This is a genomic window from Paenarthrobacter histidinolovorans, assembly GCF_014647595.1.
GTDB lineage: Bacteria > Actinomycetota > Actinomycetes > Actinomycetales > Micrococcaceae > Arthrobacter > Arthrobacter histidinolovorans.
Genome location: NZ_BMPM01000010.1, coordinates 1 through 167,627 on the forward strand (window position 1 = coordinate 1; position 167,627 = coordinate 167,627).

The window sequence follows — 167,627 nt, forward strand, 5'->3', positions numbered from 1 at the left end:
ACAACGGCCCACCCCTACCCATCAACGGAACCCTCAACCTCACCACCCCGCCCAAAACAATCCACGTCTGGAAAACCGAACGAGCACTCGTCGCCGACACCTGCCAACAAAACCCCAACTCCTGGGGGTGCCCCGGCACGGCACCCCAATAGCCAGCCGCACCACCCGTACCGCCACCACCCACTTTGACCGCGGATAACCCGGCGACACACCATGCAGACGGCGCGTCACGCCCCTCCAGAAATCAAAGTGGGTGGTGAGGGCCCACGCGGGGATCACCCCTTAAAACAGGAAAGCACCGGTTCCGAAGAACCGATGCTTTCCGGCGGCCAAATCTAGGAAAACCAAGTACCTGGAGGGCCCATGAACAGCAGGAAACTAAAGACTGCACCCACGGCCACAAGAGTGACCACGATTGCGAGAACCGGGTTGCGCAGGACCCAAGCCTGGGCCTTTTCAAAACCTCCACGCGGCTTCTCACCCCCGGCGGCCAAACGCCATCCGCCTGCCAGGAGACCCCGACGATCCAGCGACTTCTCCGTCGGGATGGTGGCGTAGGGAATCACCGCGGAGCCGATGGCGAGCAGGCCGGTCCGCAGGGTCCACTTCTGGTTGATCCAGGTGAACGCGGCAGTGGCAGCGTAGCAAAGGAACACAAACCCGTGGATGCCTCCGGCGATGCTCACGCCCAGGTCGGTGGTCTGCGTGACGTACTTAAGGAACAGTCCGATCAGCAACAGCGTCCAGGTCACGGCCTCGGCAAAAGCGACGGTACGGAACAAAGCGCGGGGTTGCATGGGAGTCCTCAGGTGGGAAGCGGGAGACACATCCAACTTACCGTGGTTGAAGAACCCATCGGCATCACTACCCGGGAAGTGCCGCCCGGTTCCGGATTTGCGAGTCGCCGAATTCGATGGCCACCGGCGCGATCTCCACGGGCGGCTCGTGTCGCGATCTCGCCCTTCCCACGGCAATGTGAGGCAACCAGCGCGGCGACCTGTACCCCAGAGCGGGTGAGCCCAGGATGAAGTCGTCAATGTTGTCGAGGCCAAGATCATCAAACAGCACGTGCAAGCCCTGCACCAGAAGCGCTTGGTAGTCGTGAACTTCCTGAGGAACGTCCACCTCGAGTCCCATCAGCCGGCCGCCACCCAACGGGACAACTTTGTCCGACTTACCCAGAAACCCCTGCAAGACGGGCAGTTCCTTCAGCCAGCTGCTGATTTCGGGCAGCACCCTCTCCGGTGCGGCCCTTCCCTTGGTCCACGCGGCGATGTCATCCGCGAGTTCGTCGAGGATCCCCAGGTGCAGCAGTGTCATATGCAGCCCTTGCGGCTTGCGCAGCGAATCAACGAATCGCTTGAGGCCCTCGTAATCCGTCTGCCCTTCCCCGATCCGAAGGACAGGGACCTCTACCGTGATGCGCGGTTTGCCCGCTTTGCTTCCAGTGGGGCTGCCAGCCGTCATGGACGCCATTATCCGCCGATCGCCCGCCCAAGGGGAGGCCGACGGCGGAACCGCCTCCCGCCGTCGGGCGCTGTGCCCTATCTCTTGGGACGCGCCTGCACCAAATTGGCGAACGGGAGGCGGCCATGAGTGGCCACAAAACCTGCGTGGTATGCCCCTTCGGCGGCATTCACTTCGGAAGGGGGGAGCTCTTTCCAGGCAATGGTCAGGTCCAGGGCGTCGCGCAGCTGCCAAATAAGCCGGGCATCCCACACCACTGTCGGCCGTCCCCGGCCGTAATCCATGAATTCCTGAATCTGCTTACGGAGCCCCCGGTTGCCCTGACTGCCCGCGCTGGCTTTGCCGATGTAGAGAACGGAGGCTTCTCCAAGCCATTCGGCTTCAAGTGCTTCGCGCTTCAGTGACGGGTCCTTCTTCTTGAAGGTCCCGGCGGTGCTCTTATTCAGGAAGACGGGTTCAAAACCGGCCGGCCGAAGAATCACGAATATCCCCGGTCCTTGGGGGATCCGCATGGGATCGAGTTCGTCGAGTGGTCGGAATCCGGTGAAGCCGTCCTCGGTGAGGGACTTTTTGGTGAAGAGCATGATCCATTGTGGGGAGCGCATTACCAGTCCCCAAACCGTGAAGCAAGCCTTTCAGCGTTGACAGCCTCTTGTGACCCGTGCCATATTCGAAGCGTGAACCTGTCAGACAGCCGGACAGCCGGACAGCAAGAGCCCGTGAGTGGCCAATCAGCGCATATGCCTATTTCGCGCATTTCCGCCGCTGAGGCCGTCTTTGCTGCGCTCCGGCGGGCCATCGAGGGTGGCCAGTTCGATATCGGCACCAAGCTGAGCTCCGAAGCGACGCTCGCTGCCCAGTACGGCGTCAGCCGCTCAGTCATCCGGGAAGCACTGCGGTCGTGCAACACCTTGGGGCTCACGGTCACCAAAACCGGCAAAGGCACGTTCATTGTGGCCAACAAGGTTGCTAACGACCTTACCTTGGGTCAGTACAGTGCACGCGATCTCAACGAGGCACGTCCGCACATCGAGATCCCGGCAGCAGGCCTCGCTGCGCAGAGAAGGACCGAGGAAGAGCTGGAGCACCTCAAGGACATCGTCCAGGAAATGCTCAACGAGACCGACCCCGAATCATGGGTGAACCTGGACGCCACGTTCCATTCAGCCGTGGCCCGGGCCAGCGGCAACCGCGTGTTCGCCAGCGTTGTCTCTGACATCCGCGAGGCCTTGGCCCACCAGTCGGAAACCCTCAACCTCGTTGCTGACAGGCAATACCGCTCGGACGAGGAACACGTTGCAGTGCTGAACGCGATTGAAGCCGGCGATTCCGAAGCCGCAAGCAAGGCGATGGCCGACCACCTCCAGGCCGTCAGCGTTGCGCTGGACACGATCCTCAGCAAATGACACATCCAAAGGACACCGACACCATGCCCGTCCCCACAGCACCGGCCCACCAGGCCGCGGCGCACAACATCAAGGCGCCAAACCACGTCCCGCTTGTCGAAGTGACCCGCGACGGACTGGTGGAGAGCATCCACTACGGCTCGCTGATCGCACTCTCCGCGGATGACAGCAGCCTCGTCGAAGCCGGCCAGCCGGACGCCCCCATGTACCCGCGTTCGAGCCTGAAGCCCCTGCAGGCCGTCGCGCTGCTCAAGGCCGGCCTGGACATCCCCGAAAACCTCCTGGCCCTCACCGCGGCCAGCCACTCCGGCGCAAAGATGCACCGCGACGGTGCCACTGAAATCCTGAAGCTGCACGGCCTCAGCGACGAAGCCCTGGCCAACAGCACGGACCTCCCCTACGGCGTCGCTGAACGTGAAGAGTGGCTTCGCGCCGGCAACGGCCCCACCCAAATCGCGCAGAACTGCTCCGGCAAGCACGCCTCCATGACCGCCGTCTGTGTCATCAACAGCTGGCCCGTTGAGGGGTACCTGCACCCTGAGCACCCGCTGCAGGTCCTGGTCCGCGACACCATCACCGAACTGACCGGCGAGGAAGCGGCCGCGGTCAGCACTGACGGTTGCGGGACTCCCCTTTTCGCCCACTCGCTGCATGGCATGGCCCGCGCCTATGGCCGCCTCGCCGCCGCAGACCCGGACACTCTCGAAGGCAAGGTAGCCCACGCCATGCGCCGCTTCCCGGAGATGGTGGCCGGCGAAGGCCGCGATGTCACAGCCCTCATGCGTGCGGTCCCCGGTTTGCTTGCCAAGGACGGCTTCGAAGGCCTCCAGTTGGTGGGCCTTCCGGACGGCACCGGCTTGGCCGTCAAGATTTCCGACGGCGGCGATCGCGCCCGCATGCCCGTCACCGTTGAGGTCCTCAGGCGTCTGGGCGTCGACGGCGCCAGCTTGGACACGCTTCAGAGCCCACCTGTGCTGGGCGGCGGCCTTCCGGTCGGCGAACTCCGTGCAGCCCGAATTTTCAGCAACTAACCAAGGACAGCTATGACCACCGTCGATCAGGCGATCCCCCTCCGTTCCGAACACGACCTCTTGGGCGATCGCGATGTACCCGCGGACGCCTACTGGGGCGTCCACACCCTCCGCGCCATCGAGAACTTCCCCATCACGGGGCAGCCGCTCTCCACCAACAAGCACCTGGTCCGCGGGCTGGCTGCGGTGAAGCAGGCCGCCGCACGCACCAACCACGAGCTTGGCCTCCTGAATGCTGAGCGTGCGAATGCCATCGAGCAGGCCTGCCAGGACATCATGGACGGCATGCTGCAGGAGCAGTTCATGGTGGACGTGATCCAGGGCGGCGCGGGAACCAGTTCCAACATGAACGCCAACGAGGTCATCGCCAACCGTGCCCTGGAGATCCTGGGACACCCCAAGGGCGACTACGCAAAGCTTCACCCGAATGACCACGTGAACTTGAGCCAGTCCACCAACGACGTCTACCCGACGGCGGTGAACCTCGCCACGATCTTCTCCGTGAAGGAGCTCCTGGAAGCCCTCGAGGAACTCGAAGTAGCTTTCGCCGAGAAGGGCCGTGAGTTCCGGACCGTCGTGAAGATGGGCCGCACCCAGCTGCAGGACGCTGTCCCCATGACGCTGGGCCAGGAGTTCGGCGGTTACGCCGTGACCATCGGCGAAGACCGGGCCCGCCTGGACGAGTCCCACATGCTCATCCATGAGATCAACCTCGGTGCCACGGCCATCGGCACGGGCCTGAACGCCCCGGTCGGTTACGCGGAAGCTGCCTGCCGCCACTTGGCCGAAATCACCGGCCTTCCCCTGCTGACCGCCGCGGACCTCATTGAAGCCACCCAGGACGTGGGAGCGTTTGTTCACCTGTCCGGCGTGCTGAAGCGCGTGGCTGTGAAGCTTTCCAAGATTTGCAACGACCTCCGCCTGCTGTCCTCCGGGCCGCGTGCGGGTTTGGGCGAGATCAACCTTCCGGCAGTGCAGTCCGGTTCGTCGATCATGCCCGGCAAGATCAATCCGGTGATCCCGGAAGTGGTCAGCCAGGTGGCGTACGAAGTCATCGGCAACGATGTCACCGTCACCATGGCCGCGGAGGCAGGCCAGCTCCAGCTGAATGCCTTCGAACCGATCATTGTGCACAGCCTGCACAAGAGCATCTCCCACCTGGAAGCAGCGTGCCGCACCCTTACGGCACGCTGCGTCCGGGGCATCACCGCAAACACCGAACGGCTACGGCTTACCGTGGAGCAGTCGATCGGTCTCGTCACGGCATTGAACCCCCACATCGGTTACGCCTCAGCCACCGCTATCGCCCAGGAGGCGCTGGCTACAGGCAAGGGTGTGGCAGAACTCGTCCTGGAACACGGTCTTCTGACCGCTGCCCAGCTCGAGGAATTGCTCAGTCCAGAACGTCTGGCCAACCTCAGCAAATAGGCCAAATCCGGCCAGAAAAGCCCAGCGGCTGCATTCAGCCGTCCCGCCCGATGAGGCATACCCCCAACGAGGCGCTGTCTTGCGTGCCCGGATCCCCGACCGGCCGCACCCAGGACAACCCCAACAGGACACTCCTAAGGATTCCAATGACCAATCCCATCACTGACCACACGGTTCCGGCCCAAGCGCACGCCAGTGAGAAGGCCCTGCACAAAGAGGACTCCGGTTACCACAAGGACCTCAAGCCCCGACAGATCCAGATGATCGCGATCGGTGGCGCAATCGGCACCGGCCTGTTCCTGGGCGCAGGTGGCCGCCTTAACGCCGCCGGCCCGTCCCTGGTGATCGCGTACGCCGTCTGCGGCTTTTTTGCCTTCCTGATCCTCCGCGCACTGGGTGAACTGGTGCTGCACCGCCCGTCCTCGGGTTCGTTCGTTTCCTACGCCCGTGAGTTCTACGGCGAGAAGGCGGCATTCGTCTCCGGTTGGTTCTACTGGATCAACTGGGCCACCACCACCATCGTGGACATCACGGCGGCTGCCCTGTACATGAACTTCTTCGGCAAATACATCCCCTGGATGGGCGCCGTTCCGCAGTGGGCGTGGGCCCTCATCGCCCTGGTGGTGGTGCTGAGCCTGAACCTCGTCTCCGTGAAGGTCTTCGGCGAGATGGAATTCTGGTTCGCCTTGATCAAGGTGGCTGCACTGGTGGCCTTCCTCCTCGTGGGCACTTACTTCGTCATCTTCGGCACCCCGGTGGATGGCCAGGAAGTCGGTTTCAGCCTGATCTCGGACAACGGCGGCGTGTTCCCGAACGGCATCCTGCCCATGATCATCCTCATGCAGGGTGTGCTGTTCGCCTACGCCTCGATCGAACTCGTGGGCACGGCGGCCGGCGAAACTCCCAACCCCGAGAAGATCATGCCCAAGGCGATCAACTCCGTGGTCTTCCGCATCGCAGTCTTCTACGTTGGCTCAGTCATCCTGCTGGCCCTGCTGCTCCCCTACACCTCCTACGAAAAGGGTGTCAGCCCCTTCGTGACGTTCTTCGGGTCCATTGGTGTCCAGGGCGTTGACGTGATCATGAACCTCGTTGTCCTCACCGCGGCTTTGTCCTCGTTGAACGCCGGGCTTTACTCCACGGGCCGCATTCTCCGTTCCATGTCCGTGGCGGGTTCGGCCCCGAAGTTCGCACAGCGCATGAACAAGGCCGGTGTCCCCTACGGTGGCATCGCAATCACCGCCGGCGTTTCCCTGCTCGGCGTTCCGCTTAACTACTTGGTCCCGTCCGACGCGTTTGAGATCGTTTTGAACGTGGCTTCCGTGGGCATCATCGTCACTTGGGCGACCATCGTCCTGTGCCAGATGCAGCTCAAGCGCTGGTCCGACAAGGGCTGGGTGAAGCGTCCGTCCTTCCGGCTGTTCGGCGCACCCTACACAGGCTGGCTGTCTCTGGTCTTCCTGGCCGGTGTCCTGGTGATGGTTTTCATCGAATCCCCGCTCACCATGCTGGTCACTGCGATCGCCTGCGGGCTCATGGTCTGGGGCTGGTTCCTGTGCCGCAAGCAGATCCACGAGCTTGCCGCCACCCGCGACGGTTACACGGGCAGCGCCCCGGTAATCGCCAACCGCCCCCTGCCGGGCGGGGATAAGTAACAACAGCACCACAGAGCGCCCGACGGCGGCACCCGGGTTCCGTATCAGCGGAACCCGGGTGCCGCCGTCGCTGGTTAACGCCCCTAAACAGGTCGCAGATCAGGTCGTTCCCAGCCCTGAAAACGGCCTGATGTGCTACTTGGTTGGGTGAGCGGCAGACATCCGATCATTCGTCGCTACTATTGGTCCATGGCTGTCACAGACGAGGCGATCAGCAAGATCAAAGACATGCTGATCCGCGGGGAACTTAAGGCCGGCGATCGACTTCCGCCGGAAAAGGAACTGAGCGAACGGCTGGGTCTGTCACGGAGTTCGCTGCGTGAGGCCGTGAAAGCCCTGGAACTGATCCGCGTGCTGGACGTCCGCCGCGGCGACGGAACGTACGTGACCAGCCTCGATGCCAAATTGCTCAACGAGGCCGTAGCATTTGTGGTGGACCTGCACCAGGACCGCTCCATCCTTGAACTCTTCGAGGTCCGACGAATCCTGGAACCCGCCACAGCCCAGCTGGCAGCGGGCAAAATGACCCCGGACGAGCTGCAGGCCCTGCGGGCCACCATGGACGGGATCGACGAAAACACCGACGTTGAGGAACTCGTGGCCCATGACCTCGAATTCCACAGCATCATCACCTCAGCCGCAGGAAATGATTACCTGGGCAGCCTCCTGGAGGCCCTGTCCAGCAGCACAGTGCGGGCCCGGATCTGGCGTGGACTGACCCAGGAGAAGGCCGTGTCCCACACCTTGGCGGAGCATCGTGCCATCGCGGATGCGCTGGAGCGCGGTGATGCGGAGTTGGTGAGGGCACTGGTGACCGTGCACATCAGCGGCGTGGAGAACTGGTTGCGCCAGGCGCTCTAAGCGTCCACAAGGGGGTTGGCTGCCAGGCCATAAGTGCGGATGGCGGTGCCCTCCAAGATCAAGTCCTGCTCTGAAGGACTCAGTGCGGACACCAGTTCCAGCAGGACGTCGAGCGTCCGGCCGTATGGCGCCCCGAGGGTACTGACCGGCCAGTCGCCCCCGATCATCAGGCGCTCTGCTCCGAAAGCGTCCAACGCGGTGTCAAACAATCGCCGCAGCGCCTCACTGGTGTACGGCAGCCCTGAAGCGTGGAGCCCGGACAGTTTCGCCACCGTGTTCGGCTGGCGTCCCAGTGCAAGGAAATCAGTGCGCCACGAGTCCATGAGCGAAGCATCGGACCGCGGGGGCTTACCCAGATGATCAAGAACCACAGTCAGCTCCGGGAGTTCGCGGGCCAGCCGGACGGTCGAGCCCAGGTGCCGGGGGAAAGCATCCGGAACGTCGAATGCCAGGCCACGTTGCGCCACTAGTGCCAAGGACTCCCGCACAGCGGGGAGGTCCAGGAAGTCCGCCCGGGGATCGTCGTGCACCAAGTGCCGTACGCCCTTGAAGACAGGCTGCGCCGTGAAACTGTCCAGCTGGGAAGCGCATTCGTCCGGTGAGTCCAACCGCACCCAGCCCACTACGCCCAGCACCCACGGATTCCGCTTCGCGACGGCCAGCATGCTGTCCGTATCCGCCACGGTGTCGTCAGCCTGGACCAGCACCGCGCCCCGAACCCCCGCAGCCTTCAAGGTCTCCAGCGCCTCGTCCTCGCCGAAGCTGCGGTAGAGCGCACCGTGCTGCGGGCCGAGCCACGGGTAGGGTCGCTCCCCGCCGGTGACGAAAGTGTCCAGTGTCCACAGGTGCAGGTGCGAATCAATCACTGCCCGGCGCCTTTCCGCTGGTCCTCCAACGCCTCCCACAGCTCTTCGGGGAGGGGCTCCTCCATCCGTGCGGCGTTGGTGGTGACCTGTTCAGGAGAAGTCGCCCCTGCTGTCACGTTCACCACGGCCGGATGCCGCAGCGGGAACTGTAGTGCCGCCGTCGGAAGTTCCACGCCGAAGCCGCGGCATTCGGACGCAAGAGCCCGGGCCCGCTCCAGCACCTCCGGAGGTGCCTGGTCGTAGTTGTAGTGGGCGTCGTCGGGGACCTCGGGTCGGGCCAGCAGGCCCGAATTGAAGGCGCCAACACTTACGACGCCGGTGCGGCGCTCCACACAGCGGTCAAGCAGCGGTACGCCGGGCTGCTCCAGGAGGGTGTAGCGTCCGGCGAGCATCAGGAGGTCGAGGTCGGCGGCTTCGACGCATTCCAACGCGGCTTCGGCCGAGTTGGTGCCAACGCCAATCGCATTCACAACGCCCTCGGACCGGAGTTTTTCAAGGGCCGGCAAGCCTTGCGCAATTCCGGCCTGGAGGTCGTGGACGTCGGGATCGTGCAGGTAGACGATGTCCACATGGCTGAGGCCGAGCCGTTCCAAGGAGTCCTCGATGCTGCGGCGGATCCCTGCCTCGGAGAAGTCCCAGACACGACGACTGGTGGCGGGAACGTCGAAGCCTTCCGAATCGCGGCCCCCGGCAGCGTTGGGTTCCAGCAGCCGCCCTACCTTGGTGGAGATGACGAATTCGTCCCGCGGTTTGTCCCTCAGGACAGCACCGAGCCTTTGTTCGGACAGGCCCAGTCCGTAATGCGGCGCGGTATCGAAGTAACGGATTCCGGCATCCCATGCCGCAAGTACCGTGGCCAGGGCCTCACCGTCCGGAATGGCCTTGTACAGATTCCCAATGCCCGCGCCGCCGAAACCGAGTTTTCCCAGGTGGAGCGGATCAAGTGGATTCATGGCAGTTCCCATACTTTACCGATACCCGCATCAGTCCCGGAGTAATCGTCCTGGACCTCCAAAAGTTCAGCCATGCGGGCTTGCCACGGGACGTTGGCCGGATGTTCGGCGAGCGCATGCCGCATTGCCTGGTAGTCGTCCACGTCCACCACATGGAAGAGGTCGAGTCCGCTGCGCCAGATCCGCCAGTTCCTAACCCCGGCTTCCTTCAGGGCCGCCACGAGTTCCGGGGGGATGTTCGCGTGGGCGTCGGCGTATTCCTGCTCTGTTCCGGGCTTGAGCCGGGTGTGCAGGGCGATGCTCTCAGTCATTGCGCCCACCGGCCTGCCCGGAGCCTGGTTTGAGGAACAGTTCCAGTACTGGGACCGCGACGTCGGGCCGCTGCACTGGGAGCTTGATGGTCAACGTCCCGGGAGGCTGACCGCCTGGTGTCATGTTCATGGGTTGCTGCCCTGGCTCGACTTCCTTCAAAAAGACCTCCGAAGCATCGTTGAGCAGCTGGGCGTACCCCACTTTGCCTGCCAGGTCCGGCAGGTGCACGTATTCGAAGGGCCAGCTGAACAGGTGAACGTAGAGCCTGTCCCCGCGTTGCGTGTAGCGGACATCGGAGGGTGCGGTGAACTGTGAAGCGCCTGCCCCGTAGATGGAGCGGGCGTGCAGTTGCATCCACGTCCCGATTCCTTCCAGCGACTCCAGTGCCCGCGGATCAAGGGAGCCCCTGCCGGTGGGACCCACGTTGAGCAGCAGGTTGCCGCCTTTGGAGACGCCGTCCACCAGCATCCGGATGAGCAGGTCCACGGATTTGTAGTTCTGGTTGTCCCGGTCGTAGCCCCAACTGCCGTTCAGTGTCTGGCACGCCTCCCAGGTGACGGGTTCGCCGTCGAGCATCATGGGGCCGGCGGGCTGGTACTGCTCGGGCGTGACAAAGTCTCCCGGGATGTCCAAGCGGTCGTTGACCACTATTCCGGGCTGCAGCTCACGGACCATGGTGAGCAGCGCCTCCGAGTCCCAGTCGTCGCGCCCTTTGCCGCCCCAGAACTCTGCGTGGCCGAGGCCGGCATAGGAGAAGTCGAAGAACAGGTAGTCGATGGTGCCGTAGTTGCTCAGGAGTTCGTGCACCTGGCCATGGAGGTAGTCACGGTAGCGGGCCATGTCGCGCCCGGCGTTAAGACTTTCGACGTCGGCCGCGTTGCGTTGGGGATGTACCCCATCAATGGTGAAGTCGGGGTGGTGCCAGTCGACGAGCGAATGGTAGAAGCCCACTTTCAGCCCCTCGGCGCGGAGTGCTTCCACGTAGGGCGTGATCAGGTCCCTGCCAGCAGGTGTGTTGGTGGCTTTGTAGTCGGTCAGGGCCGAGTCCCAGAGGCAGAAGCCGTCGTGGTGTTTGGTCGTGAGGACCACGTACTTCATCCCCGCCCTTCGGGCAGCCCTGGCCCATTCGCGGGGATCGTACAGGTCCGGGTCGAAGCGGCGGAAGTACTTTGAGTACTCCTCCACCGTGATCTCTTCCCTGTTCATCACCCATTCGTGTCGCGCGGGCAGGGCGTAGATTCCCCAATGCACGAACATGCCGAAACGTGCTTCTTCGAACCAGGGGGCGTGCTGGATCAATGGGTTTCCTTCCATACCGGGCCGTCCGGAAAGCTGTATGCGGCCAGTGTTTCACGGAGCATTTCGTTGCCGGCACCAGGGGACGACGGCGGCCAGTACGCGCCGCTGTGGACGTCCACGGGTGTGACGAAGTGTTCATGGAGGTGGTCCACGAATTCAATGGTCCGGTTCTCCTTGGTCCCGGACACTGCGATGTAGTCAAACATGGACAGATGCTGCACGGCTTCGCACAATCCAACGCCGCCGGCATGCGGGCACACCCTCACGCCGAACTTGGCGGCAAGAAGGAGGATGGCGATGTTCTCGTTTACGCCTGCTACCCGGGCCGCATCGATCTGCAGGACCTGGAGCGAGCCCGCTTGCAGCATTTGCTTGAACACCACCCGGTTCTGGACGTGCTCACCGGTTGCCACCGGAATGGGTGCCACGGCACGGGCGATGGCGGAATGGCCCAGGATGTCGTCAGGGCTGGTGGGTTCTTCGATCCAGGCGATGTCGTACGGGGCAAGGTGCGCCATCCAGTCGATGGCTTCCTGGACGTCCCAGCGCTGGTTGGCGTCCACTGCGATCTTGATATCAGGACCGACAGCGGCCCGCGCTGCCCGGACGCGTCGGATGTCGTCCTCCAACGAGGCACCGACCTTCAGTTTGATCTGCGTGAATCCGTCTGCCACGGCTTCCTTGGCCAGCCGCGACAGTTTCTCATCGCTGTATCCCAACCATCCCGGCGTCGTGGTGTACGCGGGGTAGCCCTCGGCGCGAAGGGCGGCCTTCCGCTGTTCCCTTCCGGGTTCGGCGGCGCGGAGGATGGCCAGGGCTTCGTCCGGGGTGAGCGCGTCCGTGAGGTACCGGAAGTCGACCAGTGCCACGATTTCTTCGGGGGCCATGCCGGCAAGCAGTTCCCAAAGCGGAAGCCCCGCACGTTTGGCTTTCAGGTCCCAGAGGGCGTTGACTACCGCGCCGATGGCCATGTGCATGACGCCTTTTTCGGGTCCAAGCCATCTGAGTTGGGAGTCGTGGGCCAGGAGCTTCCACGTCGCACCCATGTCCTCCAGCAAGGCTTCGACACCGGCACCGAGGAGGTGTCCGCGCAAGGCGTTGATGGCTGCCGTTTCCACCTCGTTGCCGCGCCCGATTGTGAAGACGAAGCCGTGGCCTTCATGTCCGTCGGCGGCATCGGTTCGGATGACCAGGTACGCGGCCGAGTAGTCCGGGTCCGGGTTCATGGCATCGGAGCCGTCCAGGTCCCGGGAGGTTGGGAAGCGGACATCGAATGTTTCGATTTCGGTGATGATGCTCATGGGGCTCCTGGGTGAGTCGGATTCTTCGATGAAAGCTAAACATCGGATGTATGCCTTGTCAATGGGTCACATTTCCGTATTATGGTGGAAAACATCACACTAGAGTTCGGATGTTAGTCCCGAACGCACGGAGGAAGCCATGACCTTGAAATTCGCCAGGCTGGGCACAGCCGGAAACGAACAACCGGCCGTCATCGCCCAGGACGCCAACGGAGCTGAGAAATACTTCAGCCTTACCACCCTGACCAATGACATCGACGGCGGTTTCCTCGCCTCTGACGGCATTGAACGCACCCGTGCAGCCCTGGAGAACGGTGAACTCGCGGAAATTTCGGCCGAAGGGCTGCGCATCGGCGCACCCGTCGCCCGCCCCGGTGCAGTAGTTGCCATCGGCCTGAACTACACCGCGCACGCCGCCGAGTCCGGTGCCACACCGCCCGAGGTTCCCGTGGTTTTCCTGAAGCCGAGCAACACCATCGCCGGCCCTTTCGACGCCGCCCCCATCCCGCCGTCGTCGGAAAAATACGACTGGGAAGTGGAACTGGCAATCGTGATCGGCCGGGAAGCGTCATACCTTTCCTCCGTTGAAGAGGCGGAACAGTGCATCGCCGGCTACGCGGTGGCCAACGATCTCTCGGAACGCGAATACCAGATTCCCGGCGCCGCCGGACAGTGGACCAAGGGCAAGACCCTCCCCGGTTCCACTCCTCTTGGCCCCTGGCTGGTACCAGCTGCGGACATCGACGCCGCCAATCTCCGGCTCCGCACCCTGGTCAACGGTGAAGCCCGCCAGGACTCCAGCACCGCCGACATGATCTTCGACCCCGCCACGATCGTCCACCATCTCAGCCAGTACATGGTCCTCGAACCCGGCGATGTGATCGTCACCGGAACTCCCGAGGGCGTGGCCCTGTCCGGCCGCTTCCCGTTCATCCAGCCCGGTGACGTGGTGGAACTGGAAATCGAAGGCCTCGGTCGCCAGCGCCAGGAGTTCTACCGGGCACAGGCCGGCTCGACCAGCGGCGCCGGCAACTCCTTCGCCAGCATCAACGCCTAAGGCCATGGCAACCACTGTGGGTAACGACTTCGAAGGACTCGCTGCGCTGGTGACGGGTGGAGCTTCCGGGATCGGCGCGGCCATCGCGGACCGCCTCGCAGCAGGCGGGGCGCGGGTCGCAGTCCTGGACCTCGCCCCTGAGGGCAGTCCCCATTTCGGCGTCCAGTGCAATGTTGCCGACGACGCGTCGGTTCGTGCCGCCGTCGAAACCGTGGCCGGCGAGTTCGGCCGGCTGGACATCGTGATCAACAACGCCGGGATCGGCGCCCAGGGCGACATCTCCGCGAATGACGACGAAGAATGGCTCCGTGTCCTCAACGTCAACGTCGTGGGGATCGCCCGTGTCAGCCGGGCGGCCCTGCCCTACCTGCGCGAGTCCCCAGCAGCGGCGATCGTGAACACTTGTTCCATCGCGGCGACAGCCGGACTTCCACAGCGCGCCCTGTACTCGGCGTCCAAGGGCGCGGTCCTGTCGCTGACCCTGGCCATGGCTGCGGACCACGTCCGCGAAGGAGTCCGCGTGAACTGCGTCAATCCGGGCACCGTGGATACCCCGTGGGTGGGCCGGCTGCTGGACTCGGCCGCTGATCCAGCCGGCGAGCGCGCAGCGCTCAACGCCCGCCAGCCGCACGGCCGGATGGTGGACCCCGCTGAAGTAGCCGGCGCCGTCGCGTATCTTGCGAGTCCGCTGTCAGGTTCGACGTCGGGCACCTCGCTGGCGGTCGACGGCGGCATGCAGGGCCTGCGGTTGCGCCCGGTTCAGTAGGGGTTACGTAACGCAACGGTCCCGCAACCTTCGGCAGCCGTGACTCGCCTATGCTCAACTCCAAGGAATCAACGGCGACTCACTTACTGCCCCAGGAGAAGAACTCATGACCAATTGGCGCATCCGGGACTTCCACTCGTCCGACCTGGACGGCATCCTGCACCTCTGGGAGTCACTCAAGGCCGACGGTGTTGAGCCAGTGTACGCATTGTCCGAAGTCCTGGCTTCCTGCGAAAAGGACCACGCGGTAGTGGCGGTACAGGGCGAACAGGTGGTGGGTGCCGCCGTCGGACGTGCGGCGCACGACCAAGGCTGGATCGTTTTCCTGGCCACGCTCACCGAGTTCCGGGGCCGGGGCATCGGCACTTCGCTGCTGTCCGCCGTCGAGAACCGCATGGCCCCGCACGGCCTCAACAAACTGTCTGCCCTGATGCCTGAGACCGAGACACGTGTTGAGGCGTTCCTGGGCCGCGGTTTCGTGGTGAAGAAGAACCTGCGCTATTTCGAGCGGACCATTCCCGTACAGCGGCAGGAGCTTGGTGCCTTGGGCCTGCTCGGCGGGCGGATCCTGGCGCGGGACCTCTGGGAGAACGTGGCCGGTATGCGCCGGGAGAAGGAGTTGCTGGAGCGCCGTCTGGTGCTGCCGTTGGCCGAAGCCGACCTCGCCGACGAATACGGCGTGGTGCCTCCCCGGGCCGTGGTGCTGTTCGGTCCGCCGGGCACGGGCAAGACCACGTTCGCCAAGGCCATTGCGTCGCGCTTGGAATGGCCGTTTGTTGAGGTTTTCCCGTCCCGTCTTGCCTCGGATCCCAAAGGCTTGGCCGGTGCGCTGCGCGAGACGTTCCTGGAAATCGCCGAGCTGGAGCACGCCGTGGTGTTCATCGACGAGGTGGAGGAGATCGCATCGCAGCGGGCCGGTGATCCGCCGTCACCATTGCAGGGCGTCACCAACGAGCTCCTCAAGATCATCCCGGCCTTCCGCGAACAGCCCGGCCGTCTGCTGGTGTGCGCCACCAACTTCATCCGCGCCCTGGACACCGCGTTCCTGCGCCATGGCCGCTTCGACTACGTCATTCCCATCGGACTGCCGGACGTCCACGCCCGCGAGGCGATGTGGCAGAGATTCATTCCCGCCACCGTGGTGGACTCCGTGGACATCGCCCAGTTGGTGGAGCGGACAGAGGGCTTCTCCCCTGCGGATATCGAGTTCGCAGCGCGCAGCGCCTCCCAGCGGGCCCTGGAAAAAGCCGTGTACGACGACGGCGCTGCCGCCCCGAACGGACGGAAGGGCCCGGTCACCCAGGACTACCTCGACGCGATCGCCGATACCCGGACGACAGTAAGCGCCGAAGTGCACCAGGACTTCCTGGAAGACATCGACGTGCTGGGCCGTGTGTAGGGGCCGTGTGTAGGGGTTCCGGCCGCGAGATCGCCGGAAAGCTGCGGGATCGCCGTACCTATCCAGCGATCCCGGCGCAATCCGGCGATCTGGACGCAATCCGGCCATCCCGCCGGTAATCTTTGAGCCATGTCTGTGAATCCCCTTCGCCATGCCCTCTCCCGGATGGGCGGCCGCGATCCCCACGAGAAGAACCGCACAGCCACCCCACTTGAGCTGTTCTTCGACCTGACCTTCGTGATCGCCTTCGGCGTTGCGGGCGGCCAGTTCGCACATGCAGTGGCCGAAGCGCATTTCTGGCCGGGACTTCTGGCCTTCGCATTCGCCATGTTCGCGGTGATCTGGGCCTGGATCAACTTCACCTGGTTCGCCAGCGCTTACGACACCGATGACTGGGTTTTCCGCGTGGTGACCATGGTCCAGATGGTCGGCGTCCTCATCCTGGCCATGGGCATCGAGCCGGTGTTCCACTCGATCATCGAGGGCAGGCACGTGGACAACGTCACCATGGTTCTCGGCTACATCGTCATGAGGGTGGCCCTGATTTTCCAGTGGCTCCGTGCTGCGCGCCAAGACCCGGAACGCCGTGAAACCTGTCTGCGCTACGCAAAATACGTGGCAGCGGTCCAAGTCGGCTGGGTTGTGGTCCTCCTGGTAGATGCGAATATCCTCACCACTTTCCTCATGGCAACTCCGCTGTTCATCCTGGAGATGGCCGCCCCATACTTCGCGGAACGCAACATCCGCACCCCATGGCATGCCCACCACATCGCCGAACGCTACGGCCTCCTGGCCATCATTGCCCTGGGCGAATGTTTGATCGGGGCAATTGAAACCCTGCGTGCCATCGTGGCCCTGCACGGCTGGACCTTGGATGCCGCCCTGGTGGGCTTCAGCGGAACCGGCCTTGCTTTCGCGATGTGGTGGATCTACTTCATCCTGCCCTCAGGAGCCGCTCTACACTTCCAGCGGCACCGCTCATGGGTCTTCGGCTACGGACATATCTTCGTCTTCGCCGCCATCGCCTCGACGGGGGCCGGGCTCCACGTTGCCGCCTACTTCATCGACCACGAGGCCCACATCAGTGCGGCCGCAGCCGTGGCCTCGATCGCCATCCCCATCATTTTGTTCAAGGTTTCCCTGACCACGCTCTACGGCATCATGCTCAATCCGGACCGGGAGCTGCTGTGGAGCACAACCCTGGTGGTGCTTGGCCTGGCGGGAAGTATCGCCATGGCCGCAGCAGGCGCATCCGTACCTCTGTGCATGCTTGAAATGATGCTGGTGCTGGGCCTGTCCATCGCATACGACGAACGGCGTGGGCACAAGGGCCGCGCCGCCGCACTTCGCCGGCTGGAAGCTGCGGCGGGCTAGGCCCTACCTTCGCGTTGCGGGGCCCGCTCTACGCCCCAAATCCCACGACAAGCACGCAAAACAGGCCCCACAACTCAGCCCACTCGCGTTGCGGGGCCTACTCTACGTCCCAAATCCCACGTCAAGCACGCAAAACAGGCCCCACAACTCAGCCCACTCGCGTTGCGGGGCCTACTCAGGAACGATCTCGTCCAGCTCCGCAAGCAGGTACGGGTTGATCCGCTCAAGAATCTGCTGGATCTCCTCGCGTGGCACTGCCGAATAGAGCACCGGGCGGGCGTCGGCATAGCGGGTTACCGGTGGCTTGTCCGGCCACTTTTCGGCGAGCGCCTGGACCCGTTCGGGCAAGGAGTTATGGGCGTTGTCCGCGATTTTTACCAACGTGGCGTCGTGGTCCTCCGCGACGTAACGGATGCCGGCGTCGTAATCATCGGGATCGTCGTGGAAGCGGCGGGTGACGCGCTCGATAATGGCGAGTGCCCGCTCTGACACGCCCATATCCAGCAGCGCTTGGCGGGTAATGGGCGTGTCTTCGGCGATGTCGTGCAGGTACCCCGCAATCTGGATGTCCTCGTCGAAGTCAGCAAGGGCATCGCCTACGGCCAGGACGTGTTCCCGGTAGGGTCGCTTCAGTTTGTCCTTCTGGCGGTTGTGGGCCACTTCGGCCAGGACCTTGGCTGTCTCTACGGTGAAGCGTGGTTCGGTCATGCTGGCCTCCGGCTTGGGTGAGGTTCCGAACGGGTGGATCGGTCCTACGTTCAGGCTATCCTGATCCGTCCGGGCGGGTCCCCGCACCGGGATTGCGGGGTTACCAATCCTGTACGGCGCGGGCGGCGATGGCAACGGTCACGGCCCGTGGCAAGCGCTGCGCGATTCCAGCTGCGACGCGGTTGGTCCACCCCGACACAACGCTGCCTGGAGTTCCCTTGCGGTCCAGTGCTTTGAGGGCCGTATCGACTACTTGCGCCGAGGTCTGCATGCGTCCCACTGCGGCCGAATCGCTCCCGAGAACATCGAAGAACTCGGTGCGCGTAGCACCAGGGCAAAGTGCCAGGACGTTGAGCCCTGAGTTCTTGGTCTCATGCGCCACGGCTTCAGTGAAGCTAAGGACAAATGCCTTGGTTGCCCCGTACACGGCCATGCCGGGGATGGGCTGAAACGCTGCCGTGCTGGCAACGTTCACCAGGGCCCCCTTGCCGGAGGACACCATGCCTGGCATGAAGGCGCGGGTAATGTCCACCAGTGCGGACACGTTGAGGGCGATCTCGGCGGCAATGACGTCCGGGTCTTCCTCAACCAGGGGCGACTGGGTGCCAAAGCCTGCGTTGTTGATCAGCGTGTCCACGGTGATACCACGGGTGGTCAGCTCGTTAAGGAGCTCGCGTCCCACGCCCGCATGCCCCAGGTCCATGGGGAGCACTGTCACGGTGATGCCGTGCTCACTTCGCAGTTGCTGCGCCAAATCTTCCAGGCGGTCAACGCGCCGGGCAACCAGGACGAGGTTGGAACCACGTGCGGCGAAGCGCTGCGCGAATTCGGCGCCGAGCCCCGAACTGGCTCCCGTGATGAGTGCGGTGGTGCCTGAGTAGCTCATGGTCATGATGGGTCCAATCGTCGGGGCGGTAACGGATGTAGTCGCTGTCTACATGGTAGGCAGTGACTACATTGTTGTCAATGCCTACATTGGCCTAGACTTGACCCATGATCGAGCAGCCATACCACCACGGCAAACTTCGGGAGGCCCTCCTGGAACGCGCCATGGAAACCATTGAAGAGGCCGGCGTCGAGGGACTCTCCCTCCGCCAGCTCGCCCGTGACGTGAACGTCAGCCACGGGGCTCCGGCCAAGCACTTCCGCGACAAGCAGGCGTTGATCGACGCGCTGGCGATGGCTGGCTTCGAGTCGATGAACCACCGCATCCGCACCGCCGCAGAGTCAAGCGGCACCCTCCAGGAGCGCTTTGTCAGCGTCGCAAAAGCATATGTCGGGTTCGCGGTTTCCCAGCCCGCGCTGTTGACCGTCATGTACTCCACCAAGCATCACCCGGACTCCAGCGCAGAGCTCCGAAACACCGGCGGCCAGGGAATCGAAATAGCCCAGGCCATGATCATCGAGGCCCAGGAAGCCGGCGTGTTGGCCCCGGGCAACGCTGAAACATTGGCTTTGGTGTGCTTCGCCAGCCTCCATGGGGCGGCACTTCTCGCCGCAGGAAAGCACTTGGACGGAGCTACGGTGGACGACATGGTCACTGCCACCACCGACACCCTCTGGGCAGGCATGGCCGCTGGGGTCCCGGCGGCGCAGAACAGCTAAGCTAGCAACTCGCCTAGGCCGCGAGGCCCGCGATTGCCTCCCGCACCGCGGAGCTCAGCTGGAAATTGCGGCAGCCCACTCCCCCTGGCTCAGCCTGCTGGGGCACGTAGCCAAAGCCGAGTTCATACACAGGATCCGCAAACCCCAAAGAGGCGCTGGCGCCGTCGTGTCCGAACGCCCGGTAGCTGCCAAACGGCATCCGGCTGTGCGACTTCATGAAAACAGTGGCGAAGCATCCGGTCTCGCCGAAAACCCGGTCAATGCCGAAGACCTGTTCGGCGGTCACGGCACGGATGGTCTCTTCCGTCAGCAGGGGCGCGACGCCGGCCTGCCCGGGTTCGCCGGCCAACCCAGTTGAAGAGGCCGCATAAATCCTGGCCATGCCGTCGGCGCTGGACACTCCTGCCGCCGAGCTCAGCCCCGCGGCCCGGACTTCGCGGATATTGGGCAGGTCCAGGATGTCCCCAACAGCGGCATTGGCAGCAAGACCGAAATGACCGGCCGGGTCCACCCATGGCCAGGAAGGATCAGCCGCCCAACGGAAGGGCGCGAAGCGGGACTCCTCGGATTCGGGGAGCCCAAGGTAAAAGTGCGCTCCGGTTACGGCACGGATGCGGCGCTCGAAAACCGCCTGGAGCGTCGACCCGGTGATCCGGCGGCACAATTCCTCCATGAAGATACCGACGCTGAGCGCGTGGTAGCCGAACGCAGCACCTGGCTTCCACAGCGGGGGCAACGCGGCGAGCCTGGCCGCGGCCAGCGCGGAGTTGTTGACCTCGTCCAAGGTCAGGCCTCCCTCGGGACCCAACAAGCCGGCCTGATGCGACAGGAGCTGCGCGACAGTGATCGAGGCTTTGCCCTCGACGCCAAATTCAGGCCAATACTTGACTACCTCGGCGTAAAGGTCCAGCTGGCCGTCCTGCACCAGCAGAGCCATGACCAGGCCCGCCATGCCCTTGGAACAGGAGAACACGCCCGTGACGGAGTCGGCGCGGATATGCGGCCCCCCACTCAGGTCCAGCACCTTGACGCCGCGATGATACGCGGCCACCTGGGCCGAATACTCCGGATCCTGCTCCAGGAAACGGCGGAAGAGTTCGGCGACGGATTCGAAACCGGGGGCGACCATCTGTGAATGCATCCAGCCAGCCTACGGGTTGCTCCATTCAGGCCTGCGGAGTTATCCACACCCAGGGCTCTTCGGGAAGCCTTGCCGGATCGAATTCCGCCAGGGCGTCCTGCAGCGATCCACCGGGCAGGCCGAGCGATTCCAGCATCAGGTCGCGCACCCGGGCGGCAGGAATCCCGACGGCGGCGAGGTCGTCCAGCGTTACGGCACCGTCGCGCTTTGCCAGCCTGACGCCGTCGTGGTTTACCACCAGCGGAACATGCGCGTATTCGGGAACCGACAAGCCCAACAGCGTCGCCAGGTACGCCTGCCGGGGGGTAGACGGGAGGAGGTCGTCACCGCGAACCACCTGGTCGATCCCTTGGGCGGCGTCGTCCACCACCACGGCCAGGTTGTAGGCAGTAACGCCGTCGTTGCGACGCAGCACAAAGTCATCCACCATGCCCACGAACGTGCCGTGCAACTGGTCCTCAACAGCCCACTCCGTGACCTCGGACATTAAGCGGATCGACGCCGGACGGGACGCCCGCCTTATCTCACGTTCAGCAGCGGAGAGCCGCCGGCACGTCCCCGGATAGGCACCCTGGGGAGCGTGCGGGGCAGATGGCGCCTCCTGGATTTCCTTGCGGGTACAAAAGCATTCGTAGGTCCGGCCGTCGGAGACGAGTTTTTGGATCGCGGCGTCGTAAAGCGGCGCCCGCTCCGTCTGACGGACCACATCCGCATCCCAGCTGACGCCGACGGCCTGGAGATCGCGAAGCTGCTCCGCTTCGGCACCGGATCTGGCACGGTCAAGGTCCTCCACGCGGAGGAGAAAGCTCCGGCCGCTGGACTTGGCGAACAGCCATGCCAGGATGGCCGTGCGGAGATTGCCAATGTGCAGCTCGCCGGACGGGCTTGGGGCAAATCGGCCTGCGGAAGTCATGCACCAAGCCTATGTGCCACCGCCTGGCGGCCGGGCAACACAAGAGCCCCTCAGCTACCGCAACGATCCGGTGGCTCAGGGGCTCTTGCTGTGCTGCCCGCATCAGCGGGCGGGTGCAGAATGACAATGCTGTGAACAAGAGTCAATCAGCGGCTGCTTCCTTGCGGGAAACCTGTACAGGGCTCCGGGTGGTGTTCCGGATGCCTGGCGCCGGCGGGCTTCGGCGGTAGCCTCGTCCTGCTTCGTTGTCACCATTTCAGCAGGACGCATACAGTAGGTGCAACAGGAAGTCATTTGCTTGATCGATCTGACTAGTCTGTAATCAAAATATCGACAGGAAGTGGTCATTTTGCAGGAACTCGACGCGACGGACCGCCGGATCCTCGCCGCTCTCGACGAAGATCCCAGGGTCCCCATCATGGTCCTGGCCCAGAAGTTGCACCTTGCTCGCGGGACCGTCCAATCCCGTCTGGAACGCATGACAACCTCCGGCGCCCTGCGCGCCAACAGCAGCCGGGTCCTCCCGTCCGCCCTGGGACGCGGCGTGGCTGCCGCGGTCAGTGCGGAGCTCGACCAAAGCCACTTGAACGAGGCCATCGCGGCCCTCCGCGAAATCCCCGAAGTCCTGGAATGCCACGCACCAGCCGGCGATACCGACCTCATCATCAGGGTGGTGGCCAAAAGCCCCGACGACCTCTACCGGGTGTCGGAGGAAATCCGGCTGTGCCCCGGCATCGTGAGAACCTCCACCAGCATGTTCCTCCGGGAAGTGATCCCCTACCGCACAACGGGCCTGCTCAGCGAGTAGTCAGGCGACCCATAGTTGTGCACATAGGGAAGTTGTCCCCATGTGCCCTGCTTCGCAGGCAGCCTAGGATGGGGCCAGACCAACAGCACACAACAATGGGGGCGACGTGGCGGGTAACTTCTATGGCTCGGACGTGGCACAGCTGCGTCAGCTGGCCAAGGAACTGGCACGCAATGCGGACAGCCTCACCACCTTGGGGCAACAGTTGTCGGGGTCCATCACCAACAGTCCCTGGCGGGGGAACGACGGCGACCGCTTCCGTCACGAATGGAACAGCTCGCACTTGCGGGCCCTCCAAAGCGCGGCTTCGGGCATCAAGGCCGCTTCCCGGAGCCTGTTGAAGAACGCCGACGAACAGGACGCAGCGAGCAATGGCGGCGGGGCCGGCGGTTCCGGTTCCGGCGGGGCCGGCGGTTCCGGCGGAAACGGCCAGGAGCTCACGGATTTGCTGAACGGGATGACGCCCGAAGAACGTGCGGAATACCTTCGCAGCGATGAATTCAAAAAATGGGCGCTCGAACATCCCCAGGAAGCCAAGGCGGCCATGGATGCTGCAGCCGACTCGGGCCTCATTGAGAAGAAATCACCCGAGTATTCACAGTTCCTCAGCGATTACTGGAACCAACAGGCGATGCGCGAGATGGGAATCGACCCTTCCACGTGGGACACCAGCAAGGGCACCGAGTACAACTGGGAAACCATCAAGAAGGTCTACGACTTCTACGGGCAGGCTTTCCTGTCCAACCCGGATCTTCAATGGGCCGGCATGGCGAACATGATCGGTCCTTCCTTCGCCGGCGGGTTCAAGGACATGGCCATGCTTCGCGACCTGGCACAGCAGATCGCCGACAATCCGGCCTCGGACATCCCCATCCCGGTGCTGGACCAGATCGAGCAGCTTGCCGGCATGACCGACGCCGAGATCAAGTTCTACGAGACGTCCATGCTGGACATGAACAAAGAGATCTTCCTGGACCAGGCCCGGCAGCACGAGGCCTACATGAACGGTGGTATCGACGAAATCAACCGGCTCAGGGACTCTGGTGCAATCGACCCGGCAACAGCGAAAGCGTGGGCCCAGATTGATTCCGGCGATCCCGCACAGGTCAAGGAGGGCAACACGGCCCTGCTGTACCGGGAGCAGAACGAAATCATCGCCGACGATTACACTGACATGCGCAACCATCCGGGAGGAGAAGCCGTGACGTACATGGTCACCCTCGCCGGCGAACCTTCAATTCCCGGAGCAAAGAGCTACCCGGAAGTCTTCCCCTACAAGTTCAGCGTGGAAAGCCCCGGCCCGGAGAACGTGCCCTTCACCAACTGGGACAACCCGACGCAGTTCCGGACGGACTTCACCACCGGCTTCCCGGACGGCAACATCGCCGACGCAGAGCAACGCTGGGCCCTCATCAAGCAAGATACCCTTCCCGCGTACCAGGACCTGTTGGCCAACAATCCCCAGCAAGCACGGGACATCATCGGTTCGGATTTCAACGACCGCGTTGAACAGTACAGGCCTACCAACAACATTCCGGGAATCATGGACCGCTTCCTGGATGGCTTCGATGCCGAGGTCCACCAATGACCTGGACCAAGCGGATTCCGGAGCTGGCAATCGCTGCCGCGGCGACCCTGGGAATCCTTACCACCACCGCTTGCCAGTTATCCGTCCCCGCTTCACCATCAACTTCGCAAGGGAGCACAGTGATTACCTCCGAATTCTCCACGCTTGATGCCGCAGGTGTTGACCGGATCAGGACCGACAAGCAAGCCCGCCTGGACATGAGCAGCGGTACGCTGCAGAAATCGGCTGTGCGCGTATCCGAGGACAGCTACGGCCCGGAAATCAACACCAAGGACTCCGGGAAGATCAACCTGACCATTGTCGGTCCCAGCGGCGAGATCACTGCCCAAACGGACCGGATCCGGTTCAACACCACCGACGCCCGGCCCGATTTCACCGAGATAACCTATTTCCTCACTGCAGCTTCCGCAGAGGAATTCAATGCCCTGATCCGCGAGGGAGTGGACAAGTACGGCATCGACGCCGACGACGCCGAGCGCTGGATTTCCTCCAACAGCCAGGACAAGTCCGCCAAGAGTGATTACTCACTGACGTCTGGGACCAGCACTGGGCTGGACGTCAACTACGATCTCCGCTTCGATGGTTCCAAAGACACCCAGGTCATCATCGTTCACGTGAGCCCGGCCAACTGACCACCCTGAGGGCAGGCTAGACCGGCGGCCCGATGTTCGTCTTCAGGTTCTTCATGACCAACGTCGATGTCAGCCGTTCCACCGCTGGAAGGGCCGCGAGTTCGTCGTCGTAAAAGCGTTGGTACGCCGGAAGGTCCGCGGCGATGACCTTCAACAGGTAGTCGGGGGAACCGAACAATCGCTGGGCCTCCACAATATTGGGGCTGGCCGTGACCCTGGCCTCGAAGGCGGCCATCGTTCCCCGATCCACTTGGCGCAAGGTCACGAACACGATCGCCTCAAAGCCGAGTCCCACCGCGGCGGGGTCGATGTCTGCGCGGTATCCGCGGATGACCCCCGTTGCTTCCAGATCGCGGAGCCGTCGATGGCAGGGTGCCACGGTTAGTCCCACCTTGGAAGCCAGCGCCGTGGCAGTCATCCGGCCGTCCTCTTTGAGGTGGCGCAAAATACTTCTATCAATACCGTCGATCACGCAATTATCTTACCGATAGACCGCTCATCAGAGCTAAAAATGGGAACACTTATGGGCGCTTTTTACCTAGAGTTTTCCTACCAACTAACTCTGGAGAGATCGTGAACCCGCAGTTGTTCCTCGCCTTCATCCTCGTGGCAGTCACCTTGGCCTGCACACCAGGCGTCGACTGGGCGTACTCGATTTCGGCGGGCCTGCGTCAGCGCAGCTTCGTGCCCGCCGTCGCCGGCCTTTGCAGCGGATACGTTATCCACACCCTCCTGATGGCTGCTGGACTCGCCGCCCTTCTGGCCGGGGTTCCAGGGCTTCTTGGTTGGCTGACCATCGCCGGCGCGGCTTACCTGCTCTGGCTTGGCATCGGCACCATCCGCTCATGGCGGGGTGCCAGCTTCAGTGCGGAAGACGGCGTCGTGCATTCCGGAAACCAGATCCGCACATTCTTCCAAGGCATGGGCACCAGCGGCATCAACCCGAAGGGGCTTCTGTTCTTCGTGGCCCTGGTGCCACAGTTCGTCAGCCCGGACGCGGCGCTGCCCGTCCCGGTGCAGTCGGGCTTGCTCGGGTTGACCTTCGTGATCCTTGCAGGGATGGTTTACACAGCTGTTGCCCTGACATCCCGGAAGCTGCTGGCCTCCCGGCCCGGCGCCGCGCGGGCTGTCACGCTGACAAGCGGGATCGTCATGATCGGACTGGGGACAGTGCTGTTGTCGGAACAGATACTTCCGCTGCTGCACATCTAGGTCGCGAGCAGTTCGTCCAGGCGCTCGTATCCTTCCACCACTCCATAGTTCATTCCGGTAGCCAGGGCCATGTCGCGTGCTTCCACCGTTGGGTAGACCTCGTGCGCCACGATCCGGGTGCGGCCATCGACTTCCTCGAACGTGGTGCTGCTGATACCGACCTGGTTGGGGGCGCCGTCGAATTCGAACGTCATGATGATCAGTGCATCAGTCTCCACCGTATGGAACACGCCGTGGAAGCCAAACATGGCGTCCTCATGTCCGCTCTCGTAGTGCCAGGTGCCGCCGGTAGTCGCGTCGTATTTGGTGACGTTGAGCCTGGCTTCACGCGGCCCCAGCCATTTTGCCAGGAGGTCCGGGTCAGTGTGGGCTTTGAAGACTGCGCTGATGGGAGCGTCGAAGTCCCGGACCGTGTCAACGAACGGTACGCCGTCGGCTGCGGTGATGGTGGTTGCATTGCTCATTTCAGTTCCTCTTTCTTTGCTTGTTCCTGTGGGGAGGTGTCGTTGGCGAGCAACTGGTCGAGTCGCCGGAAGCGGGACTCGGCGATCAGTCGGTACTGGTCGATCCACGCAGTCAGGCGCTCCAGTGCAGCCGCGTCCAGATGGACGGGCCTGCGCTGGGCGTCCCGGGAGCGGGTCACCAAGCCTGCTTGTTCCAGGACCTGGATGTGTTTGGAAACAGCCTGCTTGGTAATGGCGAACGGTTCCGCGAGCTCGTTGACAGTGGCATCTCCCCGGGAAAGCCGGGCAACGATGGCCCGCCGGACCGGATCCGCCAGAGCCATGAAGGCCCTGTCCAGGGTGTCGGGACTCCTGTCCAGGCCGGAACCTGAAGCATCGCGTGTCATGTACCAGTAAGCCTTTCATAATCAACCAATCGCTTGATCAATCAAATGGTTGATTAAGAGATTACGCCTGCAACTGACCATGCGCAACGGTTTTTATTCGCCGCCCAGTTGCCTGAAATCGTTCTCCCACAAGCGCCGCATCTCGGCGTCTTTGCGGATGACCTCCATGGATTCAAGCTCCGCCGGTGGGGCAGTCCGCTTGGATCGGGGCGTCAACGTCCGGCGCCCCTGGTCCAAAGCCAGGAGGGCCCTGTCGGTGAGGGCATCATTCTTCAAGGCCAAATTGGTTTTCCTGCGCCGAAGGACTTCCTTCAACGCAGCCTGGGCAGAGTCAAAGTCGCCCCGGGCCCGCTGTGAACGCGCCCGGATCAGCAACAACGCGGCCGAGAGGTCGTCAGTGTTCAACAGGCCCTCAGTCCAGCCCACAACATCGCGGTGGCGCTCCAAGGAGAACGCAGCCGTGCACCGCGCCAAGGCAGAAGGCAACGACGGCGGCAAAGCTGCCACGGCTTCGAGGGCGGCTTCGGTCATCCCCATTTCCCGGAGACAGTGGGCCAATGCCAGGAACACGGACTCCTCGCTGAACAGCACCGGCACCTCGATGCGTTCGGCAACCTCAACCCTGGTGACCACCTGCCCAAGGTACATGGCCGAGAACTGGCTGGCGTCGTCGTCGATCCTTGTCGTCAGCCCCCGCTGCAGCAGTTCCGACGCCCGCAGGAACCCGCCGTGCTTGTAAACAAGCAGCCCGGCCATAATGTGGCACAAGCCCGCCCAGCCCGGGTTCGTCCTGGCGAAGGCAAGGAGACGGTCCGGTTCGGTGGAGGAGAACACAGCCTCATGCATGGCCTTTGCGGGCTTGGAGGACAGCATCTTCAGCCTGGGGACACCGCCCACGAGGGACAACCGCGCGTGGTCCCGGCCGCTGAGGACACCGGAGAGGACATCGTTGACTCCGTCGGCGAGTCCGCGCACCGGCGTCCGGACGTACCCTTCCCGGAAGGGAGTCAGATCCCGGACATCATGAAAAATTGTGTGCACGCGACCATTCGGCACTTGGCTCATGAATCCATGCTAGCCGCCCCCTGAACTGGGCTCATCCCCCTGCTATCCAGAGCATTTCAGGAGTATTATGGCGGCGTCGGCAAGGTTTTGCCACACCCCTTGCCGCAGGTCGGCTCTCCATGAGAAGAGCCGGGTAACCGCGTGAAAGGGAGGACTGATGACCACCGCTTCGCACCCCGCCGAACACCACCACATGATGGGGTTGACACTTCGCAACACCGCCATGGGCGTTGGCATTGTATTTCTGCTGGTAGGCGTCCTGGGCTTCATCCCGGGAATCACCACCAATTACGGCGCCATGACCTTTGCGGGACATGAATCCGGCGCCATGCTGCTTGGAGTCTTCCAAGTGTCCATACTCCACAACATCGTTCACCTGCTGTTCGGCGTGGCCGGATTGGCCATGGCAAGGAACGACCGCATGGCCCGCCTGTTCCTTCTGGGCGGCGGCGCTGTGTACATCGTTCTTTGGATCTACGGCCTGGTCATCAACCAGGAAACGGGCGCCAACTTCGTCCCGTTCAACACGGCCGATAACTGGCTCCACCTGATCCTTGGCGTTGCCATGATCGGCCTTGGCGCCTGGCTGGGCAGGGATGCCATGGACGAAACCACCGCGACGCGAAGGAAGATGTAACCCTTCGGCAGCGGTTGACAGAAGAACGACGGCGACCGTCCCCTTTCGTGGGACGGCCGCCGTTTTCATGGCCCGGGATGTAGTGGCAGGCGCTACCGCGGATGGGGCATGGGGCTCACGTTCGTGAACGTGTTTCCCGTGGAGTACTGGTCCAGGCGCCAGGGGTTGGCGTTGTTCCGCACACTCTGGAACGTCACACCGTCAAAGGTGGAATCCTGCAGCCCCCTGATGTTGGCGGGATTGACGTTGCGGAACACCACATCCTGGAAAGTGAAGGCACTGAGAGTAGCTGTTCCTTCACCAAGGGACGGGCCCGCCTGGATATCGATGACCGGTTTGCTGTCGGATACTGCCATGCCGCACGTTGGCGAGTTGTTGCCATCCACGGAGACATTCCGGACCACCACGTCTTTGAAAGTGGCAGACTCCGCAGCAACATACCCGGACGGCGATTGGTTGTAGCTCAGCGACATGATGAATGCACTGCTGCCCATGCAGGCCATGGCGGTGTCGCGGAAGAGGAAGTCCCGGCCGCCACCGGCCATGTCCGAGGTACTTTTCATCCGCAGGCCGCCGGTTTCAACTTTGTACATGACGTTGTCCTCAGCGAGCACCCGCTGCACCCAGGCTGCGGTGTTGGAACCGACAGCGACTCCGCCGTGGCCCATGCGCATGTAGTTGTTGAAGATCCAGACGTTCTCGCTCGGCCGGCCCTGCGCCCCGTACTTGCCCTGGCCGGCCGCGAAGTTGACCTGGTCGTCTCCGGTATCGAAGAAGTTGTTCACAACGATGCCGTTGTTTGCGCCGCCAAACTCCAGGCCGTCACCGTTGTTGGCGTTGAACGTGGTGTGCCGCATACCGTTCACCGTGCTGTTCTCCGTGTCCAGGATCATCACGCCGTGGAACGCGGGGTTGTCCGCCGTGATTCCCTCGATGTAAAGGTTTTCTACTCCCATGAAGGTCATCAGGCTGGACCTGTATTGGCCGTACAGTACGGAGTCGTCCAGGGTTTCCGGTCGGTTGATAATCCCAATGAGGGAATCCGGGTTCTCCTTGGCCTTGCGGAACTGGTCCGCCGCCAACAAGCCATCGTCCAGCACTTTGGCGGCGGAGCTTGCCGCATATTGGGGAAGTTCGTTGCCCGCTTCATCCACTATCGACCCCTCAACGGTGCGCTTCCAGCCATTTCCGTCCACCACGCCCTTGCCGACAATGCGGACATTGCTGGCCGCAGCGCCAGGTTCGCGTCCCGCCGTCGAGCGGCCGTTGTCTTCCGGAAGGACATTAAGGAGCGACGGCGGCCGGCGGTAGTTCCGGTATTCGGACTCGACAGGGAGGGGCTCAGGTACGGGGTAGAGGTAATAGCCCTTCTCCAACGGATAGTCCTCCGCTTGGTCGGAGCCGAGCAGCCGCGCACCGTCCTGGAGCTCCAGGGTCATGTCCGAGTGAAGGAAGAGTGCCCCCGTTTTGAAAGTTCCTGCAGGAACAACAACGGTACAGCCCGGCGTTCGACAGGTATCAATGGCTTTCTGGATGGCAGCGGTATTCAACGTTTTCGCGTCACCTACGGCCTTGTACGCGGGACTGGTGATCGTGACTTGGTGCCGCACCGGCGTGGTGGTGACCGTGATGGGCACGCTTGGCCGGGATTCACTGCCGTCGGCCCTGACAGCAGTAACAGTGAACTGGTAGCTGGTGCGCGGAGACAGGCCAGTCACTGTGAAGTTGTGGGCCACAGTCCGGGCGTGGAAGTGATCCTTGTCGGCGGCCCGGAATGCGTCCACGTATTCCTGGGCCGGCGAAAAGATCCGCGCATTTTCCTCGGCAGTCCCCAGCGTCCTGCCGTTCATGGAGACACGGTAGTCCACGACGTCGTCGTAGAGGTCCGGTTTGTTCCACACAAGCAGCGTCTTGTCACTGCCGGTAGCCTGCGAAGGGACACACAGGTTTTGCGGTGCCCTGCCGTTGCCGGACTCAAGATGGACGCTGGTACTGGAGCATGCCGGGCTGTCGGTTTTGGCTGCAGGAGCCGCACTTGCCGGCAATCCCACGGCTGCGACGCAGGTCAAGCCCATCACTGCTGCGAGCGTTATGCCTCCCAGGCTGTGGCGTAACTCCGGTTTTCTACGGGTCGATCGCATGGATGATCCTTCCCGGGGCACAACGGCGTGCCCCAGCACTTGGAGGCTCAGGGCTCTCCGGAATGTTTGGGAAACAGCAAGAAAACGTTTTCTCAAACACCCTAGGAAGGAATTGGCGAGGGGTCAAGCACTTTGATGAGCGTCCAGATCGCCGGATTGTGCCGGGATCGCTGGATAGGTACGGCGATCCCGCAGCTTTCCGGCGATCTCGCGGCCGGAAGCCCTACACGCGGCCCCTACACACGGCCCAGCACGTCGATGTCTTCCAGGAGATGGGCGCCTACCGCGGAGAGCGGCCACCCAGGCGGGAGGTGACCTTGGCGGCGGCTTCGGCGCAGGCTTCCCCCAGGCTGGCGAGGGTGTCTTGGGATACCCGGAACTTGGGGGCAGGAATCAAGACGGAGGCCACGATGTCGCCCCTGTGGTCATAAACCGGCGAAGCAACGCCGACCTCTTCGATGGAGGTTTCGCCGAAGTTGGCGGCCCAACCCCGTTTCGCGGCCTCCTCAAGCCGGGCCAGGTAGCTTTCCACCGAAGCTTCGTCCAAACCCGGCAGCATGATGGATCCACTGCGCAACAGTTTCCGCACCCGATCCTTGTGCTCGGCGGCCAGGAAGACCTGCACCGAAGAACTCAATGCCTCGTTGTATCGCGCACCGAGTGGAGCCAGGTGTTTTACCTGGTGACGGCTGGGGATCTGCTCCACGCACATCGACTCGACGCCGTTCCACACCATGAGTGCGCTTGTCTCGCCTGTACGTTCGGTCAACTCCCGCAGGACGGGGTAGGCCACGCGCCTCTCTTCGAGTTCCGCCAGGAGGGGGCCAGCCATGGCGATCATTCCCAGCCCCAAGCGGAACCTGCGCGAATCGACGTCGCGCTCTACCAGGTTCTCTTGTTCCAGCGTCGCGAGGATGCGGGAAACAGTGCTCTTGTGCAGTCCGATCCGGCCTGCAATTTCGGTGACTCCCAGCAGCGGTTCGTCTGCCGTAAAGCTCCGAAGCACCGCGATTGCGTTGACGATGACGGAGGTGCTCTTGCTGTCGCCGTTACCGTTGTTGCTGTCGGGAGTCTCGCTGGATTCCGTGGGAGTCATGGGATCACTATATTTCGCCTCGGCCGCCCGGAAGTTCCGGACGGCGGCCGGCGGACGCCGTGCACTGCGCCCGCCGGCCATTCCACGCTAGGCTCCGATGATGTTGTACTCGGGACCGAACGGGAACTTGGTGATGTTCTCCGCGCCGTCCTCGCCGACCACCAGGATGTCGTGCTCGCGGTAACCGCCGGCGCCCGGCTGTCCGTCCAGCACCGTGATCATCGGCTCCATGGAAACCACCATGCCCGGTTCCAGCACGGTATCGATGTCCTCGCGCAGTTCAAGGCCGGCTTCACGTCCGTAGTAATGGCTCAGCACACCGAACGAGTGGCCGTAGCCGAACGTACGGTTGGCCAGCAGACCGTGGCTGATGTAGATCTCGTTGAGCTCCGCAGCGATGTCCTTGCAGACAGCACCGGGCTTGATGAGTTCCAGTCCGCGCTTGTGGACCTCAACATTGATGTTCCACAGTTCCAGGGAGCGGGCATCCGGTTCGCCGTAGAACAGGGTGCGCTCAAGGGCGGTGTAGTAGCCGCTGGTCATCGGGAAGCAGTTCAGGGACAGGATGTCGTGTTCCTGGATCTTGCGGGTGGTGGCCCAGTTGTGGGCGCCGTCGGTGTTGATGCCCGACTGGAACCACACCCAGGTATCGCGGATTTCGGAGTCCGGGAACGTGCGGGCGATTTCGTGAACCATGGCCTCGGTGCCGATCAAGGCCACCTCATACTCCGTGATGCCCGCAGTGATCGCATTGCGGATGGCTTCGCCGCCCAGGTCACCGATGCGCGCTCCGTGCTTGATGACGGCAATCTCTTCATCGGACTTGATCATGCGCTGGCGCATGGCTGCCTGCGCTACGTCCACCAGGGCTGCTCCGGAGAATGCGGCCTGGATCTTGTTCCGGTTGTCCAACGGCAGCGAGTCATCTTCGACGCCGATGCGGCGGGGGTTGATACCGCGGGTCCTCAGGACTTCCTGGATGGCATGGATGTAGTTGTCGCGGCGCCAGTCCGTGTACACGAGGTTGTCGCCGTAACTGCGGCGCCAAGGCATACCGGCGTCGATGTTTGCCGTAATGGTGACAGTGTCATCCTTGGTGACCACCATGCCGTAAGAACGGCCGAAGTAGGTGAAGAGGAAATCGGAGTAGTACTTGATGGAGTGGTAGCTGGTGAGGACGACGGCGTCGAGGTCCTTTTCGGCCATGATCCTGCGGAGTCCGGCGAGGCGGCGTTCGAACTCAGCATCGGAAAAGGTCAGCGACACTTTCCCGCCGTTGTTGAGGACCTTGGTGCGCTCGAGGTTTGCGATGTCGTTGACGGACTCGTTTTCGGTGATGGTCATGGTGGTTCCTTTCAATGGGTTGGTTGTTCTAGTCCTGCTGCAGCGGCTTCTTTGACGTTTCTGCTGCGAAAAGGACTGCGATGAGGGAAACGAGGGCGGCGGCCACGAGGTACCAGCCGGGGGCCAGTTTGCTGTGGGTCATGCCGATCAGGAGTGTTGCCATGAAGGGTGCGGTGCCACCGAACAAGGCATTGGAGAGGTTGAAGCTCACGGCAAAGCCGGTGTAGCGGACCTTCGTGGGGAAGAGTTCGGCGAGGAAACTGGGCAGGGTGCCGTCGTTGAGGGTGAGCATCCCGCCCAGCAGGATCTGCACCAACACGATCACCAGGAAGTTGCGGGTATCCAGAAGCATGAAGGCGGGCACCGTCAGCAGGATGAACAGGGCCGACGCCGTGAGGAGCATGCGCTTGCGGCCGAACTTGTCAGAGGCGATGCCGGTCAGGAAGATGAAGCCGATGTAACTGGCCAGGGCAATGGTGGTGGCCAGGAATGATTCCGTGGCTCCGAAGCCCAACTCTTCCGACAAGTACGTCGGCATGTAGCTCAGGATGACGTAGAAGCCCACGGCATTGAGCAGCACCGCGCCCGTGGCGATGATGAGTTGCTTCCGGTACGTCCTGAACATGGCGAAGGCAGGCGCTTTGACGGCCGTGTCCTTCTCGGCCAGTTCGCGGAACGCCGGCGTGTCCTCCAGCTTGGTGCGGATGTAGCGGCCGATCAGGCCCATGGGTGCCGCGAGGAGGAAGGGCAGGCGCCAGCCCCATTCGTTCAGCTGCTCTGCGGTGAGGACTGAACTCAACAGGGCGGCAAGCAAGGACCCCAGCAGCAGTCCCGCTGCGGTACTGGCGGGCACGACGGCGGCATACAGTCCGCGGCGATTGGCCGGTGCGTACTCCACCAGGAAGGCGGACGCGCCCGCATATTCGCCGGCCGCGGAGAAGCCTTGGACCACGCGGACCAGCAGGAGCAGAATCGGCGCCATCACGCCGATGGTCGCGTAACCCGGGATAAGCGCGATGCAGAACGTGGCCACGGACATCAGGACGATCGAAAGACTGAGTGCTTGCTTACGGCCGAGCCTGTCTCCGATGTGCCCCCAGATGAAACCGCCGAGCGGCCTCACGAAGAAGCTGATGGCAAAGACACCGAATGTCGCCAGCAGGGCCGTTTGACGGTCGGATTCCGGGAAGAACACCGACGAGATGATGCCGGCCAAGTAGCCATAGACGGCGTAATCGAACCATTCGACGAAGTTGCCAATGAAGCTGGCAGTGACAACCCGCCGTCGAGTGTCCTTGCTGACCGTGTTCTTGCTGACCGTGTTCTTGGGGCTGGGTGTGTGGTTGGGGCCGGAGGCTTGTGAGGTGCCTCGCTCGGCTGCCACAGAGGATTCATTGCTCATGTGTCCACCAAAATGATTTGGGTTGCATTCAACGCAACGCTGTTGCACCAGAGTATGTGTGTGTTGGATCACGGTCAAGAGGTGATTCGAATAATTATGGATAGCCCTTCTGGCGCGTTTTCTGGAAGGGGGCGCAGTGGCTTGACTCAAGAGCGTGTTGCATTCAGCGATTCCATGTTGCGTTCACCGCTAAAACTGCCCAGCAACACGGTTGCTCAGTCGCTTAAAGAGAAAGCCCGACGTCGGCACCCAACCTGGGTGCCGACGTCGGGCTGGACGTAAGGAAGGGTCAGAGGACCTTGCGGATGGTCTCTTCGAAGCTGACCACGTGGTTCAGGGCCAGCTCGGCGGCCAGTCCTTCGTTCCCGTCGGCGATGGCGGTGAGGAGATCGGCATGTTCGGAGATATGGCCGGAGACGGAGGGCATCTTCTCGAGCATGTGACACCAGATGCGGGTTGCGAGGTTGTCGTACCGGATGAGCACGTCCTCCAGGTGCGCGTTGGCAGAGGCTTTGTAGATGAGGCGGTGGACCTGAATGTCGTAGCGCATGAGTTCGGCAGAGGACGCGTCCTGCCCTTCGAGATCCCGGATTGCGGCCGCTACGGCGCGGAGTTCGTCGCGCATTGCGGGGCTGGCCATGCGCGCGGCCTTGCGGGATGCCAAGGGCTCCAGGAGCTCGCGGATTTCGGAGACTTCAGCGAGCTGGGTGATGTCCACGCCGGTGGCGAAGGTCCCGCGGCGGGGGTAGGAAACCACCAGGTGGTCACTCTCCAGGCGCTTGATGGCCTCGCGGACAGGCGTGCGCCCAATGCCAAGCTCGGCCGCGATCTGGCCGTCATTGATGGGGTCGCCGGGTTTGATGTCCAGCATGATGAGCCTGTCGCGCAGGAGCAAATAGGCATTATCCGCAAGGGACGTGCCCTGCGGAACTGATTCCAATGCTTCCAAAGCTGTGCTCATGACCCTCTCCCGTTGTCGCAATCCCAGTCTGCTGGACGAGTTGCCGCAGACCTGTTGACGACCATGTGATCTTCAACATACTATGGCAACAGTTCTAATATATCAGTTGCCCAACAGTCGGCCACTAGACAAGCCCTTGAAGGAGAACACCATGGTTGAACCGCTGATCCGCCCGCTCGCACAGGCGGACCCGGAGGTTGATCAGGCGATCGCCCAGGAACTTATCCGCCAGCAGTCAACGCTGGAAATGATCGCCTCTGAGAACTTCGCCCCCACGGCCGTCATGGAAGCCCAGGGCTCGGTGCTGACCAACAAGTACGCCGAGGGCTACCCGGGCAAGCGCTACTACGGCGGCTGCGAACACGTTGATGTGATCGAGCAACTTGCCATCGACCGTCTGAAGTCCCTTTTCGGCGCCGGATTCGCCAACGTCCAGCCGCACTCCGGCGCACAGGCCAACGCCTCCGCAATGCACGCCCTGATCAATGCGGGCGACACCATCATGGGCCTGAACCTCGCCCACGGCGGCCACCTGACCCACGGCATGCGGATCAACTTCTCCGGCAAGCTCTACAACGTGGTCCCCTATGGCGTCCGCGAGGACACCCACACCATCGACATGGCCGAGGTTGAGCGTCTCGCCCTTGAAAACAAGCCCCAGCTCATCGTCGCCGGCTGGTCCGCATACTCCCGCCACGTGGACTTCGCTGAATTCCGCCGCATCGCGGACCTGGTGGGCGCCTACCTCATGGTGGACATGGCCCACTTCGCCGGCCTCGTCGCTGCAGGGCTCCACCCCAGCCCGGTGCCGCACGCCCACATTGTCACCAGCACCACGCACAAGACCCTGGGCGGTCCCCGCGGCGGCGTCATCCTGACCAACGACGCCGACATCGCCAAGAAGGTCAACTCGGCTGTCTTCCCGGGGCAGCAGGGCGGACCGTTGGAACACGTCATCGCCGCCAAGGCCGTGGCCTTCAAGATGGCTGCCGAGCCTGAATTCCAGGAGCGCCAGTCCCGCGTGCTGGAAGGCTCCAAGATCCTGGCCCAGCGCCTCCTTCAGGACGACGTCGCCGCAGCCGGCATCTCGGTGGTCAGCGGTGGAACGGACGTGCACCTCGTCCTCGCCGACCTCCGCAACTCCGAACTCAACGGCCAGCAGGCCGAGGACACCCTCCACCGCATCGGCATCACGGTCAACCGCAACGCCGTCCCGTTCGACCCCCGGCCGCCGATGGTCTCCTCCGGACTCCGAATCGGTACCCCCGCACTGGCCGCCCGCGGTTTCGGTGCCGAAGAGTTCACGGAAGTCTCGGACATTATTGCGACGGCGTTGATCGCTGCAGCGGCAACAGGCACCTTGGACGACGCGACCGCCGTCGAACTGCGCAGCCGCGTCACCGCACTGGCAGACAAGCTGCCCCTCTACCCCCACCTCTCCACGGCCGGAAACGGCGCCGGAACCGAAGCAGAACTGATTGGAGCAGCCCAGTGAGTGCAGACCACCTCCCCGAACACCCGGACTTCCTCTGGCGCAACCCGGATCCCAAGAAAAGCTATGACGCCGTGATCGTGGGCGGCGGCGGGCACGGCCTGGCCACCGCGTACTTCCTGGCGAAGAACCACGGCATGACCAACATCGCCATCCTGGAAAAGGGCTGGCTGGCCGGTGGAAACATGGCCCGCAACACCACCATCATCCGTTCCAATTACCTGTGGGACGAAAGCGCCGCCATCTACGAACACGCGCTGAAGCTTTGGGAAATCCTCCCTGAAGAGCTGGAATACGACTTCCTGTTCAGCCAGCGCGGCGTCATGAACCTCGCCCACACTCTGGGGGATGTCCGCGAGAGCATGCGCCGGGTGGGTGCCAACCGGCTCAACGGCGTGGACGCCGAGTGGCTTGAACCGGACCAGGTCAAGGAACTCTGCCCCATCCTGAACACCAGCGACAACATCCGCTACCCGGTCATGGGTGCCACCTACCAGCCGCGTGCAGGCATCGCCAAGCACGACCACGTGGCCTGGGCCTTCGCCCGCAAGTGCGACGAACTGGGCGTGGACATCATCCAGAACTGTGAAGTCACCGGCTTCATCAAGGACGGCAACAAGGTCACCGGTGTCCAGACCACACGCGGCACCATCAACACCGAAAAGGTGGGCCTCTGCGCTGCCGGGCACAGCTCCGTGCTGGCCGAAATGGCCGGTTTCCGTCTGCCGATCCAGTCGCACCCGCTCCAGGCCCTGGTGTCCGAACTGCACGAGCCCGTCCACCCCACAGTGGTCATGTCCAACCACGTCCACGTCTACGTTTCCCAGGCCCACAAGGGCGAACTGGTGATGGGCGCCGGCGTCGACTCCTACAACGGCTACGGCCAGCGCGGCTCGTTCCACGTGATCGAGGAGCAGATGGCAGCAGCTGTTGAGCTCTTCCCGATCTTCGCCCGGGCCCACGTGCTCCGGACCTGGGGCGGCATTGTGGACACCACGCTGGATGCTTCACCGATCGTCGGCCTCTCCCCCGTAGAGAACATGTTCGTCAACTGCGGCTGGGGAACCGGTGGTTTCAAGGGCACACCCGCTGCCGGCCTGACCTTCGCGCACACCATCGCCACGGGCGCTCCGCACAAGCTGAACAAGCCCTTCGCGCTGGAACGCTTCGAGACCGGTGCACTCATCGACGAACACGGCGCAGCAGCCGTGGCCCACTAGCCAGGACAGGACAGACATGCTCCTCATTTCATGCCCCAACTGCGGGCCACGCGATGAAACCGAATTCCACTACGGCGGCCAGGCGCACATCGCGTACCCGGAAAACCCGAACGACCTCAGCGACCGCGAATGGGCCGAGTACCTGTTCTACCGCGAGAACACCAAGGGCACTTTCGCTGAGCGCTGGGTGCACAGCACGGGCTGCCGGCAGTGGTTCAACATGCTCCGCGACACCGTGAGCTATGAGATCCACTCCATCTACGCGATGGGCCAATCCCGACCCGACATCACCGCATCAAGCCCCAAGGCCGAACCGGAGAAGCCAGGCGAGTTCACCCAGAGCGGCGACTACGGCCAGGCCGGCGACCCAGGTCTCGCCCCCGGCACAGCCACCGCACCCACCTCCTCGGAAGGAGTCTAGAAGTGACCAGCAAGAACGCACGCCTCGCCACCGGCGGACGCATCGATCGCAGCATCGCTTGGCGCTTCACCGTGGACGGCCAGGAATTCACCGGCCACCCGGGTGACACCATCGCTTCGGCGCTTCTGGCCAACGGCCACATCAACGCAGGCAACTCCCTCTACGAAGACCGCCCCCGCGGCATCATGGCCGCCGGCGTGGAAGAGTCCAACGCCCTGGTCAAGATCGCTCCGCGCTTCCCCGGCCACGTTGCCGAATCGATGCTCCCGGCCACCGCAGTTTCGTTGGTGGACGGCATGAACATCGAGCTCCTTTCCGGTCTGGGCAAGTTGGACCCCAACGAAGACAAGGCAGAGTACGACAAGAAGTACGTCCACACGGATGTCCTGGTGGTCGGTGGCGGCGTCGCTGGCCTCGCAGCAGCCCGCGAAGCCGTCCGCACCGGTGCCCGCGTCATCCTGATCGACGACCAGCCCGAACTTGGCGGCTCACTGCTCTCCGGCTCCACTGCTCCGGAACTTGCCCAGCAGATTGAAGGCAAGCCGGCGCTCGAGTGGGTTGCAGACGTGGAAGCAGAACTCGTTTCCGCGGCTGAATGCACGGTCCTGAACCGCACCACCGCCTTCGGTTCGTACGACTCGAACTACTTCATCGCAGCCCAGAACCGCACAGACCACCTTGGCGTCCCGGCCGCCCCCGGCGTCTCCCGCCAGCGTATTTGGCACATCCGTGCCAAGCAGGTTGTCCTGGCCCCCGGCGCCCACGAGCGTCCCCTGGTCTTCGAGAACAACGACCGCCCGGGCATCATGCTCGCCTCGGCCGCCCGCACCTACCTGAACCGCTACGCCGTGGCCGCCGGTTCGCGAGTCGTCATCAGCACCACCAACGACTCCGCTTACGCACTTGCCGCTGACCTGAAGGCAGCAGGCGTGGCGGTTGCCGCCGTCGTCGATGCCCGTCCGCAGATCAGCGCGAAGGCCGCTGCCGCCGTCGAGTCCGGTATCCGGGTCCTGATCGGCAGCGCCGTGGCGGACACGTCCGCAGATGAGAACGGCCGCCTGAACGGCGTCACCGTCCGGAGCATCAACGACGACGGCGAACTCACCTCGGGCGTCGAACAGTTGGCTGCCGATCTGCTCGCCGTTTCCGGAGGCTGGAGCCCGGTGGTCCACCTCCACAGCCAGCGCCAAGGGAAGCTGCGCTGGGACGACGAACTTGCCGCCTTCATCCCCGCCGCTCCGGTCCGCGACCAGCAGATTGTTGGCGCAGGACGCGGCAGCTACGAACTGCAGGACTGCCTGGCTGAGGGCATCTCGGCCGGAGCAGCAGCATCCATCGCCGCCGGCTTCGAGTCCGCAACCACCCCGGTGGAACTGCAGGCGCCGGTGGCGAGCGCCCCGAGCCGCCAACTCTGGTTGGTTCCCGGCCAAACCGGTGAGCCCGGTGAGTGGCACCACCACTTCGTCGACTTCCAGCGCGACCAGTCCGTGGCGGACGTCCTCCGTTCCACGGGCGCGGGCATGCGTTCGGTTGAGCACGTCAAGCGGTACACGTCCATCAGCACGGCCAACGATCAAGGCAAGACCTCCGGCGTCAACGCAATCGGTGTCATCGCCGCAGCGCTGAAGTTCGGTGGCGCGGAGAGCATTCCCGGCGTTGGCGAGATCGGCACCACGGCCTACCGTGCGCCGTTCACCCCGGTGGCTTTCGCAGCCTTGGCCGGCCGCCAGCGTGGCGAGCTGTTCGACCCCGCCCGAGTCACCTCCATCCACCCGTGGCACGTTGCCCAGGGCGCACTGTTCGAAGACGTTGGACAGTGGAAGCGCCCTTGGTACTACCCGCAGGCCGGTGAAGACATGGACACGGCAGTCCTGCGTGAATGCGCGGCCGTCCGCGATTCCGTGGGCTTCATGGATGCCACCACCCTGGGCAAGATCGAGATCCGTGGCAAGGACGCCGGCGAATTCCTGAACCGTGTGTACACCAACGCGTTCAAGAAGCTCGCCCCCGGCTCCGCCCGCTACGGCGTGATGTGCACCCTTGACGGCATGATTTTCGACGACGGCGTGACCCTCCGCCTTGATGATGACCGCTACTTCATGACCACCACCACCGGTGGGGCAGCGAAGGTGCTGGACTGGCTGGAAGAGTGGCACCAGACGGAGTGGCCGGAACTCGATGTTGTGTGCACATCCGTGACGGAACAGTGGAGCACCATTGCAGTGGTGGGGCCGAAGTCCCGCGCCGTGATCGCGAAGGTTGCACCGCAGCTGGCCGAAAACGGCGGCTTGGATGCCGAGGCCTTCCCGTTCATGACCTTCCGCGAGACCACGCTGGCCTCCGGTGTGCAGGCACGCGTTTGCCGCATCTCCTTCTCCGGCGAACTGGCCTACGAAATCAACGTGCCGTCCTGGTACGGACTCAACACCTGGGAAGCAGTTGCTGCCGCAGGTGCCGAGTTCAACATCACCCCGTACGGCACCGAAACCATGCACGTGCTCCGCGCCGAGAAGGGCTACCCGATCGTCGGGCAGGACACCGACGGCACGGTCACCCCGCAGGACGCAGGCATGGACTGGATCGTTTCCAAAGCCAAGGACTTCATCGGCAAGCGTTCCTACCTCCGGGAAGACGCCAGCCGTGAGGACCGCAAGCACCTGGTGAGCGTCCTGCCTGTGGACCACTCGCTGCGGTTGCCGGAAGGCACACAGCTGGTGGAGAAGGGCATCCCGGTCAACCCGGCCTCCGGCCCTGTTCCCATGGAAGGCTTCGTCACTTCCAGCTACCACAGCGCCGCCCTGGGCCGTTCCTTCGCCCTGGCGCTCATCCAAAACGGCCGCAACCGCATCGGCGAGACCCTGGTGGCTTCGCTGGGAGACCAATTGGTTGACGTGGTTGTTGGCGAAACCGTACTTTTCGATGCTGAAGGGACCCGCAAAGATGGCTGAAACAGCAACACCATCAGAAACCGTCAACCGCGTACGGGGTGCCCGCCGCAGCCCCGCCGAGCACCTGGCTGAAGCCTTCACCTCCGGCTCCGTGCCGGGCACGGTGACGCTCACCGAAATCCCCTACCAGGCCATGGTGGGCGTCCGGGTTGACCGGACGTCCGACGCCGGTGCCCGCGTAGCGGCCGTGACCGGCGGCTTGCCTGCCGCTTGCGGTGAGGTAACGGGGAGCGGTTCCGTGAACACCTTGTGGCTTGGCCCAACGGAGTTCATGGTGGTGGCACCGGAAGAAGCCCACGATTCCCTGGGCGGCTCCCTGGTCGGCGATCTGACCACGGCGCTGGGTAACGACGCAGGCCAGGTGGTGGATCTGTCCGCCAACCGCACCACGTTTGAGCTCTCCGGCAGCCACGCCCGCGCAGTGCTTGAGAAGACGTGCTCGCTGGACCTGCACCCCCGGGTGTTCAAGGCAGGCACGGCGGTCTCCACCGAGCTTGCCCACATTCCGGTAATGCTCTGGAAGACCTCGGAGGACAGCTACAGGATCTTTCCCCGGGCATCCTTTGCCGATTTCCTGGGACGTTGGCTCCTGGATGCCATGCGTGAGTACGCGTCGCCTGAGGTCCCGTAATGGCACTGAGTGTGCTTGATCTGTTTTCTGTGGGCATCGGGCCGTCATCGTCACACACGGTGGGCCCGATGCGTGCGGCGAAGCAGTTCACGGATGGACTTGAATCATCCGGCCAACTCCCGGCCACAGTGCGCGTCCAGGCCGAGCTTTTCGGCTCCCTGGGCGCCACCGGCCGGGGCCACGGCTCCGACAAGGCTGTGGTGCTGGGGCTGCAGGGCCACTCTCCGGAGACCGTGGACACCCGCACTGCCGACGACCAGGTTGCGGCCGCTGCGCTCGACGCCGAACTGCGCCTGGGTGGCGATCACAGAGTGGACTTCAACTGGGACGAGGACGTGGTCCTGCATCGTCGCAAGTCGCTCCCGGCACACCCCAACGGGATGACCTTCCGGGCACTCGACCACACCGGAGCAGTGTTGCGCGAACGCAGCTATTACTCCATTGGCGGCGGCTTCGTGGTGGACGGGGACGTCTCCGGAGCGGACAAAGTGGTGGCGGACGACACCGTGCTTCCCTACCCGTTCACCACCGCCGACGAACTGCTGGCCATCTGTGTCCGCGAAGGAAAGTCCATCTCGGACATCATGTTGGCCAACGAACTCGTGTGGCGCTCCGAGGAGGAACTGCGTGAGAAGTTGCTGGCCATCTGGGCCGTCATGCAGGAGTGCGTGGACAACGGCTGCTCAGCCGAGGGAATCCTACCTGGAGGCTTGAAGGTCAGGCGACGGGCGCCGTCGTTGTTCAAGAAGCTTTCCGAGACTGATGCGGACCTGAACGGGGCCCACTCAGCCGACCCCCTCCTCGCCATGGAATGGGTCAACCTGTTCGCGCTGGCAGTGAACGAAGAGAACGCCGCGGGCGGCAGGATCGTCACCGCGCCAACCAATGGTGCTGCCGGAATTGTCCCGGCGGTGCTGCACTACTACACCAAGTTTGTTCCGGGAGCCAACGACGACGGTGTCGTACGCTTCCTGCTCGCGGCGGCCGCCGTCGGGATCCTGTTCAAAATCAACGCATCCATTTCCGGGGCCGAAGTGGGCTGCCAGGGCGAGGTGGGTTCCGCCTGTTCCATGGCTGCTGCCGGGCTCTGCGAAGTCCTCGGCGGAACGCCGGAGCAAGTGGAGAACGCCGCCGAAGTGGGCATCGAACACAACCTGGGCCTCACCTGCGACCCCGTGGGCGGGCTGGTGCAGATCCCCTGCATCGAACGCAACGCGATTGCCAGCGTCAAGGCGATCAACGCCGCCCGCCTTGCCCTGCATGGCGACGGCAGCCACAAGGTGTCGCTGGACAAGGCCATCAAGACCATGCGCGAGACAGGCGCGGACATGAAATCCAAGTACAAAGAGACCTCCCGTGGAGGCCTCGCCGTCAACGTAGTGGAGTGCTGACCATGACTGCCATCCAAACTGAAACCACCGCTGTCCCTTCCGAGACCACCGTTGAACACGTCCTCACCTTGGACTGCCCCGAAGGACCCGGGATCGTCCATGCGGTGTCCAGCTTCCTGCTGGAAAATGGTTGCGACATCATCGACAACAAGCAGTTCGGTGATCGGGCCGAGGGCCACTTCTTCATGCGGGTGCACTTCGCATCCTCCGGAGACGACTCCACGCTGGACACCCTGCGTACCGCTTTCTGCCCGGTGGGAGAGAAATACTCCATGAACTGGCAGCTTGAGCGCCAGGGTTCCAAGCGCCGGGTTTTGATCATGGTCTCCAAATTCGGTCACTGCCTGAACGACCTCTTGTTCCGGGCACGGATCGGGGAATTGCCCATTGATGTGGTGGGCGTTGTTTCCAACCACACCGACCACCAAGGCTTGGCGGAGTGGCACGGGATTCCGTTCTTCCATGTTCCTGTCACTGCTGCCACCAAGCCCGCTGCCGAGGGACGGCTGCTGGAAATCATTGACGAACTGGACGTGGAACTCATAGTGCTGGCCCGCTATATGCAGGTCCTCAGCGATGACCTCGCCCGGAAGCTCGATGGCCGTGCGATCAACATCCACCACTCGTTCCTGCCGAGCTTCAAGGGTGCCAAGCCCTACCACCAGGCGTACGCGCGTGGTGTGAAAACCGTGGGCGCCACCGCCCACTATGTGAACGGCGAGCTGGATGAAGGACCCATCATCGCCCAGCAGGTAGTGGAGGTGGACCACACGTTCGGACCGGACGATCTCGTAGCCGCCGGTCGGGACACCGAATGCAAGGCCCTCAGCAACGCTGTTCGTTGGCACTGCGAAGGGCGGATCATCCTCAATGGGAACAGGACGATCGTGTTGAAGTAAGCCTTGCAGGACCCCATTTCGATGGTCCGCTGCGCAAACGCTGTCGCGAACGGCGGTGTGTGCAGCGGGCCATCGAATTGGCGTTTAAGGGCTTACAACCGGGCCAGCCGCGTCGCCAGATGCAACGCAGCCAGCCGCCCCGATCCCCGGGGATCTCCGCCGCACAGCTCAAAGATCCGCTGCAGCCTGTGGTGCATGGACTGCCGCTCCAGGTGCAGTTCCCGCGCAGCTTGGGCGGTGTTGCAGCCGGTGTCCAGCCAAACTGCCAGGGTCCGCATCAATTCGGACTTCTTCACACGGTCATGCTCGACGACGGCACCCAGCTGCCGCTGCACGAAACCTTCGCGCGTGGCCGGGTCCAGTGACTCTGCAGCGAGGAGTTCCACGGCGACGGTGTCCGCATCCACCACTCCTCTGCCCTTGGGATCGAGTTCAAGTGCTCTCCGGGCTTCAGCCAAGGACCACGGCGCGTCAGCGATGCCCCTGCCTGTCGGGCCGACGGCCACCACGGACCCTGTCGGCACGTCGAGAGCCCGCAGCGCCTCCATCAACACGGACCTTGTGGCAGCTCCCGCGCCCAGGGAGGCGAGCGCGATCAGCTCCGCGTTGTTGGCGTAGCTCGCACTGTGCGGGACACACTCACGGAGCAGTGCATCCACCGCCGGACGCATGTGCCCGGCGCCGGCAGACCGGATCACCACAGCCGCCACGTCACCGCCGACGAGGAATCCCGATGCCGGCCCCAGTTGCTGCAACTGCCATGGCTGGCTCCCCGAATTGATCGCCCGCATGAGTTCAATGCCTGCCAGTTCCTTCAATCCCGGCGGCATACGCTGCAGGAGCGCCAAGCCAAGAATGTCCACGGATCGTTCGCCGGCCACGCGCGCGAGGCCGGTGTCGCCGTCGTCGGGCACCTGCAACTCAAGGCGGGCGGCGAGCACACCGCGAACCGGCACATCCACTGTGGTGAGGTGGCCGTCGTCGCCGAAGGTTCCGGCGGCGCCCAGCGTCACGCCCGACGGCGAGACCAGCCTTGCGCTGGCATTGGTCTTTTCTGCCAGGACAGTGAGGAGTTGGTCGAGGCCGCTGCCATGGGCGAGTTCGGCGGCCATGGCATGGCTGGCCTGGTCTCCACGTTGGAGGTGCTCCACCGATTCGCTGACCAGCAGGGAATTGATCTCCTGCATCACGCCGACGAAGGGAACAACCCGGCGTAACTCAATCACCGGGAGCCCAGCCGCCTCGGCAACTTCCAGCATTGCTGAAGGCACTTCGGGCAGCGCGGGACCTGTTTCGAGTGCCAGCGCCGCTATCCCCCGGGCGGCGAGCTCGCGAACGTACCCTGCCTGCCGTTCCGCGGTCACTCCGGCGAGCGCCTGGCCCCCACTGAGGAGCAGTTCGCCACCGCTCAGCAGCGGAGCAATGTCAAGGACTTCGCTGGAGTGAACCCATCGGACAGGCCTATCGAGGGCGTCCGGAACCTGGTTGAGCAGGCGTGGCTCGGCGGATTTCAGGCTTTGATACTCCAAAGCGGCGCCCAGAAGAATAGGCATGACACTCCGTATGGTTTTCGGTTATTCGTTTAGACACATAGTATCTTGTTGCTGTGATTTGGGGCACATACGCTGAGAGTGTCCCTTTCACATACGGAGGCTCTCCCCATGCAAGACAACCTCTCCACAGCGCCATCAGGCCCAGCGCAGTCAGGTCCGGCAATGGCGCCGGGCCATGACAGCGAAGCCTGGCTTCAGCCCATCCCCGAATCAGACCGCACCCGCAAAGTTTCCGGACAGTTCTGGATCTGGGCCGGCGCCAACCTTGCCCCCATCAACTGGGTACTGGGTGCTCTCGGCATCCATCTCGGTCTGGGCTTCGCCGATACCGTGTTCGTGCTGGTCCTGGGAAACCTGATCGGCATGCTCCTGTTCGGCTGCTTCGTCCTCCTCGGACAGAAAACCGGTGCCACCGGCATGGTCCTGGCCCGCGCCGCTTTCGGCCGCCGCGGCAACTACCTTCCCGCCGCCATCCAGGCCCTCCTGGTGATTGGCTGGTGTGCAGTGAACACCTGGATCATCCTGGACCTGGTCATGGCACTCTTCGGCACACTCGGCTGGGTGGATCCCGAAGCCAAGAACTACGCCTGGAAGATCGGCGTTGCCACGGTCATCATGGCAGCCCAGGTGGCCATTGCCTGGTTTGGCTACAAAGCCATCGCCGCATTCGAAAAGTGGACGGTTCCGCCCACCATCGTCATCCTGGCCGTCATGTCGGCCGTGGCATGGTTCGGGATGAAGATCGACTGGGGCTACGCGGGACCAGCAGGCAACATCCTGGAAGGCTCCGAGCGCATCGCCGCCATGAGCGCAGTCATGACCGCCATTGGCATCGGCTGGGGCATCACGTGGTTCACCTACGCCGCGGACTACTCGCGCTTCGTCAGCACCTCCGTGCCCAAGCGCAAGGTTTATCTCGCGTCGGTCCTTGGCCAGTTCATTCCTGTTGTGTGGCTCGGCGTCCTCGGGGCCAGCCTCGCGACGAACAGCGGCGAGATCGATCCCGGCAAGCTGATTGTCCAGAACTTCGGCGTCATGGCCCTGCCAGTGCTGCTCATGGTGCTGCACGGCCCCATAGCCACGAACATCCTCAACATCTATACGTTCTCGGTGGCGACCCAGGCCCTGGACATCAAGATCAGCCGCCGCAAGCTCAACCTGTTCGTGGGCGCTTTCTCGCTCGTCGCCGTCGTGTTCTTCATCTTCCAGGAGGACTTCGCTGCGGTACTCGACGCTTGGCTCATTGGCCTGGTCGCCTGGGTAGCCGCCTGGGGCGGGGTCATGCTGGTGCACTACTTCTGGCTGGACAAGCGCTGGCCGGCCAAGGTGGACCGCCTGTTCGATGACGTAGGCACGCCCCGCCTCCCCGTCGTCAACTGGGCCGGCATCGTCTCCCTGCTTGCAGGCATCTTCTCCACCTGGCTGTTTATGTACGGGCTGGTCCCCGCCATGCAAGGACCTATCGCTGTTGCCTTGGGTGGCTGGGATCTCTCCTGGCTGGCCGGCGGACTTACCAGCGCAGCGGCCTACGCCATCCTTGGCCCCAGGGCGCACAGGAAGTATCTCCTGGCCGGCTCGAACCACGTATCAGTGGCACATCCCGCACCCACGCCGGCTGTTGAAAGGACCACAGCATGAACCAGACCGCTTTCGCTGATTCGCTCCACCCGGCCACCTGGCCCGGGGACTACCGGGCTGCGGCATCCTTCACTTTCGACGTCGACGCCGAGTCCTGCACCATCGCCCATGACCCCTCCAGCACGCGGCGCATGTCCCTCATGAGCCACCAATCGTACGGGCCCAGGATCGCCGTTCCCCGCCTGCTGCAGATCCTGCAGCGACAGGACATCAAGGCAACGTTCTTCATCCCCGGGTTCACGGCGGAGAGCTACCCCGACGTTGTGCGCCGGATCGCCGACGACGGGCACGAAATCGCCCACCACGGTTACCTCCACGAGCCCATGCAAGGTATCGACGCCGCCACTGAAGCCAGCTACCTGGACCGAGGCCTTGAAGCGCTTGAAAGTGTTGCGGGCGTCCGTCCCGTGGGCTACCGGGCACCCTGGTGGGAACTGAATTGGCAATCGCCGGCCCTGCTCGCCGATCGCGGCTTCCTTTACGATTCAAGCCTGCTCGACGGCGATGCCCCCTACCGCATGGCCGTGGCCGAGGGCGACCCCCGGGACATCGTGGAGATCCCCGTGGATTGGGCTCTGGACGACTGGGAACAATACGGGTTCTACCCCGGAGTCACCGGCAGCGGGGTGATCGAAAGCCCGGCCAAGGCGCTGGAAATGTGGACACTGGAAGCACAGGCACACCATTCCCAGGGCAGCTGTTTCGTCCTGACCAACCACCCGTTCATTTCCGGCCGGCCATCCCGGGCAGTGGCCCTGGAGCAGTTGATTGAGAGGGTCAAAGGGCTGGACGGCATGTGGATCACCACGTTGGCAGAGATCGCGCAGCACACCAAGGACACCGTGCAGGACATCCACACCCACGCCAGGATCGATGTGCCCTTGTTCCCCGGCGCCGGGGCCAGCTTTCGCCCCGCGCGGGTCCTCAGTGGGCTTAGCCGTTAACGGCGTCGATCCACACCCCGATGATCCACGTGCTCGCGGCTGCGCACGCGAGGCCGAACTCCACCAGGATGCCTATCCCGGTTGCTTTGAGCGCCGACCCGCTTGATTTCAACGCAGCCGGAAAGTTGCGGGTCCTCTGGACTTCACTGAGGAGTAGCCCCACTGCGAAACCCACAAAGAGTCCCACCACGGGGATGACGAACATTCCCACAACACCCAGGACCACGCCGATCAGCACAGACCTGTTGGGAATGCCGTGTTGCTTCAGCTTTCTTCCCGTGAGGACCGCACTGGCCGCCATCCCCGCAACCACAAAGAGCATGCCGATGGCGAAGATCACCCAACTCACCGGTCCTGCACCGCCCCAGATGGCCCAAACCAACAGGCTTGCGCCGATGAGGATGCTGCCCGGAAGCACGGGAATGATTGTGCCGGCTACGCCGACTGCAATGGCAAGGCCGCACAGGATGGTCACGATGACTTCGGCGTTCATGGCCCAAGTCTATGCACAGCAACGCGGGGTCACTTATGGCCCCTTCGAGGCGCCACAAGGGTGCTTAAGTGACCCCGCGTTGCCTTTAACGGGAACGACGGCGACGCTCCCCAGCTCGGGAGGCGTCGCCGTCGTCGGTCTTGCTCAGGTAGCCGCTACTCGGTGACGGCTGCCGCGACAGCCGCGGTGACCGCGGGTGCCACGCGGGCGTCCAGCGGGCTCGGCACGATGTAATCCGCGGAAAGGTCTTCGGCGGCCAGCTCAGCGATGGCGTTGGCTGCGGCGATCTTCATAGCGGGGGTGATCCGGCGGGCCTTGGCGTCGAGTGCCCCGCGGAAGATACCTGGGAAGGCCAGGACGTTGTTGATCTGGTTCGGGAAGTCGCTGCGGCCGGTGGCAACAACGGCGGCGTACTTCTGAGCGACCTCGGGCAGGACTTCCGGATCCGGGTTGGACAGGGCGAACACGATCGACTGCTCGTTCATCAGCTTCAGGTGCTCTTCGTCCAGCTTGGAGGAGGAAACTCCCACGAAGACGTCGGCACCCGTCAGTCCCTCGCCGGGACCGCCGGTGATGCCGCGGGGGTTGGTGCGCTGGGCCATGCGCGCCTTGACGCTGCCGGGATCGGCCACGAGGTCGGCGCGGTCGGCGTTGACCACGCCCTTGGAGTCAAGGAGGATCACGTCCTCGATGCCGACTGCGAGGAGGATCTCGGCGATGGCGATGCCCGCAGCACCGGCACCGGAGACAACCACCTTGAGGCCCTGGAGCTCGCGCTGGGTCACCTTGGCTGCGTTGGTCAGGGCCGCGAGAACCACGACGGCGGTGCCGTGCTGGTCATCGTGCATGACGGGGCAGTCGAGGGCTTCGATGAGGCGCTCTTCGAGTTCGAAGCAGCGCGGAGCCGAGATGTCCTCGAGGTTCACCGCGCCGAAGCTGGGACGAAGACGGACCAGGGTCTCAATGATCTCGTCAACATCGGTGGTGTTGAGTACCAGGGGGATGGAGTCAAGATCGCCGAAGGACTTGAAGAGAGCGGACTTGCCCTCCATCACCGGCAGGGAGGCGCTGGGGCCGATGTTGCCAAGGCCCAGCACCGCGGTGCCGTCGCTGACCACGACGACCAGGCGCTCGGCCCAGGTGTGGGTACGGGCAAGCTTGGGGTCGGCGTGGATTGCGCGGCTCACCTGGGCCACGCCGGGGGTGTAAGCGATGGAGAGGTCACGCTTGTTGTTCAGCGGAACGGTGCTGGAAACCGTCAGCTTGCCGCCTTCGTGGGCTGCGAAGATCTCTTCTTCGGTCAGTACCAGGGCGTCGTTGTCAGTTGCAATTGTCTCGATGGACACGTCTTTGTCTCCTCAGGCTAGCCGTGGACCCACGGCATGATTCGGGCAGGAACAGAACTGCTGTGGCGGACCAAGGGTGGCTGGTCCGGCGTTGCTTCTGCAGATAGGGGGCTGCTAGCCGCTTCGGTAGTTCAAGCCTAGGGAAGGATTGAGGGTACAAGATTCAATACCAAGAGAGACGATTCGAGAGTAAAACGTTCAACCAGCGCCAAATGTGACCCACAACATACGAAAAAGCGCATTCTGGGCGGACGGCGGTCTAGACCACCGAGACTTCCGCCGCTATTCGCCCGTCATGAGGGAGCAAGCGCGTTTCAAGTCCTTCTCGGCCTCAAACAGTGACAGCCTGCGGCAACGGACAGCCTGGACCAAGCCGCTGACCAAGTGCAGGAGAATCCTCGCCTTCACCGTGTCCTTGCCCGCATCCTTGCTGAGCGAACCCACCACTTCTTCCGAGAGGGCATCGATCTCCCGCAACAGCTGTGCCGTGTCGTCATCCTTGCCGGCCGGGCGGATCAGGCAGTGCTCCACACCGGGCTGCATCACCCGTAAGTGGAAGATTTCCATCATCAAACCCGCGAGCGCGTGGCCCTTGGCGCCGCGCTGGTGGACGCCCTCCCTCAGCTCCCTGAGCTGCTGCCTGTAGACGGCCAGCATCAGGTGGGAGGTGGAGGGGAAGTATCGGTAAAGGGTCCCCAGCGGGACATCGGCGCGGGCAGCAACGTCGGAGAGGCTCAAGGTATCGAACTGACGCTGGGCGAACCCTGCGGCCGTTTTCAGGATGCGGGCATAGCGCAATTGCTGCCGCGGGGTGGTGGGCGCGGCAGCCATACGGGGAAGCCCCGTGGTCAGGTCAAGGGAGTACGGTTCCAGTGAATTGGTTACGGGCATTTCCGGCGATCTCTTGGCAGGCTGACAAGGACGCGGCCGGCCGGGGTGAAGACCACCGGCTGGCCGATCGCATCAATGATACGGGAGCTTCTTGACCGTTCCCTGAGAGTCCCAACCACCGCCGCTCCCGGAAATCGCAGCCCACCCGCATACACTTTCATGCAGGCTTGAAACCCGCAGGAGGAAACGCATGGGGACATTACGACGCCGGATGGCAGCTGCGCTGCTGGCCGCCACAGCGGCGACCATGGCACTTGGCCCCCTGCCGGCGTCGGGGGCGCCCAGCAACGGGCCCGACCCCCTGCTCAACGGTCAAGCGTTCGTAGGCAAACAGCTGACGGCGGACATCGGCCCCTACACCTTCTATGGCTGCGGAGGCGGCAAGGGCCCCGACTACTCCATCTACTGGACCCGGGACGGGTTCCTGGTAGCCGGCGAAACCACGTCAAGCTACAACCTGGAAGCGGACGACACCGGCTCCAGGATGGCCGTGCACGTCACCGCCAGCAAGACCGCGTGCGGCGGCGAATCACTGCACAGTGCCGAGACCAGGCCCGTCGGGGCGGTGAACCGTGCGGCAGGATTTACCGGCAGGAGCTTCGAGCTGCTGGCCCGGGCCTCTGACGGTGCACTGCTCCTGTATGGCCGCAACGGCACAGGGTGGGATGCTGCGCGGACGGTGGGCTACGGCTTCAACATCTTCAACATGGCCTTCTCCCCCGGGGACTTCGACGGCGACGGCAAAAGCGACATGATTGTCCGTGATTCCGTAGGCGGCCTCTACCTCTTCAGCGGTGACGGTGCCGGCGGCTGGAAACCGGCACGCGCCATCGGCAACGGCTGGAACATCTTCGACTCCATCATCGGCCCCGGCGATTTCAACGGCGACGGCAACAACGACGTCCTCGCCAGGGAACCTGGTGGCGCCCTCTATCTGTACCCCGGCAATGGCGCGGGAGGCTGGTTGCCGCGCACCGCCGTCGGGACCGGGTGGAACGTCATGAACGCTTTGGTGACGCCCGGCGACTTCAATGGCGACGGAAATGTGGACCTGCTGGCACGCGACAGCAACGGATACCTGTTCGTCTATACGGGCAACGGCGCCGGCGGCTGGTCACGGTCGTGGATGATCGGCGTCGGCTGGAACGCGCTCAAATATGTGGGCGCTGCCGGCGACTTCAACGGCGACGGGTTCCCTGACGTCTACGGCGTGGATCAGCAGGGCCGCCTGCTGACGTACTACAGCGACGGCCGCGCTGGCTGGAAGGGCTCCGAAGCCGTGGGCGCAGGCTTTGGCTGGTTCACAGCACTCTTCTAGAAAATCCCAGGCGCTGTACCATTAACTCCATAAAGTCTGGGGAGGACACAATGTACGCTCCATCACGCCTGGGGTCTGGCGTGCGTCGAGCGGTTGCTGCAACTCTGGCTGCGATCGTCGCTGCCATGATTGTGGAGCCCGCGCCCGCCATGGCCACCATGGATCCGGAACCGCCGGTCATCACCGGTGCCCCGTTTGTCGGATCAACGCTAACTGTCACGTGGGATCCCTACGCCTACAAAGGGTGCGGTGCCGGAGCCGGCCCCGACACCCGGATCTACTGGACCAGGGACGGCGAGCTCGCCACAGACCATCCCACCTGGCCCAACTACGTCCTGGGCGAAGAAGACCGCGGCAAAACCATCGCTGCACACCTCGTGGCCGCCTACCCGTGCGAAGACCTCGAAGTAGCCAGCGAGGAAACCGCGCCCATCTCCGCCTCCAACCGACCCAACGGTTTCACTGGCCGCGGCGCCTTCGAGCTGCTCGCCCGTCGCTCCGATGGCGCCCTCCTCATGTATCCGCGGACCAACAACGCGTGGGAACCCGCGCAAACCGTGGGCGTGGGCTGGAACATTTTCCCCACTGTCCTGTCACCGGGCGACTTTGATGGCGACGGCAACAACGACGTCATCGGCAGGGATTCGGCAGGCGGGCTCTACCTCTACAGCGGTAACGGTTCCGGCGGCTGGAACGGTCCCCGCAAAGTGGGGACCGGGTGGAACATCTTCACCTCACTGGTGGCCCCGGGCGATTTCAACAGTGATGGCACCAATGACCTCATTGCCCGAGACGCCAACGGACTGCTCTACCTCTACCCAGGAGACGGCCACGGTGGCTGGCTTCCGCGGACCGTGATTGGCCAAGGCTGGAACGCCTTGAATGCGATTATCACCCCCGGAGACTTCGACGGCGACACGAACGTGGACCTCCTGGGCCGTGACGCCGCCGGGAACCTCAAGCTCTACAGCGGTAACGGCGCCGGAGGCTGGAACGGCACTGCCGTGGTTGGCCAAGGCTGGGGCGGCATGAGCAAGATCGGCAGCGCAGGCGATATCAACGCCGACGGAAAGCTGGACGTCTTCGCCGTCGACAGCTCCGGACAATTGCGCGCCTACTATGGCAACGGCGCCGCCGGCTGGACCGGAGCCGCTGTGGTCGGCTGGGGCTGGGGCGGGTTCACGGACCTGTTCTAGTTGCACTTCGTTGAGGACCCCGTCCGGAGATATCCGAACGGGGTCCTTCGCCATAAACGCGCATCCTCTATGCCGGGGTTCCTGCAGGCGGTAGTGTCATCCCAATTGATCTCTTCCGGCCATCTCTGTGCCGCCTTATTTCCTGGGGGAATCCTTGGGCTTCAACCCTGCCCTGCGCGTGCCCGCGCGCCGCAGTCCTCGACGGCTGCTCGCACTTCTCACCGTTCCACTGGTTGCCACTGGGCTTCTTGCCTCGGCGTTGCCTGCACCCGCAGCAACAGCGACCGCCGACACCGCCGCCGTTCAAACAACCCTTGGCCTCGAAACAACCAATGCCATGCCTATCGAAGCGGCACCCCGCTCCAAGGGTTTCGACGGCGACGGCACCTTCGATCTGTTCGCCCGCGACGCCGCTGGCCGACTCCTGCTCTACCCCACCGACGGCCGAGGCAATTGGCAGGCCCCGCGTGTCATCGGCAACGGCTGGCACATCTACAACCTGCTCGTGTCACCGGGTGACTTCGACGGCGACGGAACTGTGGACGTCATGGGCCGCGACGGCTACGGTCGCCTCTTCCTCTACCAGGGAAATGGGGCCGGAGCCTGGAAGCAGGCCTTCCAGATCGGCCAGGGCTGGCAGGGTTTCGTCAACCTCATTGCACCCGGCGACTTCAACGGCGACGGCACCAATGACATCCTTGCCCAGGACGCCGCGGGCAACGTGTTCCTCTACCCAGGAAACGGCCGCGGCGGCTGGCTCGCACCAAGCAAAGTCACTACGGGCTGGCAGGGACTTGATGCCGCCGGAGCGGGCCACTTCTACGGCACGCCCGAAGCCGTGGTCCTTGGCCGCAACAGGTTTGGTGACCTGCAGGCACGCTCTTCCACGCGCAACGGATTCTTCTACGATTACGGTAGCCCCGACTCCTTCGACGGAACCATCGGAAGGGGCTGGGAAGCGCTCACCCGTTTCGGGATTGCAGGTGACTTCAACGGCGACGGCTACAACGACGTTTACGGCATCAGCCCGAACGGTCTCCTGACCATGTACCTCGCCGATCCTTCGGGCTTCAGCAGCTGGGGCATCTACGGGTTCAAGTGGAAAGGGCAGCCGGTCGTCGGCAGCGGCTGGAACGTCATGAACTACGTCTTCTAGAAGCTAGTCGACGCTCTTGATCTTGACCACGAACACGGCACCCAGGAGCCCGATGACTGCGGCGGCTACGTACAGCGAGACGTAGCCGCCCAGGTAATCGACGAACACAAAAGCGATCCCCGGTGCCAACACCTGCGGCAGCGAGTTGGCGATGTTGATGACGCCAAGATCCCGGCCGCGGTCCAGTGCCTTCGGCAGGACTTGGGTGATGAGGGCGAAGTCCACGGCCAAGTATGCGCCGAACCCAATGCCCAGCACCATCGCGCCGGCAATGGCACCGACCCAAGTGGGTGCAAATGCCAGGATGAGCGATGCCACAGCGATGATGGCCGACGAAGCGATCACCAAGGGCTTCCGTTTGCCCATCCGGTCACTCAGCCGCCCTCCCAGGACGCTGGTAAAAATGACCATCACGGCATACAGGCCGGTCACGACCAGGACCCCGTATTCCGGGTCAATACCTTCGGCTTCCTTCAAGCGGACGGCGTCCGCGAGGAAGTAGAGCAGATAGATGGTGACCATGTGGTTGCCCGTGCTGACCAGGAACCTCGTCAGCCAGGCCCAGGCAAAATCAGGGTAGCGCTTGGGCGAAACCCAAAAATCCTTGAGAAAGGTAGCCAACCTGAATGGGAGTCGCTCGCTGGGCGGCAAGGGCTGGTCGTCGCTTTTGAAAAGATAAAGCACGACGCCGGCCAGCAGTGCAGCCGCGCAGAACCAGTAACCTGCAGCAAAGTCTCCAGCGACGAGCGAAGCAATTAGCGCGCCGGCAAGTATGCCGACGGTCTGCCCCATCGCAGCCAGTCCGCCCACAGTTCCACGCTGCGGCACGGGAACTCTGTCCGGGATAGCGGCAAAGATCGCAGCATACATGGCGTTGGCTCCGGCCTGCACGAGGCACCACAGCAGCGTCATCATCGCAACATTGGGGGCTCCGGCCAAGGCAACAAGGGCCACCGCGCCCAGGATCGCGCCCATCAGAACCCATGGAACGCGTCGCCCGAACCGTGAGGTTGTGCGGTCACTCAACGCGCCGAACACGGGATTTGCTACTAAGGAAACGGCCGCGCCGCAGCCCGTTACCAAAGCCAGAATCGCCTTCTTGTGATCTTCGTCGAAGTAGGCGGCCTGCTGCGCGAGAAGAACCTGGAGGGGACCGAAGAACGCTGCGTTGATGCCCAGGTTGACCAGTACCACACCCGTGACCCAAACAGGGCGGACTGGTTTTACCGGATCAGCCAGCGCCGTGGTGCCGCCACGGATGACAGCGGGGTCCGGTACCGGCCCCGGAAGGTCGGACAAGCTCATGGCAGGTTCCCCCTCATTTGGTGTGTGGATTCAGCCTAACGCGGCGGAGTGACACTGAACCGCCGTCGGGTCCTTTATCCACATAGATCAAAATAAGCACTGTGGGGAGCCCACGGGACGCGTTAGTGTGGCCTCAAACCCACGGAGGAGACGCACCATGAGCCAGCACTTAAATACGGCAGATCTCTACGACGAACGCGGCGAGGAACTGGAGTCCCTTGCCGTCCAGTTCCAGAATCTCGGGCGCCACACACATTTCAGCGGCCCAGCCCGTACCATCCGGTGCTTTGAGGACAACGCCCTGGTGAAGTCCGTCCTGGCCACGGAGGGTGACGGTGCAGTCCTGGTTGTCGACGGTCAAGGTTCGTTGAGGACTGCCCTCATGGGAGACATGATTGCGGAAAGTGCCGTGGAAAACGGTTGGGCCGGAGTGATCATCTACGGAGCAATCCGCGACCGCGAGGCCATCGCCAAGCTCCCACTGGGCGTCAAAGCGCTCGGAAGCAACCCCCGGAAGAGCGCCAAGACGGGGTCCGGCGAAGCTGACGTCGAGCTCGTTATTGACGATGTCCGCATCCGGCCAGGCGTGATGATTTACAGCGATCCGGACGGCATCCTGCTGGAACGCTGAGTGCAGCGGAACAGACTTGGAGAGGATCCGCGAAGAAATATTCGCCCACTGGGAATGAACGGGGCGTTAGGATAGTTACTGAAAGCAACTATCCTGCTTAATCCCACTTTTCTGCCATCTCTGGAGAAGATATGTCCAATTCCACGCCCGTTCGGGCTGCTGGTGAGGTCCTGACCCATCGTCAGACGCTCACCGTCATGGTGGGACTCATGCTCGGCATGTTCCTGTCCTCGCTGGACCAGACCATCGTGTCCACGTCCATCTACACCATCGCCAACGACCTCGACGGTTTGTCCCTGCAGGCGTGGGCCACCACCGCCTACCTCATTACCTCCACGGTGAGCACGCCTCTGTATGGCAAGCTCAGCGACATCTTTGGCCGCCGCCCGTTGTACCTCGCAGCCATCCTGATCTTCCTCGCAGGCTCGCTGTACGCAGGTTCCGTTCACTCCATGACCGAGCTTGCCATAGCCCGCGGAATCCAGGGCCTGGGCGCCGGTGGTCTCCTCGCGCTGGCCCTGACCATCATCGGTGACATTGTTGCCTTGAAGGACCGGGCCAAGTACCAGGGCTACTTCATGTCGGTCTTCGGAATCTCATCCGTCCTTGGTCCCGTGATTGGCGGCGCGTTCGCAGGTTCAGCCAATATCCTGGGCTTCGACGGCTGGCGCTGGGTCTTCTTCATCAACCTCCCCATCGGCCTCGCGGCACTCGTGGTCGTTTTCATGTACCTTCATCTGCCGGTAAGGCACGTGAAGCAGAAGATCGACTACTGGGGCGCCGCTGCCATCACGTTGGCAATTGTTCCGCTGCTTCTGGTGGCCGAGCAGGGCCGCACCTGGGGCTGGTCCTCCGCGGGATCGTGGCTTTGCTACGGCCTGGGCGTCATCGGTATCGTGGCGTTCCTCCTCGCCGAAAAGCGTGCCGGCGACTACGCGCTGATTCCGTTGCGTTTGTTCAAGAACACCACGTTTGGCTTGTCCTCGCTGCTGAACTTCATCATCGGTATCGGCATGTTCGGTGCCATCGCCATGCTGCCCATGTATTTGCAGCTGGTGAAGGGCCTTACTCCCACCGAGGCAGGCCTGATGATGATCACCTTCACCGTCGGCATCCTCTTCGGTTCCATCTCCGCAGGCCGTACGATCTCCAGCTCCGGCGTTTACCGGATTTTCCCGATCATGGGAACGGCAGTACTTGCAGGCGCGGCAACGGTCATGGGTCTTGTCCTGGGAGTCGACACCGGTCTGTGGGTTCCCGGGTTGATCGCCGTGTTCTTCGGCGTCGGGCTCGGTTTCTGCATGCAACCGCTGACCCTTGCCATGCAGGTATCCGTTCCGCCCAAGGACATGGGCGTTGGCACCTCCACGGCAGCGTTCTTCCGTTCCATGGGCGGCGCCGTAGGCACCGCAGTGTTCATCTCCATGCTGTTCAGCACGGCAGCGGACAAGATCGCCGACGGAATGAAAACAGCAGCGTCCAGCCCCGATTACCAAGCTGTGATGCGGGACCCTGCCGTGGCCTCGGATCCTGCGAACGCCAAGCTGTTCGACTTCTTCAAGAACGGCGCCAACAACGATTCGTTGAACGACACCAGCTGGTTGCACTCGGCCAACAGCACGCTCACCCGGCCGATCACCGAAGGCTTTGCCCAAGCCATTGACGTGGTGATGTTGACTGCCGCGGGCCTGATGATCATCGCGTTCCTGATCAGCTTCGCGTTGCCGAACAAGAAGCTCACGGATCCCAAGGCTGCCGCCAAGGATTCAGTTCCGGCCCACTAGGCCCGCAAAACAAGGCCTCCGTAAAACCAGGCAATGGCAGGCAGTCTCCGGACTGCCTGCCATTGCTTTTGGGCGGTCTTCTAATGCTCCAGCAAGACCATCCGTGTCGCTTGCTCCACGTCTCCACGCAGATCCCTGTCCGCGGCATCGGCCGGCAATCCATAGCCCGCGGTCATCATGCTGCGCAGCCTGTGGCTGGCAAACTCCTCGGGTCGCCGCCCTTGCAGGCGCAACGCCCTTGCCGCACAGACAAGTTCGACGGCGGTGACTGTCGCCAGGGCTTGGACCGTCGACTGCAGTTGAGCGGCCGCTACGCTGGCAAAGCTGGCGTCTTCTTCTGCCCCCAAGGACAACACCACTGTTTGCAGGCTGGCCGGTTGGGTATTCGCGCGAATCCGTCCCACGGCGGCGGCAGCCACGTACTCCAGCATCATGACGCCTGACTGACCGGCACCGTCCCTGGCAAGGAACGGGTGCAGGCCCGTGTAGTTCGGATCGCACAGGAGATCAATCCTGCGCAGGTGCGTCGCGCAAGCAGCACCGATGGCCAAGTGCAAAGAATCCACCCGGCGCGCGAGGTTGGTCATCTGGAAAAGCCCGTGATGGGCCACATCGTTCGAGCCTTCGGACAAGGACCCGTGGACCAGGGGATTCTCGTTGCCCGCTGTCACGAGACGGCGGAGCAGCGTACCCAGGGCATTCAGCTCCTCGATCTGGGAACCAAAAATCTGGGGCAGGGTTCGCAGGCAGTAGGGATCCTGGATGCGGGCGGGTTGCCCACTGCCCTCTACCAGCCCATGGAAGTCGTTCGCGGCTGCTGCCACTGCAGGAGTGTCCGCCGCTGCAGCCACCGCCGGACTAAATGCCTCCACATTGCCGGACATCGCAATGAAGGAGAGGCCTGCTACAGAAGCGGCGGTGTCCAGCAGCTTCGACAGTTCCTCATGAGCCAGAACAGCCTGGGCGATCGTCAGTGCGCTGGAGCTGATGAATGGGAGTGCATCAGCAGTAGCCCAGCCCTCCACGAAAGTCCGTGCCCGTCCCCCGCCCAAGGGCTCACGCTCGCCAAGCATCGTCAGCGCAGTTCCGGACAGGGCTTGGAGATCCGCCGTACCAATGCCGCCGAATTCCCGGACCTCCGGCACGACGTCCGAGTTGATCAACTCCACAAGGGCCACGGCAATGGCAGGGTTGATGCCGGAGGCACCAGCGGCCAACTGCGACAGCCTCACAGCCAGCATCGCCCGGACGGTCCTGCGCTCCAGGGGCCTGCCGGCATCCACCGCGTGGCTTCGCAGCAACTGGAGGCCGTGGGTGTCAGTCCCATCGCCTTTGGACAGCTCCACCGTCCGGTTCGCCCCTACCCCCGTCGAGCGACCATAGACCGGCCGTTTCATGGAGGTAGCAACAGCGGACTCCTGCGAGGCTGCCATGCGGGCCAAAGCACCGGCCGCCAAGCTGACAGACGCGCCGTCGGCAACCGCCACAATGTCCGGCAACGCCAGGTTCCTGCCGTCAATTTCGATCATGGGCCGATCCTTTCATTCATCGTCGACGTGATGCGCCTTAACGGCAGTAGTGGTTGCCAGCCGGAGCATGGCAACCACTACTGCCGTTAGTCGGTTTCCGGCGCGAACCGGACCGGGTTCCAGGCTTCCGGAGAAGGCGGGACAGGAAGTTGTATGTTCCTTCGGACCACGGCCCGGGAGTCACTTTGATGTGCCTCCGGGGCCGAACATTCGCGTTCGGATCGGGAAGCTGCCGTCACAGTCATGCGTGTGCTTCCTGGGTGGCCTTCGAACTGTTCATGGGGATGCGGACGCCGCGTTCGTTGGCGACCTCGACAGCACGGTCGTAGCCGGCGTCGACGTGGCGGATGACGCCCATGCCGGGGTCATTGGTCAACAGCCGTTCGAGCTTCTCCGCAGCCAGGTCAGTACCGTCAGCGACCGAAACCTGCCCGGCGTGCAGGGACCGGCCAATACCAACACCGCCACCGTGATGGATCGACACCCACGTAGCACCCGAAGAGGTGTTGATCAGGGCGTTCAGCAACGGCCAGTCAGCAATAGCATCGGAACCGTCCGCCATGGACTCGGTCTCCCGGTACGGGGACGCCACCGAACCGGAGTCCAGGTGGTCACGACCAATCACGATCGGGGCCTTGACCTTGCCCTCCTTGACCAACTGGTTGAACAACAACCCGGCCTTGGCGCGCTCGCCGTACCCAAGCCAGCAAATACGCGCCGGCAGGCCCTCGAACTCCACCCGCTCCTGCGCCGCGTCAATCCACTTATGCAGGTGCTTGTTCTCCGGGAACAACTCCTTGATCGCCTCATCCGTGACCCGGATATCCTCCGGGTCACCCGAGAGCGCAACCCAACGGAACGGGCCCAGACCCTCACAGAACAACGGACGAATATACGCCGGAACGAAACCAGGGAACTCAAACGCCCGCTCGTACCCGCCCTTGCGTGCCTCATCACGGATCGAGTTGCCGTAATCAAAGACCTCAGCACCGGCGTCCTGGAACTCCACCATGGCCTGCACGTGCCGGGCCATGGACGCCTGGGCCTTCTTCGTGAACCCTTCCGGATCCGCCTCGGCCTCCGTGTGCCACTCAGCCACCGTGATGCCCTCCGGCAGGTAGGACAACGGATCATGCGCACTGGTCTGGTCCGTGACCACATCAAAAGTGATCTCCCCGGCCTTGTGACGGCGCAGCAGCTCCGGGAACACCTCAGCGGCGTTACCCACATACCCCACCGACCAGCCGCGACGCTCGTCCTTAGCCTTCTGGACCTTCGCCAGGGCGGCATCGAGATCCGTTTCGACCTCGTCCAAGTACCGCTTACCCGCACGACGACGCAGACGGGTCTCATCCACATCCACGATCAAGCACGCGCCGTCGTTCAACGTCACGGCCAACGGCTGCGCGCCGCCCATACCACCACACCCACCAGTCAACGTCAGCGTCCCGGCCAGCGGTCCCTCCGTAGAACCCTCCACAGCCGGGGCCGGGTGCCGGCCCTCCGCTTTGAGCTTGTTCCCCACCGCGGCGAAGGTTTCATACGTGCCCTGCAGGATGCCCTGCGTGCCGATGTAAATCCACGACCCGGCCGTCATCTGGCCGTACATCATCAAACCCTCAGCCTCGAGCCGGCGGAACTCAGGCCACGTCGCCCAATCCCCCACCAGGTTCGAGTTCGCCAACAACACCCGCGGAGCCCACTCATGAGTGCGGAACACACCCACCGGCTTACCCGACTGAACCAACAGAGTCTCGTCCTTCTCCATGGTCTCCAACGTCCGGGTAATCGCATCAAACGCAGCCCACGACCGGAAAGCACGGCCCGTGCCCCCATAAACAACCAAGTCATCCGGCCGCTCAGCAACCTCCGGATCCAGATTGTTCATCAACATGCGCAACGGCGCCTCGGTCTGCCACGACTTGGCAGTAAGCTCAGTACCCCGCGCGGCCTTAACCGGACGGGCACCAGAAGTGAAATCGGCAGTCATTGTCTTACTCCTAAAAATTCCGGCAGAACAGCGGGGACTAGCCCAGGTTCTTGGTCTTGAGCCATTCCTTGGCGATTTCGCCGATGTCCTCGAACTTGGCTACGCGGCCGTTCATCTTGATCAGGTCTTCAGTGGTCAGGGCGGCAGATACCTTGTCCAGCGTTTCCTTGACCGTGGCCGAGGACTTCTTCTGGTTGATGACCGGAACGATGTTCTCGGAGAGGAAGAGGTTCTTGTTGTCCTCGAGTGCCACCAGGTTGTTCTCCGCCAGTGCGGGGTCCGTGCTGAAGAGGTCCGCTACCTGGATCTGACCGGAAAGGAGGGCATTCAGCGTGAGCGGCCCACCGGCGTCGAGCGCTGAAAATTCCTTGAACTCGAGGTTGTAGACGGACTTCAGGCCGGCCACGCCGTTGAGGCGGGTCTTCCACTCCGGCGGGCCGCCCAGGACAAGGTCCTTGGCAACAGGCTGGAGGTCCTCAATGGTCTTGAGCTTGTACTGATCGGCGATGTCCTTCTTGACGGTGAGGACATCCTTGTCCTGGGCGTCGGAGGCTTCCAAAACGCTCAAGCCGGAGGGAATCTTGGTGGTCAATTCCTTGGCCACGTCCTCGGAAGAAACAGCCTTGGTGGCGGAATCGAGGTACTGCAGGAGCGCTCCGCCGTACTCGGGCATGAGGTCGATGGACCCGTCCTTGAGGGCGGGAATGGTGACCTCGCGGCTGCCGATGCTGGGCTTCTCGGTGACCTCGACGCCCTTGGCTTTGAGGGCTTCGGCGTAGATCTTGGCGATCAGTTGGCTTTCCGGGAAGTCAGCGGAACCGACAATAATGCTGTCGCTCGACGCCGCGGCCGCAGTATTGGAGGAACTCAGTGGATCCCCGCCGCCGCAGCCACTGAGGGTGATGGCGGCAACTGCCGCAAGGGTGAAACCGGTGAGGTACTTCTTCATGTCAATTCTCCTGGGACAGGCGCCGCAGGGCATGCGGCAGCCAGGTGGGGGTGGGGGACGTGCAAATAGCTTGTAGCTAGACCGTGACGGGGGTTTTCACGGGTTCGGCTGCAGGAACCGGTTTGATGGTGCGCCGGGTCAGTCCGGGTGAGACAACGCGGCGGGTGATGAAGGCGAGGAGCTGGTCGAAGAACAGGGCCAGCAAAGCGACCAGGATTGCGCCCGCAACCATCTGGCTGTAGTCGTTCTGGGCCTTGCCGTCGATCAGCAGGCGACCGAGGCCACCGAGCGAAATGTATGCGGCGATGGTCGCCGTCGAAATGATTTGCAGCAGGGCGCTGCGGATGCCGGACAAAACCAGCGGAAGCGAGCAAGGCAGTTGGACATCCGTAAGAATCTTCATGGTGCGGAAGCCCATGCCTTTGGCAGCGTCGACGGCGGCAGCATCCACTGCGCGAACACCGGCATAGGTGTTGGTCAGGATCGGCGGAACTGCGAGCAGGACCAACACGATGAGGCTTGGGAGGACGTAGCCCATACGGGACGGGAAAGCGGGCGAGATGAGCAGTACCAGGAGGATCAGCAGACCGACGCTCGGAAGAGCGCGGAGCGCATTGGCGAGGCCGGCGATCATGAACACGCCCTTGCCGGTCACCCCGATGTAAATGCCAAGCGGCACCGCGATGATGGCAGCTACGGCCAGCGCGATAAGCGAGTAGAGGAGATGCTCGCCGATCAGTGTGGGGATACCGTCTGCACCACTCCAGTGCGCGGGGTCGAACAAGTAGTTCACGATGCCACCACCTTGGGGGTCCACGGTGTCAGCCACCGGTTGAGAAGAATGATCAGCCCGTCCAGGATCATGGCCAGGACCACGCAAAGCACGATGCCGGCGATGATCGGCGTGTAGAAACGGAGCTGGAAGCCCTGCGTGAAGAGCGAACCGAGCTGCGGGATGCCCAACAGTGCAGCCACTGAGACCAGGCTGACGTTGGAAACTGCTGCGACGCGCAGGCCGGCACAGATAACAGGGACGCCCACAGGGAGTTCAACCTTCACAAGGCTCTGGTAGCCGCGGTAACCCATGGCCTTGGCCGCTTGGACCGTGTCCTCGGGGACGGAATCCAGGGCGTCTGCCACCACGCGCACCAGCAATGCCACGGTGTAGACCGTCAGTGCGGCGACGATATTGAGCGGGTCCAGGATCTTGGTGCCCAGAACAAGCGGCAACAGGACGAAAAGCGCCAGGGAAGGAACGGTGTAAAGAAGGCCTGCGACGCCCACCAACAGGGGGTAGATGCGGCGGCTCCGATGGGCCCACCAGCCAAGGGGCAAGGCGATGAGCAGTCCCAGGATCAGCGGGGTGACGGCCAGCAGGACATGCCAGCCGAGCAGGAAGACAATGTTGTCGAACTGGCGGCCCAGCCATTCGAAGTTCATCGCGCCGTCTCCAAGTGAGGTTCGGCCTCGATGGCCTTGACCACGTCCGTCGCAGTGACCGTGCCGATCAGCTCACCGTGCTCGTTGACCACAACACCCCGGCGGCTGGGCGACGACAGGGCCGCGTCCAACAGCTGGCGCATCGTCCCGGAAGCCGCGGCAGGAATGCCGCTGAGGTTAAGGTTCTCCCGCTTCACCTCACCATTGAGAAGTTCCGGCTGGGCCCAACCGAGCGGCTTCCGGCCGCCGTCGACCACCAACACCCAAGCACCCGACGCCTTGGCGCGGGCCTCGTCCGCCGAGGCGCCGAGCTGGACTACAGCTTCTTCGCCAATCGCTACGGTGCCGGCCGTCTTGGTGAACCCAAGGGAGCGGTACCCACGGTCGCGGCCCACGAAGTCGGCCACGAACTCGTCGGCGGGCGAGGTGAGCAGCTCGGACGGTGAAGCCATCTGGGCGAGTTTGCCGCCCACACGCATCACGGCCACCTGATCGCCGAGCTTGAGTGCTTCGTCGATGTCATGCGTGACCATGATGATGGTCTTTCCTATTTCGCGCTGGAGACGCAGGAACTCCTCCTGCAACTGGCCGCGTACCACGGGGTCGACTGCGCTGAAGGGTTCGTCCATCAGCATGAATGCCGGGTCCGAGGCCAGCGCGCGTGCCACACCAACGCGCTGCTGCTGGCCACCGGAGAGCTGCCAGGGGTAGCGCTTGGCGAAGCTGGCGGGAAGCCCCACGCGCTCCATCAGCTCAAGGGCCTTGGTCCGCGCCTTTTGCCGGCTTTCGCCCAAAAGGACGGGCATGGTGGAGACGTTGTCCACGATTGTCTTGTGCGGGAACAGGCCTGCGTGCTGGATGACGTAGCCAATCCTGCGGCGGAGCAACGCTGCGTCCATTCCGGACGTAGGTTGGTCATCCAGGTAGATGGTGCCACTGGTGGGTTCAATGAGGCGGTTGATCATCCTCAGGGAGGTGGTTTTGCCGCAGCCGGACGGACCAACCAGAATGGTCAGCTTGCCGGTGGGCGCCTCCAGGTTGAGGCCGTCGACGGCGACGGTGCCATCGGGGTAGGCCTTGGTGACATTTTCAAACTTGATCATTTTGCTTCCATGCTTTCCTGGGGTAGCTCATGGTTTTCGGTGGCCCAGGTGAGGACGTTGTCAGCTTCCTCCACCAATTGCTGGCCGATTTTGAGGGCCTTCAGCTCATCCACGCGATAGCTGGGCGCGACGACGCTGAGTGAAGCCACCGTCCGTCCTCCCAGCACCACGGGCGCCGCAATGGCCGTAACGTCGTCCTCCACACCGCTGCGCACCACGGCAAAGCCACGCTCAGGCTGTTCGCCTTTGAGTACCTGGCCGGAAGCTGTTCCTTCGAGCGGGATACTCCGCCCGACCCAGCTGGAATGCCTGATCGAGTGCGTACCCTCGACGATCGCGATGTAGATTCCCGTGTCCCCAACCCCGGGAATGCTCAAATAGCAGGATTCGCGCGTTGTCGCCACGAGCCGCTTCATGGCCGGCGTGCACAACGAGACGAGTGATTCCTTGCCGAGAGCCAGAGCACCCAACTGGATGATGCTGGCCCCCGGACGGAAGTTGCCGCCGTCGTCCCTTGAAACAAAGCCGCTGCCTTCAAGGGTCCGGAGCAGGCGAAGCGCCGTGCTGGGCGAGAGGTCCGCGACCCGTGCGGCATCACTCAGCGCTATGGCTCCCTCGGAGCACACGGCCCCCAAGAGGGCGAGCGCTCGCTCCACCGTCCGGGTCGAAGAATCTGCTGCCATTGCGTGGCCTGCTTTCAAGTGGTCTGGATCACCATGTCTTGCCACTTAGTAAAAAGCAATTTTCACGGCATGGCAATAGTCCTGAGTAAATTTCCCGTGATTCCGGGAAATATGTCGAGCTGGATCACTATCGGGTTACCCCGATGTTTCCGTCCTGTTAAAAACGAACCATTCAGCTCCAGACCCTTGCCATGTAATGGCAACTGCTTTTTACTTGGTGGCAGTCGTCTACATCGGAGGAACACGTGGAAACCGTCAATCAGCTCCTTGACTCGATCAAGGACGTAGGCCGGGATGGTGTGCGGGGAGGCTACTCAAGGTCCGTCTATTCAACGCCGGAACTCGACCTCCGTGAGTGGTTCAAGGAGCAGGCAGCCCAACGCGGCCTGGACATCGAGACAGACCGCAACGGCATCATGTGGGCCTGGTGGGGTGAACCGCAGGACGGCGCCCTGGTCACAGGCAGCCACCTCGATTCAGTCCCCGGCGGAGGCGCTTTTGACGGGCCTCTGGGCGTCGCTTCCGCGCTGGCCGCCGTCGATATTCTCAAAAACCGCGGGCTTCAGCCGCGGCGCTCCCTGGCGGTGACCGTCTTCCCCGAAGAAGAAGGGTCCCGTTTCGGGGTTGCATGCCTCGGGTCCAGGCTCCTGACTGGCGCCATCGACGTCGACAAGGCCCTGAATTTGCGCGACGCCGACGGCGGAACGTTCGCCGACGTCGCACGGTCCAACGGCCTGGATCCCCGGCACGTCGGCGCCGACCCCGAGGCCCTGGCCCGAATCGGCGACTTTGTTGAACTGCACGTGGAGCAAGGCAAGGGTCTGGGCCAGGACGGCCCGGCCATCGCGGTCGGAAGTTCGATCCTGGGTCACGGGCGATGGAAGCTCAGCGTCAGCGGCCAGGGAAACCATGCCGGCACCACGCTCATGGCAGACCGGGCGGATCCGATGGTGGCCGCGGCCCACATCGTCCTGGCCGTCCGCGACACCGCGGCCAAACAACCGGATGCCCGGGCAACCGTGGGCCGCTTAACTCCCGTACCGGGCGGGACCAATGTGATCGCCTCCCGCGTCGATCTGTGGCTTGATGCCCGACACCCGGACGACGCCGTGACCGCCCGCCTCATCGAAGCGATCTACGTCGCAGCCCAGGAAGCCGCCGCGTCCGAAGGCTGCACCGCCACCCTCACTGAAGAGTCCTACAGCGGGACGGTCCACTTTGACAGTGGGTTGAGCCGCCGGATCGGCGGCCTCCTTCCCGGGGCGCCCGTGCTGGCAACAGGGGCCGGGCATGATGCGGGGGTACTGGCCGGCTACGTACCCTCGGCCATGCTCTTTGTCCGCAACCCCAGCGGAATCTCGCATTCACCCGAAGAATACGTGGCCGACGAAGACGCCTCATCCGGAGCCGTCGCCCTTGCCGACGTTCTGGAGGGCCTCCTGTGAGCACGTTCTGGTGCGAAACCGCGATCATCGCGTCCCCTGGCGGTTCAGGATCGCCCGAGGCCGTGCGTGGGGTACGCGTGGAAGCCCATGACGGCCGGATCACGGCCATCAGCCCCGATACCCGGCCGGAAGCCGGCGACACAAGGCTGGAGGGCATCGTGTTCCCCGCCGCCGCAAACGCCCACTCGCATGCATTCCACCGGATCCTGCGTGGCCGGACCCATGAAGGACGCGGAGATTTCTGGGTTTGGCGGGAGCAGATGTACACGAGCGCATCCGAGCTGACACCCGAAAAATACGAGAAACTCGCAACGGCCGTTTTCGCGGAGATGGTTGTTAGCGGGTTCAGCAGCGTCGCGGAGTTCCACTACGTCCACCACCAGCTCGACGGCGCTCCTTATTCCGAACCGCATGCCATGGAGTTGGCGCTGGCACGGGCGGCAATGTCCGCCGGTATTCGCCTGACTCTCTTGGATACCCTGTACCTCGCCGGCGGAATCGGATCGCCGCTAAGCCCTGAACAGGCGCGGTTCGGTGATGCGGACGTGCACGCCTGGCTCCACCGCCTTGCCTCGCTCCGTGCCGCGGTTGACGCAAGTTTTCCGGCGGACCGCGTGAGCGTCGGAGCCGCGCTGCACTCGGTCCGGGCAGTACCTGAAGAGGATCTGAAGGTGGTGGCTGCCCAATTGCCCGGCGGCATACCCCTCCACATCCATCTGAGCGAACAACCCGCAGAAAACCAAGCCTGCCTCGAGGCTTACGGGACCACCCCCACAGGCCTTTTGGCACGCCACGGGTTGCTGACCAACAGACTCTCAGCGGTACATTCCACCCACCTGACGCCCGACGACGTCACCTTGCTCGGACATGCCGGCACCACAGTGGTCATGTGCCCAAGCACGGAGGCCGACCTCGCGGACGGGATCGGCCCGGCGAGGGAACTTTCCGATGCAGGAGCCACCATAGCCCTCGGGACTGACCAGCACGCCGTCATCGATCCGTGGGTCGAAATGCGCACCCTCGAACACGGGGAGCGGTTGGGCAGCGGCCAGCGCGGGAGGTTCACGCCCCAGGAGCTGCTGCAGGCTGCGACGTCCGGGGCCACCCGGTCCATGGCTACCCCGGTTGCCCAGGCGGCGCTTGAGGTTGGCAATGTCTGCGATCTCATGGCGGTGGATCCCGCCTCTACCCGCACGGCGGGGTCCCGGCCGCTGCAGCTGGCGTTCAGCGCGACCGCCAGCGACGTCACCGCCGTCGTTATCGGCGGCGAGCTGCTCTCCTCCCACGGCGTCCACACACGGCTCGGTAAACCCGGAACCTTACTGACGGACGCATTGACCTCATTCTCCTAGCGCTGCTTCCGCGGCCTGAAGCCACCGACGGCGGCCCTGGTGTTTGGCTCCCGACTCAAGGGTCGTCGTCGTGCCTTGTGTTCAATAAGTGGATTCAAGAGAGGGGGCTTTGAGTACGTGGGGAGGCCCCAGAGGCTCCCAGCGAACGTACAGCGCGTGATCAGAGCCTAATGGGTTAAGAAAGTGAATACATGTCACGTCCATCACTTGACTGGAACTTGGCGGATATGACGTGCCACACTGTGTAGCGCGAGTGCACCGGCGTCCCCGTCGGAACAGCCGACGACGTCACGCACCGCATTCCCACACACCTTTCCCAAGGGAGACCCATGTCCAGTCCCAGCACCGAAGCAGGCGCGCCCCACGTTTCCCGGAAGGTGATCGGCCTGGCTATCGCCGGCGCGGTTGGCGGCTTCCTGTTCGGCTTCGATTCGTCCGTGGTCAACGGTGCCGTGGACGCCATGGCGGGCGAGTTTGCCATGAGCGAGGCACTCACCGGCTTCGCCGTCGCCGTCGCCCTGCTCGGCTGTGCCGTGGGAGCCTACCTGGCGGGCAAAGTTGCCGACCGGTACGGCCGCATCCCCGCCATGAAGATCGGCGCGCTGCTCTTCCTGGTCAGCGCCATTGGAACCGGCCTCGCATTCAGTGTGTGGGACCTCATCTTCTGGCGGCTGGTCGGCGGCCTCGGCATCGGGCTGGCGTCCGTGATTGCCCCCGCCTACATCTCGGAAATCTCCCCCCGGCACGTCCGCGGCCGCCTGGCCTCGCTCCAGCAGCTGGCCATCACCACGGGCATCTTCGCAGCCCTGCTCTCCGACGCGGTCCTGGCCAACTCTGCCGGCGGTGCTGACGGCACGCTGTGGCTGGGAATCGAAGCGTGGCGCTGGATGTTCATCGCCTGCGCTGTGCCTGCCGGCATTTACGGCTGGATCGCCTTCCGCCTGCCTGAATCGCCGCATTTCCTGGTCCTCAACGGCAAGGAAGACCAAGCCCGCACCATCTTCAACAGGCTCATTCCGGGCGACGACATCGACCGGCACATCCGCGAGATCCGCGAATCCATCCAGCAGGAAAAGCTCTCCACCAAGAAGGGCTCCTTGCGCGGCAACCGCTTTGGCCTGCTGCCCGTGGTGTGGATCGGCATCATCCTTTCCGTGCTGCAGCAGTTCGTGGGCATCAACGTGATCTTCTACTACTCCACCACTCTGTGGAAGGCTGTGGGGTTCCAGGAAAAGGACTCCCTGACCATTTCCGTGGCCACCTCCATCACCAACATCCTGGTGACACTCGTGGCCATCGCACTGGTGGACCGGATTGGCCGCCGGCCCATCCTGCTGACCGGCTCCATCGGCATGGCAGCATCGCTTGGGGTCATGGCACTGGCCTTCTCCTCCGCGGTTGGCACGGGCTCCGAGATCACCCTTCCAGGCGCCTGGGGACCCATTGCCCTGGTTGCGGCCAACGTGTTCGTTATCAGCTTTGGAGCCTCGTGGGGACCCCTCGTGTGGGTGCTCTTGGGCGAGATCTTCCCGTCCCGCATCCGTGCACGCGCTTTGGGCCTCGCGGCCGCCGCGCAGTGGATCGCCAACTTCGCCATCACACTCAGCTTCCCCATCATGGCCGCAGGTTCGCTGCCGCTGACGTACGCCATGTACGCAGCGTTCGCGGCGGCGTCGTTCTTCTTTGTGATGTTCAAGGTGCCCGAGACGAATGGCATGTCCCTGGAACAGGCTGAAACCCTGTTCGTCCCGAAGGGAGCACCGGTAGCGCCGCTTCCGGTCACCTCGGACGAAAGCAAATAGCTGACAAAGAAGCCCGGCGGTTAATGATCCGCCGGGCTTCTTTTGTTTGGGTGGCTGCTTAGACCAGGTGCGGTTCGTGGGACGACAGGAACTTCCGCCCCCCGAATGCGATGAGGATGGCGATCACCATTGCCACTGCACCGGCGAAGAACGGCACCTGCGGTCCGAAGTGCTCGCCGAGCTGGGCTGCGGCGAAGGGAGCCAGCGCACCGCCCATCCAGCGGACAAAGTTGTAACCCGCGGAGGCAACAGGACGAGGTGAATCAGAGACGCCCATGGCCAGTTCCGTGTAGACGGTGTTGTTGATGCCCAGCAGGGCGCCTGCCACGATGACAAGCACGACGACGGCAGTCACCGAGTGCCCCGCGGCCAGACCCAGCCCGATCAGGTCGAGCATGAGGACAGCCAGCGTGCCGGTCAGTACCTTGACGGCACCAAAGCGCTTCTGGAGGACGGGAGCGACGAACACTGAGAACACTGCGACCGCAACGCCCCAACCGAAGAACACTCCCCCGATTCCGTAGGCGTCCATTCCCAGGATGAAGGGAGTGAAAGCAAGGATGGTGAAGAAGCCGTAGTTGTAGAAGAGTGCGCTGGCTGCGGTGGTGCGGAGCCCCTTGTGGCCGAGGGCAAGAAGCGGGTCCCGGAGGCGGGACTTCATCGCCGGGGCAGGTGTCTTGGGGAGCAACGCCAACAGTGCGATGAACGCTGCGGCCATCAGGACTGCCGTACCGAAGAACGGGGCGCGCCACTGCCACCCGCCAAGGAGGGCACCCAACAGCGGGCCGAGCGAGATGCCGAGTCCGAGGGCGGCTTCATAAAGAATGATCGCGGTGCCGGTTCCACCGCTGGCCACGCCAACAATCACGGCCAAGGCGGTGGCAACGAACAGCGCATTGCCGAGGCCCCAGCCGGCACGGAAGCCAACCAGCTGTTCAACACTGCCGGAAAGGCCGGACAACGACGCAAACACGACGATGATCGCCAGGCCGATGAGAAGCGTCTTCTTCCCACCAATCCGGGAGGACACAAATCCACTGATCAACATCGCTACCGCAGTCACCAGGAAGTAGCTGGTGAACAGCAACGACACTTCGCTGGTGGAGGCCTGCAGGTTCTTGGCGATTGCCGGGAGGATAGGGTCCACGAGCCCGATGCCCATGAAGGCGAAAACGGCCGCCAGGGCCGTAGCCCACACCGCTTTTGGCTGTTTGAGCAGGGAAGCCTTCTCGGCTTCGAGGGTGGTTTCGATGGTTGTTTCGGCGCTTGCTGAAGCGTCAGCCAACTGGCGTGACATTCAATTGCTCCTTGTCGGTGCGTTAATTCCTGTTAGTTCTGGAATGAGCTGTTGATTTTGCTGATGACGGGAAGCGCCGCGGCCAACTGCTCGATTTCCTGGGCGCTGAGGTCCTCAAGCAGTTCGGCCACCATGGCATTCCGCCGCTGGTTGGCCGATTCGACGGCGTCAGTCCCGGCACTGGTGATGGCAACCTGGACGGCGCGGGAATCGTCGGGATCAGGGCGACGGGTGACCAGGCCGGCGCGCTCAAGCTTGATGATTTGCTCTGTGGCGCTCGGGACTTTGATCCCCAGGTTCTTTGCGATGTCACCCACCCTGAGACCGCCGTCGGAGACCATGGAAAGCAGGCTGAGCTGGGCAGCGGTCAAGTCACCCTCGGGGTCCAGGCGACGAAACATGTAGACGCCCAGGCGCAGGGCCTCACGAAATTCCTTCGCGAGCCCGGTGAGGCGGGGATCAGGAGAACCGTTCATATTTAGGTAGCCTAATAGTTAGGGTACCTAACAGTCAAGCTTTCGGCGGCATTCCCCCGGCTGAATGTAGGCGCGGCCAACAAAGATGCGGCCAGGTGGGAGTGCGGCTGGGTGTGCTCAGGGCGCCTAACGGGCGAAGACGCACCGCCTGCACCCGCTTCCCCACGTGAATTTGCTCCATACCCCAACTCTTCCAGCAGACCCAGGGCACCATCAGACCCCAACCGTCCTATGTGGAAAAGCCAGCCCAACGAAGATAGAGAGACAACTGCCCAGGCCTTGGCTTTGTTGGCAAAGTGCCGAGATCCAGCCCCTCACCAGCCCAGCCCGAGCCACTCAAGGCGTGCCACCCCAAGGCGCGACGCCCCATCCAACGCGCACCGATCATCCAATGCGCGACGCCCTTCACCAAGGCAGGACACCCAAAAGAATCCGCGCGCATGAAGCCCCGCCAGTGAAGCTCTGGCGAAGGGCCAGCCCCTAGAGCTTCAGCTTCATGCCTTCGTGGCTCGCAACAAACCCCAGCCGCTCATAGAAGCGATGCGCCGCAACACGGGATTTGTCCGTGGTGAGCTGGACCAAGGAGCAGCCGCGCTCCCGGGCCTGGTCTACCGCCCACTGGATCATGAGCGCGCCAACACCCTGCCCGCGCAACTCCCCGGAGACGCGGACCGCCTCGATCTGCGAGCGCCAGGAACCCTTGCGGGACAGGCCCGGGATGTAGCTGAGCTGGAATGTGGCCACTACTTCGCCGTCGAGTTCGCCCACCACCAGAAGGTGGGCCGGGTCGGCGTCGATCGCGTCAAAGGCCAGCTCATACGGCGCCAGGTCGTCCACGCTTTCGCGGACGGCACCCAACTGGTCGTCCGCGAGCAACGCGAGGATCCGTGGCAGATCGCCTTTGCGGGCGCGCCGCAGGGAAAACGTTCCACCCTCGACGGCGGCAGTCATGAGGGCGGGCGCGGCAGCAGGTTCCGTAGTCACCACCCCAGCATGCCATTTTGTTCGGAACTTAGTGTTGCTAAGTACCGGTACTTAGTTCTACTATGTAGTGGTAGCTAGTAATACTGAGTAGCGAGGGAGGTGTCCGATGGGCAAGCAAATGACGGAGATGCTCAAAGGCACATTGGAGGGCATAGTTCTGGCCCTCCTGACCGGGAAGGCGGCGTACGGATATGAAATCACCACGCAGCTCCGGGAGCAGGGCTTCACCGAGATCGCTGAAGGCACCGTGTACGCACTGCTGGTAAGGATCGAACAAAAGGGGCTGGTGGACGTTGAGAAGCGACCGTCCGAAAAAGGGCCGCCCCGCAAGGTTTACACGCTCAACGCGCAGGGCGAAAACGAACTGAATGAATTCTGGAACACCTGGAGCTTCTTGTCCGAACGGATTGAAGAACTCCGCAAGGAAGGAAAATAACATGGCAGCAAAATGGATCGAACTGGTCACCGGATCACTCGAACAGAAGAAGCAGTACAAGCAAGCCAAAGCCCGCATGGATGCCCTGCCTGAGCCTTACCTCAGCGTCGCAACCGCCTTCAACCGATACCTGATGTACTACGGCGGAGTCACTGAAGGCGACACCATGGTGCAGATGTTCACAGACCTGGCAGACCTGTGGGAACGCGCGGCGCTGGACGGAACCCCCGTGAGCGAAATGGTGGGCGAAGATCCGATCGAGTTCGCGGAGACCTTCGCGCAGGCATACGGCGGAAAGCGCTGGATCGACAAGGAACGTGACCGCCTCAACAAGGCAATCGACAAGGCGAAAGAGGCGGAGTCATGACCACAACGGCAATCCGCGTACAGGGTATAGAGAAGTCCTACAAGGATCTCCAGGTACTCCGCGGAGTGGATTTCGAGGTAGCGTCCGGCAGCATCTTCGCCCTTCTCGGCTCCAACGGTGCCGGCAAGACCACCATGGTGAAGATTCTGGCCACGCTGCTCAAAGCGGATGGTGGGCAGGCCGCCGTCGAGGGTTTTGATGTCGCAACGGAGTCACTGCAGGTAAGGCAGTCCATCAGCCTCACCGGGCAGTTCGCCGCAGTGGACGAGGTATTGACCGGCAAGGAAAACCTGGTTCTCGTGGCGAAACTGCGGCACTTGAAGAATCCGGGCCAGATCGCGGATGAGTTGCTGGCACAGTTCAGCCTGACAGATGCCGGTTCCCGCAAAGTGGCAACGTACTCCGGCGGCATGCGTCGCCGGCTGGACATCGCCATGAGCCTGATCGGCGATCCGAAGGTGATCTTCCTGGACGAGCCCACCACCGGGCTCGATCCCGAAGCCCGCCTGGAGGTGTGGCAGATCGTCAAGAACCTTGCCAACAGGGGCACCACAGTCCTGCTCACCACCCAGTACCTCGACGAAGCCGAACAGCTGGCAGACCGCATAGCCGTCCTTCATGAGGGACGCATCATCGCCAATGGCACGCTCCAGGAGCTGAAGCGGCTGCTGCCGCCGGCCAAGGTGGAATACGTGGAAAAGCAGCCAAGCCTGGAGGACATCTTCCTGGCACTCGTGGGAAACACCGGAACCAGCGAGCCAGTAAAGGACAGGTCATGAACACCCATTTCTTCGCAGATACCTCTGTCCTGCTGGGCCGTTCCATGCGGCACATCTTCCGCAGCGTGGACACCATCATCACCACCGCGATCACACCGATTGCCCTGATGCTGCTGTTCGTCTACGTATTCGGCGGTGCCATCAGGACCGACACTGAAAACTACGTCAACTACCTGCTCCCGGGCATCATGCTGATAGCCATCGCTTCGGGCATCGCATACACGGCGGTCCGTCTTTTCACGGATATGCAGGGCGGCATCTTCGAGCGGTTCCAGTCCATGCCGATCGCACGCTCCTCGGTCCTGTGGGCACACGTCCTGACATCGTTGGTGGCCAACGGGCTGTCGCTGGTGATCATCGTCGGAGTTGCGCTGCTCATGGGGTTCAGGACTTCGGCGAATGTACTGGATTGGCTGGCAGTTGCGGGAATCCTGGCGCTGTTCACACTCGCGTTGACATGGATCGCCATCATTGCGGGCCTCTCCGCGAAGTCAGTGGACGGTGCCGGCGGGTTCTCTTACCCGCTGATCTTCCTGCCGTTCATCAGCTCGGCGTTTGTACCGACGGAAACCATGCCGGGCCCTGTCCGCTGGTTCGCCGAGAACCAGCCGGTGACGTCGATTGTGAACACCGTCCAGGATCTGTTCGCCCAACGTCCTGTTGGTGGCGACATCTGGGTAGCCCTGGCCTGGTGCCTGGGGATCCTCGTCGTCGCTTATGCCTTCGCGACGGCGGCGTATAAGCGGCAGATCGCCTAGCGGCCCGTGTTCTGAAACCCAGGACAAACCATCGGCCAAAGCTCCCTTTTCCACAAGGGAGCTTTCGCCATGCAGACCGATTATCCCCTGCTTGAGGCTTCTTTCGTGGTTCGCTTCACCTTGGTAACAGCCAGTCCGATGACGCTGGCAGCCGCAGCCAGGAAGAAGAACAGCACCAGCAGTGGACCTGACATGCCGGGGAGAAGCGGGTTCCCGCCAGTAAGGAAGATCGAAGCCAATAGGCCCACCATCGACACACAGAATGCCAGCCCAAGTACTCTTTTCATGCGGCCCTGGCGGGTTATCGGCGATCTATTTGAAGTAGCCATCCAGGCATCCTATCTAGCTGATGGAACTCAAATTGACAGGCTTCCCGTCACCGCCCGCCGCAGAGACCGCGTGGGTGGTCAGTTGGCCACGTAAACGGTGTGAGTCAACGGATCCACCGTCACACCTTGAGGGTCCTGCCCCACGGTAATCGTGGCGGAAACCGTACCCCCGCTTAGTAAGCGTGCCGGAACTGTAATCGGTGACATACGCCGTTCCAGTGGGGAGCTTTCGCCATGCAGACCGATTGGCCATTGCTCAGACATTAGCTATAGCTTTATCGAACAGATTTGTAACGGCCGTCACTATTCTGACGGTTCATCCGAAGGGTTCTTGAACTAATGTCCGACCAGACAACACAGGGGCAGCTCCGCGCCTCCAGCAGGGACAGCGAGCCCCACCTCTCACGCTCGCTCAGCAACCGCCACATCCAGCTCCTGGCCATCGGCGGCGCCATCGGAACAGGCCTCTTCATGGGCTCCGGCAAGACCATCTCGGTTGCCGGCCCCTCCGTGATCTTCGTGTACATGATCATCGGCTTCATGCTCTTCTTCGTTATGCGCGCCATGGGCCAACTCCTGCTCTCCAACCTGAACTACAAGTCGTTCAGCGACTTCGCGGGCGACCTCCTGGGCCCGTGGGCCGGCTTCTTCACCGGCTGGACATACTGGTTCTGCTGGGTTGTCACCGGCGTTGCTGACGTCATCGCCATCGCAGGTTACGCCAATGAGCTCTGGCCGGGAATCCAGCTGTGGATCCCGGGCCTGGCCACCATCATCATCCTGCTCCTCCTGAACCTGCCCACAGTCAAAGCCTTCGGCGAGACCGAGTTCTGGTTCGCGCTCATCAAGATCGTCGCCATCGTGGCGCTGATCGTCGTGGGCCTGGTCATGATCTTCACGGGTTTCCAGTCCAACGCAGGCACCGCCAGCTTCACCAACCTGTGGAGCCACGGCGGCTTCTTCCCCAAGGAATTCATGGGCTTTGTAGCCGGTTTCCAGATCGCCGTGTTCGCGTTCGTGGGCATTGAACTCGTGGGTACTGCCGCTGCAGAAACCAAGAACCCGGAGCACAACCTCCCCCGGGCCATCAACGCCATTCCCCTGCGCGTAATGCTCTTCTACGTAGGCGCCCTCATTATCCTCATGTCAGTCACACCGTGGACTGAATTCAAGGCAGGCCAGAGCCCGTTCATCGCCATGTTCTCCTTGGCCGGCCTGGGCATGGCAGCCACCGTGGTGAACCTGGTGGTGCTCACCTCTGCCATGTCCTCGGCCAATTCGGGCATCTACTCCACCTCCCGCATGGTGTACGGCCTTGCCAACGACGGCGACGCACCCAAGCTCTTCGGTAGGCTCTCCAGCCGCAAAGTACCCCAGAACGCCCTGTTCCTTTCCTGCGTCCTGCTGCTGGCCGGCGTCGCGCTCCTCTACGCGGGCAAGGACGTTGGCGTCGCGTTCGACATGGTGACCACGGTGTCCGCGGTCTGCTTCATGTTCGTGTGGTCCATCATCCTGGCCAGCTACCTCGTGTACAGGAAGCGCCGCCCCGAGCAGCACGCGGCCTCACCCTTCAAAATGCCCGGCGGTATCCCGATGGTGTGGGTGGTGTTCGCGTTCTTCGCGTTCCTCGTCTGGGCGCTGACCACCCAGCCGGATACCCTCACGGCCCTTCTGGTGACACCCATCTGGTTCGCCATCCTCGGCGTGGCCTACGCCGTGGTTCGCAAGTCCCCGCTCCACCAGGCCCGCGTGGCCGAATGGAAGGCGATGTCGGAAGCGGAAACCGCGGCAGCGCGCTGACCCTTAAGTAAGAAAGCCCGACGCCGGGCACCCACCTCGGGTGCCCGGCGTCGGGCCTTTAAGGGGGTCCCGACGTGAGTCAGCGTCAGCTGGCGAGTTTGTCGTGCCGCTGCAGCAGAAGGTGAACAGCCTCACGGATTAGGGCACTTTGGCCCTTCCCAGTCTCTACCATCAGGTCGCTGAATGCTTTGAACTCTTTCTCGGAAATTCGTCCACGCACAGTTGGAGACGGACCGGCAGACTCTTTCTGGCCCACCTTGGGTCGCCCAGGACGGAGGGCCGCCTCCAAAACCTCTTCGCTGCCGAACTCACGCAACAGGAAAGACCTGCCCGCTTCAGCAGCCTTGTCTCCATGCAGGGCCGCGCCCCTCCCGCGAACTTCAGTGTCCGGGTCGCTCAGACGCTGCGCCAACGCCTCGTAATTCATTTCATTTCCAGCCATCTGGGTGCTCCTCACGGAATCGACTGAAGCCCGGCCGGATTGAAACCTCTGGAGCTGGTGCCCCAGGTCGCGCGAAGGCTCCCCCGAGCTGACGATGAGTGACCTCGCCCTCAACTCGAGAGAGCCTGCTTGCTCTTGCTTACTGCTCCGCCTGGCGGTCCTCCACCAATTTCAGGACTGCCGGGAACAGCGGGTGCGTCGGTGCCAGTTCCGTGACGCGTTCGACGACGGCGGCCGCGTCCAGTTCGGAGAGCATATTTGCCAGCTCCACGGCTTCGTCATCGGCTCCATCGTCAAAACGGAGGGCCGCCGACATTGCCTCGAGCAGGGCCACCGGGGTGACTCCTCGCTCGGCCAGTTCAGCGGCCGGGCCCACGAAACGCTCGTGCCTGCCCAGCTTGCGCAGCGGTGCACGGCCCACCCGCACAACGGTGTCCGGCAGGTGCGGGTTGGTGAAGCGGGACAGAATCTTCTGGACGTACGCTTCCTGCTCGGCCTCCACGAACCCGTGCTTGGCCACCAGGAGTTCCTTGGTTTCCTCCAGCACGGCCCGGACCTTCGCGGCTACGCCGGGATCGGCCATGGCATCGGAGATCTTCTCAAGCCCTGCACCGTAGCCGAAGTACGCCGCCGAAGCGTGGCCGGTATTCACCGTGAACAGTTTCCGCTCGATGTACGGTCCCAGCTCGTCCACGAACGTCGCCCCCGGGATGGCCGGGGCGTTGCCCTGGAACGGCGTACGGTCAATGACCCACTCGTAGAACGTCTCCACCGTGACATCCAGGCCCTGGCCCGGCGCCTGGTTGGGCACGATGCGGTCCACTGCGGTGTTGGCAAAAACCGCGACGGCGTCCAGGTCACCGGCGGAATCGTCCCACGCTGCCCGGATCTCCGTGTGCAGGAGATCCGTGGCGTTGATCGCGTTCTCGCAGGCCATGATTTGCAGCGGCGGGAGGTCCGTGGGCCGGGCGGCCAGTCCGCGGGCGATCACCGGCGCCACGAACTTCAGGATGTGCGGCCCCACTGCTGTGGTGACCACATCCGCCGTCGAGATTTCCTCCACTACAGCGTCTTCCTGCGTTGCCGAGTTCAAGGCGCGGAAGCCCCTAACGGTCTTGACCGCCGGGTTTTCGCCTACCTCATGGACGTCGTAGGAGTCCGCGGATGCGAGCTGGCTGATGAGTGCATCAGCGACGTCGGCGAATACCACCCCATACCCGGCTTCGTGCAGCAGCAGCCCCACGAAGCCCCGCCCGATGTTGCCTGCCCCAAAATGGACTGCCTTCACTATGCGTTGACCTTTCCGAACAGCTCCAGGACTTCATCCACCGTGGTTGCCTGCTCCAACTGGGCAACCTGGGCCTTGTTGGTGAAGATTTTGGCGATGGAAGACAGGATGTGGAGGTGTTCGTTGTTGATGCCGGCGACGCCGACCACGAACTTCACTTGCTTGCCGCCCCAGTCGATGCCCTCCGGGTACCGGATGATGGACACGGCCGAGTGGTTGATGTGCTCCTTGGCATCGTTGGTGCCGTGCGGAATGGCCAGGAAGCTGCCCATGTAGGTGGACACGGATTCCTCACGCTCGTGCATGGCGTGGACGTAGCTCACGTCCACGGCACCGCGGTCCAGCAGCAGCTTTCCGGCTTCATCAATCGCACTGTCGCGGTCGGCTGCCGTTCCGTTCAGGATCACGCTGTCGCGGAGCAGGACGCCTTTACCTTCGACGGCGGCAGCCGGTTCGGCGGCATGCGCACCATGGGCCGGGGCTGCTGCAGCGGGCTCTGCGCCTGCCGGAGCAGCAGCCGCCGCTGTGCCTTCGCTGTTGCTTGCCTTGACCAGTTCGACGATTTCGTCGTAGCGCGGGCTGTTCATGAAGTTGTCCACCGAGTAGTGCACTGCGCTGGACGTGCGTGGTTGTGCGCGTTCAGTGAGGTCCTGGTGGGTGACCACGACGTCGAAGGTATCGCTCAGGTTGGCGATGGCCGAGTTGGTGACCTTGACGTCCGGGAAACCGGCCGCTTTGATCTTGTTGCGCAGGACCGAGGCACCCATGGCGCTTGAGCCCATGCCGGCGTCGCAGGCGAAGACGATGTTCCGGACCGGACGGGTCAGGACGGTACCTTCGCCCTGCGCTGCTGCCCTGTCGCCCACCAGAGCGGAGGAGACCGAGCTCTTCTTGCCCTTCATGGCTTCCATGCGGGAGGTGGCTTCGGTGAGGTCGTCGTCGCCCTTGTTCTTGGAGGTGCGCAGGATCAGGGAGGCGATCAGGAAGGACACCGTGGTGGCAAGCACCACAGCGAGGATCACGCCCACATAGCTGTCACGCGAGGTTTGGGCTATGACGGCAAATGATGGAGCCCGGAGCGGCAGGCGCCACGAGTCCGGAGTTGGTGATCGCCAGCGTTGCGATGCCCGTCATGCCGCCGCCGATGGCAGCAAGGATGAGGATGGGCTTCATCAGCACGTACGGGAAGTAGATCTCGTGGATGCCGCCCAGGAAGTGGATGATGGCAGCACCGGGAGCGGATGCGCGTGCAGCGCCACGGCCGAAGAACATGTAGGCCAACAGGATGCCCAGGCCAGGGCCGGGGTTGGCTTCCAGCAGGAACAGGATGGACTTGCCCTGGTCCAGCGACTGCTGGATGCCCAGAGGGGTAAGCACACCGTGATTGATGGCGTTGTTGAGGAAGAGCACCTTGGCTGGCTCGATGAAGATGCTGGTGAGGGGCAGCAGGCCGTTGTCCACCAGGAACTGGACCACGGAGCCCGCACCGGCCGTGAAGGCCTTGACCACGGGGGTCAGGCCGTAGAACCCGAGCAGGGTCAGAATTCCGCCCCAGATACCGGCGGAGAAGTTGTTGACCAGCATTTCGAAGCCGGGCCGGATCTTGCCGTCCCAGATGCTGTCGATCTTCTTCATGGTCCAGCCACCCAGCGGACCCATGATCATGGCCCCGATGAACATGGGAATTCCTGTGCCGACAATCACGCCCATTGTGGCGATGGCACCCACCACGCCACCGCGGACGTCATAGACCATCCGGCCACCGGTGTAGGCAATGAGAAGCGGAAGCAGGTAGTTGACCATGGGGCCTACAAGGCCCACGTTGGCAACGCCATCGGCGTTGGTGCCGTAGCCCCCGAGTTCCGGGACCGGAATCCAGCCCTTCTCAATGAACAGGGCGGTGATGAGGCCCCAGGCGATGAAGGCGCCAATGTTGGGCATGATCATGCCGGACAGGAATGTTCCGAACTTCTGGACGCCAACGCGGGCGCTGGTGCGGGGCTTCGCAACTGTCTCTGTTGCCATGTGAATTCCTAACGTGTTTCCCGCGGCGGCGCGGGGTCAGTCGATATAGAGATCGAGAGAGAGCAGCTAGGAGCTGCTGGAAATGCGGTGAAGCCATTCCAGGAAAAGCTTCAGTTCAGAGCTGGAAAGTTGGTCCGAATGCGAGGCCTGCAGTGCCGCATTCAGGGCGATTGCCGCAACAACTACCGACGACTTACCCGAGTCGTCCGCTGCGGCGCCACGGGCGGTTTCCGTGGAGACGGCAAAAATCATGGAATCCCGGGTCATCGTTGAGAGCTCGAGGTTCCGTTCTTCCACCGGTTCGGCGATCAACATGAGCGTGACGCCCACGTTGGCCGCCAGGATGCTGCGTGCCGCTTCGCGGGGCGGCACGTTGATCTGACCGGCGATGGCGGCCTTGTTCAGCATTTCTTCCAGAAGCGCTTCGGCATCGGCCACGATTGCCGGGCGGCTTTCCGGCCTGATGTTGCCGAACATGACCAGGTACAGATGGGGTTGGGTCAGCCCGAACTGGACGTGGTTGTCCCACATCCGTCGGACGTCTTCCAAGGGCTCCCCGGATGGCGCAAAGTCCCGCTCCCCTGCCACGTACTCTTCGAAGCCTGCTGATACGACGGCGTCGAACAGTCCTTCTTTGTCACCAAAGTGGTGGTAGAGCGTGGGCGCCGTGACCCCGGCAAGCTTGGTGATCTGGCGCGTTGAGACCGCTGACCCCTCCGAATTCGCCAGCAATTCGGCCGCTGCGCGAAGCAACCGAATTTTAGGCGGAAGCTGGTCATCGAAACTCATAACCGCTACCCTAGCACCTATAGCGTTGCTATATGAAGTGGCTCACAAAGGAATTTTGTAGGCTGGCTACAGAGGCTCCCGGTGCCGTCGCCGACGGGTCTGAAACAACAAGCAGGAACAGAGGATTCAGTGCAGAATTTCCAAGGAGTTGGGGTAAGCCCTGGCCGCATCACCGGTTCTGTCCGCCAGATGCCCAAGCCGGTGAGCGAACCGCCGTCGGGCGAAAAGTTGGCCGAGGGAATCAGCCCGGAAGACGCCGTCGTCCGCCTGAAGGCAGCCGCGCAAGCGGTCCATGACGAACTCAAGGCGCGCGCGGACACCGCCTCCGGCGACGGCAAAGCCGTCCTTGAGGCCACCGCCCTGATGGCCAAAGACACCATGCTGCTGAAATCGGCGGGCAAACTCATCAACGCCGGAACCTCCGCCGAACGGGCCATCTGGGAAGCCGGCGCATCGGTCTCCGAAATGCTGCACAACCTGGGCGGCTACATGGCCGAGCGCGCAACCGACGTCCTGGACGTGCGTGCACGCATCGTTGCCGAACTCCGCGGTGTCCCTGCTCCCGGCATTCCTTCCTCTGAAACCCCCTTCATCCTGGTAGCCGAGGACCTCGCTCCCGCCGACACTGCGACCCTGAATCCCGCAGTTGTCCTGGCACTGGTGACCTCCGGCGGCGGACCCCAGTCCCACACGGCGATCATCGCGCGCTCCCTTGGCCTGCCCGCCGTGGTTGCGGCCCACGGAGTGGACGGGATCGCCGACGGCTCGGAGGTGTACGTGGATGGCGCTGCCGGTTTCGTGGCCGTCGAGCCGACTGACGAACAGCGCGCGCTTGCCACCGCATGGGCGGAAACGTCCGCCACCCTGGCGGCTTTCGACGGAAACGGTACGACGGCGGACGGCCACCTGGTCCCGCTTCTGGCCAATGTGGGCGGAGCCAAGGATGCCGTGGCAGCTGCCGGGTTGGGCGCCCAGGGCGTTGGCCTGTTCCGCACCGAATTCTGCTTCCTGGAGCGCGACACCGAGCCCTCAGTGGACGAGCAGGCTGCCGCCTACAAGGCCGTTTTCGACGCTTTCCCGGGCAAGAAGGTAGTCCTCCGCACCTTGGACGCCGGCGCCGACAAGCCCCTCCCGTTCCTCACTGACGCCACCGAGCCCAACCCCGCACTGGGCGTCCGCGGCTACCGCACCGACTTCACCACGCCGGGCGTCCTGGAACGCCAGCTCGAGGCGATCGCCCGGGCGGCTTCGGAGTCCGAGGCCGACGTGTGGGTCATGGCCCCCATGATCTCCACCGCTGCCGAGGCGGGACGCTTTGCCTCGCTCTGCGCGGCCGCAGGAATCCAGACACCGGGTGTCATGGTGGAGGTACCCTCCGCTGCACTGACGGCCGCAACTGTACTGCGTGAAGTCGGATTCGCGTCCCTGGGCACCAACGACCTCACCCAGTACGCCATGGCCGCAGACCGCCAGCTGGGCCCCCTCGCGGACCTGAACACCCCCTGGCAGCCCGCAGTGCTTCGGCTGGTGCAGCTCACCGTCGAAGGTGCGGCGCAGGAAGGCTCCGGCCGGGAGGGCACCGCCAAGCCCGTGGGTGTCTGTGGCGAGGCAGCCGCGGACCCGGCCCTCGCCGTCGTCCTTACCGGTCTGGGCGTCACCACACTGTCCATGACCGCGCGCTCGTTGGCCGCCGTCGGGACCGTACTGAAGACCGTCACGCTGGAGCAGGCACAGGAACTCGCCCGCCTGGCCCTTTCCGCACCCAGCGCCACGGAGGCGCGCGACTGGGTCCGCGCCAAACTCCCCGTTCTCGAAGAACTCGGCCTCTAAACCTTCCCGCACCAACGCAAGGAGAAACCATGCCAGAACGCACAGCAACCGTAGCCAGCCGATCCGGACTGCACGCCCGCCCCGCCGCCTTGTTCGCCGAGGCAGCGGGCGAGCAGCCGGTGGACGTCACCATCGCCATGCAGGGCCAGCCCGAGGACGAAGCGATGGACGCGGCCAGCATCCTCTCGCTCATGACCCTCGGCGCCGCCAAGGGTGACGTGGTGGTGCTGCGGGCCGAGGGGGACGGCGCAGAAGCCGCGTTGGACGCACTGGTGAAGCTGCTGGAAACGGATCTGGACGCGGAGTAAGTTCTTCCTTCACGCCTCAGGCTAGGCTTCTGCCATGGCATTGATAGCTCCCCGCGTCACAGCGGGTCTCCCCGCCGATGACGCCCGGAATCTGGCGCGCTCCCTCAACGACAGTGACGACATCACTGTCTTCGTGGATGGCACGGTCCACCGTCTGCCCGATCAGGCGCGGGACGCCGTCGTCGATCTCCTTGCGAGGCTGGGCAGGGGCGAAACGGTGACCGTCAGCAGCGTGGAGGAAATGCTCACGACTTCGCAGGCAGCGGAGCTTGCCGGGATCTCGCACACCTATTTGCGGAACATGACCGACCGCGGCGAGATTCCGGTGGAGTACCGGGGAACGCATCGCCGGATCCGCCAGGCTGCGATCATGGATTGGCTGGAAACCCAGAAGAAAAAGCAGGCCGAAACCGCCGCTGCGGACGCCGGGGAAAGCGACTGAAAGCGTCCGAGTGATAAGGATCAAGCAACGATCCCAGCCAACAGGCGGGGACGTGTAAAGCCCGGGGTTACGCTTGATCGGTGGGCAATTTCAAAGGGTGGCATATCGTGGCCGGTTTGGCTGCGCTGGCCCTTGCCATACCCTTGGGCTCAGCCATGGGATTGAACTTTGTGGCCACCTTCATGTTCGCGTGCACGGTGTTCGTGGCGGTGACCATGTGGACCGAATCGAAAATCGCACGACGCCGGGAGGCGGCTGACGCTGCCAGGGCAGCTGATGCGCGGCCGGCCGACTCCAGCGAATCGGACGACGCCGCGCGGGACTAGCCTGCACTGGCGAGCCCTCCGAAACCAACAGCATGCTGTTCAATAGCTGTATGGCTTCAAGCTTCCTTTCCTTGGCGTGTCCCGCATGAGCGCACTGTTGTCCGCCGACGTCGAAGTCCGTGGCCTTACCGGACGGATCCTCTGGGCAGAGGGGTCCCCTGAACCTGGCACTGATCCCGACGATCAGCCCGCCTACATCCTGATCCACGGCATTGGCGTTTCGCATCGCTACCTGGCACGCCTGCACGCCGTCCTGGCGGCAGCAGCGCCCACGTATTCTTTCGACCTGCCGGGCTTCGCCGGCACTCCACGTCCCGGCACTCAACTCCAGGTGGAGGACTACGGTGCCTTCATTGCCGAGGCCCTGGCATCCCGCGGGGTCGACTCCTACGTTCTGGTAGGCCACTCCATGGGGGTGCAGTTCGCCATCGAGGCTGCACTGCACCGGCCCGAATGCGTGCGGCAACTTGTGCTTATGGGGCCGGTTGTGGATTCCCGGCATAAAAACGTCATGCGGCAATCGATCGCCCTGACGCTGGATGGCATCCTCCGCGAGAGTCCCTCGTCCAACTGGATCGTCATCGGAGACTACTTCCGCTGCGGACCACGCTGGTACGTCACCGAACTGCCCGTGATGATGAAGTACCCCACACTGGACCGATTGTCCCGGATAGCTGTCCCGGTGATGGTCCTCCGGGGAAGCCGGGACCAGGTTGCCGGGCCGGACTGGTCCCTGAGGCTTTCGCGGGCGGTAGCGCAGGGGCGCCTGGTGGAGATTCCCGGCGTCGGACACGTTGCCCAGCACATGCGCCCAAAGGCCGTGGCGGACGCTATCCGCAGCTTCGTCAACGCCACCACCCGGCACCGCTGATCACCCATGAGGCCCTCCTGCCGGACACCACGCCGGCGCGGGCAGCTTTGCGGGCGGCCTTGTTGGCGTGGCCGGTCCCGGCTAGGCTGGCGAAGCAAGTGAATTAGTAAGCTTACTTACGAAGGGGCTGACCATGACCAGCTATGACCCGGAAGACGATCCCCGGACGTTCGGCGTGAGCGGCGCTGACGGACCCATCGACACCACCGCCGAAGCGGACAGCATCCACGAAGATCCGGACATGCGCCAGGACGAGGACGATGACCCCGCTTCCTCGGCCAACCCCGACCCCCTGGATGGAAACGTCACAGGCCTCGAGCCAGGCGGCGGCGTACCGCCGGGAGAAACCCCTCCGGCCGAGGGCAGCATGAGCAGCGACCAGGGGCACGAGGAGTAGCTCGCGTCCCAACCGGCTAGGGGAGACTCAGAATCTCCCCGAGGTCGTACTCCGCAGGCTCCTCAAGCTGCGAGTACGTGCAACTCTCCGGGGTGCGGTCAGGCCGCCAGCGACGAAACTGCGTCGTGTGGCGGAACCGGTCGCCTTCCATATAGTCGTAGGCCACCTCTATCACCAGTTCGGGGCGCAGGGGCACAAAGGAGAAGTCCTTCCCTGCGCTCCAGCGGCTCTGGGCTCCGGGCATCCTGGAACCACCGGCGGCTTCGTCCTGGCTTGCCCACTCACCCCACGGGTGTTCGCCGAGATCCACCGTGTAGGGTTCGAGTTCGGCCACGAGGCTCTCCCTACGTGCCATGGGGAATGAGGCCACAACCCCCACGTGCTGGAGGCGGCCGGCGTCGTTATAAAGACCCAACAGCATTGACCCCACAACTTTCGCCGTCTTGTGCCAGCGGAATCCGGCCACAACGCAATCGGCCGTGCGTTCATGCTTGGTCTTGAACATCGCCCGCTTGTTGGGCTGGTAGGCGCCGTCCAGGGGCTTGGAGAGGATCCCGTCCAGGCCTGCGCCTTCGAGCTGGACGAACCATTCCTGCGCCCGCTGCAGCTCCGTCACCGCCGGAGTCACGTAGATGGGCGGCTCAGCCTTGGCCAGAGCACGTTCCAAGGCGGCACGACGCTCGGAAAACGGCCTGTCCATCAGGTTTTCATCACCCAGCGCGAGGATATCGAACGCCACCAACGAGGCCGGCGTCTTCTCCGCGAGCATCCGTACCCGGCTGTCCGCAGGGTGGATCCGCTGCTGCAGCACCTCAAACTCAAGCCTGTTGCCCTCGATCAGGACGATCTCGCCGTCGATCACGCATTTGTCCGGGAGGTTCTGTTTCAGGGCCTCCACAAGCTCCGGAAAATAGCGCGTCATGGGCTTCTCGTTGCGGCTGCCGAGGATGATCTCGTCGCCATCCTTGAAGACGATGGTCCGAAAGCCATCCCACTTGGGTTCGTAATGCCCAACCTCGGGAATCGACGGGACGGACTTGGCGAGCATGGGCGAAACAGGCGGCATCACAGGGAGGTCCATAGGTCTATGTTCTACCTGCCGCTTTCCTCCGAAGCTAGTCTTAGGCGATGGATATCTTGGCCGTGTTGGCAGCCGTCCTCGGAGTTCCGGCGCTCCTGGCGGGACTTTGGTACTGGATCGCGCGGGGAAACAAGCGCGGCGTCCGGCGTGCCGCAGCCGGAGGCATACTGGGCATAGCGGACGAAGTTTTCCGCCCTGCCACACATCAAGCCCACCAGGTCCAGAGAATCGAGCACGAACTTCCCGCTCCCGCACCGGCCCCGAAGCCTAAGCGGTAGGAGCCTCCCGCAGGAGCAGACCTACCGCCCGTTACATTAATGTGACTTTACTTTCCGGCTCCTGTACGGTCGTAGGGCGACCCGATCTCCGCTGGGCCGCTTCTGGATTGACGCCGGGCTCTGCCGCATTCCAGGATCCGCCAGACCCGCGGCAGAGACGGGGGACCCACAGTTTCCCGGGCTTGTTTTCTCCGCAAGCCCTTGGGGTGAAGCCGCCACGCGCGGCCGGACGGCCTCGTCCGAACCCGACAGCTAACCTCGCAGGCGTTGAGAGGCAAAACCATGTCCCCAACCATGGATAACCCACGCCGCGCGCAACTCGAGCGCGAGCGCACCAAGCCAACCGGACGCCGTCGGGCCCAAGCCAGCGGATTCCCGGAACCAGCCACAGCGAATCCCACCCAAGCGGAACCCGCCACCGCTGCGATCCCCACCGTAGCCGCCCCAACCCAGGCGGCCCCAACCACGCGCGCTGCGGCCCGGGCAGCTGAGCGGGAACGGGCGGCAAGGGCCGTCATCGAGCCGGCCGAACCGAAGACAGCGCCCGCCCTTCCGGAGCCGGCAACAGCAGCGATTCCGGTTGTCGAAGCTGCCCGGGCCGCCGCTCCGGCGTCGACGACGCCCGGCCCTCCGACATCAGCTATTCCCGTGGTCCGGCCGACCGAAAACGTCCAGCCCATCGAAAGGGTTCGGCCCACCGTCGCAGCGCGGCCCGAACCAGCTACCGCGGCCATTCCGGTTGCTGCAGTCCACGAGGAAGCCACCCCTGTTCCAGCGAGGCGCGTCAAGACTCCGGCGCCCGTCTCCGCAACCGGGTACAGTGCCGCGTCCTCCTTTGGCCGCGAACCCCAGGCCGTCCTGCGGAAAGCCGCGTCGGTGAAGCACATGAGCCAACGCATGGCAGTGGTTGCCGGAGCGCTGGGCCTTGTACTGACTGCCGGGGGCCTGGGGCAGGCCTTGGAACTACCGTTCTTCGGCCAGGAAACTCCGGCCCACGAAGCCAGCGGCGGCCAAGGCGAGGACCGCCAAACAGGGTCGGCAAACCCGGCGCCCCGGGCTTCCTACACAACAGCTTCCTCCCCGTCCTCATCGGGTTCAGCGTCGTCCCAGCCCGGCCAGCCGGCCACGGTACCGGAGGCACCTGCCGCGGTGACGCCGTCGTCGGTTCCTTCGCCGCACGTTTCGCTCGCGGCGCCGGTCTGGGTCCCCTCGGCGGCAGCCCCGGCAGCCGCAGCGCCGTCCCCCGCGGCGACCACCCCGACTCCCGCCCAGCCTGCGCCCGCACCGGCTCCGTCCGACGTTCCCTCGGACACGATCACCACTCCGCCGGCAACAGCAACGCCGACGCCCACCACCACACCGACCACCAGTCCCACGCCCACCCCGACGCCCACTCCGACGGAGACCCCGACGTCCAAGCCCAAGCCAACCGGCGGCCCCAACACAGGCACCGCCCCGAAGCCGCAGGCGTCCACGTTGGAATCGCTCCTTGACGCCGCCCAGAAGGCATTGCAGTGAGCACCCGGTTGCCCCGCACCACCGTGCACACCGTATGGCACGGCCGGTATTGCAGCAGCAGCCGGACGGCCACATTCCGACGCCGGATGGGCCGCTGGAGTTGCCAGCGGCTGAAGCGCTCATGAGGCGCTGCTGAAGCGAAAACGACAAGCAGGGCAGGCACCCACGTGGATGCCTGCCCTGCTTGTTGCCTGTTTCTTCCGGTAAGTACTCAGATCCGCGGTCTTCCGGCCCAGCGCCGCGCCTTGAGGGCAGCATGCAACTCGAGCCGAATGGCGCCGTTCAACGGATCAGCCCCGATGAGTTGGCGGATGCGCCCGAGCCTGTTGTAGATGCTGCTCCGGTGAAGGTGGAGTTTGGCAGCGACGTCCTGCACGGAACTGTCGTTGTCGTAGAGGAGCTCCAACACCGGCAACAGCTCGCCGTTCTTGTCCTGGTCCTCGAGAATCCGAAAAAACACCGAACCGGTATCATCCCAACCGCCTGGAGCCAGCAGGCGGTCAAAGAGCTGGTAGACCCCCACGGATCGGCTGTCCACCAGCTCACCCAGCCGGGCATCCACGGCGGCTGCCTGTGCGGCAACTTTCGACTGCCGGTACGCCCCTGCGAGCTGCCGGATGACTTGGAAGGGCTCACTGATCCCCAGAATGACGCGGTCCACAGTCCTGCCGGCACGTTTGGCGAGCTCAAGTTGGTAGTGGACCAGAACCTGCGCATGGTCAGCCCGTCCCCCGGATTCCCGGAACAAGACCACCGAGTGGGTTTCCGTTCCGGCGCTGAACAACGCGGCATTCACGCCGATGGTGGACTGCAGCGCGGCTGAACGGTGCGTGAGGGTTGCCGCGATGGGGTCGACGTCGGACCGGGCACCTTCGGCGTCCAGGATGGTCACCAGTTGCCATGGACCCCGGCCCTGGATTTCCTTCCAACCCGCAACAGCCGCCACCGCATTCGATTCACCACTGCAGGCAGTGAGGAACTCCTGCTCACGCCTGCGCCGGAATTCCGACTCGGCCGTGTTCGAGTCCAGGAGCAAGCCCGCCAGCAGGTCCAGTTCGTCCCGGACGCCGGGCAGCTGGGCGAGGATCGCCGTCGCGCTTTGCTCCTCAAGGTCCTGCTGCACCCATAAGTAGCCCACGCGGAAACCGCGGACCAGAAGCGGCACGCAGACGCGGCCCAGCATCCCGAGTTCGTCGTTGGCGGGAACCACCACGGGACGCACCGCGGTGGAGATGCCGTGCGAGAGCTGCCAGGCGCTGACGTCGCTGGGGACACGTTTGCTCAGGAGGAAGTTCACGCGGACGCGGTCGGCGTGGGATTGGTTGGAACTGTAGGCGAGGAGGACGCCGTCGAGGTCCTCCAGGGACAGCCCGCGGCCGAGCTTCAGGGCCACCCGTTCAACGATCTGTTCCACGTCCTGCTGCATCCTTCAAAGCGTACCAACAGCAGGCGACACCTGACGCCTTGGTGCTCGACAAATGTAGAGCTTGAGGACTTGAGTCCCTTGATTTTCCGGGGTTTTGCTCTCAAGGCTTCCGGGAATCCATGTCGCCTGCCTCACAGCCGGATTTATTCTGGAATCACAGCCCGCAGCAAAAATTCGGCCGAACAGGCCGCTAACGATGGAGCCAGCAAATGATCATCGGCGTCCCCAAAGAAATCAAGAACAACGAGTTCCGCGTAGCCATCACGGCTGCCGGCGTCCACGAGTTCCGCACCCACGGACACACCGTTCTGGTTGAGCGCGGCGCAGGCCTCGGCTCGGGCATCACCGACGAGGAATACTCGATCGCCGGCGCCGAAATCGTCAACGAAGCCGATGACGTGTGGGGCCGCGCTGACATGGTCATGAAGGTCAAGGAACCCATCGCCGCGGAGTACCACCGCTTCCGCAAGGGCCTGATCCTCTTCACCTACCTGCACCTCGCCGCAGAACCCGAACTCACCGCCGAGCTCATCAACTCCGGCGTCACCGCCATCGCTTACGAAACCGTGCAGGAAGGCCGCACCCTTCCGCTGCTCGCCCCCATGTCCGAGGTCGCAGGCCGCCTGTCCGTCGTGGTGGGCGCATCCTCGCTGATGGCTCCGGCCGGCGGCAAGGGCGTCCTCCTGGGCGGCGTTCCGGGCGTCCGCCCGGCCAAGGTTGTTGTCCTCGGTGCCGGTGTTGCGGGAACCAACGCCGCCGCCATGGCACTGGGCCTCGGTGCTGATGTCACCATCATGGACATCAACATCAACCGGCTGCGTGAACTCGATGCCCTCTACCAGGGCCGCCTGAAGACCGTCGCCTCCAACGCCTACGAGATCGAGAAGTCAGTCATCGACGCAGATCTCGTGATCGGTTCCGTCCTGATCCCGGGCGCCAAGGCTCCCAAGCTGGTTACCAACGAACTCGTCTCCCGCATGAAGCCGGGCTCGGTTCTGGTGGACATCGCCGTGGACCAGGGCGGCTGCTTCGAGGACACGCACCCCACCACCCACCAGGAACCGACGTACAAGGTCCACAACTCGATCTTCTACTGCGTTGCCAACATGCCTGGCGCCGTTCCGAACACCTCCACGTACGCACTGACCAACGTCACCCTGCGCTACGCCGTGGCACTGGCCAACCTGGGCGTCAAGGCCGCTTTCGACCGCGACCCCGCCCTGGCCGCAGGCCTCAACATCGCCGCGGGCCACGTGGCACACCATTCCGTTTCCGAGGCGCACAACCTGCCCTTGGTCAACGACTGGCACAGCCTGGTTTCCGCCTAGCAAGCCAAGCACGACGGCGGGGTGCGGCTTCCATAGGAGCCGCACCCCGCCGTCGTGGTTTAAGCCGCGCCGGGGTGGGTCACTTCGCGGGGGCCTTGGGGTCTGCGGGGAGCGTCGGGATCAGCTGCGTGGGCACCGGAACGGGAAGATCCGATGGTTCGAGCTTTGAGGGATCAAGCTTGGAGGGGTCGATCTCCGGAGGCGTAACCGGCAACGACGGAGCCGTGGGGAGGACACCCTTGCCAGGCTCGCTGTGCGACGGGCCCTTGGGTCCCTGGGACTGGTTCCCGGGCGTTGCCGGGTGGGGGTCGGTGTGGACTGTGCCGGCAGGGCCCGAGGGGGCCGCCGGGCTGGGGCTTGCCTGACCCGGAACCACGGCCGGCTCGCTTTCCTGCCGGACAGGTCCCTGTTCCGGTGTGGTCCCTGTGGGCACCGTGGGCTGTGGAGCGTTGCCGGAACCGGGCGTAAGTTGTGAAACCACCGAACCGATGGCCGCGCCAAGATGCTCGAACGCCCCGGGAATGCCACCCTCGGAGGCTGCAGCCGCCGTCGCGCCACCTGCCAGGGATACCGCGACGGCGAGCCCGGCGATCGCTGCGCGTCGCTTCTTCCGTCGCCGTGCGGCAAGTTCATCGGCGGGAGCCATCTCATCGGCGGGAGCCGCCACGGTGAGCACAGCAGTCGGCGCGGCAGACGCGGACAAACCCTCCGCCGTCGGGATCTGCCGCGTTTCCGCAGCGCCTCCGCCCGCCATCAGTGCACGCACGGCGTCAGACGGTACGGGCGCGGTGTCGGCCAGGGAACGCAGCTCGAGAAGTTCTGTGCGCAGGCCGGAATTATCCTCCAGCCCGGCGTCCGCCAGCAGGGAATCGATGACCTGCTGGTCGTTGCCGCGACGAGGTGCGGTGTTTTCACTCATGATGTGCCGTTCCTTAGTAGCGCACGTTTTTTCAGTGCGCCCAATGCCCTGCGCTGCAGTTGTTTCACGGCACCCTGGGATTTGCCCATGATGTCCGCTGTTTCTTCCACCGACAGGTCGGCAACGACCCTTAGTGCCAGGACCTCCCGGTAATCCTCGGCGAGGTCCTCCAAAAGTGCCGTGACCCCCAGGCCCGAGGCTCCCCCGAAAGCCTGTTCCTCCGCCGACGGTGAACGGCGGGCGTCGAAATCCGGTTCGTAAGGCGTGGAGTCGGGGGTCCGTTCGCGCTTCCGGTAGTGGTCCACCAGCCGGGCATGCGCGATTGTGAACAGTAAGGTCTTGGCACCCTGCAAGCCGCCGTGGAGCGTGTCCAGCTTGGGGAACAGGGCAAGGAAGACGTCCTGCGTTACGGCCTCGGGATCGTCGACGCCGCGCGCTTTGAGGTAGCCGAGGACCGGTCCCGAGAAGGCGTTGTAGGCAGCCGTGAAGAGCAGGGCAGGATCATCGTGATCCGCCTGCACATATTCCTCCGCCAAGGGTTCAAGCACCCGGTGACGCCTCCATCCCGCGTTATGTAGCAGGGCTCCTTGTCATCAAGCCAAGGAGCCCTGCCGTTAAACCGTAGCCGCTGCGGGCTTAGCGGACAGAATCGACGGGTGCGTCGTGAACTACCGGCACGTCAGTGGGAACCTGGGTAGGCAGGGCCGGGACGGCCGGCACTGCGGGGACGGCCGGCGTGGCCGGTACGGAAGGCACGGCCGGCACTGCCGGAACAGCCGGCGTGGCGGGAAGTTCGGACGTCACGGAGGCATCGGCGTCGGCATCTGCCTTGGTGCTGCCGTCAGCCTTCAGGCCGGCAGCCTTGCCTGCCTCCACCACGGCGGTGCAGTGTGCCTGGACGTTGGCTTCGCCGCCGGCAGCAACGGTCAGGGACTTGAAGCCCGGGACCTTGGCGTCTGCCTTCAGGCCTCCGTTGAGGAAGGCGGTGCAGAGACCGAATGCTTCAGGTGACGTGGCATCTTCCACAGCGGCCTTGGCGGCGTTGGCGGCGTTGGCGGCGTCGGTTGCCTTGGCCTGGCCGGCGTCCGCGGCATCCTTGGCCGTTGCCTTGGCAGTCTCGACGGCGTCAGTTGCCTTCGACTTGGCGGTTTCGGCGGCGTCGGCTGCTTCAGCGGCCTTCCCGGCAACCTTCTCGGTGGCAGCAGAGGCAGCGGGGGCAGGTGCGCCGACGACGTCGTGCGCGGTCTGCTGGAATTCAGTGGGAAGGGCGCCATTGAAGGCAGCGACGCCGGTTCCGCCGGCAGCTACAGCTCCGGCAGCCAAGACGCCTGCGGCGACTTTGCTGGTGGCAAGGACAGTGAACAAGGACATGAGACCCTCCGACAAACGATTTTGGGATTGCCCCGGCAGCTGTTGGGTGGCTGCCGGATGATCAGCGTGCGGGCGTGGCCCGTACTCCCTTTACATCGCTGGGGGCCTCGGTGAGGTTACGCCCTGCCCGAAATTTCTTTTGATGCCAGGACCCGGGCCTGCTCAATGAGTTTCAGGATCGTCACCGAGTCCGCCGGATCCACCGGTACCGGGCGCCGGGAGGTGGCGCCGCCGTCGTCGAGCTTTTCCGCGAGGAGACGGTAGAACTCCGGGTAGGCCCCGCGCTCAGTTGCGATGCGGCTCCGCTGACCGTCCACGTCCAGCGTGCCTGCGTTTTCAGGCGGTTCGACGCCGTACTCCGGGTCCGTCGGCAGCCCGCCTCCCAGCACGAACGGCTCTTGCGGATCGGTGCCGAACTTCACGAACGCACCCTGGGTGCCCAGGATTCTGAACCGGGGGCCGTGGAGGTGGCTGTTGAGGTTGATGGTGACGTGGGTTGCCACTCCCGATTCGTGCCGGAGCGCCAGGAAGACGTCGTCGTCTGCTTTTTCCTGCGGACGGCGCGCAGCGATTTCGGCGTAGGTGACGGTTGCCGGCCCGAAGAACCGGAGGGCCAGGTCCAGGACGTGGGTGCCGAGGTCGAACAGGACGCCGCCGCCATCTTCCGCCGTGGCACTGGCTTTCCAGGCTTTGGCGATCTCAGGTGCCCACCGCTCCATGCCCACCTCAAACCGGGTGACGGTACCCAGCGTCCCGGCGTCGAGCAGTTTCCGAACGGTGAGCGCATCGCCGTCCCAGCGCCGGTTCTGGTAGACAGTGAGCACGCGGCCAAGCCTGTCCGCCAGCTCGATCAATTCCTCGCCTTGGGCGCTGTGGATCACGAACGGCTTATCCACCACGACGTCGAGCCCGGCTTCCAGCGCGGCTTTAGCCAGCGGGTAGTGGGTGGCGGGCGGTGTGCCGAGGACAATGAGGTCCAGTTGATCGGCGAGAGCCAGGATGTCTTCCGGGGTGTTGACGATGCGCGCTTCCGGGTAGCGCTCTTTTGCTTGCGATTGGCGTGCCGCATCTGATGTGGCGATGACCGCAAGCTCGTAGGCCGGGTTGGCCTCGATGAAGGGCGCGTGGAAGACGCTGCCCGAAAGTCCAAAGCCTGCGACGGCGGTACGGATCGGCGTGGAAGTCATGACCCTAGGCTACCGACCCTCGCTCACGTAATGGCCCCTTTCCGGTAACCCTCCATCACCGGGTGAGCGGGCGATGGGGACGCCGAAGGCCGGAAACCTCCGCGAACCGATGTGTTGGTTCGGGAAGCTCCCGGCCTTCAGGAAATTACAGCAGGAGGGCTACTTCTTGGCGCCCTTTTCCCAGCCGAGAGTGGTCCAGTCCGGAACGTTGGAGAGGCTCTTGAACAGGGACGGGCCGTAGTTGGCCAGGCCCTTGTGCACGAACTGGATCTCCGGTCCGTTCATAACGGTGCCCATGGAGAAGTACTTCTCCATGTGCTTCTTCTCGACTTCCATTGCTGCCTTGTTGCGCTCGGTGTCGTCGGCGATGGTAGCAAGGCGCTTGATTTCGGCGTCGAGCTCAGCATCGCCCAGGCCGTTCTCGTTGGTGGTGGAGTCGTAGTACTGCTTGACGGCATCTGTTGCGTCCGGACCCACGGTGTAACCGGAGATGGTCACATCGAACTCGCGGGATCCAACAACCTTGCCGAAGTCTGCGTCGCCGCGCTGGTCAATGCCAACATCCATGCCTGCGGCCTGGAGCTGCTTCTGCAGGGTCTGCGAGGTTGCAGCCGCGGTGGGATCGTCACCGAAGTTGGTGATCTTGAAGGAGACGGGGACGCCGTCCTTCGCCATGATGCCCTTGTCATTGGCCGTGTAGCCAGCGTCGGTCAGGACCTTCTTGGCAGCCTCGGCGCCAGTTTCCTTCACAGGGTAGTTGTCCTGGTAGTACTCGGAGAACGGCATCAGCATCATGGAGCCCGAGCTTTCTTCGGACCAGTTCAGGCCGTTGAAGCGGACATCGCGGATGGCCTTGCGGTCCACTGCGGTGAAGATCGCCTTGCGGACAGCGACGTCGGTCAGCGCCGGGCGCTTGGCGTTCAGGTTCAGGCCACCGGCGAACAGTCGCTGGCCGCGGCGAACGTCAGCGTCCTTGGTGCCCTCGAGCTGCTTGTAGCGGCCAAGGGTACGGCCACTGGTGGCATCGATTTCGCCGTTCTTGAAGGCTGCGATGGTTGCGCTCGGCTCCATCTGACGCCAGATGACCTTCTCGAGAACCGGCTTCTGACCCCACCACTTGTCGTTGGGGACCATGGTGACCGTCTTGGCAGTGGTGTCGTAGTTCTCCACCTTGAACGGTCCAGCCATCCATTCGGGGTGCATGTTGCCGGCGAAGCCCGTGTTGAAGATCTCCGGGGTGTTCACCGCCGGGTGGATCAAGCCAAAGAAGAGACCTTCCAGCGGGAAGACCGGCTGGGTGGTGGTCACAATGACTTCTTTGTCGTTGGCGCCGGCCTTGACCGAGTCCACGAAGGCGTAGGCGCCGGCGGTGACGATGTCGATTGACTTGTCTTCGCCGCGGAGCATCTTCCACGTGTTCTCGAAGGTCTTCACATCAATGGGAGTGCCATCGTTCCAGGTCGCCTTGTCATTGACCTTGATGGTGATGGTCTGCTTGCCATCCTTGACTTCGCTGGTCACCGATTCGCAGAAGTCCTTGTTCGGCTCGGCCTTGCCGTTGAAGTCCAGCTTCCAGCAACCGCCGATGCCGCCGCTGCTGATGGCGGCTGTGTTCACCGGCGTCAAGACCGCCGAGGTATCGGCGCTGTTGCCAACATTGGAGAAGCCGTTAAAGTCCGGCCCGATACTGCCCACTGCCAGGGTGACGGTGCCGCCCTGGTCCATGTCCTTGGTTTCCTTGGCGTTGACGCTGATCAGCTTGCTGATGTCACCGCCTGCCTCTTCGGCCTTCTGGGAGGCCGGACCCGACGGCGTTCCCCCGCCGCAAGCGGTCAGCATGAGCGTTGCTGCGAGTGCTACGCCGCCGATCGTCGTGTACTTCTTCATGGTTTGCCCTTCATGTTTACGACTGAAATAACTTTGCGAGTTGAGACCAGGGATTCATTCGATGCGTCATATGTTGTCAGGCATGCACCACCAGCATCTCGGCATCCAGCTCTCCGTCCGGGAAGAAGCAGGCAAAGTCCTGCCCGCCTTCCGCTTCGGAAGTCAGTGGCGGCTCCAGAGTAAGGCACTTCTCCTGCTTTGCGGCAGGTAGCGCGGCAAACACCGGGCAACGTGTAGCGAAGTTACAACCCTTGGGCGCATCAAGCGGGCTGGGCAGGTCACCCTGCAGGATGATGCGTTCGCGGGTGCGTTCCAGGTTCGGGTCCGGTACGGGGATCGCGGACAGCAGGGCCCGGGTGTAGGGGTGCCTCGGGTTGTCGAAGACGTCGTCCACGTTACCGGTTTCCACGATCTTGCCCAGATACATCACGGCTACCCGGTCCGAGATATGGCGGACCACCGACAGGTCGTGGGCCACCATGAGGTAGCTGAGGCCAAGTTCGGCGCGGAGCTTGTCCAGCAGGTTGATGACCCCGGCCTGGACCGACACATCCAGCGCGGACACGGGCTCATCCAGGACCACCAGCTTGGGGTTGACCGCGAGCGCCCGGGCAATGCCGATGCGCTGGCGCTGACCACCTGAGAACTGGTTGGGGAAGCGGTTGACGTGGTCCGGCTGCAGGCCCACCAGCTGCATGAGTTCCATGATGCGCTTCTTGATGGCGGCCTTGGGCATCCCCAGGTTTTCCAGCGGTTCGGCCAGGACTTCATACACAGTGAAGCGCGGATCCAGGGCACCGGTGGGGTCCTGGAACACCATCTGCATTTCCTTGCGCATGGCCATTTTGGTCTTGTGGTCCGTGGCCACTTTGTTGCTGACGCCGCCGATCACCACTTCGCCCACCTGATCCGGGTGGAACTCCATGATTTCCAGGAGCGTGGTGGTCTTGCCGCAGCCGGACTCCCCCACGATTGAGACGCATTCGCCCTCGCGGATGTCGAAGCTCAGACCGTCCACGGCCTTGACCGTGCCGATCCGCCGCTTGATCAAGGCACCTTTGAGCAGGGGGAAGTGCTTCTTGACGTCCTTGAGTTCCAGGACCTTGTCGCGTTCGGTGCGGGCAACGCCGTCGAACTTTGAAACCGGCTTGGGCGGAGCGTGGAAAATCCGGTGCGCGTCCGCATTGCCGGAAAGCTCGCCGGACTTGATGCAGGCTGCCTTGTGGTCCAACGTCCCGGTCTCGGATCCGGGTACGGAAATGAGCTCGGGCTCGCCGTGCAGGCAGGCGTCGCTGACCATGGGGCAACGGGCCGCGAAGGAGCACCCTGTCACCGGCAAGGCCAGATTGGGAGGCGTTCCCTCGATGGGTACCAGCGACTGCTTGGTGGCTGTATCCACCCGCGGGACGGCACCCAGCAAGCCGAGCGTGTAAGGCATCCGCGGGTTGTAGTAGATGTCCTCCACCGTGCCGGTTTCCACAGGCTTGCCCGCGTACATGACCATGATGTCGTCAGCCATGCCGGCGACGACGCCGAGGTCGTGCGTGATCATGACGACGGCTGCGCCGGTCTCCTCCTGAGCTGTGTGCAGGACTTCCAACACCTGCGCCTGGATGGTGACATCGAGCGCCGTCGTGGGTTCATCGGCGATGAGCACCCGCGGATCGTTGGCGATCGCGATGGCGATCATTACGCGCTGGCGCATGCCGCCCGAGAACTCGTGCGGGAAGGCCTTCAGCCTGTCCTTGGGGCTTGGGATACCCACCATGCGCAAGAGGTCGACGGCGCGGGCTTCTTTCGCCTGCTTGCTCATGGTCGGGTTGTGGACAGTCAGGGCCTCGATGATCTGGTTGCCCACGGTGTAGACGGGCGTCAGCGAGGACAGCGGGTCCTGGAACACCATGGCGATGTCGCTGCCGCGGTGCTTGCACATGGCTTTGTCACTCAGGCCAAGGAGTTCCTTGCCCTTGAAACGCACCGAACCCGAGATGTCCGCTGTTTCGGGGAGGAGCCCCATGATCGCCATGGAGGTGACGGACTTGCCGGAGCCGGACTCACCCACGATTCCCAGGGTCTTTCCCGGCATGAGGTCGAAGTCGACGCCGCGGACAGCGTGGACCACGCCGTTTTCGGAGTTGAAGCGGACGTTCAGGTCACGGACACTGAGGACGGCGTCGCCGGGAGCGTACAGTCCGGCATCGCGGAGGCGCTCGGCGGGAGTGGTGTTGGTGCTCATTTGGTGGTCACCTTTGCGGTCTTGTTCTTCGCCCGGCCAATCGAGCTGGAGCTGGGGTCGAAGGCGTCGCGGAGGCCGTCGTTCATCATGGCCAGCGAACCGGTCAGGAAGAACATCACGATCAGAGGTACCCAGAACATCCACGGGAACGACGACACCTGGCCCGTCGCCTGGCCGATGAGGACGCCGAGGCTGACATCCGGGAGCTTGATGCCGATGCCGATAAAGGAGAAAGCAACCTCGGCAAGAATTGCACCGGTGATCCCCCGGGTGAAGTCGAGGACCAGCAGGGAGCCAATGTTCGGAACCAGGTGGCGCCACACGATCCTGCGGGAAGGCACGCCCATGTACTTGGCCGCTTTGACGTAATCACGCTGCATGAGGGACATGGACAGGGAGCGCACCAGGCGGGCCGTGCCCATCCAGCTGAAGAACAGCAGCACAACCACCAGCAGCAGCCAGCTGGGCAGGTTCTTGAGGCCGCCACTGCCGCTTGTTGCCACGGCAACCACCAGGATGGCGGGCATCATGATGAGCGCTTCGAGGATGAACAGCATGGTGGCATCCACCTTGCCGCCAAAGAACGCCATGGTGCAGCCATAGACGGCGGAGATCAGCACGGATATGCCGCCCACAATCAGGCCAATGAGGATCGACGTCCTGGTGCCATCGACAATGAGCGCCATGAGGTCGATGCCGGCCTGGGTGGTGCCCAGGAGGTGGTCGGGCGACGGTGGCATCCCGATGTTCAGGGGATCGATGGTCTCCTTGTCCCACGGCGTCAGGAAACCGCCGAAGACGGAGAAGAGGAACAGTGCCACGAAAATGAACAGACCGGCGACGGCGGTCCGGTTCCGCAGGAAGCGGCGGAAAATGATCCGGGACTTGCCGATGACCACGTCCTGGTCAGCTACGCGGGACTCGTCGATTTCGGCGATCGGGTCGATGATGTTTGTCATTACTGGACCCTCACTCGTGGATCGACCAGCGTGGTGGCAAAGTCGGCCAGGATGGCGCCGATTGCGAAGATGACCGAACCGTAGGCCAACGTGGCGGTGGCAACGTTGACGTCCTGCAAGCCGATGGACTGGATGCTCCACAGTCCGATGCCAGGCCAGGCGAAGATGGCCTCGGCGAAGAAGCCCCCCGTGAAGATCGCCGGGATGGTGAACGCGATGCTTTGGGCCACCGGAATGAAGGAGACCCGCAGTGCATGCTTCCGGATGGCCTGGTTACGGGTGAGGCCCTTGGCCCGGGCAGTCCGGACGAAGTCTGCATTCACGTTGTCCAGAAGGTATTGCCGTTGTGCGATCTGGTAACCCGCCCAACCGAAGATGGTCATCGCGAAGGTGGGCACGGCGTAGTGGGCCACAAGGTCAACGAAAGCCGGCCAGCCCGGGTCTATTCCCGGCGTCGAAATTCCTGTCACGAAGAACAGTCGCTCGCCGACGGCTTCGTTGATGCTGATGGCACCCAACTGCACCAGGAAGTAGGCGATGGGGGCGGGGAGGATGTGGACCAGGTAGCTGTAGGACGTAATGACACGGTCCTGGAACTTGTATTGGCGTGCGGCAGAGTAGACACCCAGTGCCACCCCGATGATCAACGTCAGGATGATCGAGGCAATGAACAGCCGGGTGGACACCAACACACGGTCCGCGAACTCGGCGTTGACGTAGGCACCGTTCGGGCTGCGGCCCCAGTCCCAGCGGGTCACGATGCCGCCGAGCCATTCGACGTAACGCTCCCAGGCGTTCTTCTCCGGGTCCAGGCCGAGTCCCCGGAAGGACGCTGCTACCTGTTCGGGGGTTGGCCGCGGAATCTTCTCTTGTTCCAGGACGGCCGGTTTGAGCGATGAGACAGCCAGGAAATACCCGGCGCTGGTGGTCAGGAAGATCATGATCAGGTAGATGCCTGAACGCTTCAGCAGATATTTCAGCATGTCGGGTGGCTGCCCCGAATCGTGGCAAAACTCAAAGCTCGTCCTTCCGCGGTTCCCGGCTGTGGCCGGCGTCAGCTACGAATAGATGCAGCGGGTTCTTGGGTCCCCCACACCCCTTCAGTGATCACCAGCCCTGTATGGCATGCGTCACATTCAAGAGGAAACTACCACAATAACTGCTTCACGTTTTGCTTCCGGGCGGCCAGTTTCGCGCCTGCAGCCAGATTGTTATGTGCAGACTGCGTCAGGAATTCGACAGAAGGGCCACACAGCAGGGCCATCGCGTAGGGCCATCCAGCACGGACACCTAAGAACCCGCAAGTGGGATCCCTCCGGGAACTTCGAGCTAGGTGGCCTTCAGGAGGCGGGTGATGAGCTCACGCCAGGAGTCCGTGAGCCGGCTCGGCGAAATGCCCCGAACCCGGACGTCGTCGACGATCCGCTCGGGGTCCAGGGCGTAGGTCAGGGACATCGCCATCACCCAGGGATCCGCGATGCCCGCCTCCCGCAGCAGAACCTCCATATGCCGGTGCGAGAGCTTTGTCGCGGGGACATCAAACCTGTTCCGGGTAGCAGCGCCGGCAGCTTTCAGAAGCTCGCCGTTTTCCAGGACGAAATAGATCCGCCCTTCACCAAAAGCCACGAGGCGGTCTTCAGGTGACGCACCCGGACCAAGCGGGGGCGGCCCGAACATGAAGCCACGCTGGAACTCGGACTCGGCATCGCTGAGCAGGGTCATCATGAGCCCGGCACGGCTGCCAAACCTCCGGAAGACCGTGCCCTTGCCCACCTTGGCTTTGCACGCGAGGGCGTCCATGGTCAGCGCGTCGGCGCCGAACTCATCCACCAGCTCCCGGGCAGCGCAGAGCAAGCGCTCGCGGTTCCGCGCGGCGTCGCTGCGCTCATGCGGCAGTCCCGGCGTCCCCATGGGCGCGTCGGGCTGGAGGGGGATGAAGCTCACAAGAAACATTCTAGACCCGGGAATAGAAAACGGACCGTAGTCCGTTTAGTATCGGTGAAGGCTCCAAAGCCCCAGAAACCGCAGGCCGGGGAACCCACACCCGGCCCGACACAAGGAGACACCATGTCCAAGAGCACCGTTCTGACCCTCGTCGGCAGCCTGCGCGCCGATTCCCACAACAAGAAGCTGGCCGAAGCCATCCAGCTGAACGCTCCGGAAAACGTTGACGTGCAGATCCACGATTCCCTGGGCAACATCCCGTTCTACAACGAGGACATCGACATCGAAGGCCAGGTCCCCGCCGAAGCCGCGGCCCTCCGCGCCGCGGCAAACGACGCCGACACCATCCTCCTGGTCACCCCCGAGCACAACGGCACCGTCCCCGCTTCGCTGAAGAACGCCATCGACTGGCTGTCCCGCCCCTTCGGCGCCGGCGCCCTCTCCGGCAAGCCGACCGCCGTCGTCGGAACCGCTTTCGGCCAGTACGGCGGCGTCTGGGCACAGGACGAAGCCCGCAAGGCCGTCGGCATTGCCGGCGCCAAGGTCCTCGAAGACGTGAAGCTGGCCGTCCCCGGGTCCATGATCCGCTTCGCTGAACTGCACCCGAAGGACGACGCCGAGGTCGTAGAGCAGATCAAGGGCATCTTTGAGCCGCTGACCGCTGCCCAGGACGACGAAGAAGCCGCAGCCTAGTTCTCCGGTTGCCATGCCCCCGTTCCGCATCCTGCGGCGCGGGGGCATTTGTCTGCCCGGCAGTTGGCCCCGGTGCGTGATCAACTCTTGTCCGAACCGTCACCATAGCGGCATTACGCCCCCCGGGATCCCGTCCTAACGTTGGAAGTACAGGTGGACGGACAGGAGCGCGGGGCTGTCATGCATGCCGGACGGGGAACCAGGAGTACGACGGCGATCACGGCCGCCTGCCTCGGTTTCGTGCTGTGGGCGGCCGGCTGCACCGCGGCCCCGGACGCTGCCACGTCACCTACCAGCAATCCGCTCCCCACGGTTTCCGTGCCGACGCCCCCGCCCGCCGCTCCCAGCACCCCGCCGGTGGCTTCTGCCCCGGCAACTGCAGTAACCCCGATGCCGGGCGTTCCCTCCGTCGCGGTTCCCGCCGCGCCACCCCCGGCCGCGAGTGCAGATCCTGCCCCCAGCGCCACTCCGGCCCCTTCATCCGCTGCACCCGGCAGCCCCGCGCCGAGCACAATCAAGCCGGTTCCCGTCGCCGAGCCTTCGCCTCAACCCGGCACCAGCGCCCCCGAACCGTCAGCGACGGCCACTGTGGTCCCGGTGGCTTCCGAAGATTCCGGCCCGGCGGTCTACTACGTCGCCATCGACGACGGCGGGGCGCGCGGCGTGCGGTTCGGCTGCAACGACAGCCTGGTTCCCGTGCGCGGGGCAGAAGTTCCTGGCGATCCGCTGTCCGTGGCCTTGGGGCGCTTGCTGGAAGGAGGCATGCCGGTGGACAGTGATGCGGCGCTCTACGATTCCCTGGCGGATTCGTCACTGACATTCCTGTCCGGCTACATGAGTGGATCCACAGTGGTGGTGAACCTTAGTGGATCACTGCGACCAGGCGGCGTCTGCGACATCCCGCGGATACAAGCCCAGCTGACCCACACTGTTGTGGCGGCCACGGGGGCGTCGCGGGCCGAGATCTACGTCAACGGCAGGACCCTCACGGAGGCGCTGAGCGTGCGATGAGGGAATGGCGGGAGCGGCTAGGCCGTCGCGATCGCCAGCACGCGCCTGAGGGCCCAGGCCACGCGCAACAACGCCAATACTGAGGCGAACGTCAGCAGAAGCGCCACAGCCTCCGGAATCCACAGGCCCGTGGGCGCGTCTCCTTCAAGGACAACCGTCATCAACGCGGCAACCACCAGAAGGCCGAGGCCGGGAATGGCGAACAGGAACACCTCGCCGATCTGACGGCGGTGGGTGGCTGACAGCCTTTCCAGCGGGAGTTCGCGCTGGCCCGGTGCAGCCTTCTTCCCCAGCACATTGATCAGCATGGAGACACTCGTGAGGGTGAGCCCGGCCGTGGCGCCTGCCAGGGTGGCGAGGGTTTGGAACAAGGCCCGCCGCGCACCGGGATCGACGCCCTCCAGCAGCAGAGGCCGACCGGTCACAGCGGCTATGCCCACCCAGAGGAGGACGACCAACCCAGCCCACAGGTAATCGGCCATAGGATGCAGCAGGAACCAACGCCACAACGGCCTGCGGCGGCCGGCGCGGTCAACATCAACCTCGTACAAGCTCATGACCCGACCCATCCCGGGATTCCCCGGCTTCTTCGCCAACCCTGGCTGCGGCGAGAGCTGCACGCACGGTGGCCATTCCTCCTGCGACCAGGTCCGGTACGAGGCTGGAATCAGCGGCCCCCTTGACGTCCGGCAACGTCCTGGCGAAGAACGGCTCGTTGTCCCTGGCCTGCTTGTTGAGGATCGCAATGGCCTCGGCAGTGGACTTCTGCGGGTCATTGAAGACGTCCGGGTCCACCTCGATGTGCGAAATGAACCGTTCCTTCAGCAGGTCCACTACCTCGCGGTCACCGGTCAGGGAGTCTTTGCCCTCGGCAACCACGTAATCGAAATGCTCCACGGAACCGGCCTGGCGGAAAAGATCGATCAGCCGCTGAATACGCGCCCTGATCCGCCGCTTGTCGTCGGCACTTCCTGCCCTGCCGACGCTCAGGGAAATCCGGAAAGTTCCTTGGTTCATCAGGCGCGAGGCACTGTCCAGAACATCAGCCCACTCGCCTTCCATGAGCTTTCCCGACAAGCGCTCAGCGGGCAGGGCAAACTCGAAACGGCTCACCTCCAGCCGGGCCAGGATTTCCTCAATGTCCTCCCGCACCACGGGCACCAGGACGGGCTCCAAGCCCAGCATCCCATCCAGGTACTCCCCCATCCTGGACGCCCTGGGGCCATTTCCGCTGGTGAGCACAGCCATCACGTTGCGTTTGAGGAAGGCGAAGTAGGTGGTTTCAAGCAGATGATCGCCAGGCGCCAGGGGCAACGGCTTGCGCCTGCCCAGCGCATCACCAACACTGGGGAGGTTGGTATCCCGGACCCGGTCGAGAAGCAGCACCGGGTAGGGCAAGGTTGCCACCGCCTGTGCAAGCAAAACTGTTCCGTCCGCACTGGTGAAATGCCTGTCCGTTCCGGCCTCCTGGGCCTTCTTCAGCACTTCAGCCACGCGACGGGCAGGAAACGGACGGCCGGGATCTGCTTCGTTCAATTGCTCGATCCGCCAGAACTGCACACTGCGCCGTGCCATGTGCCCTCCCTTCGCCGTATGCCTTCTTCCTGTTCCCAAAGTTATCGGTGAGGTCCGACATTAAAGCCGGGTGCCGTCGTCGTGCGTTTGGCCCCGCGTCACAGGCTGTATTTGGGGCCCTGTTCGAACAACGAATCCATTTCGTCGTGGCTGCGGGTGCCGGCCAGGCCGGCCCAATTTCCGTCGCCCAGGATCTCCTTGGCCACGCGCGCCACCTTGGCGTACGCCGCTTTGGCTGTGTTGCCGCCGATGCTGACGCGGCGGACACCGACGTCGTGCAGTTCCAGGGGCGACGGCGCCCCAACGCCCGCCAGCGCATTGAGCGGCGCAGGGATCCGGCTGGAAAGCTGGTGCAGGACGTGGAGATCAACGACGCCGGGCACGAAGATCCCGCTGGCCCCCGCAGTGAGGTAGGACTCGGCTCGACGGAGGGTTTCCTCGTAGGCCGTGTCCGGGAATTGGCCGGAAAGGTAGGTGTCGGTGCGGGCATTGATGAACAACGGAATGTCGCGTTCGTCCGCGACCAGGCGGATCAGTGCGATCCGACGGGATTGCTCGTCGATATCGGTGAGCGGCTCAGCACCCGAGTCTTCGATGTTGATCCCCACGGCCCCGGCGTCCAGGACGGCGTGGACCGTGGCCCTGAGCTCATCATCGGTTCGCCCGTAGCCCGTCTCGATGTCTGCCGTGACCGGCAAAGTGGTGGCACCCACTACCCGGCCCAACGCAGCCATGGCCAAGCCCCACGGCACGTGGTCCCCGTCCCGAAAGCCCAGGCTCCAGGAGACGGCGGAGCTTGAGGTGGCGATCGCCGTCGCTCCGGCTTCCTGGACGACGCGGGCGGAGGCTGCGTCCCACACGTTCACCAACACGAGGGGATCGGGCCCGGCCTCGTGAAGTTTGTGGAATTGCTGGGCTTTGGTCACGGATCCTCGGTGCGCTGTCATAGCTACATTCCAACCGCTCACACCCGTGGCGTAAAGCTTGGCCTGCAAACACGTGGCGGTTGTGAAAACAAGTGTTGCCTCATTAGCAACATCGGGGAGTATCCTGTGACTGTGACCCACGAAACATTGGATGCCGGCGCAACACTGCCCGCTGAAGCCATCGACGCCATTGAGCGGGCCGCCACGGCCGCTCACCCGCACGAGGAACTGTTCTCCGCGCGGGCCGCCAACATCAAGCAATCCGCCGTGCGCGATGTCTTCGACATCTCCATGCAGCCAGGGCTTGTCTCCCTCGCCGGCGGCAACCCGTACCTCCAGTCGCTGCCGCTGGAAAAGCTCGGCCAGACCGCAGCCCGGATCATCGCCGAAGAAGGCATGACCGCCCTGCAATACGGCGGCGGCCAGGGAACAGAAGAACTGCGCGCCCAGATCTGCGACATCATGGCCGCTGAAGGAATCACCAACGCCAGCCCCGAAAACATCGTCATCACGGCTGGATCCCAGTCGGCGCAGGACGTGGCCACCAAGGTCTTCTGCAACCCAGGGGATGTTGTCCTGGTGGAGAACCCCACTTATGTGGGCGCCCTGAACACGTTCGAGGCGTACCAAGTGCAGGTGGAACCTGTTAAAATGGACGACGACGGACTGGTGCCCGAGCTTCTTGAGGCCAGGATCGCGGCGCTCCAGTCAGAGGGCAAGAACATCAAGTTCCTCTACACGATCCCCAACTTCAACAACCCCTCCGGCATCACGCTGGCGCAGGAGCGCAGGCAGCGCATCGTCGACATATGCCGCGAGGCGAATATTATCGTTCTCGAGGACAACCCCTACGGGCTCTTGCGGTTCGACGGTCACCCCATTGCGCCAATGCGGGCGGCAAACCCGGACGACGTCATCTACCTTGGGTCCTTCTCCAAGATCTTTGCCCCGGGGCTCCGCATCGGCTGGGCACTGGTTCCCGCCCATCTGCAACGGCGCTTCTACCTGGCCTCGGAAGCCGTGACGCTATGCCCGCCACCCCTGAACCAGATGCTCGTCTCGGCGTATCTGCGCGATTACGACTGGCAGGGCCAGATCGACACGTACCGGACGCTCTACTCCGAGCGTTGCGAGGCCCTTCTGTCCGCCCTGGATGAGTACATGCCCGCAGGGCTCTCATGGACCCGTCCGGCCGGCGGCTTCTTCGTGTGGGTCACCCTGCCCGAGGGCGTGGATACCTACCCGCTGCTCGGAAAGGCGATCGACGCCGGCGTCGTCTTCATTCCCGGGGCAGCTTTCTCCCCCGCCGACGGCCCCTCCAACAAACTGCGCCTCGCCTTCAGCGCGGTGCCGCCGGATACCATTGCCGAAGGCGTACGTCGCCTGGCGCCTGTCCTGGCAGAAGCCATCAAAGCCACCAATGAAGGAGCAGCACAATGACCGGAGTTGTGATTGTCGGAGTCGACGGCAGCGAGACGGCGATGAGGGCGGCGCAGGCAGCACAACAGCTGGCGCTCGGCCTTGGAGCCAGCCTGCGCGTTGTCAGCGCCTTCGACAGCAACCGGACCGAGGTGGTTGAAATCGGCACGGACAAGTGGATCGTGTCCGACGCCGCCGAGGCCGAAACTGTGGCCCGAACCGTTGCCGAGCGACTCGCTCATGACGGACTCGAAGTGACCTACTCCGCAGCCCGCGGCAAGCCGGGCGAAGCCCTGGTCAAGGAAGCCGAAATGCATGATGCCCGCCTGATCGTCGTGGGCAACCGACGCATGCAGGGATTGGGCCGCGTCCTGGGCAGCGTGGCCAACACGGTAGCCCACACCGCCCCCTGCGATGTTTACATCGCCAAAACGGACCAGCCCTAAAGCGAGCTGAATCACTGCGCCGGGTGGGGAGACTCACCCGGCGTTTGGCGCATTTCGGGCCGGACCGTAACCTGAACCGTTATAAAATCGAGATGCCCCCAATGGCGTGAGCCGCCATCCACTTCTCGATTTCAGGGGAAACTTCTTGCTTACCTTGCAGCCGCGCCAGCGCGTGGGCCACGACATCCTGCTTGCCCGCCACGGCAACACCATCAGCACCATGCGCTACGACCGCGCCAACAACCAGGTCATCGCGATGCTCGATGACGGCTCCTGGGACAGCGCCCCCAACATGATCACTCCCGGCCTTGAGATGCCCGAGACCATCGGCAGCGTTTTCCGCAAGGACTGGCGCTTCCTCTCCCTGGCCTGCGTAGCGATGGTCACCGTAGCGGCCGTCGCCATGGGCATCAGCATTGAGCTGGCAAACAACATGTCGACGACGGAACTCCAGGCACTGCTGGTGAACTACCCGGCGTTCTAGCCGAACTCAAGTGACTCCTGGACTCCGGGCCGCCTGCGGCGGACCAGGAGGATCGCCAGTCCCACGGCAAGCCAGGCCGCGCCGAGCAGGTAGGTAAACCACGCCAGGGATGTCCAGAGCCAGGCGATGGAGGCGAAACCCAGCACAGGCAGAACCAGGTTCCGCAGGGTCCCCCACGTGCCCCGCTTCCCCAGCTCGAAAAACAGGACCTTGATGGTTGCGAGGTTCACCACCGCGAAGGCAATCAAAGCCCCAAAGTTAATCATGTAGACCGCCTGTTCCAGGGTGATGAACAAGGCCACCAAAGACACCGCGGATACCAGCAGTGCAGCGACATGCGGTGTGCGGAAGCGCGGCTGAAGTCTCGCCAGCACTCCCGGCAGGATCCGGTCCCTGCCCATGGCATAGATGACCCGGCTGACGCTCATTTGGGCCGCAGTTCCACAGAGCACTAGTCCGCCGAGGTTCACCAGGACGAACACCACCATCAAGACGTCTCCCCCGGCGCGCTGCATGAGTTCGGTTCCGGCGGCATCGAGATTCGCGATCGACCGCCAGTCAGGCGCGATCAAGCTTCCTGCCACGGAAAACAGCGTGTAGCCCAGGCCCGCGAAGAGCGTGGACAAAATGATGCCCCGCGGAACATCCCTCTTCGGATGGCGCGTTTCCTCTGAAAGAGTGGACACGCCGTCAAAGCCCAGAAAAGCGAACGCGACGATGGCGGCAGCAGCCATCACCGGCATCATTCCGCCCGCACCGGGGGTCAAGGGCCGGACGACGCTCTCCACCGTGAGGTCCGGAGCGTTCAGGACTGCCAGGACAACAAAGACCAGGATGACGAGCACCGAGGCGGCGACCACCGCAAGGTTCATTTTCTTGATCCACCCCACACCGATCACGCTGAACAGTCCGACCACCAGAAGACAGGCCAGCACTGCGAGCTGAGGCGGTATGCCCGGCACCAGGCTGTTGAGATACAGGCCGAAGAGCAGGAAGTTCACCATCGGGAGGAACAGGTAGTCAAGCATCATGGCCCAGCCCACCATGAAGCCAAACGGCTTGCCGAAAGCGCGGGAGGCGTAGGCATAGGCACCGCCCGTCACCGGAACGTGGCGTGCCATCTGACCGTAGCTGTGTGCCGTGAACATCATCGCCACCAGGGCCGCTACGTAGGCGGCCGGCAAATGCCCGTCGCTGATTTCGGTTCCGGCCCCGTACACCGCCACGACGGACAAGATGCCCATTGACGTCAGGCCGAAGGCAACCAACGAAGGCAGGCCAAGAACGCGCCTAAGCGTGGGTTGCGACGGCGGAGCTTCCAGTGCATTGGTAGACGGGGTGTGCATGGTGCCTCCTTGATGCGATCCGCATCACATAAATGAATGGTGTTCATTAGATTAGGGGCAACGTTGGGTGTTGTACAGAGTTTGGTATTCCAAAATCTATTTGGACCCCGGCTGACAGTCCGGTTTTGCTTGATCTGGGCGGCTTTTGTGTCCATCGGCACCGCGAAGTGGGATGGCGGTCTATCATTTGGTATACCGATTGCCAATAAGGAGGACGATGATGGCTGCACACCTGGCGCTGGAGGACCACTACGGAAACTCTTCCGACACTCAGCCCCTCTTAGTGACCCCCGGTTTCGTGGATGCGCACATCCACCCGGACAAGACCACGTGGGGCTCGCCCTGGCTTTCCCGCCGCGCGGCGGCCACCCTTGAGGACCTCATCAGCAACGATTTGCGGGCGCAGCTCGCGTACCAGGACAGCGTGGAGGAATGCGCCTTCGCCCTTATGAGACAAGCCGTCCTCAGCGGAACCATGGCAATGCGCGCACACGTGGACGTGGCCACACAGATCGGGTTGCGCAATATCCATGGCGTCAGGGCAGCAGCTGAGAGGCTGGCTCCCTACCTGGACGTCCAGATCGTCGCGTTCCCGCAGTTCGGCCTTCTCAGCAATCAGGGCACGTTGGACCTTGTGGAAGCCTCCCTGTCCGAAGGGGCAGACCTTGTGGGCGGGATAGACCCCGCCTCACTGGATGGCGATCTCCACGGTCACCTGGACGCGGTCTTTGCACTGGCGAACAAGTATGGACGGGACGTGGACATACACCTCCACGATTCCGGCCCGGAGGGGCTCGCCCAGGTGCAGCTGATCGCAGAGCGGACGGTGGCGGAAGGAATGCAGGGCCGGGTCACCGTCGGCCACGGTTTTGCGCTCTGCGACCCTTCCCAACCAGGACTTGGAGCCGCCCTCGATGCCATGGCAACTGCCGGGATGTGGCTGGCTACCTGTGCACTCGGGGCAGACCCCGTCCCTGTCCTTGACCTCGTGGAGAAGCATGGGGTCCGGGTTGCCCTGGGCTCAGATGGCGTCCGTGATGCGTGGTCACCCTTCGGGTCCGGAAGCATGGTGGACCGCACCCATCTCCTGGGATACCGGACGGGAGCTTTGACCGATGCCGAGCTGGAGAGGTGCTTCCGGATCGCTACAGCCGATGGTGCAGAGCTGCTCGGGTCGGCAGCAGTTGCCGCGTTCTTCGGTCCCGGGTCAGCTGACCGGGTGGAATTCGCAGCCCACTCAATTCCAGAGTTGGTGGTGGACCGGCCTTCGCCGATGCGGGTGGTCCGGGCTGGAAAGACAGTGAGTCTGTAGGCCCGCACACTCGCTAGAGCATGAGCTCCCGGAGCAGCCACCACAGGCCCGCAATCACGACGCCACCAAACAGCGATCCTGCTATGACCTGCCCAAGGGTGTGGGCGCGAAGAACCAACCGCGACCAGCCCACGGCAGGTACCAGGACCAGCAGCGGAAGCCACAGGGGGCCGAACATGAGAATGGTGATGACCACGGCTGCTGCCAGTGCGGAAGCGTGTCCGCTCATCTTCCAAAACGCACTGACTACGGCCAGAACCGCGATGCCCCCGATCAGGGCAATGATCATCACGGATACGCTCACCGGCCCACCCAGCAGCTGCAGCACCAGCAAACCGGCCACCACAGAGAGCAGGGCAACCAGAAGCGCCGCCGGCCTTTGGCGCCGGTCGCTGACATGGTGGTCGGTGATCCGGCCCAGCTTGACCATCAGCAGTACGTAGGCCAGTGGCAGAACGCAAACAAAGAACGCTCCCAGCAGGCCAAACCATATGGTCCCCGGAAATCCGGGTTCGATCGCAGGACTGATCAGCAGCAGGACCAGCACAACGGCCGGCGGCTGGAAAACCTCAGTCAGAACACGGGCAAAAGTCCGCCACGGACCACTCACCAGCTGGGCCGGGGTGTGACCCGCTTCTGTCTTCTGTTCAGTCAAGCAGCAGCGCCGGCTCTTCAAGAATGGCTGCAACATCGGCCATGAAACGCGCCGACAAGTCGCCGTCGACCACTCTGTGGTCGAAGGAGCCGCCGAGGGTGGTAATCCACCGCGGAATCACTTCTCCATCCAGAACCCACGGCTTCTGTTTGATGGTGCCAAAAGCAATGATGGCCACCTCACCGGGGTTGATGATTGGAGTGCCGGTATCGATGCCCAGCGCACCGATGTTGGTGATGGTCAGGGTTCCGCCCTGCATTTCGGCAGGCTGGGTCTTTCCCGCGCGGGCCTTGGTGGCCAGCTCATTGAGCGCCAGGGCAAGTTCCTTGAGGGAAAGGTCCTGGGCATCCTTGATGTTCGGAACCATGAGGCCGCGCGGGGTGGCCGCGGCGATTCCCAGATTCATGAAGTGCTTGATCTGGATCTCTGCACCCCCCTTCCCGTCAGCGTCCTCCACCCAGGTGGCGTTGACGCTGGGGTTGCGGGCCGCCGCCCAAATGACGGCCTTGGCCAGGATGAGCAGCGGAGAGACCTTGATGCCTTCGAAATCACGCGAAACCTTGAGCCGCTTGACGAACTCCATGGTCCGGCTGGCGTCGACATCCACAAAGATACTGACGTGGGGTGCCGAGAAAGCGGAGTCCACCATGGCCTTGGCTGTGGCTTTGCGTACGCCCTTGACCGGTACACGCTCGACCCGCTGGTCCTGCGGCTTCCTTGAGGCACCCCAGAACGTGTCCGCTTGATCGAGCTCGGCATCGCGCTGGGCCTGGTAACTCACCAGGTCCTCGCGGGTCACCTCACCGCGTTGACCTGTTGCGACAACATCGGCGAGGTCGATGCCAAGGTCACGGGCAAACTTGCGTACCGGCGGCTTGGCCAAAACCTTGTTGACCAAACCGCTGATGGTGCCGCTGAAAGCCGCACCGCGGGTGGCAGCCGGCTGCTGCACTCCAGGTGGCAGCGCAGGAGCAGTCGCGGACGGCTGTACGGGTTCGACGACGGCGCGTGCCGGCGTCGTGCGCTGTGAAACCGGCGCTTCGGCTGCTTTCGCTGCCAAAACCGCTTGGTTGTCCTGCACGGTTCCTTCGGCGTTTTCGGCGACTCCGGCAGCCTCAACCACAGCGCCGGCAGGCCGTTTGCGGGCACGGCGCTTGACGGCGTCGGCCTTGGGACCTGAACCGACCAGCGGGCCACCGGCTGGCTGTTCGCCTGCCTCGGCGGTGAGCTTGCCGTACACAGGAGTGAAGGTTTCCTCGGCGGCCGCTGCAGGGGCCGGGGCCTCGGGGGCGGCTTGGGCGTCGCCGTCCTGCCCCTCCGACACAGCGATGATCGCCGTTCCCACCTCGACGGTGATGCCTTCTTCCACCAACAACTCCGTGACCGTACCGGCGAAGGGCGACGGCAGTTCAACGAGGGACTTGGCGGTCTCGATCTCGCAGAGAACGTCGTTGATCGCTACGGTGTCGCCAGGCTTGACCTTCCAGGCAACTACCTCAGCCTCGGTCAGGCCTTCGCCGACGTCCGGCAGGTTGAATTTCTTTACAGTCACAGTGGTCCTCGATTTTCCGGTTACCAGGCCGCGAAGCCGGGCGGATCAGACGGGTTAGTAGGCCAGGGAGCGGTCTAGGGCTTCGAGGATCTTGTCGATGTCCGGCAGGTAATCCTCTTCCACCTTGGCGACCGGGTAGGGCATATGGAAACCGCCCACACGAATTACCGGGGCTTCGAGATGCAGGAATGCCCGTTCGCTGATGCGGGCCGCAATCTCACCGCCGATGCCGCCAAACGTCGGGGCCTCGTGCGCGACGATCAACCTGCCGGTCTTCTTGACGGAAGCTTCCACAGTGTCAAAATCCACGGGGGAGATGGAGCGGAGATCAATGACCTCGACGCTTCGTCCGTCCTCGACGGCAGCGTTTGCCGCGGCCAAGGCCACCGGTACCAACGGGCCGTACGCCACAATGGTGGCGTCGGAGCCTTCCCGGACAACGTGCGCCTTGAACGGGTCTTCCGAAAGGCCCGGGTTCTGGACATCGACCTCGCCCTTGAGCCAGTAACGGCGCTTGGGCTCGAAGAAGATCACGGGGTCCTGGCACTCGACGGCCTTCTGGATCATCCAGTAGGCGTCGTGAGCGTTGGAGGGGGTGATGATGCGCAGGCCTGCGGTGTGCGCGAACAGGGCCTCGGGCGACTCCGAGTGGTGCTCAATGGAACCAATACCGCCGCCGTAGGGAATGCGGATGACGACAGGAACCGTGAGCTTGCCAAGGCTACGGGCATGGATCTTTGCCAGCTGGGTGGTGATCTGGTTGAAGGCCGGGTAGACGAAGCCGTCGAACTGGATCTCGCACACGGGCGAATATCCACGGAGGGCCAGGCCGATCGCCGTGCCCACGATGCCGGACTCCGCCAGTGGCGTATCCAGGACGCGGTCGTCACCGAATTCCTTGATGAGGCCGTCGGTGACCCGGTAAACACCGCCAAGGTGTCCGATGTCTTCACCCATCAGGAGCGATTTGGGGTTGTCCGTCAGCGTTGCACGGAGACCTTCGTTGATGGCCTTGGCAATGGTCATTGTTGCCATCAGTTGGCTGCCTCCTGGTCGCTTTCAAAGCCGGCCGAGTATTCCTCGAACCAGGCCAATTCCTCTGCAATCAGCGGATGTTGCTCGGCGTAGACGCTGGCGAACGCGTCGCGGATGTCGGGGACTTCCAGGCCATGGGTTGTGCTGCGTACATACTTGGCAAGTTCGTCGCCGTCGGCCTTGACCTGTTCGAAGAACGCCTCGTCTGCGAGTCCTTCGGCGCGAAGGTACTTTTCCAGGCGGTCCAGCGGATCCTTTTCCCGCCAGGCAGCTTCTTCGGCCGACTCCCTGTACTTGGTGGGATCATCAGCCGTGGTGTGGGCACCAACCCGGTAGGTGTAAGCCTCGATCAGGACGGGGCCGCGGCCCTCGCGGGCATGCTCCAAGGCCCACTCCGTGACGGCGTGGACCGCAATGACGTCGTTGCCGTCCACCCGGATACCCGGGAACCCGTAACCCTTGGCGCGGTTGGCCAGCGGAACCTTGGTCTGCACTTCGGTTGGCACGGAGATTGCCCAGTGGTTGTTCTGGCAGAAGAACACCACGGGCGCGTTGTAGGACGCCGCGAAAACCATGGACTCGTGAACGTCGCCCTCTGAGCTGGCGCCGTCTCCGAAGTAGGCGATGACAGCGGCTTTGGGATCAGAGGATTCCGTGGCAGCGGCAGACTTCTGGTCCCGCTGGATGCCCATGGCGTAGCCGACAGCGTGAAGCGTTTGGGCAGCGAGTACCAGCGTGTACAGGTGGAAGTTGTTCTCGCGCGGATCCCATCCACCGTTCGACACTCCGCGGAACTGCTTCAGCAGCTCTGCCAGGTCCACGTTCCGGACGAGCGCCACTCCGTGCTCCCGGTACGTGGGGAAGATGTAGTCCTGCGGCTGGCTTGCGTGCCCGGAGCCGATCTGGGCGGCCTCCTGGCCCGTCAAGGGAACCCACAAGGCAAGTTCGCCCTGGCGCTGGAGCGCGGTGGCTTCCTGGTCAAAGCGACGGATCCTGGCCATATCGGTGTAGAACACCCGGAGTTTCTCGGGGTCGATCCGCTTGGCGTAGTCCGAGAAGATCGGGTCCGAACCCAGTGCACCGTCGGGTCCGAGCAACTGCACCATTTCCGTTGGTTCGCCTGGTGCGGCTGCCAACGCGGTTGTCGCCGCGAGAGATTCTTCCGTCCCGGGGGGCAGTTGTGTCGAGCCCATTCCGTCTCCTTGCTTTGCCATGGCTGGTTGCCGGGCAATTCTGTCGCTGGGATATATGCCCGTTCCGGAATGCATTCCGGAACGGGCATATTTTTGGCTTTCGTCCCTTACTTTATCGGCAGTAAGTTCGGTTGGCGCATTTGTTAACCGCTAGGAACCTTGTGGCGCCTTTGTATAACCTGCACAGAGATTCAGGAAACGCGTGTTGGCCTCCACCTCTCCGATGCTGACACGGACACCCTCATTGGCGAAGGCCCGAACTGACAGTGCCTGCTCTGCCGCAAGGGCCGCAAATTCGGCACTGTTCTCGCCCAGATTCAACCATATGAAGTTTCCTTGGGCCTCAGGAACGAACCAGCCCAACTCCCTGAGTCCGGCCGTCACCCGGTCCCGTTCCTCAACGAGGCTTTGTACCCTTTCCACAACCTGGTCGAAATTCTCAATCGAGGTTACGGCTGCCCTTTCGGCAATCTGTGAAACGGCAAACGGCGTTGCGGTGACCCGGAGGTGTTGGGTGAGTGCCGGGCCGGACACGCTGTATCCCACGCGCAGGCCAGCCAACCCGTGTGCCTTTGAGAAGGTTCGCAGAACCACCACGTTGGGATACTTGCGGTAGAGCTTGATGCCGTCAACGGCTTGGGGGTCGCGGACAAATTCCTGATACGCCTCGTCAATAACCACCACTACATGCGGCGGTACCGACTGAATGAAGCGCTCAGTTTCCTCAGCGGTCAGAATCGGCCCTGTGGGGTTGTTCGGCGTGCACAAAAGAATCACCTTGGTGCGAACGGTAACTGCCGCAGCCATAGTGTCGAGATCGTGCCGGCCGTCCGCCAGAAGGGGAATCTGGACACTGGAAGCTCCCGCCAGGCCCACGCAGATGGGATACGCCTCGAAGGAACGCCAGGCGTAGATCACCTCGTCGGCCTTGCCGTCGTCGTTCTGTCCGGCAAACGTCGCAAGGATTTGGTTCAGCGCGCCGAGGCTGCCGGCACCGGTGACGACATCGTCAGCCGGGACGTCCAGAAAGCCTGCAAGAGCGGTCCGAAGCTTCGTTGCCAGCGGATCAGGGTAGCGGTTGATGTCAGCTTGGTCCGCGATCGCCTGCAACACTGCAGGAATCGGAGGCAGCGGATTCTCATTGGACGACAATTTATAGCTGGTAAGGCCTTCAATTGCTGCTGGTGGTTTACCGGCAGCATATTTTGGAAGCCTGTCCACGACCGGTCGAGGGAGTACGCCCTCCGGTGCGTTGTCAGTAGTAGTCATGGCTTCAAGCCTACTTGCACCCCTCTATACGGGCGGAGTGTTGGAGCTATCGCCCAGCCACGGCACAGGTGAGTGTGAAAGCATGGGGCCATGGGTTCATTCATCATTCGCGTCCTCATCAACGGGCTCGCCCTGTGGGTTGCAACCTGGCTGTTGCAAGGCATGGACATCACTACCAGTGCCACGGAGTCAGCCGCCGCCAATGCGGGACTGACGCAGGGCGCTGACACCGTGGGCATAGTGCTGGCGTATTTGTTCATTGGGCTCATTTTTGGAGTGGTCAACGCATTCGTGCGCCCCTTGGTGAGGCTTCTTTCGCTGCCTGTGACCATCCTGACCCTCGGCCTGTTCACTATCGTGATCAACGCGGCGATGTTGTACCTCACTGCGTGGCTCAGCACATTCACCCCCGTACACCTGACTTTGGACTCGTTCTTTTGGACGGCCATCCTGGCGTCGATCATCATCAGCATCATCTCCATGGTGGCCGGACTCATCCCAGGCACCCGTAAGCGCTAGGAATCATCGCGCTCCCGCGGTGGACCGCGATTCGGGAAGGGCAGGCGCCGCAAGTTCACTCCGACGATCGGGACGCGGATCCCGCGTGAGCTTGAACCGGGTGATCTTTGACGCACCGCCGACTCCGACGACTCCGGCGAACGCCGCCGTGGATGCGAGCAACGAAGGATCTTTGCTGGCGCTGACCAGCTCGGCACCTTTCGCATAATTCTCTTGGTCGTGCCCAGGGCCCAAGCCGGGATCTTCTCCCGCGGGGGTCTCAACATGGTCCGTCAGCGTTACCGTCACCCGGTCCTTCGTGTCAGGGTTCATGTGGCCGTCCACCCCCGGAACCCAATCCTGGACGTGTTCCAGATGAAGGGAACTGATGCCAGGCTCAGGGACTATGCCTCCAACGGGAGCGCCGGCAGTGAGCACGAATTTGAGGTCGAACTCGCTAAGGAACGCTTTGTCCCGAGCAAGGTTCATGGCATGGACACCGCCCTGGCTGTGCCCAACTGCCACCACCTGGTCTCCGGTCGCGGCCCCTGCCTCGTGCAGGGCCTGTGCGACTGCGGGGATGACTTCCTCGGAACCATAACCAACTGCTTCGCCGATTCCCTGAATGTCGAGAGGGTTGGTTGAGGGCGTATGAGGCTGTGTGCCCGGAATCAGGACCATCCATGAGGACGAACCGTTGTTGTCGAATTCGATCACCTCAATCTCTCCGTCGTTCCTGGCGTAGACCTTTTCAAGACGCCGGAGACTTTCGGCCATGGAAGGCTGCACGTTTTCCGTTGTTTCGCTGACCTTCGCCACACTGACCGGACGAGGTTGGATCGCTGCCAGGAACGGTGCACCTACCATGAGGCCCACCAGCTGCTCTGCTTCGAGGCCGGGGCTGATTATCAGGTTGAAGATGTCCTCAGTGAGGTCACGTCCCGGGCTGAGGAGGTGGCCCGGATCCGGGAACATCATCGCTCCCGGCACGAGAAGATGGAGTCGGGTATTCAGCGCCTCGGTCATCGCGTAGTCCCGGTGGCTGGCCCGCACGCTTGCACTGACGTCGCCCAAAGCCTGACGCAACCGGCCCACATCCTTCCTGCTTTCGGCCACCGTATTGATGGCCAGGCAGCCCGACTCATAGGAGTCGGAGAGATACGGCGTGAGTGCGTCCTGGACGCGACGGGCCTCTTCTTCGATGCCCAGCAGCTGCACGACAATGTCATCTAGCCAATCGGCTCCTCTTGCAAGCTCTTCCAACTGAAAAGAGATTCCACCAACGCCTCCGCGGATGCCAAGGATTCCGTCGGACGGCGGAGGAGAAGGACTGGGCGCTGCACCGGCACCCACCGGAGCTGCATCGTCCATCAGTGTCCCCTCCCGCCCTGGACGGAAATGTTCTGTGAGTGCCTCAGGACCAACGCGGCGGCACCATCCAAGTTCTCCCGGGCCCGCATGAGGGCAGAGGCGTGGAAGGCGATGGTGGTCCGGTACCCACGGCCGGCCGGGGACTGCCACTCCTCCAGCTGTATCTTCCGCAGGGAAGCAAGGACCGTATCTGCCTGGTCGACGCAGGTCTTCATTCGCCATGCAAGCCGTTGGACTTCGTGGCTTCGGGAGGCGCATTCCGAAGGATCGAAAGTGGGTGGATTGGCTGCAGGCGTCACGCCGAGGCTCATATGGGTGTACTCCAGTGGTCGTTCTGCTGATCGGTAGCCAAAACGCTACGGACGGGCAGAGACAGACGGAAGCATCGACGTCGCGTATGTGGATAACCCGACGGCTCGTCCACATAGCCCCGTCATCGACGCCGGCCTCCGCGCCGGGCATGAAAGAATAGGCACCATGGCTGAATCCCCTCGCGTGTCCCTCGCTTCCGAACCCCTGGCTCTTGGCGCCCTTGACGGCCGCTACCGTGCCGCCGTCGCACCCCTCGTGGACTACCTGTCCGAGGCCGCGCTGAACCGCGATCGCGTTCACGTCGAAGTCGAGTGGCTCATCCACCTGACCAGCCAGTCCGTTCTTCCGGGCGCCGGTCCGCTCTCCGATTCCCAGATTGCCCAGCTGCGGGCCATCGTCACGGAATTCGACGCGTCGTCCGTCGCCGAACTCGCGGAGATCGAAGCCGTTACCGTCCACGACGTAAAGGCTGTCGAGTACTACATCGGCCGCCGCCTGCCCGCCATCGGCATTGAGAACCTGACCGCCATGGTTCACTTCGGCTGCACCTCAGAGGACATCAACAACCTCTCCTACGCTGTGGGAATCAAGGGTGCCGTTGAAGATGTCTGGCTCCCCAACGCGACGGCGCTGGTGAAGCAGATCGAGGCGATGGCGGAAGAGAACCGCTCCGTTCCCATGCTTTCCCGCACGCACGGCCAACCGGCCACACCCACCACGCTCGGCAAGGAACTGGCAGTCGTTGCGCACCGCCTCAACCGCCAGCTGGAACGCATCGCCAAGACCGAATTCCTCGGCAAGATCAACGGCGCCACCGGCACATACGCCGCCCACGTCGCATCTGTGCCCGGCGCCGATTGGGAAGCTGTCGCCAAGTCCTTCGTTGAAGGACTTGGCCTCACATGGAACCCGCTCACTACGCAGATCGAAAGCCACGACTGGCAGGCGGAGCTGTACGCCGACATCGCACGCTTCAACCGCATCCTGCACAACGTGTGCACGGATATCTGGAGTTACATCTCCATCGGCTACTTCCGCCAGATCCCGGTGGCCGGTGCCACCGGTTCATCCACCATGCCGCACAAGGTGAACCCGATCCGCTTCGAGAACGCCGAAGCCAACCTGGAAATCTCCAACGGCCTCCTGGACACCCTGGGCGCAACACTTGTCACTTCCCGTTGGCAGCGTGACCTCACGGATTCCTCTTCCCAGCGCAACATCGGCGTCGCGTTCGGCCACTCCCTGCTTGCGATTTCCAACGTCGCCAAGGGCCTCAAGGCTCTCGACGTCGCCGAGGAAGTCCTGGCCGGCGACCTCGATACCAACTGGGAAGTCCTGGGCGAAGCCATCCAGATGGTCATGCGTGCCGAGGCCATTGCAGGTGTCGAAGGCATGGAGAACCCCTACGAACGGCTCAAGGACCTCACTCGCGGCCAGCGGGTGGACGGTGCCCGCATGCAGGAATTTGTCCAGGGCCTCGGACTCTCCGCTGACGCTGAAGCACGCCTGCTCGCCCTGACACCGGGCAAGTACACGGGCATCGCCGACAAGCTCGTGGACCACCTGAAGTAACAGAGACAAAGCACAGCGTTCGACGACGGCGGGCGGGGCTGGGAGCCTCGGCCCGCCGTCGTGCTTTAACCGGCATCTGGTTTGGCCCGCCGTCGCGAGCAGCCCTGACTTCCGGCCTATGGGCCGTGAACACGGCGTGTCGGGCCGATTCCGCGCCGCTGCGGCTGATTGGCTGGAACCAACCAGGCTGGAACGCGGAACGCAGAACACAGAACGCGGAACGCAGAACGCAGAAAACAGAGCACTGGACGCAATGCGCGGAACACAGGGCCCGGAGGCGGGCCAGACGAAACGACGTGAGGAGCGGAGCACCATGAAGCTCCTGTTGATCAGGCACGGACAAACCCCGGGCAATGTTGCAGGCCAGCTGGATACCGCCTTCCCCGGCCCGGGTCTGACCGGACTTGGGGAGCGCCAGGCTGCAGCCCTTCCGGAAGCCTTGGCGGCCGAAAGCATCGACGCCCTCTACACCTCTACCCTGCTGCGCACCCAGCGCACTGTGCTGCCGCTGGCCAAGGCCACCGGACTGGAACCAACAATCCTGGACGGCGTCCACGAAATCGAAGCCGGCAGTCTGGAAAAGAAGACAGACCACGAGTCGCACCTGCGCTACATGAATACGGTATTCGCCTGGACCGACGGCGACTTGGACGTACGCATGCCCGGGGCGTACACGGGGCACGACTTCTTCGCCCGCTTCGACGCCTCAGTGGAAGAAGTGGCGGCCGCCGGACATGAGACGGCGGTGATCGTCAGCCACGGAGCCGCAATCCGATGCTGGGCCGGCCGCAGGGCTTCAGACATCGACGCCGTGTTCGCCAGAACGCATCAGTTGCCCAACACCGGAATCGTGGCCCTCGAAGGTGACCCGGCAAGCGGTTGGAGGGTGCTGCACTGGGACCAGCTCCCCGTTGGCGGCACGGCACTGGCGGGCCAAAATGCGGAGGACCCCACCGGCGAGGCGCTGTAACGCGGAAGACGGGCAGCATTTCTCCCGACGCTTACGCGTAGGAAACACCACGGTAACCCCGGCTACCTAGGCTTGAGACGCATAGACACCTCCCCGAAACCCGGCGAATTGAGGCATAGATGCAGACCAACCCACGGCTCAACATCCGGCAGGTCACGTGGGCCAACCCCGTAGGCGCCGACCTCCGGGCCGCACAGCAGGCAGAACTGGATTCACGCTTCGGAAGCACGGACCACGAGCCCGGACCTCCCCCATCGGAGGCCGATACCGCAGTCTTTGTGGTGGCATACGAGAAGTGCTCAGGCCAACCGCTCGGTTGCGGGGGCCTGAGGATGCTGGATGAAAAAACGGCAGAGATCAAGCGTCTCTACGTGGTTCCGTATGCCCGTGGTTCGGGAGTGGCCAGCTCAATCCTGGCTGCGCTTGAAGCCCAGGCGCATTCACATGGGTTCAGTGTGATCGCGGCCGAGGCAGGTTCAGCCCAGTCGGACGGCCGCAGTTTCTACGAAAGCGCCGGTTTTGCGGCCGTGCCCAACTTTGGTCCTTATGTGGGTGTCAACGAATCGTATTGCTACTCCAAGCGCCTGGATTCCCACAGTGCTTCGCACACTGCAATGGCGTAAGCAGGCCGGACACCGGCGCAACATCCAGCCGGGAGTTGCGCCGGTTCGATAATCTCGGATTATGGAAAAAGCAGACATCACCTTTCGGACCCGTAAATGGGTACGGCCCGAGGACCTCAACGCCAATGGCACGCTCTTCGGCGGTAGCCTGCTGAAGTGGATCGACGAAGAGGCAGCGATCTACGCCATCCTTCAATTGGGCAACGGCAGGGCCGTCACCAAGTACATCTCGGAAATCAACTTCGTGAGCTCGGCAGTCCAGGGCGACCTCATTGAGATGGGGCTGACGGCCAAGCACTTCGGCCGCACCTCCCTGACCATGCGGGCCGAGGTCCGGAACATGATCACCCGGCAGTCCATCCTGACCATCGAGGAGATCGTGTTCGTCAACCTCGGCGCTGACGGGCGTCCCCAGCCCCATGGCTACACGGAAATCACGTATGACCGCGACCGGATTCCCACCCACCACCTGACCGAGACGCTCGACGAGGACTGAACCACCCGCCGTCGGACGTCCATCAAGAGCTGTTAAACGGGTGCTGGCGGCCGCGAATACGCGGCCGCCAGCTTGTATTTCCGGCGACGGGAGTGAGTGCCGCCGGAACCTGTAGGGCGCCTTAGCGCCGGTCGAACGTCAGCCCGCCGGGCACCTGGAACGTCGGCATGAGTTCGAGCATGCCCACGTTGACGTGGCGCGGCGTTTCGATGGCGTAGTCCAGGGCGTTGACGATGTCGTCCGTGGTCAGCGACTCGTAGCCCTCGTAATAGGTCTGCCAGGCTTCTTCCATGGCCTCGGGGGTGCCGCCCAGGTTGCGGCCGAAGATCTCGGTCTCCACACGGCCAGGGCAGATTTCGGTGACGCGGATTCGCTTGCCGACGGTGTCGTTCCGGAGTTGCCGGGAAATCTGGTGCACGGCGGCTTTGGTGGCGTGATAGACCGTGTGGCCATAGAAGTTGTACAGGCCGGCGATTGAGCTGATGTTGATGACATGGCCAAGATCGCGTTCCACCATGCCCGGCAGCACCAGCCGGGTGAGTTGCAGCAGGCCGCGAAGGTTCACGTCCACGAGTTCATCGATGTCTTCCTCCGAGGAGTCCAGGATGTTGCCCGGCCGGGAAACACCCGCGCAGTTCACCAGGACGTCCACTTTGAGGTTATTGACGACGTCGGCCAGCGCGGCTGTGTCGGTCAGGTCAACGACGTGCGGGACGGCTCCCGTGCGATCAGCCAGTTCGGCGAGGCGTTCCTCGTTACGGGCTACGGCGTGGACTGTCAGGCCGCGCTTGGCGAGGCGCTCGGCGATGGCTGCACCCATGCCGGTTGATGCTCCGGTGACGAGGGCGGTGGTGTAGTCGGAAAAAGACATGGTGTCCTCCAGAAGGTGGGGAATCGGTGGGCCGCAAGTGCGCCGGACCCGCAGGCCCGGCGCACCTGCCGCAAGGTGGTGGCTAGGCGTCGCGGAGCGGTTCGTGGGCACGGTCCTTGACTGTGCTGACCGCGATGAGCGTGCCGAGGGCGGTGATGACGGCGTAGAAAGCCGGCATGTAAATGTTGCCGGTGCTGCCGATCAGCCAGGTCATGAGCAGCGGTGCGGTGCCGCCGAACAGGGCCGAGGAGATGTTGTAGCCGAGGCCATAAGCGGAGTAGCGGACGCGGGTGGGGAACAACTCGACGATCAGGATGTGGATGACTGCGGTGTGGCCGGCGAAAACGATGGCCATGATGCAGGCGCCGAGGATGGCCAGGCCCATTTGGCCGGTCGCTATCAGGGCGTAGGACGGAATGCCGAGGACAGCCATGGCGATGGCGGAGCCGGCAATGACCTTCTTGCGGCCAACACGGTCGGAAAGGGCGCCCATGAACGGGATGGCGATGCAGATGACCACCAGGCTGCAAGCGGTGACGAGCAATGCCTCACCAATGGTGAAGTTCAGTTGCTTGCCTTTGAGGAACGTTGGCATGTAGGAGAAGAGCACGTAGTAGCCGGAGCCGTTCATCAGCGGGATGAAGAGGGCCAGGAGCATGGCACGGCGGTGTTCCTTGGACTGGAAGGCTTCCTTGAGGGGGTTCTTGGAGAGACCGCCCTCTTCCTTGAGTTTCTCGAAGTTGGGGGTATCGCTGATGGCCTTGCGGATGTACCAACCGATGATGCCCATGGGGATGGCGACCAGGAACGGGATGCGCCAGGCGAACGCACCGAAGCCGCCGCCGTCGATTGCTGCCTGGGTGAGCCACGGCGACATGGAGTAAGCCACCAAGGTACCGGTGAGCAGTGCCGCGAACGAGGCAATCTGCGCATACGAGGTGATGATGCCGCGCTTGCCTTCGGGGGCGTGTTCAGCCAGGAAGGTCATGGCGCCGGCAGCCTCGCCACCAACGGAGAAGCCCTGCAGGAGCCGCAGGAGGACCAGCAGAATGGGAGCTGCAACGCCGATTGCCGCGTAAGGGGGAAGAAGGCCGATGCCGGCGGTAGCGACGCTGATCAGGAGGATGACAAAGACCAGTAGCTTCTGCCTGCCGATCCGGTCGCCAAGGTAACCGCAGACTACAGCGCCGAGGGGACGGACAAAGAAGGAGACCGCGTACCCGGCGAACACGAAGAGCAGGGCGTTGTCCGGGTTGCCGGGCGCCAGGAAGACCAGGGCGAGAGTCCCTGCCATGAAGGCGAAAATGCCGTTGTCGTACAGTTCCACGAAGATGCCAACGCACCCTGCGGTGACAACCTTGCGGGTTTGGCGGCCCGTGAGCCGCTCATGCTGCACTGGCGCAGCATTGGTGCTTGCGGTCATGACTTTTCCTTACTGGGATGAGCGTAGCAACGCCTACTGGTTGACGACAGGGTTTTAGCTGCATGCCGCAACTGGTAGGTCCTGCCACTGGGGACGGCATCCGATGCCGAGGAGTCCGAAGACGGTGTGGACGGATTCGCGGAGAGTCTCGAGTTGGGCCCGCGAGCGCCTATGGGCGGCAGTTGCTTCTGCCGCTGTGGTTTTCCGAAAACGGACTTTGTCCCCTGGCCTCGCTTGGGCCAGGACATCCAGTCCGGTGCTGGTAACCACTGCGAGGACGGGATATCCGGCGGTGACGCCGCGTCCCCGGTGCAGTACCAGCAGCTCTTCCCTTGAGGGAACCTCGACGGCGCCCACTGGCACGCCGCGGGAAAGGACCTCACCGCTTGAGGTTCTTTCCGGAAGTTCGCCGCCGAGCCGCAGGCCGATGTGGTTGCTGCGGCCGCTGACGGTGTACTCGGAGGTGAAGAGCAGTTCACCGGATTCGCCAAACTCGGCGACGTCCGGTCCATCGGTCACGTCGACCAACAGGTCTGATCCCATGCTTGGACGCTCAAGTCCCAGCCGGAAAAGGGGAAGGTCGAAGTACGGCTGCCGTACAGGGCCGACGCTCCGACGGGTGACCAGCGTGGTTCCGTCCCGAAGCTGACGCCCGAAGCCCACCACTGTGTCCGGGGCTGCGCTGCCAAGGAGTGTCTCGGCCTCGATGGAGCCATGGATGGCCAGGTAGGCCCGGAGCCCGCGGTGGATACCGCGAATGGAGACTGACTCTCCTGCCCTTACGGAGACAGGCTCCCACTGGCTGCAGGGTCGTCCCCCGACGGTCAGGGTCAGGGGTGCGCCGGTGACCGCGATCAGGACATCCGTGTTCGCGGTCATCCGGAAATCGAGTGCTGTGATCTCCACCAGGGGATCGTTGTCCTGGTTTCCGGCAAGGATGTTTGCCGCCCTCGCTGAATACTGGTCGAGGGCGCCGTTCACGGGAAGTCCGAAGCGGGGGCCGCGTGTCCTGCCAAGGTCCGTCACCACGGAGTTGCCCGGCTGCTGTATGAGGATCCGGCCGCTCATCGCGGACGCTCCAATTCCAGCGGTTCCAAGTCCATGCCCACGAACCCGTTGAAGTCTTCGGTGGCGATCTGCCGAAACCGCAGGATGTCGCCGGGCTTGTAGGGCACCAACGGTTCCTTGCGGATGTTCAGGACGGACAGCGGGGTCTGGCCAATCACGCACCAGCCACCGGGGGCTGATGCCGGAGCGATGACCGCCTGGCGTCCGGCAACTGCCACTGCACCGGCGGGCACGCTGAGCCGGGGATCCTTCAGGCGGGGCACGGGCTTGGGAAAGGCCGGACCGTCCATCATGGGCGAACCTGCGGGAGCGCCGAGGCAGCGCACGGTGTAGGTCTTTTCAGTGTGGAGCCGAATGACTTCCCCGGTAGAAATGCCTTGGTACTGCGCCACGAGTTCCAGATCCGGACCGAAGTCGCCGCCGTAGACCACGGGTACATCGAACTCCCTGGGAGTTTGCACACCCTCCCCGGCGTGGTCCAGCTCCAGCAGCCCAAGCTTGACGAACGCGCGCACTTGGCGGGCCGAGACCAGGATCGGATCGAACTCAACCAGAACAGAGTCATAGGTGGGAACCGCGCCATGAAGACCTTCCGCGCCACAGTTTTCCAGCCAGTCGGCCAAGCGATGAACCGTGAGCCAGTTGTCTTCGCTCGCCTGGGAGATGGCCACGACACGCAGTGCGGAGTCACCGGACTCGTATATCTCGGTGGGGGCCACTGTCAGAACGGACATGTCAGGCTGCCTTCTTCCTGGTATCCATGACCTCGGCCAGTGGGGCGATGCGAACGCCGGCGGAGATGAGCTCGGAACGGATGCGGCTGGCCAGTTCAACAGCGCCGGGGTTGTCCCCGTGGAGGAGGACTGTATCGACGTCGATTTCCATGTCCGCGCCGCCGGCGCAGCGGATCTTGCCTTCAACCACCATGCGAAGCGTCCGCTCCACGATTTCGGCGGGATCGTGCAGCACGGCACCGGGTTGGCTCCGGGGAACCAGTGTCCCGTCTTCCTGGTAAGCGCGGTCCACGATGCCGACGATTGCCACGTCCAGCCCTGCGGCACGGGCAGCAACGGCCAGTTCGCCTTCCTGGGCCACCACAATAAGTTCCTTGTCCACGCGGGCCGCAGCTGTGGCCACTGCCTGGGCGTAATCAGCCCGGACGGCAACGAGGTTGCCAAGCCGGCCGTGGGGCGCGAGGTGCGTGACCTTGGTGCCCTGGAAAGCGGCGAAGCCATTCAGGGCACCCACTTGGTACACGACGTCGTTCTGGACTTCACCGGCCGAAAGGCCCATGTCGCGGCGGCCGAAACCCCGCAGGTCCGGGAAACCCGGATGAGCCCCTATCCCAACTCCACGGCGCACGCATTCAGCAACAGTGGCGGCCATAATGTCCGGATCACCTGCATGGAACCCGCATGCGATATTGGCGCTTGAGACGATCTCAAGGAGTTCGGAGTCATCGCCAATGGTGTAGGCGCCAAATCCCTCTCCGAGATCCGCTACAAGATCAATTACCGGGTTCACGTGTTTCTCTTTCCGTGGTTTTGCGGTGGAATTGAATTCCAGGGAAACGGCGGGTGCTTTCAGGATTCCCCTCCGTTGCCGGATGTTCTTTCCAAAAGTCTCGCACCGGGCAAGCACGTGGCACAAAGACCTAATAGCTATCCCGTAATAGCTCTCCGTTATGACCTGCACCACCCTGTACTGTGGCTTGGGTCCCAACGGGCCCGGATAGAATTTCCCTAACGCATGCCACCCGGGGACGTGGCCCTCCAGGAAGGCAGACTCATGGATACGCGCAAGCTCTCATACTTCGTGCAGATCGTTGACTCAGGCAGCATCACCAAGGCTGCTGCGGCGCTTCACGTGGCACAGCCTGCCCTGAGCCAACAGGTATCGGCTCTGGAAAACGACCTCAAGCAGCGTCTCCTGATCCGCAGCAAGCAGGGCGTTGAGCCCACCGCAGCGGGGCACACCCTCTACCGCCACGCGCAGTCCATTCTGCGATTGGTTGAGCAGGCCCGGCAGGACGTCGCCACCTCCGGCGCAGCACCTTCGGGCCGGGTCTCCATAGCGATTGCGCCCTACAGCATGGCATCCAGCCTGACGCCGCAGATCATCAGCGAAGTCAGCCGGCGCTACCCGGATATCGTGGTGCACCTGACCGAGATTTTCGGTGGCGTGTTGAGCGAAGCCATCAAGAACGGCCGCCTGGACATGGCACTCATCTATGAGCCGGGGAAGATCCGCGGCGTGCAGTTCACCACCATGATCGTGGAAGACCTCCACCTGGTGGTCCATCCCGGCCTGGACGTGAACCACAGCGAGGATACGGTCACGCTTGCGGAAGCCAGCAAGGTGGGGCTCTTCCTTCCGGAAAAGAACCACACCCTCCGCCAGATCATCGAGAAGGGCCTCGCCGGACAGGACCTGCCCCTGAAGCTGGTGGGTGAAGTCGAATCAGTACCGTCCCTGACCCGCCTGATCCGCGCCAACCTGGGCGGCACGGTGCTGCCCAAGTCTGCCGCCGATGCCCTCTTCCCGGACCAGGACTTCAAGGTGTTGCGGATCGTTGAGCCCGGGCTGCAGAGCAAGATCGCCCTCTGCACCCCGGACCATGAACCACTCTCCGAGGCCGCCTCGGCCGTGCTCATGGTGGTCAAGGAAATGCTGCACCAGCAACTGATCAAGAAGTACGGAACGGACCCCGTGCAACTGCCGGCCCATCCATAACAAAGCCTTATCCGGACAGACAGCTTTGGTCTTATTCAAGCCCGTTTTAATTTCCTAATATCGAATCAGTAAAGGAATTCGAAAACAGCTCACGGTCACCGCGGGCACGTTCAAAGGAAAAAACGGTGAAAAAGATCAGCACGACCGGATGGGTTTCAAATCCAACCCGCGGGACGATCAGCGCACGAACCGGATTCCACTGCCCACGGAATGGTTTTTGGCGTCCCATCGGCGGCATTGGCGAGCCACTGTTCGTCTTCGAAGGCAGCTTGATGCCCGCACACTCAGGAAACAGCATCGAGTGGCACCTGGTTGATACCCGCCCCGGCCACTCCGGACTCGACTGAGCGGACCCGCGCCCTTACCGGGACGGATCACGCAACCCGGGACGGACCACGCAAGCCGGCCAGCCGCCGTCGTACTCCCACCAAAGCAGCACCCACTAAGGCGCCTTGCCCGCAGAGACCCAAGAGTCCAGGCAAGGCGCCTTTTCCGTGCCCCCATCAAGGTGCACCAAAAGAGCCGGCCACAGAGTGACCGGCCCTTCAGCAAAGTATCAGTCCTCTACCAGGAGGCCCTTTTCCTTGAGCTTCTCCGTGAGGCCGCAAAGCTCAATGGTGTTGCCGCCGTCGTGGTACAGCTTGATGAGTTCGCGCTCGTGGTCATCGCGCGCCTGGGACAGCGCGATGACTTCCTCGGCCTCTTCGCGGCGGACCACCACCACGCCGTCAGCGTCGCCGCGAAGGATGTCGCCCGGGTAGATGATTTCGTCGCCGAAAACGATCGGGTGGTTGATGGGGCCGAGTGTTTCCTTGACGGTGCCCTTGATGCTGACGCTGCCGGAGAAAACGGGCAGGCCAAGCTCGATCAGGTCCTGGGTATCGCGCACACCGGAATCGGTGACCATCGCCGCGATGCCCTTGGCCTTCATGGCGTTGCCCAGGACGTCGCCGAACGTGCCGGCTTCGGCCATTTCCTGCGCACCGACCAGAACCACATCGCCTGCCTGGGCGTAATGGATGGCCACCTGGAGCATGAGGTTGTCCTGCGGCGCGCAGGCAACCGTGACAGCCGGGCCGCAGAAGGACATGGTCCGATCGATCGGCTTGATCCTGGAGCTCAACGCGCCGCGCCGGCCCTGGGCTTCGTGGATCGTGGCGGAGGAGAACTTGGCGAGGCGGCTTACGACATCAGCGTCGGGGCGCTCGAATTTGGTCTTGACGTGGATCATTGGGGTTCCTTTAGTTGAGGGCGTTGACGGCATCGCGGATCGCGTCCACGCCGGCGTTGATGGTCTCCAGCGAGGTAGCAAAGGAGATCCGGAAGTAGGGGCCCAAGCCGTAGGCCGAGCCCTGGATGACGGCCACGCGGGCAGCGTCCAACAGGTAGAGCGTGAAGTCCTGGTCGTTCTCGATGACCGTTCCGTCGGGCGAGGTCTTGCCGATCACGCCCGAGCAGTTGACGTAGGCGTAGAACGCACCCTCCGCGGGCGCCACGGACAGGCCGTTGATGCCGTTCAGGCCCTCGACGGCGGCGTCCCGGCGTTTGCGGTAGACCTCCACCGAGTCGCGGACGAAGGACTGGTCACCGTTCAGCGCCGCCACTGCGGCGGCTTGGCTGATTGACGATGGGCACGACGACGTCTGCGACTGCAGCTTGTTCATGGCGGCAATCAGGGGCGCGGGTCCCACCCCGTAGCCGAGCCGCCAACCGGTCATGGCGTAGGCCTTGGAGACGCCGTTAACCAGCAGGATGCGGTCCTTGAGCGCCGGTGCTGCGGTGACCAGGCTGGTCACGCGGCCATCACCGAAGTGGACTTCATCGTAGATCTCGTCGGTGAGGATGAAAACGTGCGGGTGCTCTTCCAGCACCGCGGCGAGCGCTTGGAGTTCCTCGCGGGTGTAGACGGCGCCGGTCGGGTTGGACGGGGCGTTGAGGATGAGCCACTTGGTTTTGGGGGTGATGGCCTCTTCCAGCGCGGCGGGTGTGAGCTTGAAGCCCTTATCTTCACCGCACGGGACGGTCACCGGGGTGCCGTCGTTGGCGAGAACCATGTCCGGATAGGACACCCAGTACGGGGCCGGGACGATCACTTCGTCGCCCTGGTTGAGCGAGGCCATCAGCGCCACGTACAGGACCTGCTTGGCGCCCCCGCCGATGGTGAGCTGCCCGCTCCCATAGCGATGACCGGCGTCCCGCTCGATCTTGTCCAGGATGGCGGCCTGCAGCTGCGGCGTGCCGGTCACTGAGGTGTACTTTGTCTGGCCGTCCTTGATTGCCTCAATCGCGGCGGCCTTAATGTGCTCAGGGGTGTCGAAGTCCGGCTCGCCGACGGTGAGGTCGATGATTTGGACGCCTTCGGCTTTCAGTTCGCGGACGCGGGCGGCCGCGGCGACGCTGGCTGAGGCCTTGATGCGGCTGACCCTCGACGCCGGCAGGAACTCGGACATGTCTCCTCCAGGAATATGGAACCGGGACGCGCGGATTCGCGAATCCCTTTTTCGAGACTAGGGACAGCAAGGGTGCTCTGGATAAGACCTAATGTGCGTGGATCCATAAGGGACCCTTATGGCCAGGGTCCAACCCCACATCCATGCATTTTGCTTATGGGTTCACGCGGTATTGGTATTTCCACGGTCGGATGAACACTGCCTAGATTCGAGGGGTCAGCAGCGCCAGTTCCGAAACCGAAAGGGAGCTACATGCCAACCCCACCCGGCTCAGCCCCCACCGTTTCTCCCCAAGGACGTACCTCCAGCGGACGGTACACTTACCGGGCCAAGGCACCACGTTCGCAGGCCCCGAATCACGCGGAACACGCCAAGCTCGCGCATGCACTGGGAGTGCACCGCCAAGTCCTGTCCCATGCTGCCAGCGCCATCCGGTCACTCACTGCCGCCAGAAACGAACTGATCGCCCAGGCCCTTGAAGACGGGCTGACCTTGACCACAGTTTCGGCCCTCACCGGAGAGAACCTTCGCGCCGTCCGGACCATCGGCTTGGCTTATGACGACCTCCACCCGAGCGGCCTCCCCCGCAGTGCCCAGGTGGCTGCCTTGAAACAGAAAAGCGAGGAGTTGAGGGAGGCCGGGAGGCATCGCGACCGGGTAACGGAACGTCGCGAAGCCCTGATCGCGATGGCCTTGCAAAACCACGTCTGCGACGACCTCGAACTCGCCTCCCTGACCGGTCTCACCCCAGACCACATCCGCCGGTCAACCCGGGGAATTCCGCGCCCGCCCCAAGCCCACCGTTGAACCCCGCAGCCGTGCAGGGTAGAACGAAGAGATGACCAATGACGTGAACTCATGGATGGACCGCTACGAACGCGCCTGGACCTCGAACGAGCCCGACGACATCCGGGCTCTCTTCACCGAGGACGCCGCCTACTACGACAAACCCAATACGGCTAAACCATGGAATGGCCACGAAGAGATCGTCAAAGCGTGGTCCGAAGCTGGTGACAAGCCGGAGGACTGGACCTTCGAGTGGACGCTCTTGGGCCAGGACGGGGACGTGGCTTTCGTCCAAGGCGTGACCACGTACCTGAATGGTCAGCCGACGTACGACAACCTCTGGGTCATCCGTTTCGCCGAGGACGGCCGCGCCCGTGAATTCACCGAGTGGTACATGGCGCGGAAATAGCCCTACCGGGGCTTGGCGGGAGTCACCAGCACGTTGTCGTGGATCCGGGTCCACCCCTGGTATCTCTGCTGGCTGGCGTCGACGCCGTCATTGAGGAGCTTCGCCTCTGAACCGTCAAACACAGTAAGGGTGAGGATCTCCTCACCTGTGGCGACCGCCGCGCAGCCCGCCCTCCACCGCTCCGGCAGTCCAACCGGTACCGCATACAGGCAAGCAGACCCGCCTGTCTTGCTTTTGGCACCGTAGTACTTCACGTCTTCATGAGTAGCCAACAAACGCGCCGAGCCGGGCTCTACGTCAAGATCCACGCCGGACAGGCTCACCGGCTCCGGCAAAGTGTCCTCCGCCGTCGCCTCCCGCTCCAGGGCTTTCGGCCCGGCCGGGACGGAACAACCGGCAAGCCCCAGCACGGCAACGAAAACCAAAGAAACTACTACACGACACTTCATCAGCTCTGCCCCCTCAGGCTTCGATTGCATCGAGCCTAGCCCATGGCAAGGGTCAGTAGCTGTCACGCTCCGCCACTTCAGGCACGGGGATGAACGTCTTGGCGAATCCCTCCGAGGCGCGGGCCAGCACGGCCACGTCGGCGCCGACCAGCACAAAGGAGGCACCGGCGTCGAGATATGCACGGGCGGTGTCCGGGTTGAAGGCGTTCACCCCGGCCGGTTTCCCGGCCGCCTTCGCGGCCTCGAGGCAGTGCTCGACGACGGCCCGCACCAAGGGATTCTCCTGCTGGCCCAGCAGGCCCATGGACGCGGCCAGGTCCGAGGGTCCGAGGAAGATGCCGTCCACGCCGTCGACGGCCAGGATCTCCTCCACAGCCGACGCCGCGGCCTCGGATTCGATCTGGACCGTGAGGCTGATGGACTCTGATGCGGACCCGAGATAGTCCGGGACGCGGTTCCATCGTGAGGACCGGGCCAGGGCGGATCCGACGCCTCGAACACCATGCGGCGGGTAGCGAACGGCCGCAACCGCAGAGGCTGCTTCGAACGCCGAGTTCACCATGGGGACCATCAGGTTCTGCACGCCCAGGTCCAGGTACTGCTTGATGATGACGGTGTCGTTGACGGGCGGCCGGACCATGGCCTGCACGGGATAGCCGCTGACAGCGTGGAGCTGCCCGAGGATGGATTCCAGGCCGTTGGGGCTGTGTTCGGCGTCAATCAACACCCAGTCCAACCCGGACCCCGCGCAGATTTCCGCCACCAGCGGGCTGCCGGAACACACCCACATCCCTGCCAGCGGCCGGCCGGCGTCCGTGAGGGCCGAATAGAAGGTAGGGCTCAGCTGAAGAGACATGTCACAACTCCCAACGGTCCGTAGTCCGCGTGCACGGTATCACCTTTGTACACCCAGAGGGGCCGGGTAAACGAGCCTGCCAGGATGATATCTCCGGCCTTCATCGAATCTCCGTGGGCAGCGATTTTGTTGGCCAGCCAGTGCACGCCGTTGGCCGGGTGGTCGAGGACTCCGGCTGCCACTCCGGTCTCCTCGACCGTCTGGTTTTTGTACAGGATGGCGGACACCCAGCGGAGGTCGACGGCGTCCGGCCGCACCGGGCGGCCACCCACCACCATGGCGCCCATCGCGGCGTTGTCCGAGATGGTGTCCACGATGGTCCGGCCCTCCATCTCAATCCTGGAGTCCAGGATTTCGAGGGCCGGAACCACGTAATCAGTGGCGTTGAGGACGTCGAAAATGGTGCAGCCCGGGCCCTTCAGGGCGGACTTGAGCACGAACGCCAACTCCACCTCGACCCGCGGGTGGGTGTACTTGTCCCATTCCACGGAGCACCCGGTTTCGAGGACCATGTCATCGAAAATGGCGCCGTAGTCGGGCTCGGTGATACCCGTGGCTGCTTGCATGGCTTTGGACGTGAGGCCGATCTTCCGCCCCACCAACGTGCGTCCGGCTTCCTCGTTCCGCCGCATCCAGAGCTGCTGCACGGCGTAGGAATCCTCCACCGTCATGTCGGGGTAGCGGGCGGTGAGGCGCGGCACCGGCTTGCGGTTCCGGCCGGCTTCGAGGAGTTCGTCGGCAATGGCTTCGATCGTCTTCGCGTCCAGCATGGTTTTAGACCTGCGCTCCCAGTTTGAAGCCCTCGGCAGCCTCGCCGGATGCACCTTCGGGGCGGGTGTAGGAGAATCCGTCGGCACCAACGGTGACAGCCATTTCGGACTTGTCTTCGCGTTCGATGATGGGCTGCGGGTTGCCGTCCAGGTCCAGGACCAGGGAAGCCTCGGTGTACCAGGACGGGACTACGGGGTTGCCCCACCAGTCGCGGCGCTGGTTGTCGTGGACGTCCCAGGTGACGGTGGGGTTGTCGGGATCGCCGGTGTAGTAGTCCTGGGTGTAGATCTCCACGCGGTGGCCGTCCGGGTCCAGGATGTAGAGGTAGAAAGCGTTGGACACACCGTGGCGGCCGGGCCCGCGTTCGATGCGGTCGGAGATGCGCAGGGCGCCCATCTTGTCGCAGATCTGGATGATGTTGTGCTTCTCGTGGGTGGAGAAGGCGATGTGGTGCAGGCGGGGGCCGTTGCCGCCGGTCAGGGCGGTGTCGTGCACGGTCTGCTTGCGGTGCATCCACGCGGCGTACGTGACGCCGTCGGAGTCCTTGATGTCTTCGGAGACGCGGAAGCCGAGGTCTTCGAGGTACTTGCGGCCGCGGGGGACGTCCGGGGTGACCTGGTTGAAGTGGTCCAGGCGGACCAGCTCACCGGCGGAGTAGAGGTCGTAGCGCTGGGTGAGTCGTTCGACGTGCTCAACGTCGTAGAAGAATTCGTAGGGGAAGCCCAGCGGGTCCTCCACGCGGACGGAGTCGCCCACACCCTTGGTGAAGCCTTCCTTGCGGCGCTCAACACGGCAGCCCAGCTCGCGGTAGTACGCCTCGGCGGCATCGACCTCGGCCGGGGACTTCACGCGGTAGGCGAAGGCAGCGGCTGCGGCAACGGGTCCCTTGCGAAGGACCAGGTTGTGGTGGATGAACTCCTCGAAGGAGCGCAGGTAGATGGTGTTCTCGTCCTCTTCGGTGACGTGCAGGCCCAGGAGGTCCACGTAGAACGCGCGGGACTTCTCCAGATCCGTGACTACGAGTTCCAGGTACGCGCAGCGGACGATGTCCGGCGCCGGGACCGTGGGCGTGGGGATGGGGCCGGTGAAAGGGTTGCTCATGATGGTCTCTCTTCGTTGAAAGGGTGTGGACTAGGCGCCGAATTTAGGAGTATGAACAGGGCCGAGGGTGATGTGCACGGCCTGCTGGTCGGTGTAGAAGTCGATCGAGCGGTAGCCGCCCTCATGGCCCAGCCCGGATGCCTTGACGCCACCGAACGGGGTGCGGAGGTCGCGGACGTTGTGGCTGTTGAGCCACACCATGCCGGCTTCGACGTTCTGGGAGAAGTTGTGGGCCCGGGTCAGGTTTTGGGTCCAGATGTAGGCCGCCAGGCCGTACTTGGTGTTGTTCGCCAAGGCGAGGGCTTCGTCGTCGTTCTCGAAGGGCGTGATGGCCACGACGGGACCGAAGATTTCCTCCTGGAAGATCCGCGCGTCAGGCGCGACGTCGGCAAACACCGTGGGTGCGATGTAGTTACCTTCGGGCAGGTGGTCGGGCCTGCCGCCGCCGGCCAGGAGCCTGCCCTCGGACTTGCCGATCTCCACGTAAGAAGCCACCTTTTCGTAATGCTCCGGGTGGACGAGGGCGCCTACCTGGGTCTTGGGATCGTGGGGATCGCCCACCACGATGTTCTTGGCCCGGGCGGCGTACTTTTCGCAGAATTCGTCGTAGATGGCCCGCTCAACGAGGATGCGGGAGCCGGCGGTGCAGCGTTCACCGTTGAGGGAGAACACCCCGAAGAGGGCCGAATCGATCGCGGCATCCAGGTCAGCATCGGCAAACACCACGCACGGTGACTTGCCGCCGAGTTCCATGGACAGGCCCTTGAGGTTGGCGGCGGCGTTGCGGAAGATGGTCTGGCCCGTGGTGGTCTCGCCGGTGAAGGAGATCAGCGGCACGTCGGGGTGCTTCACCAGTGCGTCGCCGGCTTCTTCACCCAGGCCGTTGACCAGGTTGAACACGCCGTCGGGCAGGCCTGCGTCCTTGAAGATCTGTGCCCAGAGCGACGCGGAGAGCGGGGTGAACTCGGCGGGCTTGAGGACCACGGTGTTGCCGGTGGCCAACGCCGGAGCGAGCTTCCAGGACTCCAGCATGAACGGGGTGTTCCAGGGGGTGATCAGGCCAGCGACGCCGATCGGCTTGCGGTTCACGTAGTTGATCTGCGAGCCCGGGACCTTCATGGCGTCGTCGAACTGGGCCACGATCAGGTCCGCGAAGAAGCGGAAGTTCTCCGCCGCGCGGAGCGCCTGGCCCTTGGCCTGGGTGATCGGCAGGCCGGTATCGAAGGTTTCGAGTTCGGCGAGCCGGGCTTCCTGCGCTTCAACGGCGTCGGCGATCTTGTTGAGCACCCGGGCACGTTCGCGCGGCTTCATCTTCGGCCACGGGCCGTTCTTGAATGCTTCGCGGGCGGCGGCCACGGCGAGGTCGATGTCTTCCTTCTGGCCTGCAGCCGCAGTGGCGTAATTGCCGTTGGAGACAGGGTCCAGCACGTCGAAGGTCTTGCCGGACACGGAGTCAACGAACTCGCCGTTGATGAAGTGCTGGATGTGGGTGGGCAGGTTTTCGGGAATGTAGTGCTTGTTGGTTTCTACCGAGGTCGTCATCGTTGTCTTCCTTTTCTTCCAACGCGGGGTCACTTATGGCCCATTCGAGGGGGTTTTATGGGCCATAAGTGACCCCGCGTTGCTTTTAAGTGGTGGTGGAGAGGTATGCGTCGAGGGTGGCGGCGCGGTGCTGGCGGGCTGCTTTTTCAATCGTGTCGGCGTCTGCGGCGTTCTCGATGAGCTGCAGCAGTGCCTCGTGTTCGCGCACCGATTCCTGGGCGCGGCCGGGCACGAACCGGAACGTCGACGAGCGGAGCGAGGCCAGCCGGTTCCAGCCGCGGTGGACCAGGTCCAGGATGTGCGGATTGGGGCAGTGTTCAAACAGAACACTGTGGAAGTCCTGGTTCAGTGCCGTGAAGCGGACGGGGTCGAAGTGCTCAAGGCACTCACGCATCTCCGCGTTCACAGCCCGGGCCCGGGCAATCGCGACCGAATCGATCAGCGGAGCGGACAACGCCGTGGCAGCACCCTCCACGATGCTCAGGGTCTGCATCGTATAGAGGTACTCGGTGGGGTCGATTCCGGAGACCGTGGCTCCCACATTCCGTTCAAACTTCACCAGACCTTCGGCTTCGAGGCGACGGATCGCTTCCCGGACCGGGACCACACTGAAGCCCAGGTCCTCGGCAATCTTCGCCAGCACCAGCCGGTACCCCGGCGTGTAGGTCCCCTCGATGATCCGCGCTTTCACCGCGGCATACGCCTGCTGGGACTTGCTTTGGGCGGCGCTTTCGACGCCGGCACTTCCGACGGCGGTTTCAGTCACTGTGGGTTCCTTCCGCGGCTTGCCGGCGGGCGGACCACTCCGCGTACCGCGCCTGCCATTCCTTGTTCATGGGATAGAGCCCATCAACGCTGTTGCCTTCCTGGACCATCTGGAAAATGAACGTCTCTTCCTTCTCCTGGGCGATGCAGTCATCCACCAGTTCCCCGGCTATGGCCGGCGGGATCACCAGGATGCCATCGGAGTCGGCAACGATGATGTCGCCGGGCTGGACGGTGGCTCCACCGCAGGCGATGGTGATGTCCGTGTCCCACGGAATGTGCCTACGGCCGAGCACGGCCGGGTGCGGATTCGCGAAGTAGGTAGGCATCTCCAGATCAGCCACTGCCGAGTAGTCGCGGACGCCGCCGTCGGTGATGATGGCCGCAGCCCCACGTACCTGGGCGCGGAGCGCGAGGATGTCCCCCACTGTGCCGGTGCCCTTCTCGCCGCGGGCTTCCATCACCAGGATTTCGCCTTCATTCACGGAATCGATCGCGCGCTTCTGGGCGTTGAACCCACCGCCGTGGGTCTTGAAAAGGTCCTCGCGGTTGGGCACATAGCGAAGGGTACGGGCCAGGCCTACCACCTTGCGGTCCGGTCTGGTGGCCTGCAGGCCGTCGATACTCACGTTGTTCAGCCCGCGCTTGCGCAGCTGGGAGGACAGCGTGGCCGTGGCGACGGACTCCAGCTTCTTCTTGAGATCCGGAGTCAGTACCGAAGCATTTTCGGCAGCCTTCAGTCCGGCGGCTTCCCGCGAACCGTACGCTTCCTCCCGCTGGGTGTCATCTGTCTTGGGCCGGGCACCAAAGTCCGCGAACGGCGTCGTACCTTCCGTAACTTTGGTCGCCAAACGGCCGCTGCTGAAGCCGCCGGCGGTGACCTCAATTTCGACGACGTCACCGGGCTTGGCAACGGAGGCGCCGGCCGGGGTGCCGGTGAGGATGATGTCGCCTTCTTCGAGCGTGAGCAGCTGGGAAAGGTCGGCGACGAGCTGTGCGAACGGGAAGAGCAGGTCCTCGGTGGTGTCGTCCTGGACCACTTCACCGTTGTGCCAGGTGCGGATCCGCAGGGCCGCGGGATCGACGGCGTCAGCCGGGATCAGTGCCGGCCCAACGGGGGTGAAGCCGTCACCGCCCTTGGACCGGACGTTGGAGCCCTTGTCCGCGTAACGGAGGTCGTAGACGCCGAGATCGTTGGACGCGGTAACCCACTCGACGTGGCTCCAGGCGTCCCCAAGGCCGACCCGGCGTGCTGACTTGCCGATCACCAGGGCGATCTCGCCTTCATAACCGAGCAGTTCGCAACCGGCCGGGCGTTCAACCGTTCCGGGTGCCTCGGTGGAGCCAAGGGCCAGTGAGGAAGAAGGCTTCAGGAAGTACGACGGCTGCTCGGGTGTACGCCCGCGCTGGGCAGCACGGCTGGGGTAGTTGATGTGGACGGCAATGACTTTGCGCGTCCGGGCCAGCATGTCCTGGCTGACTTCCTGGGTTCGGAACTCCAGTGTCACGGCGCCTTCTTCCTCGAGCTGAATCAGGTACGAAATCGTATACGATAACTATGACCCGGGAAAGTGATCCACGTCAACCCTTTCCAAAGCCGTGCACGGCCTGGCGGCCGACTAGCAGCCCCTTACATCTTGTCAGTGGGCTCCCGTAGGGTACCCGCATGGACATCATCCTTGTACCCGGTTTCTGGTTGGACGCGTCGTCGTGGGAGGAGGTAACCCCACCCCTGGTGGCAGCAGGGCACAGGGTTCATCCGCTCACACTGCCAGGGTTGGAGTCGGTGGATTCAGCCCGCTCGGGGATCGGTCTTCGAACACACATCGATGCCGTGGTGGAGAAGGTGGACTCAATGGACGGAAAGGTCGTCCTGGTGGGCCACTCCGGCGGGGGCGCCATTATTCACGGCGTGGTTGACGCGCGCCCGGACCGCGTTGCCCGGGCCATCTATGTGGACAGCGGGCCGCTCGGTTCGGGTGGGGTCATCAACGATGAACTTCCGGACGACGGCGATGAGATTCCGCTGCCGCCGTGGGAGGCGTTCGAAGATGAGGATCTCATCGATCTCACCGACGAGCTGAAAGAGGCCTTCCGGGCGCGGGCGATCCCTGAACCCAAGGGTGTCGCTTTCGACCAGCAACACCTGACGAACATTGCCCGGTACCACGTCCCCGCAACGATCATTGCGTGCCAGTTTCCATCGTCACTGCTCAAAGAATGGATGGACGCCGGACATCCGTTCACTGCCGAACTCGCCCGGATCCAGGACGTCGACTACGTGGATCTACCCACGGGCCACTGGCCCCAGTTCACCAAACCGGGCGAACTGGGCCAGGCCATCCTGTCGGCCGTCAACCACAGCGGTTAGCGGCCCACATCAGCTAGTGGCGGGGCGGCGTATTGGTAGCCGGGCCTTCCGGCGCCGCGCCACCCTCATCGGTCCAGTCCGTACCGGTGGTGTCGTCGAGCGCAGGATCGGACACGACGTCCGCGGCTACGGCGGGAGCAGGAGTGGCCGCGGGAACAGTGGTGGTCTTGGACTTCCCACCGTCGGTGGAGCCCGCCCGCTCACCTGACGAGGATGTGTTGTGGCCTGGGAACATGGTTTCCGCCTTCTCCATTAGCTTTTTGCCGGCTTCATACAGATTTTCCAGAATGTCTGGAACGGTCTCCTGGACCGTCTCCGCAGCCTGATGGACGTTGTCCTGGACCTCAGGGTTCTTCAGGACTTTTTCGGTGCCTCCGCGGATGCGCCGGTACACCTCCGGCCAGGACTTTGACCCCCACACGTAGCCAACAGCCACGCCGACGGCGAACAATGCTTTACCTTTCACGGCACTCACTCCTTCAGAGGTGTTCTTATTCGACCCTAGCCCCGCTCCACGCACCCTGTCACCTGCCAATACTTCACTTTCAAGGCCCGGGTGAAAATCGGAAACCGCCCCAAGGTCAAATGTCATTTGTTGAAATAAAAGGACCCGGGTGGGTTCAACGCCAATTATCAATGGTCCGAGGACATCACCACGCCGCACCTGGGAAGCAGAACCTGCCGGGCGGCAAAGAGCAACCTCGCGCTCTTGTCGAAGCTGGAGGAGGCAAGCGCTGCGGGAACCCGGCCGAGGACGGTCCGCAGCGACTGGGGACGGCCATGCTCAGCACTTTCGCCCTCCGAACCAAGGCAAGTAGATAGTCAGGTTACTTGCTACTTCTGCCATAAGCGGCTAGCGTTGCAGATGCAGTACCAAGTCCGACCCATTGGCAGGAGTGCTTTATTGGCTGGATATAACAAATACGCCGGAGTTGAATGAACTATTCCTCTCCGCACATTCCATAGGGCCTCCGGGGCCCCATTGCGATGCCCGCACCGCAGCATCGGCCCCCGGTGAACTTACTCGCTTAATCGCGTCCGTGGAATTTCCATCGACATGAAAGTAGGAACAAAAATGGGTTTCTTTGGTTTTCTTCTGCTCGGCCTTTTGGCCGGCGCTATCGCTAAACTTATCCTCCCCGGCCGCCAGGGCGGTGGCTGGTTCATCACCCTCATTCTGGGCGTCGTCGGCGCACTCCTGGGTGGTTGGATCGGCGGCCTGATCTTCAACACGGGTCTGCAGGAATTCTTCTCCCTGACAACCTGGCTCCTGGCCATCGGCGGCTCAATCATCGTGCTGCTGATCTACGGCCTGGTCACCAACCGCAGGACCACCCATGGCTAATAACCAAAACCATGATGCCAACGGTGAAGAACTCGACGGCCAGTACACCGAGGGGGATTACGGAGACGCAGGAGCGTCGCCGGAAACCCTGAAGGAAGATGCCGGCGGCGATTACACCGAGGGTGACTACGCCGAATCGACCGTGCCTTCAGCAGACGCCGAACTCGACGCCAAGAACACGGAAGACACCCCGGCGGATCGGCCCTTCTCGTCCGAACCGGATGAAGAAGCAGGCTCAGGCCGGCCGTAGTGGCTCCCGCCTCGTGAATAACTGAATCACCGCAAGAACCCGGAGGACTGCTTGCAGCCTCCGGGTTCCTGCGTTGTCAAAGGAACTTGATATTTTCGGGCATGGATTGTCGGGGCATTGACGGACAGGTCCGCGTAGCGTCGTTCTCAGGGAATGGAGGCAACTGTGCAGGAGTGGAACCGGGCCATGGCCATCATCGAGCAGGATCTGGCCGCCACCGCGGAGGTCAGCGTGCTGGCCAAAGCCGCACTGACGTCCGAATACCACTTCAGGAGAATGTTCTCCTCACTCGCCGGGATACCCGTCTCCGAGTACATACGACGACGACGCCTCACCGCAGCGACGGCGGAAATCCTTGAGGGCGCGACCGTGCTGGACGTTGCCGTCCGCTATGGATACGGATCTGCCGAGGCGTTCACCCGCGCCTTCAAAGCAATGCACGGCCTCACCCCGTCAGAGGCACGGCGTCCCGGAGCAGTACTCCATTCCCAACCTCAGCTGAGGTTCCATCTCCGCGTTGAAGGGAATACCGACATGAAACACCGCATAGTGGATAAGGGAGCTTTCCACTTGATTGGCCTGAAGACCCGCGTACCGCTGGTCCACTCGGGGCCCAACCAGGCCATCATCGACTTCCAGCGAAGCCTGGACCCCGCAGTGACGGCCAGGCTGCTTGAGCTGGCGGACACGGAACCCCCGGGTCCGCTGTCTGTCACCGACAACATCAATGAGCAGCGCACCGAAGGAAGCGAACTGGACTACTGGCACGCCGTGGCCTCCACCAAAGCCGCTCCCGAAGGCTTCGATTCCGTGGAGATTCCCGCCGGACAATGGGTGGTCTTCGACGCCGAAGGAAAGTTCCCCGAGGTTCTGCAGAACATGTGGGCGGACGCCGCCACGGAATGGTTCCCGGCCAACCCCTACCGATGGGCGCCGGGACCGGAATTGCTCAGTGTCCAGGTGGAGCCGGGCGGCACGCACGGCCGTGGCCAACTATGGATCCCCGTGGAAAGGGCTGCCCCAGGTTCTGCTGGAGCTTAGGGCCCCTTGCCTCCCGCCACGGGCAGCACTCCACCGGAAAGTCCTAGGTCCGGAGCGACTTGGCCTTGACCATCAGGAACAGTCCGTAGGCAATCAGCCCTACCGCGACGGCGGCCAGCAGATATGGCCCATACGGCTGTTCCCGCAGCGCTTTCAGACTTCCGTCCAGGCCGGTTGACTGCTCCGGCTGGGCGCGCATGGCGGCGATGACCACCAGCAGGCCGACCAGGAACAGGGCAATGCCTTTCGCTATGTAACCCACAACGCCCACGCCCACCTGGAATTTGCGGACAGACTGCTCCGAGGACAGGGAAATGTCCCGCTTGAACGTCTGCCGGAAGCCGCGGACGGCAAACACGATGCCCGTGATGGCGATGCCCGCACCTATGGCGACCAGCAGGAACACACCAAAGGGAGCGCTCATGAGAGTGAGGGTGAAATCGCTGCTGGACTCGCGGCTGTTTTTGCCCTGGCCCATGACGAACGAGACGATTGTGGCTGCCAAACCGGCGAACACGATCGCCTGGCCGGCGGCGGAGAGTCTTTTGGTGAGCTTCTTGCTGGAGGTCCGTTCCCCGAGGATGGCGTTACCCAGTTGCCACAGCGCAAGCGCCGCGCAGGCGCCAAAGCAGGCCCACAGAAGCAACGGCCCCACGGGTTGGCTGGCCAGCGAGGCCACCGCCCCTGAGACATCCGCTTCGCCACTTCGGCCGAATGCCAACTGGAGGGCGATGACTCCGATGAGCACGTGCAACAGCCCGCTGACGGCGTACCCAGCACGCGCAACGATCTCGAAGGTCCGCGAGTTTGAGGCCTCTTCGGCCGCATCGGCGGCCTTCCTCATCTCCTCTTTGATGACAAGCCTCCTTAGTTCCGGTGGACACCATCGTCCCACCCGCGTCCCGTGATTGCCACGGCATTAACGACGACGGGCAGGCACCTGGGTGCCTGCCCGAAGAAAAACCAAAAAGATCCTAGAACCCGACCACCGACTGGGGCCAGATACTGCGCAGGCCGGCACCAAGAGGGTTGAACTGCTCGCGAACTGTCACGACTGCACGGCCTTGGACCGGGGCATCCGCCGATTGGTGAACGACCTCCGCAGCAAGGGGACGTACGCCTTTGCCGGCATTGGCCTCGCCGGCCGCGTTGGACGGGGCGGTGATTTGAGCAGTCATTTCGGTCGCCTTCCTGAAAGTTCCCATCAGCTCGAATGGCTGATGGTTCAACCTTCGGGCAGTGTCCTCAAGAACGACGCCGGGTCATCTCAAGATTTGCTCAAGGTTTGAGACCGTTCAGCTGTTGTGCCAGCAACTGCTCGATGTCCGCGAAGCTCATTCCGGAGGCGATCGCCAAGTCCGGCAGGCCCGCACCTGCGGCCACTGCGCTTCGCATGGCCTGGGCCAAGGATTCCTCGGCCTCATCCATTTCCCATTGGAGACCCTCCACCCGGGCGGCCGCTGTCCACACCAGATCCAGAAGCCCGGTTCTCTTCGACGGTGTGGAATCAGGGGTTTCCTTCAAGGCCTCAGGGATAGTCGCATCCTTCGTCCCGGTTATAACCACTGCAGTCATTTGATACCCCTCGCCCGAAGATGTGTCTCGATAAACTAGTTATATGGCAAACTAACTAAATGCGCCAGTGTTCGGGATATGCAGTGACTCACATCACATAGATTCGAGCGTGAGGAATTCCCCGGCCAGCACGTCTTATTCATGACGGCGCACAAGAAGCGCCGCAGCCAACGGACAAGGAGCCATCGCCATGACGATCCAAACGCACACCCCCGCTGACGTACCGGCCAAGAACACCAAGAACACCACTGGACTGATCGCGGATGCTACCGACAGGGACAAGGGCAAGGACGGCCGCGGCGCAACTACCGTTGCAGACGGCGTAGTGGCCAAAATCGCCGGCATCGCCATCCAGGAAATCCCCGGCGTGCACGCCTTGGGCGGCGGCGCAGCCCGCGCCATCGGCAACCTGCGGGAGAAGGTCGGCCAGAAGGACCTCACCCAGGGCGTCAACGTGGAAGTAGGCCAAACCCAGGTGGCCGTCGACGTGACGCTGGTTGTTGAATACCCCCACCCGCTCCAGGAAGTAGCCGACAACGCACGCAATGCCGTCTACACCGCGATCGAGGACCTGGTGGGCATGGAAGTGACCGAGGTCAACGTCACCATCACCGACATCCACGTTCCGTCCGAGGACGCAGACGCTGACGACGCCGAGCGTGAGCCGAGGGTCGCATGAGTCCCACCATCGCCGGCCTGGCCATAGGAGCAGTGCTTGCCCTGGCAGGCCTGGCCTTCGGATTCTGGGGCTTGCTGCTGACAGCACTGTTCATGGGGGTCGGGGCGGTGTTGGGCCGTTCCGCCGAGGGAAAGCTTGACCTTCGCGGGGTGCTTGATGCCCTGCGGGGCAAGCGCTCCTCCTCATGAGCCGGGCAGCTGCCAGTCCTGGGCCCGGCACGGACACCACGGACCGCGCGGGACATACCCGCCTCACCCACACCGCCATCCGCAAGACCGTGGAATCGGTCACCGCCAACGCATTCAGCGTGGCCATGGGCAACGTGTCAGCCAAGCTGGACGACGACGCCGGGAAGCTCGGTGTCAGCGTATCCGTCAAGCTGGCCCTCCCCCAGCTCCTGAAGCCACGAAACAGTGCCGGCAGCGTTGGGGCGGGCAGTGTTTTCGAACAAGCCCAAACCGCCCGGGACGAGATCGTGGCGCGGGGCACCGGCATCACTGGTTTGGAAATAGGACGGGTAGACATCCGCCTCACCGGCGGGAAGGCCGAACAGCCCAAGGAAAGGAGAGTGGAATGAGCAAGGACGCTGCAAGCCGACGACTGACCAGACGCGAAACACACTCCTCAAGGGCAATCCCGTCGATCGTGACCGCCTCCCTCCTGATAGCCGTCTTCCTGTGGCTGACACTGGAAGCTGTGCTGTGGTTGCTTAAGGACCAGCCCCTGCTGGCCAGCCCGGCCCAGCTGCTCGAGTGGCTGATCGGGCTTCCGGTCAACACCACGCAGGCAGGCATGGTGGCGGCCGGGGCAGGGCTGGGAATCCTGGCCCTGGTGCTTCTCGGACTGGCCTTGGGCACTGGACGCAGGCAACGCCGCGCCCTCGGAAGCGAACGCGCCGCCGTCGTGGTGGACCACGAGGTTATCGCGGCGGCAGTATCCAGGACGGCGCGACGGGCCGCAGGGCTGGCCCCTGGACAGGTGACCACCACCGTCGGCGGACGCTCCGTACGCGTCCAAGTGCGTCCGACGTCGGGCGAACCGCTGGTGGTGGAAGACATCCAGGCAGCGGTCGACGGCGAACTGGCCGCCTACGCGCTGGAGCGCCCCGTCAGGTCCACTGTCCAGATTCTGAACGAAGGAGCGGTAGGGCAATGAGAAACACGAACCGGGCACTCAACCGGCTCCTGCTCGCCATCCTGGGGGTCCTCCTGCTGGGCGCCGGCGCCGCACTCATCGCGGCCGGCACCCTTCCCGGGGCCGCAGGGTTCTGGGAAACAACGCTTTCCTCTGCCCGGGAGCACGTGCGCAACCTGGCGGGCACCGCCCCGTTGCCGGATCCTGTTCGAAGCTGGTGGCTGGTGTTGGGAATTGCCGTGCTGCTGGTGGGCGCGGTGCTGGGCGCAGTCTGGCTGGCGTCCCAGGGTGGCGGAAAGACACCCCGCCTGGCCGAACGCTCAGAAGGCAGCGCAGGCCGGACTGTGGTGGATGCCGGGCTGGTTTCCGCCGCCGTCAAGGAAGCCCTCAACGGACACCCTGACGTCCTGGCCACGTCCGTCTCCGCGTGGGAATCACGGCGCGGAACGGCCCTGCGGCTCCGTTTGGAAGCCCGCAAAGGCGCGTCCCCCAGGGAAATCAGCAACACGGTGGAACAACTGCTCCAGGAAATTGATGCCTGGCTGGGACATCCGGTGCCCGTCCTGGTGCGAATCACCAGCGGCACCCGGACACAGGTGTCCGCAGCGCGGCGTGCCCGCTGACGGTCAGCCCAAAGTACTTCACGTCCACAACTGCACGGCACTCAGAGCCGCGCACCTCAAAGAAAAGGGAACACGATGGGAATCAACGACAAGATCAACAATGCCGCCACCGAGCACCTTGGCGCAGCCAAAGAGGGCGCCGGAAAACTCACCGGCGATTCCTCCCTGGAGCGGGAAGGCCAGCACGAACAAGCCCAGGCCAAGCTCCAGCAGGCCGGCGAGAAGGTCAAGGACGCTGCGGCCGACATCACCGGGAACATCAAAGACGCTGCCCGGAAGCTCAAGGAAGGCTTCACCGAAAAGTAGGACGGGAGCAGGGACGGTTCGGCCGCATGGCGGGACCGTCCCTGTCCCTTCGAGGATCAAGTGCCGGACTCACACCCCTGGAAAGGCAGAAACGTGACTGGTTCACCTGCGGTTTCGCCCACCGCGCAGCAACCGCTGGACCTCGTGCCGGACGCGTTGCTGGCAGGCAGGGCAGCAGATGGTGATACTGCCGCATTCGAAGCGCTCGCCCGGCGCCATGGTCCGCTGATGCGGGCCACCGCACGACGACTCACGGGCACCTTGGCTGACGCGGACGACGTCGTCCAGGAAAGCCTGATGCAGGCGTGGAAGCAGCTGGACCAACTCCGCGATCCCGCGGCAGTGAAAAGCTGGTTGCTCCGCATTGTGGGCACACGCAGCATCGACCACCTGCGCAAACGGCGCAACCACCTGGCCCTGGACGATCTCGAAAACCACGTCGATGCCCCGTCCGGCCAACGGACACAGGATCCGGAAAGCACAGCCGTCAATGCTTCCCGGGTGGACGCGTTGAAGTCGGCGCTCACCCTGCTTCCCGAGGAGCAGCGGCGCTGTTGGGTACTCAAGGAATTCAACGACCTGAGCTATGAGGAGATTGCGCTGACCTTGAATATCAGCCCTGCCAGTGTCCGCGGCCGTCTGGCCCGGGCACGGATTGCCCTTGCACGCACAATGGAGGAGTGGCGATGAAAACCCCCGGCGATGCCTTGGAATGCGGACACAGTCTCGCGGAACTGAGTGCCTATTTGGACACGGGAGAGATCGCCGATCCGGCGCACTTGGACTCCTGCCCCGAGTGCCAGGCCGGACTGGCCTCCCTGCGCCGGCTCTCGGAACTCGGAAATGAATTGCTGACGGCGGACGTAGCCGAAGCAGGCTCGGGCGGTGACGACTGGATGCAGACCATCCTGGACAACCTGCGCCTGGAGCTGCGGCCGGGACGGAGCATCCCGCTCCGTGCAGAGGACCCCCAGGACACTCTTTGGGAGACGGAGGGCTCGGTGTCGGCCCTGATTCGTTCCGTGGCCGATTCCTTCCCGGGAACGGCTGCGGGTAAGTGCAGATTACTCGGCGACATCACCGAGCCGGGAGCCGGCATCACCGTTGATGTGGAAATCGCGGTGGTCTACGGACACGCCATGGAAGAGCGCGCGGCTGCACTGCGCAACGAACTTGCGAAGATGCTGCAGGTCCAGACTGAACTGGACATCCAAGCCATCAACATCACTGTCACCGATGTGCTGGAGCTTCCAGCGCCGGCCATGACCCCGAACACGGAGGACCAGCCATGACGGAGCACGTGGAAGCCAAGTCCGCCACCTTGGCCGACGAACTGCTTGGCGTCGTCCAGGCCGTGGAAGGAGTCTCCGCGGTTTACCCCGCCCAGCCGTTGTGGCAGTCGGTTGCCGGGGCAGCGGTGGCGGCGGTCACCGGAGAGCAGCTGCCGTTGATAAGCCTGACCGAGCAGGACGGAACGCTGGCCATCAAGGCCCGGATCGGCGTCGGAAGTCCCCTGCCCGCCCCGAAGGTGGCGCGGGAAGCAGCCGCGGCGATCCGCAGGCACCTGGGAAACGTGCCCGCCGTCGTCGAGGTTTTGGTGGCCAAAATAGAAGCCTGACCGCGCCTCAACGGGAGCTTGGACTGTCCGCGTTCTCGCTCCGTTCTGCTTCGGCTGCCTGCGCGTAGGAAGCGGTGACCCGGCGGTAGACCGGGGTGAGGAAGGCAAGCAGGGCAACAGCGATCATGATCAAACCGGCCACCAGGAACACCAGCGCAATACCCCGGGAAGTACCTTCCCCCAGCAATGGTTGCAGTTGCGCTGCGCCTTCGGCGGAACGGGCGTAGGGGATTATCCAGAACTGGGCAATCGGAGCAATAAGGAACGCAGTGATGGGGGCAGCAGCGGACTCGAAGGCCATGGCGAAGCCAAACACCCTGCCTTGCCGGGGCAGGGGCACCACCTTCTGGATGACCGTCTGTTCGGCTGCTTCCACCACGGGGACCAAAGCCATGTACAGCCAAATACCGGCAATATAGAGCCAGGCCCACTCCCGGACAGTGAAGACGGCGCCGACGACGCCCATCACCGCCACGGCAATGAGGAGGGTCCGCAAGGGGTTGGAGCCCAGGCCGAACTTCCCTATCAACGCACCACCCAGGATGAACCCCGTGGCACCCACCGCGAACACGGTGCCCCAGATTTCCACGGGGAACATCTCCAGGCCATAGGGGTCCATCAAAGCCATGTAGACCCCGCCGATGAAGTTGTTGAACGTAGAGAAGATGATCAGGGCGAACAACCCGGAGATCGCCATGACAGCTGCCCAGGAGCCCCGGAGATCGAACCCGCCCTGGGCATCGGAGGTTGCCGCCCGCACTTCCTCGGGGAGGCGCAGGGTCAGCAGGTGCGCGAATGCCAGTGCTGTGAGCACCAACGCCACCACCACGGTCCAGCCCATTCCCAGCAGCCCCACCGACAATCCGGAAAGGACCGAGGTGACGATGAACATCAGTCCCTGGACCATGCCCACGAGCCCGTTGGCGTTGGCCCGCTTGTCCGGTTCGATCAGGATGGTGACCGTGGTGGACAGGGCTATGTTGCGCATGTTCTCCACCACCGCGCCGACCAGGATGATCAGGGTGAAGATCCAAAACCAGGGTTGGGACAGATCCAACAGCGCCTGCTCCGGCGTCAGCAGGAACATCACACCGGAGAGCACGAACATCACCAGCGTGAAGCCGGCGGCGAAGCGCATCACGGCGAGTTTGCGGTAGCGGTCCACGAAGGTGCCGAAGCTGATGCTGGACAGTGCGATGAGGAGCATGTACGCGCCGCCGATCACGCCGGTGGCGATCACATTGCGGGTCTCCAGGTACACCCAGAACGTCAGGGCGAACCACAGATAGCTGGTGGTGATGTTGGCCATGGCGGTATTGACCAGGATCCCGGTGAAGGTCCGGGTTCTTTCCGCGGGCGTGCGTTCGGAAGGATTGACATTGCCAGTAGACCCGGCGGTGGCCGGTTCCTGCTCGGTCATGCGTCCCAGTAAACCACCGGGTCCAACCTCCCGGTAGTATCGGCAGGGAATTCACAACACTGCTGGGGGATGGTTTCAATGACGGAAATTCAGGGACGGCTGTCTTTCTCCACGGACTACGGCCGGGACATGGAGCTCCAGGAATACGGCCTCGACCCGGCAGTGGATTCCGTCCTTCTTCCCAATGCCGCCGTCATGAGCGCCCTGCACAACCTCGTGCGGCTCGCCACCGAACTGTGCGGCGCCCCGTTCGGGGTGGTCAACATCATCAGCGCCAAATACCAGCATCAGATCGGTGCCTGGGGTGTGGAACCCGGAGTCTGCTCCCGGGAGGATTCCATGTGCGCCAAGGTTTTCCTGTCCCGGGAGCGGACGGTAGTGGCAGACGCTTCCAAGGATCCCCGCTTCGCCGACAACCCCTTTGTCACAGGGGAAATCGGCAACGTCCGCTTCTACGCGTCCGTGCCACTGCAAACCGGATCAGGCTTCGTGCCGGGAACCTTGTGCGTTTTCTCGGACGAGACCAAGGAACTGAGCCAGGAACAGGTGGGGATGTTGGAGGTCCTGGCCAAGCAGGTGGTTGAACTCCTGGAACTTCAGCACCGCACCGCCCAACTTGACCGCACCTATTCCGAGCTCAGGGCCAGCAACGCCAAGCTCGCAGGATTCGCCGGACGGGTAAGCCATGACCTTCGCATCCCCCTGACCACCATCCTTGGATACGTGGAACTGGTGGAGGACGACCCCGATATTGAGCTCAACAGCCCTGCTGCGCGGTACCTGGACCGTATTGGTGCCAGTGGACGGCGGATGCTGGGGATGCTGGAAGACGTGCTCAGCTACTCGCGCGTCGGCGGTGGCATCCAGCCTGCCTGGGTCTCGTTGCTCGAGGTCACCCAGGAGGTGGTGAGGGATCTCGGAATAGAGAACGACGGAATTGTTGATGTCCAGGACATCAACGTGCACGCGGACCGCGGGCAGCTACGGACCCTCCTGCAGAATCTGCTGTCCAACGCCATGAACTATCGCAGCCCGGAGCGTGATCTCAGGGTCGCCATCAGCGGTGTTTCCAATTACCACGGCGCAACCGTCTACGTGGCGGACAATGGCAAGGGCATCAATCCAGAGGACCGCGACAAGGTGCTGGAACCTTTGGTGCGGCTGCGGCGTGAAGGCGACGGTCCCGGTTCCGGCCTGGGCCTGGCAACCTGCAGCAGCATCGCAAAAGCCCACGGCGGTGACCTCAGCCTCGCCGAGACGCCCGGCGGAGGCACCACCATCGTAGTGAGCTTCCCAGCCGGAACGTAGATCAGGTCCGGCCGGGACTACTTGGCGGCTTTGTCCTGCCTCTTCTCAGACTTCTTTTCACTCTTGCCATCACTCTTGGTCTTGGCTATGTCCGGGCCGTTCAGCTCCGCCGGGGACTGGCCTGACGGGGCTTGGGCGGGGTCCTGCACGGGAATGCCTTGCACTACCGGCGCCGGTGGTTGCTCCGGCACGGACGTCACAGGAACATTGACTACCTCTGCCGGCACGGCACCGGAGGGCGAGGGAGTTGCCGGCGCCGGGAGGACCGGGGAGGCAGGCTGCGGATCGGCCTGCGACACACCATGGTCTGAAGGCTGGGACGGGTCGACCGGATTGCCTGCCGATGAGAGCCCTTGGGTCAGCACCAGCAGGGCGAGCGGGATGGCAACGGCTGCGGCCGCCACACCGCGCGCTGTCTTGGGTCGCCGTTTGCTGAAGTCACGGATTCCCGTAATAGTGGCCGGCTTCCTGTTCCGCGGCCGGATGGCCGCCGCCCTGGTGGTGCGCCCGCCACCCTTGGGCGTCAGGGCGGTCGTCGCGTAAAGCGGAGTTCGCTGCGGGACGGGCGGTAGGATCGCAGTCCTGCGCCCGGATTGGACGCCCTCCTCCGAGAGCGCGTGCTCAACTTCCTTGGCCGTGGGGCGTTTTTCCGGATCCATATCCGTCATCGCTGCCAAGAGGGAGCGCAGCGGAGCGGGAAGCTCCAGCGGAATCTGCGGTGCCCTGTGAAGGCGCGCCGAGGCTGTCTCCACGGGCGTGCCCGGATACTCCGCGTGGCCCGTCAGGCATTCCAGGAGCACCAGGCCCAGCGAGTAGATGTCGCTTTTCGGGGTCAGGTGCAAGCCCTGCGCCTGCTCCGGGCTAAGGTACTGCGCCGTGCCCACTGTGAATCCGGTCGCGGTAAGGCGGTTGTCGTTCATCACCAACGCGACCCCAAAGTCGGCCAGCTTGACTGACTGAGCCAGCCCGTCGTCGTCGGACACCAGGATGTTGGCCGGCTTGATGTCACGGTGGATAACTGCGTGTTCGTGGACCTGGGACAAGGCTCCGGCGATCCGGATCCCGATCCGGGCGGTTTCGGGAACAGTGAGCGGCCCGTCGGACAATACGGCACGCAGGTCCCGCCCCTCGGCGAGTTCCATGACGAGGTAAGCGCGTTCTTCGTCGTTGCGCGTATCGACGCCCGCGTCGAAGGCTGCCACCAGTCCGGGGTGGTCGAAGGCAGCGAGGAGGCGCATTTCGGTTTCCTGGCGGGCGCGGAATGACTCGTCGCCAGAGCCGGGAAGGAAGATCTTGACCGCAACTTCACGGCCGAGGACCAGGTCCGTCGCCCGGTAGACAGCGGACATGGCGCCTCTGCCCAGGAGCGGTCCCAACTGGTAGCGGCCGTCAAGGGCGCTGCCCGTCGCCGCGCCGTCCACGGAGTCGGGGGCACCTGCGCCCACGGTTTTTCGGTTGTAGCCCACGGTTTGTCACGTCCTTTGGGACCACCTGGCGCGTCACAGACCAAATCACTGTCCGCCGGTACCAGGTAATGCCGTCAATCACATTTCACGTAGCCGCTTGGCCGATTGCTTCAGCCCTCGCGGCCCGAGCATCTCAGCTCAAACAGCATCATCCGGTTAACCAGATAAGTCATCAGGATACTGATTAAATCACGGAAAGGACAATGGGACGCTTCACGCAGGGCCGCATCAACGCCCCATCAGGGCACGGCCTCAGCCCTGGCGCAACTGGTCAACCGCCGCCCGAAGCTTGCCTGCGGGAATGCCCAGCGACCATTCAGCCACGTCCGTAACGAACCGCGTATACGCATCCTCATCGAAGGAGCCCACATTGTTCACGTAGGCACCCACACCATCCACCGCCACCAGGATCCGGACACAGGCAGCATGGGAGTCCCCGGCCGCGAACTCCCCGGCCGCCACCCCGTCATCTATCAAAGCCACCAACCGGGACCTGTCCAGGTACTCCTGGGCCTGGAGCGCCCGGGCCAGGGCCGGCGTGAATCTGCACAAATGCCTCGCATTGAGCCATAGCCGCGACAGCCCGGCGGCGCCATCGCCTTCCACGCGTGAGATCAGGTGGGCCATGCGCTCAAAAGGAGTCCCGCCGTCGGGAAACAACTCCTCCCGCTCTTCCGATACCGCCAGGACGAAGGCGGCGATCACCAGGTCCTCGGCGGCCGGGTAGTAGTGGCTGATCAGGCCGGGCCGCACCCCCAGGCGGTCGGCCACGGCGCGGAGGGTGATCCGCTCGAGCCCCTCTTTCAGGGCGATGGATGCGGCCTCGGCAAGGATTTCGGCACGGCGCTCGTCAGGTAACTTTCGGACGCGTTGGGAAGTGGGGCTTGACACCATGCCTCCCAGTCTATTGGATTAGTGACCAATAGCACATTGGTCAGCCGACCAATAGCGTCGACGGACCGGCTTCCCAGCGTTGCGAGCCGGCCCTTCCCCGAGAGGAACAGCGTTGTCCCAGCCCCCAATGACCGATCCGGTCACCTACCCCGAACCGCTTGCCCACCCCGAAACCAGGGGCATCGAACTCATCGAAGCCTCCGAAAGGCACGGCCGCGCCCGCGATCTCTTCCCCGTATGGGCGGCCCCGAATGTCAGCGTCCTGAACTTCACAGTGGGGGCCTCCCTGATTCTGCTGGGCCTGGAGATCTGGCAGGCCATACTCGTCATCATTGCCGGCAGCCTCCCCTGGATTTTGACCGGCATCGTCGCCACAAGCGGCCCTGCCGCAGGAACGTCAGGCTCCGTCATCACCCGCGCCATCTACGGCATCCGCGGCAACAGGGTTGTTGTCGCTTTCTTCGGGTGGTTCATCTCCGCGGTCTTCCTGGCCCTCAACTGGCTGGCGTCCTCGTTCATGGGTGCCGAGCTCCTGGCGCAGCTTGGTTTCCCTGATCCCGTGACGGGTCCGGTACTCGTTACGATCGTCGTCGCGGGGATCACCGTGCTGGTGGCCGTCTTTGGCCACAGCCTGATCCTGCGGAGCTACCCCGTTGTCGCGTCGGTGCTGCTGGTCGTTTTCCTGCTCGTCACCGCGTTCGCCCTGCCGCACGTGCAATGGGGTTATGCAGCCCCCGCTCCCCTCGAGGGCGGCGCCCTGTGGTCCGCCATGACCATCGGATTCGCCATCCTGGCTTCCACTCCCCTGTCCTACACCAACAGCCCGGACCTTGCCCGATACCTCCCGGAGACCACCAAAAGGTCATCCATCATCGCGGCCACGGCTCTTGGCGGCGCGCTGCCCTGCATGTTCTTCACGGCTGTGGGTGCCTTGCTGGCCACCGGCATCAGCGCGGCGGCCATGGACCTCGGCATCGAATCGGCAATCCTGTCCTTGTTGCCGGCATGGCTCGGACCCGTCTTCGTGGTGGGCGTCATCATCAACACCATCTCGCTCAACGGCATGACCACCTACACCGCGAGCATGGCATTCCAGTCCATCGGTGTACCTATCCGCCGCATCCCGTCCGCAGTGGTGGTCGGGGCGATCGGCACCGCACTGACCATCTACCTCGTCATGTCCACCAGCCTCCTGGACGCCGTCAACCTCATGCTGCAGTTGCTGGTCCTCATTTCCGGACCCACCATGGCGGTCTTTGCGGTGGACGTCATTCTTCGCCGCAACCGCTACGACGGCAATGACCTTTTCAACGAGAAACCCGGTAGCCCGTTCTGGTACAGCGGCGGCTGGCACATCCCCGGTTTGCTCGCTGTGGTCCTCGGCGCGGCTGTGGCATCCCTCTTCCTCACCAACACCGCGTGGACGGGCCCCATCTCAGCCGCCATGGGCTTCCTGGACCTTTCCGTCCCCGTGTCCATCATCGTCACCGCTGCGGTCTATTTCGCACTTAGCCCGGCTTTGCGCCGCGGTCCCGCCAAAACACCCGTCACCCAAGGAGCCCCCGCATGACCAGCTCAACCGGCACACACCCGGCACGTTACCCTGGCGCCGCCAGCCAACCGGGCCAGGACAACTGGCAGGTGGGACCCCACAACCGCTGGACGTTTGCGCACCTGGGGGAAATAGTCCCGACGGCGGCCATCACCCGCCGCTTTCCGGCAGCCCCGGCCGTGGCCACTGAACGGCTGGACGCCCTTGGGCTGCCGGGGCTGACGCAGCGCCTGGAGGAGACGTACACCGACGCTTTCCTGGTCCTGCACGGAAATGACGTGATTGCCGAGTACTACCGTCCCGGCTTCGCTCCTGATGACCTCCACCTGGTCATGAGCATTTCAAAGTCGTTGTGCGGCCTGGTGATCGGGGCATTGATTGATGCAGGCGGGATCGTCCCGTCCGCCCGCGTGGTTGACTACGTTCCCGAGCTCGCCGGCTCCGCATATGACGGGCCAACCATCCAGCACGTCCTCGACATGGCTATCGAGCTCAACTACAGCGAAAATTATGGGGACCCTGCCTCCGAGGTGCAGACCCACGACCGCTCCGCAGGCTGGCGCACCCGGCGGGAAGGCGACCCTGAGGACACCTATGCCTTCCTGACCACCCTCACAGGCGACGGCACAGTGGGTAATTTTCAATACTGTTCGGCCAACACAGACGTCCTGGCGTGGATCATCGAGCGCGTAACCGGCCTCCGCTACTCCGAGGCCCTTTCCAAGCACCTGTGGTCCAAGCTCGACGCCGACCGGGACGCCACCATCACGGTCGACCCCGCAGGCTTCGGGTTCGCGAACGGCGGGGTTTCCTGCACCGCCCGCGACCTCGCCCGGGTGGGCCGGTTAATGCTCGACGACGGCGAAGGTCCAGGCGGGCGGGTGGTGTCCGCGGAGTGGGTCCAAAGCATCCTCGCGGGCGGTGACAAGGAAGCAATGAAAGACGCGTCATTCACCACCATCCACCATGAGGGCTCCTACACAAGGCAGTGGTGGTGCACGGGAAACGGGCGCGGCAACATCACCGGCATCGGCATCCACGGCCAATACCTTTGGATTGATCCGCCCAGCGATACCGTGATCGTGAAGTTGTCCACCTGGCCGGAACCGGAAAGCGGACATCTGCATACGCTCCAGAACCAGCTGCTCCTCGATGTCAGCAGGACCATGGACCACAACACCCTGAGCGGCGCTTCCACCACAGAACCCGAAAGCAAGGAAACAGCAGCGTGACCACCCAGCTCTACACCAACGCCCGCATCTTCACCTCCGATACCCGCCGCTGGGCCGAATCGATGATCGTCCAGGGAGAGCGCATCCTTTATGTCGGGGATGCCGGCACAGCTGAGCGCCTCTGCCCGGACGCGGAGCGTATTGACCTGGAGAGCCGTTTGGTAGTTCCCGGTTTCGTCGATGGCCACGCCCATGTGATCGGCACGGGCGAAGCCCTGGGCCAGGTGAGCCTGTGGGGAGCCAAGTCCGTTGCGGAGATCCAGCAACGGATCAAGGCCCACGATGCCGGGAACCCGGGCCTGGAGCGGATCCTTGCTACCGGCTGGTTGCACGGAGCGATTCCTGGCGGCGTCCCGGACGCGGGCATGCTGGATGCGGTAGTCCCGGACAAACCCGTCTACGCCTTCGCCTACGACTTCCACTCAGTATGGGTGAACACCGCGGCGCTGGCTGAACTCGGGATCGATGACCACACCGAAAATCCGCACGGCGGAACCATCAAACGCACTGCGGACGGTCACGCCACTGGGTACATCGACGAGAACGCCTTCTACGACATGGTGCTTCCCTTCCTGGACTCCCGGGCAAGCGATGACCAGCACTCGGCCAGCATCGCCGCGGTCCAACAGGCTTACCGCGAGACAGGCGTGACCACCGCCTGTGACATGGGCTTCAACGAGACCGACCTTGAGGCGTTCAAGCGCGCGGACAAGGATGGCACGCTGACCAGCCGCCTCATGGCCTATTGGCGGGTGAACAACACCGGCGACGCGGCGGCAAACATCGCGCAGGTCCAGAGGGCGGCAGCGCTCGCCGTCGAGCATGAATCCCCGTTCCTGCGCGTGGTGGGCATCAAGGTGATCATCGACGGGACCATCGACGGCTGCACCGCCACACTTGGGATGCCGTACGCCGACGGGTCGAATGCCGAGCCGATCTGGAGCCTCAAGGAACTGGCGCCCGTGGTGGCGGCGGCCGACGCGGCTGGACTCAAAGTGGCCATGCACGCCATCGGAGACGAGTCGGTACGGATCGCGATCGGGGCCGTGGAGCATGCCGTGGCGGAGAACGGCCCCCGCGAACGGCGCCACCGGATCGAGCACCTTGAGTTGGTGGACAGGGCCGACGTCGATCGGCTCGCCGCACTGGGGATCACCGCCAGCATGCAACCGGTCCACGCCGATCCTGCCATCAGCGAGAACTGGAGCTCCAAACTCGGCGACGACCGTGCAGAGCGGGGATTCGCCTGGCCTTGGATCATCGACGCCGGGGGCCGCCTCGCTTTCGGTACGGACTCTCCCACCTCCCCGCACGCGCCACTGCCCAACATGTATGTGGCCACTACCCGTGCCTCGGCGCTCGATGCCTCCGCGGGCACGAACGTCCCGGAGTTCGCACTGCCCCTCGCAGATTCGATCGAGCACGCCACCCGGGACTCGGCCTGGACCTGTGGGGCGGAGAACAACGTCGGCCGGTTGGCCGCTGGTTTGTACGCAGACTTCGTGGTGCTCGACACGGACGTTTTCGCCGCCGACCAGCCCGGATCGCTGCTTGAAGCAAGAGTCCTGCGAACCGTCGTGGGAGGGCGCACGGTCCACCAGGTCCAGCGACCCTGACCGCGCCGTACCGCCCGACGGCGACTTGCCGCCGTCGGGCGTTTCCGTACGTGACGCAGGGAACTGCGCCCTTTTTGCCGGCAGGGCACAATGGAAGGCATGACCCTCACAACTTTCGCCCTCGTCCGCCATGGCCAGACCGACTGGAACGCGGAGCGCCGGTTGCAGGGAGCTACTGACATCCCCCTGAACGACACCGGCCGCGGCCAGGCGCGCGACGCCGTCGCTTTCCTGTCCGGCCAGCAATGGGACACGGTGGTGTCCTCGCCGCTGAGCCGGGCGGCAGAAACGGCGGAGATCATCGCCGATGGCTTGGGGCTCTCCGTTGCCCGGCTGGTGCCGGACCTCATTGAGCGCAGCTTTGGGCCGGCGGAAGGCTTGCAGGCCGGACCGGAGCTGGAGGCCCTGCGCATCCCCGGCGGCTTCCGCGGTGGCGAGAGCGACGACGACGCTGCCGACCGCGGCATTGCTGCGCTGGAGGCCCTGGCCCGGGAGTTCGCAGGCAAGCGCGTGCTGGTGGTTGCGCACGGAACACTGATCCGGCTGACTCTGAGCCGCGCGATCGGCCGCACCCTGGACAGCGTCCAGAACGCGGCGCTGAACCTTGCCCATCACCATCCGGTTGACGGCTGGCAGCTTGAGTACTTCAACGGCGAGCGCATCGCGGCAGACGTTCAGGCCTGAACTCGCCCTCCTGGAGCGAGTCTGCGCACTTCCTCAAGCAGGTCTGCAACCCAGTCCTACATGGCCCCGCTGAGGTGGCGGCCTACGAAGGTTCCGGCACCGGGAAGGTCGAAGACGGCGATTGCCTGGTTCCCGGCCGACCCCGGCCCCGCATAAAACGTCACCTTGCCGCGATGAATCCCGGCGATGTCGAAGCAAAGCGCGGTTCTGGATTCAAGGGATGACGCCCAGGCAGCGATCGATGCAGGTGTGCAGGTATTGATGGCCGCTACTCCCTTGGACGCCGACTGACCGGACGCAGGTTAAGTAGCGGAAGGGGCAGGATCGTGACGCGGAATTGCTATCTGGCCTGAAGCCGGGACTTCAGCTGTTCCGTGTAGTCCGTGTAAGCGGCCGCGATTTCTTCAAGGTCCACGGTTTGTGGGAAGTCGATCACCGGTTGCCGTTCGGCCAGGTAGCTGGTGGTTTCTTCAACGATCAGCTGCTCATCAATGCCTTCAAGTCCCGCCTCGGCCAGGAACCCTGGATTGGTGTGGATCAGGGATTCTCCGGACTGCCCTTCCGAAGCCCAACGCACCAGGTACTCGTTCTGATTCACCAATTCGATGTCGAATGTCTGCTCCATGGCAGCAGCCTACGCCGTTGGGCGGCGGGGCCGGACCAGTTCCGCACCTGAGGCTGGAAAGCGCACGACGGCGGGAGGCCGCCGTCGTGCGCTTCTTCCGTTGGCTGCGGCTGCTAGATCTCGGGGCGCCGCTCTACGACGGTGTGGGGATCGCCGCGGCGTTCAACTACTGTGCGGCGGGTCCTGTTGGACATGGCGATCGAAATGATGAGTCCGATGACTCCCACCACTATCAGGATGTAGCCAACCAGGACCTGGTCCAGGAAGGGGATGATTCCGGGGGCGAGCGCGAAAGCCAGAATAGCTCCGATGGCAATCAGGGCAATGGAAGAACCGATTCTCATAACGTGCTCCTCATGTATGTCCGGCGCAGGTACAGGGCATGGCCGGATCCGTGTCATCAGGATACTTATGATTTACCGCGCCCGCCAGCCATCAGAGAACACCACTGCTAGTGGCCGTACCGCGCAGCCACCCGGCCGATTGCATCCTCAGGGGTAGGCGCCGGACCGAACACCTGTTCCTGGCGGGTGGTGTCCGCAACATACTTGCCTGTCTCGAACCACGCCACCATGCTCGCCATGTCCGCCACCAGGGGAAGAACCTTGGCGGTGACCTTGCCCAGGCCGTTGATGGCCCCGGCCGGAATGGACCTCACCTTGATCTCCTTCCCCGCCCGGCGACCCGCAAGTCCAGCCGCATCCTGCATGCTGAGTGGCCGCGTCCACCCGATGTCGATGCGCTCGCCGTCCACAACGTCAGCGTCAACAGCGGCTGCCAGGTAGGTGGCCAGATCGCTTGCCAGGACGAACGTCAGCCGGGCGTCCTTGGAGCCGAGCCACACAAAGCGGCCCTTCGCGAAAGGATCGCCGCCCATCCCCACCGCCTGGTCAAAGAAGGCCCCCGGCCGCAGCGCGACAAACGGGACGCCGAGTTCCTCGAACTTGTCCTCCGCCAGCTTCTTGTTCCAGAAGTGCGGGATCTGGGGCGTTTGGTCGCAGGTGAGAATGCTGATCAACACAAAGCGCGGCACGGCGGCGTACTTGGCGGCAACGGCCAGGTTGCTGTTGCCGTAACTGTCGATCACCTTGGCGTTCCTGTCATTCCTGGTATAGCCGGCCGCCGTCGAAATCGCTGCGGAGACGCCCGTCATGGCAGTGATCAGCGAGGCGGTGTCCAGCATGTCTCCGCGGACGATCCCGACTCCTTTGGCCTCCAGCTTGGCGGCTTTGGACCCGGGCCGGACCAGCGCCCGGACCTTCCTGCCACGCTTCAGAAGCTCATCAACCACTTGGCCGCCCAGGAAACCCGTAGCGCCAACAACAAGGACAGGCAGGTCTTCGGCCACAACTTCTCCTCAGGTTTTGTTCCTACGTCAGTGGTAGCACGCACTGGAAAACGAGGCCAGCCCCCAACTTCGGCGACTGCTGCCGTCGTCGAGCCCCAGCCGCTGCGGCCCGCGACGCAGACTAGGATCGGTTCCATGGCCAGGATCGAGGACTACGCAATCATCGGGGACCTGAACACTGCCGCGTTGGTGGGGCGGGACGGGTCCATTGACTGGATGTGCTTGCCAAGGTTCGACTCACCGGCCTGCTTCGCGGCGCTGCTGCACACGCCTGAGGCGGGTCGCTGGCTCCTGGCACCTGCCGGCACTCCCGACGGCGGCAACAGCACCCGCCGCACGTACCGGGAAGACACCCTGATCCTGGAGACCGTTTGGGAAGTCGACGGCGGTTCGGTGAAGGTCATCGACTTCATGCCCGTCCGCGACGACGCCGTGGACCTGGTGCGGATCGTCGAAGGCCTGTCCGGCGAAGTGGAAATGCACATGGAACTGGTCCTCCGCTTCGACTACGGCAGCGTTGTGCCCTGGGTGCGGCGCAGCAAACACGGGATCAGCGCAGTGGCCGGCCCGGACTCCGCGTACCTCACCACCCATGCCCCGCTCGTGGGCCGGGACAACCGGACCTACAGCGACTTCAGCGTCCGCAAAGGAGACCGGGTCCCCTTCGTCCTGCGTTGGGCGCCAAGCCATGAGCGCGAACCCCGGCGGATCGACCCCCTGCGGGCACTGGACGCGACGGAATCGTATTGGCTCGAGTGGATTGGCCGCAGCAAGATAGCGGGGAAGTACAAGGAACCGGTGGAGAGGTCCCTGATCACCCTCAAAGCGCTTACCTACGAGCCAACCGGTGGCATCGTGGCCGCCGCCACCACCTCCCTGCCCGAACAGATCGGCGGGCCACGGAACTGGGACTACCGGTTCTGCTGGCTGCGTGACGCCACGCTGACCCTGCAGTCCCTTCTCGCCGCCGGCTACACGGAAGAGGCCTCCGCCTGGCGGGATTGGCTGCTCCGGGCGATCGCCGGCGACCCCTCGCAACTTCAGATCGTGTACGGACTCGACGGCGCCCGGAGGCTTCCGGAGGCCGACATCCCGTGGCTTTCCGGCTACGAAGGGTCAGCGCCCGTACGAACCGGAAACGCGGCAGCCCCACAGCTTCAACTGGACGTGTGGGGTGAGGTCCTGGATGGCCTTTCGCTGACCCGGGCCGCTTTCAAGGACTCCGTTGATAATTCCTGGGATATCCAGGTGGCGCTGATGGAATACCTTGAAGGGGCCTGGAACCAGCCGGACAACGGGCTATGGGAGATGCGCGGACCCCGCCGGGACTTCACCCATTCGAAAGTCATGGCCTGGGTGGCCGCCGACCGCATGGTCAAAGCCGTTCGCACTTCCGGACTGCCCGGACCACACGACCGCTGGGCGGCTCTACGGAGCGAAATCCACCACGATGTCATGACCAAGGGCTTCGACGAGGACCTCAACAGCTTTGTGCAGTCCTACGGCAGCAAGGAGCTGGACGCGAGCCTGCTGCTGGTCCCCCGCGTCGGATTCCTGCCGCACCGGCATCCTCGCGTTGCAGGGACCGTGGACGCCATCAAGAAGAACCTCACGGAGGACGGTTTGGTTCTTCGCTACCGGACACAGTCAGGACACGACGGATTGCCTGGCGACGAAGGGGTCTTCCTGGCCTGTTCCTTCTGGCTGGTGGACTCGCTGCTGGGCATCGGGCACACCGACCAAGCCACGGAACTTTTCGAACGGCTGCTCAGCCTGCGCAACGATGTGGGGCTGCTCAGCGAAGAGTGGGATCCCCGCACCAAACGGCAACTGGGCAACACTCCGCAGGCGTTCAGCCACTTCCCGCTGATTCACAGTGCCCTGCAACTGCACCACGGTGAGGCCCGCAAGAGCGACACCCCGTTCGGCGGCGCCGGGAATTCCAGCGGCTCTACCCTTCGGAATGATCCCCGTCTTCAGTAGCTTCACCCCTGTGGCGGGCCTCTTCCAGATGCAGGTCAAGCTTGCGCTCGGCCTCGCGCCTGCGTTGCCCTACGGTCCGCAGTTGTTGGGTTATTGGAGCTCCCGCATCCTCTGATGCAAGGCCTGCCGGCTCAGCGGGCTCATGTTTTTCTTGTTCGCCCATATGACGATCGTCCCATCGTCACTGCTTTTGCGATAGCGGCAATTGTTTCGCAAGCGGCGGTTCCAGCGGCCGCAGGCGGCTGGGCGTCCGACGGCGACCTTCCGCCGTCGAGCATCTCCAATACTTGGGGGAGTGGCCGGCCACGGGTAGCGTGAGCGGCAGACGAGTTGCCCCACCGCGAGCGAACGAATCCAAGGAGTTGCCCCATGAGCAGATCCCACCGCACGTCCCACCATGAACCGGACACCGCCGTCGAACTCAATCCCCTGTTCAGCAGGCCCGGAGAGTCCACCATTTTCCCACGTTTCACCCTTCCGGACGGCGAATCCCTGCCCGCCACCGCGTACCAGGTTGTCCACGACGAGGCCATGCTGGACGGCAACTCGCGGCTGAACCTGGCGACGTTCGTGGGGACATGGATGGAGACCGAAGCGTCCACCCTTTACGCCGAAACGTTCGATAAGAACATGATCGACAAGGACGAGTACCCCCAAACCGCGCTCATTGAAACCCGGTGCTGGCGGATGCTCGCTGACCTCTGGAACTCGCCGGATCCCGGGAAAAGCATCGGCACGTCCACCATCGGGTCCTCGGAGGCCTGCATGCTGGGCGGACTGGCGTTGAAGCGACGCTGGCAGCACGCCCGTCGCGAGGCAGGAAAGCCAACAGACAATCCCAACCTCGTCCTGAGTTCAGCTGTTCAGGTTTGCTGGGAGAAGTTCTGCAATTACTGGGAAGTTGAACCTCGCTTTGTGCCGGTCTCGGCCGAACATCCAGTGCTGGACGGCCATGACCTGGACAAGTACGTGGACGAAAACACCATCGGAGTCGTCGCCATCCTGGGCGTCACCTACACGGGCCGTTACGAACCCGTTGAGCTCATCTCGGAGGCACTGGATGAGATCCAAGCACGCCGCGGCCTGGACGTCCCCATCCACGTTGACGGCGCTTCCGGAGCCATGGTGGCACCTTTCCTGCAGCCCGAAACTGTATGGGATTTCAGGCTCCCCCGGGTCGCCTCGATCAACACCTCCGGACACAAATATGGGCTGGTGTACCCGGGTCTGGGCTGGGTGGTGTGGCGGGACGCTGAGGCACTCCCCGAAGACCTGATTTTCCACGTCAGCTACCTGGGCGGCGACATGCCCACGTTCGCGCTGAACTTCTCCCGGCCCGGCGCCCAGGTCCTCCTGCAGTACTACCTGTTCCTCCGGCTCGGCTTTGCCGGGTACAGGTCCGTGCAGGCTACGTCCCGGGATGTGGCCCTGTACCTCTCCAGTGAGATCGGGGACATGGACGCTTTCACCCTCTGGAGCGACGGCTCCGACATCCCCGTTTTCGCCTGGCAGCTCACCGAAGGCTACACGGACAACTGGAACCTCAAACATCTGTCCGAGCGCCTGCGTATGAACGGCTGGCTGGTGCCCGCCTACCCCTTGCCCGACGGTTTGGGCGAGGTAACAGTGCAGAGAATCGTGGTCCGGAACGGTTTCACCCGTGATCTCGCTTCCAGTTTCCTGGCCGATCTGACCAAGGCAGTGGAATACCTGGACAGCCTTACGTCGCCGATGCCCGCAGACAAACAGCCTGAGGGCTTCCACCACTAACCACGCGAAGGAGGCTTCCCATGTGCCGTCTTTTCGGGCTGCACGCAGGTGCCCAAGCAGTGCGGGCAACGTTTTGGCTCTTGAACGCACCGGACAGTCTCTCGTCCCAAAGCCGGCGGGAACCCGACGGCGCAGGAATCGGGACCTTTGACCCGGCCGGCAATGCGCATGTCTTCAAACAGCCGATGGCGGCCTGGGAGGACCACGCCTTCGCCCGCGAAGCCCGCGACCTGAAAAGCACCACGTTCCTGGCGCATGTGCGGTATGCCAGCACCGGCGCCCTCACCCTGGTGAACACGCATCCTTTCGAACAGGACGGGCGGCTCTTTGCCCACAACGGTGTGCTCCGTGGCCTGGAAAAACTTGATCGTCGGCTTGTTGAGCTCAAGGCCATGGACCTGGTCCTGGGCCAGTCGGACAGCGAGCGTCTGTTTGCGCTCATCACCGCCGAAACCCGGGCCGCAGAGGGGGACATCCAGGCGGGCATAGTGGCCGCCGTTGCCTGGATAGCCAGGGAATTGCCGGTGTTCAGCCTCAATTTCATCCTGACGACGTCCACGGAGATGTGGGCACTCAGATACCCGGCGACGCACGATCTCTACATGCTTGAACGCCGCCCGGCCACCACACCCAGCCCACTCGACGTCCAAAGCGCGCGGATCCGCTCCCACAGCGCCGAACTCTCCCGGTCCCCGCACGTCCTGCTCGCCACCGAACCCATGGATCAAAACCCCGGATGGCGGCCCATGTCCCCCGGCGAACTGGTTCACGTGGGACCGGACTTAACAGTGACATCCACTATCACTTTCCCGGATCCCCCCGCCCACCCGCTTGGCCTCGCCGACCTCGAACCGGCCGCGGCGGCCTCGCAGGCACGGTAACCACAGCTCCGGCGGTCCGCGCCTTAGGCAAGCAGTTCACGACGGCGACCTGCCGCCGTCGTGCGCGTTGTCACCTTGCCGTCATGCATTCCGGCGACGGTTTTGGGGCGTCCAGCCTCAGCGATCCGTGAAGGCCGGAGGATCGGCCGCCAAGCGGTCTTTTTGGGATGATGTTTATCCACTTGGAGCGGGTTGTCCACATACGCGGGTCAACGGCTTATGACGTTCTTGCGGCCGTGACAGGGTTGATTCATGGAGGGAATTGGGCAGCTCATGAAACCCGGGACAGCGTCCCGGGGGCATGGTGAGGCGCGTTCCGAGCATGGAAGAACTACCTCAACAGGCTCGCTTCAGGATCGGGCGTCAACGGCCCTCACTCAGCGCCCTTCCGCCGGCTCACCAGGATCACCAGGATCAGCCCTGGACGATAACGGGGATTCCCTTCTCGTCGCAGAGACGACTTTCGGATCTTCCCGGGACCTTGATTCTTTTCTTGAGGATGCTTCGGAGGCGTTGGTCGGGCTGTGCAGTTCGGTCGCTTCGGAGGCTCAGTTGTTCGGCTTTGGGGACGCTGCGGAGTTTGCTGGGCGGGTGGAGGAGATTTCGCGGCAGTTGGAGTATGTGCAGGTGGTCGCGGCCCAGGCGGTGGAACGGACCCGGCGCGAGGCGCAGGCGCGGCAGTCAGGGGCGTCCGGGGCGTTCGTGGCGTCCGGGGCGCAGGAATGGCGGACGGGGTGGACCGAACCGGCCGGTGGCGCAGGTGGTGGGGCTGGGGCAGGGGTTGGTGCTGGTCCTGTGACGGGTACTGGTTCTGTGGCGGGTGCGGATTCGGCGGTGGCTGCTGGTGTTGGTGCTGGTGGCAGTGTTTTGGATGATGGGTACCGGAACGCAGCCGAGTTCCTGCGGGCCAGGCTGCGGATCGGCATCAGTGAAGCCCGGCGACGGCTCGCCCTCACAACCGACGTCCTGCCCGGGACAGGAATAACCGGCCACCACGTCCCGGCCCGGCGCGAACACC

The 167,627-nt window shown here is 63.5% G+C and carries 168 protein-coding genes, 2 pseudogenes and 1 riboswitch; of the genes and pseudogenes, 82 read left to right on the forward strand and 88 right to left on the reverse strand.

What is annotated here, in order from left to right:
• Positions 1–335 precede the first annotated feature (335 nt).
• The 3 genes from IEY62_RS18745 to IEY62_RS18755 form a co-directional block, all read right to left on the reverse strand.
• Positions 336–797 (reverse strand): DUF3817 domain-containing protein, encoded by a 462-nt coding sequence (locus IEY62_RS18745; RefSeq protein ID WP_229785446.1) that lies wholly within the window; start codon positions 795–797, stop codon positions 336–338.
• Between the two features lie 67 nt (positions 798–864).
• Complete coding sequence (locus IEY62_RS21970; protein WP_229785447.1) at positions 865–1,467, reverse strand: hypothetical protein; 603 nt, start codon at positions 1,465–1,467, stop codon at positions 865–867.
• Between the two features lie 77 nt (positions 1,468–1,544).
• Positions 1,545–2,051 (reverse strand): hypothetical protein, encoded by a 507-nt coding sequence (locus tag IEY62_RS18755; RefSeq protein WP_189021032.1) that lies wholly within the window; start codon positions 2,049–2,051, stop codon positions 1,545–1,547.
• A 93-nt stretch (positions 2,052–2,144) separates the two neighbouring features.
• On the opposite strand from IEY62_RS18755, the gene IEY62_RS18760 reads away from it, so the two are divergent.
• From IEY62_RS18760 to IEY62_RS18780, 5 genes are all read left to right on the forward strand, one after another.
• Positions 2,145–2,873 (forward strand): FadR/GntR family transcriptional regulator, encoded by a 729-nt coding sequence (locus tag IEY62_RS18760; RefSeq protein WP_189020736.1) that lies wholly within the window; start codon positions 2,145–2,147, stop codon positions 2,871–2,873.
• The gene (locus IEY62_RS18765) at positions 2,870–3,904 is read left to right on the forward strand and encodes an asparaginase (RefSeq protein ID WP_229785448.1); all 1,035 of its coding nucleotides are present in this window, start codon (positions 2,870–2,872) and stop codon (positions 3,902–3,904) included. The genes IEY62_RS18760 and IEY62_RS18765 overlap by 4 nt, the downstream gene beginning before the upstream one ends.
• 12 nt (positions 3,905–3,916) lie before the next feature.
• Complete coding sequence (locus IEY62_RS18770) at positions 3,917–5,332, forward strand: aspartate ammonia-lyase (RefSeq protein ID WP_189020738.1); 1,416 nt, start codon at positions 3,917–3,919, stop codon at positions 5,330–5,332.
• 146 nt (positions 5,333–5,478) lie between these two features.
• Positions 5,479–6,987: an amino acid permease gene (locus tag IEY62_RS18775; protein ID WP_018779954.1), complete on the forward strand. Its 1,509-nt coding sequence runs from the start codon at positions 5,479–5,481 to the stop codon at positions 6,985–6,987.
• Between the two features lie 189 nt (positions 6,988–7,176).
• Complete coding sequence (locus IEY62_RS18780; RefSeq protein ID WP_189020740.1) at positions 7,177–7,848, forward strand: FadR/GntR family transcriptional regulator; 672 nt, start codon at positions 7,177–7,179, stop codon at positions 7,846–7,848.
• On the opposite strand, the gene IEY62_RS18785 is transcribed toward IEY62_RS18780, so the two are convergent.
• Genes IEY62_RS18785 through IEY62_RS18805 form a run of 5 tightly spaced genes read right to left on the reverse strand, consistent with a single transcriptional unit; the run spans position 7,845 to position 12,579 of the window.
• Complete coding sequence (locus IEY62_RS18785) at positions 7,845–8,714, reverse strand: amidohydrolase family protein (RefSeq protein WP_189020742.1); 870 nt, start codon at positions 8,712–8,714, stop codon at positions 7,845–7,847. The two genes, IEY62_RS18780 and IEY62_RS18785, sit on opposite strands and share 4 nt — an antisense overlap.
• Positions 8,711–9,679 carry an aldo/keto reductase gene (locus tag IEY62_RS18790; protein WP_189020744.1) on the reverse strand — a complete coding sequence of 323 codons (969 nt, stop codon included), beginning with the start codon at positions 9,677–9,679 and terminating at the stop codon, positions 8,711–8,713. Before IEY62_RS18790 ends, IEY62_RS18785 begins: the two co-directional genes overlap by 4 nt.
• Positions 9,664–9,978: an L-rhamnose mutarotase gene (locus IEY62_RS18795; RefSeq protein WP_189020746.1), complete on the reverse strand. Its 315-nt coding sequence runs from the start codon at positions 9,976–9,978 to the stop codon at positions 9,664–9,666. The genes IEY62_RS18790 and IEY62_RS18795 overlap by 16 nt, the downstream gene beginning before the upstream one ends.
• Complete coding sequence (locus IEY62_RS18800) at positions 9,971–11,278, reverse strand: alpha-L-fucosidase (RefSeq protein WP_189020748.1); 1,308 nt, start codon at positions 11,276–11,278, stop codon at positions 9,971–9,973. Before IEY62_RS18800 ends, IEY62_RS18795 begins: the two co-directional genes overlap by 8 nt.
• Positions 11,275–12,579, reverse strand: coding sequence for an L-fuconate dehydratase (locus IEY62_RS18805; RefSeq protein WP_189020751.1), 1,305 nt, complete (start codon positions 12,577–12,579; stop codon positions 11,275–11,277). Before IEY62_RS18805 ends, IEY62_RS18800 begins: the two co-directional genes overlap by 4 nt.
• Positions 12,580–12,718: 139 nt before the next feature.
• Here IEY62_RS18805 and IEY62_RS18810 point away from each other — a divergent pair, with 139 nt between their 5' ends.
• The 4 genes from IEY62_RS18810 to IEY62_RS18825 all read left to right on the forward strand — a co-directional run bounded on the left by IEY62_RS18810 (position 12,719) and on the right by IEY62_RS18825 (position 17,175).
• On the forward strand, positions 12,719–13,636 hold the full coding sequence (locus IEY62_RS18810) for a fumarylacetoacetate hydrolase family protein (protein WP_189020753.1): 918 nt from the start codon (positions 12,719–12,721) through the stop codon (positions 13,634–13,636).
• Positions 13,637–13,640: 4 nt separating this feature from the next.
• Positions 13,641–14,402 (forward strand): SDR family NAD(P)-dependent oxidoreductase, encoded by a 762-nt coding sequence (locus IEY62_RS18815; protein ID WP_189020755.1) that lies wholly within the window; start codon positions 13,641–13,643, stop codon positions 14,400–14,402.
• Positions 14,403–14,508: 106 nt separating this feature from the next.
• The gene (locus IEY62_RS18820) at positions 14,509–15,801 is read left to right on the forward strand and encodes an ATP-binding protein (protein ID WP_189020757.1); all 1,293 of its coding nucleotides are present in this window, start codon (positions 14,509–14,511) and stop codon (positions 15,799–15,801) included.
• Positions 15,802–15,930: 129 nt separating this feature from the next.
• Positions 15,931–17,175, forward strand: a complete 1,245-nt coding sequence (locus IEY62_RS18825; RefSeq protein ID WP_189020759.1) for a low temperature requirement protein A — start codon at positions 15,931–15,933, stop codon at positions 17,173–17,175.
• A gap of 171 nt (positions 17,176–17,346) precedes the next feature.
• On the opposite strand, the gene IEY62_RS18830 is transcribed toward IEY62_RS18825, so the two are convergent.
• Together IEY62_RS18830 and IEY62_RS18835 are read right to left on the reverse strand one after the other, a co-directional pair.
• Positions 17,347–17,883, reverse strand: a complete 537-nt coding sequence (locus tag IEY62_RS18830) for a phosphohydrolase (RefSeq protein ID WP_189020761.1) — start codon at positions 17,881–17,883, stop codon at positions 17,347–17,349.
• 100 nt (positions 17,884–17,983) lie between these two features.
• The gene (locus tag IEY62_RS18835; protein WP_189020763.1) at positions 17,984–18,775 is read right to left on the reverse strand and encodes an SDR family NAD(P)-dependent oxidoreductase; all 792 of its coding nucleotides are present in this window, start codon (positions 18,773–18,775) and stop codon (positions 17,984–17,986) included.
• Positions 18,776–18,876: 101 nt separating this feature from the next.
• Between IEY62_RS18835 and IEY62_RS18840 the strand changes: the two genes are divergently transcribed.
• Positions 18,877–19,488, forward strand: coding sequence for a TetR/AcrR family transcriptional regulator (locus IEY62_RS18840; RefSeq protein ID WP_189020765.1), 612 nt, complete (start codon positions 18,877–18,879; stop codon positions 19,486–19,488).
• A 13-nt stretch (positions 19,489–19,501) separates the two neighbouring features.
• Here IEY62_RS18840 and IEY62_RS18845 read toward each other — a convergent pair whose 3' ends face one another.
• Both IEY62_RS18845 and gluQRS read right to left on the reverse strand, forming a co-directional pair.
• Positions 19,502–20,629, reverse strand: coding sequence for a serine hydrolase domain-containing protein (locus IEY62_RS18845; protein WP_189020767.1), 1,128 nt, complete (start codon positions 20,627–20,629; stop codon positions 19,502–19,504).
• A 25-nt stretch (positions 20,630–20,654) separates the two neighbouring features.
• Positions 20,655–21,542 (reverse strand): tRNA glutamyl-Q(34) synthetase GluQRS, encoded by an 888-nt coding sequence (gene gluQRS / locus IEY62_RS18850; RefSeq protein WP_189020769.1) that lies wholly within the window; start codon positions 21,540–21,542, stop codon positions 20,655–20,657.
• A gap of 349 nt (positions 21,543–21,891) precedes the next feature.
• Between gluQRS and IEY62_RS18855 the strand changes: the two genes are divergently transcribed.
• From IEY62_RS18855 to IEY62_RS18865, 3 genes are all read left to right on the forward strand, one after another.
• Entirely contained in the window at positions 21,892–22,350 is a 459-nt protein-coding gene (locus IEY62_RS18855; protein ID WP_189021036.1) for an Lrp/AsnC family transcriptional regulator, read from the forward strand.
• Positions 22,351–22,456: 106 nt separating this feature from the next.
• Positions 22,457–23,938, forward strand: coding sequence for a WXG100 family type VII secretion target (locus IEY62_RS18860; RefSeq protein WP_189020771.1), 1,482 nt, complete (start codon positions 22,457–22,459; stop codon positions 23,936–23,938).
• Complete coding sequence (locus IEY62_RS18865; RefSeq protein WP_189020773.1) at positions 23,935–24,570, forward strand: hypothetical protein; 636 nt, start codon at positions 23,935–23,937, stop codon at positions 24,568–24,570. Before IEY62_RS18860 ends, IEY62_RS18865 begins: the two co-directional genes overlap by 4 nt.
• Before the next feature lie 16 nt (positions 24,571–24,586).
• On the opposite strand, the gene IEY62_RS18870 is transcribed toward IEY62_RS18865, so the two are convergent.
• Complete coding sequence (locus IEY62_RS18870; RefSeq protein ID WP_082010247.1) at positions 24,587–25,042, reverse strand: Lrp/AsnC family transcriptional regulator; 456 nt, start codon at positions 25,040–25,042, stop codon at positions 24,587–24,589.
• 101 nt (positions 25,043–25,143) lie between these two features.
• Between IEY62_RS18870 and IEY62_RS18875 the strand changes: the two genes are divergently transcribed.
• Positions 25,144–25,782, forward strand: a complete 639-nt coding sequence (locus IEY62_RS18875; protein WP_189020775.1) for a LysE family translocator — start codon at positions 25,144–25,146, stop codon at positions 25,780–25,782.
• On the opposite strand, the gene IEY62_RS18880 is transcribed toward IEY62_RS18875, so the two are convergent.
• From IEY62_RS18880 to IEY62_RS18890, 3 genes are all read right to left on the reverse strand, one after another.
• On the reverse strand, positions 25,779–26,246 hold the full coding sequence (locus IEY62_RS18880) for an SRPBCC family protein (protein ID WP_189020777.1): 468 nt from the start codon (positions 26,244–26,246) through the stop codon (positions 25,779–25,781). The genes IEY62_RS18875 and IEY62_RS18880 overlap by 4 nt on opposite strands.
• Positions 26,243–26,632, reverse strand: coding sequence for an ArsR/SmtB family transcription factor (locus tag IEY62_RS18885; RefSeq protein WP_189020779.1), 390 nt, complete (start codon positions 26,630–26,632; stop codon positions 26,243–26,245). Before IEY62_RS18885 ends, IEY62_RS18880 begins: the two co-directional genes overlap by 4 nt.
• Positions 26,633–26,725: 93 nt before the next feature.
• Positions 26,726–27,697, reverse strand: coding sequence for a hypothetical protein (locus IEY62_RS18890; protein ID WP_189020781.1), 972 nt, complete (start codon positions 27,695–27,697; stop codon positions 26,726–26,728).
• Between the two features lie 157 nt (positions 27,698–27,854).
• Here IEY62_RS18890 and IEY62_RS18895 point away from each other — a divergent pair, with 157 nt between their 5' ends.
• Complete coding sequence (locus IEY62_RS18895; protein ID WP_189020783.1) at positions 27,855–28,334, forward strand: DUF4383 domain-containing protein; 480 nt, start codon at positions 27,855–27,857, stop codon at positions 28,332–28,334.
• A gap of 92 nt (positions 28,335–28,426) precedes the next feature.
• Here IEY62_RS18895 and IEY62_RS18900 read toward each other — a convergent pair whose 3' ends face one another.
• The 5 genes from IEY62_RS18900 to IEY62_RS18920 all read right to left on the reverse strand — a co-directional run bounded on the left by IEY62_RS18900 (position 28,427) and on the right by IEY62_RS18920 (position 35,278).
• The gene (locus IEY62_RS18900; RefSeq protein WP_189020785.1) at positions 28,427–30,475 is read right to left on the reverse strand and encodes a glycosyl hydrolase family 28 protein; all 2,049 of its coding nucleotides are present in this window, start codon (positions 30,473–30,475) and stop codon (positions 28,427–28,429) included.
• Positions 30,476–30,755: 280 nt separating this feature from the next.
• Positions 30,756–31,571: an IclR family transcriptional regulator gene (locus IEY62_RS18905; RefSeq protein WP_189020787.1), complete on the reverse strand. Its 816-nt coding sequence runs from the start codon at positions 31,569–31,571 to the stop codon at positions 30,756–30,758.
• 87 nt (positions 31,572–31,658) lie between these two features.
• Positions 31,659–32,915, reverse strand: coding sequence for an aminopeptidase P family protein (locus IEY62_RS18910; RefSeq protein ID WP_189020789.1), 1,257 nt, complete (start codon positions 32,913–32,915; stop codon positions 31,659–31,661).
• 28 nt (positions 32,916–32,943) lie between these two features.
• The gene (locus tag IEY62_RS18915; protein ID WP_189020791.1) at positions 32,944–34,317 is read right to left on the reverse strand and encodes an MFS transporter; all 1,374 of its coding nucleotides are present in this window, start codon (positions 34,315–34,317) and stop codon (positions 32,944–32,946) included.
• Positions 34,318–34,606: 289 nt separating this feature from the next.
• Positions 34,607–35,278: a GntR family transcriptional regulator gene (locus tag IEY62_RS18920; protein WP_189020793.1), complete on the reverse strand. Its 672-nt coding sequence runs from the start codon at positions 35,276–35,278 to the stop codon at positions 34,607–34,609.
• Between the two features lie 151 nt (positions 35,279–35,429).
• Here IEY62_RS18920 and glyA point away from each other — a divergent pair, with 151 nt between their 5' ends.
• The 7 genes from glyA to purU are packed head-to-tail and all read left to right on the forward strand — an operon-like array spanning position 35,430 to position 44,280.
• Positions 35,430–36,773 (forward strand): serine hydroxymethyltransferase, encoded by a 1,344-nt coding sequence (gene glyA, locus IEY62_RS18925; protein WP_229785450.1) that lies wholly within the window; start codon positions 35,430–35,432, stop codon positions 36,771–36,773.
• The gene (locus IEY62_RS18930) at positions 36,770–37,990 is read left to right on the forward strand and encodes a sarcosine oxidase subunit beta family protein (RefSeq protein ID WP_189020795.1); all 1,221 of its coding nucleotides are present in this window, start codon (positions 36,770–36,772) and stop codon (positions 37,988–37,990) included. The genes glyA and IEY62_RS18930 overlap by 4 nt, the downstream gene beginning before the upstream one ends.
• Before the next feature lie 16 nt (positions 37,991–38,006).
• Complete coding sequence (locus IEY62_RS18935; RefSeq protein ID WP_189020797.1) at positions 38,007–38,411, forward strand: sarcosine oxidase subunit delta; 405 nt, start codon at positions 38,007–38,009, stop codon at positions 38,409–38,411.
• A gap of 2 nt (positions 38,412–38,413) precedes the next feature.
• The gene (locus IEY62_RS18940) at positions 38,414–41,359 is read left to right on the forward strand and encodes a sarcosine oxidase subunit alpha family protein (RefSeq protein WP_189020799.1); all 2,946 of its coding nucleotides are present in this window, start codon (positions 38,414–38,416) and stop codon (positions 41,357–41,359) included.
• Positions 41,352–41,990 (forward strand): sarcosine oxidase subunit gamma, encoded by a 639-nt coding sequence (locus tag IEY62_RS18945; RefSeq protein ID WP_189020801.1) that lies wholly within the window; start codon positions 41,352–41,354, stop codon positions 41,988–41,990. The genes IEY62_RS18940 and IEY62_RS18945 overlap by 8 nt, the downstream gene beginning before the upstream one ends.
• A complete protein-coding gene (locus tag IEY62_RS18950) occupies positions 41,990–43,381 on the forward strand; it encodes an L-serine ammonia-lyase (RefSeq protein ID WP_189020803.1) in 1,392 nt (463 codons plus the stop codon). The genes IEY62_RS18945 and IEY62_RS18950 overlap by 1 nt, the downstream gene beginning before the upstream one ends.
• Before the next feature lie 2 nt (positions 43,382–43,383).
• Entirely contained in the window at positions 43,384–44,280 is an 897-nt protein-coding gene (gene purU, locus IEY62_RS18955; protein WP_189020805.1) for a formyltetrahydrofolate deformylase, read from the forward strand.
• Between the two features lie 92 nt (positions 44,281–44,372).
• Here purU and IEY62_RS18960 read toward each other — a convergent pair whose 3' ends face one another.
• Positions 44,373–45,833 (reverse strand): PucR family transcriptional regulator, encoded by a 1,461-nt coding sequence (locus IEY62_RS18960; protein WP_189020807.1) that lies wholly within the window; start codon positions 45,831–45,833, stop codon positions 44,373–44,375.
• A 108-nt stretch (positions 45,834–45,941) separates the two neighbouring features.
• On the opposite strand from IEY62_RS18960, the gene IEY62_RS18965 reads away from it, so the two are divergent.
• Together IEY62_RS18965 and IEY62_RS18970 are read left to right on the forward strand one after the other, a co-directional pair.
• A complete protein-coding gene (locus IEY62_RS18965; RefSeq protein ID WP_189020809.1) occupies positions 45,942–47,471 on the forward strand; it encodes a purine-cytosine permease family protein in 1,530 nt (509 codons plus the stop codon).
• Positions 47,468–48,415 carry a polysaccharide deacetylase family protein gene (locus IEY62_RS18970; RefSeq protein WP_189020811.1) on the forward strand — a complete coding sequence of 316 codons (948 nt, stop codon included), beginning with the start codon at positions 47,468–47,470 and terminating at the stop codon, positions 48,413–48,415. The genes IEY62_RS18965 and IEY62_RS18970 overlap by 4 nt, the downstream gene beginning before the upstream one ends.
• Here the strand turns inward: IEY62_RS18970 and IEY62_RS18975 are convergent.
• From IEY62_RS18975 to IEY62_RS18985, 3 genes are all read right to left on the reverse strand, one after another.
• Positions 48,405–48,908, reverse strand: coding sequence for a DUF456 domain-containing protein (locus tag IEY62_RS18975; RefSeq protein ID WP_189020813.1), 504 nt, complete (start codon positions 48,906–48,908; stop codon positions 48,405–48,407). The two genes, IEY62_RS18970 and IEY62_RS18975, sit on opposite strands and share 11 nt — an antisense overlap.
• A 155-nt stretch (positions 48,909–49,063) precedes the next feature.
• The gene (locus IEY62_RS18980) at positions 49,064–50,254 is read right to left on the reverse strand and encodes an NAD(P)-dependent malic enzyme (protein ID WP_189020815.1); all 1,191 of its coding nucleotides are present in this window, start codon (positions 50,252–50,254) and stop codon (positions 49,064–49,066) included.
• Positions 50,255–50,536: 282 nt separating this feature from the next.
• A complete protein-coding gene (locus tag IEY62_RS18985; RefSeq protein ID WP_189020817.1) occupies positions 50,537–51,145 on the reverse strand; it encodes a TetR/AcrR family transcriptional regulator in 609 nt (202 codons plus the stop codon).
• 190 nt (positions 51,146–51,335) lie between these two features.
• On the opposite strand from IEY62_RS18985, the gene IEY62_RS18990 reads away from it, so the two are divergent.
• From IEY62_RS18990 to IEY62_RS19000, 3 genes are all read left to right on the forward strand, one after another.
• A complete protein-coding gene (locus IEY62_RS18990; RefSeq protein WP_229785452.1) occupies positions 51,336–52,463 on the forward strand; it encodes an FG-GAP repeat domain-containing protein in 1,128 nt (375 codons plus the stop codon).
• Between the two features lie 50 nt (positions 52,464–52,513).
• Positions 52,514–53,659, forward strand: coding sequence for an FG-GAP-like repeat-containing protein (locus tag IEY62_RS18995; RefSeq protein ID WP_189020819.1), 1,146 nt, complete (start codon positions 52,514–52,516; stop codon positions 53,657–53,659).
• Positions 53,660–53,813: 154 nt separating this feature from the next.
• Positions 53,814–54,815, forward strand: coding sequence for an FG-GAP repeat domain-containing protein (locus IEY62_RS19000; protein WP_229785454.1), 1,002 nt, complete (start codon positions 53,814–53,816; stop codon positions 54,813–54,815).
• A gap of 3 nt (positions 54,816–54,818) precedes the next feature.
• Here IEY62_RS19000 and IEY62_RS19005 read toward each other — a convergent pair whose 3' ends face one another.
• Positions 54,819–56,120, reverse strand: coding sequence for an MFS transporter (locus tag IEY62_RS19005; protein ID WP_189020821.1), 1,302 nt, complete (start codon positions 56,118–56,120; stop codon positions 54,819–54,821).
• 157 nt (positions 56,121–56,277) lie between these two features.
• Between IEY62_RS19005 and rraA the strand changes: the two genes are divergently transcribed.
• Positions 56,278–56,751 (forward strand): ribonuclease E activity regulator RraA, encoded by a 474-nt coding sequence (rraA, locus tag IEY62_RS19010; RefSeq protein ID WP_189020823.1) that lies wholly within the window; start codon positions 56,278–56,280, stop codon positions 56,749–56,751.
• Positions 56,752–56,882: 131 nt separating this feature from the next.
• The gene (locus tag IEY62_RS19015) at positions 56,883–58,535 is read left to right on the forward strand and encodes an MDR family MFS transporter (RefSeq protein WP_189020825.1); all 1,653 of its coding nucleotides are present in this window, start codon (positions 56,883–56,885) and stop codon (positions 58,533–58,535) included.
• A gap of 80 nt (positions 58,536–58,615) precedes the next feature.
• On the opposite strand, the gene IEY62_RS19020 is transcribed toward IEY62_RS19015, so the two are convergent.
• The 7 genes from IEY62_RS19020 to IEY62_RS19050 form a co-directional block, all read right to left on the reverse strand.
• Positions 58,616–60,064, reverse strand: a complete 1,449-nt coding sequence (locus tag IEY62_RS19020) for an aromatic amino acid lyase (protein ID WP_189020827.1) — start codon at positions 60,062–60,064, stop codon at positions 58,616–58,618.
• 241 nt (positions 60,065–60,305) lie between these two features.
• On the reverse strand, positions 60,306–62,054 hold the full coding sequence (locus IEY62_RS19025; RefSeq protein ID WP_189020829.1) for a urocanate hydratase: 1,749 nt from the start codon (positions 62,052–62,054) through the stop codon (positions 60,306–60,308).
• Positions 62,055–62,091: 37 nt separating this feature from the next.
• A complete protein-coding gene (locus IEY62_RS19030) occupies positions 62,092–63,003 on the reverse strand; it encodes an ABC transporter substrate-binding protein (RefSeq protein ID WP_189020831.1) in 912 nt (303 codons plus the stop codon).
• A 76-nt stretch (positions 63,004–63,079) separates the two neighbouring features.
• The gene (locus IEY62_RS19035) at positions 63,080–63,832 is read right to left on the reverse strand and encodes an ABC transporter permease (RefSeq protein WP_229785456.1); all 753 of its coding nucleotides are present in this window, start codon (positions 63,830–63,832) and stop codon (positions 63,080–63,082) included.
• On the reverse strand, positions 63,793–64,443 hold the full coding sequence (locus tag IEY62_RS19040; RefSeq protein ID WP_189020833.1) for an ABC transporter permease: 651 nt from the start codon (positions 64,441–64,443) through the stop codon (positions 63,793–63,795). Before IEY62_RS19040 ends, IEY62_RS19035 begins: the two co-directional genes overlap by 40 nt.
• Positions 64,440–65,546, reverse strand: coding sequence for an ATP-binding cassette domain-containing protein (locus IEY62_RS19045; RefSeq protein WP_189020835.1), 1,107 nt, complete (start codon positions 65,544–65,546; stop codon positions 64,440–64,442). The genes IEY62_RS19040 and IEY62_RS19045 overlap by 4 nt, the downstream gene beginning before the upstream one ends.
• The gene (locus tag IEY62_RS19050) at positions 65,543–66,229 is read right to left on the reverse strand and encodes an IclR family transcriptional regulator (protein WP_229785458.1); all 687 of its coding nucleotides are present in this window, start codon (positions 66,227–66,229) and stop codon (positions 65,543–65,545) included. Before IEY62_RS19050 ends, IEY62_RS19045 begins: the two co-directional genes overlap by 4 nt.
• A 245-nt stretch (positions 66,230–66,474) precedes the next feature.
• On the opposite strand from IEY62_RS19050, the gene IEY62_RS19055 reads away from it, so the two are divergent.
• The 3 genes from IEY62_RS19055 (at position 66,475) to IEY62_RS19065 (ending at position 70,828) form a co-directional block, all read left to right on the forward strand.
• Positions 66,475–67,674, forward strand: a complete 1,200-nt coding sequence (locus IEY62_RS19055; protein WP_189020839.1) for an allantoate amidohydrolase — start codon at positions 66,475–66,477, stop codon at positions 67,672–67,674.
• Complete coding sequence (locus IEY62_RS19060; protein WP_189020841.1) at positions 67,671–69,026, forward strand: formimidoylglutamate deiminase; 1,356 nt, start codon at positions 67,671–67,673, stop codon at positions 69,024–69,026. The genes IEY62_RS19055 and IEY62_RS19060 overlap by 4 nt, the downstream gene beginning before the upstream one ends.
• A gap of 329 nt (positions 69,027–69,355) precedes the next feature.
• Positions 69,356–70,828 (forward strand): sugar porter family MFS transporter, encoded by a 1,473-nt coding sequence (locus IEY62_RS19065; RefSeq protein ID WP_189020844.1) that lies wholly within the window; start codon positions 69,356–69,358, stop codon positions 70,826–70,828.
• A 58-nt stretch (positions 70,829–70,886) separates the two neighbouring features.
• Here IEY62_RS19065 and IEY62_RS19070 read toward each other — a convergent pair whose 3' ends face one another.
• The 3 genes from IEY62_RS19070 to IEY62_RS19080 form a co-directional block, all read right to left on the reverse strand.
• Positions 70,887–72,125: an MFS transporter gene (locus IEY62_RS19070; RefSeq protein ID WP_189020846.1), complete on the reverse strand. Its 1,239-nt coding sequence runs from the start codon at positions 72,123–72,125 to the stop codon at positions 70,887–70,889.
• Between the two features lie 32 nt (positions 72,126–72,157).
• A complete protein-coding gene (locus IEY62_RS19075; protein ID WP_189020848.1) occupies positions 72,158–72,601 on the reverse strand; it encodes a MarR family winged helix-turn-helix transcriptional regulator in 444 nt (147 codons plus the stop codon).
• Positions 72,602–73,081: 480 nt separating this feature from the next.
• Complete coding sequence (locus tag IEY62_RS19080; protein WP_189021041.1) at positions 73,082–73,552, reverse strand: GNAT family N-acetyltransferase; 471 nt, start codon at positions 73,550–73,552, stop codon at positions 73,082–73,084.
• Between the two features lie 139 nt (positions 73,553–73,691).
• Between IEY62_RS19080 and IEY62_RS19085 the strand changes: the two genes are divergently transcribed.
• Genes IEY62_RS19085 through IEY62_RS19100 form a run of 4 tightly spaced genes read left to right on the forward strand, consistent with a single transcriptional unit; the run spans position 73,692 to position 75,925 of the window.
• The gene (locus IEY62_RS19085; protein WP_189020851.1) at positions 73,692–74,021 is read left to right on the forward strand and encodes a PadR family transcriptional regulator; all 330 of its coding nucleotides are present in this window, start codon (positions 73,692–73,694) and stop codon (positions 74,019–74,021) included.
• Between the two features lies 1 nt (position 74,022).
• Positions 74,023–74,388, forward strand: coding sequence for a DUF1048 domain-containing protein (locus IEY62_RS19090; RefSeq protein ID WP_189020853.1), 366 nt, complete (start codon positions 74,023–74,025; stop codon positions 74,386–74,388).
• Positions 74,385–75,167 (forward strand): ABC transporter ATP-binding protein, encoded by a 783-nt coding sequence (locus tag IEY62_RS19095; protein ID WP_189020855.1) that lies wholly within the window; start codon positions 74,385–74,387, stop codon positions 75,165–75,167. Before IEY62_RS19090 ends, IEY62_RS19095 begins: the two co-directional genes overlap by 4 nt.
• Positions 75,164–75,925, forward strand: coding sequence for an ABC transporter permease (locus IEY62_RS19100; protein ID WP_189020857.1), 762 nt, complete (start codon positions 75,164–75,166; stop codon positions 75,923–75,925). Before IEY62_RS19095 ends, IEY62_RS19100 begins: the two co-directional genes overlap by 4 nt.
• 80 nt (positions 75,926–76,005) lie before the next feature.
• Here the strand turns inward: IEY62_RS19100 and IEY62_RS19105 are convergent, their stop codons facing one another.
• Positions 76,006–76,254, reverse strand: a complete 249-nt coding sequence (locus tag IEY62_RS19105) for a hypothetical protein (RefSeq protein ID WP_189020859.1) — start codon at positions 76,252–76,254, stop codon at positions 76,006–76,008.
• Positions 76,255–76,593: 339 nt separating this feature from the next.
• Here IEY62_RS19105 and cycA point away from each other — a divergent pair, with 339 nt between their 5' ends.
• Positions 76,594–78,054, forward strand: coding sequence for a D-serine/D-alanine/glycine transporter (gene cycA / locus IEY62_RS19110; protein ID WP_189020861.1), 1,461 nt, complete (start codon positions 76,594–76,596; stop codon positions 78,052–78,054).
• Positions 78,055–78,139: 85 nt separating this feature from the next.
• Here cycA and IEY62_RS19115 read toward each other — a convergent pair whose 3' ends face one another.
• From IEY62_RS19115 to IEY62_RS19130, 4 genes and pseudogenes are all read right to left on the reverse strand, one after another.
• Entirely contained in the window at positions 78,140–78,496 is a 357-nt protein-coding gene (locus tag IEY62_RS19115) for a ribbon-helix-helix domain-containing protein (RefSeq protein WP_189020863.1), read from the reverse strand.
• A gap of 139 nt (positions 78,497–78,635) precedes the next feature.
• The gene (locus IEY62_RS19120) at positions 78,636–79,784 is read right to left on the reverse strand and encodes a mannitol-1-phosphate 5-dehydrogenase (RefSeq protein ID WP_189020865.1); all 1,149 of its coding nucleotides are present in this window, start codon (positions 79,782–79,784) and stop codon (positions 78,636–78,638) included.
• Positions 79,784–81,809 (reverse strand): annotated as a pseudogene (locus IEY62_RS19125) (PTS mannitol transporter subunit IICBA). The gene IEY62_RS19120 and the pseudogene IEY62_RS19125 overlap by 1 nt, the downstream one beginning before the upstream one ends.
• A 66-nt stretch (positions 81,810–81,875) precedes the next feature.
• Positions 81,876–82,598, reverse strand: a complete 723-nt coding sequence (locus IEY62_RS19130; RefSeq protein ID WP_018780189.1) for a TetR/AcrR family transcriptional regulator — start codon at positions 82,596–82,598, stop codon at positions 81,876–81,878.
• A gap of 129 nt (positions 82,599–82,727) precedes the next feature.
• Between IEY62_RS19130 and ptsP the strand changes: the two genes are divergently transcribed.
• The 6 genes from ptsP (at position 82,728) to IEY62_RS19160 (ending at position 86,772) form a co-directional block, all read left to right on the forward strand.
• A complete protein-coding gene (gene ptsP, locus IEY62_RS19135) occupies positions 82,728–84,428 on the forward strand; it encodes a phosphoenolpyruvate--protein phosphotransferase (protein WP_189020867.1) in 1,701 nt (566 codons plus the stop codon).
• A 29-nt stretch (positions 84,429–84,457) separates the two neighbouring features.
• Positions 84,458–84,736 (forward strand): HPr family phosphocarrier protein, encoded by a 279-nt coding sequence (locus tag IEY62_RS19140; RefSeq protein ID WP_039243297.1) that lies wholly within the window; start codon positions 84,458–84,460, stop codon positions 84,734–84,736.
• Between the two features lie 34 nt (positions 84,737–84,770).
• Positions 84,771–85,178 (forward strand): helix-turn-helix domain-containing protein, encoded by a 408-nt coding sequence (locus IEY62_RS19145; protein ID WP_189020869.1) that lies wholly within the window; start codon positions 84,771–84,773, stop codon positions 85,176–85,178.
• An 80-nt stretch (positions 85,179–85,258) separates the two neighbouring features.
• Positions 85,259–85,504 (forward strand): hypothetical protein, encoded by a 246-nt coding sequence (locus IEY62_RS19150; protein WP_189020871.1) that lies wholly within the window; start codon positions 85,259–85,261, stop codon positions 85,502–85,504.
• 85 nt (positions 85,505–85,589) lie between these two features.
• Positions 85,590–86,375 carry an alpha/beta fold hydrolase gene (locus IEY62_RS19155; RefSeq protein ID WP_189020873.1) on the forward strand — a complete coding sequence of 262 codons (786 nt, stop codon included), beginning with the start codon at positions 85,590–85,592 and terminating at the stop codon, positions 86,373–86,375.
• Positions 86,376–86,508: 133 nt separating this feature from the next.
• Positions 86,509–86,772 (forward strand): DUF6480 family protein, encoded by a 264-nt coding sequence (locus IEY62_RS19160; protein ID WP_189020875.1) that lies wholly within the window; start codon positions 86,509–86,511, stop codon positions 86,770–86,772.
• Positions 86,773–86,788: 16 nt separating this feature from the next.
• Here the strand turns inward: IEY62_RS19160 and IEY62_RS19165 are convergent, their stop codons facing one another.
• Positions 86,789–87,853 (reverse strand): ATP-dependent DNA ligase, encoded by a 1,065-nt coding sequence (locus IEY62_RS19165; protein ID WP_189020877.1) that lies wholly within the window; start codon positions 87,851–87,853, stop codon positions 86,789–86,791.
• 47 nt (positions 87,854–87,900) lie between these two features.
• Here IEY62_RS19165 and IEY62_RS19170 point away from each other — a divergent pair, with 47 nt between their 5' ends.
• Both IEY62_RS19170 and IEY62_RS19175 read left to right on the forward strand, forming a co-directional pair.
• Positions 87,901–88,131 (forward strand): hypothetical protein, encoded by a 231-nt coding sequence (locus IEY62_RS19170; RefSeq protein WP_189020880.1) that lies wholly within the window; start codon positions 87,901–87,903, stop codon positions 88,129–88,131.
• Positions 88,132–88,259: 128 nt separating this feature from the next.
• Positions 88,260–88,412, forward strand: a riboswitch (cyclic di-AMP (ydaO/yuaA leader).
• A gap of 13 nt (positions 88,413–88,425) precedes the next feature.
• Positions 88,426–89,649, forward strand: coding sequence for a hypothetical protein (locus IEY62_RS19175; protein WP_229785459.1), 1,224 nt, complete (start codon positions 88,426–88,428; stop codon positions 89,647–89,649).
• A 211-nt stretch (positions 89,650–89,860) separates the two neighbouring features.
• On the opposite strand, the gene IEY62_RS19180 is transcribed toward IEY62_RS19175, so the two are convergent.
• Positions 89,861–91,075, reverse strand: coding sequence for a PucR family transcriptional regulator (locus IEY62_RS19180; protein WP_189020884.1), 1,215 nt, complete (start codon positions 91,073–91,075; stop codon positions 89,861–89,863).
• A gap of 209 nt (positions 91,076–91,284) precedes the next feature.
• Here IEY62_RS19180 and ald point away from each other — a divergent pair, with 209 nt between their 5' ends.
• Entirely contained in the window at positions 91,285–92,403 is a 1,119-nt protein-coding gene (ald, locus tag IEY62_RS19185) for an alanine dehydrogenase (RefSeq protein ID WP_018780201.1), read from the forward strand.
• 79 nt (positions 92,404–92,482) lie between these two features.
• Here ald and IEY62_RS19190 read toward each other — a convergent pair whose 3' ends face one another.
• The 9 genes from IEY62_RS19190 to IEY62_RS19230 form a co-directional block, all read right to left on the reverse strand.
• The gene (locus IEY62_RS19190; RefSeq protein ID WP_189020886.1) at positions 92,483–93,322 is read right to left on the reverse strand and encodes a hypothetical protein; all 840 of its coding nucleotides are present in this window, start codon (positions 93,320–93,322) and stop codon (positions 92,483–92,485) included.
• Positions 93,319–93,870: an RNA polymerase sigma factor gene (locus IEY62_RS19195; protein WP_189020888.1), complete on the reverse strand. Its 552-nt coding sequence runs from the start codon at positions 93,868–93,870 to the stop codon at positions 93,319–93,321. The genes IEY62_RS19190 and IEY62_RS19195 overlap by 4 nt, the downstream gene beginning before the upstream one ends.
• 88 nt (positions 93,871–93,958) lie before the next feature.
• Positions 93,959–94,693 (reverse strand): hypothetical protein, encoded by a 735-nt coding sequence (locus IEY62_RS19200; RefSeq protein WP_189020890.1) that lies wholly within the window; start codon positions 94,691–94,693, stop codon positions 93,959–93,961.
• Positions 94,694–94,809: 116 nt separating this feature from the next.
• Entirely contained in the window at positions 94,810–95,880 is a 1,071-nt protein-coding gene (locus IEY62_RS19205; RefSeq protein ID WP_189020892.1) for a Gfo/Idh/MocA family protein, read from the reverse strand.
• Between the two features lie 159 nt (positions 95,881–96,039).
• Positions 96,040–97,767 carry an ABC transporter family substrate-binding protein gene (locus tag IEY62_RS19210; RefSeq protein ID WP_189020894.1) on the reverse strand — a complete coding sequence of 576 codons (1,728 nt, stop codon included), beginning with the start codon at positions 97,765–97,767 and terminating at the stop codon, positions 96,040–96,042.
• A 76-nt stretch (positions 97,768–97,843) separates the two neighbouring features.
• Positions 97,844–100,003 carry a dipeptide ABC transporter ATP-binding protein gene (locus IEY62_RS19215; protein ID WP_189020896.1) on the reverse strand — a complete coding sequence of 720 codons (2,160 nt, stop codon included), beginning with the start codon at positions 100,001–100,003 and terminating at the stop codon, positions 97,844–97,846.
• Entirely contained in the window at positions 100,000–100,962 is a 963-nt protein-coding gene (locus IEY62_RS19220) for an ABC transporter permease (protein ID WP_189020899.1), read from the reverse strand. The genes IEY62_RS19215 and IEY62_RS19220 overlap by 4 nt, the downstream gene beginning before the upstream one ends.
• Positions 100,962–101,945, reverse strand: coding sequence for an ABC transporter permease (locus tag IEY62_RS19225; RefSeq protein WP_189020901.1), 984 nt, complete (start codon positions 101,943–101,945; stop codon positions 100,962–100,964). The genes IEY62_RS19220 and IEY62_RS19225 overlap by 1 nt, the downstream gene beginning before the upstream one ends.
• 346 nt (positions 101,946–102,291) lie before the next feature.
• Entirely contained in the window at positions 102,292–102,906 is a 615-nt protein-coding gene (locus IEY62_RS19230) for a TetR/AcrR family transcriptional regulator (RefSeq protein ID WP_229785460.1), read from the reverse strand.
• Positions 102,907–103,029: 123 nt separating this feature from the next.
• Between IEY62_RS19230 and IEY62_RS19235 the strand changes: the two genes are divergently transcribed.
• Positions 103,030–103,599 carry an NAD(P)H-dependent oxidoreductase gene (locus IEY62_RS19235; RefSeq protein ID WP_189020903.1) on the forward strand — a complete coding sequence of 190 codons (570 nt, stop codon included), beginning with the start codon at positions 103,030–103,032 and terminating at the stop codon, positions 103,597–103,599.
• Between the two features lie 153 nt (positions 103,600–103,752).
• A complete protein-coding gene (locus IEY62_RS19240; protein WP_229785461.1) occupies positions 103,753–104,610 on the forward strand; it encodes a GerMN domain-containing protein in 858 nt (285 codons plus the stop codon).
• Positions 104,611–104,627: 17 nt separating this feature from the next.
• Here the strand turns inward: IEY62_RS19240 and IEY62_RS19245 are convergent, their stop codons facing one another.
• The 3 genes from IEY62_RS19245 to IEY62_RS19255 all read right to left on the reverse strand — a co-directional run bounded on the left by IEY62_RS19245 (position 104,628) and on the right by IEY62_RS19255 (position 107,132).
• Positions 104,628–105,167, reverse strand: coding sequence for a hypothetical protein (locus tag IEY62_RS19245; RefSeq protein WP_189020905.1), 540 nt, complete (start codon positions 105,165–105,167; stop codon positions 104,628–104,630).
• Positions 105,148–106,185, reverse strand: a complete 1,038-nt coding sequence (locus tag IEY62_RS19250; protein ID WP_189020907.1) for a hypothetical protein — start codon at positions 106,183–106,185, stop codon at positions 105,148–105,150. Before IEY62_RS19250 ends, IEY62_RS19245 begins: the two co-directional genes overlap by 20 nt.
• A 98-nt stretch (positions 106,186–106,283) precedes the next feature.
• The gene (locus tag IEY62_RS19255) at positions 106,284–107,132 is read right to left on the reverse strand and encodes an isocitrate lyase/PEP mutase family protein (RefSeq protein WP_189020909.1); all 849 of its coding nucleotides are present in this window, start codon (positions 107,130–107,132) and stop codon (positions 106,284–106,286) included.
• Between the two features lie 111 nt (positions 107,133–107,243).
• On the opposite strand from IEY62_RS19255, the gene IEY62_RS19260 reads away from it, so the two are divergent.
• The 3 genes from IEY62_RS19260 to IEY62_RS19270 all read left to right on the forward strand — a co-directional run bounded on the left by IEY62_RS19260 (position 107,244) and on the right by IEY62_RS19270 (position 109,460).
• A complete protein-coding gene (locus IEY62_RS19260; RefSeq protein ID WP_189020911.1) occupies positions 107,244–108,551 on the forward strand; it encodes an aminotransferase-like domain-containing protein in 1,308 nt (435 codons plus the stop codon).
• Positions 108,548–108,976: a universal stress protein gene (locus IEY62_RS19265; protein WP_189020913.1), complete on the forward strand. Its 429-nt coding sequence runs from the start codon at positions 108,548–108,550 to the stop codon at positions 108,974–108,976. Before IEY62_RS19260 ends, IEY62_RS19265 begins: the two co-directional genes overlap by 4 nt.
• 172 nt (positions 108,977–109,148) lie before the next feature.
• Positions 109,149–109,460 (forward strand): hypothetical protein, encoded by a 312-nt coding sequence (locus IEY62_RS19270; protein ID WP_189021044.1) that lies wholly within the window; start codon positions 109,149–109,151, stop codon positions 109,458–109,460.
• Here IEY62_RS19270 and IEY62_RS19275 read toward each other — a convergent pair.
• Positions 109,457–110,806 carry an APC family permease gene (locus IEY62_RS19275; protein WP_189020915.1) on the reverse strand — a complete coding sequence of 450 codons (1,350 nt, stop codon included), beginning with the start codon at positions 110,804–110,806 and terminating at the stop codon, positions 109,457–109,459. The two genes, IEY62_RS19270 and IEY62_RS19275, sit on opposite strands and share 4 nt — an antisense overlap.
• A 217-nt stretch (positions 110,807–111,023) precedes the next feature.
• Here IEY62_RS19275 and IEY62_RS19280 point away from each other — a divergent pair, with 217 nt between their 5' ends.
• A complete protein-coding gene (locus tag IEY62_RS19280) occupies positions 111,024–112,118 on the forward strand; it encodes an amidohydrolase family protein (RefSeq protein ID WP_229785462.1) in 1,095 nt (364 codons plus the stop codon).
• Between the two features lie 13 nt (positions 112,119–112,131).
• On the opposite strand, the gene IEY62_RS19285 is transcribed toward IEY62_RS19280, so the two are convergent.
• The 5 genes from IEY62_RS19285 to IEY62_RS19305 form a co-directional block, all read right to left on the reverse strand.
• Positions 112,132–112,728 (reverse strand): phosphatase PAP2 family protein, encoded by a 597-nt coding sequence (locus tag IEY62_RS19285; protein WP_189021046.1) that lies wholly within the window; start codon positions 112,726–112,728, stop codon positions 112,132–112,134.
• A gap of 37 nt (positions 112,729–112,765) precedes the next feature.
• A complete protein-coding gene (locus IEY62_RS19290) occupies positions 112,766–114,325 on the reverse strand; it encodes a dihydrolipoamide acetyltransferase family protein (RefSeq protein ID WP_189020918.1) in 1,560 nt (519 codons plus the stop codon).
• A 54-nt stretch (positions 114,326–114,379) separates the two neighbouring features.
• Positions 114,380–115,360 carry an alpha-ketoacid dehydrogenase subunit beta gene (locus IEY62_RS19295; protein WP_189020920.1) on the reverse strand — a complete coding sequence of 327 codons (981 nt, stop codon included), beginning with the start codon at positions 115,358–115,360 and terminating at the stop codon, positions 114,380–114,382.
• Positions 115,360–116,553 carry a pyruvate dehydrogenase (acetyl-transferring) E1 component subunit alpha gene (gene pdhA / locus IEY62_RS19300; protein WP_189020922.1) on the reverse strand — a complete coding sequence of 398 codons (1,194 nt, stop codon included), beginning with the start codon at positions 116,551–116,553 and terminating at the stop codon, positions 115,360–115,362. The genes IEY62_RS19295 and pdhA overlap by 1 nt, the downstream gene beginning before the upstream one ends.
• Before the next feature lie 150 nt (positions 116,554–116,703).
• Positions 116,704–117,822, reverse strand: a complete 1,119-nt coding sequence (locus IEY62_RS19305) for a histidinol-phosphate transaminase (RefSeq protein WP_189020925.1) — start codon at positions 117,820–117,822, stop codon at positions 116,704–116,706.
• A gap of 90 nt (positions 117,823–117,912) precedes the next feature.
• Between IEY62_RS19305 and IEY62_RS19310 the strand changes: the two genes are divergently transcribed.
• Positions 117,913–118,341 carry a phage holin family protein gene (locus IEY62_RS19310; RefSeq protein ID WP_189020927.1) on the forward strand — a complete coding sequence of 143 codons (429 nt, stop codon included), beginning with the start codon at positions 117,913–117,915 and terminating at the stop codon, positions 118,339–118,341.
• Between the two features lie 3 nt (positions 118,342–118,344).
• Here the strand turns inward: IEY62_RS19310 and IEY62_RS19315 are convergent, their stop codons facing one another.
• Together IEY62_RS19315 and IEY62_RS19320 are read right to left on the reverse strand one after the other, a co-directional pair.
• Positions 118,345–119,691 carry a hypothetical protein gene (locus IEY62_RS19315; RefSeq protein ID WP_189020929.1) on the reverse strand — a complete coding sequence of 449 codons (1,347 nt, stop codon included), beginning with the start codon at positions 119,689–119,691 and terminating at the stop codon, positions 118,345–118,347.
• Complete coding sequence (locus IEY62_RS19320) at positions 119,691–120,002, reverse strand: hypothetical protein (RefSeq protein WP_189020931.1); 312 nt, start codon at positions 120,000–120,002, stop codon at positions 119,691–119,693. Before IEY62_RS19320 ends, IEY62_RS19315 begins: the two co-directional genes overlap by 1 nt.
• 166 nt (positions 120,003–120,168) lie before the next feature.
• Between IEY62_RS19320 and purB the strand changes: the two genes are divergently transcribed.
• The 4 genes from purB (at position 120,169) to IEY62_RS19340 (ending at position 123,664) form a co-directional block, all read left to right on the forward strand.
• Positions 120,169–121,575, forward strand: a complete 1,407-nt coding sequence (gene purB, locus IEY62_RS19325) for an adenylosuccinate lyase (protein WP_189020933.1) — start codon at positions 120,169–120,171, stop codon at positions 121,573–121,575.
• A 313-nt stretch (positions 121,576–121,888) separates the two neighbouring features.
• Positions 121,889–122,545 carry a histidine phosphatase family protein gene (locus IEY62_RS19330; RefSeq protein ID WP_189020935.1) on the forward strand — a complete coding sequence of 219 codons (657 nt, stop codon included), beginning with the start codon at positions 121,889–121,891 and terminating at the stop codon, positions 122,543–122,545.
• A 119-nt stretch (positions 122,546–122,664) separates the two neighbouring features.
• On the forward strand, positions 122,665–123,168 hold the full coding sequence (locus IEY62_RS19335) for a GNAT family N-acetyltransferase (RefSeq protein ID WP_189020937.1): 504 nt from the start codon (positions 122,665–122,667) through the stop codon (positions 123,166–123,168).
• 61 nt (positions 123,169–123,229) lie between these two features.
• Positions 123,230–123,664, forward strand: a complete 435-nt coding sequence (locus tag IEY62_RS19340) for an acyl-CoA thioesterase (RefSeq protein ID WP_189020939.1) — start codon at positions 123,230–123,232, stop codon at positions 123,662–123,664.
• Between the two features lie 121 nt (positions 123,665–123,785).
• Here the strand turns inward: IEY62_RS19340 and IEY62_RS19345 are convergent, their stop codons facing one another.
• The 5 genes from IEY62_RS19345 to IEY62_RS19365 form a co-directional block, all read right to left on the reverse strand.
• Positions 123,786–124,535, reverse strand: a complete 750-nt coding sequence (locus IEY62_RS19345; protein ID WP_189020941.1) for an SDR family oxidoreductase — start codon at positions 124,533–124,535, stop codon at positions 123,786–123,788.
• Between the two features lie 82 nt (positions 124,536–124,617).
• Positions 124,618–125,958 carry an MFS transporter gene (locus tag IEY62_RS19350; RefSeq protein ID WP_189020943.1) on the reverse strand — a complete coding sequence of 447 codons (1,341 nt, stop codon included), beginning with the start codon at positions 125,956–125,958 and terminating at the stop codon, positions 124,618–124,620.
• 54 nt (positions 125,959–126,012) lie between these two features.
• Complete coding sequence (locus IEY62_RS19355) at positions 126,013–127,026, reverse strand: 5-oxoprolinase subunit C family protein (protein ID WP_189020945.1); 1,014 nt, start codon at positions 127,024–127,026, stop codon at positions 126,013–126,015.
• Positions 127,023–127,760, reverse strand: coding sequence for a 5-oxoprolinase subunit B family protein (locus tag IEY62_RS19360; RefSeq protein WP_189020947.1), 738 nt, complete (start codon positions 127,758–127,760; stop codon positions 127,023–127,025). Before IEY62_RS19360 ends, IEY62_RS19355 begins: the two co-directional genes overlap by 4 nt.
• A 1-nt stretch (position 127,761) precedes the next feature.
• Complete coding sequence (locus tag IEY62_RS19365) at positions 127,762–128,550, reverse strand: LamB/YcsF family protein (RefSeq protein ID WP_189020949.1); 789 nt, start codon at positions 128,548–128,550, stop codon at positions 127,762–127,764.
• Positions 128,551–128,814: 264 nt separating this feature from the next.
• On the opposite strand from IEY62_RS19365, the gene IEY62_RS19370 reads away from it, so the two are divergent.
• Positions 128,815–129,759: a LysR substrate-binding domain-containing protein gene (locus IEY62_RS19370; protein WP_189020952.1), complete on the forward strand. Its 945-nt coding sequence runs from the start codon at positions 128,815–128,817 to the stop codon at positions 129,757–129,759.
• Positions 129,760–129,805: 46 nt separating this feature from the next.
• Here the strand turns inward: IEY62_RS19370 and IEY62_RS19375 are convergent, their stop codons facing one another.
• The 3 genes from IEY62_RS19375 to IEY62_RS19385 all read right to left on the reverse strand — a co-directional run bounded on the left by IEY62_RS19375 (position 129,806) and on the right by IEY62_RS19385 (position 132,209).
• On the reverse strand, positions 129,806–130,057 hold the full coding sequence (locus tag IEY62_RS19375) for a hypothetical protein (protein ID WP_189020954.1): 252 nt from the start codon (positions 130,055–130,057) through the stop codon (positions 129,806–129,808).
• A 258-nt stretch (positions 130,058–130,315) separates the two neighbouring features.
• Positions 130,316–130,990 (reverse strand): 4-carboxy-4-hydroxy-2-oxoadipate aldolase/oxaloacetate decarboxylase, encoded by a 675-nt coding sequence (locus IEY62_RS19380; protein WP_189020956.1) that lies wholly within the window; start codon positions 130,988–130,990, stop codon positions 130,316–130,318.
• A 10-nt stretch (positions 130,991–131,000) separates the two neighbouring features.
• Complete coding sequence (locus IEY62_RS19385) at positions 131,001–132,209, reverse strand: aspartate transaminase (protein ID WP_189020958.1); 1,209 nt, start codon at positions 132,207–132,209, stop codon at positions 131,001–131,003.
• A 252-nt stretch (positions 132,210–132,461) separates the two neighbouring features.
• On the opposite strand from IEY62_RS19385, the gene IEY62_RS19390 reads away from it, so the two are divergent.
• Together IEY62_RS19390 and IEY62_RS19395 are read left to right on the forward strand one after the other, a co-directional pair.
• Positions 132,462–133,016 (forward strand): hypothetical protein, encoded by a 555-nt coding sequence (locus IEY62_RS19390; RefSeq protein WP_229785463.1) that lies wholly within the window; start codon positions 132,462–132,464, stop codon positions 133,014–133,016.
• A 31-nt stretch (positions 133,017–133,047) separates the two neighbouring features.
• The gene (locus tag IEY62_RS19395; protein WP_189020960.1) at positions 133,048–133,404 is read left to right on the forward strand and encodes a nuclear transport factor 2 family protein; all 357 of its coding nucleotides are present in this window, start codon (positions 133,048–133,050) and stop codon (positions 133,402–133,404) included.
• Positions 133,405–133,406: 2 nt separating this feature from the next.
• Here IEY62_RS19395 and IEY62_RS19400 read toward each other — a convergent pair whose 3' ends face one another.
• From IEY62_RS19400 to IEY62_RS19430, 7 genes are all read right to left on the reverse strand, one after another.
• Entirely contained in the window at positions 133,407–133,853 is a 447-nt protein-coding gene (locus tag IEY62_RS19400) for a hypothetical protein (protein ID WP_189020962.1), read from the reverse strand.
• Between the two features lie 52 nt (positions 133,854–133,905).
• A complete protein-coding gene (locus IEY62_RS19405; RefSeq protein WP_189020964.1) occupies positions 133,906–134,709 on the reverse strand; it encodes an aldolase/citrate lyase family protein in 804 nt (267 codons plus the stop codon).
• Positions 134,694–135,479 (reverse strand): 2-oxo-hept-4-ene-1,7-dioate hydratase, encoded by a 786-nt coding sequence (gene hpaH / locus IEY62_RS19410; protein ID WP_189020966.1) that lies wholly within the window; start codon positions 135,477–135,479, stop codon positions 134,694–134,696. The genes IEY62_RS19405 and hpaH overlap by 16 nt, the downstream gene beginning before the upstream one ends.
• Positions 135,480–135,483: 4 nt before the next feature.
• Complete coding sequence (gene hpaD / locus IEY62_RS19415) at positions 135,484–136,581, reverse strand: 3,4-dihydroxyphenylacetate 2,3-dioxygenase (protein ID WP_014923129.1); 1,098 nt, start codon at positions 136,579–136,581, stop codon at positions 135,484–135,486.
• 30 nt (positions 136,582–136,611) lie between these two features.
• A complete protein-coding gene (gene hpaE / locus IEY62_RS19420; protein ID WP_189020968.1) occupies positions 136,612–138,123 on the reverse strand; it encodes a 5-carboxymethyl-2-hydroxymuconate semialdehyde dehydrogenase in 1,512 nt (503 codons plus the stop codon).
• Positions 138,124–138,208: 85 nt separating this feature from the next.
• Positions 138,209–138,889, reverse strand: a complete 681-nt coding sequence (locus IEY62_RS19425) for a GntR family transcriptional regulator (RefSeq protein ID WP_189020969.1) — start codon at positions 138,887–138,889, stop codon at positions 138,209–138,211.
• Positions 138,882–140,396, reverse strand: coding sequence for a fumarylacetoacetate hydrolase family protein (locus IEY62_RS19430; protein WP_189020971.1), 1,515 nt, complete (start codon positions 140,394–140,396; stop codon positions 138,882–138,884). The genes IEY62_RS19425 and IEY62_RS19430 overlap by 8 nt, the downstream gene beginning before the upstream one ends.
• Positions 140,397–140,554: 158 nt before the next feature.
• Here IEY62_RS19430 and IEY62_RS19435 point away from each other — a divergent pair, with 158 nt between their 5' ends.
• Positions 140,555–141,259, forward strand: coding sequence for an alpha/beta fold hydrolase (locus tag IEY62_RS19435; protein ID WP_189020973.1), 705 nt, complete (start codon positions 140,555–140,557; stop codon positions 141,257–141,259).
• Positions 141,260–141,272: 13 nt separating this feature from the next.
• Here the strand turns inward: IEY62_RS19435 and IEY62_RS19440 are convergent, their stop codons facing one another.
• The gene (locus IEY62_RS19440; protein ID WP_189020976.1) at positions 141,273–141,725 is read right to left on the reverse strand and encodes a hypothetical protein; all 453 of its coding nucleotides are present in this window, start codon (positions 141,723–141,725) and stop codon (positions 141,273–141,275) included.
• A 609-nt stretch (positions 141,726–142,334) separates the two neighbouring features.
• On the opposite strand from IEY62_RS19440, the gene IEY62_RS19445 reads away from it, so the two are divergent.
• The 3 genes from IEY62_RS19445 (at position 142,335) to IEY62_RS19455 (ending at position 143,895) form a co-directional block, all read left to right on the forward strand.
• On the forward strand, positions 142,335–142,604 hold the full coding sequence (locus IEY62_RS19445; RefSeq protein WP_189020978.1) for a GlsB/YeaQ/YmgE family stress response membrane protein: 270 nt from the start codon (positions 142,335–142,337) through the stop codon (positions 142,602–142,604).
• Positions 142,597–142,854: a hypothetical protein gene (locus IEY62_RS19450; protein ID WP_189020980.1), complete on the forward strand. Its 258-nt coding sequence runs from the start codon at positions 142,597–142,599 to the stop codon at positions 142,852–142,854. The genes IEY62_RS19445 and IEY62_RS19450 overlap by 8 nt, the downstream gene beginning before the upstream one ends.
• A 165-nt stretch (positions 142,855–143,019) precedes the next feature.
• On the forward strand, positions 143,020–143,895 hold the full coding sequence (locus IEY62_RS19455) for an AraC family transcriptional regulator (protein ID WP_189020982.1): 876 nt from the start codon (positions 143,020–143,022) through the stop codon (positions 143,893–143,895).
• 43 nt (positions 143,896–143,938) lie between these two features.
• On the opposite strand, the gene IEY62_RS19460 is transcribed toward IEY62_RS19455, so the two are convergent.
• From IEY62_RS19460 to IEY62_RS19470, 3 genes are all read right to left on the reverse strand, one after another.
• Positions 143,939–144,739 carry a DUF1206 domain-containing protein gene (locus tag IEY62_RS19460; RefSeq protein WP_189020985.1) on the reverse strand — a complete coding sequence of 267 codons (801 nt, stop codon included), beginning with the start codon at positions 144,737–144,739 and terminating at the stop codon, positions 143,939–143,941.
• Between the two features lie 130 nt (positions 144,740–144,869).
• Positions 144,870–145,073, reverse strand: a complete 204-nt coding sequence (locus IEY62_RS19465; RefSeq protein WP_229785464.1) for a hypothetical protein — start codon at positions 145,071–145,073, stop codon at positions 144,870–144,872.
• Positions 145,074–145,173: 100 nt separating this feature from the next.
• Positions 145,174–145,470, reverse strand: a complete 297-nt coding sequence (locus tag IEY62_RS19470; RefSeq protein WP_189020989.1) for a hypothetical protein — start codon at positions 145,468–145,470, stop codon at positions 145,174–145,176.
• Between the two features lie 190 nt (positions 145,471–145,660).
• On the opposite strand from IEY62_RS19470, the gene IEY62_RS19475 reads away from it, so the two are divergent.
• From IEY62_RS19475 to IEY62_RS19515, 9 genes are all read left to right on the forward strand, one after another.
• Positions 145,661–146,149 (forward strand): Asp23/Gls24 family envelope stress response protein, encoded by a 489-nt coding sequence (locus tag IEY62_RS19475; RefSeq protein WP_189020991.1) that lies wholly within the window; start codon positions 145,661–145,663, stop codon positions 146,147–146,149.
• On the forward strand, positions 146,146–146,337 hold the full coding sequence (locus IEY62_RS19480) for a DUF2273 domain-containing protein (RefSeq protein WP_018779796.1): 192 nt from the start codon (positions 146,146–146,148) through the stop codon (positions 146,335–146,337). The genes IEY62_RS19475 and IEY62_RS19480 overlap by 4 nt, the downstream gene beginning before the upstream one ends.
• Positions 146,334–146,726: a hypothetical protein gene (locus IEY62_RS19485; protein ID WP_189020994.1), complete on the forward strand. Its 393-nt coding sequence runs from the start codon at positions 146,334–146,336 to the stop codon at positions 146,724–146,726. Before IEY62_RS19480 ends, IEY62_RS19485 begins: the two co-directional genes overlap by 4 nt.
• Entirely contained in the window at positions 146,723–147,304 is a 582-nt protein-coding gene (locus IEY62_RS19490) for a DUF6286 domain-containing protein (protein ID WP_189020996.1), read from the forward strand. Before IEY62_RS19485 ends, IEY62_RS19490 begins: the two co-directional genes overlap by 4 nt.
• Positions 147,301–147,906: a hypothetical protein gene (locus tag IEY62_RS19495; RefSeq protein WP_189020998.1), complete on the forward strand. Its 606-nt coding sequence runs from the start codon at positions 147,301–147,303 to the stop codon at positions 147,904–147,906. The genes IEY62_RS19490 and IEY62_RS19495 overlap by 4 nt, the downstream gene beginning before the upstream one ends.
• Before the next feature lie 75 nt (positions 147,907–147,981).
• Positions 147,982–148,212, forward strand: coding sequence for a CsbD family protein (locus tag IEY62_RS19500; protein ID WP_189021000.1), 231 nt, complete (start codon positions 147,982–147,984; stop codon positions 148,210–148,212).
• Between the two features lie 93 nt (positions 148,213–148,305).
• On the forward strand, positions 148,306–148,902 hold the full coding sequence (locus IEY62_RS19505; protein WP_189021002.1) for an RNA polymerase sigma factor: 597 nt from the start codon (positions 148,306–148,308) through the stop codon (positions 148,900–148,902).
• Positions 148,899–149,504: an Asp23/Gls24 family envelope stress response protein gene (locus IEY62_RS19510; RefSeq protein ID WP_189021004.1), complete on the forward strand. Its 606-nt coding sequence runs from the start codon at positions 148,899–148,901 to the stop codon at positions 149,502–149,504. Before IEY62_RS19505 ends, IEY62_RS19510 begins: the two co-directional genes overlap by 4 nt.
• A complete protein-coding gene (locus IEY62_RS19515; protein ID WP_189021006.1) occupies positions 149,501–149,830 on the forward strand; it encodes a hypothetical protein in 330 nt (109 codons plus the stop codon). Before IEY62_RS19510 ends, IEY62_RS19515 begins: the two co-directional genes overlap by 4 nt.
• Before the next feature lie 7 nt (positions 149,831–149,837).
• Here IEY62_RS19515 and IEY62_RS19520 read toward each other — a convergent pair whose 3' ends face one another.
• On the reverse strand, positions 149,838–151,250 hold the full coding sequence (locus tag IEY62_RS19520; protein WP_189021008.1) for an MFS transporter: 1,413 nt from the start codon (positions 151,248–151,250) through the stop codon (positions 149,838–149,840).
• Positions 151,251–151,328: 78 nt separating this feature from the next.
• Between IEY62_RS19520 and IEY62_RS19525 the strand changes: the two genes are divergently transcribed.
• Complete coding sequence (locus tag IEY62_RS19525; RefSeq protein WP_189021010.1) at positions 151,329–152,558, forward strand: GAF domain-containing sensor histidine kinase; 1,230 nt, start codon at positions 151,329–151,331, stop codon at positions 152,556–152,558.
• Positions 152,559–152,575: 17 nt separating this feature from the next.
• Here the strand turns inward: IEY62_RS19525 and IEY62_RS19530 are convergent, their stop codons facing one another.
• Together IEY62_RS19530 and IEY62_RS19535 are read right to left on the reverse strand one after the other, a co-directional pair.
• Positions 152,576–154,024 (reverse strand): serine/threonine-protein kinase, encoded by a 1,449-nt coding sequence (locus IEY62_RS19530; protein ID WP_189021012.1) that lies wholly within the window; start codon positions 154,022–154,024, stop codon positions 152,576–152,578.
• A gap of 252 nt (positions 154,025–154,276) precedes the next feature.
• Complete coding sequence (locus tag IEY62_RS19535) at positions 154,277–154,918, reverse strand: TetR/AcrR family transcriptional regulator (protein WP_189021014.1); 642 nt, start codon at positions 154,916–154,918, stop codon at positions 154,277–154,279.
• Between the two features lie 127 nt (positions 154,919–155,045).
• Between IEY62_RS19535 and IEY62_RS19540 the strand changes: the two genes are divergently transcribed.
• From IEY62_RS19540 to IEY62_RS19555, 4 genes are all read left to right on the forward strand, one after another.
• Positions 155,046–156,488: a purine-cytosine permease family protein gene (locus IEY62_RS19540; protein ID WP_189021047.1), complete on the forward strand. Its 1,443-nt coding sequence runs from the start codon at positions 155,046–155,048 to the stop codon at positions 156,486–156,488.
• Complete coding sequence (locus tag IEY62_RS19545; RefSeq protein ID WP_189021016.1) at positions 156,485–157,702, forward strand: serine hydrolase domain-containing protein; 1,218 nt, start codon at positions 156,485–156,487, stop codon at positions 157,700–157,702. The genes IEY62_RS19540 and IEY62_RS19545 overlap by 4 nt, the downstream gene beginning before the upstream one ends.
• Entirely contained in the window at positions 157,699–159,318 is a 1,620-nt protein-coding gene (locus IEY62_RS19550) for an amidohydrolase (RefSeq protein ID WP_189021018.1), read from the forward strand. Before IEY62_RS19545 ends, IEY62_RS19550 begins: the two co-directional genes overlap by 4 nt.
• A 90-nt stretch (positions 159,319–159,408) precedes the next feature.
• The gene (locus IEY62_RS19555; protein ID WP_189021020.1) at positions 159,409–160,002 is read left to right on the forward strand and encodes a histidine phosphatase family protein; all 594 of its coding nucleotides are present in this window, start codon (positions 159,409–159,411) and stop codon (positions 160,000–160,002) included.
• Between the two features lie 340 nt (positions 160,003–160,342).
• Here the strand turns inward: IEY62_RS19555 and IEY62_RS19560 are convergent, their stop codons facing one another.
• From IEY62_RS19560 to IEY62_RS19570, 3 genes are all read right to left on the reverse strand, one after another.
• Positions 160,343–160,627 carry a hypothetical protein gene (locus IEY62_RS19560; protein ID WP_189021022.1) on the reverse strand — a complete coding sequence of 95 codons (285 nt, stop codon included), beginning with the start codon at positions 160,625–160,627 and terminating at the stop codon, positions 160,343–160,345.
• 113 nt (positions 160,628–160,740) lie between these two features.
• Positions 160,741–160,971 (reverse strand): DUF6458 family protein, encoded by a 231-nt coding sequence (locus tag IEY62_RS19565; protein ID WP_018779783.1) that lies wholly within the window; start codon positions 160,969–160,971, stop codon positions 160,741–160,743.
• Positions 160,972–161,078: 107 nt separating this feature from the next.
• On the reverse strand, positions 161,079–161,975 hold the full coding sequence (locus IEY62_RS19570) for an SDR family oxidoreductase (RefSeq protein WP_189021024.1): 897 nt from the start codon (positions 161,973–161,975) through the stop codon (positions 161,079–161,081).
• Positions 161,976–162,110: 135 nt separating this feature from the next.
• Between IEY62_RS19570 and IEY62_RS19575 the strand changes: the two genes are divergently transcribed.
• The 4 genes and pseudogenes from IEY62_RS19575 to IEY62_RS19590 form a co-directional block, all read left to right on the forward strand.
• Complete coding sequence (locus IEY62_RS19575) at positions 162,111–163,958, forward strand: glycoside hydrolase family 15 protein (protein WP_189021026.1); 1,848 nt, start codon at positions 162,111–162,113, stop codon at positions 163,956–163,958.
• Positions 163,959–164,327: 369 nt separating this feature from the next.
• Positions 164,328–165,728 carry a glutamate decarboxylase gene (locus IEY62_RS19580; RefSeq protein ID WP_189021029.1) on the forward strand — a complete coding sequence of 467 codons (1,401 nt, stop codon included), beginning with the start codon at positions 164,328–164,330 and terminating at the stop codon, positions 165,726–165,728.
• A 20-nt stretch (positions 165,729–165,748) separates the two neighbouring features.
• Positions 165,749–166,609, forward strand: coding sequence for a class II glutamine amidotransferase (locus IEY62_RS19585; protein ID WP_189021030.1), 861 nt, complete (start codon positions 165,749–165,751; stop codon positions 166,607–166,609).
• 591 nt (positions 166,610–167,200) lie between these two features.
• A pseudogene (locus tag IEY62_RS19590) lies at positions 167,201–167,627 on the forward strand (HNH endonuclease signature motif containing protein); the annotation flags it as partial.

Excerpts from the sequence above, each read along its gene's own strand:
- IEY62_RS19490 (WP_189020996.1), top strand. The coding sequence starts at position 146,723 with ATGAGCAAGGACGCTGCAAGCCGACGACTGACCAGACGCGAAACACAC.
- IEY62_RS19525 (WP_189021010.1), top strand. The coding sequence starts at position 151,329 with ATGACGGAAATTCAGGGACGGCTGTCTTTCTCCACGGACTACGGCCGG.
- IEY62_RS18915 (WP_189020791.1), bottom strand. The coding sequence starts at position 34,317 with ATGAGCAATGAATCCTCTGTGGCAGCCGAGCGAGGCACCTCACAAGCC.
- IEY62_RS19500 (WP_189021000.1), top strand. The coding sequence starts at position 147,982 with ATGGGAATCAACGACAAGATCAACAATGCCGCCACCGAGCACCTTGGC.
- gluQRS (WP_189020769.1), bottom strand. The coding sequence starts at position 21,542 with ATGACTTCCGCAGGCCGATTTGCCCCAAGCCCGTCCGGCGAGCTGCAC.
- IEY62_RS19045 (WP_189020835.1), bottom strand. The coding sequence starts at position 65,546 with ATGATCAAGTTTGAAAATGTCACCAAGGCCTACCCCGATGGCACCGTC.
- hpaE (WP_189020968.1), bottom strand. The coding sequence starts at position 138,123 with ATGACGACCTCGGTAGAAACCAACAAGCACTACATTCCCGAAAACCTG.
- IEY62_RS18825 (WP_189020759.1), top strand. The coding sequence starts at position 15,931 with ATGTCTGTGAATCCCCTTCGCCATGCCCTCTCCCGGATGGGCGGCCGC.
- IEY62_RS19250 (WP_189020907.1), bottom strand. The coding sequence starts at position 106,185 with ATGGCACGGCGCAGTGTGCAGTTCTGGCGGATCGAGCAATTGAACGAA.
- IEY62_RS18975 (WP_189020813.1), bottom strand. The coding sequence starts at position 48,908 with ATGAACGCCGAAGTCATCGTGACCATCCTGTGCGGCCTTGCCATTGCA.
- IEY62_RS19105 (WP_189020859.1), bottom strand. The coding sequence starts at position 76,254 with ATGGCTACTTCAAATAGATCGCCGATAACCCGCCAGGGCCGCATGAAA.
- IEY62_RS18770 (WP_189020738.1), top strand. The coding sequence starts at position 3,917 with ATGACCACCGTCGATCAGGCGATCCCCCTCCGTTCCGAACACGACCTC.
- IEY62_RS19085 (WP_189020851.1), top strand. The coding sequence starts at position 73,692 with ATGGGCAAGCAAATGACGGAGATGCTCAAAGGCACATTGGAGGGCATA.
- IEY62_RS19180 (WP_189020884.1), bottom strand. The coding sequence starts at position 91,075 with ATGCAGCAGGACGTGGAACAGATCGTTGAACGGGTGGCCCTGAAGCTC.
- IEY62_RS19350 (WP_189020943.1), bottom strand. The coding sequence starts at position 125,958 with ATGACCGCAAGCACCAATGCTGCGCCAGTGCAGCATGAGCGGCTCACG.
- IEY62_RS18895 (WP_189020783.1), top strand. The coding sequence starts at position 27,855 with ATGACCACCGCTTCGCACCCCGCCGAACACCACCACATGATGGGGTTG.
- IEY62_RS18970 (WP_189020811.1), top strand. The coding sequence starts at position 47,468 with ATGAACCAGACCGCTTTCGCTGATTCGCTCCACCCGGCCACCTGGCCC.
- IEY62_RS19535 (WP_189021014.1), bottom strand. The coding sequence starts at position 154,918 with ATGGTGTCAAGCCCCACTTCCCAACGCGTCCGAAAGTTACCTGACGAG.
- IEY62_RS18865 (WP_189020773.1), top strand. The coding sequence starts at position 23,935 with ATGACCTGGACCAAGCGGATTCCGGAGCTGGCAATCGCTGCCGCGGCG.
- pdhA (WP_189020922.1), bottom strand. The coding sequence starts at position 116,553 with ATGGGCTCGACACAACTGCCCCCCGGGACGGAAGAATCTCTCGCGGCG.
- rraA (WP_189020823.1), top strand. The coding sequence starts at position 56,278 with ATGAGCCAGCACTTAAATACGGCAGATCTCTACGACGAACGCGGCGAG.
- IEY62_RS19225 (WP_189020901.1), bottom strand. The coding sequence starts at position 101,945 with ATGCTGAAATATCTGCTGAAGCGTTCAGGCATCTACCTGATCATGATC.
- IEY62_RS19215 (WP_189020896.1), bottom strand. The coding sequence starts at position 100,003 with ATGAGCACCAACACCACTCCCGCCGAGCGCCTCCGCGATGCCGGACTG.
- IEY62_RS19255 (WP_189020909.1), bottom strand. The coding sequence starts at position 107,132 with ATGACAGCGCACCGAGGATCCGTGACCAAAGCCCAGCAATTCCACAAA.
- IEY62_RS18890 (WP_189020781.1), bottom strand. The coding sequence starts at position 27,697 with ATGAGCCAAGTGCCGAATGGTCGCGTGCACACAATTTTTCATGATGTC.
- IEY62_RS19585 (WP_189021030.1), top strand. The coding sequence starts at position 165,749 with ATGTGCCGTCTTTTCGGGCTGCACGCAGGTGCCCAAGCAGTGCGGGCA.
- IEY62_RS19115 (WP_189020863.1), bottom strand. The coding sequence starts at position 78,496 with ATGGCTGGAAATGAAATGAATTACGAGGCGTTGGCGCAGCGTCTGAGC.
- IEY62_RS19205 (WP_189020892.1), bottom strand. The coding sequence starts at position 95,880 with ATGACTTCCACGCCGATCCGTACCGCCGTCGCAGGCTTTGGACTTTCG.
- IEY62_RS19375 (WP_189020954.1), bottom strand. The coding sequence starts at position 130,057 with ATGCTGTTTCCTGAGTGTGCGGGCATCAAGCTGCCTTCGAAGACGAAC.
- IEY62_RS19470 (WP_189020989.1), bottom strand. The coding sequence starts at position 145,470 with ATGACTGCAGTGGTTATAACCGGGACGAAGGATGCGACTATCCCTGAG.
- IEY62_RS19360 (WP_189020947.1), bottom strand. The coding sequence starts at position 127,760 with ATGTCCGTTCTGACAGTGGCCCCCACCGAGATATACGAGTCCGGTGAC.
- IEY62_RS19400 (WP_189020962.1), bottom strand. The coding sequence starts at position 133,853 with ATGAAGTGTCGTGTAGTAGTTTCTTTGGTTTTCGTTGCCGTGCTGGGG.
- IEY62_RS18905 (WP_189020787.1), bottom strand. The coding sequence starts at position 31,571 with ATGACTCCCACGGAATCCAGCGAGACTCCCGACAGCAACAACGGTAAC.
- IEY62_RS19540 (WP_189021047.1), top strand. The coding sequence starts at position 155,046 with ATGACCGATCCGGTCACCTACCCCGAACCGCTTGCCCACCCCGAAACC.
- IEY62_RS18805 (WP_189020751.1), bottom strand. The coding sequence starts at position 12,579 with ATGAGCATCATCACCGAAATCGAAACATTCGATGTCCGCTTCCCAACC.
- IEY62_RS18885 (WP_189020779.1), bottom strand. The coding sequence starts at position 26,632 with ATGACACGCGATGCTTCAGGTTCCGGCCTGGACAGGAGTCCCGACACC.
- IEY62_RS19405 (WP_189020964.1), bottom strand. The coding sequence starts at position 134,709 with ATGTCTCTTCAGCTGAGCCCTACCTTCTATTCGGCCCTCACGGACGCC.
- IEY62_RS19040 (WP_189020833.1), bottom strand. The coding sequence starts at position 64,443 with ATGAACTTCGAATGGCTGGGCCGCCAGTTCGACAACATTGTCTTCCTG.
- IEY62_RS19050 (WP_229785458.1), bottom strand. The coding sequence starts at position 66,229 with ATGGCAGCAGATTCTTCGACCCGGACGGTGGAGCGAGCGCTCGCCCTC.
- purU (WP_189020805.1), top strand. The coding sequence starts at position 43,384 with ATGACTGCCATCCAAACTGAAACCACCGCTGTCCCTTCCGAGACCACC.
- IEY62_RS18755 (WP_189021032.1), bottom strand. The coding sequence starts at position 2,051 with ATGCTCTTCACCAAAAAGTCCCTCACCGAGGACGGCTTCACCGGATTC.
- IEY62_RS19580 (WP_189021029.1), top strand. The coding sequence starts at position 164,328 with ATGAGCAGATCCCACCGCACGTCCCACCATGAACCGGACACCGCCGTC.
- IEY62_RS19330 (WP_189020935.1), top strand. The coding sequence starts at position 121,889 with ATGAAGCTCCTGTTGATCAGGCACGGACAAACCCCGGGCAATGTTGCA.
- IEY62_RS21970 (WP_229785447.1), bottom strand. The coding sequence starts at position 1,467 with ATGACGGCTGGCAGCCCCACTGGAAGCAAAGCGGGCAAACCGCGCATC.
- IEY62_RS19005 (WP_189020821.1), bottom strand. The coding sequence starts at position 56,120 with ATGAGCTTGTCCGACCTTCCGGGGCCGGTACCGGACCCCGCTGTCATC.
- IEY62_RS19170 (WP_189020880.1), top strand. The coding sequence starts at position 87,901 with ATGGATATCTTGGCCGTGTTGGCAGCCGTCCTCGGAGTTCCGGCGCTC.
- IEY62_RS19435 (WP_189020973.1), top strand. The coding sequence starts at position 140,555 with ATGGACATCATCCTTGTACCCGGTTTCTGGTTGGACGCGTCGTCGTGG.
- cycA (WP_189020861.1), top strand. The coding sequence starts at position 76,594 with ATGTCCGACCAGACAACACAGGGGCAGCTCCGCGCCTCCAGCAGGGAC.
- IEY62_RS19565 (WP_018779783.1), bottom strand. The coding sequence starts at position 160,971 with ATGAGAATCGGTTCTTCCATTGCCCTGATTGCCATCGGAGCTATTCTG.
- IEY62_RS18990 (WP_229785452.1), top strand. The coding sequence starts at position 51,336 with ATGGGGACATTACGACGCCGGATGGCAGCTGCGCTGCTGGCCGCCACA.
- IEY62_RS19355 (WP_189020945.1), bottom strand. The coding sequence starts at position 127,026 with ATGAGCGGCCGGATCCTCATACAGCAGCCGGGCAACTCCGTGGTGACG.
- IEY62_RS18820 (WP_189020757.1), top strand. The coding sequence starts at position 14,509 with ATGACCAATTGGCGCATCCGGGACTTCCACTCGTCCGACCTGGACGGC.
- IEY62_RS19335 (WP_189020937.1), top strand. The coding sequence starts at position 122,665 with ATGCAGACCAACCCACGGCTCAACATCCGGCAGGTCACGTGGGCCAAC.
- IEY62_RS19275 (WP_189020915.1), bottom strand. The coding sequence starts at position 110,806 with ATGCACACCCCGTCTACCAATGCACTGGAAGCTCCGCCGTCGCAACCC.
- IEY62_RS19015 (WP_189020825.1), top strand. The coding sequence starts at position 56,883 with ATGTCCAATTCCACGCCCGTTCGGGCTGCTGGTGAGGTCCTGACCCAT.
- IEY62_RS18965 (WP_189020809.1), top strand. The coding sequence starts at position 45,942 with ATGCAAGACAACCTCTCCACAGCGCCATCAGGCCCAGCGCAGTCAGGT.
- IEY62_RS18910 (WP_189020789.1), bottom strand. The coding sequence starts at position 32,915 with ATGACCATCACCGAAAACGAGTCCGTCAACGACATCGCAAACCTCGAG.
- IEY62_RS18900 (WP_189020785.1), bottom strand. The coding sequence starts at position 30,475 with ATGCGATCGACCCGTAGAAAACCGGAGTTACGCCACAGCCTGGGAGGC.
- IEY62_RS19390 (WP_229785463.1), top strand. The coding sequence starts at position 132,462 with ATGCCAACCCCACCCGGCTCAGCCCCCACCGTTTCTCCCCAAGGACGT.
- IEY62_RS19130 (WP_018780189.1), bottom strand. The coding sequence starts at position 82,598 with ATGAGTTTCGATGACCAGCTTCCGCCTAAAATTCGGTTGCTTCGCGCA.
- IEY62_RS19310 (WP_189020927.1), top strand. The coding sequence starts at position 117,913 with ATGGGTTCATTCATCATTCGCGTCCTCATCAACGGGCTCGCCCTGTGG.
- hpaD (WP_014923129.1), bottom strand. The coding sequence starts at position 136,581 with ATGAGCAACCCTTTCACCGGCCCCATCCCCACGCCCACGGTCCCGGCG.
- IEY62_RS18840 (WP_189020765.1), top strand. The coding sequence starts at position 18,877 with ATGATCGAGCAGCCATACCACCACGGCAAACTTCGGGAGGCCCTCCTG.
- IEY62_RS19345 (WP_189020941.1), bottom strand. The coding sequence starts at position 124,535 with ATGTCTTTTTCCGACTACACCACCGCCCTCGTCACCGGAGCATCAACC.
- IEY62_RS18815 (WP_189020755.1), top strand. The coding sequence starts at position 13,641 with ATGGCAACCACTGTGGGTAACGACTTCGAAGGACTCGCTGCGCTGGTG.
- IEY62_RS18835 (WP_189020763.1), bottom strand. The coding sequence starts at position 18,775 with ATGACCATGAGCTACTCAGGCACCACCGCACTCATCACGGGAGCCAGT.
- IEY62_RS18920 (WP_189020793.1), bottom strand. The coding sequence starts at position 35,278 with ATGAGCACAGCTTTGGAAGCATTGGAATCAGTTCCGCAGGGCACGTCC.
- IEY62_RS19320 (WP_189020931.1), bottom strand. The coding sequence starts at position 120,002 with ATGAGCCTCGGCGTGACGCCTGCAGCCAATCCACCCACTTTCGATCCT.
- IEY62_RS18935 (WP_189020797.1), top strand. The coding sequence starts at position 38,007 with ATGCTCCTCATTTCATGCCCCAACTGCGGGCCACGCGATGAAACCGAA.
- IEY62_RS19305 (WP_189020925.1), bottom strand. The coding sequence starts at position 117,822 with ATGACTACTACTGACAACGCACCGGAGGGCGTACTCCCTCGACCGGTC.
- IEY62_RS19315 (WP_189020929.1), bottom strand. The coding sequence starts at position 119,691 with ATGGACGATGCAGCTCCGGTGGGTGCCGGTGCAGCGCCCAGTCCTTCT.
- IEY62_RS19450 (WP_189020980.1), top strand. The coding sequence starts at position 142,597 with ATGGCTAATAACCAAAACCATGATGCCAACGGTGAAGAACTCGACGGC.
- IEY62_RS19280 (WP_229785462.1), top strand. The coding sequence starts at position 111,024 with ATGATGGCTGCACACCTGGCGCTGGAGGACCACTACGGAAACTCTTCC.
- IEY62_RS19575 (WP_189021026.1), top strand. The coding sequence starts at position 162,111 with ATGGCCAGGATCGAGGACTACGCAATCATCGGGGACCTGAACACTGCC.
- IEY62_RS19545 (WP_189021016.1), top strand. The coding sequence starts at position 156,485 with ATGACCAGCTCAACCGGCACACACCCGGCACGTTACCCTGGCGCCGCC.
- IEY62_RS18880 (WP_189020777.1), bottom strand. The coding sequence starts at position 26,246 with ATGAGCAATGCAACCACCATCACCGCAGCCGACGGCGTACCGTTCGTT.
- IEY62_RS19495 (WP_189020998.1), top strand. The coding sequence starts at position 147,301 with ATGAGAAACACGAACCGGGCACTCAACCGGCTCCTGCTCGCCATCCTG.
- IEY62_RS19385 (WP_189020958.1), bottom strand. The coding sequence starts at position 132,209 with ATGTCCGAGTTCCTGCCGGCGTCGAGGGTCAGCCGCATCAAGGCCTCA.
- IEY62_RS19265 (WP_189020913.1), top strand. The coding sequence starts at position 108,548 with ATGACCGGAGTTGTGATTGTCGGAGTCGACGGCAGCGAGACGGCGATG.
- IEY62_RS19465 (WP_229785464.1), bottom strand. The coding sequence starts at position 145,073 with ATGACTGCTCAAATCACCGCCCCGTCCAACGCGGCCGGCGAGGCCAAT.
- IEY62_RS19475 (WP_189020991.1), top strand. The coding sequence starts at position 145,661 with ATGACGATCCAAACGCACACCCCCGCTGACGTACCGGCCAAGAACACC.
- IEY62_RS19095 (WP_189020855.1), top strand. The coding sequence starts at position 74,385 with ATGACCACAACGGCAATCCGCGTACAGGGTATAGAGAAGTCCTACAAG.
- IEY62_RS19160 (WP_189020875.1), top strand. The coding sequence starts at position 86,509 with ATGACCAGCTATGACCCGGAAGACGATCCCCGGACGTTCGGCGTGAGC.
- glyA (WP_229785450.1), top strand. The coding sequence starts at position 35,430 with ATGGTTGAACCGCTGATCCGCCCGCTCGCACAGGCGGACCCGGAGGTT.
- IEY62_RS19025 (WP_189020829.1), bottom strand. The coding sequence starts at position 62,054 with ATGACTGCCGATTTCACTTCTGGTGCCCGTCCGGTTAAGGCCGCGCGG.
- IEY62_RS19100 (WP_189020857.1), top strand. The coding sequence starts at position 75,164 with ATGAACACCCATTTCTTCGCAGATACCTCTGTCCTGCTGGGCCGTTCC.
- IEY62_RS19020 (WP_189020827.1), bottom strand. The coding sequence starts at position 60,064 with ATGATCGAAATTGACGGCAGGAACCTGGCGTTGCCGGACATTGTGGCG.
- IEY62_RS18830 (WP_189020761.1), bottom strand. The coding sequence starts at position 17,883 with ATGACCGAACCACGCTTCACCGTAGAGACAGCCAAGGTCCTGGCCGAA.
- IEY62_RS19075 (WP_189020848.1), bottom strand. The coding sequence starts at position 72,601 with ATGAACGGTTCTCCTGATCCCCGCCTCACCGGGCTCGCGAAGGAATTT.
- IEY62_RS18985 (WP_189020817.1), bottom strand. The coding sequence starts at position 51,145 with ATGCCCGTAACCAATTCACTGGAACCGTACTCCCTTGACCTGACCACG.
- IEY62_RS19245 (WP_189020905.1), bottom strand. The coding sequence starts at position 105,167 with ATGAGCTTGTACGAGGTTGATGTTGACCGCGCCGGCCGCCGCAGGCCG.
- IEY62_RS19175 (WP_229785459.1), top strand. The coding sequence starts at position 88,426 with ATGGATAACCCACGCCGCGCGCAACTCGAGCGCGAGCGCACCAAGCCA.
- IEY62_RS19395 (WP_189020960.1), top strand. The coding sequence starts at position 133,048 with ATGACCAATGACGTGAACTCATGGATGGACCGCTACGAACGCGCCTGG.
- IEY62_RS19555 (WP_189021020.1), top strand. The coding sequence starts at position 159,409 with ATGGAAGGCATGACCCTCACAACTTTCGCCCTCGTCCGCCATGGCCAG.
- IEY62_RS18790 (WP_189020744.1), bottom strand. The coding sequence starts at position 9,679 with ATGGGAACTGCCATGAATCCACTTGATCCGCTCCACCTGGGAAAACTC.
- IEY62_RS19370 (WP_189020952.1), top strand. The coding sequence starts at position 128,815 with ATGGATACGCGCAAGCTCTCATACTTCGTGCAGATCGTTGACTCAGGC.
- IEY62_RS19380 (WP_189020956.1), bottom strand. The coding sequence starts at position 130,990 with ATGATCCACGTCAAGACCAAATTCGAGCGCCCCGACGCTGATGTCGTA.
- IEY62_RS19090 (WP_189020853.1), top strand. The coding sequence starts at position 74,023 with ATGGCAGCAAAATGGATCGAACTGGTCACCGGATCACTCGAACAGAAG.
- IEY62_RS18745 (WP_229785446.1), bottom strand. The coding sequence starts at position 797 with ATGCAACCCCGCGCTTTGTTCCGTACCGTCGCTTTTGCCGAGGCCGTG.
- IEY62_RS18950 (WP_189020803.1), top strand. The coding sequence starts at position 41,990 with ATGGCACTGAGTGTGCTTGATCTGTTTTCTGTGGGCATCGGGCCGTCA.
- IEY62_RS19480 (WP_018779796.1), top strand. The coding sequence starts at position 146,146 with ATGAGTCCCACCATCGCCGGCCTGGCCATAGGAGCAGTGCTTGCCCTG.
- IEY62_RS18995 (WP_189020819.1), top strand. The coding sequence starts at position 52,514 with ATGTACGCTCCATCACGCCTGGGGTCTGGCGTGCGTCGAGCGGTTGCT.
- IEY62_RS19295 (WP_189020920.1), bottom strand. The coding sequence starts at position 115,360 with ATGGCAACAATGACCATTGCCAAGGCCATCAACGAAGGTCTCCGTGCA.
- IEY62_RS18795 (WP_189020746.1), bottom strand. The coding sequence starts at position 9,978 with ATGACTGAGAGCATCGCCCTGCACACCCGGCTCAAGCCCGGAACAGAG.
- IEY62_RS19520 (WP_189021008.1), bottom strand. The coding sequence starts at position 151,250 with ATGACCGAGCAGGAACCGGCCACCGCCGGGTCTACTGGCAATGTCAAT.
- IEY62_RS19200 (WP_189020890.1), bottom strand. The coding sequence starts at position 94,693 with ATGTCCTTGTTCACTGTCCTTGCCACCAGCAAAGTCGCCGCAGGCGTC.
- IEY62_RS18945 (WP_189020801.1), top strand. The coding sequence starts at position 41,352 with ATGGCTGAAACAGCAACACCATCAGAAACCGTCAACCGCGTACGGGGT.
- ald (WP_018780201.1), top strand. The coding sequence starts at position 91,285 with ATGATCATCGGCGTCCCCAAAGAAATCAAGAACAACGAGTTCCGCGTA.
- IEY62_RS19080 (WP_189021041.1), bottom strand. The coding sequence starts at position 73,552 with ATGACTGCCGCCGTCGAGGGTGGAACGTTTTCCCTGCGGCGCGCCCGC.
- IEY62_RS18810 (WP_189020753.1), top strand. The coding sequence starts at position 12,719 with ATGACCTTGAAATTCGCCAGGCTGGGCACAGCCGGAAACGAACAACCG.
- IEY62_RS19340 (WP_189020939.1), top strand. The coding sequence starts at position 123,230 with ATGGAAAAAGCAGACATCACCTTTCGGACCCGTAAATGGGTACGGCCC.
- IEY62_RS19030 (WP_189020831.1), bottom strand. The coding sequence starts at position 63,003 with ATGAAGAAGTACCTCACCGGTTTCACCCTTGCGGCAGTTGCCGCCATC.
- IEY62_RS18845 (WP_189020767.1), bottom strand. The coding sequence starts at position 20,629 with ATGCATTCACAGATGGTCGCCCCCGGTTTCGAATCCGTCGCCGAACTC.
- IEY62_RS19445 (WP_189020978.1), top strand. The coding sequence starts at position 142,335 with ATGGGTTTCTTTGGTTTTCTTCTGCTCGGCCTTTTGGCCGGCGCTATC.
- IEY62_RS18960 (WP_189020807.1), bottom strand. The coding sequence starts at position 45,833 with ATGCCTATTCTTCTGGGCGCCGCTTTGGAGTATCAAAGCCTGAAATCC.
- IEY62_RS19140 (WP_039243297.1), top strand. The coding sequence starts at position 84,458 with ATGCCAGAACGCACAGCAACCGTAGCCAGCCGATCCGGACTGCACGCC.
- hpaH (WP_189020966.1), bottom strand. The coding sequence starts at position 135,479 with ATGCTGGACGCGAAGACGATCGAAGCCATTGCCGACGAACTCCTCGAA.
- IEY62_RS19145 (WP_189020869.1), top strand. The coding sequence starts at position 84,771 with ATGGCATTGATAGCTCCCCGCGTCACAGCGGGTCTCCCCGCCGATGAC.
- IEY62_RS19210 (WP_189020894.1), bottom strand. The coding sequence starts at position 97,767 with ATGAAGAAGTACACGACGATCGGCGGCGTAGCACTCGCAGCAACGCTC.
- IEY62_RS19155 (WP_189020873.1), top strand. The coding sequence starts at position 85,590 with ATGAGCGCACTGTTGTCCGCCGACGTCGAAGTCCGTGGCCTTACCGGA.
- IEY62_RS18765 (WP_229785448.1), top strand. The coding sequence starts at position 2,870 with ATGACACATCCAAAGGACACCGACACCATGCCCGTCCCCACAGCACCG.
- IEY62_RS19460 (WP_189020985.1), bottom strand. The coding sequence starts at position 144,739 with ATGAGGAAGGCCGCCGATGCGGCCGAAGAGGCCTCAAACTCGCGGACC.
- IEY62_RS18780 (WP_189020740.1), top strand. The coding sequence starts at position 7,177 with ATGGCTGTCACAGACGAGGCGATCAGCAAGATCAAAGACATGCTGATC.
- IEY62_RS19065 (WP_189020844.1), top strand. The coding sequence starts at position 69,356 with ATGTCCAGTCCCAGCACCGAAGCAGGCGCGCCCCACGTTTCCCGGAAG.
- IEY62_RS18775 (WP_018779954.1), top strand. The coding sequence starts at position 5,479 with ATGACCAATCCCATCACTGACCACACGGTTCCGGCCCAAGCGCACGCC.
- IEY62_RS19515 (WP_189021006.1), top strand. The coding sequence starts at position 149,501 with ATGACGGAGCACGTGGAAGCCAAGTCCGCCACCTTGGCCGACGAACTG.
- IEY62_RS19235 (WP_189020903.1), top strand. The coding sequence starts at position 103,030 with ATGTCCAAGAGCACCGTTCTGACCCTCGTCGGCAGCCTGCGCGCCGAT.
- IEY62_RS19560 (WP_189021022.1), bottom strand. The coding sequence starts at position 160,627 with ATGGAGCAGACATTCGACATCGAATTGGTGAATCAGAACGAGTACCTG.
- IEY62_RS19485 (WP_189020994.1), top strand. The coding sequence starts at position 146,334 with ATGAGCCGGGCAGCTGCCAGTCCTGGGCCCGGCACGGACACCACGGAC.
- IEY62_RS19220 (WP_189020899.1), bottom strand. The coding sequence starts at position 100,962 with ATGACAAACATCATCGACCCGATCGCCGAAATCGACGAGTCCCGCGTA.
- IEY62_RS19510 (WP_189021004.1), top strand. The coding sequence starts at position 148,899 with ATGAAAACCCCCGGCGATGCCTTGGAATGCGGACACAGTCTCGCGGAA.
- IEY62_RS19070 (WP_189020846.1), bottom strand. The coding sequence starts at position 72,125 with ATGTCACGCCAGTTGGCTGACGCTTCAGCAAGCGCCGAAACAACCATC.
- IEY62_RS19165 (WP_189020877.1), bottom strand. The coding sequence starts at position 87,853 with ATGGACCTCCCTGTGATGCCGCCTGTTTCGCCCATGCTCGCCAAGTCC.
- purB (WP_189020933.1), top strand. The coding sequence starts at position 120,169 with ATGGCTGAATCCCCTCGCGTGTCCCTCGCTTCCGAACCCCTGGCTCTT.
- IEY62_RS19190 (WP_189020886.1), bottom strand. The coding sequence starts at position 93,322 with ATGAGTGAAAACACCGCACCTCGTCGCGGCAACGACCAGCAGGTCATC.